The sequence below is a fragment of the Haloterrigena sp. H1 genome (assembly GCF_005938085.1).
Classification (GTDB): domain Archaea; phylum Halobacteriota; class Halobacteria; order Halobacteriales; family Natrialbaceae; genus Natrinema.
In genome coordinates this window covers 55,954-277,525 of the sequence record NZ_SMZK01000001.1, presented here as the reverse complement: position 1 = coordinate 277,525, position 221,572 = coordinate 55,954, and the positions used below count along the sequence as shown (strand labels likewise).

Sequence of the window (221,572 nt, the reverse complement as noted above, 5' to 3'; positions counted from 1 at the left end):
GCACCAGGGCGCGGTAACCACGGCGCTGGGAGAACGTCTTGGCGACCTGAATCTCGTCACCGTATTTGGTGTCGTACTCGGCGAGGATCTTGTTCGGTGCGAGGTCCTCGCTGGTCATCAGCACCCGCTCGGAGCCGTTGACGATGAAGTAGCCACCGGGGTCGGCGGGGTCCTCGCCAATCTCGATGAGTTCCTCGTCGGAGAAGCCGGCGATATTACACTTCTCGGAGCCGACCATGATCGGCATCCGGCCGATCTTCGTCTCCGTCGAGTCGACGACCCGCTGGTCGCCCTCCTCGCCTTTGACGATGGACATCTCCATGAACACCGGCGCGGAGTAGGTGATGTTACGAAGGCGGGCCTCCTGTGGATAGAGCAGTTCCTCGGAGCCGTCGGCCTCGCGAACGCGTGGCGTGACGACGCGGACGTCGCCCAGCTCAACGTGGACCGGCTCCTCGCCTTCCTTGTCGCCGATGTCCGTGTCGATCGTCGCCTTCTCGTCGACGACCTCCTGCATGCCCCGGTTGAGGAAGGCGTTAAAGGAGCGATAGTGGTGTTCGGCGATCCGTTCCTTCGAGAAATATTCGCGCGAGATCTCTCGACGTTCGTCGCGATCTAGTTCCATTGCCATTTATTCTACCACAAGTCGGTATACCACTGCTTGATCGGTTGTTCGTGAGTCTCGGACGATTTTGATCACGTCGCCGATTTCGGCCTCGTCCGGAAGGGCAGGGTCGTTGCGCTTGATTTTCGGTAAGTCTGTACGATCGATGTTGTATTCGGAGAGCACCTCCTCGAGCGTCTCCTCCTCGAGGACGGTGTGCTCCGGAACCAGTTCGTGTTGGCTTACGTCTACCATGTGTGGGTGTGCGTGTCGGCTATCGGGAGAGAAGCGGCTGTCACGAGATACTACAGGCAAGTAGCGGCGGGAGGCATTTAACCGTTACTAAGTCGACCCACAAGCAAAGCTACCCGGCCGGGCGAACCAGACCGGAACCGTCGGTCACGTTCGAACGTAGCCGGTTCTCGGTTATATTCCTTGTGGGTCATGTGTGCTGGTAACACAGTCACAGTGGGGAGGGGCTCGAGGCGGCGATCATGGCTCGTCTGGCCGTACCACACGGCGTTCGATTGAAAAGCCTTAATACTATCACCGGGAAAGAAAGCATTGCAAGCCCGGGTGGTGTAGTGGCCTATCATACAACCCTGTCACGGTTGTGACGCGGGTTCAAATCCCGCCTCGGGCGCTTCTTCCACTTCAAACTCCTGAGCAACCGGTTTTGTTCTCTCGCAACCAGCCAGACTCGATCACTATTCGAATTGGCAATCGTTCGAGGGCTGCATGAAGTGAGCTCGTTTTCGAGCATGATTCACGACCTATCGCATTTATGTCCATTCACAAACAATTTCTGGTAGGTATTGTAGCATATGTATTCTCAGTATAATTGAACGATGTTCGGCGATCGAACTCGAGGCTGGGCGTGAATTTGTGTTAACAGAGCAGAATAACGAGTCGGGAACACAACCCTTAATACTATCACCGGGAAAGAAAGCATTGCAAGCCCGGGTGGTGTAGTGGCCTATCATACAACCCTGTCACGGTTGTGACGCGGGTTCAAATCCCGCCTCGGGCGCTTCTTCCACTTCTAATTCCTGAGTAACTGGTTCTATTGCCTCGCAACCAACCAGGCTCGAATACTATTCGAATTGGCAGCTGATCGAGGTGCTTCATCTATTGTGTTTCGCAGTGGTTCAAAGCTCGCTAGAGGTGCGTTCTATTGAGAAGTCGTTGATACCGTGGCATCCCACCGATTATTTTTATTCAGACGGGTGGCCAACTACACTATGTGCAACTCGAAAGCGGTGGGAGATGAAACGGAAGCAAGAGCCATCTCTAAACTCATTAGCTGTGGCTACAGTGTCTCAATTCCGTTCGGTGACAACGACAAGTACGATCTCGTCGTCGACACGGGAGACCACCTCTATCGGATCCAGTGTAAGACCGGCTGGTCGAACAAAGCAGACACGGTTCGATTCAATACCCATTCGCAAACGACGAAGGATGGCGTTTACCATGAAGATACATATCAGGGTGCCATCGACGCCTTTCTTGTCTATTATCCCGAAAACGATCAGTTTTATTGGATCGACGCGGCTGACGCAACTGAACAGAAAATGGAACTCCGGTTCGAGTCCGAAATCGACCATCCATCAATCAACTGGGCAGCAGCGTACCGGTTTGATGGCACGATCCCGTAATCTCATACAGCCGCCCAGCGGCACTAGACAGTTTGAATATCTAATTTCTAAATGCTAATTGTTTAGTTGCCACTCAGGAATCCATCAGTACTCGAGAAGGAGGATCACTAGATCAATGACAAAGCCGATCACCGTCCTCGTCGTCGACAACGAACCCGGTTTTGCGGCGCTGGCCGGAGAGATGCTCGAGCGCGAGCGCGACGCGATCGTCGCACTCGAGGCAACGAATGCCACGGACGCGCTGTCGATACTCGAGGGCCGTGACGTCGACTGTATCGTCAGCGATTACGAGATGCCGTCGATGACCGGCCTGGCGTTGTTAGAGCGCGTCCGTGAGAGCGATCCCGAGCTCCCCTTTATTCTCTTTACGGGGCGGGGTTCCGAAGAAGTCGCCAGCGAGGCGATCGCGGCGGGAGTGACCCAGTATCTCCAGAAGGAATCCGGACGGGAACAGTACGCGCTGTTGGCAAATCAGATCACGAACGCCGTTTCCCAGTATCGGACGGAGACGGAGCTACGGGAGAGCGAGCGACGGTACGAGCGAACGCTGACGGCGCTACACGAGACGACCCGGGAGCTGATGCGCGCCGAAACCAAAGCCGAGATCTATCGAGTGGCGATCGAGACGGCCGGCGAGATTCTGGACGTTGCGGTCGCTGTGGCTTACACGTTCGAGCCGACGGCAGGGGTCCTCGAGCGCGTGGCGTCGACGCGCCACGCCCCCGAGCTGGGCGAGCCGAAGCAGACGTTCGAGCGGGGAGAGGGACTGGTCTGGGATGCGTTCTCCAAGGGGGAAAGCACCTACTACGAGGACGTGACATGCGAGGACGTCGGCGCCGGGGGAACGGTGAGCCGCTGTGAGCTGATCGTCCCGCTCGGGACCCACGGCGTGGTGGTCGCAGGCTGTGAAGACGTCGACGGGTTCGACGAGACGATGACCGAACTGCTGTACATTCTGGCGGCCAACACCGAAGCAGCGCTAGATCGGGCCGAGCGAGAGGAATTACTCCGTGAGCACGACCGGACGCTCACCCGTCAAAACGAGGAGCTGACGCGACTCAACCACACGAACGAGATCGTCCGCGAGATCAACCACGGCGTCGCACAGGCGTCGACACGCGCTGAGATCGAGGAAACGGTGTGTAACCGCCTCGCCGAGACGGACCGGTATCGGTTCGCCTGGATCGCCGCAAGCGACGACGACCCACCCATGCCGTCGGCCTGGGCCGGGATCGACGCGGCCTACGTGGACCGGATTCGCGACGACGGCGAGTGTGCGCCCGAGATCGCACTCGTCCGAGACGTCCTCGAGTCGGGCACCGTACAGACAGTGCGTAATGTCCTCGATGACGATCGGTGGGCGATACGGCGCAAGGAGGCGCTGACGTATGGCTTTCAAACGGTGCTGGGCGTCCCACTCGCTGCAGACGACCGGCGGTATGGCGTCCTGATGGTCCACGTCGCGGGTGCCGACGCGGTCGGTGAACGCGAGCGCGAGGTACTCGTCGAACTCGGCGAGACGACCGGGCACGCGATCCAGTCGGTCGAACGCACGCGCGCGATGGTAACCGACAGCCGTCTCGAGCTCGAACTCGCCATCGGGGGCTCGCGGCTGTTGCTCAATCGGCTCTCGATGCACGTCTCCGGAACGAACCCGATCACGCTCGAAGGTGTCGTCGATCGTGGGGAGGACACCATCGTCTTGTTCATCACTGCGCCGGCGACGGCGGCGCTCGCGTCGCTGGAAACTGCGTGGGCGTCGATCGAAACGCTCTCGGTCGTCTCCGAAGGCGACGACGAAACGTTGTTCGAGGTGACGATGCCTGCAACGCCGTTTCTCGACGTGGTGCGCAGGTACGACGTGGCGATCCGAACGGCGACGGCCGAAGACGGAACGTCGACGGTCGTCCTCGAGGTCCCCCAGCGGGTCGAGACGAGGTCGCTAGTCGAGGCGATCCGCGAGGAGTACCCCGAGACGGAACTGGTGGCCAAACGGGAGACGACGACTATGCAGTCGGCACGACGACTCGACACACATCTCGCGGAACGGCTCACTGACAAGCAGTTCGAGGCGTTGCAGGCGGCACATTACAGCGGCTTCTTCGAGTGGCCACGGGAGAGTACCGGTGAAGACCTTGCCGCGGCGCTCGACGTCTCGCCGCCGACGTACCACTATCACCTACGAGCGGCCGAGCGAAAGCTCGTCACGATGGCGTTCGACGGTAGTTCTAATTAATTAGTGTTGTTCTCGATGGTGACCCAACAATTAGAAAGTAATCTTAACAGCTACCGGTTCCTACCCGTAACTGGCGATCTGAGATCAACTGTCGCCATCCCCAATCCCCCCACCCCCTTTCGTCAAACACGATCCATGACGACTGGCTTGACCGTTCTATCTGCCACTCAGTCCCTCGTGGAGCGAGGCAAGTGAATCGGCCGTCACGCGCACAGATCGCGACAGCGACTGAATACGGATGGTGCCAGTATCGGCAATAGCACCTGGCCGGAAAACCGAACGGCAACAGCCGTGGTACGAGGCCTAACTGCTAATTAATTAGTGTTCCATAACAGAATATCATAACTATATAGTAGTTATATTTAACACCCACCGATTCGTATGCCTAACTGGCGATCAGAGACAGACTGTCGCTACCTCCCACTACACCGTTTTGACTCACTTTCGAGAGACGAGTATCGGTTCGAACCGGCCAGTGTACCGTTCCGGAGTGAGAAGCGAAACTGATACCGAGATCAGCGACCGGTTTCACGTCGTTCTGTCCGGCAGTGTCACCCTGTTATCGGGTTCGATGCCGCTGTGACTGTGTCCCGAACGTCTCGTCCCACTCGATCCAGTCCTGTTCCCAGCCGCGACGCGACTCGGCGCGTCGCTGCGCTCGTTCGTGATCCTCACGGACCATCCGATTTCGCTCGACGGCCTCCGACTGCTCGCCCTCGACGAGCAGTGGATCGAGAATAATGGGGTCGAGTTGCTCGAGGTCACCAGCGGCCGAGACGACCGCGAGCCGCTGGCGGTGGGTGCCACGCGGGAAGACTAGCCGTCCGCCCTCGGCGAGTTGCTCGCGGAGCGCGCGTGGCGGGTCGACGACGGCCGCCTCGAGCAGAATCCGGTCGAACGGTGCGTACTCGGGGAGGCCGTTCGCGCCGTCGCGGCAGTCGACGAGGACGCCGTCGTAGCCGGCTTTGGCGAGGTTCCGTCGCGCTTCGGCAACGAGCGGCCGGGAGATGTCGACGGCATGGACGTTGGTTTCACCGACGATTTCGGCCGCAACAGCGGCCGTATAGCCGACGCCAACGCCAACGATCAGCACCGTTTCGTCGTTCTCGAGCGCCAGCGCTTGCAGCAGGCGCGCGGCCGTGCTGGGGGAGAGGACACGGGTCCCGAGTGCCACGTGCTCGCGGTCCGCGTAGGCTGTCCGCTCGTCGTCGAGAAACGCGTGGCGGGGCACGTCGCGCATCGCGACGGCGACGGTCTCGTCCGCGAGGACGTTCTTGGGCGCGGCCTCGAGGCCGTCGACCATGTCCTCTCGCAGTACCGCGAGGTCCATATGCCAGCTATCGCATCGGCCGTAATCAATGGCGCGCTTGCGCGACCCTCCTAACCGCGCATCCCGACGAATCGAACGCCGCCGTGCTCGGCCCGCTCGAGCGAGCCGTCGGGTCGTTTCGTCGCCTCGACGAGCGTCTGCCGGCCGGTTCCGATCGGTGCGAGCACCTGACCGCCGGACCGGACCTGGTCGACGACGGGCTCGGGAAGCGCGGGCGTCGCGCAGGTGAAATACACGGCGTCGTAGGGTGCGTGTCGAGGCCATCCCGTGCGTCCATCGCCGACGCGAACCGAGACGCCACCGTAGCCCAGGTCCGTGAGCTGTTTGCGGGCCCGATCGGCCAGTGCCTCGCTGTACTCGACGCTGTAGACGCCCTCGTCGCCGACCAGTTCGGCCGTGACCGCGGCGTGATAGCCACAGCCGGTGCCGATCTCGAGAACGTCGTCGCCGGGCTCGAGAGCGAGCAGATCGGCCATGATCGCGACCATATGCGGCGCGCTGATCGTCTGGCCGTCGCCGATCGGAAGTGGGCGGTCGGCGTAGGCGCTGTCTCGCCGGACGGGCGGGACGAACTCGTGGCGCGGCACCGTCTCGAGGGCCGCGAGGACGCGGTCGTCGTCGACGCGCGGTGTGACGGTCTCGACCATTCGCCGGCGTGCGGCCTCGTGGCTAGTGGGCATGACTCACAGTCGAATACGTGACGAAGCGTCGTAGGAAGTCGGGTGGCGAGTACCGGGAGGCTAGACGCCGTGACGGTCCGCGTCGGGGACGGGCTACCAGGCCGACCAGGCGCTGCTTTGCTCGTCGTAGGCGTAGACGCGCTTGATGTCCTTCGCGAAGGCGGTATCGCCTGGCTCCTCGAAGCGGTCCCGCCGATAGCCCGACGCGTCGTCGCGGACGACGAATGCGTCGATCTCGAACTCGTCGTCGCCGAAGCTCTCGACCGCGCCGACTTCGAACTCGTAGTCGCCGGGAACGTGGACCGTGATGCTGTGACTGTCGTCTCGCGAGCCGTCCTGGGGGTGGACGGTGACGTTGACCGCCACGTTGTCGACCTCACGAGTCCAGACGGTCTCGATCTCGTCGACAGGGGCCTCGTCGACGCGCTTCTGACCGTCGAGTTCGACGCTCGTCACGCGAACGGTCGAGAGCACTTCCTCGGTCTCGAGGATGAACTCGTCGCCGACTTCGACGGTCTCGTCTTCGGGAGCAGTGACGTTCGCCGTGAACGACTCGCCGCCCTGAGAGACGACCACGTCGAGGGTGACCTCGCGTTCGGTGTCGGGCTGGATCTTGTGGACGTGACTACACTCGCTGCAACGAACGGTCAGGGTACCGCCACCTGCCGTGAGTACCTCGTGGACCGTCTCGAGGTCCGGCGAGCAGGAAGGACAGGGGGTCGGAACCCGATCCGGTGTATCGCTCATAGCCAATCCTAGATGCTACGCACCTAAAAGGCGATTGAACCCGTCGTCCCCGCCGTGTCACTAGTTGCCCTGAATTGCGTCGATGACCATCGCAGCGGCCACGACGGGCTCTTTCGGGACGGAACTGGCATCGTCGATGGTGACCTCGTAGCGGTCTCGCAGCGAGAACTGGCCACTGATCGAGCCGACATGGTCGCCGTGCTGATCAGTGATCTCGTACTTGTGTGGGATCCAGCCGCCGAAGGGAACGACGTTTCTGGCCAGCGTTACGACGGCACCGCGGGAGTTGATTTCGGCCAGTTTCGCCTCGGTGGTCGCGTCGCGGATCTTCCACCGATCCTGTAAAATCGAGTAATCGTTGTCCAAGATGACGAGATCCTCGCCAGTCTGGGCGTCCGAGAGGACGTAGTTCCCCGCGACGTCGATGATGCCACCGGCTTTGACGGTGAACACCTCATTGCCGTCGGCATCAACGAACGGGAACTCCTCTTTCATTTTGAGGAGTTTCTGTTTTCCCCTGAGGACGACGTTCCCGTCGGCATCGAGCGCTCTGTACTTGTTCCGAATCAACCCCTGTTCGACCGTGTATTGATCGTCGGTGAGTTCGATTCCGCGAATGTCGAACGCTCGAGTCTGACTCATCGGCACTCGTTTCTCACCACCGACACTTTAAACCACTAGATGCCAACACGTTGGAGATACATTCAACGTACGAGAACGGTGGTTAGGAAACGGACCGCCAGCGCGATCCGAGACGACCGCACGACCGTGACGACTCAGGAGTCGTTCGACATCGGCAGGTCGACGGGGTCGCCGTCGGCGAGGACGGTCGGCTCGCGAATGATACCGTCGAGGTGGATCGGCGCGTCCGTTTCGCCGCCGATGCCCGCGTCGTCGCCGATCGCGATATGGACCGTACCGCCGGCTTTCTCGTCTAACAGGACCGAACCGACCAGCTCCGTGACGGCGACGTTGGTCCCGATGCCGAGTTCCGCGAGATTGTACGCAGCGTCGCCGACGTCGTCGGCCGCGTTCGCGACCGTCTGGCGGATCTCGTCGTCCGAGATGTGGGTGACGAGGCCGTCCTCGACCTCGAAGGTGAGCCGGTGTCCCTCCTCGAGCAACCCGTGTGGTCGCATCGTCCCGTCGACGACGAACGTCCCGTCCGCCGTTTCGGGACTAATGAACACCTCGCCGGCGGGCAGGTTCGACATCTCGCCGGGCTCGTGGACGATGCCGGTGTCGGCGAGCCACTCGCGATCGCCGACGCCGAACGTGATGTCGGTGCCGGCGTCGGTCGTGACACGGATCTCGTCGGCCCCGGCGACCTGTTCGCGGACCGCCTCGCAGTGAGTCGCGATCGACTCGTAGTCGGCGTCCAGCCCGGTCGTGAAGACGTCTTCCGTGATGCCGGGGAGTGTCGCGACCCGCGCGCCGGCCTCGTTGGCCTCCGTTCGGGAGCGAGTGTGGCTCAGGCTCTTGGTCGTCGGCGCGAGCACGACGTCGGCACCGGCCATCGCCGCCGCCACCGGTTCGGGCGGTTCGCTACCGTGGGTTTCACCCGGCGGATAGCGGACGATCACGGCGTCGTCGGTGATCTCGCTGGCGACTTCGTAGAGTGCCTCCCCGATCGGGACCCGTTCGTCGTCGGTGATGATCGCACACGACTCATCCGCCTCGAGACCCAGACACTGGCGGACGGCCGTCTCCGCCGCGGCGCGAAGTGCTGTCATACGTGCGTGTGTGGCGAGCGGGCCGATATGTCTTGCCCTCGGTTGCACTCGCGCCGTCTCGAGCAGTGTGAACGGCTCCCGAGATCGGCCTCGAGAGCGATTGAGAACTCCGATTCGAGTAAGAATCGACCGCGAGTCCTCGAAACGATTATCCCGCTCGGTGGTCCACACCCGGGTATATGCTACAGGTCGCCATCAACGGCTACGGTACGATCGGCAAACGCGTCGCGGACGCCGTCCGCCAGCAACCGGACATGGAAGTACTGGGCGTCGCGAAGACGCGTCCGAACTTCGAGGCCGAGACAGCGATCGACAAGGGCTTCTCGCTCTACGCGGCCGTCGAGGAGCGCGAACACCTGTTCGACGAGGCCGGCCTCGAGATCGCAGGCTCGGTCGACGAACTCGTCGACGAGGCCGACGTCGTCGTCGACGCTACGCCGTCGGGGATCGGCGCTCAGAACAAGGAGCTGTACGAGGAGTACGACACCCCCGCACTCTATCAGGGTGGCGAGGACGCCGACCTCGTCGACGTGAGCTTCAACGCGCGCTCGAACTTCGCCGAGGCCGCCGATGCAGACCACGTCCGCGTCGTCTCCTGTAACACGACCGGGCTCTCGCGGGTCATCGCACCGCTGCGCGAAGCCTACGGTGTCGAGAAGGTCCGCGCGACACTCGTCCGTCGCGGCGGCGACCCCGGCCAGACCGACCGCGGCCCGATCAACGACATCCTGCCGAACCCGGTCACAATCCCCTCCCACCACGGCCCCGACGTCGAGACCATCTTCGACGATCTGGACATCGACACGCTCGGGATGAAGGTACCCGCGACGCTGATGCACATGCACAGCCTGAACGTCACGCTCGAGGAGGAGGTCGACGCCGCCGAGGTCCGCGAACTCTTCGAAGACGAATCGCGACTGTTCCTCATCCCCGAGCGGATGGACATCGACGGCAGCGGGAAACTCAAAGAGTACGCCCTCGACGCGGGCCGACCCCGTGGCGACCTCTGGGAGAACTGCATCTGGGAGGAATCGATCTCGACGGTCGGGAACGACCTGTATCTCTTCCAGGGAATCCACCAGGAGAGCGACGTCGTCCCCGAGAACGTCGACGCCATCCGTGCCGTCACCGGCAGCGCCGACGCCGAGGAAAGCATCGAGACGACTAACGAGGCGCTCGGCATCGGACTGTAGGCACTTTCGGTCTCAAATCGACGGACTGAGTTATAGTAACGACAGAAAGTTTTTGCCATCCGATACCCTAGGCACCCCCATGCGCCGAGACGACCGCGACGAACCCTTCGACGACCTGTTTCGCGAGATCGAGCGAATGATGAACGAAATGATGAACAGCGCGGACGCCAACATGAACGTCGACTCCTCGAGTACCGTCGACAACGGCTTCGGGATGGACACCCACGTCGACATCCACGAGACCGACGAGGAGATCCGCGTCGTCGCCGACCTTCCCGGCGTCGAAAAGGACAACATCGACCTCGAGTGTGACGGCAAGACGCTGACCATCTCCGCCGAGAGCGACCACCGACAGTACGACGAGCGCGTCTCCCTGCCGACCCGCGTCAACGAACACACCGCCGCCGCAACCTACAACAACGGCGTCCTCGAGGTCGTCTTCGATCGCGCGGAGAACTCCTCGGATATCAGCCTCGAGTAACCGAGCCGTCGCGGTCGCCGTCTTCGATTTCGATTTCAGTCACGACCAGCAGCACGACGGATCGCGTCCGCAAGCCGGTCGTAAAACCCCGCCTCGTACTTCGTCGCCGCGTCGATCGTCGGTCGCGCGTTCGTCTCGTTGACGACCAATCGATCGTCCGTCTCGAGCAGGTCAACGCCCAGAAACGGAATCTCGAGTTCGGCAGCGACTGATTCGGCGAGCTCGCGCAACGATTCTGGGAGTTCAACACCCGTCGCCTCCGCGCCACGGTGGACGTTGTGTTTCCACTGCCCCTCACGCACTGCCTCGTCGGGCAGTCGGCGTTCGACCGCGCCGGCGTACTCGCCCTCGAGGACCATCACGCGGTAGTCGGTCGCCGCGGGCAGATACTCCTGGACCAGAAACGACCGATCGCCGGTCGCCCGATAATCGTGGACCAGCGAGAGGTAGTCACAGATCCCCAGGAAAGAATCGAGATCGTGGGCCTTCGCGACGCCGACGCCCCGCGTCGTCGAGTTCGGCTTGACCACGACCGGCGGCTCGAAGCGCTCGAAGACCTCGATCAGTTCGGTCTCCGAGACATCGTTCGAGACGTAGACGGAGTCGGGAACCGGGAGCTCGGCTCGCTCGAGGCGTGCCAGCACCTCGGCTTTGTTTCGCGAGGTCAACACCGTCTCGTGGTCGTTGAGCCACGGGATCTCGAGCAAGGCGTCGGCGACCCCGCCTTCCATGAGCCGACCAGGGTAGACGAAGCCGACGTCGTAGTCGTCGGGTTTCCACGGTGGGTCGCCGATCGCGATCGTGCGCTCGCGTACGGGCACGTGATGAACCCGTATTCCACGCTCGGCCAGCGGCTCGCGCATCCGCCGGAACGTCTCTTTGTCGTTGGCCACCGCGAGATCGATCATAGGCGGTCATCGGGAGTAGGCGGATAAAAAGATGCTCGAGACGGGAGCCCAAAACCGAGCGGCGGTGGCCGGGAGTGCGTCTCGAGCACTGCGAGAGGCGCACGACCCGGGGAAGGGCAGGCAGCTCACCGAAACTCACCGCGAGCGAACGAAAGCGCGGCGCTACGCGCCGCGGAAAGACGAACGGCCGATGGCCGTGAGTCAGTGAGCGAGCGGGCCGACGACCGATGTGAACGAGCGACGCTCAGGAGCGAGAGAACGGAGGGAGGAGTGCTTTTGATCCAGCTTTTACCGAGTGACAGCGCGTCGTGCAGCAGCAACGCTGCTGTCGACGCGAAACGAACGTAGTGTAAAAGGTGGTTTTACGCGATCAGCTGCTCTTCGCCCTTCTCGACGACGACACGGCACGGCGGCGAGATCTTGTTGTAGGAACGGCGGAGCGCGTCCTTGGCGAAGTCGGCGTCGTCGACGTCACACCAGATGGTGAAGATGCGCTCGCCAGCGTCGATGCGAGCGGCGGTGCCGACGATCTTCCCGAATGCCTGGCGCATCCCGTCGGAGACACGGTCTGCACCTGCACCCGTCGCCTGCTTGTTCTCCCGGATGACGTGGTGGGGGAACTTGCGCAGGATCATCTTGTAGTTGCCCTCGCCGGCGTTTTTGAGCATGTGACGGTTCGCAGAGAGGCGCGAGGCCTCGAGCGATCCGTGGCGGATCTGGACCTCTTCTTCGGTGACGAGGCTGATCTGGACGGGGTAGTCCTCGGCGTCTGCCGAGGTGTCGCCCATGGTGTGCTGTGCGATTTTCGAGCCAGGGATGCCAGTGATGTATTCGCGGCGCGTATAGGCCGGCTTACTGATCTCCCGGTACATGGAGGCAGGCTTGTCTGACATGGTTGTGGTTACTTGTGAAAACGGAAGCCCACCGCGCGGATAAAGGCTTCGAAGCGCCGCGTTGGGTGTTCCGAGGACAGCCCCGCTTTAGGCCTGAACCGAGTCGGCTGTAACGTACTCGGCGTCGAACTGCTCAACAAGTCCCTGGCTGGCAAGCGAGTTGATGACGCTCAGGATCGCCAGCTTCGGGAGTCCCAGCGACTGATGGAGATCGGTCGCGGTCGCGCCCTCGGACGCCTCGAGGTAGAAGTAGACGAGTTTCGCCTGCGCGGAATCGAGTTCGGACGGGACGCCAGCCGGAGTGGTGTCGTGGGTTAGTTCCATCATCGTACTAACATAATCCACGAACTGCCGTATAAATCTATGGGGTAGAAAATATATGGTGGTTAGTAGATATTAGGATGATTATATCTATCAAAGGTGTGCGGTCACAGGGGACATGGTCAGTGCTACCACTACAGGGAAGGGCGGATCTGAGTGAGCGCTGCTTGCTCGAGCACTGGGCTGTAGGCGGGTGCCGTGTGGTGTCGGTTCGACGGCGTGTTTAAGGGTTCGCCGCCGCAAGAGAACGATATGAGAAGCTTCCGGATCGGGTCCCTGTTCGGAATCCCGATCAAGCTAGATCTGACGTTCCTGCTGGTACTCCCGTTGTTCGCGTATCTCATCGGGACACAGATCGGGCAGGTCGCGGAACTACTGAACGCCGGGCTCGCGGCAGAAATCGACACTGGGGTGATTAGCGCCGGCCTGATGCCGTGGGCCCTCGGACTGACCGCGGCGATCGGCCTGTTCATTGGGGTCGTCCTCCACGAACTCGGACACTCGTTGACCGCCCAGCGGTTCGGCTTTCCGATCGACTCGATCACGCTCTGGCTGTTCGGCGGCATCGCCGCATTCTCCGAGATGCCCGAAAACTGGCGACAGGAGCTCACGATCGCCGTCGCCGGCCCGATCGTCAGTATTCTGGTCGGCATCGGTTCTTACGCGCTGTTCTCCGTGACCCCAGCAAGCCTCAGCGGCGCACGGTTCGTCCTCGGCTATCTGGCGATTCTCAACGTCGCGCTCGCCTTCTTCAACATGATTCCGGCGTTCCCGATGGACGGCGGACGAGTGCTGCGAGCGCTGCTGGCTCGCAATCAACCATACGCGCGGGCGACCCAGCAAGCCGCCAGCATCGGCAAGCTGTTTGCCATCGCCATGGGCCTGTTCGGCCTCCTCTCGTTCAACATCATCCTCATCGGCGTCGCCTTCTTCGTGTTCATCGCCGCCTCGAGCGAGGCCCAGCAGGTGACGATGAAAGCCGCCTTTCAGGACATCACCGTCAGCGACATCATGACGCCGGTGAGTGATCTCCACACCATCGACCCCGACGCGACAATCGCAAAGCTGATCCAACGGATGTTTACCGAGCGCCACACGGGGTATCCGGTCGTCGAAAGCGACGGGTTCGAGGGTGAACGACTCGTCGGCCTCGTAACGTTGAGCGATGCACGCGCAATCGAGCCGGTCGAACGAGACGCGTACACCGTCGAGGACGTAATGACGACGGATCTGGAAACGATCACGCCCGATTCGGACGCGATGACGGCCATCGAGCGGATGCAAAAACACGATATCGGCCGCCTGCTCGTCGTCGAAGACGACGACCTCGTGGGATTGATCTCACGGACCGACGTGATGACTGCCCTTGATATCGTCCAGCAAAGCGGTGCCGCTGCCTTCTCCGGGCGGCCGGGAACTGCGGATTGATACGGTCGGCTGTCCCGATGTCCCGGTTGGACCGCAGGACTGGTCGCGGGTGCATCGGAACTGACGCACAGGAGTCCGTATGAGACTGGTCGCACGACCGGTTGCCTACTGACCGGGCTCGAGACGTGATCGGGCCTCCGGCCCTGTAGCCGATCGCGTGATAGTCGGCAACACACCGGTTACAACGGGGAATGCTGCGAACAAACGGTTTAACCGTAGCCGGGGCTGACCCTGTATCGATGCCACCGGCCATCGAGACCGTCGATCTCGTCAAGGAATATGGTGAGCTACGCGCCCTCCAAGAACTGTCGCTGACCGTCGAGGAAGGCGAGTTCTTCGGCCTGCTCGGCCCCAACGGAGCGGGGAAGACGACCTTCATCAACACGCTGGTCGGACTGGTTCGCAAGACCGGCGGCGAAGCACGCGTCTTCGGCTACGACGTCGAGGACGACTACCAGCAGGCCAGGGACGCGATCGGGGTGGCGCCCCAGGAGTTCAACGTCGATCGCTTCTTCCCGATCAAGGAAGTGCTGATGCACAAAGCCGGCTACCACGGCGTTCCCGAGGATGAGGCCGCCGACCGGGCCGACGAAGTGCTCAAACGCGTCGGGATCTACGACAAGCGCAACGAACGCTTCGACTGGCTCTCCGGCGGGATGAAACGCCGCCTGTTGCTCGCTCGAGCCCTCGTCACCGACCCCGACCTCTTGATCTTGGACGAGCCGACTGCCGGCGTCGACGTCCAGTTGCGCCACGACCTCTGGGAGTTGGTGACCGAACTCAACGAGGAGGGGACGACGATTCTCCTGACCACCCACTACATCGAGGAGGCCGAACGCCTCTGTGATCGTGTCGCGATCATGAACGAGGGTCGGAAAGTGACCGTCGCGACTCCGGACGAACTGAAAGGGCGTGGGACCGACACGATCGCTGTCGGACTCGAATCTGCGCCAGCCAGTGCACCCGAACTCGGCCCCTACGCACACGACACGACGATTGCCGGGGATCGACTCGAGGTCCGTGTCGACGACGGCGGCTCGATCGCCCCGCGCTTGCTCAACGACCTCGAAGCGCGAGGCTACGAGATCGCCGACCTCGAGATCACTCGGACCTCGCTCGAGGAGATTTTCGTCGACCTGACCGAGCGCGAGGACCGCTCCGTGACCCGGTCGACGGCCGAGAGCGCGAGCGGCGGTGACGAGACCGAAACGGACGAAACGGACACCCCGCCGAAGCGAGAACAGGAGGGGGTCGCCTGATGTTCTCGATCGGCTTTCGTGCGCTCTTCCGGCGCGAGGTGTTGCGGTTCGTCCGCCGGCCCAAGAACACGTTCATGCCGCCGGCGATCACGAACGTGCTCTACTTTGCCGTCTTCGGCGTGATCCTTGGCAACCGGATCAACGAGATTGCGGGCTTCGACTACATCGTCTTTATTGTGCCTGGGCTGATTGTACTGGGCGCAATCTCAAACGCCTTCGAGAACGCCTCGTTCTCGATCTTTCATGGCCGCTGGAACGAGTACATCCACGAGACGCTGACCTCGCCGCTGTCCTACGGCGAAATGGTCCTCGCCTACGTCGGCGCCAGCGCGGTGCGGGGGATCATCGTCGGCCTGATCATCGCCGCGGTCGGCCGCGCGTTCACGGCAATCTCGATCGAGCACCCGCTCTACCTGCTCGTCACGCTGGTCGTCATCACGGCGCTGTTTGCCGGCTTCGGGATCATCGGCGGGCTGGTCGCACGGGACTTCGACGATCTGACCGTCATGAACCAGTTCATCATCCGCCCGCTGGTCTTCTTCGGCGCGGTGTTCTATTCCCTCGAGACGCTGCCGGGGATCTGGCAGCAGGTCTCGTTGTTGAACCCGATGGTGTTGATGGTCGACAGCGTCCGCTATGGCTTCCTCGGCTACTCGGATCTGGTGCAGGTTGCACCGGCCAGCTACGAGGGGATCATGCCGCTTGTGTCGCTCGCTGTACTGACTGTGCTTACCGTGGTCGTCGTCGGAATCGACGTGTACCTGTTCAAGACCGGCTACGGGCTGACGGACTGATAGTCTCGGACACGGGCCCATGAGGGCCGGTCGCGTTACGAGTGCGACCGGTGTCTGCGGCGTGTCGGTCGATATCTGAAGACAGAATCGGAATGGAACGTAACCGTTTTGACTGGCATTGCGCCTGTGTCTCATATGGGCACGGAACAAGACGTCCTCGAGGAGTTGCTCGCCGGGAACCAGCGCCACGTTGCCGGCCTCGCCGACGACCACTTCGCCGACGTACAGGACGGCCAACAGCCTGACGTCGTCTCGATTTGCTGTTCGGACTCGCGCGTGCCACAGGTCGGGATGTGGGACGCCAACGAGCCCGGCACGGTCTTTACACCCAGTAACATCGGCAACCAGGTCTGGGACGAGGTCGACGGCGACCAGATCGTCAACGGCGGACTGCTGTACCCGATCGCACACGCCGACACCGAGGTCGCAGCCGTCGTCGGCCACACCGGCTGCGGTGCCGTCACCGCCGCCTACAACGTGGCAACCGGCGGTGACATGCCCGGCCCGCAGGGCGTCGACAAGTGGGTCGACCTGCTCGTGCCAGTCGTCGAAGAGGCTCTCGAGAGCGGCCAGGTCGACACCGGCGCGGACGACGAGACGGTCATCAACCAGCTCGTCGAGTACAACGTCGACACGCAAGTCCAGTTCTTACGCGAGGCCGCGGACGTCGCCGACGACGTCGCCGTCTACGGCTTCGTCTACGACTTCCAGGGAATCTACGGCGACGACGGCGGCCGGACGTATCTCGTCAACTACGACGGCGAGACGGACCCGGACGCGATCGCCGAACAGGTCCCCGACGACTACGCCGACGCGGTTCGTCGCCTGCTCGCGTAAGCAGGCATCACAGCGGACGACGACGCTACACGCCGGCGTCGCACCCGGTCGAGCGTCGGTACCGTTTTGCTGGTCGCGGTGAAACGACGCTACATGCGAGAGTATCTCGAGTCTGATCTCGGCTTCTACTACGGCGTCGGGGCCTTCATCATCGCGATTTTCGTCATCGGGCTGATAGCAGTTGCCATCATCGATCCCGACGGCGTCGACACCGTTGGACTCGTCGGGCTCACGGGCGGGTTCTTCGTCTTCATGCTGGTGTATTTCGTCTCGATTTCGATCCAGCGACTCGAGGACGGTGAGAACGTCTGACTCACTCGGCAGAATCGCCGAATAGACGCTCGAGAGGGGCTCTCCCACCCGTCTTCTCGGTTCGATTCGAGTCGGAGGGTTTATCAGTCCCCAGCCGTTCTCTTTAGAAGCAATGGCGAAAGGAACCGTTGATTTCTTCAACGACACTGGCGGCTACGGATTCATCGAGACTGAGGACGCGGACGACGACGTTTTCTTCCACATGGAAGACATCGGCGGCCCGGACCTAGAAGAAGGTCAGGAGCTCGAGTTCGACATCGAGCAGGCCCCTAAGGGCCCGCGCGCGACGAACGTCGAGCGCCTGTAAGGCGGAATTCGTACGGTATCGACTCTTGACTGCAGTATTTTACACCCTTGAGCGACAGCGCCGTCGTCGGTGACGACACACCACGACCGTGTCTAGCGGTTAGTGCAGCGACACGATAATAGGTACGTCCAGCGACAGGTCCTCTATGACGATCCTGACGACGATGGGCCCCACCGAATACGCCGTTCTGTTGTTCAATCTCGTCTTCTTGTGTGGCATCGTTGGCGGCCTGTGGTATCTCCTTGCAAGGCTGCGACGGCTGCTGTAGCGAGCGCGCAGCCAGCGGCCGACCCGGACGATTTTGTGGCTCCGGCACCGACTCGAGGTATGACCGAGCCAGTCCTGCGACGGAGCGACGAGATCGAGTACGAACCGGTCGACGCCGCTGATGGCCTCGAGAAAGGCGTCTTGCTCAACGACGGCCACGGCGCACCGAACTTCGCGATCCGGCGGTTCGTCCTCGAAGCCGGCGGCGAAGTGCCGAAACACACCAACGAGGTCGAACACGAACAGTACGTCCTCGCGGGCGCGTACACGGTCGGCATTGGTGAGGAAACCTACGAGGTCGAGGCCGGTGACTCGCTTTTCATTCCTGCCGGGACGGTCCACTGGTACCGCAACGACGGCGACGAGCCGGGCGCGTTCATCTGTGCGGTACCCCACGGCGACGACGAGATCGAGTTGCTCGAGTGAGACGGGCTACTGTACGTCAGTTTCGGTGCACCCGCAAGCCGTCCTGCGGTCCCACCGGGACATCGGGACAGCAGACCGTATGAGGGGACACGCAAACACGTGATCGCGTTTCGCGTCTCGGCGCCGATGGCGACGACTACTGCGCGCTCGTCCAGTCGAACTCTCGAGCCGACGATTGCGCTTCACCCGCGTCGTCGGCCACCGCTTCGGCCTCGAGAGTTTCGTCGTCGGCCGTCAGCGAGTCGTTCTGTCCGTCCGATTCGACGATGTAGTCGGCAGCGGTCGGCAGTTCGCGGTCGGTGTCACCCGATGTCGCCTCGAGCGGCGTCTCGACCGGCTCGGCCGAGACCTCGAACGACGACAGCGCGTCGGACAGTTCTCGTGCCTGCTCGGACAGCGACGTGGCAGTGTGTGAGACCTCGACGAGCGAGGAGGTCTGCTCTTCGGCGGCCGCGGCGACCGTCTCCGCTTCGGCGCTGGTCTCCTCGCTGATCGCCGTGACGTCGTCGGTCATGGTCACGATCCCCTGTGTCGCGCCGGCCTGCTGTTGGGTCGCCGCGGAGATCTCCTGGACGCCCTCGCTCGTCTCCGCGGCGAACGACGAGATCTCCTCGAGCGAGGCGACCGTCGTCTCGATCGCGTTGCGGTGGTCGGCGATCCGCGCGTCGGTCTCTTTGACGACGGTCGCAACCTGTTCGGTCTGTTCGCTGACTCGCCCGAGGCGCTGTTCGATGTCGGTCGCAGCCTCTTGGGTGTCCTCGGCGAGGGACTTGACCTGGTCTGCGACCGCGGTGAACTGGGCGTCGTCAGAGCTCGAGCGTGCGGCCTCGATGCTGGCGTTGAGCGCGAGCATGTTCGTTTCCTTGGTGACGTCGGCGATGAACTCGAGGAGGTCGTCGATCGCCGCGATCTCCTCCTCGAGTCGGGCGACTTCCGCGACGGCGTCGTTTGCCTCGGCTTCGATGGCGTTCATGCCGTCGATCGCCCGGCGGGCCGATTCGCGGGCGTCCGCACTTGTCGTCGCAGTCTGCTCGGCCAGTGTCGCGACCTGCGAGGAGGTCGCGGCGATCTGCTGGGTGGTCGTCGAAAGTTCGTCGACCTCGTCGCTGATCATCGCGAGGTGTTCGCTCTGGCGGTCCGCGCCGTCGGCGATCCCCTGTACTGAGGTCGTCACCTGTTCAGAGGCCGACCGGACCTCCACGACGCCGTCAGCCGTCGATTCGGCGGCATCGTCGACCGCGTCGGCGAAGGCCCGTGTCGCAGCCACCGTCGCCTCGAGGTCGTCCATCATGTCGTTGAACGCAGCTGCAACCGTCGACATCGCCTCGCTGCCGGCGTCGAGATCGAGTCGCCGCGTGAGGTCGCCGTCGGCACAGGCACGCATCGTCTTGCCGTACTCGTCGGCCGTCCGCTCGAGTTGCCGGGAGAAGCGCTCGGATTCCGTGCGTTCCCGTTCGGCCTCGGCTCGGGCGGCCTCGGCCTCCTCGAGCCGGTCGCGCAGTGACTGACGCATCTGATCGATCGAGCGGTGCAGGTCGCCGAGTTCGTCCGCCCGAGTCGACTCGACCGGCTCGTCTAAGTTTCCGTCCTCGATGGCAGCAGCCCGCGCCGAGAGATCGCGCAGCGAGCGGGCGGTGGTCCGGCCGACCGTCGCACCGAGGACGAGCATCCCCCCGAACGTCACGGCCAACATCGCGAGCAGCCAGTTCGAGATCGTCGACTGGAGCGCGTACGCTTCAGACGCCGGCACGCGGGTCGTCAACGTCCAGCCGTCGTGCTCGAGGGGCGCGTAGCCGACGACGGTCTCGCCGTCTTCTGACCCGGAATCGATCGACGTCGTTCCCGTTCCGTCCGCAATGGTGTCGGGATCGACCGCGTCGGGTTCCAGCAGTCGCGATCGGTTTTCGGCGATGACGACCGTTCCGGAGCGGTCGGCGACGATCACGTCGTCGGTTTCGTCGGACCCAATCATATACCTGGACAGCGACTCGAGGTCGACAAGGCCGACGACGACGTGGTCGGAGTCGCCGGGGACCTCGCTGACGGCGAGCATCGCCGGCCGGCCCGCCTCGGTTTCGAACGCCTCGGAGAAGACCACCTGCGAATCGTCTTCTATCGCAGGCGCGAGCCGGTCGTCGGCAGTGGCACTGACGCGGCCGTCGTCGGTGATGACCGCGTTCGTACCCGCGTTCGCGTGGACGGCACCCGTCTCGGCATCGACGTAGTAGGCCCCTTCGAACGCGGTACGATCGTTCATCCGGTGTAAGGAATCACTGATCGTCACTCGATCGTCGCTACGAAACGCCGACGAGCGGGGGAGTGATCCTAGATACCGTTCGGTCGACCGAAACCAGATGTCGATCCGGTTTGCGTCCGTTTCGGCACCGGTGACGAGCTGTGATTCGACGTTCGACTCGAGTTCGTCGCCAGTCTGTGCATAGATAGTGCCGCCGAACGCCCCCACGATAAGGAGAATAACGGCGAGTGCGGCGAGAAACCGAAGCGCATAGCGGCGGCGAACGACTGGGATGTGCTCCCACGGATTCAAGCCCATATGGTGATGGGACTCGACGCACCCGGTATGTAACTCGCTAAGAGTTATATGTAGGGCTATAGATCACTCGTGGGTCATATACATCGGCTACAGGCGAGGTCAGCGGAGTCGAGCCAGTCCGAACCGCTGAAATACCGCCACGCCCTACTCGCGACCGTGTCGAAGCAGGTCCAGCAGGTCGATACGATCTTCTGTCACGAAACCGGCGACGACTACCTGATCGTCGTCGAACGTGACGGCAAACGGCTGTTCAGAGCGAAACTCGGACTCTCGGAAACCTCCGCCGGCCCCCGCCCCGCGAAGTTCCGACTCAAAGACGGCTCGAGCGAAGAGCCCCGCCAGCCCGACGAGTTCGTCGAACTCGCCCGTCGAGCCAAACGCATCCGCATCTCCGAGCAAACCTCGCCCGAGGGACGGCGCGAACTCACCGAAATGCTCGCAGGCTATCAGCTCGAGGACAAGGCCAAGACCGTCCGGACCTGCCGTTACTGTGCCTCCGCGGGCCAGTACTCGCCGATCACCACCGACACCGCGGTCAAAGACGACAACGACTGGATCTGCCGGGACTGTGCCCGTCAGGAACTCGAGCGCCAGCTGTCCTTTTCGGGCAGTGGCGCGGTCACCGGCGCAGCCAAAGAGCGCCTCGAGGACCTCATGCTCGAGGTCCAGGACCTAGAACGGATCGTCAACCTGCTCAAGGGCCAACTCGATCCCGATCTGACGAAGTTCGATACGATTTCGGCGACGACCGACGAGGTCGACCCCGTCCGGATCGACTCGCTGAACCTGCACCCGGGGCTGCAGGGCTTGCTCGAGGATCGGTTCGAGACCCTGTTGCCGGTCCAGAGCCTTGCCGTCGACCATGGACTGTTCGACGGCGACGACCAGATGGTCGTCTCCGCGACGGCGACCGGGAAGACCCTCGTCGGGGAGATGGCCGGCATCAACCGCGTCTTGAACAATAAGGGCACGATGCTCTTTCTCGTGCCGCTGGTGGCCCTGGCCAATCAGAAGTACGAGGACTTTCAGGACGAGTACGGCCACCTCGTCGACGTCTCCATCCGCGTGGGTGCGAGCCGGATCGCCGACAACGGCAACCAGTTCGATCCCAACGCCGACGTCATCGTCGGCACCTACGAGGGGATCGACCACGCCCTGCGGACGGGCAAGGACATGGGCGACATCGGGACCGTCGTCATCGACGAGGTCCACACCCTCAAAGAAGAGGACCGGGGCCACCGGCTGGACGGCCTCATCTCGCGGCTCAAGTACACCTGTGAGCAACGCGCCAAGCGCCACGACGACTACGGCGGTGCACAGTGGATCTACCTCTCGGCGACCGTCGGCAACCCCGACCAGCTCGCGGGCGCACTCGAGTCGAAGCTCATCGAGTTCGAGGAGCGCCCAGTCCCCATCGAGCGCCACGTCACCTTCGCGGACGGTCAGGAGAAAGTCCGCGTCGAGAACAAGCTCGTCAAACGCGCGTTCGACACCGAATCCTCGAAGGGGTATCGCGGGCAGACGATCATCTTCACCAACTCGCGGCGACGCTGTCACGAGATTTCGCGGAAACTCGAGTATTCCGCTGCACCCTATCACGCCGGCTTAGATTACAAGCGCCGCAAGGAGGTCGAACGCAAGTTCGGCGAGCAGGAACTCTCCGCGGTCGTCACGACCGCTGCACTCGCAGCGGGGGTCGACTTCCCAGCCTCGCAGGTGATCTTCGACTCGCTGGCGATGGGCATCGAGTGGCTCTCCGTCCAGGAGTTCCACCAGATGCTCGGCCGCGCGGGGCGACCCGACTACCACGACAAGGGGACGGTGTACGTCCTCGTTGAGCCCGACTGTGCCTATCACAACTCGATGGAGATGTCCGAGGACGAAGTCGCCTTCAAACTCCTCAAGGGCGAAATGGAGTCGGTGATGACCCACTACGACGAGGCCGCCGCCGTCGAGGAGACGCTGGCGAACGTTACCGTCGGCGGCAAGGCCGCGAAAGCGCTTAACGACCGCATGCTCGGCGACGTGCCGACGAAACACGCCATCGGTAAACTGTTGCAGTACGAGTTCATCGACGGCTTCGAACCCACGCCGCTGGGTCGCGTCGTCACGGAACACTTCTTAGAGCCCGGGCAGGCATTTACCCTGCTGGACGGCATCCGGAAGGATGCCCACCCCTACGAACTCGTGGCGGACATCGAACTGCGCGACGCAGATCTCTGATCGCGTTCGCAGTGGATCGGTACCTGCCGACAACGCGGTGGAGACGGCCATCACTGTTTTGACGCCCATCCGGGCGGCCAGAACGATAAAGAGCGAGAGGCGGTAATCCATTGCCAGGACGGGTATTCGCCCAACAGTCACTATGAATCCGACCTCGCCAGCCGCGATCGAGTCGCCGGCAACCGTCCTGCTCGTCCACCCGCGTCAAACAGTACCCGACGCCTGCGAGGAACTGTGCGGCGACGACGAGACGGCACATCTGGCGGTCACCTTTGCCGACGCCGAGCCAACCTGCTCTACAGCGGCGATCAACGGCCAGTTCGGTCAGCTCACGGTCGGGAACGTCCTGACCGACGCGACCGACGAGTCGACGCCGGACTTTACGCAGTCGGTCGTCACCGACTCGATCCTCGATCCGACCGACCTCACTGCGATCGGCATCGCAGTGAGTCGCTTTTGCGAACACTGGGGCGACACTGACGAGAAGTTGACAGTCTGTTTCGACTCGCTCGATGCCCTTCTGCGACACACGCCACCAACGGACGTCTTCCAGTTTACACACGTCCTCGCGAACCGGCTCGCGAGCGTCGACGCTGACGCCCACTTTCATTTCGATCCGACACGCCACGAGGATCGTGTCGTCTCGACGTTCGGGGCGATCTTCGACGCCGTCGTCGCCACCGACGACGACGAGTCGCTCCCGGAAGCGACCGACGAAGACATCGCCACGACGCAGGCCGAGTGGGAAGATACGCCGCTGATCACTACCGATCCCGATGCGATCTCCGAGGCAACCGACGAGGATATTCAGCGCGTGCTTGACGACTGACACTACTGGGGACCAGTCACAACGACACCGGTCGCATGCGTGCGACCGTCACCGGTGGGGACGGCCACGACGTCGCGCCCGACTTCACGCCGTTCTGTCCGGCAGTATGGATTCCTGATCACGGAATAAAGGCGAACCCGAACAACGACAGCGCAAGCACGAGCACCGAACCTGGGATGCCACCGACTGCAACGACTACAACCGTCAGCGGCGACACCGCCACCGTGACGCCGAAGCCGACCTGGGCGAGGTATAACACCACGAGCCCACCCACCGCGTTGATAATGAACGGCCGGGCAACCGCAACGAGCTGTGCCGCCCCAAGAACGAGTAGCAAGACGAGGATCACAAGCAGCAACTCGAGTCCGGTCATAGAGGCGCTATCACGGCATCGGACAAAACCGTTCGTTCAGTCGTCGATGACTCTCTCAGGGTTTGATACGGACTCCTGTGCGTCATTTCCGGTGCAACCGCTACCCGCACTGCGGTTGCACCGGTACATCGGTACAGCAGACCGTATGAGACACCGCCTCGAGCGAGGGCGGTCACACAGCGGGAGCCAGCGGGAGAACGAAACGCTTTATGCAATGGGGGCGATATCGATATGTACGGGATCGTGGGTTAGCTTGGTATACTTCGGGCCTTGGGTGCCCGTGACCCCGGTTCAAATCCGGGCGATCCCATCCTCTTATACGAGGTTTCCCAAAAGCAGTAAGCGATGCGGCTGGTTTCGCTCGTCTGATTAGAGATGGTCGCAGTGAGCCTTACCGTCGAGCAGCGGATATGGGGCAAGCCGGCAAGAGTAGGAAACGGCCGTTCGTACCCTGGGCAGACGCCGACGCGCCGATCGAATGTACAGCTCGCGATCACACCGCTGAAGCAAGTAATGAGTGTGATTACGATGCTCGCTGGAAATGGGGTTCTAGAGAAAGTACGTCGGCGGTGAGACCGTCACAATCGCTGAGGGCGACCGCAAACTCTGTGGACGAGTGTTTATCCAACAGGAGGAGACATCGCCCGTGGTGGAAAGCAGTGAGTCATACTGCCGGACAGAACGACGTGACTGTCAGTCGCGCTGCTGCGGCCGTCACCGGTGGAGATGGCCGCGAATCCGCGACCGACTTCGTATTGACTGCTGTCCGGCAGTATCACAAGTGGGGCAATGGTGGTTTCTAGGCAGTAACCATCCACGTTGTACTTGACGAATAGCCCCACTTCTCGATCTCGAGTTTGGTGTCGGCTTGCTGTATAGCTGGGATGTTCGTGCCTACTTCTTTTGGCGTTAATCCCAGGTCATTCGCGATGCACCGTGATTTGAAATACGCTTGGTCAGTGGTGTGATTCCGGAGATAGGCAAGGATCCGGTATTGTTTTTCTGTGAGGTTTTTCTCTGTGCTGATCCCCGTATGGTTCGTTTGTATCCCCATTACAATCATACCATCCTGGATATTTGGGTTTGTTATTAATCGACTACTCACAGGCTATCTAATGAAAGTCGGTCATACCGACGTGTCAATAGCTTATTGAATGATTTACGTCCACTCTTTCAGTTAATCTGTCTCGTTCGTCTTCGGCTCGGCCGTGTTCGTCTCGTTCGTCTCCGGCTCGACTTTGTTCGTCTCGTTCGTCTCCGGCTCGCTGATCACATTGACGGTGGATACGTCATCCATGTCGTCCATGTCGGTAGAGACGTTTCCCGCGGCGACGTGGGTGTCGCTAAACAGTGCTCCGGTCCCCGGTCCGCCTGCAACCGCAGCGCAGACCAGTGCCGCACAGACACACAGGGTAGCGAGACGCAGCGCCGAGGACATTCACTCCACCCCCTCGACGGAACCGCCGTCGGGTGCCGGATCGGTCGGCGTGTCGTCGGCGGCCTCCGTCTCACCGTCTGGACTGGGTCGTGGTCGATCATCCTTGGAGACTCGCTCGGCGAGCAACAGGCCGCCCGTAGCGAGCGCGAATAGGAGACTCGCAAACGCGATCGAAAACGTCAGCACGGTTCGTAACTGGAAGGCCACGTAGGCCGCGTACGGCGTGACAAGCACCAACACGATGGTCGTGGTGGCTAGATCAGTTGGATGGATCGCAAGCAGCGGTGGTCCGTCAGTCTGGCCGGGTTCCGACCGGCCGTCGTCAGAGGACCGTTCAGCGAGCAACAAGCCACCTGCGGCGAGCGCCGTAAAGAGACTCACAAACACGACCGAAAACGTCAGCGCGGTTCGTAACCGGAAGGCCACGTAGGCCGCGTACGGCGTGACGAGCTCCAGCGCGATGGTCGTCATAGCCAGGTCAGCCGGGTGCAGTGCGAGCGTCGGTGGCCCGTCGGCTGGATCGCGTTCGTCCGATCCGGCTTTGGCTTCCTCCGGTGATGACTCATCCGTGCTGGCTCCCGCCCCGTTTCGATACCGCTTCGCGAACTGCCACGCAGTTGTGGGTAAACCGGTGGCTCGTCGTTCGAGCACTGCGATCCTAACGAATCGCTGCCTGTTTTCCGGTACAGAAGAACTCTCGTGATCGATGAGTGCGGCTGCTCGAGCACGACGTGGGTGGTATCCGGGGCCGCACTGGCCGTATTCACACTGTCGGCACGCCGGTTCTCTCACAGTATCGACCGGCAGTATTACCCGTCAGATCACGACGCGGTGCCCGACCCGGCGCGCTTCGCGGATTCGATGTCGATGAGCACGATCGAGATGCACAGTCCGTCGAGTTTCTCACCGACCACGAGAAAGCACACCGCAAGAAGGGGCGAGACGGCGAGCGAGTCGTCAGGCTCCCGAACACGGTTGCGAGACTGGCGACGGGCACATCCGTACCGGTCGACTCGAGGAGTTCGGCGACGATAGCCGCCGGCCGACAAGCGGTAGTACTGACCAGCGGGCAGCACCAAAACCGAAGGCCAAGAACTAAATCATGAGTTCGGGAGTGAGGTGTTCTGAGGGACGCAGTCAACAGGAACCACACGGAGGACGATCAGACTGACTACAGTGAGGATCGAGTGGTGTACCGATCATCTCGATTCGTTTGGATCACCTCGATTCTATGTAGTGGGGAACAACCAATGAAGCCTTCCGTGGAAGCAATAGTACAGCCCTGTCGAAAAACGGTGCCCGATGGCGGCAATAAGCTCGTTTTATCAGCAGTGCGTCCAGTTGTGGTACGCAAGCGACGACCCCATCGTCGAATGTGACCCGAACACACGTGCGTTCGACGATGGCTAGCTGACCGCTTGCAGTGGTCACCGCCTCGAGCCTTCAGTTTCGCCCCAGTTTACGACCATTTATACCCGATGGCAGCCCTAGGACGGTGCAATGGCGCAAGCGGGCAACTCAGAACTCGTCGACCTATTCGAGCAGTTCTTCCGTAACTACTACGACAACGAGATCAAGCAGCTTGCCCAACGCTATCCCAACGAGCAACGGTCGCTACACGTCGACTGGCAGGACCTCTATACGTTTGATCATAATCTCGCCGATGATTTCCTGAATAAACCCGAACAACTTCAGCAGTACGCCGAGGAGGCGCTACGATTGTACGACCTCCCGATCGACGTCAGTCTCGGGCAGGCCCACGTCCGAATTCGAAATCTCCCCGAGACGGAGTCCCCCGAGATCCGAGAGATCCGCGCACCGGACATGAACTCCCTTGTGCAGGTCCACGGGATCGTCCGCAAAGCCACCGACGTCCGTCCCAAAATCGAAGAGGCCGCCTTCGAGTGCCAGCTCTGTGGCACGCTGACCCGCGTCCCCCAGTCGAGCGGTGATTTCCAGGAACCCCACGAGTGCCAGGGCTGTGAACGACAGGGCCCGTTCCGCGTCAACTTCGACCAATCCGAGTTCGTCGACTCCCAGAAACTTCGCATCCAGGAAAGTCCCGAAGGCCTGCGCGGCGGTGAAACTCCCCAGTCGCTCGACGTCCACGTCGAAGACGACATCACCGGCGAGGTCACCCCCGGCGATCACGTCTCCGCGACCGGCGTCCTCCGCCTCGAGCAACAGGGCGACAATCAGGACAAGTCACCTGTCTTCGACTTCTACATGGAGGGGATGTCCGTCGACATCGACGAAGAGCAGTTCGAGGACATGGACATCACCGGCGAAGACAAGGAAGAAATCGTTCGGCTCTCCTCGAGCGAGGACATCTACGACAAGATGATCGCCTCTATTGCGCCCTCGATCTACGGCTACAATCAGGAGAAACTCGCGATGATCCTCCAGCTGTTCTCGGGCGTGACAAAGCAGTTGCCCGACGGCTCGCGGATTCGTGGGGACCTGCATATGCTGTTGATCGGTGATCCGGGGACCGGTAAATCGCAGATGCTAGGCTACATCCAGAACATCGCACCCCGCTCGGTCTACACCTCGGGCAAGGGGTCGTCCTCGGCTGGTCTCACAGCCGCCGCGGTCCGCGACGACTTCGGTGACGGCCAGCAGTGGACCCTCGAGGCCGGCGCGCTCGTCCTCGCCGATCAGGGAATCGCGGCGGTCGACGAGCTCGATAAGATGCGCTCGGAAGATCGGAGTGCTATGCACGAGGCCCTAGAGCAACAGAAGATCTCCGTCTCGAAGGCTGGTATCAACGCGACGCTCAAATCGCGCTGTTCGCTGCTCGGTGCGGCAAACCCCAAGTACGGGCGCTTCGATCAGTACGAGCCGATCGGCGAGCAGATCGACCTCGAGCCGGCGCTCATCTCGCGGTTCGACCTGATTTTCACGGTCACCGACCAGCCTGACGAGGAAAAGGACCGCAACCTCGCCGAGCACATCATCACCACGAACTACGCTGGCGAGTTGACCACCCAGCGCGAGGAGATGAGCTCGCTCGATGTCAGCGACGCCGAGATCGACGAGATGACAGAACAGGTCGATCCGGAGATCGACGCCGAACTCCTTCGGAAATACATCGCCTACGCCAAGCAGAACTGTCATCCGCGAATGACAGACGAGGCCCAAGCAACGATTCGGGACTTCTACGTCGACCTGCGCTCGAGAGGGACCGACGAGGACGCTGCCGTTCCCGTCACGGCCCGGAAACTCGAGGCACTGGTCCGACTCGCGGAGGCAAGCGCCCGTGTTCGGCTCTCGGACACGGTCGAGCAGCGTGATGCCGAACGGTCCGTCGAAATCGTCCGGTCGTGTCTCCAGGATATCGGTGTCGATCCCGAGACCGGCGAGTTCGACGCGGATATCGTCGAGGCCGGCACGTCGAAGTCCCAGCGCGATCGGATCAAGAACCTCAAGGGACTCATCAGCGACATTGAGGAGGAGTACGACGATGGCGCGCCAGTCGACATCGTCTTGGAACGGGCCGAAGAGGTCGGCATGGACCACTCCAAGGCCGAACACGAGATCGACAAGCTCAAACAGAAAGGCGAGGTCTACGAGCCGAGTACGGACACGCTCCGGACGACGTAACCGCGAGCGGCGCCCGCTATTAGCGTTTCAACAGGTCCAACATCAGAGTTCGTTGATGTTCGTAACAGTCGCCCGGATCGTCACTGCTGCGACATCGGCGATCTCGGCAGCCGCTGTCTGCGTGATCGATGGCCACTCGTCGCGCTCTCCCGCTGCCCTGTAGAGACAGGCCGCAGCGACGCCACCGGGATTCCGACCACCGATCTGGCCCGCCTCGAGCAAGGCCGCGACGTGTTCTCGCGCGCGACGCTCGACGGCCGTCCCGAGTTCGAGTTCCGAGGCAAAGCGCGGGAGATACTGGGTGGGATCGATCGGTCCCGTCTCGAGGCCGAGTTGACGGTTCATGGCATCGTAGGCGGCCGAGAGTTCGGCATCGTCGGCGCGTGCGACGGCAACGATCTCGTCGGTCGTTCTGGCGACCGAACGGATCCGACAGATCGCATACACTGCAGCGGCAGCAAACCCCTCGAGCGACCGGCCCTGAAAGAGCCCTTCGGACTGGGCGGACTCGAACAGTGCACAGGCTTGTTCTCTGACGGAGTCCGGTAACGAGAGCAAGGCAGTGAGCCGTCTGATTTCGGCGAACCCGTACACCTGATTTCGGTCGGCTTTCGATGCGATCCGTGCGCGATTGTGTTCGCGGCGAAGGCGAGCGATCTGCCGTCGTTTCCGGCCAGTCAGCCGAGTACTGGAGCCTGCGTGCGAGCCGTATCCGATCTCCGTCGAGAGTCCACGGTCGTGTCGCGACCGAGTTAGCGGCGCACCGGTTCGTCTCGGATCGGACTCGTCGTCCTCGAACGACCGCCACTCCGGGCCACGATCGATCTCGTCTTCTGCTGAGATGAGTCCACACTCCTCACAGATGATTTCTGCACCCTCCTTCCGTAATCTGCCGTCGCACTCGGGGCAGCCCGGATACGTATCAGTATCTGCCATTGGTTATCCCCACCCGTTCAGTAGTTTGTATCCGTATTTAAATTATTAGATATGTAAATAAAATAAAAATGTCGGCAACTGGTGAGAGTTACCGATCGAAGAGTCGTGTCAGCACGGATCGTGACCACGATCCAGATTTGCGGGATGACGGTTCCGTGGCGGCCGTCCAATCGGCCAACAGGCGTTCGTACTGGTCGATGATCGCCTGTCGGCGTCGTTCGCTCGCCTCGAGTGCCTGCTCGAGTGCGACGATTCGAGCGGAGAGCCGTATCCGTTCGATCCGAGCGGCAAGCAACGCGGGGTGGTGTGTCGACTCGGTGATGGACCGGTCATACCTTATGCTCGGTTCGACGGGGCCGTCGAAGCTGATCGGCCGGTGTCGCTCGGTAACGTGGGAGGCGGAGTCGTCTTGTTCGACGGACATGGCTCGACAGCGACGACCACACGGAGCGAGAAAAAGGTCAGTCAGTCGCGTGTCAGACGCGTCTGACGCGGGTCGTGCGTCCGATGGACGTTACTCCGAGAGGCGCTCGAGTACTCCTTCAGTGTCAGCCGGCACGGGTTCGGGCTCGCTGCCGGCGGCGGCCGCCGCGTCGGGGTCTTTGAGCAGGTGGCCAGTCGTCAGGCAGGCGACGCGCTCGTCGTCGTCGACGACGCCCTCGGCGCGGAGCTTCCGCAGGCCGGCGATCGAAGCGGCGGAGGCGGGTTCGACACCGATCCCCTCGCTTGCGATGTCGCGCTGTGCCTCGGTGATCTCCTCGTCGGACACCGAAACGGCGGTGCCGCCGGTTTCGCGGATTCCGGGGAGGGCCTTCGGCGCGTTGACCGGGTTGCCGATCCGGATCGCGGTCGCGCGCGTCTCCACGTCGTCCCAGCGCCGGACTTCGTCGGCCTCGTTTTCGATCGCCTCGACCATCGGTGCGGCCCCCTCAGCCTGCACACCCGTCAGCTTGGGTACGTCGTCCTCGTCGAGTTCGCCGGCCTGGACGAGTTCGCGGAAGGCCTTGTAGAGCGCCGAGGTGTTGCCCGCGTTGCCGACCGGCAGGACGATCCGGTCTGGAATGGCGTCGTAATCGGCGAGGAAGCCCTCGAGAATTTCGAGGCCGATCGTCTTCTGGCCCTCGAGGCGGAAGGGGTTCAGCGAGTTCAGCAGGTAGACCTCGCCCTTGGCTGCGAGTTCCTGGACGATGTCGAGGCAGGCGTCGAAGTTGCCGTCGACCTCGAGGATGCGTGCGCCGTGGAGACTCGCCTGGGCGATCTTGCCAGCGGCGACCTTGCCGGCGGGCAGGAGAACGAGCGTCTCCATGCCGCCGCGGGAGCCGTAGGCGGCCAGTGCAGCGCTCGTGTTTCCGGTCGAGGCACAGGCCAGTCGACCGACGCCGAGTTCCTTCGCGACGCGGACGCCGACGGTCATCCCGCGGTCTTTGAACGAGCCCGTGGGGTTCATCCCCTCGTGTTTGATTCGCAGCGCTTCGACACCGATCTCGTCCTCGAGACGGGGCACCTCGTACAGCGGCGTCGCACCTTCCTGAATCGAGACGCCTTCTGCGAACGGCAGCGCGTCGGCATACCGCCAGACGCCGTGGCCCTCGAAGTCGTCGAACGTCGGGAGCTCGGCGTAGCGAACCTCGAGCAGTCCGTCACACTCATCACAGGTGTAGCGAACGTCGTCGAAGGGAGCGAACGTCTCGCCACACTCGATGCACTCGAGCCAGACGCCCTCGTCGGCGTCGGCTGGTTGTTCCGGCTGCTCGGCCGAGAGACTGAGACTCATTATCGGGTGGGAGGGATGCAACAGGGAAAAAGTGAGTGGATTCGGCGATGACGTGGGTTACTCGATCGTCTCGTCGAACTCGTCGATCACGTCGTGGACCGTTGCCGTCCAGACGTCTAGCGCTTCGTGCAGCATCTCTTTGACTTCTGGCAGCGCGATCGCCGTATACTGGTAAATGTAGCCACCACCGTCCAGCAATCGTCGATCCCGGCGAACGAGGTCCCGCTCGTGCAGCGTCGACAGCGAGCGGTTGACCGTACTCCGGTCGCGCTCGAGCGTCGTGGCCAACTCTTCGATCGTACTGCCGGGCTGGGAATACAGTGTCAGGTAGGTGCGAGTCTCGTGATCCTCGATTCCGAACACGCAGCTCATGACTTTTTCGAACGGGGGGTTCGATTCCTCCATCAGTTCCCCGAGGCGGTGCTGGGGGGTGTCAGGCATACAGGCCCGTACGGCCGCAAGCGTCAAAATACTCGTCACGGCCGGCCGGAACGTATAGACGCGCCGTCGTCACGCGTCCTCAGCTGTTGCTCCATAGCCCATGTTCCGGATACAGGTCCGCATCTCGCGTTCGGTCTCGTGGCGGTGGAGCCGCGTCGGTGTATCACAGTAGTACACCGAGCCGTCGTATCGCAGCGTCACCTCGTACTCTCCCTGCGCCGCTGTCGTCGTAATCACGACCCGTCGCCCGTCCTCGATCGCGTCCATGATGGCATCCGCTTCGAGGTCGCCAGCCGAGATCCGGAGCGGGTTCGACATCGCGTGAGAGTGAGTGCGCTGGTCCAAAGAAACTTCGTGTCATTGCACCCCGCTGCTGTAATCACACTTGCTCGGCTGGCTCAAAGGCCGCCCGATAGGCAAAACCGAACGCCGGGAACCGGCTGTGCACGACCAGTCCCGAACCGGGATACCGCTACACTGACTCAGGGTGTGTGATGTCATATGGCATCAGAGACAGTAACCAAACGACCCGAACGAACTCAAACAGCACTCGAGCCCTGGCAGGCAGGGACCGTCGGCGGTATCATCGGCGCGATCGTGTTCGGCGCGATGATGGTGGTCCAGACGCCTGGCGTCCTCGAAATGGCGATCCCAGCGATGTACGGGCTCGAAGGCGGGCTCGCGGGGACGGTCGTCCACCTCTCCCACGGCGCGGTCATCGGGGTCGTCTTCGCGGCGCTGCTGGTCGCAACGGGGCGTGCCGACGCGAGTCCGACGACGGCGGGGCTCCTCGGACTCGGCTACGGCGTCGGGGTCTGGCTGGTCCTCGCCGTCTTCGTGATGCCGATCTGGCTCTCGGCAGTCGGGTTCGAACTGGCACCTGCCGTCCCGAACATCGCCGTCGAGAGTCTCGTCGGCCACGCTGCGTACGGACTCGTCCTCGGCGTCGTGTACGCAGTCCTCGAGTGAAAAAGCAGGATCGAACAGCTACTCGAGCAGCCAGCTCAACAGCGCTTTTTGGGCGTAAAGCCGGTTCTACAGCCCGCCTTTTTTCCGTTCGGGTCAGCAGAGCTGACCCCTCACGCAAAAAATCTGGACCAAAAAACCGATCACTCACTCCGTTCGTGATCGACTGACTACTCGAGCAGCCAACTCAACAGCGCCTTCTGGGCATGAAGTCGATTTTCGGCCTGATCGAAGACGATCGACTGCTCACCCTCGACGACGTCGTCGGTAATCTCCTCGCCGCGGTGGGCCGGGAGACAGTGCATCACCGACGCGTCGGGGGCGTGCTCGAGCAGGTCGGCGGAGACCTGGAAGCCGTCGAAGTCGTTCATCCGGACATCGCGTTCGTCCTCCTGGCCCATCGAGATCCAGACGTCCGTGTAGATGACGTCGGCGTCGGTGGCCGCCTCGATGGGATCGGTCGTGATCGTCGGATCGCCGCCGAGTTCGTGGGCGCGCTCGAGAACGGCATCATCGACTTCGTACCCCTCGGGCGTCGCGATCGTCAGATCGACGCCGGTCAGGGCACAGCCGAGGGCGAACGACTGGGCGACGTTGTTTCCATCGCCGATCCAGGCCGCCGAGACGTCCTCGAGGCCACCTTCGTGTTCGCGGATCGTCTGCAGATCCGCGAGCGTCTGGCAGGGATGAGCATCGTCGGTGAGTCCGTTGACGATCGGCACCGACGAGTATTCGGCGAGTACCTCGACGTTCTCGTGTTTGAAGACGCGAGCCATCACCGCGTCGACGTACCGCGAGAGCGCACGCGAGGTGTCTTTCAGCGGTTCGCCCCGCCCGAGCTGGATGTCGTCTTCCCCGAGGAAGATCGCGTGCCCACCGAGCTGGGTCATGCCCGTCTCGAAGGAGACGCGGGTTCGGGTACTCGCCTTCTGGAAGAGCATCCCTAAGGTCTGTCCAGACAGGTCGGCGTGGTCCTCGCCGGCTTCGACAGCGCGTTTGTACTCGTCGGCCCTATCGAGAACTGCGAACAGTTCCGCCTCGGAGAGGTCATCGACGTCGAGGAAATGTCTCGGCTGTGTATCGTCAGTATCTGTCGTCATAATATGATAGCTCGTCTGCGAATACTTATTGTTCAGTCCTCACTGAGCGTCCGCGCGACGCGCTCGAGGATTGCGACCGACTGATCGAACTCCGACAGCGGGAGCCGTTCGTCGGGTGCGTGATCGAGGTCGGAGTTGCCGGGCCCGTAGGTGACCATCGGACAGTCCCAGGCGCCAGCGTAGATGTTCATGTCGCTGGTGCCGGTCTTTCGCACCAGACGCGGGTCGTCGCCTTCCTTGCGGATGGCGACGCGGAACGCCCGGGCGACCTCCGTTCGCGGACTCATCATCACCGGCGGCACCTTGTCCTTCCAGGTCACGGTCCCGACCTCGAGTTCAGCTTCTGCGGCTTCGCGGACGGTCCCGACGTCGAGCGCCGGTGGCACGCGCAACTGGACGTCCATCGTCGTCTCGACGGAGAGGCCGTCCTCGCTGACGCCGCCTTCGATGTCGACCGGTTTGGTCGTCACCTGCTCGAAGATCGGTTCGTACTCGTCGCCTTCGAAGCGTTCCTCGACGGCCGACCACCAGCGAACGGCGTGTTGGATCGCGTTCGGGTCCGGCCGCGAGGTATGGCCGGATTCGCTTGTCGCGACGTACGTGCCGGCGATCAGGCCACGATAGCCGAGCGTGATCCCATCGGCTCCCGAGGGCTCGCCGTTGACGACGGCGTCCGGGGACTCGTCTCGGTCGTCGACGAGATAGCGCGACCCCTTCGAGTCGACTTCCTCGCCGACGACGCCGACGAAGGAAACGCCGGTGCGGACGGCCGCAGCTGCCATCGCGGCGAGCGGGCCGGTCGCGTCGACGCTGCCACGGCCCCAGAGGATCTCGTCGTCGCCGGTGTCTTCGACCTCGACGGGGATGTCCCCCGGCACGGTGTCGATGTGAGACGTCAACAACACGGCGTCGTCCGCTGGCGCGCGGACGTTCCCGACCGCGTCGATCCAGACCTCACGGTCGTGGGCCTCGAAGAAGTCAACGAGGCGTTTGGCCGCCTCGCGTTCCTCGCGGGTCGGCGAGGGGATCGAGACGAGATCGACCAGTAGGTCACGAGCCTCCTCGAACGAGACGTCCGTCGGGTCGCCCGTGCTCGCGTTCATGATTCGGTGTCGTCGGGTGCGATGACCGCGCCCAGCGCGTCCACGAGTTGGTCCGCCCCGTCGTTGTCGATCACCAGCGGCGGCAGCAGGCGCAGGACGGTTCGCCCTGCGGGCAGCGCCAGCACCTGGTGGTTCATCGCGAGGTCACGGGCGACGCGGTTCGCCCCCCGCTTCAACTCGATGCCGACGAGCAGTCCCTCACCGCGGACCTCACGCACCTCGTCACCGAGCGTGGCCTCGAGTTCCGTCGTGAGATAGTCGCCCATCGCGGCGGCGTGGGCGGGCCACTCCTCTTCGACCAGCGTCGAGATCGTCGCGTGGACCGCCGCGGTGACGACGGGGCCACCGCTGAAGGTCGAATTGTGCGAGGCCGCGCCGTCGGCGATCCAGTCCCGAACCGCGACGCCGCCGATCGGGAGGCCGTTGCCGAGGCCTTTCGCGGTCGTGAGGATATCGGGGGTGACGCCTGCGTTCTGGCAGGCCCACATCGACCCCGTCCGTCCCATGCCGGTCTGGACCTCGTCGAAGACGAGCGCCGCGCCGGCCTCGTCAGTGCATTCGCGGGCGGTCTCGAGATAGCCCGCAGGCGGAACGTTGATTCCGCCTTCGCCCTGGATCGGTTCCAAGATCACGGCCGCGGTCTCGTCGTCCACGGCGGCCGCGAGTTCCTCGTCGTCGCCGTAGGGGACGAACTCTACGTCGCCGGCGAGCGGCTCGAACGGCTTCTTGTACTTGTCCTTCCAGGTCGCCGCGAGCGACCCCATCGTCCGCCCGTGGAACGAGCGGGTCGCGGCGACGATCTTCGACTCGCCGGTCGCCGACCGGGCGAACTTCAGCGCGGCCTCGTTGGCCTCGGTCCCGGAGTTACAGAACCAGGCCTGATCGAGGCTATCCGGCGTCGACGCGACGAGCGCGGCGTAGGCATCCTCCCGCGACTGGACGGGATAGGACGAGTCGACGAACGTCAGGTCGGCGACCTGCTCGGTGACCGCGTCGACGACTTCGGGATGAGAGTGGCCGAGCGGCGTGCAAGCGTAGCTCGCCCCGGCGTCGATGTACTCCGTCCCATCGGACGTGTAGAGGTACGGCCCCTCCCCGCGCTCGATGCCGATCGGCTTGCTGCCGGAGACGAAATCGAGGTCACTCATTCTGCAGCCTCCGTTTCAGCGTCGTCTTCGTCCGCGAGCACGCCGGGCTCGAGAGTCGTCCCCTCGCCCGCAAGCGCGCTCGAGATTGGTTCATCTTCGTTCGCGTCCGCAACGACGACCGAGGACGCGCCGCCCTCGAGTGCTTCCTCGGCAGCCATGACCTTCTTCATCATGAAGCCCTCGGCGGCGTCTTTGACACCCTCGAATTCCTCGGGTGTGGCGGCCGACTCGATCTTGGTCGCCTCGTCGTCGGGGTCCTCGTAGACGCCCGAGACGTCGGTGAGCAAGACGAGGTCTGCCTCGAGTGCGCCGGCGATCGCCGCCGCAGCGCGGTCGGCATCGGCATTAACGGCGGTGTAGCCGCCTGACTTCTCCTTGCCCAAAATCGGGACCGAGACGACGGGCGTGTAGCCACCCGCAAGGGTCGTCTCGAGCAAGTCGGCGTTGACCGACTCGATTTTCCCCGAGTGGTCGCCGCGCTTGATCTTCTTCTTGCCGTCCTCTTTGACGCGGACGGCGGACTTGCGTTTGCCTTCCAGCAGTTTGCCATCGGTGCCCGAGAGACCGACCGCGTCGACGCCCTCGTTGTGCAGGCTCTCGACCAGATCGGTGTTGAGCTTGCCCGGCATCACCATCTTGAAGACGTCCATCGTGCGCTCGTCGGTAAAGCGCCCAACCACTCCTCCTGGAGTCTCGACGTAGGTGGGTTCCTCGCCGAGTTCTTCTAAGGTCTCGTCGACGGCGGTCGAGCCGCCGTGGGTGAGGACGACGTCTTCGCCGTCTTCGACGAGGCTCGCAACGTCGGCGAGTGCGCCTTCGGGATCGACGGCGCGTGCGCCGCCGATCTTGACGACCGTCGTCATCTACGGTGCCCCCACGGGGTGGAGCCCCGTAAACTCGAGTCCGGCCGTCTCCTCGAAGCCCAGCGCGATGTTGGCGGCGTGGACCGCCTGGCCCGCGGAGCCTTTCATCATGTTGTCGATGGCCGAGAAGACGACGATGCGTTTGTTCGACGGATCGAGTTCGAAGCCGACTTCGGCGAGATTGGTTCCCGCGACCGACTTGGGTTCGGGGTAACGGTAGACGCCGGAGCCGCCGGCGGCCATGCGGACGAACGGCTCGTCCTCGTAGCAGCCACGATACGCTTGCCAGAGGTCGCCCTTCGAGACGGGGCCCGACGGGAAGACGTGGCTCGTCGCGCTCGCGCCGCGGATCATATCCACGGCGTGGCAGGTAAAGGACACCGACGTGCCGAGGAACTGCTCGATCTCGGCCTCGTGGCGGTGGCCCGTCGGCGCGTAGGGGCGGACGACGCCCGAGCGCTCGGGGTGGCTCGAGGCCTCGCCGCCGCCGGCTCCCCCTTCGGAGGAACCGACTTTTACGTCGACGACGACCTGTTCGCCGCCTTCGAGAATGTCGTGCTCGAACAGCGGATAGAGCCCGAGGATCGTCGCGGTGGCGTTACAGCCGCCACCCGCGATGAGGTCCGCGCCCGCGAGGTTGTCGCGGTTGATCTCGGGAAGCGCGTACTCGGCCTTTTCCAAGTATTCGGGAGCCTCGTGGCCGTCGTACCACTCGTCGTACTGGTCTTCGGTCTCGAGGCGGAAGTCGGCCGAGAGGTCGACGACCGTATCCGCGATCTCGAAGAACTCGTCGATCTGGCCCATCGAGACGCCGTGTGGCGTCGCCGCGAAGAGCACGTCGACGGACTCGAGATCATCTGGTTCGGTAAAGCGAAGATCCGTGCCGCGAAGCGGCGGGTGGACGGAGCCAACGCTCTTGCCGGCTTTCGACCGGCTCGTGACCTCCGCGAGCTCGACGTTCGGATGGCCGGCAAGCAGGCGCAGGAGTTCGCCACCAGTAAAGCCGGAGCCACCGATGACGGTCGCGGTGACGGTGTCGGCTGCCATTAGGCGCTCACCTCGAGTTCCGGATCGGCCGCTTTGGCTTTCTGCTCGAGCCAGTCGACGACGGTGCCGGCGACGTCGGTCTCGACGGCCTCGTCGAGCGCTTTGAACTCGACGGTGTGGTTGACCTCGTGGACGGTGTAGGAATCACCGGTCTCCATGAGGTCGACGCCGAGTAAGCCGCCACCGACAGCGTCGCTGGCCTTTTCGACGAGGTCCAGCGCGTCGTCGTCGAGGTCGAAGACGTCCGTCTCCGCACCCTTGGCGGCGTTGGTGATCCAGTGGTCCGACGAGCGGACCATCGCAGCGATCGGCTCGCCGTCGACGGCGAGCACGCGAATGTCTCGGCCCGGTTTCTCGACGAACTCCTGGACGTAGAACACCTTGTGCTCGTAGTGGCCGAGCGTCGCCTTGTGCTCCAAGATGGCCTCGGCGGCCGACTTGGAGTCGATCTTGGCCATCAGGCGACCCCACGAGCCAACGACGGGTTTGAGGACGCACGGATAGCCAAAGTCCTCGATGGCCTCCATCGCGGTCTCTTTCGTAAATGCGACCTTCGTCGCGGGCGTGGGCACGCCTGCCTTTTCGAGCGCGAGGCTGTTTTTCACCTTATCGGCGCAGATATCCGCGGTCTCGTGGCTGTTGACCACGGGAATCCCGTACGCCTCGAAGAACTGCGTGGCGTACAGGCTCCGGCTCGTGGCGAGACAGCGGTCGACGACGATGTCGAGATCTGCGAACTCCGCTGGCGCCTCCGAAATATCGAAGGTCTGCTTGCGAACGTCGATCTTCGTGACCTCGTGATCGCGCTCGCGAAGCTCGTTCAACAGGAGCTTCTCGTCTTTGCGAATCCGTGAATAGAGTATGCCTACGTTCACGCGAGCCACCTCTGAATGGATGTAAGGAACTCGCTACGAGCCCCTCGAATCGTGTGCGCAGTGCGGGCCGGTATCGCGCCCGTCTGCAAGGTCACTCACCCCAGTCCTCTTCGAGCTCGGGGGCTCGCTCGAGGACTGGCGGCTCGGTGTCGACGACTTCCAGCTCGGCACCACAGGTCGTACAGTCAACGATCTCTCCGACTTCCAGATCGTCGTGCAGGGACAGTTCAGCCCCACACTCGACGCATTCGGTCATTGTACTCGCACGTGGGAGCCGCGATCCCTTAAAGCCTTCGAACCTAACAGCAAAATTATACTAACTGCACCTGCCTCTAACGGACCGTAGACGCCATCACACCGCAAGTTTACTTTGACATATCATGAAATCGGTAATTCATCCCCTCGCGGGGATCGTCGTCGGAACGGCCGACCGATGGCCACTGGAACCGTCGGCAGGCTCCTTTCGGCCGATCGAGTCACGACGTCAGACATAGCCGTTGACCTCCGACCGGAGCGCGTCGCGAGCCGTCTCGAGTGCGTCCGTCGTGTCCGCGAGTACGTCCTCGTCGGTCGCGAGTGCCTCACGAGCCGATTCGAGCTGGGCGTCAACCGCCTTAGGGGCGGGCCCGCCCTGCGAGTCGCGGCTGGCGACGCTTTCGGCCGGGTCGAGCGCGTCCTCGACGGCGTCGGGATCGACGTGGGCCTCGAGCGAGTCGCCGAGAACCTCTTGGGATGCAGCCTCGAGAGCATCGTAGTCCGCGCCATTCTCGGCGGCGATCGCGACCAGTTCGTGTGCGGTCCGGAACGGCAATCCGTTGGCAGCCAGTAGGTCCGCGACGCCGGTCGCCGTGGAGAAGCCCTCGCCGGCTTCCGCAGCCAGTGTCTCCTCGTTCCAGTCGGCAGTCGCAACCGCGCCCGCGGCGACCTCGCTTGCCTCCGTCACGGCGTCGACGGTCTCCCAGGCGTGGGTCGTCGCCCGCTGGAGGTCACGGTTGTACGCACGCGGGAGTCCTTTGAGCGTCGTCGTCAACCCCTGGACGCTACCGGCCGCGTCGCCCGCGACCGCGCGGACGAGTTCCAGCGTGTCGGGATTTTTCTTCTGGGGCATGATCGACGACGTCGACGAATAGTCGTCCGACAACTCGACGAAGCTGCGGTTCGCGAAGATGATTACGTCTTCCGCGAGTCCCGACAGCGTCGTCGCATGCGTCGACAGCGCCTGAACCGTCTCGAGTAGGAAGTCCCGGCTCGAGGAGGCGTCCATCGAGTTCTCGACGACGCTATCGAAGCCCAGCAGATCGGCCGTGCGCTCGCGGTCGATATCGAACGTCGTGCCCGCGAAGGCTGCGCCACCAAGTGGCGACTCGTTGATCCGCGCATAGGCCTCGAGCAACCGTTCGGTGTCGCGGCGAACGGCTCCCTCGTAGGCCAGCGCCCAGTGGGCCACCGTGGTCGGCTGGGCGGGCTGGAGGTGGGTGTAGCCGGGCATGGTCGTTTCTCGATGTGTGTCGGCCACGTCGACCAAGGACTCGCGCAGCGCGAGCGTCGTCTCGAGTGCCTCGAGAACGTCCTCGCGTAAGCGATAGCGGATGCAGGCCGCGACCTCGTCGTTGCGCGAGCGCGCGGTGTGCATCTTCCCGCCGTCAGCACCGACGCGCTCGATGACGGCCGTCTCGATGGCTTCGTGGACGTCTTCGCCGTCGGGCAGCGAGCCGTGGCCGTCGACCTCGATCGCGTCGAGCGCGGTCAGGATCTCGCCAGCGACGTCGTCGGCGATGATCCCTTGCTCGGCGAGCATGACCGTGTGTGCGCGGTCGACCGCGAGGTCGGCCTGGAAAATGCGTTCGTCCGCTGCGAGCGAGGAGAGGAAGCTCCGGGCGGGGCCGCCGCTAAAGCGGACCCGGCGGACAACGCCCTCGTCGTCCGCGTCGCCGCTGCCGTCGGTTACCACGGTAAGTCCGGACTCGCCGTCGTCGGGAGCACTCTCCTCGGTCATCGTTACTCGTCGTCCTCGTCGTCGGCGTTCGCGGCGATCGCCTCGTTGGCGAGGCGGCGCTGGAAGCCGTGGTACTTCGCGACGCCGGTGGCGTCTTCCTGCGTGATCTTGCCGACCGTCTCGGTGTCGAAGGAGGCGTGTTCAGCCGAGTAGGCCGCGAAGTCGCTCTCGCGTGCGACCGGACGGGCCTGACCGCCCTCGAAGCGGATCGTCACCGTGCCGGTGACACGCTTTTGGGTCTCGTCGATGAAGCCCTCGAGCGCGCTCACGAGCGGCGCGTCGATCAGGCCCTCGTAGGCCTTCTGGGACCACTGCTGGTCGATCTGGGTCTTGAACTGGCGTTCCTCTTGCGTGAGGACGAGCCCCTCGAGAGCCTCGTGAGCAGCGAGCAGCGTCGTCGCACCGGGGTGTTCGTAGTTTTCGCGGACCTTCAGTCCGAGAATGCGGTCTTCCATCATGTCGGTGCGGCCGACACCGTAGCTGCCAGCGAGTTCGTTGAGATACTCGATGAGTTCGACCGGCTCGTATTCCTCGCCGTCGACGGCGACGGGGATGCCGTTCTCGAAGCTGATCTCGATCTCTTCGGTCTCGCTGCCGGGCTCGTCGGTCCACGCGTAGATGTCACGCGGCGGGACGTAACTCGGGTCCTCCAAGTCGTCGCCCTCGACCGAGCGGCTCCAGATGTTGGTGTCGATCGACCAGTCGCCGCCGCTGCCACCCTCGACGGGAAGGTCTTTCTCGGCGGCGTACTCCTGTTCCCACTCGCGGGTGAGGCCGAGTTCGCGCACGGGGGCAATGACCTCGAGATCGGAGTTGCGCCAGACCGCCTCGAAGCGGAGCTGGTCGTTGCCCTTGCCCGTACAGCCGTGGGCGATACCGGTACAGCCCTGTTCCTCTGCGACGTCGAGGATCGCCTCTGCGATCACCGGGCGAGCCAGCGCCGTTCCCAGCGGGTAGCCCTGGTAGGTCGCGTTCGCGCGAACGCTGTCGAGACAGAGATCGGCGAATTCCTCTCGCGCGTCGACGACGTAGTGCTCTAAGCCGAGCGCTTCGGCGGTTTCCTCGGCCTCGTCGAACTCGGCGGCCGGCTGGCCGACGTCGACGGTGACGCCGATCACGTCGTCATATCCGTATTCTTCCTCGAGCAGCGGGACACAGACAGTCGTGTCCAGGCCGCCCGAAAACGCAAGTGCCACGCGGGTCATATCGTACTCGAGTGAAACCACAGGACGGACTTAAGCTCATTGGTTTCAATTTCGCAAAATAGCGAGAGAGCGGCTGCTAACCGGAAATACTGCAGTTTTGGGAACGTTGAAACGAACCGTGACAGGGAAGTAGTATAGAGCGGGCTCAAAGGCCCCGTCGGAATCGTCGCGGTCGTCGCCGAGCGACGGTCCCGTCGGTACCGGAGGCGGCGAGCGTGGTGCCGACGGTCTGGCTCATTGTCTGAGTACTGCAAACCCACGGTATTAAAACCTGCTACATCGCGCTCGCAGGCGGCAAACGACTACTCGTCGTCGGGCAGCGTCAGCACGTTCTCTCGGCCGATCCGGAAGACGTCGATCTCGTCGTTCTCGCGCAACTCGCCGACGACCTGACTCGTCTTGGCCTCAGTCCAGTCCAGCGCCGAGACGACGTCCTGTTGTTTGACCCGTCCGCCACGTTGCTCGAGCAGGCGTAACACCCGTTCTTCGTTGCTCAACAGTTCCGGTGGTGGCGTGTCGGTCGCATTCGAGTCGGCAACACTCGAGCCATCTGCTCGCCACGCGACATCGGTCCCGCCGTCAGTTCCACCACTATGGGGTCGATTGCGACTGCGTAGCCAGCCAGCGATGCCGACGGTCGCCAACAGGGCCAGCGCGAGGAAGACGATCACCCACGGCATCGACGGGCCACCGTCAGCCGGCGTCTGTTCCGTCGCCGAGTCACCGTTTTTGATCAGGACGATTCGTGGCTGATCGTCGGGGAAGGTTTTCTCGCCGTTCCACTTCACCAGGCTATCGGATCGTTCGTCCGGCGACGGTTCTACGTGTGGTTCGCCTTCGCTTTCGTAGATCGTGTACGCCTCCGGCCAGCGAAACTGCAACGTCGTCTCGTTGCTGAGCGTAAACCCGGACAGCGCAGCACCCGCCTCGATCCGGTTCAGTTCGACGTGGGCAAAGTCGGACCACTGAAACGTGACTTTGGCATGCCCGATCTCCTCCGGCTGAGAGTCTTTCTCCGTCGTGACCGACAGATTCGAGACGTTCATCTCCCGCTCCGTCGCGTTTTCACCCTTCGCAGCCGTCTCGTTCCACTGGCGTCGCTCCGTGGAGACGTACCAGTCGGTATTCGTCGAGATATTGGACTGTAATGACTCCCACCGCGCCATTGACCCGTTTTCGTCGGGATAAAACTGGTAGTCAGCAGTTACCTGCGCGGAGCCGTTCTCGGCGATAAAGACGTCAATGTGGATCCGGTCAGCGTCCTCGAGTTGCACGGATCCGTTCGTGTCTGCGCTACCATCGTCCGCTTGGACCTGTCGCAGCACTGTCTGCGTCCCAGCATCCGCTGTTACAGGCACCACCGGGGCGCACGCACCCAAACATGCAACCACCACGAGCAGGCAGACCAGGGCTCGCAGCCCCCTCACCTCCATTACGGACATATGCCGTGGCCATCTAAATAGGTCTTTCCGACACAGTAACAGTATATTTTTCATACAGTCGTCCGAATATGAACGTGTATGTCTGACAGTCGTGGCGAGATCGAGGTCGAAACGCTGTTGAAACTCGTCCTCGGACTGGTCGCCGTCGTGCTCGTCTTCGAGATCCTCGAGGCGGTAATCAGTGGGCTCGCCTGGCTGCTCGGTCCCTTCTTCGTGATCGTCCAGCTCGCGATCGCCGTCCTGATCGTGCTCTGGTTACTCGACCGCATCTGAGCTGGCCGTCGGCGGAGGCGGCGAGCCCCGAGACCACCAGACTGATAGCTCCCTCGTCCCAATATCGGCCGAAGTGTACAGCGTCAACGTCCCGGTCCCCGGTCGCGTCCGCCAGCTCGCGGATCGGCTCTACCCCGAGCTGGTCGGCTTCGAGACCGTCCGCGAGGACCACTCGTGTCTGCTCAAGCGACTCGGCGAGGCCGACCACGTCGCACAGCTCCAACACCGCGCCCACCGTGCGCTCGAGGGCGCACCCGCCGTCGAGGCCGAAATTACGGGCATCGACTACTTCGCGGACCCGCCCCTGGGATCGGCTCCCGTCGTCTACCTAGCCGTCGAGAGTCCCGGCCTCGAGTCGATCCACGCCGACCTCACCGAGGCCTTCGAGGTCGTCGAGGGACTCGAGGGTGCAGACTACGTCCCCCACGTGACGCTGGCCCGCGGCGGCGACGTCGAGACCGCGAAGCGGCTGGCCGACCGCGAGATCGAGCCCGTCCGCTGGACGGTCAGCGAACTCGAGTTCTGGGACGGAACGTACAAGTTACCGGTGAGTCGCGTCTCCTTGCCGTCGTAGGGCCTCTCACACGCGCTGTCGGCCGAAACGCGTGATACAGCGCGTCCGAGGTCGCCGCAAATATCGCTGCTACCGCCGTCATCGACCACGGCGGCCCGTCACCGGCCGCGACCGTTCTGAACGGGAGAGATTCCGGAATTCGACACAGAGAGGCGTCAAGAGTCGGGGTAGCGTCAGCCGGCTCGCTGCGGATTAAGTCCATCTGGCTACTGGTTCCGGTGTGGTCGCAACGCTACTCGTCGCAGCGGTCGTCGGACTCACCCTCGGAGCCTTCCTCCAGAAGGGGCGATTCTGCTTCGTCAACGCCTTCCGGGACTTCTTCGCGTACAAGGACTCCCGGGTCACGAAAGGCGTCCTCGCAGCGACGTTTCTGACGATGATCTTCTGGGGTATCGCGTACCAATTCGGCTATTATCAGGGGTTCTGGACGCCCAACTGGGGACTGACGGGACTCGTCGGCGGCTTCATTTTCGGGGTCGGAATGACCTACGCCGGCGGCTGTGCCAGCGGGACGCTCTACCGCGCCGGCGAGGGCTATCTGCAGTTCTGGCTCACGCTGCTGTTCATGGGCGTCGGCTACGCCGGCTTCACTGTCGCCTTCCCGACGCTCGAGCGCACGTACTTCGAGCCGCTGACGTTCGGTGAGGGCGTGAGCCTGTTTACCGTTACGTCCGTCCCGGCAGGTTTGGTTGGCCTCGCGGTCGCCGGCGCCGGCCTGCTCGTCTACGCCACGCTGGTCGGCCGCTCGTCGACGGGGACCGCCTTCGGCGAGCGCGCTGACGTGGCCCAGTTCACGCCGAGTACGCTGTCCGCACCGGTCGTGGGCCTCCGTGGGTTCGCACACGGCACGATAGCGTACGTCCGCGGGCTCGTCCGCGCGTGGCGACACCCGATCGCCGCGAGCAAGCAGCCGTGGGACCCCCGCACTGCGGCACTCGGAATCACCGCCACCGCCGTACTCTGGTTCACCCAGGTCTCGATCGTCGGTGTCACCGGCCCCGAAGCCCGCTGGACAGGCTATCTCCTCTCGCAAGTCGGCGTCGACGCCGGCTCGTACGAGTACTGGGGTTCGATCCTCTTTCAGGGCCAAGGCGTCGGCGTGACCGTCGACATGGTGATGATCGCGTTCGTCATCGTCGGCGCGTTCCTCGCCGCCGTCTGGAGCGGCGACTTCGCCCTGCGAGTGCCGAAGCGTCGCCGGCTCCCCAACGCCGTCGTCGGCGGCCTCATGATGGGGGCGGGCTCGCGGCTCGCCCCCGGCTGCAACATCGGAAACATCTACTCCGGCATCGCGGAACTGTCGGTCCACTCGTTTATCGCGTCGATCGGCATCGTCGCCGGCGTCTACGTGATGACCCACTGGATCTACCGCGAGGTCGGCTGTGCGATCTGAATCGCTCGCTCACTGCCACTCACAACACGATACACAATCACAATGCCATCCATCGACGACGTCACGAACACGCCAGACGAACTGACCGACGACGACGCCGAAGCGCTGCTCGAGGACGCCGATCTCGTCCAGGACATGACCGGCGAAGTCTGTCCCTACCCGCAGGTCGAGGCCAAGAAAGGCCTGCAGGACCTCGAGGCGGGTGAATTGCTTGTCCAAGAGACCGATCACGTCCCCTGTACCGAGAACGTGCCCCGCGCCGTCGGCGACGACGCCGAGGCACAGGTCTGGCGCAGCGGCGACGCGACCTACCGCATCTACCTCCGAAAGCAAGCATGATCGAGGAAGTCTCCACCGAGACGGTTCGCGAGCGCCTCGAGCGCGGCGACGAGTTCGACCTGATCGACATCCGTGAGGACGAGGATTACGCCGAGGGCCACCTCCCCGAGGCCGACCACGTCACTATCGAGGAACTCGAGGAGATCGTCGAGACCCGCAACTGGGCTGACGAGGTCGTCGTCTACTGTTACAGGGGCAACTCGTCGATCCAAGCCGCCCGGCTCATCGCGGAGTACGGCGACGCCGAGCGCGTCGTGAGTATGGCCGGCGGCTACCAGGACTGGGAGCCGCTCGAGGCAGTGGCTGCCGACTAATCTGGCTATTACGGTGCCGGCGGCTCGCCGTCGTACGCATCGTGGTCGCCGTAGAAGTTGCGCATCGCGAACTTGAGTTTCCCCGGTTCGATGTCGATCAGTTCCTCGCGTTCCTCGTGGGGGAAGATCCCGTTGACGCTGTATCTGCCGAGGTCCGGTTTTGCCCGCCTCGAGTAACGTCGGTCGAGGAGCGCGCGGACGCCGACCTCCTCGGGCGAGCGAAGGACTCGCCCCAGTGCCTGTCTCGTCTTGCGAACCGTCGGGATTTCGACGGCGTAGCGCCAGCCGGTGTCGGTGCCGTCGAAGGCGGCGTCGTAGGCCTCTTGAACGGCCTCGGCTCTGTCGTCCAGATGTGGATAGGGGACGCCGACGACCAGCACCGTGTTCGCGTCGTCGCCGTCGAAACTCACTCCTTCCGCGAGAGTGCCCCACAGCGAGGTACACAACACCGCGTCGTCGTCCGCGACGAACCCCTGACGGAGTTCCTCGGCGGACTGGCCCGGCTCGTCGACGTACACCGTCGAGTCGCTCCGGCCCGCGATTCGATCGGCGTAGCGACTCGCCTCGCTGTAGTTAGGGAAGAAAGCAAGCGTGTTTCCTGGAGTCATCCGGACGGCGTCGTGGATCGTCTCGGTTACTTCCTGCTGGACCACAGGATCGTCGCGGTCCGAGGAGAACAACGGCGGTGTCTCGACGGCGTACGTCCGGCGGTTTGCCTCGGGGAAGCCGAGTCCATAGGCCATCGTCACGGCGTCCTCGAGGCCCAGTACGTTCTCGGTGACCTCGAACGGCTGGATGGTCGCGCTCATCAGGACCGTCGCGTGGACCTCCTCGAACAGCCGGCCGGTCACCTGTCGCGGGAGGCAGGTGTAGAGTTCCGCGCGGCCGTAGACCTCGTCGGTGCCTGCGTCGCGCGTGACAGAGACGACCGGGTAGAGTCCCTCTTTCGAACCTTCGTTCATCCACGCGCTGACGAAGGCCGCGGCCTGTAAGGTCTGACACTCCGTCCGCGTGGCCGTCTCGCCCTCGCGATACGCTTCCTCGTACTCCTCGTCTAACTCCTGGCCGAGTTTCATCGCAGCCTCGAGGTCCTCGCTGATTCCTCGCCCGGAGTAGCGCTGGAGGAACTCGAGGGTGAGGTCGTCCTTGCGGTCGTCGTTGGCGATGGGGACGTCCTCCCAGTTCTCGCCGATCTGCTCGCGCTCGCCGAAGCCAAAAGAGTCCTCGTAGGTCTCGACGAGTGCGCGATGGAACGCCGAGAGGACGTTCGCGGCGTCGTCCGCGCGTGGATCATCGGTGTCGGCGAGTTCGTCCAGCGCCGAGTCGAACGTGCGCTCGGAGCAGGTCCGGGTGGCGTGCTCGCGGGCGGCGTCCTCGACGTTGTGGGCCTCGTCGAAGACGGCGATGACGTCCTCGGGATCACGGCCGAGCCAGCGGAAGAACTGTTCACGGATCGTCGAATCGAGCAGGTGATGGTAGTTGCAGACGACCAGATCGACGCCCTCGATGCCCTCCTTTAAGAGTTCGTACCCACAGAGTTCCTGCCGGTCGGCGTACTCGTAGATCTCGTCGGGCGTGCGGACGTCCTCGAAGAGCCACGCGAAGAAGTCGTCCGTGTCTTCAGTCAGGTTGTTTCGGTAGTAGTCACAGACGTTCTGCTCCTCGAGATCCTCGAGTCGCTCTTCGATGGTCTCGAGTTCGTCCATCACCGCCGCACGGGCGTCGGCAGCTGCGCCATCGCCGTCCTGGCTTTCGGCCAGCAGGTCGCGCTGGCGGCGCTCGAGTTGGGTGCGGTCGCGTTCGGCGTCGACGACGGCGCGGGTGTTGTCCCGCAGGGCCTGACACTCCTCGTAGCCGACGTCGATGTGACACATCGAGGACTTGCCCTTGAAGACGACCGCACGAATCCGTTCTTCGCGCGTGATCGCGCGGGCTTCGGCGACGAACTGACGCATCTGTTGGTGGACGTTCGTCGTGATGACGACCGTCTTGTCCTGCTCACGGGCGACCTCGAGGGCCGGCACCAGCGACGAGAGGGTCTTGCCGGTCCCACAGGCACCCTCGAAGAGGACGTTCTGTCCCCGCGTGAGGGCGTTGTGGATGCGGTCCATCGCCTCGCGCTGGTTCTCGTACGGCCGGTCGTACGGGAAAAAGCGCAGATACCCGGTCTCGGACACAGTCCGTGAGTGGTTCGTGCTGCGATAAAAACGTTCGTCTCGATTGGTCGTCAGTCTCCGATCAGCGGAGGGCACGGCCTTTCATCCGACCGGCCGGCAACCGCGTGGTACAGGGCCATGTCTCTCGAGACGCTGCCTCCGGTATGGCAATCCCTGGATACGATGCCAGTACCGTCGCGGAATACAGCCTCGAGCAGGTGGGTGCCCGCGTCGCCGTCGTGGCGACCGTGGTCCCGGAGACGTTCGGCCTCAGCCGAAGCGACAACGAGGTGCCGGCGGCTGCGCTGAGTGCGCCTGTCGACCTCGTCGCGTGCGACGAGCTTCGAGCGGTCGAGGCGATCCGGATCACACTCGACTACGATCCGACGGCGCTGCCGCCGGGGGCGAGCCCGACCGATGTCGCGGTCGCCGTCGAAACCGGGAACGAGTGGCAGCGACTCCACTCGACAGTGGATCTCGAGGAAACGACGGTCACGGCAGTGCTGAACGACCAGCCGCCGGGATCGTCGGTGGCCGCCGTCTACGACGATCGGAACGAGGAAACTGGCGACTAGGTAGTGCGGGCGTCGCTACGTTTCGGGTTCGATGTAGACGCGCTGGACCTGGTCGTCGTGGGCTTTCAGAGCGCGCTCGAGGTCGGTAATACGGTCGTCGATCGTTTCGGCGTCGAGGTCGGGTTCGAAGGCCACGTCGGCGGTGACGAGCAGTTCTTCGGCCCCAAAGTAGACGGTCCGAAAGTCGACGAGTTCGGTGACGCCGTCCCACTCCCTGACGATCGCCCGCAGTTCGTCCTCGGCGGCTTTCGGGAGGCTCTCGCCGAGGATGAGCCGCTTGTTCTCCCAAGCGAGCGCGACGGCAAAGCCCATGAGCATGATCCCGATAATGAGCGCCGCGCCGGCGTCGTACATCGGGTTTTCGGTGACTCGCGTGAGATAAATGCCGAAGAGAGCGATCCCCGCACCCGAGAGCGCGATGGTGTCCTCGGTGAGCGCGGTCAGCGTCGTCACGTCGCTGGTCTTGCGAAACGCTTCGCGGAAGGTCGTCCAGCCGTACTCGTCCATCTGGCGGCTGATCCCCTGATAGGCCTTCCAGAGCGCGTAGGACTCAAAAGCGATCGCCCCAAGTAACACGGCGTAGTTGACGTAGATCGGATCGAACGTCTGCCCCAGTAGCGTGACGTCCTCGCTGGCACGGTGGACACCGCCTTCTCGCAGCGCGCTGATCCCGTGGCGTGCGCTCTCCCAGCCGGCGATGCCAAAGAGCATGACGCTGACCAGCAGGCTATAGAAGAACTGGGCTTTGCCGTGGCCGAACGGATGGCTCCGGGTCGCCTCCTGTGCGCCGTACTTGATCCCGATCAGCAGGAAGATCTGATTGCCCGTATCCGAAACTGAGTGATACGTTTCCGAAAGCATCGCAGGACTGCCGGTCAACAGAAACCCGCCGAACTTCAGCGCCGCGATCGCGGCGTTCGCGAACAGCGCGGCGAGGACGACGGAAGTGCTACTGGCCATCGACGACGACTACGGACGGGGCACCCAAAAATATAAGCCATCCTAGAGCCGGTCACATCCCCCTCTGGTGACGGAAACAGCATCGTGTCACCCGGATCGCGAACAGCAGCGATCGCATCCGAAAGGAACCTGTCAGTGACGGACGAACGACGACCATGATCGCAATCTTCTCCGATACCCACAGCACTGCCGGCCACGAACTCGAGGGCGAGGCCCTGAGCGCCGCACGCGAGGCCGACGTCGTCGTCCACGCGGGCGATTTCACGAGCGAGGCCGCACTCGAGGCCTTCCAGGCGGAGTGTGACCGTTTCTTCGCGGTCCACGGAAACGCCGACAGCGCCGCAGTTCGAGAGCGCCTGCCGACGGCTCGCGTCGTCGAGGTGGGCGGCGTTCGCATCGCCGTCACGCACCGACAGGACGGTGGCGAGACCGGACTCGCGATGTTCGGCCGCTCTCGCGGTGCCGACCTCGTCGTCTTCGGACACAGCCACCGGCCGACGGTCGTCGAGACCGCCGATGTTAGTCTGCTCAATCCCGGCAGTCACGCCGATCCACGCGGGAACCGGCCTGGATTTGCTGTCCTCGAGGAAGGCGACGATGGCGCTCTCGAGGGGTCGATCCGACAGCCGGACGGGACACCGATCGAGTCGTTCGAGGTTCGACCGGCGTGACTCGGGGACAGAAACAGGGTCCGAACGCGGAGCGTGGCTGAACGCGCCGCGGGACCAGCGCGCAACGTCAGCGGGGAGTGGCTTACAGCGGCTGTCAGAGGGTGACCGGCCGTCAGCGAGCGGCCGGCTGTCAGATGGCAGGGCAGACGATCGAGTACGGTCGCAGGGGAGGGCGACAGGCCTCGAGTTCGCGGTCACCGCGGTACCGTGGCCGCCTGCGTCGAGGCCTATCTAAACGAAGGGGCTGCGCCACGTTATAGTCGGCGCAAGCTGAAATTCCGATTTTAGTTACCGGAACGGCGGCACGGATACAACCGGCCGAGGTCGAAACGGTTAACCACAGTGACAGTGTAGCGGCCGCGTATGCTTGATTCCATCATCGGTCTCCTCCCCGACGATCCCGTGATCATCGCGGTCGTCGCCATTTTGCTGTCGCTGGTCTTTTTCGCGTATCTTCTTTTGCGCCGGACCGTTCTCGAGTTCCGCGATGGGATGCGCGGCGAGCGCTGACGACGGCAGACGCCACACGTCGGCGACGCTCCGCATCACGAACCGTTTTTTCCCTCCCCTTCTAATACCGGGACATGGATCCACGTATTCGGGAGCACGCCGAGATTATCGCGAATCACTCGGTCGACTTAGAGGAGGGTGACAACGTCATCATCGACGCCCATCCGGTCGCCGAGGACCTGGTCGTCGCGCTCCACGAAGTGATCGGCGATCAGGGAGCAAACCCCGTGACCACGAGTCAGCGGACCGGCAAGCGCAGCCAGCGGGCCTTCCTGCGGGCGTCCGACGGCGAGTTCGAGACGCCCGAACACGAACGCGCGCTCGTCGAGCACAGCGACGTCTACATCGCGATCCGGGCAAGCGACAACGTCACCCAGACCAGCGACGTCGACCCCGAGATCAGCGCCGCCCACCAGCAGGCCCACCGCCCCATCCTCGAGGAACGGCTCTCAAAACGCTGGTGTCTCACGCAGTTCCCCGCGCCAGCCAACGCCCAGCTTGCAGAGATGAGCACCGAAGGCTACGAGAACTTCGTCTGGGACGCCGTCAACAAAGACTGGGAAGCCCAGCGCGAACATCAGGAACACATGGTCGAGATCATGGACCCCGCCGACGAGGTCCGCATCAAAAGCGGCGACACGACCGACGTGACCATGTCCGTCGCGGGCAATCCGACGCTGAACGACCACGGCGAACACAACCTCCCCGGCGGCGAGGTCTTTACCGCGCCCCAGCCCGACAGCGTCGAGGGTGAGGTCCTGTTCGACATGCCGCTGTACCACCAGGGTCGCGAGATTACGGACGTCTCCCTCGAGTTCGAAGGTGGCGAAGTCGTCGACCATTCGGCGGCGAAAAACGAGGACGTCCTCACGGAGGTCCTCAACACCGACGACGGTGCGCGCCGACTCGGCGAACTCGGCATCGGGATGAACCGCGACATCGACCAGTTTACCTACAACATGCTGTTCGACGAGAAAATGGGAGACACCGTCCACATGGCCGTCGGCCGGGCCTACGACGACACCGTCGGCGAGGACAACGAACAGAACGATTCGGCGGTCCACGTCGACATGATCGTCGACATGAGCGAAGATTCGTTCATCGAAGTCGACGGCGAGGTCGTCCAGCGCAACGGGACGTTCCGATTCGAAGACGGCTTCGAAGGGTAGCGCGGTTCTCGCTCACTTCGTTCGCTCCGAACCGCGAGACGCGACGCGCTCCGTTCTCGAGGCTGTTTCATCGAACCGTTTTCACGAAGGGAGCGAGCCGCGAAGCCGATCGGTCGCCATCGGGCGGGTTTATGGTTCTGAAACGCCGATCAGGGGTATGGCAATACTCGTCGCGTACGACGGTTCCGCGCCCGCACAGAAGGCAGTCGAACACGCGTTCACCACGTATCCCGACGAGGAAATCGTGTTGTTGCGCGTCATCGAAGCGGCGGACGGTTCCACGGGAGCCGGGATCATGGCTGCACAGGAGCTGTTCCGTGACCGCGAGGAGAAAGTCTCCGAGGAACTGCCAGAAGAGATCCAGGAAATCGTCAGTGACCCGGACACCGACTTTCGGACCGAAACCGCCGTTGGAAAGCCCGCACGCGAGGTCGTCCGCTTCGCAGAGGACAACGATATCGACCACATCATCATCGGGAGCCACGGCCGGTCCGGGCTCTCACGGGTCCTGCTCGGCAGCGTCGCGGAGAAGATCGTCCGTCGTGCACCCATCCCGGTGACCGTCTTCCGCTGAGCGGAGCCGAATCGTGAGCGCGGTCGCAATCAGTCGTCGGTGAGGGCCGCAACCATTTCTGAGACGGCCGCGAGTTCGTCTTCGTTGACGCCGTGGCCCATCCCTTCGTAGAGACGTTTCGTCACATCGGCGTTCATCGACTCGAAGACGGCGGCCGTCTCGTGGACCCGTTCTTCGGGAATGTGGGGGTCGACGTCGCTACAGCCGAAGAAGACCGGCGTCCCCTCGAGATCGCCGGGATATCCATCGTCCAGTTTCTCGCCAATGAGGCCTCCACTGAGCGCAGCCAGCCCGCCGTAGCGGCGTGGATTGCGCGCGAGGTATTCGCTGGCGAGGCAGGCTCCTTGCGAGAAGCCGACCAGCATAACCTGGTCGGTCGGGATTCCCGCGTCGTTCGCCGCGGCGATCGCGTCGCTGATCGCCTGCAATCCCGAGCTGCGACCGGGTTCGTTTCGCTCGACGGGTTCGAGAAACGAGTTCGGGTACCACGTCCGGCGGGCTGCTTGCGGCGCGAGGGCGGCGACACTCTCCTGATGGACCTCGTCGGCTAACTGGATCATCCCACGGGCGGTCGCCCCGCGGCCGTGGATGCACACGAGTGCCGCCTCGGCGTCTTCGAGGGCGGTCCCGCCAGTAACGAGTTGCTGGCCCTGATGGGGGCCGTCGACGCGCTCGCCGGCGCTCATTCGAGACCACCGACGCCGGCGCTGGCGTCGGGCAGGTCGTGTTCGACGACCTCGAGTCCGACGGCCTCGATCGCGCCGCGGAGGTGCTCGTCTTTGGCATAGTCGGCCCCGTCGTCCTCACGGAGTTCCTGAGCTTTGGCCAGCACTTCGCCGCGACGGTCGTCGGGGATCTCGTATTTGTCCGTCGAGAGCTCGATCACGAGACCGTTGTTGTCGCGGGTGTAGATCGAGTGGAAGATGCCCCGGTCGAAGACGTTGTAGCCGTGGTCGGCGTCCTCGAGGGCCTGCATCGTCTCCTCGTACTCGTCGGGGTCGATACTGAAACAGAGGTGATGCACCGCGCCGACGCCGGCGCGCTGACCGCGGGCGGACGGACGGTCGTCGCTGACGAAGAAGGTCAGAATGCGACCGTCACCTGTATCGAAGAATAGGTGGGTCTGTGAGGGATCGTCGAGGTTCGGCTGGCGCAACACCAGCGGCATCCCGAGCAGGTCTTGGTAGAACTCGATCGTGTCTTCCTCGTTGCTCCCCCAGATCGTGATGTGGTCGGTTCCCGACGTGTGGACGGGGCTGTCGGGCAGTTCGTGCGTGACTGGAGTGGGTTCGTCGTGAGACATAGTAGGGTTGTGTGAGTCGGTTCAGTCGGCTGGCGTCGCGGTTACTCCGCGACGTGCTCGCCGAAAACGCGCTCGGCATCGGCAGGGACGTCGAAGTCGTGGTAGTGTTCGCCCTTCACCGTCGAGAGGATGTTGAGCGCGGCGGCAGCACCGTCGCCCACGGAGATGGCGGCCTGCCACTCCTCGGGGCGGACCATCGCGCCGGTCGCGTACGCGCCGTCGACGCTCGTCTCCATGTCGACGCCGACATCGACGGTGTCGTCGTCGTCGAACGCACAGCCCAACTCGTCGGCGAGGTCGCGATTCGCACCGGTCGCGAGCACGACGAAGTCGGCCTCGTGCTCGTCGTCAGCGTCGACGGCTTCGCCGTCTGCTCGTTGCGTCTCCGACGCAACGCTGGTCTCGACGACGAAGCCGTCGTCGGCTTCGCTGACCGCGGTCACTGCCTCGTCTTGTCGGCGGTCGACGCCGAAGTCGTCGACTTGCTGGCGGGCCGTCGCCATGAACTCGCTGCCGCCGACCGAGCCGACCCCGAGGTAGTTGAACAGGTGGGCCTTGTGCATCCACGTCTCGTCGGTGTCGAACACCGTCGTCTCGAGGCCGTTTTTCACTGTAAAGAGGGCTGCACTCAGTCCGGCGGGGCCGCCGCCGACAACGATCACTGATACGTCGTCCGGAGTCGTCTCGTCGCTCATCTGTAGTTACACAATGTTACTGCAGACGTATCAATCTAGCAGCGACCCCGGAGCAACCACGTAACACCGATGTTAGTGGCTCAGATCGGGCCGACGACGAGTATCGTCGGCACGGCGACGACGGCGAGGCCTTGTCGAAGCGTCACCCCGCGAGCCGCGGCAATGGCGTGGGCCCACAGATAGCCCGACCAGAGCGTACAGCCCACGCCGACGACGGCCGTCACCGCAAAGAGCGGATCGAACCCGGGCGGTGACGCGTAGAGCCGTGCCGGAATCGTAACGCCGATCCGCCAGAGCTCGATCGGCGTCGCCGGGAACGCAGCTACCAGCGCCACGAGTGTCACGCCGCTCGCGAGGAGCTGGGGAACGAACCCCCAAGCGATGAGACTGGCCGTTCGGTCGAATCCGGATTCGCTCGCGATCGGCCACGAGAGCAGGTAAAACACTGCCGTAAACGCAATCCAGGCGATCAACGGCAACGCGAGCACCGCCACGAGGAGAATCGCCACAATTCCCGGGATGGATACCTCCCACCCGGACATGACGTACTGGATCGGCGGAAACGCATCGAAAACCACCTCGTCGGGGACCACCGGCGACTCGAGCAGCGAGAGTACCGGCGGGAGCACCCCAAGACACACCGCCTCAGTCGCGATGAGCACGCCGACCGACTGCGAGAGCGCGGGCGCTTCGGCGTCGAAAAACGCCGCAGGATCGACGAGGAGCTGCCGCAGGCGACCGTCCATACGCTCGTGTTGATGGCCCGACTATTGAGAGTTTGCGCTCGAGCGGACGGGACGCAGGCGCAGGGGTCGCGATTCGACGGGAGACTACTATACCAGCGTAGTTCTAGGCTCGCAAAAACTATCCTTCCTTACCGGATAGGATTTTTAGGGCGACAAAAATATTATTTTCTAAATCGAAAGGTTTCTTTGGCACGGTACGCTACGAAGGCATACGCATGGAAACCATCATACTAGTGTTCGTCGCGGGGCTGATCACCGCGATAGCCACGGGGATCGGTGCGCTGCCGTTCTTCTTTATCGATGACTTTAGCGACCGATGGAACGTCGGCCTCTGGGGGCTCGCATCGGGCATCATGGTCACGGTGTCGGTGTTCGGCCTCGTCGACGAGGGGCTAGCTTCCGCGTCAGGTGGCTTCCCCACGATGATGGTGGGTGGCCTGCTCGCCGGCGTTGTGCTGGTTGAAGTCGGCGACCGGGTGCTTGACCGCGTCGACATTGGCGACGACGTCGAGCACGATCACGACGAGCCGACCGTCAGCGACGACACAGAGGCGATACAGACCGACGGCGGCAGTCACGCACACGACGACCACGCACTGGAGGCAAAAGCGGTTGCCGAGGGGAACCCGAAAACCCTCCTGCTCATCCTCGGTATCCTCACGATTCACAGCTTCCCGGAAGGTGTCGCCGTCGGCGTCTCGTTCGCCGAACTCGGCATGGACGGCGGGCTGCCGATCCTCGGGTTCTCGATCCCGATCCTCGCCGTCTTCATGACGATCGCGATCTCGATTCACAACATCCCGGAAGGGACCGCCATTGCCATCCCGATGCGAGCGATGGGGCTCTCGAACTGGCGGATGGTCGGCGCAGCGATCTTCTCGAGCCTCCCACAGCCGATCGGTGCCGTCATCGCCTACGCGTTCGTCTCGTGGGCCCAGTCGTTTCTCCCGTTCGGCTTCGGCTTCGCCGCCGGTGCGATGGTCTACCTCGTCGCTACCGAGTTCATCCCCGAAGCTGTAGAAACCGGTTCGGACCTGCCGAATCACGGATACCGAGAACTTGTCACTGGCTTCGGCGTCGGGGCCCTCGCGATGCTGCCGCTGGTAACGCTGTAACTCAGTTACTGTCGACGAGATGAGAGAGTAGCAACTCATCTGCGCTGACTGCCTGCCGGAGATTACTGTCCAGACCGGCATATTGACCACATCACCGTAGACGTGGCTGCATGCAACACCGTGGGAAGATTGTTATCACACCTTCGAGTAAACTGCTGTTGCTCACGAGTTGGTCGCGACAGAAGCGGGCACGATGGGATTTGAACCCACGACCGTCGGATGTCTTCCCCCGCCGCAAACGCGACGTGGATAGAAGTCCGACGCTCTTTCCGGACTGAGCTACGTGCCCTCGAGTCAAAATCCACGACGGAACAGTATAAGCGGTTGGGATTCCGATTTCTGCGGGCCAGCACCGGGAACCGACACAGCTCGAGCGACGAACACAGCGTTTATGCACGTCTCGCCGGTAGGGGTTCCCGATGCACGTCATCGGAACGGTGGGACTGCCCGGTAGCGGCAAGGGCGAGGCCGCCACCGTCGCACGCGAGGACGGAATCCCGGTGGTGACGATGGGCGACGTCGTCCGCCAGGAGACGGCCGACCGCGGACTCGATCCCACGAAAGACCACGGCACGGTCGCACAGGAACTGCGCGAGGAAAACGGCCCGACGGCGATCGCCGAGCGGTCGCTCCCGATGATCGAGGATCGACTCGAAAATCATGACACGGTGCTGGTCGACGGGCTCCGCTCGGGCGTCGAGGTCGACGTCTTCGAGGAGGCCTTCGGCGACGCGTTCACGCTGGTCAGCATCGAGGCTCCCTTCGACGTACGGGCCGAGCGGATCGACGACCGCGGCCGGGACGCAAGCGCCGCCGAAGGTGGCGAAGACCTGGCTGCCCGCGACGAACGCGAGCGCGGCTTCGGAATGGACGACGCGATGGACCGGGCCGATGTCGTCGTCGAGAACACAGACTCGCTCGAGGCGTTCCACGACCGAATTCGGTCGATCATCCGCGGAACCGACGACGAAAAACGTGCGGAGGCCGAAGCCGACCCATGAGCGAACTCTACCGCGTCGACATCGAGATCACGGCACCGGTCTACGATACCGAGGTGACGAGTCGCGTGATCGACGCCGTCGCGAATATCTTTCCCAACGCGGACATCGAAGAGGAGTTCGGCGAGGTCCGCGCCGAGGCCCACGCGATGGATCATTTTTCGGAGCTATTACACCGTCAGGAGATCCTCGACACCGCCCGTGGCGAGTTCTTCGCGAATCGCGACGGCGATACCTTCACGTTCGCGTTGAAAAAGCAGGCTGCCTTCGAGGACCACGTTAATTTCTCCGTCGGGGAACCCGACGAACTCGGCGAGATCGCCGTCCGTGTCCGGGTCGACGAGCCGAGCCTCGAGGAGTATGTCGACCACATCGCGCCGCCGACCGAAGACGGGCAGCCAGTCGACGCCTGAGACGGTCTGCTGTCCCGATGTCCCGGTGAGACCGCAGGGCGGGTGACGGTCCCACCGGCACCACTGACAGGAGTCCGTACGAGACCGGCCTGCGCCGCCGCGTGCAGTGTCGTGAGCCGTCAACCTGCACGATACGACAGGAAGGGGCCACAATGACTGATAGGGTTCGATCACGTAGCATCGTCAGATGCACGACACGATACCTGTCGACGAAATCATGGTCGAGGATGTCGTCACCGCCCCGCCGGACGCGACCGCGACCGATGCGGCGACGCTGTTGCGCGACGAGGGCGTCAGTTCGGTACTCGTCGCTCGAGACGGCGAGCCCGTCGGTATCGTCACGGAAGGCGACTTCGCGACACAGTTGTGTGAACGACAGGATCTCGGCCACGTCGAACTGTCGGCGGTCATGTCGACGCCGCTGACGACGGTCGAGTCGACCGCATCCATCGTCGACGCCGTCGAGTTGTTACGGTCATCGGACATCGAACACCTGCCGGTCGTCGACGGTGGGGATGACAACAGCGAACTCGTGGGAATCATTACGACGACGGAACTCACCTACTACGTGCCACACCTGGCCCACGCGCCGAGTCGACTCGAGGCCGCGCCAACTCACCGACAGGTCAGGACGGACACCAAATACGAGCGCGACGACTGGGAGTTCGAGTACCGCAGTGCGGACGAATCGACCATTTCGGCCGGCGACATCGCTCGCTTCTCGAAGCCGATCACCGACGACGACGTCGAGGCGTTCGCGGACGTGACCGGCGACACCAATCGGCTCCACCTCGAGGACGCCTACGCCGCCGAGACGCGCTTTGGCAAACGGATCGTCCACGGCGTTCTCGCGAACGGCCTGATCAGCGCGGCACTCGCCCGGCTCCCAGGGTTAACGATCTACCTCTCACAGGAGAGTAGCTTCCGCGCACCGCTTTCGATCGGTGACCGTGCCACCGCCGTCTGCGAGATCGTCGAGGATCTCGGACGATCGAAATACCGAGTCGAGACCGTCGTGCTCGACGGCGACGACACGACGGTGCTCGAGGGGAGTGCCGTCGTGTTGATCGACGACCTCCCGGCGATGGCGACCCATGAAGGCGACGCGGCGGCGACCGGATCGCCCGACTAGTCGGTACAGTTCCCGACCGCATCGAGTTCGGCTTCGCTCTCTGACTGGGCGATTCTGGCATCTGGATCGTTGTTCGCGGCGGCGGCTGCCGCATCGGCAAACGCTGCGGCCGCGTCGGTGAGATGGCGATTCTGGCAGGTTGCCGTGTCGAAATAGCCGATGAGCCCGTCCGGGGCGTCGGTCCGGCCGGTTTCGAGTCGGTCCAGCGACGTCGAAAACGTCGACTCGGCGGTCTCGAACTCGGTCTGTGCGGCCTCGTACTCCCCGTTGTCCACGTGCGACTGCCCGCTCTCGAGTGCGCCGTAGCCCTCGTCTTCGTCGAGTGTCGCGTCGTAGGACCCGGCGAGCGTCTCCAGCGCCGTCACCACATCGCCGAGCGTGGCCGCGCCGCTTTCAAGGTCGGCGAGATCGATCCCTGCCAATTCGTCGAGTCGGTCGCCGTCGATAGCCGCGATCGTCGCGGTCGCCTCGGCGTGACGGTCACGTGCACCGGCGATCTTCTCGTAGCGGGCATCGACGGTTTCGTTTGCCCCCTCGAGGTCGCCCTCGTCCTCGAGTGCCGCGTTGACGGCGTCGATGTCGTCGTCGAGCGTGTCGTCGGTGACGGTAACGGTCACCGAAATGAGGCCATCGAGGACGCTCGCATACGAACGCAGCGTTGTGATGTCGGCCGCCCGATCGTCGCCCAGTTCGCTCTCGGCCGTCTCGAGGTGCCCGCGCGGAGGGGCCGGATCGAACTCGACGGTTTCGGGGTCCTCGAGGCCCTCGAGTTGCTCCAGTGACTGTGCGGCCTTGTTCAGACTGCCTGCAGCGCGGTCGAGCGCACGCTGGCCCGTGCGATCGCTGACGTCGACGTCGCTTCCGTCCGACGAATCGGAAAAGCCATCGAGACAGCCTGCAAGTGACGCTATCAGTCCTGTGCTCACACCGGCCGCGCCGGTGCGGGCGAGATACTGCCGACGGTTCATTGCTACAGGACAGTTCGTCTAGAGTGGTATTAACGTAGTGCAACAGAACTGGTACGTTTCGCTATCGTTTCGAGACGGCTGTCGGTAGTGGCGGAAGAGAACGTGGACCGATCAGAACGGGCCCATGCCACCCATGCCACCACCGCCACCGCCGCCTTGCTGTTGCATCTGTTGCATCATGCGCTGCATCTCCTTGTCGGAGCCCATGCCCTGGAACTGCTTGATGGTCTTCTCCATCATCTTGTACTGCTCGAGGAGTTCCCGGACCTGCTCTTCGCTAGTGCCCGAGCCCCGAGCGATGCGTTCGATCTGGCTCGCACCGATGGCTTTGGGATACTCCTTTTCGGCCTCGGTCATCGAGTCCATGATGACGCTGAACGTACGCATCCGCTGTTGCGTGACGTCCATCGCGTCGTCGGGCAACTGGTCTTTGATCCCGCCGCCGAAGCCGGGGATCATGTCCATCACCTGGTCGAGCGGCCCCATGTTGTTCATCGCCTCCATCTGCTTTTGCATGTCGTTCAGGGTGAACTGCCCCTGCAACATGTCCTCGGGGTCCCAGTCGTCTTCCTCGATCTCGGTCTGCTCCATCGCGCGCTCGACGCGTTCGGCGAGTTGGCCGAGATCTCCCATCCCGAGCAGCCGCGAGATGAAGCCGTCGGGCTCGAAGCGCTCGATGTCCTGAACCTCTTCACCGGTCCCGAGGAAGGCGATCGAGGAGTCGGTCTGGTCGACTGCCGTTAGCGCGCCACCACCCTTCGCCGTCCCGTCGAGTTTCGTGATGACGACGCCGTCGATCCCGATCGACTCGTCGAACTGCTGGGCCTGCTCCTTCGCACCCTGCCCGATCGCGGCGTCCAAGACGAGCAGGGAAGTGTCGGGTTCGACGACACCCTCGATGTCCTCGATCTCGTCGATCAGGTCGTCCTCGAGCGCGTGGCGACCCGCCGTGTCCACGATGTGGACGTCGGCCTCGCTGGTCTCTTCTAAGCCCTTGCGAGCGATCTCGACGGGGTCGTCGTTGTCCGGGTTGCCGTAGAAGTCGACCTCGGCGCGGCCGGCCATCTCCTCGGCCTGCTGGTAGGCACCGGGCCGGAAGGTGTCCGTCTGGATAACGGCAGGACGGAGCCCCTTCGTCGAGAACCACCAAGCCATCTTCGCGGCGGAGGTCGTCTTCCCCGACCCCTGCAGCCCTGCCAGCAGGATCGTCTGTTCCTCGAGGGGCAACTCGGTCGACTCGCCGATGAGGTCGACCAGCTCCTCGTAGACGATGCGGAGGACGAAGTCCCGCGCGGGGGTGCCGGCGGGGGGTTCTTCCTCGAGGGCGCGTTCTTTGATGTTGTCCGACAGCTCCATCACGAGCGAGACGTCGACGTCGGCGGAGAGTAGCGATCGCTGAATCTCCTTGACGATCTCCTCGATGTCTTCTTCGCTGAGTCGCGACTTCCCGCGGAGCTTGTCCAAGGTGCCCCGCAGAGAACTCCCGAGATCGTCGAGTACCATTTGCTCGGTCTACGGGGCGATGGCGTTAAAGGCTTTTTCTACAGCCGATCCGAACTGCTGGATCGGTCACGAAGACAGGTCGGACGGCGTCGGTGAGTATTTCACCCGACCGCGACAACGCCCGCATATGAGTTCTGACGCAGACGTAGACCCCTCCGAGTACGAGGCGCTCGCGGACGCGGACGTGACCATGCGCCAAAACGAACACGGGCTCCACATCGCCGACGACGAGGTGACCGGCGTCTCGAGTCAGGGACAGACCCCCGAGAAAGCCATCGAAAACCTCGCGGCAGCGGTCGAGTCGTACAAGGAAGCGACCGCCGACGATCCGGGCGACGACTGGTTGTAAGCGATCAACGCGGTCGTCGAGCTATAGTAGCCACTGAAAGTCAATGCACACCCGATCGCACGAGGGATGTGCGATCGGTGTGTAAATCGTTTCAGTTGTTACTATAGCGTGTGCATAGCAGGTGCCCGTTTTACGCGGCCGTCCGTGGACGGAGCCGGTATGGAGACATACGACATCGTCGTCCTCGGCGGCGGCTCGGGCAGCAAGGTCGCCACTGCTGGTGCCACGCAGGGTCTCGAGACGGCCGTCGTCGAACCCGGCCCGCTCGGCGGCGCGTGTATCACGCGTGGCTGTGTGCCCTCGAAGGCGCTCATCCACCGCGCGGACGTGCTCGAGGAGGTACGGAGTGCCGAGTCGGTCGGCGTCGACGCGCAGGTAACGGATGTCGACTACGACGAGATCACGGCCGCGATCCACGACACGGTCTACGAGCAGGCAGCGAAGAAGGCCGCAAACTTGCAAGCAAACGACAACGTTACCCTCTACCGCGGTGTGGGTCGGTTCGTCGACGATCGCACGATCGAGATCGAGCCGACCGACGAGACGACGGACGCGGAGCGAATCCGGGGAGAAACCGTCGTCATCGCCGTCGGCGGTCGACCGGTAGAACCCCCGATCGACGGCCTCGAAGACGTCGACTACCGCACGAGCGACGACGTACTCTTCCTCGACGACCGACCCGACAAGCTGGTGATCGTCGGCGGCGGCTATATCGGGGCCGAACTGGGCTACTTTTTCGGTGCGCTCGAGACCGACGTGTCGATCGTCGGCCGGAGCGATCGCCTCGTTCCCCGCGAAGACGACGACGTCAGCGCCGTCGTGACCGACTCGCTCGCAACCCACTGTGACGTGTACACGGGCTACGAAGCGGCCGTGGTCGCCGAGACTGACGGCGGTGTCACCGTGACTGCCGACCCAGTGGACGACGAGGCCGGCGCTGACGCCATCGAACTCGCGGGCGACGAGCTCCTGCTCGCGGCCGGTCGTCGACCGAACACCGACACACTCGATCTTGGGGCGACGGGCGTCGAGACCGACGAGACGGGCGCCGTCGAGACCGACGAGTTCCTGAAGACGACCGCGAACGGCATCTGGGCGCTGGGCGACGCGGTCGGCGAGCCGCCGTTCAAGCACGCCGCCGACTACGAAACCCGCGTCGTCACCGAAAACGTTCTCGAGGAGAGCCAGCGAGCCGTCGACTACGAAGCGATGCCCCACGCGGTCTTCACTGATCCGCAGGTCGCCAGCGTGGGCCGGACGGAAGGCGACCTCGCGGAGGAGGGGCGTGCGTACGAGGCTGTCACCGTCCCCTACGGGGCCGCACCGCTGGGGATGATTCTCGAGGCTGACGATGGGTTCGTCAAAGCACTCGCCGGACCGGACGGCGAGATTCTGGGCTGTCACATCGTCGGCCCACAGGCATCGACGCTGCTCCACGAGGTGGTCGTCGCGATGGACGGCGGCGGCACCGTCGACGACGTCGCGGACCCGGTCCACGTCCACCCCGCGCTGAACGAAGTCGTGTACGCGGCGTTCGACGAACTGTCCGACACCACCTACTCGACGGCACCTGACTGGCGGGACGTGAGCAGTTAGTCGTCGACGGGGCCGCTCTCGATCTCGCCGTCGTGTTCGAGCCACTCCGTCAGGCTCCCCTCGTAGAAGTGGATGTCCTCGTACCCTAACGCCGTCAGGACCACATAGGTGTGGCTGATCCGCCGCGCGGTGTTACAGTAGAGGACGATCTCGCGGTCTGGCGTGATCCCGCGGTCGGCGAGCAAGTCCTCGAGGTCGGCCTCGGGTTTCAGCCGCCGTGTTTCCTCGTCGACGACCTCGCGCCAGTCGAATCGTACAGCACCCGGCAGGCGCCCCTCCTCGAACTCGTCTTGCTCGCGCGTGTCGACGAAGAGAGCGTCGCGCTCGAGGGCGTTCGCGACGGCGTCGTAGCCGACCAGCGGGCTTTCGGCGGGCTCGAGGGGGTCGGGCTCGTAGTCAGTCGGTTCGACATCAGGCGTCTCACTCGTGGTTTCGTACTCGCGGTTCCAAGCACTGAAGTCGCCGTCGAGCAGGCGCACGTCGTCGTGGCCGTATTCGATGGCGGTGAGCACGAAGCGGGCGGCGAAGACGCCGTGAGTGTCGTCGTAGGCGACGAGCGTGTCGTCGGTGTCGATCCCCGCGTCGCCGAGCAGGTCGGCGAAAGCCTCGGCACCCGGGAGGGTACCCCGATCCACGTCGCTGTCGTCGCGGTAGCTGTCGAACGGGATGTTCACTGCGCCGGGCAGGTGACCGATCCCGTCGTACTCCCAGGCGTCTCTGACGTCGACGACGTGCACGGTCGGATCGTCCAGGTGCGCTGCGAGCCAGTCGGGGGACACGATAACGGAGTCGTCCATTAGCCGCCCATACGTGACGCAGATCCGTGTACGCACCGGTATGACGGCGATTCGGTGGTACCGAGACAGAGGCAACACTTGCTTGTTTTCGGCGGACAGCTAGATCAGCATCGCTCGCGGCTGCTCGAGCGCGCCCCGAATCCGCCGAATACAGCCACGGCCTAACCGGCCCCGACGATCATCACGGCAAGTATTTCCGGCACGGTCGACCGGTGTCCGAATTGACCGGTTAGGCAGTTCCTTTGTGTATCCCTGTTGAAGCGCTGTGTATGGCAAACGACTACGCCAACGACGTACTCGTCACGGCTGACTGGGTCGAGGAGCGCCTCGACGACTTCCAGGACGACGACTCCGACCACCGACTCGTCGAAGTCGACGTCGACACGGAAGCCTACGACGAAGAACACGCCCCCGGTGCGATCGGATTCAACTGGGAGACACAGCTCCAAGACCAGACGCAACGGGACATCCTGGAGAAGGAAGACTTCGAGGCCCTGCTGGGCAGCCACGGTATCAGCGAGGACGACACGGTCGTCCTCTACGGCGACAACGCAAACTGGTTCGCCGCCTACGCCTACTGGCAGTTCAAATACTACGGCCACGACGACGTCTATCTGCTCGACGGCGGCCGCGAATACTGGCTCGAGCACGACTATCCGACCACCGAGGAGGTGCCCGAGTTCTCCGAAACCGAATACGACGCCGCCGGGCCGCGCGAGACCATTCGCGCCTACCGCGACGACGTCGAGAAGGCGATCGAACGCGGCGTCCCCCTCGTCGACGTCCGCTCGCCCGAGGAGTACTCCGGCGAAGTGCTGGCCCCACCGGGACTCCAGGAGACCGCCCAGCGTGGCGGCCACATCCCCGGCGCGAAGAACATCTCGTGGGCCGCCGTCACCGACGACGACGGCACCTTCAAAACGCGCGAGGACCTCGAGGAACTCTACGCCGAGGAAGACATCACCGGCAGCCAAACGACCGTCGCCTACTGCCGCATCGGCGAACGCTCGTCGGTCGCGTGGTTCGCGCTGCACGAACTGCTCGGATACGACGCCGTCAACTACGACGGCTCCTGGACCGAGTGGGGCAACCTCGTCAGCGCGCCGATCGAGAAAGGCGAATAACCGCCGACAGCAACCGGCGACCGCTGTCCCGCGACACTGACCGACCCAAGCGACGCGGCCGCTCCTGTTTCTTGCCTGTCCACCGACCGGCAGTGCCCGACACGGCCGCGCCGCGACTTGTGCTACCCGCCGATTGTGACAGCAACAGCCCTACGGGCGGCCGTCGTAGTCGTTGATAGGAATGCGGTCACGATAGACATAACTCGCGGCCGGTCGAAGACGGTTCCATGACTGACCCGGACACGTTCGTCGAGACCGTCACCGAGGACAACCAGACTGCGCTCTCGCGACTCGGCTCCTCGAAGTCGCTGTACGCCGACACCGGCGGCGACATCGACACCGAGCCGGTCCTCGAGGCGACCGCCGACGCCGAGTACGCCGCCTGGCAGACGTTCAGCGCATGGGCCGACAATGAGAGCAACGACGAAGCACAGACGGCCTTCGAGACCACGGCCGACGAGGAACAGGACCACTACGAGACCGTCGATGGTAAACTCGCCGACGACGACTACGAACCCAGCGAGGTCCCCACCCTCCACGAGTACCTGCGCGACCGCGACGAGACCGTCGACCGCGTCGGCGCGTTCGTCGGCCGCATCCTTGCGAGCCAGCGGTCGAAAAACCAGGTCGTCGGCTACTTCGTCGGCGACGCCGACCCACAGACCGCCAGCCTGTTCCGCGAGTTCGGCAACGACTTAGACGAGCAACTCGAGCGCGCGAAGTCGCTGCTCGAGACGGTCTGTGAAACCGACAGCGACTGGGACCGCGCCGAGGACGCGGCAGCGGGCGCGATCGAGGCCGCCTACGACGAGTACGTCGAGTCGCTCGAGGCAATGGGCGCGAACCCGAAGCCGGTCTGCTGACTGTTACTGACGGGAGTCCGTCCCCATGCCGTTCGCAAAAAGTCCATGGTCAGTTCTGCGACCGGCTCGCGGGTCGGGCGACGCGATCTAGACGCCCTCGACCGTCTCCCGGAACGCGCTGATCGACTCGAGCGCGTCCTCGATATTCGATTCGACGTCGTCACCCTCGTCGTCCGCGATGTCGTTCAGGATGTGTTCGTGGCGCGCGAGCTGGCCGTGGTCCGGGCCGCGGTCGGCATCGGCGTAGTCGTCGAACTTCGTCGCCTGGTCCTGAAGCCGATCTCGCGCCTCGTCGTCTGACGCGGCGTCGGCCGCCTGTCGGATCGATTCGACCGCGTTTTCGAGTTCGTCTCGAGCCATACGAAGTGGTTCGTCCGGGGGTGTCAAAACGGTTTCAACACCTGTCGGCTCGAGGGAACGCTGCCCGAATGAGAGACCTGATCCTCGAGTTCAGAGCAGCTGCTCGAGCTGGCCCTCGAGGTCGAGATCAGCGACAGTCTCGGCCGTTAGGTCGGCGACAGCATCACGGAAGTTCGTCCGGTAGCTGCCCGGCCCCGTGTGACCCATCTTGGCCGCTCGTTCGCCGGCGAGACCAAAGGCGAGCGTGCCGTGGACGGCAGCGGTATGGGCGTCCTCGAGCGCGCCACAGAAGGTCGCGACGGTCACGCCGAGCATGCAGCCGGTGCCGACGACTTCGCCGAGCATCTCGTGGCCAGCGGTGAGTCGGACGGCACCGTCAGCGTCTGCGACGACGTCGTCGATACCCGAGGCAACGACGAGCGAATCGGTCGATTCGGCGAGCGAGCGGGCCGTCCGCTCGATGTCCTCGTAGTCACCGACGGACTCGACGCCCTTGACCTCGGCTTCGACGCCCGTGAGGGCGGCAATCTCACCGTAGTTGCCCTTGATCGCGGTGAAATCGATCTCCGAAAGGAGGCTTTCGGCGACCGCCTCGCGCGAGAGTGTCGACCCGACGCCGACCGGGTCGAGAACGACCGGGATGCCGCGCTCGTTGGCGTTCCGGCCGGCTTCGTGCATCGCTTCGACGCGGTCCTCGGGGATCTGGCCCGTATTGATCAAGAGGGCACTCGCGAGGCCAGCCATTTCGCCGGCGTCACCGGGCGAGTCGGCCATCACCGGCAGTCCACCCCAGTGGAGGGTCACGTTCGCGACGTCGTTGATCGTCACCGTGTTGGTCAGCGACTGGACGAGCGGCTCGGTCTCGCGAACCGTCCGGATCGAATCCGTGAGGGCAGCGGCGTCGATATCGGTTACACTCATCGTCCGTGTTCTCCGGTAGCAACCGACTTTGTCGTTTCGATGACACCGGAAAGCGCCTCGGTCGCGGCGCGGGGCTGTGAGGCTGCTGTAATCTCGCTGATGACGGCAACGCCGGACGCACCCGCCTCGACGACTTCCTCCGCGTTGTCGGCCGTAATTCCGCCGATACCGACGATCGGAATCTCTACCGCGTCGACGATGGTGGCGATCCGCTCCGGACCGACGCCGTCCTTTCCGTCGTCGACGTCCTTCGAGGAGGTACCGTAGACCGCCCCGACGCCGAGGTAGTCCGCCCCAGCCGCTTCCGCGTCGCGAGCGGCAGCGACTGTCGACGTCGAACAGCCGACGATCGCGTCCGGACCGAGCAGCTCGCGAGCGACGCCGACCGGCAAGTCGGATTGGCCGACGTGGACGCCGTCGGCGTCGATCGCCTGTGCGATATCGATTCGGTCGTTGACGATCAGGTCGACGCCCGCCTCGGCCGTGAGCTCGCGCAGTTCGTGGCCGAGTTCGTATCGCGAGCGGGAGCTCGTCTCCTTTTCGCGCAACTGGACGGCGTCGATCCCGCCGTCGATGGCCGCACGAACGATCTCCGGGGTCGTCCGATCACCCGACAACGACGCCTGCGTGACGAGGTATGTCCGCCAGTTTGAAGAATTCACGAAAGATATTAGTCGGTGGTCGTACTAAGCGGCTTCGGTCGATTCGCTGATCAGACTCCCGTTCGATCGGCTCGCCAGCGAAACGAACGGTCCACGTTCTTGTCACTGGCAAACATACTGCTGGCCATGGCATTCGATCCAGACCGCGTCACGACGGTCACGTTCGACTCCTACAGCACGCTCGTCGACGTCGACGCGACCGCGGCCGCACTCACGGAACACACCGACATCGACGATCCGACACCGATTTCGCAGACGTGGCGGGAGCGCTCGATGCAATACACGCTCGTCGCGAACCACCTCGAGGAGTACGAGACGTTCTACGAGATCAACCGGGACGCGCTCGCCTACGCACTCGCGGCCCACGGACTCGACGTCCCCGCCGACGACCGCGAGGCGATCCTCGAAGTGTACCACGAACTCGAGGTCTTCGACGACGTGCGAGCGAGCATCGAGCGGTTGCACGAGGCCGGCTACGACACGTACGTCCTCTCGAACGGCAACCCGGAGATGCTCGACTCGATGGTCGACCACGCCGGGATCGAGGATCTCATCGTCGACACGATCAGCGCCGACGAACTCGAGACGTTCAAGCCCGAGCCGGAGCTCTACCGCCACGCCGCCGGCCGGACGGGAACGCCGATCGACGAACTCGTCCACGTCTCGGCGCTGTGGTTCGACGTACAGGGGGCGATCCACGCCGGGATGCAAGGTGTCTGGCTCGACCGAAAATCGACCCCGTGGGAACCCTTCGGCGCGGAGCCGGACCTGATCACCGAGGGACTCGCGGAGCTGGCGGACCGGCTGGGGTGTTGAACAGCGCGCCCGTCAATCGCGTCCAGCGTGCGATCGGCACTGTGAATCGGGCTGAGATACCGCTGGTCGATCGAGACTGCTCGAGAACGGACCGCCCTCCCGTCATAGCTCTTCGTTGTCGCTAGAAGCGTTTAAACGAATGTGACGGGGCCGAAACTACCGGGCCATGAAGCGATCGGAAGTCCCATGTCGACCGCGAGAAGTAGGTGACTCCGTAATGGAGGGTGCGATCGTCACACGGCCGATGAGCCGCTCGAATCGAATGCTACGGTGCCGCCGCGCGGAGCTGATCGATGGCTGATCTGGTCGCCATCTTCGGGTCCGCAGTCGGGCCGATCGTCGCCATCGCGGCCGTCGGCTACGTGCTGGCGACGGTCAAGGAAATCGATCCGGAGCCGCTGAACACGGCCGTCGTCTACGTACTGGCACCCGCGCTGGTGTTTCATAGCCTCGCCGTCACCGAACTCGCGGCGGCGACGCTGCTACGGGTGACGATCGGCATCGGCGCGTTTACCGCGGTGATGTGGGGGATCGCCGAACTCGTCGGCCGCGGCGTCGGCGAGCGAGAGCCGGCGCTGAGCGCCTTGGTGTTGGTCGCGATCTTCTGTAACTCGGGGAACCTCGGCATTCCCGTCTCCGACTTCGCGTTCGGCGAGGTCGGCCGCCAGACGGCCGTCCTCTTTCTCTCGGTCCAGTCCGTGCTGATGTACACCCTCGGCGTCTATGTCGCCTCCCGGAGCAGCGGGTCGGCCGGGCTCGAGGGGATTCGTCGAGTGTTCTACATTCCGCTGGTCTACGCCGTCATCGCAGCACTGCTCGCGCGGGCGCTCGATCTCGTGCCACCCGCCGAGACCGCGGCGATGGAGACGCTCCAGCTCGTCGGCGACGCCTCGATCCCGCTGATGTTACTCATTCTCGGCATCCAGCTGGCGCGCACCGACACCGCCGCTGCGGTCTCGCGGGCCTGGCCTGCAACGGCGCTCAAGATGGGCATTGCGCCCGTCGTCGGTCTCGGAATCGCGCTCGCGCTGGGCTTCCAGGACCCGACCGTCGCGCGCGTGTTCGTCCTCGAGACCGCGATGCCGGCCGCAGTGACGCCGCTGATTCTCGTCATCGAGTTTGCCGGCAGCGCCCGTTCCAAAGGGGTCCTCGTCTCCGAGTACGTCTCGACGTGCGTATTTCTCACGACCCTGCTTTCGATCCCGACGCTGACGATCCTCATTGCGATCTTACAATCCGGCGTCGTTATCTGACCGAGCCAACGGTTTCAACCGAAACAGGCGACGAGTTCGCCGTGCGTTCGCGGATCGGGTTCGAACGACAGTTCATCGGCGACGCCGTGGTATCGTGCCCGGAGAACGATGTGCTCGTCAACGTAGTAGACGGTGTGAACGTCCCACTGGTCGCGCGGGCCGGTGGCTGATTGCTGGGTCCCCAGGCGAAGATCGTAGCGGATCGCCGCCATGATCGCGGGGTTCGACGACGACTCGAGCGTCCTCGTTCGATAGTCAGTCCGTCGGAGTTCGACCGTTCGCGCTGTCGCGCCATACCGGGCGAGAAATTCGTTCTGGCGATACACACGTTCGAACTCGGTAACGTACGCGACCGTCTCGTCTCTCAGCGACGAGTCGTTCGATCGGCCGTGAGCCACAGCAGGACCGAACGCCGGCGGCTGTGCCGGATACGGTTTGGGCGAGAGTGCATCGTCGTCGGCCGGTGCAGTCGGCTCGGGACGGGTGACCGAGTTGCACTCATACCAGTCGGGGGACACGGTTCCGGACTCGGGTAACGATGTGTCCGTGGCGTTCGATCCGCGCTCGAAGCCGCCCGTTGTAACCGCCACCGCAGCCGTCACTGACGCCAGAAAGGTACGCCGAGAGGGAGGGCGGCTCATACGTAGACGTTTCTGACAGATAATAAGTGTCTTCTGAAATGGTCGTCAATTGAAACGATCGGCGATCGCCGGGCGGAGACCTACTCCTCGGCCAGCAGCCGGTCGACCATCTCTTCGGGGTCGAACCGCTCTAGGTCGTCGTAGCCCTGCCCGACGCCGAGGAACAGGATCGGCTTCCCGGTGACGTGGGCGATCGAAATCGCTGCCCCGCCGTTGGAGTCGGCGTCGGCTTTCGTCAGGATCGCCCCGTCGATCTCGGCGGCGTCGTTGAACTCGCGGGCGCGGTTGACCGCGTCCTGTCCGGCGACGGCCTCGTCGACGAATAGCGTCATGTCCGGTCCGACGACGCGGCCGATCTTCTCGAGTTGGTCCATTAGCCCCTCGTCGGTGTGGAGCCGACCCGCCGTATCACCGAGGACGACGTCGATGTCGTTGGCCTCGGCGTACTCGACGGCGTCGTACAGCACCGCAGCAGGATCGCCGCCCTGTTCGTGGCTGATACACTTCGTATCCAGCGCGTCGGCATGTTCCTGAATCTGCTCGTTAGCCCCGGCGCGGTAGGTGTCGCCGTTGGCCATCACCGTCGAATAGCCGCGTTCCTCGAAGTAGCGGCTCAGCTTGGCGATCGTCGTCGTCTTGCCGACGCCGTTGACGCCGGTGAAGACGATGGTGACGGGCTTGTCCTCGATGGCGATTCGCTCGTCGAAATCGAACTGGCCGACGCTGATCACGTCGTAGATCGCATCGTGCAAGGCTTCCTCGACGACCTCGCCGGTCGAGGTCGTAAACGTCCGCGTCTCGCCGATCAGTTCGTCGCGGATGTTGTCGAGGATCTCCTCGGCGACGCCCATCTCCACGTCGCTCGAGAGCAACGCCAGCTCGAGTTCGTGTAAGGGCCCCTCGAGGTCCTCCTCTTCGATGACGAACTTCCCTTTGACGAGGGATTTGGCCTTCGCGCCGAAGCCGGTTCCACCGCCAGTATCGTCGTCGGCGTCGTCTTCGGTGTCCTCGGCGGCGTCGTCTTCGGTGTCCTCGGCGGCGTCGTCTTCGGTGTCCTCGTCGACGATCGGCTCGTCCGCGTCGGCCGTCGGCGCTCGATCGTCGTCGGGCTCGGTCGGCTCGGCGGGCGACGGTGTATCGCGTTGGTCCTCGCCGGCTGTCTCCGCGTCCGACTCCGCGTCCAACTCCACGTCGTCGTCGGCGTCGTCGGCGTCGACCCCGTCATCTGTGTCATCACTGGAGCCGCCAAACAGGGATCGCGCCTTGGCACCGATGCCGAGTCCACCACCGCTGTCGTCCTCGTCGACATTGTCTTCATCGGCAGCCGATTTCTCGTCGGCTACCGCCGTCTCCGCGGGCTCGTCGCCAGCCGTCTCCGAGGCCGAATCGGCGTCGTCGGCCTCGAGACGATCGAGGTCGGAACCGGTCGCCGGCTCCTGCTCGGCAGACCCAGCCGCGTTCTCAGGAGCGGACTCGGTCGTCTCCGGTTCCGACTCCGATTCCGTCACCGTCTCAGCCGTGGCTGCCGCCGGTTCGGCCGGCTCGTCGACCCCCGATTTGGGGGTAGTATCGGTGGCTTCCGCAGCGTCGGGCTCCGCCGCCGACTCGACCTGCTCGAGTTCTTCCTCCTCGAGCTCTGCTTCGTCGACGTCCTCGACGTTCTCTTCGGCGGCTTCCTCAGCGCTGTCGCGGAAGCTTCCGAGCTTCTCTTTCAGGTTATCGAACATAGGTATCGAGTGGGGACCGCCGCGTTACTCGTCGGGGCCCTGGCCCTGTCCCATCTGCTGCATCTGCTGTTGCATCGCCTGCTGCTGGAGCTGCTGGGCCTGCTGTTCGAGTTCGCTGCTCTCGGTCTCGAGTTCGGCGATCTCCTCGTTGAGTTCGTCGATCTGCTCGTCGAGGCGCTCTTTCTTGTTCTCGAGGGCGTCGACGGCGTCGTCTTCCTCGAACTCCGCGGCGTAATCAGCACCGAGCTCGACGATCACTTCGTCGATGTTCTCGATGGTCGTGCGGAGATACGCGCCGCCGCCGAGGGGCATCTGGACTGTCGAGCCGGTCTCGAGCGTCTGGATGGCGTCGATGGCCTCGTCGACGTTGGTTTTCTCCTGCTGGACGGCCTCGACGTTCGTCTGGAGGCCCTCGATCTGTTCTTCGAGCTCCTGAAGCTGCTGGGAGAGCTGCTGGAGTTGCTGCTGGCTCATTGTTCGGATACCTCGTCGAGTTCGATCTCGGTTCGCTTGAGTCCGTGCTGGCTCCCGAGCTGGGAGAGCGTGTGTTCGCGGGCGACGTTCTCGTTTTCGGCCTCGATGCTCGTCTCGAACGGCGCGTAGCCGTCGCGGCTCTTGAACTGACCACTGACCGTAAATTGACTCATGGCTACCCCTCCGGCAGGCAGTCGGAAGAATCTTCCCTTCCGGTTCGGCCGTTCGGAGCCGACACGAAGAGATGCCGAACCGACGGCGACCGCGGAGTGCCCACCGATGGAGGGTCAACGATTTTACCGCGTCGGGCCGAATCCGCGGGCATGAGTGAACTCGAGCCCAGCGAGTTGGTGCCCAGCGAGCGAATGCAAACGCAGGTCCTCGAGGGCGAAGTCACCCAGATCCACCGCGGGAACCAGTACGCCGACGAAGGCGATACGTTCACGATCGACGGCACGACCTTCGAGGTGACCACGGTTCGCGAGCGCACGCTCGGCGATCTGACCGACGAGGACGCACGGGCCGAAGGGATGGACGACCTCGCGGCCTACGAGCGCTTACTCGAGCGTGCCCACGAGAACTTCGAGTGGGACGACGACAGCGAGGTCGTGTTACATCGATTCGAACGTCAATAAGAGAGCGACACCGGTCGAGACAGGACTCGAGTCCAGAACCGGTCGGTTGATACGGACCCCTGTCAGTGGGCGCCGGCCCGCCCGCGAGCGCCCTGGGGGCCCACTGGTCACTCGGGACAGCAGGCTGTATCAGTCGAGATACCCGAGTGCGTCCTCGATTCGACCCAGTTCGGGCCCGGTCGTGTCCTCGCCGACGACGTAGCCGGCGTCGTTGGCGAGCAGCCCGGAGCCGACCAGCGGCGCGCCGTAGTTGACCGTCCCGACGTCGGCTCGCACGTCGAGGGCGTCCTCGAGCGCGTCGAGTTCTTCGTCGGTCGCCTTCGGATGGCAGAGCACGCCGGTGTTGTTCGCGACGGCGGCGGTGCCGACGGTTTGGACGCCTGCGAGGTCGCCGCGTTCGACCGGCACCGCAAGCGTATCCGCGACGATCTGAACCGCCTCGCGGGGCAGGTCCGGATGGACGTAGGCCCCGTAGTCATTCGCGAGGACGACGTTCCCGGCGGCGTTGATACTGCCCGGCAGTTCGGCGACAGGGACGTCGACTGCCTCCTCGATCGTCTCACGTTCGTATTCGAGGACGCGAGAGCTGACGAGCAGACCGTTTTCGTTCCCAGTCGCTAGTGCGCCGACCGTCGAGGAGCCGCCGACGGTCGTCGGAATCGCGGGCACCTCGAGTTCGTCGGTCAGATCGGCGACGACGTCGTCATCGACGTCGTGGCGAACGAGTATGCACGAGTCGGTCGCACGAGCGAAGACGCCGACGTAGGACGACCCGGCGAAAGCGAGGCGTTGCAAGTTTAGTCAGCGACCTCGGCTTCGACGACGGCTTCACCCTCTTCGTCGAAGCGCGCTGCGCGGACGCGCAGCTTTCGCGGCGGGTTGGATCGGCCGTTCGCCCAGACTGCCTCGTTGATCGAGGGGTCCAGTCGGATGGCGTCTTCGTCAACCGCGAAGTGTTTCGCGAGGTGTTCGCGGACCAGTCGCATCGCGTAGTCGGCGGCCTCGTGGTTGGCTCCCTTCTTGACATCACGCAGCGGAACGGTTACGACGCGTTCCTCGAAATCACTTGCACTCATCGTTATTCGTCAGTGTCGTTTCGCCGCCAGTTGCGTCGTTTCGGGTTGCGCTGAACGTCCATGTCGGTCTTCATCATGACCCAGGCCGGCACGCGGCTGTTCTGGTTCTCGAGTTTGGCAAGCCGCTTCTTCTTGCCCTTCGATTTCTTACCCATAGTGGCCGGACGTAGCCCGCGGTGGCTTAAAATCTTGTCCATCTTGCAGGGACGCCGACGGACCCACAGAATCCGACGCTGGTCGCCTACTCGAGCGGGAACGATTCGACCGTCGAGTAGACCGGCCCGTCCTCGGTGAGGGTGCTTTCGGTCAGGCGAATCTCGTCGACGCGGGTTTCGCCGATCGTCGGATCGCGCTCCGCGACGAGCTCCTGGACCAGTTCCTTGCCGCCGGCGTGTTCCATCCGCGCGAGCGTGACGTGAGGCGTGAAATCGTGTGATTCGGGGTCGAAGCCCAGATCCGTCGTCCGCGCTTCGATCGATTCGTGGAGTCGGGTGAGTTCGTCGCCGCCGTCTTCGACGCCCAACCAGAGGACGCTGATGTACTCGAGGGTCGGGAAGACACCCAAGCCACCGTAGCGAACGGTAAAGGGATCGATATCGGCATCGTCGACGGCTGCCTCGAGTTCGCGCTCGAGATCGGGGAGGCTATCCTCGTCGGTATCACCGAGGAACTTCATCGTGAGATGTGCCTGCTCGGGGTCGGTAAACGAGAGCCCGCTGGCCTCGGCGAACTCGGCTTGCAGATCGGCGACCGACTCGGCGAAGTCGTCGGGGAGGTCGACGCTGACGAACAGTCGCATACTCGAGCTATCGTGGGCAGCCCACTCAAGCGTGACGGGCAGTGAGACGGGTTGCTGTCACGAGGTTCCCGGCCGACCGCAGGGCGGTCGCGGGCGGGCCGGCACCCACTGACAGCAGACCGTATGAGCCGTTCGTGGTTAGGGACGCAGGTTATGTGGGTAGCTCCCGCACGTGATCACAATGACAGACGTTGCCGTGATCGGCGGCGGGATCGGCGGCCTGACCGCAGCCCACGAACTCGTCGAGCGTGGGTTCGACGTAACCGTCCTCGAGGCGAACGACCGCTTCGGCGGGAAGGCCCGGTCGATGCCGATCAGCGACGACCCCGACGCGCTGCAGGGCGAGCACGGCTTCCGGTTCTTCCCGGCGTTCTACCGCCACGTCATCGATACGATGGAACGGATTCCCGACGGCGACGGCACCGTCGCGGATAACCTCATCGAGACCGAGGCGACACTGATCGCGACCACGACGGGGCCGGGTCGGATCGCCGATACGCGCACGCCCGACTCGGTGCGGGGGTGGCTCGAGGCGTTTCGTCCAGCGTTCGCCGAGGACTTGCCTCGCGAGGACGTTCGCTTCTTGCTCGAGCGACTGCTGTACCTGCTGACCGCCTGTGAGGATCGACGGGAGGGCGAACTCGACGACATCTCCTGGTGGGAGTTCATCGACGCCGAGAACCGGTCGCAGGCGTTTCGCGATCAAGTCGCCAACACCACCCAGGCGCTGGTCGCCCTCCGACCACAGGTCGGAAGCGCCCGGACGATCGGCACGATCTACCTCCAATTGCTGTTGGGCCAGCTCGACCCGACCCGGCCGACCGAGCGCGTCCTGAACGCACCGACGAACGAGGCCTGGATCGATCCCTGGGTGCGCCACCTCGAATCGCTCGGCGTTGACTGCCGATCGAACGCCCCCGTCGAGCGACTCGCATCAGACAGGACCCACGTCACCGGCGTCGTCTTGGCTGACGGCGAAACCATCAGCGCCGACGAGTACGTTCTGGCCGTGCCGGTCGAGGCCGCCCCTGCGTTCGTCACACCGGCACTAGAACGACTTGCGCCAGAACTGGGTCGCATCGAACGGCTGGACACGGCCTGGATGAACGGCATCCAGTTTTACCTCTCCGAGCCCGTGGACCTGCCACGTGGCCATCAGGTCTACGCCGACGCGCCGTGGGCGCTGACCTCGATCGCCCAGCGCGAGTTCTGGACCGGCTACGACCTCGAGGCACACGGCCCCAACGACGTCGCGGGCGTCCTCTCGGTGATCGCCTCCGACTGGAACACGCCGGGAATCCTCTACGAGAAGCCGGCAAGTGCGTGTACGCGCGAGGAGATCGCAGACGAGATCTGGGCACAACTGAAAGCCCATCTGAACGCGTCCGGAGAGCGACTGACCGACGAGTTGTTCGTCGACTGGTTTCTCGACCCGTCGATCGTCGAGAGCGGCGGTGCATCGGAAGCGGACCGAGCAGACGATACAGCCGTCGAGAGCGGGGGCGTCGAGAACCACTCACCGCTGCTGATCAACACCGTTGGCTCGTTGCGGAACCGGCCGCCGGCCGACGTCGGGGTCAGGAACCTCTCGCTCGCGAGCGACTACGTGCGGACGAACTCGGATCTGGCCTCGATGGAGTCGGCAAACGAGGCCGGCCGCCGGGCAGCCAACGCGATCTGCGACCGACACGGGGCACGCGGCCGGGCGCGGATCTGGGAACTCGAGGAGCCCGCAGTGTTCGAGCCGTTCAAGCGACAGGACCGGGTCCGGTACCGCCTCGGGCTACCCCATCCGGCGGCAGTGACACAATCGCTTCGAGGCGCCACCAGGCGCCTCGTGGGACGACTCTGAGAGGCGTGTTCCGCCGGGCGTTCGACGCTATCTGAACGCCGCCGGTACCCGGGTCGCAGCCCTTAACAGTCGTCGCTGCCACATGCAACTAATGACTGACCGAGACGACGAGCGCGACCACCGCTTCTCCGAGGGAGAGGGATTCGGCGATCCCTACGAGGAGTTCGACCTGGACCCGCCGGAGCTGGGCGTCGACCCGGCAAAGGTCGATCCCGTCGACTCCCGCGTCGTCACCGACACGTTAGACGAGCATAACATCGATCGGGACGCCGTTGACGCCGCCGAGTTGCTCGACGTCGGCCTGAACTACATGCAGATCAACCGCTACGAACAGGCCACCGACGCCTTCGAGCGAACCGCCCGCTTCGCCGAGGACGACAAACTCGCACAGGAGGCCTGGGTGAACAAAGGCGTCGCCCACGGCGAACTCGAGGAATGGGACGAGGCGATCGGAGCCCACCGCGAGGCCCTGCGGATCGACGACTCGAGCGAACACGCCGCGACCGCCGAAACGAATCTCGCGTACGCGCTTTGGGAGTTCGGCGAGACCTCCGAAGCCTTAGAACACGCCGAACGCGCCGTCGAGATCGACGAGCGCTTCGCCGCTGGCTGGTTCAATCGCGCCTTCTTCCTTTCAGAGCGCGGGCTGGCCGAAGAGGCGCTCAACTGCATCGACAACGCGATCCGGCTCGGCCTGCGCAACGCCAAGGTGATCGAAGAAAAGGCCGAGATCCTCGAGGAACTCGGCGAATTCGACCAGGCCGAGGAACTCGCCGAGGAGGCAAACCAGATGCGCGAGCGGGCCGAACAGGAGATGATGGACGACCGCGAGGAGCTATACGGCCAGGGACCGGGCAGCGCTGGCGGTGGTGCCGGTCGCGGAGCCGGTGCTGGCGCTGGACGCGGCGGTCGCGGCGCAGGCCGTCAGCCTCCACAACGGGGAGACATCGATCTCGACGACCTCGGGCTGGGCGGGCTCGAAACAGGAGCCGACGCCGGCGACCGCGAGGACGACGACCGCGAGTGGGAACTCGAGTAACGAATGATCGTCAACGAACGCCAGACACAGGAGGGCCTGCTGGTCGCCGTCTGCGACGAGGACGTCCTCGGCGAAACGTTCGAGGAGGGTGAGCTCTCGTTGACCGTCACCGAGGAGTTCTACGGCGGCGACGCGGTCGAGGAAAGTACGGTCATCGAAAGCCTCGCGCAGGCAGACGTCGCCAACATCGTCGGCACCCGCGCCGTCGAACTCGCCGTCGAGGAGGGCTTTATCGACGAGGCAAACGTCCTCGAGGTCGACACGACACTGCACGCCCAGTTATTGCGGATGCAGTAATCGTCAGCGCCGCTCCATTCCTGCGGACGTATATCGTCGCTCGAGGGCGAGATCCGAATCGATGTTCAACCGGATACCCTCATACAGCACCGTGCCGACGTCCACGCCCGTCTGCTGACGTGCGTATGCAGGGCTGTTTGGCCTTCGAGGCACTCGTCATGGGTGAATGCCTGCCGCATTGAAGCCCGTTCAGTTCGGACGGTGGAAGACGTGGCCCCTTCTTACCTGTGCAAGCGCTGTGTATCGGGGTCGTGATACCTTGGATATATCTCCAAGAGTTTGTAGGCAGCCGTTGCGTCGAGTCGCCTATTCCCAAGCACCCGGAATTCCTCGGGCGGCTCGACACCCATCCGGACGAAACAATCCCGAATCTGGCATTTAAGATGATGGTCAAGGTACTCGCGGAACTCTGCGAGTGGACCGGGATCGATCGGTGGTAACTCGATCAGCGTGTCCGGTTCGCGCTCGAACGGATCTGTGTCTGGGTCGGCGGTGTGTTGCGCACCGCCATTGTCGAGATACGACGCATAGAGCGTGGACACGGCGTCAATATATGCACCGTCGGCGAGGTCGATCTCTTGTTCGTCAGCCCGGTCAACGAGATCGGTGGCGAATGACATCCAGTCAGCGACTGCACCAGCGGACAGTGCATTCAGCGGTTGCTCTTTCACTGATGTCGCCGACAGATCCAGTCCGTAAGCGGTTGCCATGTCCTCGGCAACGTCAGTCAGCTCCGTCTCGAGTGGATCGACGCCGAGATACACGTTCTGTCGGTAGAGGACACTATCAGAGCTTGATGCAAGCGGTGGGACGGGTATCGGTCGTTCAGTGTCGTAGTCGTAATAACTGCGCAGCTGGTTGTAGAGGTCACCAAACAATTCATTGAACCGGTCGTCACCGAGGCCCTGAATAGCGAGTCTGGTGGCGTTGATTCGCTCGGGATGATCCGTCGGTGGCATCGTATCGTACCCCCGCTCGACATAGACGTAATATCGGGCGAACTTCCGGGCTTGTTCGTTGTACTCGTTTTCTTCTGGAGTTCGGTCAGCCGCCTTGGTAGCGTACGCATCGCACTGATGGAATTTTATTTCTCCGTCGAACTCCATCTCAATCCTGTGTTTTTCTTCATTATTGTCTTTCACATGAAGGCCAACGCGGACATCGTCTTCGCCAGTGATCGTAGCTTCCATGCTAGCTGAGCCCCCGCGAGTCGCCGCCATAGTCAGATCCGTTAAGAGCTTTGTTAACCTTTTCTTCGATAAGCTGTTCAAGGAACACTCTCGCTTGGCGTCCTTTCCCGATGACGAAATCCGTTCCTTCGTCGTAGGCCTGGCCGGTAAGCGTCTTGGTAACGTCGCCAGCCATTCCTTTGGTCATTTCCTGCCCGACTGCGGCACCGCCGATAGTACCGAGGCCAGGCGAGACCATGGTCCCAGCAACGCCCCCAAGCAGGCCACCTACCGCGCCGACAGCGCCCTGTGAGAGTGCCTTGCCGACGCTGTTCATTACTGAATCGTCGCCAGTGACCTGCTCCTCGATCGAGGTTACACGTTCCTCGAGTCGTGACACCGTTTGTGCGAGTGTCATCTCGTCATTTCGCGACGCAGCCTCCTCACGGGCCGTCTGAAGTTGCTCAGCCCCGGGCATGCGCTGGATGTGCATCTCCGTCCTCATTCGATTGATCGTCACCGGCCCATCGGCCATCGACTGCTGTGCTGCGTCCTCGGCTTCCCGCTCGAGTCGCGGATCGGGATCGATCTCGAGGCCACTATCGTCCTGCGGCATCATGCTGATCGCGGCCCCGGTCTGCTGGCGAACGTGTGCGAGTTCGTGAGCGAGAAGATGCTGTCCGTCTGGCGACTCAGGGTCGTACTCGTCGTGGTTGAACGCGATGTGATTGCCGACGGTGAACGCCCGCGCGTTGATGTCTTCGCAAGCGGTCGCGGCGGTTGCACTGGTGTGAATTCGGACGTCACCGAAGGAATCGCCCATCCGGTTTTCCATCGCGCGCTGGATGCCGCCGTCCAGCGGCTGGCCCGGCGTGCTCAGTACGTCCCGAACCGACGTGGGCACACCCGCGTCCCCGGCTCGGTCGGTGTCGTACTGTGCCTCGCGGCTGCGCTGGACCGACGCCGCGTTCTGGCGCTCGATATCTTTCGGTACCGCCGCCGGTCGCTCGGCCTGACGTTCCCGGAACGCGTCCATATTCACCGGCTTTCCCATGAGTTCGACCGGCATCCCCTCGTCGACCCAGCGCTGGACCTCCGCGGGACCGCAGGCCTGCTCCAACCGCTGGATCTGGACTTCTTGCCCGGGCGCGTACAACTCGAGACCATACTGACTCTCGATATCCGCTCGAGTCGGCGTCGGCGACGTGCCAGTCGATCTCGCGTTCGACTGCGATTTCGCGTCCGACATCGGCGATCGGGACAGATAACTCGCGGAGTCGTCGGTCTGTTCCGCCCTCGACTCCGAGTTCGCTCGTGTACCCGTGTATCCCATTCCGTTTCCATTATGGTTTTTATTTTGTATTTCTATATAATTAACTACTACAGGATGGTAAAATATCAGTTGCTCGCGTTCAGAACAGTCGAGTGCCCGAGACTATCGAACCCAGACACCGACGAATCCGCCATGTCTCGATGCAGAGAGAACCACGAAGGAGTGTTCAGCAACGCCACGAGCAGGGGATAGACGCAACGACCAGTGGCGAAAGCCGGCAAGTCGGAACCAACGGCAGGGGATGGCTGTCAGAGATCCGTTCGCTGGAACCGGTAGTAGCCGATCACGACAGGGACGACCAGCCAGCACAGCATGACGACGACGCCGAACCAATCCTGCAAGTACAATGGCGCGTCGCCCGGATAGCGCTCGGCCGGCGTCATTCCGGCGGCTTCCATCTCCTGGAGGCCGTACTGGAATCGGAAGGGGTAGACCGAGTTCTCGAGGATAGAACTCGCCAAATTGGAATACGCGAAGAGTGGGTTGAATTGCTCGAGCACCAGATACCACGTCTCGGCCTCGACGGGGACGGACTCGTCGTAGATGAGATAGTAGGGCCCGGCGGTCAGCAGCTCCCAGAGGGCGACGAAGACCATGTAGAGCCCGACGACGAGGGCCATCGATTTGCCCCGCGTGGAGACGCTCGCGGAGACGCCGACGGCCAGCCCGACGAAGGTCATGCCAAAGAGCAGCGAGACGGCGGCGAAGCCGAGCCAGTCGACGATCGGGACCGAGCCGAAGAGGGCGGTCCCGAGGACCAGCGAGAGGAGGAAGGCCAGTCCGACGGCCAGTCCGACGACGCCCATGCGACCGAGGAGTTTGCCGACGACGACGTCGGTCCGGTTGGGGGGCAAGCCGAGCAGGAGCTTGATGCTCCCCGAGCGACGCTCGCCGACGACGGCCATGTAGCCGGCGATCAGCGCTGCGACCGGCAGGATCACCTGCAGTGGGACCCCGAGGAAGCTCAGCACCTCGGCCGCGGTGGTGTCGTCGACCGTCTGCCAGATCGCGACGTAGCCGACGGCGACGATCCCGACGAGCAGTCCGATCAACGACCAGAGGAGTTTCGATCGGCCGGCGTCGGCGAACTCCTTGCGGGCGACGGTCGGGATATGCGAGGTCATCGTGCCACCTCCGGTTTCGTCCCGGTCGCATCGGCTGCTCCAGCCTGTGTCGTCGGTCCATCCCCGTCGCCGTTAGTCAGCGCGGTAAACAGCGACTCGAGCGAGACCTCCTCGATCCGCAGATCGCGAACCGTCGCCCCATCGGCGGCGAGTGCAGTCACCAGCCGCGCCTTCGCGGCCGGGTCGGCGATCGTACACTCGAGGGTGTGGCCGGACGCAGTGGCCTCGGTGACTCCCTGTACTCCGTCGGCGACCGCGCGCACGTCGGCGGCGGGACCGGCGAGCGTGAGCGTCATCGTCGCGCCGCCGCCGAGGCGCTCGCGGAGGCCATCGATCGTGTCGACGGCGACGAGTTCGCCGTCAGTCAGGACGCCGACGCGGTCACAGACCGCCTCGACGTGCTCTAAAATGTGACTCGAGAAGAAGACGGTCGTTCCCCGTTCGGCTTCCGAGCGGACGAGGTCCTGCATCTCGCGGATACCGTTGGGATCGAGGCCGCTCGAGGGCTCGTCCATGATCAACAGGTCTGGGTCGCCGACTAGCGCAATGGCAGTCGCGAGGCGCTGGCGCATTCCTTTCGAGTAGTCGCCGGCCGGCCGCGCGGCGTCGTCGGCCGAGAGCCCGACACGCTCGAGAATCTCGGCTGGATCGTCGGCGGCATCTTTCGTCTCGACCGCGAACTCGACGTGCCGGCGGCCCGAGAGCCGCGGGTAGATGTCAAACCCTTCAGGGAGAACGCCGACACGAGGACTGATCGCGTCGGCTTCGGCCTGGGCATCGTATCCCAAGACCGTGGCCGAGCCGGCCGTCGGCCGCGTAAAGTCCAGTAGCATGTCGATCGTCGTCGACTTCCCGGCGCCGTTCGGGCCCAGAAAGCCGAAGACTTCGCCCTCGTCGACAGTGAGGTCGAGGTCGTCGACGGCGGTGAGCTCGCCATACTCCTTCGTCAAACCGGAGGTCTCTATCGCGGGCATTCCGATCGGTGCTACACTGGACGGGCACATAGGCCGGCAGTCACAGTTTCCGACCGTGAAACTGTGGACGTTTTTATATCTTCCTGGCATACGACCAACAGGATGACTGACGATGAGGACCAGGAGGTGCTCGCGTTGCTCGACGACGAGTACGCTCGCCGGATCCTCATCGCAGCCAGCGAGGAACCGATGTCCGTCGATCGACTCACCGATCGCTGTGACGCCTCCCCGCCGACGATCTACCGCCGGATCGATCGGCTCGAAGCCGAGGGGTTCCTCGAGACCTACCAGGAGCTCGATCCCGATGGACACCACTACAAGACCTATAGCACGCGACTCGAGCGCGTGGCGATCGAGATCGCCGAGGGCTCGATGGAGGTCGACGTGTACCGCCGCGAGGAGGAGCCCGCAGACCGATTCACCCGGCTTTTCGAGGACCTGTGATCACGATGTCAAGGCCTCTCCTCCAAACTGTCACGGGCGGCGACGCCTCGATCGCGATCGCCGTCTTCGTCGGACAGGCCATCGCGTTCGTGATCGCCTGTTGGATCGCGAAACGCGCCTACGACGGCTATCGGGAGGCGCGCCGCCCGCCGTTGCTCTGGCTCGCACTCGGAATCGCGCTCCTGGCTGCCGTGCCGACGGCCGTCCGGTTCCTGCTGCCGACGCTGGTCGGTGCGTCCTCGCTGACGACGACCGTCCTCGCAACCGCGAGCGAGATCGCGGGACTCACTGCGATCCTCTACACCGTCTACGGCCGCCCGTGACGCGACCGGATCGATCACCGCTGGGCCGATTCCCAGCGCTCGCGCTCGAGCAGGCGCAATCGGGGTGGGATCGATGACCGTCGCAGCCACCGGCTCACTCACCGATGGAGTCGTCGTCGCACTCCTCGAGACGACGGTGCTCGGCCTCGACGAGTCGACGACGATCTTCTTCGTCGGGATGGCGAGTGCCGTCCTCGGGACCGTCGTCTCGTGGACGGCCTATCGGGGCTACGCCCGCAACGATAGCCGACCCATGCTGTTCCTGTCGATCGGCGTCGCCTTCCTCACGGTGGTCCCGTTCGTGCTCTCGCATACGATCGCTCGAGTGACCGACGCGACCGACGCGACCGTGTTACTCGTCGTCACCGCCTGTCATCTGCTCGGTCTCGTCGCGATCGTTCGCTCGTTCAGGAGGTCAGACTAACAGCCATGTCCATGCCATCACACCGTTCGGTCGGAACCGCTTTTGACCGCGCTCGAGCCGCGATCCAGCGGTTCGTCGGCGTTGCAACGCGGAGACAGACGTACAGGAACATCGCATACCTCCTCCTTTCGTTTCCGCTGGGGATCGGATACTTTACCGTTCTCGTGACCGGCTTTGCGATCCCGTTCGGACTCCTGTTTGCCGTCGTCGATATCAGCCGGACGGAGCCGGGCGCGCTCCTGATCGCCGGGATTCCGATCGCGCTCGTCATGGTCTGTCTCGGGATTCCCGTCGCGTTCTGTACCCTGTTCGCCTCGATCGAGTTGAGCGCGCTCGAGCGGCGACTTGCCGATCGGCTGCTGGGAACCGACGTTCCGACGGCCGACTCGGCCGACAGCGTCCGCAAGCGAGCAAAACGGGTCGTCGTCGACCGCGGGACGTGGAAAGGCGTCGCCTACCTGTTCAGCAAGTTCGTGATCGGAACGGCCTCGTTCATCGTCCTCGTCCTCGGTGTGACGTTCACGTACACGCTGGTCGCCGCACCGCTTCACTACCGGAATCGGACGGTCGGCATCCACATCGGCGACCCGATCGAGTTCGTCCCCGAACTCACCTACCAACACGACGGCTGGATCATCGACGTTGCCCCGGTCACGCTCTCGATCGCCGACGGAGAGCTGATCTCGCTGTACGTCGACTCGTTGCCGACGGCGCTTGCCGTCTCGACACTCGGCGTGCTCGTCGGACTCGTCGTCTTGCACCTGTTCAACGCCGCCGCGTGGCTCCTCGCGCAGTATACGGACCTCTTGCTCCGAAACACGCAGCCGTCGATCTTCAGCGAGCCGCCGGAGCTGTAGGACGTCAGCGTGCTGCTATCCGAATGATCGCGGCGGTAGCCGGCAGTCACGCGATGGCGGACCGGCGACCCAAATTTCTTTGGAGATACTGGTTTCCCCAAGAGACACCAAGACGATATTGCGGCAAGGGCGCCCGCCAGCGTCCCCCCCACTTCCCTTGCCGTCCGCTTCCCGACCCCCCCATCCCACTCCCCCTTCCCCCTCGTTCCGTATCGGTACTCGATCGGCTCGGTCAGCACCACTGTGACCACAAGCGACGGGCCGGTCCGACGCGATCCGGACACGGCAGCTCTCGTCGGACCGAAGGAGTGTTTTGTGTGCGGTCCCTCCTAGTCACCAATGAGTCAGCAGAACCTCGAGTCACTCGACGTCGAGGCGATTCGCGAGGCGTTCCCCATTCTCGAGCGGGAGTTCGACGGCGAGCAGGTCGTCTACCTCGACAACGCGGCGACGACCCAGACGCCCGATCCGGTCGTCGACGCGATGAGCAACTACTACCGCGAGTACAACGCCAACGTCCACCGCGGCATCCACCATCTGAGCCAGGAGGCCTCGATCGCCTACGAGGAGGCCCACGATCGCGTCGCCGACTTCATCGGCGCGGACGGCCGCGAGGAGATCGTCTTCACGAAGAACACGACCGAAGCCGAGAACCTCATCGCGTACGCGTGGGGGCTGAACGAACTCGGCCCCGACGACGAGATCGTCCTCACCGAGATGGAACACCACGCCTCGCTGGTCACCTGGCAACAGATCGGCAAGCGAACCGGCGCTGACGTCGAGTACATCCGGGTGACGGAGGACGGCCGTCTCGATATGGACCACGCCCGCGAGGTCATCACCGACGACACCGCGATGCTCTCGGCGGTCCACGTCTCGAACACGCTCGGGACCGTCAATCCCGTCTCCGAACTGGCCGACATCGCCCACGAGCACGACGCGCTGGCGTTCATTGACGGCGCACAGGCCGTCCCAAACCGCCCCGTCGACGTCGACGCCATCGACGCCGACTTCTACGCCTTCTCCGGGCACAAGATGGCCGGCCCGACCGGGATCGGCGCGCTCTACGGCAAGCAGGAACTGCTTGAGGAGATGGAGCCCTACCTCTATGGCGGCGGCATGATCCGCAAGGTCACCTTCGAGGACTCGAGTTGGGACGACCTCCCCTGGAAGTTCGAGCCCGGGACGCCACAGATCGCCGAGGCCGTCGGCCTCGTCGCCGCGATCGACTGGCTCGAGGAGCTCGGCATGGAACGGATCCAGGCCCACGAAGAAGAGCTCACCCGGTACGCCTACGAGCAACTCGCAGCCGAACCCGACGTAGAGATCTACGGCCCCGGGCCAGGCCCCGAGCGCGCTGGGCTCGTCGGCTTCAACGTCGACAGCGTCCACGCCCACGATCTGGCCTCGATCATGAACGACCACGCGGTCGCGATCCGCGCCGGCGACCACTGTACCCAGCCGCTGCACGACAAACTGGGCGTCGCCGCGTCGGCTCGCGCCTCCTTCTACGTCTACAACACGAAAGACGAGGTCGACAAGCTGGTTGCGGCTATCGACGACGCACGTCAGCTCTTTAGCTGACGCGCAAGGGACGTCTTGCCGAGCATGCGAGGCAAGGCTCGAAGCGGCGAAGCCGCTTCGTAGACGCACGTCAGTTGTTCGCGTGAGCGAACACCGACTATGAAGAACAACAGGACCGAATCGTCGGCGGTGATCGCTCCACGGCGTTCGCCAGACGAGAGTGTTCAGCAGGCGTGACCGGGCCGTTTTACCGACGCACACGCTATCTGGTGGAAATGGCCACGGACGGTATGCAGCCGAGTGACCCGATCCATATTCTGTTAGTCGAGCCGAATCCAGGCGACAGCCGTCTCTTCGAGGAGAAGTTCAGAGACGCAAAACTGCTCAACACCATTCACACCGTCTCCGACGGGGAGTCCGCGCTCGAGTACGTCCACCAGCGCGGCGAGTACGCGACCGAACCGTGCCCGGATATCATCTTGCTCGAGCCACAGCTCCCCGGCAAACGCGGAATGGATGTCCTCTCGGAGTTGAAAAACGAGTCGCCGCTCGAGGAGATCCCGGTCGTCGTGCTCACGAGTTCGGATGCAGGCGAGGAGATCATCCGGTCTCACGGACTCGAGGCGGACACCTACATGCAGAAACCGATCGGGCCCGAGAAGTTCGTCGAGTTCGTCCGATCCATCGAGGAGTTCTGGTTCGCGATCGTTCAAAAGCGATCACAGTGATCCCGTACCCTCGCCGCCGCCCGCGTGGCGGTCGGAGACCTCCGTGAGCAGTTCGGCAGCAAGGCCGCCGAATCGGTCCGATACGGACTCCTGTCAGTGGGTGCCGGTGGGATCGCCACTGCTCTGCGGGTGCACCGGGACATCGGGACAGCAGCCCGTATGAATCCATCACAGACCGACGTGACTGCCGATTTCGGCCCCGGAACGCTTTTACAACTCACTGGCCTACTCGTTTTCAACGATGGGACTGGGCTCTGATATGTACCGACAGCAGATCCTCGACCACTACAAGAACCCCCGCAACTACGGGGAACTCGAGGATCCCACGTTCACCCACATCGGCGAGAACCCGATGTGTGGCGACGAGATTCGCATGGACATCAAACTCGACGACGACGAGGAGACCATCGAGCGAGTTGCATTCCAGGGCGACGGCTGTGCGATCAGCCAGGCCTCCGCCAGCATGCTCTCGAGCGAACTCGCCGGGAAAACGATCGACGAACTACAGGAGATGGATCGCGACGACGTGATCGACATGCTCGGCGTAGACATCTCGCCGATGCGAGTCAAGTGTGCAGTCTTAGCCGAGAAGGTCGCCCAAGACGGTGCGGAGATCTATCAGGGCGACCTCGACGTCGACAAAACCACGACCGAAGACGATTAAGACCACGCGTTTTGCGTTCCGCTGTCCGTTCATCCGTGTTCCACCTCGGTAGCAGCGGCAGCGGCCTCGAGCGGGTTCCCGAGAGACACAGCCCATCTCGGGACGGTGGCAGCCGTCGCTCGGGGATCGGATCGTGAGAGAGAAGGCCGCCGCTGGTTCTATTCAGGGGAGAGACTGACGTTGGTCCGCTTACTCCGGCTTCAGCCCCTCGTCCTGGACGCGCATGACGGCCTCGCCGTCGGCGAGGTTCGGCGCGTCGACCAGTCGGACGATCCGCTTGTCGCCTTTGGACTTGCGCAGATAGATCCGGAACGTCGACTTGTGGCCCAGAATGTTGCCACCGATTGGCTGGGTCGGGTCGCCGAAGAACGAGTCGGGGTTGGAGGCGACCTGATTGGTGACGATGACGGCGCAGTTGTAGAGGTTGCCGACCTTATCGAGGTCGTGGAGGTGCTTGTTGAGCTTCTGCTGGCGGTCGGCGAGTTCGCCACGACCGACGTACTCCGCACGGAAGTGGGCGGTCAGCGAGTCGACACAGAGCAGACGGACGGGATACTCAGACTCCTCGTGTTCGCCCGCGAGTTCCTTTGCCTTCTCGGCCAGCAGCATCTGGTGGTTGGAGTTGAACGCCTTCGCGACGTGGATCTTCTCGAGGACGTCCTCGACGAGTGCGTCGACCGCGTCCTCGTCGTCGGCCGAGCCCTCGATCTCGCGGTCCTCGAGCGTCGCGTTGATGGCCTCGTCGGACAGGCCCCGTACCATGTCGTCGATCCGCTCGGGGCGGAACGTGTCCTCGGAGTCTACGAAGATCGCACAGCCGTGGAGGCCCCCGACCTCCTTTGGAAGCTGGACGTTGACGGCCATCTGGTGGGTCACCTGGGACTTGCCGGCACCGAACTCGCCGTAGACCTCGGTGATCGACTGGGTTTCGATCCCGCCGCCCAGCAGGTCGTCGACCTCGTCGATGTGCCAGCTGAGTTTGCCGATCTCGTTGCGGCGCTCGAGGACCGTCGAGCCGGTCTCGAAGCCACCGATGTCGGCGGCGTCGCGGGCAGCGCGGACGATGTCGGATGCGGTGGACTCGCCGACGTCGGCCGTATTCGAGAGTTCAGAAGGAGAGGCGACGGCGAGGCTCTGGAAGGAATCGAAGCCTGCGTCGTGGAGTTTGTCTGCGGTCGCCGGTCCGACGCCTGGGAGCGTCTCGAGATCTGCTTCGGGCATACTCCTCCGTTGTGCCGGACCCCCCATAAACCCTCGTTAACAGGAGGGTGAAAGTGAAAGTGCAGGAAGGCGTCGGGGTGATCCGAAACTGATGCACTAGCGTTATCAGGGAAGACGCATCTCGGTAGCAGGAATCGAAGCGGGCGTCTCAGCGCACTGGCTCGTCGGCGTCCCACTCGAGACAGGTGAGCCGCTCGTCGTCACTGCCGACGAAGAGGTGGCCAGGGGCGACCGCGGGCGTCCCGCTGACGGCATCAGCAAGGGTGACGTGCCAGATCGGTTCGGCATCGTCGACGGCGATCCCGTATAGCGACCCGGTCGCGTCGCCGACACAGCAGACGTCGCCGACGACGACGGGCGACGAACGAACCGGGCCGTCGAGTTCGACGCCTTTGCGTGAGAACAGCCAGCCACGCAGTTTGCGCCGGCCGACGGTCGTGTCGGTGACGTGGCAGTAGCCGTCGGTCGCGCCGACGAACGTCGTCTCGGCGGCCGCGAGCACCGTCGGCGACGTGGTGAACCCGCCCCGTATCTCGTAGGTGAACCACGACTGGCCAGTGGCGGCGTCCAGTGCGAGCATCGTCCCCGCGTCGTCGGCGACGTAGACCCGATCCGCGGCGACGGTTGGCCCGGTCGCGACCGCGCCACCAGTTGGCGCAGTCCAGACCGCCTCGCCCGTCTCGGCCTCGAGTGCGACCACCGTCCCGTCCGCGGTGCCGGCGAACACCCGCTCGTCGATCCACCGCTGGTCCGGCTCCGACAGCCGGTCGTCCTCGAGCGAAGCCGTCTCGTCCGGCTCCGAGAGCGGTGTTTGCGTCGATCCGCGTCGATCCACGTCCCGCCCGTCGGCGACAGCTGGGGTGCCAGCGACTGCTGACTCGGTCTCGTGCGTCCACAGTTCCGTTCCCGTCTCGGCTTCGAGCGCGGTCAACCCGTCGGCATGGCCGGCACACAGTCGACCGTTCGAGAGCACGAGGTCGGACTCGAGGGCGCCCGATAACTCGGCCTCCCACACCGCTTCGCCGGTGGCGGGATCGAGCGCGGAGATCGTTCCATCGCCGGTCCCCACATAGAGCCGGTCGCGAGTGATGACCGGCGTCGCGTCGGTCGCCGTTGTCGTCTCGACGACCCACCGCCGGCGGCCCGTCGCGATCTCGAGCGCGTAGCAGTTCCCACGAGCCGTGCCGACGTAGACGGTGTCGCGATCGCAGACCGGCGAGCCCGGTGGGCCAGCGAGGTCGGCCGTCCACGCTTCGGTCACGCGGGCAGGGCCCTCGAGGTCGCGCCGGAGTCCGGAGTGCTGCGGATCACCCTTGTACTGGTTCCACTCAGTCACTGCATGTGGCTACCGACCCTACCGATATAATGGATGGGAAGCACGCACTGCTTACATTCTCGGCACGAGCCACACGGCCAAGATTTAACCACGGTTGCAGTGGTAGACAGTCGACAGCGCTTCGATGTGTTTCCTGACGACCGGCGAGCGATCCACGCGAGCACCGTCGGACGGGAGCGGTCCCGGCGGTAGCCGCTGGCTGTCACCGACAGCACCCCGTCAGTCGATTTCTGACGGGTCGACACGTACTGCGTCGGTGAGCGAGCCATGAGATTCCTCGAGGTGTTGCCGATGGTGTTCGTGATGATCGCGGGCCCGCAGATCCTCAGTACCATCTTCCTCGCGACGAGCGACCGCTGGCGGCAAAACTCGGCCGCGTTCGTCGGTGGTGCAGCCATCTCGATCTCACTCATCGTCACGATTGCGTATGAGTTAAGCGCGGGTGTGACCGAACAGGGTGAATCGAATACAACGCTCAGCGCGATCGTCCTCGTCGCGCTCGTGCTCGCGGCGGTTCACACCTACCTCACGAGAGAGACGTCGGAACCGCCGCGATGGATGGGGAAACTCGAGACCGCAACACCTCGATTTTCGTTCAGACTCGGCTTTCTCCTCATGGGGTTTTTCCCGACCGACATCCTCACATCGGTCGCCGTCGGCTCCTATCTGGCGGCCCGCGGTGCGTCGTTGCTCGAGGCTATCCCGTTTATCCTGTGTACGCTTCTGGTGCTTGCACTCCCATCGCTGACGCTTGTCGCCTTCAGTGAGCGCGCCGAGACCTTCCTTCCGGAGGCGCGCAACTGGATGGACGCGAACTCGTGGGTCATCAACGAACTCGTGATCCTCTTTTTTATCGTGATGACGCTCAACAATCTTCTGGGCTGAGTGTCCACGCAGTTGTACGTGGGCAGCCATGCATCGCTGCTGGGTGATTCGTATCGCCGCCTGCCCGGAAACGACCTTCGTCTCCGTACCGACAGAAAACCTGTCTAAGGGGCTGTACTCTCCGGAAGCGCTGAAAAGAGCTTTATCAGCTCTGGAAGCCTGCTACACGATTGACCATGGAATTAAATTGGAAAGCTATCGTAATCGGATTCATCGCCACCATCGCCCTCGGCATTATTGGCGGACTCATAGTCGCGGGGACGGAAACCGTGGCTCTGACGACGTCGTGGGGGCTGATCGGCATCGGCGGCGGGCTCGTCGCCGGATACATCGCCGGCGGGACAGTGAGCACTGGCGCGATCCACGGCGGGATCGCAACCGTCCTCGGGTCGCTTCTCACGCTGGCGATCGTGACGTTCACCACGCTGCTCTTTGCGGGGGTCGTCCCGACGTTCGGCGTGCTCGTCGGCGGCTTGCTCCTGCTCGCGTTCTACGCCGTTCCTGGGGCCCTCGGCGGCGCGGTCGGCTCGTGGGCACACGGACGCCGGGCCGCCCGAAGAATCGCCGGTGCACGGGCGTAAGCGAAGCTGCCGTCCCCGAGCAAAAGTGGAGACGTGCTGCCGGACGTTCCTCGAGCCGCTGGCTCACTACATGGAGAAACGGCGCGACAGGAAAGGTAAGCAGGAGCAACTGGTGTATGGCGCAGTTGTGATGATGTGGCTTCCTGCCGCGTACTTCACCGTAGCCGCCCCGCTGCAATACCGGTGTTCCCAACACGATTTGGGAGTCCGTCAGCTGGAACGCGAAAACCGGGCGACGGGGCGGCACCGGTCACCGACCTCACTCCCAGGGATGGGTCCCCCCCTCGCTGGGCCAGAGCGGATACCAGTACTCCTTCTCGCGTTCGATCTCGAGTTCACCGTCTAACGCCGACTCGAGGGTAAACTCCGTACTCGAATCGCGTTCCCGACCGGCTCGCGGGACGAACGGATAGAAGCGGCCACGTCGGAAGGAGTAGATCCAGTAGGCAGGCCCGTCCCGGTTTCTGTACGCGAACACGGCGGCGAGCAGCCGCGAGCCGTAGCCGTGCTCGATGAACGTGTCCGCGGCGAAGTGCATACTCGTGATCAGATCCTCCGGATCGTCGTCCGCGAGGACGACCCAGTGGTAGCCGTGATCGTCCGATGTGACCGAAAAGTCGGTGCCGGTCTCCTCCTGACCGGCCTCGAGGATCGCCTCGACCTCGTCGACGGCGTCCCGGAAATCGCTCGAGTCGACGCCCGAAAAGCACAGCGCCCCGACGTCCAGTGACTCGTAGCCCAGATCGGCCTCCATCGTGAGGTAGGCGGTACTCATCCCGAAGAGGTCGTCGGGGTCGGCGTCACGTCCGGCGTCGGTCTCGGCGCGCGACCCGAGGATGGCGCGGAGTCCGTCCAGCAGTCCCATAGGTTCTGTGAGCGGTGCGATCCCTTAGAAGGACTGCATTTCGCGCTCGAGGTCGCGGAGCTGTTCGACGCGTCGTTCGGTCGACGGATGCGTGCTGAAGAGCCGGCCGATGACGCCGGACTTGATCGGGATGATGAAGAAGGCGTTCATCTCGGCTTCCTCGCGCATGTCGTCTTTGGGGACCTTGTCCATCTGGCCCGAGATCTTCAGCAGTGCGGAGGCCAGCGCCGACGGATTGCCTGTGATCGCGGCTGCGCCGCGGTCGGCGGCGAACTCGCGGTACCGCGAGAGCGCTCGAATGAGCAGGTAACTGATGATCCAGACGACCAGCGAGACGAGGATCGCGACGACGATGCCACCACCGCCACCCTCGCGGCCGCGCCCGTGCCCGCCGCCGAAGAAGGCCCCCCAGCGCACCATCATAAAGGCGATCGTCGAGAGGAAGGAGGCGATCGTCATCACCATCATGTCGCGGTTCTTGACGTGGGCGAGTTCGTGGGCCAACACGCCGTCGAGTTCCTCGGGCTCGAGCGTGTTCATGAGCCCGGTCGTCACGCAGACGGCGGCGTTTTTCTGGTTGCGGCCGGTCGCGAAGGCGTTTGGCACCTTGGAGTCGACGACCGCCACTTTGGGTTTCGGGAGGTCGGCCTGCTGAGAGAGTCGTTCGATCGAGCCGTGCAGTTGTGGATACTCGTCGCGCGAGACGGTCTTCGCACCCATACTCCGCAGCGTCAGCGTGTCACTGAAGTAGTACTGGACGAGCGAGAACCCGCCGAACAGCAGCGCAAAGACGAGCAGTCCGCCGCCGACGTAGGCGGTGATCACGCCTGCGAAGACGATGTACAGCGCAAACAGCAGGAACATCGTCACGAACATCCGAAAGCGCAGTCCCCAGTCCGCCTGCCAGTTCATATCCTCAGGTACGGGACGCGACGGAATAAGTATCACCACCGCCGCGAGATGTCACCGTTCCCGCATCGGCGACCGAACCCCTTCGTTTCGGATGGAGACCGTGTGACTGAGTCACGTCTGACGCACTCGAATCGAGCGGCCGTCCGACGAGCGTCTGCCGCGTTTACCGACCCGATGCCACGTCTCGAGCATGCGAGCTCCGCGAGCGAACGCAGCGCAACCGGGCAGAACGCGTCCCTTAACTCCCCGAGATTCCAAACACGGCCAATGAGTGAGTCGCGTGCGTTCTGTCCCCGGTGTGGGGATTCGGTGCCCGAACGGTCGGCAAGCGACGCGAACGACCCGTTGCGGCCCGGTGCAGAAGTCGAACTCTGTGATTCGTGTTACTTCGAGGACTTCGACTTCGTCGACGCGCCGGACCGAATCGACGTTCGCGTCTGTGCCCAGTGTGGGGCGGTCTACCGCGGGAATCGCTGGGTCGACGTCGGTGCCGAAGACTACACCGACATCGCCATCGAGGAGGTCAGTCAGGCGCTTGCCGTCCACGTCGACGTCGAGGACGTCGCCTGGCAGATCGATCCCGAACAGGTCGACCAGAACACGATCCGGATGCACTGTTACTTCACGGGCGTCGTTCGCGGGACGCCGGTCGACGAGCAGGTGACGGTCCCGGTCAAGATCGCCCGCCAGACCTGTACGCGGTGTGGGCGGATCGCCGGCGACTACTACGCCAGCATCGTCCAGATCCGCGCGGAGGACCGCACCCCGACGAGCGACGAAATGGATCGGGCGAAAGAGATCGCGAATCAGACCGTCGCGGACATGGAGGCCACAGGCGATCGCAACGCCTTCGTCACCGAGGTTGGCGAGACCGACGACGGACTGAACATCAAGGTCTCGACCAACAAGATCGGCAAGAAGATCTCGAACAAGATGATCGAGGAGTTCGGCGGCACCGTCAACGACGCCGAAACCCTCGTCACGGAAGACGAAGACGGCAACGAGGTCTATCGCGTCACCTTCGCCGTTCGCCTGCCACCCTATACCCCCGGCGACATCATCGACCTCGCCGACGACGACGGCGGCCCCGTCCTCGTCCGTAGCGCCCATGGGAACCTCAAGGGAATTCGCGTCACGACCGGCGAACGCTACGAAGCGAGCTACGAAGAAGGCAACTCGCCGGAAGCACGCAAACTCGGCGAACTCGAGGACGCGACCGAAGCCACGGTCGTCACCATCGAAGACGACAACGCCGTGCAGGTTCTCGACCCCGAAACGTTTCAGGCGACGACCGTCGCCCGACCGGACTACTTCGATCCCGAGGCCGAGACCGTGCCCGTACTGAAGAGCCGCGCCGGACTGCACATCCTGCCCGACGAGCGCGATGACTGAGAACGCGGACGACGGGGCCGCACGCGAGACGGATCCCAACCTCGAGCCGGCAGCCGACACCGTCCTCGAGCGAGCGAACGCTGACGCGCCGCTGGCAGCGATCGTCGACAAACCGCGGACGGAGGCGGCCATCGAGTCGCTGCGCGCCGAGGGCGTCTACGACGAGTCGCGACGCGTCTGCGAGGACGGCCCCGACAGGAACGCCCTCCCAATTACGGCACCGCCGGCAAAAACGCAGGTCCGCGAGGTCGTCCGGCAACTCGAGCCCGAGCCCCGAAGCCCGGATCTCGCGGACCTGCTGGCCGAGCGGGGCTGGAGCGACGAGGACCTCGAGTCGACGCCGGGTTCGTGGGCGGTGATCGGCTCGGTGATCCTCGTGACCCTCCCCGAGGACTGTCCCGACGAGACGGCGGTTGGCGAAGCCCTGCTCGAGCTCCACGGCGAGGCCGACAGCGTACTGGCCGACGAGGGGATCGCAAACGACGGCACAGCGGGCACCTATCGCGAGCCCCGCACGCGGCTGCTCGCCGGAAGCAGCGACACGGAGACGATTCATACCGAACACGGAACGCGGTACGGCCTCGATCCCACGAAAGTCATGTTCTCGCCGGGTAATCAGGCCGAGCGCGCTCGGATGGGCGAGCTCGTCGGCGACGACGAACACGTCTTCGATATGTTCGCCGGGATCGGCTACTTCACGCTGCCGATAGCGCGGGCCGGCGCGCAAGTCACTGCGACCGAACTCAACCCGACGGCGTTTCGCTATCTGCTCGAGAACGCCATGCTCAACGACGTCAGCGATCGAGTCGACGCCTACATGACCGACTGTCGGGACCTCGCCGGCGACCTCGAGGCCGATCGCGTCGTCATGGGCTACTACGGCAGTTCCGATGGCACTACCGACGGAGACGGCGACGGAACGCGAACCGACGAAGCACGCGACTTTCTTTCTGACGCTCTCACAGCGCTTTCTCCCGGCGGCGTCGTCCACTACCACGAAGCGACGCCCGAATCGCGGCTGTGGGACCGCCCGCTCACACGGCTCGAGACGGCTGCCGATGCAGCCGGGCGCGACCTCGAGATCGTCGGGAAACGGCGTGTGAAAAGCCACAGCGCGGGCGTCGCACACATCGTCGTCGACGCGCGCTTCGAGTGAGACGCCGACTGCCCGGCTGCCGGCGCGACTCCGTCACGCACCGTGTCGTGGGTTTGATACTCGCGGAGGAACTGCCGTTGTACATGGACAAAAATCAGGTTATCGCCCTCGCCTTCGCGCTCCTCATGGTGTCCTCGATGGTCGCCTGGGGTGCAACAGCTATTTTCTAGCTCGACGCCCACCGATCGCATCGAACGAGGCAGGTCGCGCAATCACTCGTCGGTATCCCACACGTCCGCCAGTGGACTCGAGCGAGACGAGCGTCGCGACCGGCCCGACTGTGACGACGAACGGCTGGATCGCCCCCCGGCGGTAGACTCTGAGGTGCTCGCACCCCGGCGTGACGATCCAGTGGCGGAACGATCGCCGAGTGCGGTTTGGGGCTCGAAGGTCGGCAGGTCCGGTTGTTGCATCCGATCGACCTGCGCTTCGAACCAGTCGGGCATATCAGTCCGCGCACGGTCGAACAGATCTACCAGGCTCGAGTCCGCGAGATACGTCGCGCCGTAGTCGTCGGGCGCACGGACGACTCGGCCACAGGCCTGAATCACTGTGCGAAGCGTCGTCCGGTAGTACCACGCCCACTGGCCCTCCTCGAGCCGGTGGGCCACCCGCGAGTCGCCGGTGTTGAGGAAGGGGGCCTTACAGAGCACCTGCCAGCGACAGAGGTCGCCTTTGAGATCGAGGGCTTCCTCCATCTTCACCGAGAGGAAGACATCGGGCTCGTCGCTGGCTTTCCAGGCCTCGAGGGCGGCGTCGCGACCGTCGCGATCGTGAGTCCGAATCCGCTCGCCGACGCCAAAGTCGGCAAGCAGGTCGGCCAGGCGCTCCTGAATGTCGTAGGAGTGGGCGTGGATCAACCCCTTCTCGTCGGGGTGGTGGGCCATTAGTCGGACGATCGTCCGCGCGATCTTCGGCGTCGTCTCGTCGCGGTGCTCGTAGGTCATCTTCCCCTGTGTCACGTCGTACAGCGGCCGGTTCTCGACGGGGAAGGTGTGCTCGACGTCGACCAGCGCGACTCGCTCGGGCTCGAGACCCACCTGCCGACAGAAGGCCGCCTTGTTGAGGATCGTCGCCGACAGAAGCGCGAACTTGTTGCCCCGATCCCAGACGGTGTGCTGGAGGTACTTTTCGGGGTTCATCGGCTTGATCGTCAGCGGGCCGCCTGCGGGGTCGTCTGCGTCGTCGGCGCTATCGTCGCGACCGTGTGGCTTGGACTGGTCGACCAGCCACGTCGTCGGACTCTGCGGGTCGCGGTAGTCGGAGACGAACCACTCGAGCTCGCCGATGAGCTCCTGTAAGCGATCGCGCTCGCGCACGTCGGCGGCCGAGAGCGTCTCCTGTGCGAGCAGCTCGTCTTTTCGGCGTTCGCAGGTTCCGGCCAAATTGTCGGCGTAGCGGACGGCACGTTCGACGGAGTCGACCTCGGGAACACGTAGCTCGTCCCAGAACGGGACGGTTCGCGGGCCGAGTTGGATCGTCGCGTACATCTCGGCCCACTCGGCGAGACCGTGGGCCTCGTCGACGACGACGACGTCGCGTTTCCGGAACACATCGCTACCGGCGGTCTGCATGAAGTAGGCCAGCGTCATCGCCGCGATCTCACGGTTCGACGCGATCGCTCGGTCCGAAAAGTACGGACAGCGATGTTTGACCGAGCAGTCGTAGCCTCGCTCGCGCACACATGGAGCCTGATTGACCGGCGTGTCACGTTCGTCCGGCAAGATGCAGGTGTAGTTCGACTTCCCGCGGATGACGTTGAGGTCGGCCAGGAGGTCGTCGGCCGCCACGTCGTCTAACTGGGAGACCTGTGGCGTCGTGTAGTAGGCTCCCGTGGCATCGCTGGGGTCGCCCTCGCCGGCCCGCCGGGCACAGCCGGCGACGGCCCGAGCCAGCAGGGACTTGCCACTGCCCGTCGGTGCGCGAACGAGCACGACGTCGTTGCCGGCCGCAAAGGCGTCACGAATGTCGCGCAGGGCCTGCTGCTGTGCCCCGCGGTAACTCGGCGCGGGAAACTCCTCGAAGAGCCGCTCGGGATTCACCGTTCGTCTCACGGCGCGGCCACGTCGTAAAAGCTGCGGACCGTCGCGTCCGTTGTGAATCAGCCGTGCCAGGGGGCCGCCCATCGTCGGTGAAACCGGGGACTATTCATCGGTATCAGTCGCCTACGGACCAGAAGTGGCCGCCATCGAGGGTGGTAGTCGGCCGATTACAAATACGGAACCCGGCGTCGCACTGATGTGTGGAAGGGTCGCTCAGCGGAAGAGCACCGCGGTGCCACCTGGTTCCGCGGCGGCACTTTGCCCCGTGGCGTTCAAATCCCACCCCTTCCGCTCGCGGTTGCGGTTCCCCGTGGTTGTGGCTGCGTGCTGCGGTCGCGAGACGACACGCTCCGACGCAGTGTGGCGGTGCAGTACCGACCGACTCCCGACTCCTGTCATGTTTTTACTGCGGGCCGAGTTGCGACGTCTCGTCGTCGACCTGTTCGAGTCGCTCGACATCATCGGCCGTCGGATAGTCGGGCAGTACCTCGAGGCACGGATAACACAGCAGGTGTGAGGTCCCGTCCTCGAGGTCGAGCGTGATCGCGGTCCCGACGGTGCCGGCGTCGGTGCCGAATGACCAGAGGTTGGCGATCCCGCCCGAAATCGTGACCGTGCGGCCACAGCCGTCACAGGAGGCTTTCGACATAGCTGCGTGTGGGTGTCGCACGGTGAAAGCCGTTCGCCTGTCGCGATAGTCTTCGCGTGGCGAGAGCCCGCACAGCGGTTATCCGACATTGCGATGTAGCGCCACATATGGAGGTGAACTGCGAGGGCTGTGCGGGCTGTTGTCTGGACTGGCGCGGACTGCTCGCGGACGAAGCGGACGCTCGAGACGCTGTCGACGGAGACGGACACCGACGGCGCGATCCGTTCGAAGGTGAAGACTCGGTCGAACCGTCTCGGGAGCCACTCGACGACGACCCCACGTTCGTCCCGCTGACCCGCGACGAGGTGCGGGCGTTTCTCGAGGCCGGAATGGCAGACGCACTGACCCCGCGGTTCTGGCACGCCCGCGACGAACGCGAGGAACCACGTTCCTCGGACTCCTCGAGCGGAGAGGCTCCGCGAGAGGGCGTCGAGATCGACGGTCACACCATCGCAGCCATCGCAGGTCGACCGGTCTTTTTCATCGGGCTCCGGAAACCGCCGAAGCCGGTGGCCCCGTTCGATCGCGACGAGCCGGCGTGGCTGCCGACCTGTGTCTTTCTCGATCCGACGACGCTGCAGTGTCGGATCCACGAGGACGACCTGTTTCCCGCCGAGTGCGGCGCGTATCCGGAACACACCCTCGCGCTCGGACAGGAGACCGAATGCGAGCGCGTCGAGTCGGCCGTCGGTGGCGATCGGCTACTCGCGGCCGACCACGACGATCCCGACGGCCTCCTGTTGGGCTCGCAGGCGATCGGGGCGAAGCTGTTCTGTCATCCGCGGCCGGCGGCTCTCGAGGGGATCGTCGAGCGGGCCGCAGCCGACGACCTCACTAGACGGGATCGCGCCGAGCCGATCGCGGTCGCCGCGGCCTCGAGTCCCGGGACGCTCGCCATCTCCGAGTATCACTACGAGCAGGCGACCGCGCAGCTACTCGAGGGCGAAGACACCGACGTGGAGGCGACTACGACGGAGTCCTGGGTCGGCCCGGCGAGCCGCGACTGGTATGAGCGCTGCCGGGAGGCCGGCGAAGCGGTTCCGTCGCCAGCGGTCGCCGACGCTATCGAGGGCGAGCGGGGCGCACCCGAGACGCCGGGCTGGGACGCCCGCGAGTGAGATTAAGCCCTTCCAGTCCAAATGGCAGGTATGCGAGTACTCGTAACGGGAGCAACCGGGTTCGTCGGGCAGCGGCTCGTGGCCGCGCTCCTCGCGGAGACGGCCCACGACGTGACAGTCCTCGTGAGGGACGCTGCGAGCTACGAACCACCTGACGGCGTCACCGTCGTGGAAGGGGACGTCCTCGAGCCGGGGAGCTTCGAGGCAGCGCTGGCGGACGCAGACGTCGCCTACTATCTGATCCACGCGATGGGTGCCAGCGGGGACTTCGCCGAGCGGGATCGACGCGCCGCGCGGAACTTCGAACGGGCCGCAAGCGACGCCGGCGTCGAGCGGGTGATCTATCTGAGCGGGCTCGGCAGCGAGGGCGACGCGCTCTCGAGTCACCTCGCCTCTCGCCGGGAGGTCGAGACGCTCCTGCGAGCGGGCAGCGCCGACGTAACCGTCCTCAGAGCGGCGATTATTATCGGTGACGGCAGTGCGAGTTTCCGGCTGGTCCGCCAGCTCGCGACGCGGCTCCCGGTGATGGTAACACCACAGTGGGTCGACACCGACTCACAGCCGATCGCGATCGACGACGTGATCGCGTATTGTCTGGCCGTCCTCGAGCGTCCGGAGACGGCCGGCGAAACGTACGAGATCGGGGGGCCGGACGTGCTCACCTACCGCGAGATGCTGCTCGCAACCGCGGAGATCGCGACCGGTCGCCGCCCTATGATCATCTCCGTACCGGTCCTGAGTCCGCGACTCTCGGCGCACTGGGTCGGGCTCGTCACCGACGTTCCCAGAGAGGTCGCCTACCCGTTGATCGAGGGCGTTCGTAATCGCGTCGTCGTCACGGACGACCGGCTCGAACGGCTGGTCGACCTCGAGTTGACGCCGTTCGATGTTGCGGTTCGACGAGCCGTCGGCCTCGAGTCGGGCGACGCCGAACGGAGTGTCCAGGCCGAGACGGCAGCACCGACAGAGCGGGGCGGGAAATGACCGGTTCGGTCGAGTACGGCGAGACGTGGGTCTACGAGAGTCTCCTCGGGACGATTCCCGGGCTGAACGTCTCGGGTCGAACGGCGATCGGCATTCAGTTTCTCGGCTTCGAGGCCGCGATCGTCGTCGTTGCAGCTCTGTATGACCTCTGGGCGGCGGTCGTCCCCGGCACGGTCGCCGTCATTGTCGCGACGGTCGGCAGTTGGCTCATGCTGCGATTCAGCCGATCCGTTCGCAAGTTGCCGACGCCAACGGCGTACCGGCGGTTGCTGTTCGGCTCGAGCATCGACGTCGTCCTCGGCGTAGTGGCGTTCATCGCACTCGTCACCTATCTGTTCGTCGTCGATCCACGGAGCAGCGAAGCCGGGACGTCACTGCTCGTCGATCTCTTCGGGACCGAGCCGCCGGCGCTTGCGATCGGTCTCGCGTTGCTCGTCCTCTGGGACGTGGTCTATCGGATCGGGACCTGCTGGTGGGCGAGCGTCGTCGGGCTGTGGCGGGCGATCACCTACGCGTTCGAGCCGGGTTCGACACACGCGTACCAGCGCATCGACGCGATCAACGTCGGCTTCGCAGCAGTGCAGTTGCTGTTAGTGCCGCTCGTCGCGGATCACGAGGTGTTACTCGTCGCGGTCGTCGGTCACGTCGTCGCCGTTGCGGTCGTTGCGACGCTTTCGATCGTCGTTCAGGGACGAAAAAAAGAGAGGGAAGTGGCGTCTCCCGGCCACCGTTAGTTCGACTTGATCTGCTCGAAGGTATCGAGCAGGTCCTCGGCGGAGTCGCCGGCGTCGTACTCGACTTCACCGCGATAGATCGTTCGCTCGTCGTCGAAGTCGGTATCGACCGTCGACGCCTGCTTTTCGCGGCGCTCGTGCTCGTCTTCGTCATAGGCACCCATTGACATGGTAAGTATCAACATGGTACGGCCGTCGCGACTATTAATGTAACGGTCGTTCACACCCGGTGGCAGTGACGCTTCTCCCCCGTGTGAACGCGGGGACCTACGCCGATCGAGTGGAGCTGAGTTCCGCGAGTGTGCGTCCCATACCGAGTATCCCCGTAGGTGGGGCACAGTGGGACACAGCGAACGATATATGCATCCGCCCACCGTAGGAACGAGCGTGGCACGGCCGCTTCGCTTTCGTTACTCGCCCCAGTCGTGGAACGACGGGCGTATCCACCGAGAGATCCTTCAACCGCTTCAGTCGAACATCGGCGCAGAATCCGTCACGCCCTGGTTCAAAATCGGCGGTAACTGGCAGGGACATCGCTTCGAGATGCAAAACGGCGACGTCGCTCTCTTTGCACACGCCAACGGTGATGCCTACTGGATGGGCAACACCGAAACGCCGTCCGCGCTGTGGAAGACCGATAAGTTCGGCTGGCGGGACGTCCCCCACCACGTCGCACGATGGGCCAAGCGGGAACTGACCGCGACGCTCCACGAGCGGTCCCCTTGGCTCGCGGACTACCCCCACATCTCGTGGTTTTTCCTGCCCGTTTTCATGTCCAAAGACGGCCGAGACTCGACCCGCGCGTTCTTCCGGGACCACGCCGCGGGCTTTCCCGACGCCGACCACCGTGAGACGACCCAGTTTTTCGAGGACTTCCTGTCGACCGGCGTCCTAGACGAGTATCGACACGTCATGTCGGGGAAACTCGGCACCAGCGACCACGTCGACCGCGTCCGGATGAGCGCCGCAATGGCCGAGTTCATCGCCGCGAAACACCTCACTGATGCCGGCTACGACGTCGTCCCCGAAATCGAGGTCACGACCGGCCACTCGCTCGATTTCCGCGCCAAAGCCGATGACACCAACGTCCTCGTCGAAGTCACCCGGCCACAGCCGCCGGGTACTCGCGCCGCCACCGGCCCCGTCGCCGCCGTCCGCGAGACGGCCGAGACCAAAACCAACGGCCAGCTGGCCGACCACGGCGGCGGCGCAACCCTGTTCGTCGACTGCTCGAGCTTCCGGGACGACGAGTGGGCCGCCGTCCGCGGCGAACAGCCCGACGTGCGCCACCGTCCCGCCGTCGTCTACCGCACCCGGCCGAACGGTCACGTCGAAGGCTACCGGAAAGGAGCGGTTCCGCTCGAGTTAGCCGACGCGATGGCGGTTCTCGACTGACCTGCGATCACCAACGCCGGAACTCCGGTTGGTCGTTTCGTCGTGCCGCTTGTCGGAGCGTACGTCCGAGGGGTTCAACGAGGTCGACGAGCGGGGCACAGACCGTAGCTCGCACTCCTCTGGCTGTAGCTGTGACGGTGCTGCGACGCGATCGGCTGAATACCGACTCGAGAAGGAACGCGGTCTTAGAACGAGACTGCGTCGGGCGAATACGGACTGCCGACCGGTGTCGGGTCGCGGTCGCTGTAGCCGACGCGGCCGACAGCCTTGTCGCTGACAGCGGAGTAGACGGCGAGACGTGCGTCTTCCGGGTGCTCGAAGGTTTCGGACTCGAGGCGGGCGAGTACGTCGCCGACCGTTTCGGACCCGTTGGGGAGTTCGAGGGTCCGGTCCCCGTACTCGTCGATCAGTTCCTCAGTCGTTGCGGGGTAGTCGTGGTCGTCGATGACGTCGCCGGTGCCATTGAGCAGCATTACGCCCTATCATCCGTGAACGATAATTATAAACATTGTCCATGCATGTTTTCTAGCCTCATTATATACCTAATACGCCTAGTAGATGTGAAACAGACATGTCGACCGATCGAGAAGCAGGCGCAGGTCCGGAGAAATGCCTTTAGGAACGGCCCTGTTCGGGTACGGTATGCCATACGCGGACTTACACGTCCACACCACCCGCTCGGACGGCAGTTTGCCACTCGAGGCGGTCCCCGAGGTCGCACGTCGCGATGACGTCGACGTCGTCGCGGTGACGGACCACGATCGGGTCCAGCCGTTCGACGGGCCGGTCGTCGAACGCGACGGCGTGACGCTCATCCACGGGATCGAGCTGCGGGTCGGCACCGACGCTTCTCAGCGGATCGATCTACTGGGGTATGGACTCGAGCCGAGTGCGGCCCTCCAGACGATCCTCGAGTCGATTCAAGAAAATCGCATGGAGCGCGGGCGGGCGATCGTCGACTGCGTGGAATCGCGGCTGGGCGTCGATCTTGGCGTAACGATCGATAGCGGATTCGGACGGCCCCACATCGCGCGGGCGATCGACGCCCACCCACACATAGAGTACGACTATCAGGGTGCGTTTGACCATCTCATCGGCTCCAACTGTCCGTGTTACGTCCCCCGTGAGGTCCCGTCGTTCGAGCGGGGACTGGCGGCGCTGTCCGAGTCGTGTCGGCTCGTCTCGCTCGCTCATCCGCTGCGCTACCGCGATCCCGAGCAGGCGCTCGCGCTTTCGGCCGAGCTCGACGCCGTCGAACTCCAGTACCCCTACGGCCGCGAGGTCGACCGCGAGCCCGTCGAGCGCGCGGTCGAGCGTCACGATCTGCTCACCACCGGCGGCAGCGACGCACACGACGAGCGCCTCGGTATCGATGGGCTCTCTCGGCAGACCTACGAGCGCCTCGAGCTGACAGCGGAGTGATACAGCGAGTGATCGCTAGCGGAGGGTTCAATGCCTCGTGGTCCGTACGGGCGGGTATGAACTGCCACTACTGTGACCGCGAGGCCGCCTTCGCAGCCGAGTCCGACGGGCTCAAAGTCGGTCTCTGCGAGGAACACTTCCGTGAGCGGTTACAGGAGCTCGCGGAAGCTGACGGGCTCGAGAGCCTCAAAGAGAAAGTCGACGTCGACCGCGCCGAGTAAGCGACGGTCCAGTATTACGCCGTTCGACCCGCATCGACGTCAATCGCGTCGACCGGACAGACGTCGACACAGAGCATACAATCGATACACTGTGCCTCGTTTGCGGGGTCTGCCTTTTCTTCGCTTTCGGGGTGGCCCGGCGTGTCGACCCACTCGAAGACGTCGACCGGACAGTCCTCGACGCAGGCTCCGTCGGCCAGACAGATGTCGAAATCGACCGCGACGTGCGTGCCGTGAATCCCGAGTTCTTCGGGTTCATCGACGGGGCCCCAGACCGAATGACCGTTGTGTTCGTCGACCTGTTCCCGATTCTCGGTGAACTGTGGATCGATAGCCATGACTAACATGGTAGATGTCAGACGCGCACTTAAAAGTGCGTGCTCGTCTCATTGAGAGTCGGTTGCCCTCGAGTGGGGCAGCAGCCTCGGACGAGTACGAACGCACCGCTTTTGCACGTTCCGTCAGTAGACCCGGTATGGACCTCACACACCGTCCCCGCCGGCTCCGGCAGGACCGGGTTCGCGACCTCGTCAGCGAGACCAGCCTCGAGCCGACCGATCTGATCGCGCCGGTGTTCGTCGACGCGACGACCGACGAGCGCGTCCCCATCGAGTCGATGCCCGGCCACGAGCGGGTGCCGGTCGACGATGCCGTCGCCCGCGTCGAGGAAGTGCTCGAGACCGGCGTCGAGGCCGTGATGCTCTTCGGAATTCCGGAGTCAAAAGACCCCGAAGGAACCCGCGCCTGGGCCGACGACGGCGTCATCCAGGAGGCGCTACGTCAAATTACGAGCGAGACTGACGCCTACGTCATCACTGACGTCTGTCTCTGTGAATACACCGACCACGGCCACTGCGGGCCGCTCGAGGAGGAACTGCGCGGCGATGCGCTCGCGGACGGCCCCGCCTGTGAGCCGACACTGACCGTCGACAACGACGCGACGCTCGGGGCGCTTGAGAAGATCGCTGTCTCTCACGCTCGCGCGGGCGCTGACATGGTCGCGCCGAGTGGGATGATGGACGGCATGGTCGGTGCGATCCGATCGGCGCTCGACGGGGCAGGGTTCGAGGGCGTCCCGATCATGAGCTACGCGGCAAAGTACGAGAGCGCGTTTTACGGTCCGTTCCGGGACGCCGCCGACGGCGCGCCGTCGTTTGGCAACCGGCGACACTACCAGATGGACCCCGCGAACGCCCGCGAGGCCCTGCGAGAGGTCCGACTGGACGCCGAACAGGGTGCAGACGTCATGATGGTCAAACCCGCTCTGCCGTATCTCGACATTGTCAGCGCCATCCGACGGGAGTTCGACCACCCCGTCGCAGCTTACAACGTCTCCGGCGAGTACGCCATGCTGCATGCCGCCGCCGAGAAGGGATGGCTCGATCTCGAGGCCGTCGCACTTGAGTCGCTCCTGTCGATCAAACGGGCCGGTGCGGATCTGATTCTGACCTACTTCGCGGAAGACGTCGCACGACAACTGTAGCGGCGGTCGCCGCCGTCGCGCGTCAGCGAGGTGCCCGTTAGTTGCGACTCGAGACGGCTCTATAGACGAATGTCAAGAAACGGTCGGCCCGCCAACGGGCGGTGGCAATATCTACCGCGCGCGACGCCGGGACGCCGAGACACCCCAGGGCAACGGTAACCGACCGGGCTGTTCCCCCGCTGACGCGGTGTATCGACAATCGGTGGGGGTTGACAAACGCGTAGAATATAGCCGTTGCGAGAAGCAGCCCCCCACAACTGCGACCCTTATACACATTATATCCAATTTAGCTTTGTCCGTATAACCCTATTACAGGTCGAGTTTTGGACAAACAACAACGCTAATCCTTAAATGGTGCAAGAGCTACGAGTCAAAACGTGATTTGGAACACGAATGCGGTGCTGATTGCAGAAGGAAAGCACGATCGCCCGATCGATAGTACGTTCGGTGTGTGGAACGCCGAGGTGAGCGCCTGATGGACGCGACGCTCCTGCAAGCCGAGACCGAGATGCTGATGGAGTCGATCAACTACACGTGGGTTCTGGTCGCCACGTTCCTGATCTTCTTCATGCACGCCGGCTTCGCCATGCTCGAGGCGGGGCAGGTGCGCTCGAAGAACGTCGCGAACCAGTTGACGAAGAACCTGCTGACATGGAGTGTCGGCGTGACGGTGTTTTTCCTCATCGGCGTCGGCGTCGAGGGCGTCGTGGCTGGAAGCGGCTTCACGCCCGCGTTCCAGAGCGATCCGACCGGCTGGATGGACTGGCTGTACGGCGCGGTCTTCGCGATGACCGCTGCGACCATCGTGTCGGGTGCCGTCGCCGGACGGGCGAAGCTCCGTGCGTACGTCACCTACACGTTCCTGCTGGCGGCGGTCATCTACCCTGTCGTCACCGGACTCACGTGGGCCGGTGGCTACATCGAGACCATCACTGGAACGCCGTTCGCTGATTTCGCAGGCGGGATGATCGTCCACGGGATGGGCGGCATCGCCGGTCTCACCGCGGCGTGGGTGCTCGGCCCGCGCATGGATCGGTACAACAGCGACGGCACCGCGAACGTCATTCCCGGTCACTCGCTGACCTTCGCCGTCCTCGGGACGTTGATCCTCGCCTTCGGCTGGTACGGCTTCAACGTCGGCACGTCGGCGATCATCGACATGGAAAACGGCGTCTTCCTCGGCGACCAGCTCGGTCGCGTCGCGATGACGACGACGATCGCGATGGCCTGCGGTGCGATGGGTGCTGGCCTCGTCGCCTGGCTCAAGACCGGCAAAGTCGACACGCTGTACGTCGCCAACGGCCTGCTGGCCGGCCTGGTCGGTATCACGGCGATCCCCAACACCACCGCGTGGTGGGGCGCGTTCGTTGTCGGCGGCCTCGCTGGCGCACAGTTGCCGCTGGTCTTCGAATTCGTCGAACAGTACCTGAAGATCGACGACGTGTGTGCGGTCTTCCCCGTCCACGGCTCGGCGGGCATCCTCGGAACGCTGCTGTTCCCGTTCGTGGCCGCCCCAGGCGTCGTCGACAGCGTCGCGAACGCGTTCGTCGCACAGCTCACCGGCGTCGTCCTCATCAGCGCCTGGACGATCGCGACGACAGCTGCCATCTGGTACGCGTTCAAGGCAGCCGGCCAGGCCCGCGTCTCGGCTGCACACGAACGCGACGGGCTCGACGTCTCCGAACACGGCGTCGACACCTACCCCGAGTTCGGCCAGCCCGACGTCGCGACCGACGGCGGCAGCGCCGACGAGCTCATTCGTACCGATGGGGGCGAGCCGACCGACGGACAGATCAAGATGGTCACGGCGATCGTCCGCCCCGACCGCCTCGGCCAGATCAAGACCGCCCTCGCCGACGTCGGCGCACCGTCGCTGACCGTCACCAACGTCTCCGGACGAGGCTCCCAGCCCGCCAAGAAAGGACAGTGGCGCGGCGAGGAGTACACGGTCGACCTTCACCAGAAGGTCAAAATCGAGTGTGTCGTCGCCGACATCCCAGCCGGCGACGTCGTCGACGCCATCCGCGGAGCCGCCGAGACCGGCGAACCCGGCGACGGCAAGATCTTCATCATGCCCGTCGAGGACGCGATGCAAGTCCGGACCGGCAAGACCGGCCCGGACGCCGTCTAACTCGAGGTCGCCGCGAACACAGTCCGTTTCCGGGTCGACTTCGGCCATCGAGCAGTACCACTCGGCTCGACGGATAGTCGGAGCGCAATCGAGTACTGCGTCAGAACTTACTGTAAGTCCTGCAGTTGTCGTTCGAGTCGGCGCAACTGCCGCTGCATATAGAGCAGATAGGCGAACAACACCACGAATACGGACCCGTAGCCGGCGAGGAGAAGCGTGTCCATCTTACCGCACCTCTTCTTTCTGAAGGATGATTTTATCTTCGATTTCGTGGAGTCGGATACGGATCGCCATCACGTAGATGTAGAGCAACGCCAACGCGAGAAACGAGATCCCGAGGATCAGCGGATCGATGTTCGCACTCACGCTCGAGTTCGCGATCGTCGGCTCGTGAAACGTCGGCGACCAGAGTCGGCCGGCGGTGTACGTAATCGGGACCGTGACGAACGCGACGACGCCGTACACCGCGGCGAAGCGCTCGTCGCTTCCCCGCTCAGTCGAGGCATAGACGGCGAGATACCCCGCATAGATCAGCCAGACGATCAGAAACGTGACGAGCCGAATGTCGCTCCACTCCCACCAGGAGTTCCACACGACTCGTCCCCACATACTCCCCGTCGCAAGCGTCAGTGTCGCGAACAGAAAGCCGATTTCCCCGCCGCTGTGAGCGAGGCGATTCCAGAAGCGTCCTTCGTACCGGAGATACAGCAGACTCCCGATAAACGTCGTCGACAACGCAAACGCGGTGAGAAACGCCAGTGGAATGTGCCAGTACGCGATGAGATTGATTCCGTGTTCGATACCGTACATGGTCCGGGAGGCGACGCCGAAGACCAGCGCAAGCGAGACCAGACCGAACGCAAACGCACCCCACCTCACGACCCGACTCCACATAACCCAGTGAAACAGGCGGATGAGTGACGCGAGTTGTCGAGAGAACGTACGCATACCGCAGTACTTGAAAGCGCCTGACTTAGTTTTTTTCCAGTCGTTATCCGACGAGCACTGCCAGAATGGCTTTGTCGAGTTCGAACAGCAGGCCAATACCCGTCACGACGAGTGCGTACCCGCTCACTCGGCGGATCAACGCGGGCCGCTCGAGCGACCGGACGCGATTCGTGAGCAGCGTACTCGCCCGTTTCCCGCCGTAAGCGACGGCCAGCAGCGGGCCCGAGAATCCGACACCGTAGGTGAACAGAAGCGTCGCACTCCGAGTCACGTCACCGGACGTCCCGACGTACGCGAGGACGCTGCCGAGGACGGGGCCGACACAGGGGAGCCAGATGATGCCGAGAAACAGCCCCAAGACGACACCGCTGACGAGCGGGTGCTGTGTGTTCTCGACGGCCCTCGTCACTCGAGACGCCGGACCGGTAATCCGTGAGGCAGCAGTCGTGTAGGCGTCATGGAGGTCGTCGTCGGCCATGATCGCGCCGAACGCGATGATCAGGACCACGAAGGGCACTCTGAGCGTCTCCGGCGTCACGGCGTTGAGTAATGACGTACCGATACCGAGTGCAGTAAACGAAATGATACTCCCCGCGACGATCGCGATCGGTCGCAGTCGATGGCCGGCACTGCCCGCGAGAAGGGGCGGAATCATGGGAAGACAACAGGGTGTCAGCGCGGTCAGCGTCCCCGCAACGAAGACAGCGACGAGTCCGGCCACATCGAACATGGCACCACATTGTAACACGACTCAAAAGAACGTGCTGGATCCGAGACCGGCGGATCCGCGGCGGCTATCAGCGACGGTCTAGTCGCCGACCGATTCGTTTCGAAGCGGCTGGTCGTAGTACTCGACGTCGTCGGGAATGTCGCTCTCGTTGAGCGATTCGGTCCCGGTCGGGATACCGGCCAGCTCGAGTTTCTTGCGCATCGGGTTCATGTCGTAGCCGAGCTCTTCCTGCGTCCGTGGGTAGTAGATACCCTCTTTCGGCGGACCAGTCGTCGGGAAGTCTTGCTCTTTCCCGACGAACTCGGGACGGTCGTGACCGTTCATGTAGCCAGCGATATCCTGAGACTCATCCCAACCGCTCACCGTATGCGGCGTGCCGTACGGCATCGCCTCGCGGATGAACGAGGCCGAGGTGTACATCCGGCTCATGCCGGCACCGTCGTTGAACGCGTCCGGCCCCCAGAGTGCGGGTGCAGTACCCTCGATACCCTGTCCATCATCGCCGTGACAGGAGGCGCAGTTCTCGAGGTAGAGTTCGGCACCGCGCACGGGGTTGACCTCTTCGATCGGTTTCTTCTCGTCACTGTCGGGCTTGTTCAGGTGTGACCAGTAGGGCTGTCCCTTCACCGGCACGCCTTCGCTCAGCCACTGCATGTACGCCTCCATGGCCTGCATCTCTCGGCTGTCGTAGGCTGGCGTCCCCTCGGGGGAAGCCTGGGAGTTCATACTCCGGTCGAAACAGCCCATCAGGCGCTGGCGCGAGTCACGCATGCGGTCGCGTCGGGACGTCCACTCCGGCAGGTCCGCGTGGGTTCCCACGAGCGGAATCATCTGGATATCTTGCCCGACCATCCCCTGTGTCATCCCGTAGCGCGGGTCAGTGCCGCCGTGGCAGCTGGCACAGGAGAGTTCGTTGCCGACGTGTTCGGGCATCGCCTGGGAGGTGTTTCGCATGAGTTCACGCCCGTAGAGAACCATCTCGCGCTCCTGTTCGTTCGAGGGGAGCGTCGAGTTGTTCATCTCCTTGGGGGAGAACTGCACCTCGTCACCGGCGGTCGCGTTCCGGTATTCGAAGTTGTTTTTCGAGTCACCTTCGCGGAGGTCTTCGTCGAACACCTTTCGATCGGGCCACTGTTTGGGAAGATCGGTCGTCTCGTTGGCTTCCCCACCGGGCGCCGACGGCGCGGCACAGCCAGCGAGGGCGATTAATACGACAACCCCCAGTAACGGGAGGAGATTGCGGTTCATCGCCCGACGTCACCTCCGATTGAGATCCACGACTGACTTCGTCTCTGCATACTGCCAAGTACAGTAACTAATGATTAAACATTTATGGTCGGCAGAAATTCACGGTAATGGTAGAGTCGAGAGCAACCACCGCTGCCTCGAAACACAGGAGATTACAATCAGATGTCAATTTCGCCGAGGAAGGTATTTACTATCACGATTTTCATCGCAGCGATCGGAATCGGCTACTATTCGATGAACGCAGCACCAGTATTGAGCGACGACTCCTATACGTATCACGGGGACACGGAGTGGCGAACCGACATCGACGACGCACAGCGGATCGCCGCCGAAGAGAACAAGCCGCTCCTCATCTACTTCTGGACGACCTGGTGTACGTACTGCGAGGACTACAACGCGAACGCGTACACCGATCCAGCCGTCCTCGAGCAACTCGACGAGTTCGTCCTGCTTGCGGTTAATCTCGAGGACAACAGCCAACAGGCAGGACAGCTCCAACAGCAGTACGACGCGAACTATCCGCCACAGCACGTCGCTGTCACGCCAGAGGGCGAGGTACTGGTCGAAATCAACGGCTACGCCGAGACGGACGCGTTTCAGGGCTATCTGAATGAGGCACTCGAGGAGTGGGAAACCCAATGATGGGCGGAACGCTCTTGATCGGCGCTGCATTGCTGTCCGGTCTTACGGCGACAGTCCTTCTCATCACGAACTATCTCCGGCGTGAGGAGCGGTATCTCGACGCCGCCACGCCGCTGATCGGTGTGACTGCCGGACTGCTCAGTCTGGCGCTTGCCTATCTGACCTACCAGTTCGTCACCACCGATTACGCGAACGCGTACGTCTGGAACAATACTGCCAACTATATTTCGCTCTTCTATCGGATCACTGGTGTGTACGCGGGGAATCAGGGCTCGATTCTCCTCTGGGCAGCACTGACGGCCGTCGTCGCGTTCTGGGCCGTCGCCGTTCGCGGCCTCGAGCGCCGCGAGACGAGACTCGTCCAGGGGATCACGATGGGGGTCGTGACCTACTTCGCGGCGATGCTGGTCGTGGACAGCCCCTTCAAGCCGATTTCGTCGGAGTTCCCGGAGATGGACCCGGGATTCGTCCCGATCGATGGAACGGGACTCAATCCCCTGCTCATCGATCCGTATATGGCGATCCATCCGCCGATCATGTTCATCGCATACGCGCTGTTGACGATGCCGTTTGCCATCGCCGTTGCGCATTTCATCTCGACGATTCGCGGTGAGGGTGGTCTCTTCGACGAGTGGATCGGTAGCGTCACGCGCTGGCTACGCATCGCGTGGTTGTTTTTGACCGCGGCGATCACACTCGGCTCCCTGTGGTCGTATCGGGTGCTGGGCTGGGGCGGGATCTGGGCGTGGGACCCCGTCGAGGTCGCCGTATTGATCCCGTGGCTGTTCCTCACGGCGACGCTGCACGCGGTGATGAACTATCGCTCCCGGTCGACCTACGCGACGCTTGCCCCTGCGATGACCGGAGCGACGCTCGCACTCATCGTCTACGCCACGGCAATCGTCCGCAGCGGCGTGTTCCGGAGCGTCCATTCGTTCGCCGATGGCGGCATCGGTGCTGCACTCTTGGTGTTGTTGACGCTTACCTCGATTCTCGGCGTTGGACTCCCGCTCGGGTACTGGCTCCTCCGTGAGCCGGAAACGGCATCTGAGACAGCGGCGGACACATCGCAGTCCCAGCAATGGATCTCGCGCGTGAACCTGAAACACCTCGCGGTCCTGAGTATCGGCCTGCTCGGCTTCGTCTCCGTCTGGGGACTGACGTTTCCCGTGCTCAACGCCTCCGTGACCGGCGTCGAAGTCGAAGTCGGCGGGCAGTACTACAACCTCTGGAGCTACCCGATCGTCCTCGGCGTGTTACTCGTCCTCGGGTTCTACATGGACTACGACGTCGAGGGCCGTCGGCGCGCGCTGATCTCGCTGGGGATCTTCTCGCTGCTGACCGTCCTCGCGGCACTGGTCGCACCCAGCGAGGCGTGGACGCTGTCGAACGTCGATGGCAGCGACGCGCTGTTGTACCGACTCGTCGGGAACGCGAGCGCGCTGTCGATTCTCCCACCGGCAGCGTACGTCTGCCTGACGGTCATCAAGCGAACGCTCGAGTTCATCCCCGGCAACCCGAACCGGAACTTCCAGCTCAAGCAGGTGGGGATCACGATGATCCACGTTGCCTTCGCGCTGCTCGTGGTGACGGTGACGTTCTCCTATCTCTTTACGGCCCAGTCGTCGCTGGTCGTCGCCGATGCCGACCGCGAAGCGACGATCGAGGGATCGGCCGTCCACGAGGTTCCCGAATCCAACTATGCAGTTCAAGTATCCGACTACCGCTCGTATCAGCGACCCGAAGAGCCAAACGTCGAAAACATGGCGCTCTCGAGCGAGCAGATCGCCTCCCGCGGACAGGAGATCCACGAGACGAGACAACCGGTCTACGGCACGGCGACGCAAATCAACGCCGGGCCGAACGCGACCGTCATCCAGCTCGATAACTCGGCCGTCTGGATCGGCGTGATGAACGCGAGTCAGACCGAACTCGGGATCGCAGAAGGCGATCAGGTCGTCGGGGTCGGCACCGTCATGTGGGACTTCCTGCCGGAACTGCCACAATCCGACGGCGTCGTCGTTACCGAAGCGGCGAACGTCGGCCCAGTCTCGAACCCACCGTCCGCACTCGACCAGACGCGCGTCGAAGGAACCGCCGTCGGGCTCACCGTGTATGAGAACGGCGAACGGATCGCTCGCGGCAACGCCGGCCAAGAACGCTACCTCCAGCAAGGCGGAATGGAAGTCCGCGATGTCCTCGTCGACCGCGGCCTGACTCACGATACGTACGTCATCGCAGCGGTCGACGACGGGACCGTATCGCTGACGGTCAAGCAGATCCCACTGATGACCGTGATGCGGCTCAGCGTCGCCGCGTTACTGGTGGGCATGCTCTTCGTGATCGTGTTCGACCCCGCACACGGACTCGCCCGACTCTGGCCCCGCGTCACGCGCCAGCAGAACGTCACCGAAACCACATCAGACTAACCCATGAGAAAGATAGTCCTCGGCTTCGTCGTCCTCGTATCGCTTTTAATCGTCCCCGCGACTGCCACTGCCGAATCGGTTTCCGGAACCGTCGTCGTCGACGGCGGCTCCGCCGACGGTGAGACGGTCACGATCGCACCGCTGGGCCCTGGAAACGACCTTGTCGAAAACGCGACCGAAACGACGGTCGAAAACGGCTCGTTCAGCTACGAGCCCGTCGAGGGTGCCATCACCTACTTCATCGAACTCGAGCACGAGGGCACGACACACTACGCGCTCGTCGACGACGGTGAACAACCCGACTTCGTCCTGAACGACACGATCGAAGGTGAGCTCGTCGACGAGAACGGCACGCCGATTTCGAACGCCACCGTCTCCGTCACGAGCAAACTCGGACCCGAAGTGACACAACTGAATACGACCGATGGCTCGTTCACGATCGGCCCGGTCCAGCCCGACCGCGTTTACACCCTCGAGATCAAGGCAAACGGTGCCACCTACGAACGAGCAGTCTCGACCGATGACGACGCGGCGAACACGACCTTCGAGTTGCCGACGCCCACGACGGATCGAGACGCACTGACTCTCGGTGGCGGCCAACCGGTGAACCACCTCCTGAACGTTGGGCCGACGCAAAACGGCACCGGGCTGTTCGTCGTCGAAACAGTCTCCGTCGAAAACACCGCTGACCGGCCGTTCGCCGGTGACGTCTCCTTTGCAGTGCCATCGGACGCGGAAGTCGTCACGGCAATGGTCGGCGACGAACGCACGTCAGTCAGTCAAACGAACGGCACGGCGACGGTCGAGACGACGATCACTCCACAGGAACCGGCTACCATCAACGTGTACTATCGCCTCGAGGATCAGGCGTTCGAAAAACCGGTCGGCTACGATGTCGAGCAGTTCGCGATCCAGTTCGCCGAATACGATCTGAGCCAGGTCGAGGTCTCCGACAACCTCGTCGAAGCCGACGCGCCGATGCCGATGGTGACGAGTACGGGGCCGCTCGAGGCAGACGACCAAATCTCGGTGAGCATCACCGAATCCAATCAATCGGTTGCCAGTGACCAGACAAACGGCGGTCCGGGAGCCGGCGAGTTCCCGCTCGGGCTTGTGAGTCTCGGCTTCGTCGCCATCATCGCCATCGGACTGGCCGCGTATCGGTACCTGTAGGCCAGTCTCCCACCGATGAGGGATCGGCAGCCGATTCACAGCGGTTGATTTCGTTCGAATTTCGCTGAACCAGCCAGTATGTAGATGTGCGAACGTACTGTTGATCAATCTGCCAGTGCTGACAGATATTCTCACCGCCGTGTAAGAAACAGCGACCCTCCTCTGGCAAGTCGGAGCGGTGGTAGGTAGCCCTCGGTTGATGACGCGTGTTATTGGCAACAATCGAAGGGGACAGGTGTTTCCTTGGTGGGGTCCCCACACGATGTAATGACGAACCGAATCGAAACTGAGCGGTTACAGGCGTACAAGCGGCGGTTCGACGAACTAGACATGCGGATTGCCTCGGCGATGAAGCAGTGGAGTATTCCGATACTTCGCGTCTCCCTTGCGGTCGTGTTCATATGGTTTGGTGCGTTGAAAGTGTTCGAGATCAGTCCGGCGGCAGACCTTGTTGCGGCGACTGTATACGTTGTCTCTCCAGAGGTGTTTGTTCCTGTGCTTGGCGTTTGGGAAGTGCTCATCGGCATCTGTCTGTTGTATCGACCGCTGATCCGCGTCGGCATTTTCTTGTTGTTCCTGCAGCTTCCAGGCACCTTTCTCCCGCTCGTTCTCCTCCCAGAGGTTGTCTACACGACCGCTCCGTACGCCCTAACTGTCGAGGGACAGTACATCATCAAGAACCTCGTCATCATCGGCGCTGCACTCGCAATCGGCAGTACCGTTAGGAGCGAAGCGGAACAATAGCACGTTCCTACCCTGCTTCTATATCTTGTCCGGGCCTTCCACTGGTATGGTAACAGGCCACATGACAGAGCATTCCAACCCCTGTACTTATCATTCGCTGGGTTACGACTTCATCAATCAGCTATCGGAAATATCATCACGACTAACTGATCTGGTGAAACGGATCGAAACGACCTACCGTTCGACGACGTACTCGAACAGCGCGATTCCGATCAGGAACAACACGCCGTCGTAGGCCAGCAGGAGTCGGAACCAGCGCCACAGCGGCAGCCCCTCCGAGATCGCACGCGTGAGTTCGACGCCGGCGAGCAACACCGGAATCACGAGCGGCACGAGCAACAGCGGCAACAGGAGATCGCTGAGCCGGGCTCGAGCGGTCATCGTCGCGATGAGCACGCCGGTCGCGGCGAAGCCAAACGCCGCGAGGGCGACGACGAGCAACAACAGCGGGACCGTGCCCGGCAGGACAGTGAAGTCGAGGAAGACGACGATACACCCGAGTGTGATGACGGCGACGGCCCCGGTGAACGCGGTGTTGCTCACGACCTTGCCGACGTAGATCGCCGAGCGGTCGACGGGAACGAGCAACAGACTGTCGAGACCGGCGTCGGCTTCTTCGACGGCGACGCTCTGGCTCACGCTGAACGTCCCGGCGAAGACGAACGCGACCCAGAGCGCGCCGCTCGCGACGACGTCGATGTTCGCGAACGTGCGTGCGAAACTGAACGCGAAGATGATGACGACCAGCAGCGCGAAGACGGCCGCGGTGTTGAGCACCTGCTTCGAGCGCAACTCGATACGGAGGTCCTTGCGTGCGACTTCGAAGACGGTCCGCCAGTAGCTGACGACGGTATTGTCGGTCATTGCAGATTAGAGCGACCGACCGCCTCGAGATATTCGGTCTCGAACGATTGTCGATCGAGGTCGGTTAGCGAGACGGTTCGTTCCAGCGTGCCGTCGACGAGCACGAGCGCGCGGTCACAGTCGTCGACGGCCCGCTCGAGGTCGTGGGTCGCGATGACGACGGTTCGATCGTCGAACCGCGTCAGGATCTGCTGGAGGTCCATCGCCGACCGCTGGTCGAGGCCGGCGTACGGTTCGTCGAGCAACAGGACCGTCGGATCGTGCAGTACTGCCCGTGCGATCGAGAGTCGCTTGGTCATGCCATGGGAGAAGTCCTCGACGCGGGTCGAGGCGTGCGTTCGGAGGTTCACGTCCTCGAGGACCCGTTCGACACGCTCCGCGTCGACGCTTCGCAATCGGGCGTGCAATCGCAGGTTCTCGCGGGCGGTAAGCGTGCCGTAGACCATCGGCCGATGGCTGACGACGCCGAGTTTCGCACGAACCGCCGTCGCGTCCGGCGCCACCTCGTCGCCGTCGATCCGGATACGGCCATCGTCGGGGGAGGCAAGCGTCGACAGCAGTTGCATTAGGGATGTTTTCCCCGCGCCGTTGGGACCGAACAACCCGACGTGCTCACCGGAATCGACGGTGAACGTAACGTCGCAGAGCGCGGTCGTCGAGCCGAGCCGTCTCGTCACGCCATCGACGCTGATCGTCCCCATGTCGTTATGCCCGTTCGGCCGGTGGCATTTCAGTACTGTTGGTACTGTTCCCGTCGCCGCTGCCTTCGTGGGCCCGGACGGAGAGTTCGGACGCGTCGAGCGAACCGTCGTCGACGGTGCCTTTCGCGACGACGATCCGGCCCTCGGCCATCGTCTCGGGCATCGCCCCGTCGTAGACGACGTCGACGGACGTGTTGTTGTCCGTGACGGCGAACCGGATCTCGTTGCCGTCTTGTTCGAGGTTGGCGACTTTACCCTCGAGGTTGACCCACTCGCCGTCGTAGTCGCCGTCCTCGAGCGTGGTCGGCGTGACGAACTCCGCGGACGCGTTCATGACTGTCGTTCCGAGAACACCGAAGAGTAACACGACGCCGACGCCGGCGAAAAGTAACTTACTCCTTCGTTTCACGAGCGAATATGTCCGATTGGACTATTTCAATCTTGGTGTGTACTATTGATTTTCGTTACATTCGGGGAAGACAATCAGTTCTCCGACAGTCTGATTCGATCCACGGCTCGGCCAAACACGAGGCGAACGACGTGTCACGAACCGACCTCGGTACTCCTTTCCCGTCCGAATCCGAAGGGGCGCGCATGACCGAGGACAACTCTCGAGCGCTGTACGACCGGGCACTGTCGGTGCTGCCCGGTGGCGTCAACTCCGCCGTTCGCGCGGCGATCGAACCGTATCCGTTCTTCGTCCAGAAAGGCGACGGCGGTCACATCATCGACGCCGACGGCAACCGCTACATCGACTGGGTAATGGGACTCGGGCCGCTGCTGTTGGGCCACGACCTGCCCGAGCCCGTTCAGGCGGGCATCCAGCAGAAAGCCAGCGAGGGACCGATGTACGGGACCCCGACGGAAGTCGAGGTCGACCTCGCCGAGTTCGTCGCCCGCCACGTCCCGAGCGTCGAGAAGCTCCGTTTCGTCAACTCGGGAACCGAAGCGACGACCTCCGCCGTGCGTCTCGCGCGGGGTTACACCGGTCGGAACAAGATCGTCGTCATGCAGGGCGGCTACCACGGCGCACAGGAGTCGACGCTGGTCGAAGGCGACGCCGACGACCCGAAACCCTCCTCCGCCGGCGTCCCACAGTCGTTTGCCGACCACACGCTTCCAGTACCGTTCAACGACGAGGAGGCCGTCCGCGACGTGTTCGAAAAGCACGGCGACGACATCGCGGCGGTGATGACCGAGCCCATTCTGGGCAACTACGGCATCGTCTACCCCGAAGACTGCTATCACGAGTTCCTTCGCGAGATCACCGCAGAACACGGCTCGCTGCTGATCTTCGACGAAGTCATCACCGGCTTCCGCGTCGGTGGCCTCGGCTGTGCCCAGAGCGAGTTCGGGATTACGCCCGACCTCACGACGTTCGGGAAGATCATCGGCGGCGGCTTCCCCGTCGGCGCGATCGGCGGCCGCGCCGAGATCATCGAGCACTTCGCACCGACCGGCGACGTCTTCCAGGCCGGCACCTTCTCCGGCCACCCCGTCACGATGGCCGCCGGCCTCGAGACGCTGCAGTTCGCCGCCGAAAACGACGTTTACGACCACGTCAACGGACTCGGCGATCGACTCCGCAGCGGGCTGACCGACATCCTCGCCGATCAGGCCCCCAGCTACACCGTCACCGGCACCGACAGTATGTTCAAAGTGATCTTTACACGTGACGGACCTGGCCCCGACTCGCTCGAGGAACAATGCAGCGCGGGCTGCCGACAGAACCCGACCTGTCCGCGATACGATTACTGTCCGAAAAACGCCGGCGACGTCAAAAACGCCGAGACCGAGCGCTGGCGGCGCATCTTCTGGGGCCAGATGAAAGACCAGAACGTCTTCCTCTCACAGAACCAGTTCGAGTGTCAGTTCGTCAGCTACGGGCACACGGCAGAAGACGTCGAACGGACGCTCGAGGCCTACAAGAAAGCCCTCTAAGCGGTCCGCGAGATCAGTCAGCCGCCGTTACGATGTTGTCCTGATAGCTCGCAACTGCCTCGAGAACTGCCTGTCGGTCGTCTTCGTCGACATCGAACGCGGCGAGTGCGTCCCCAAGGTGGGTCGCGATCGCCTCGAACTCCGAGGGAGTGATACCGAGATGGTCGTGGGCCGTTTCCATATCGTCGCCCGAGTACTCGATCGGCCCGCCAGCGACCGAACTGATGAACTGGGTCTGGTGGGCGCGCTGTTGCTGCATATCGACATCTTCGAAGTAGTATGCGACTTGTTCGTCCGCGACGACGCGGTCGTAGAACTCGTCGACGACGGCTGCAATCGCGTCTTCACCACCGAGTCGTTCGTAGAGCGTATCGCTCATCGGACGTATCCAATCACCAGACCATAATAAAAGACTGGACGAATATATTCGCAAAGCCCGCTATACGGAGGGATACCAGTCCATGTGAACGGGATCGACCTCGTCTGCGATCAATGTCCGACGCAGGCGGCCTGCTGTCTCGAGTTCCCCGGGGGCCGCAGGGGAGTCGATCGCGGTCCCACTAGAACGGACTGACAGGCGTCCGTATCAGGTCGTTCGTCGGGATGGTCATCACTGGGTACTGTCCGACGTGTGAGACTCCGCACGGATCGATGGCAGCCCTCGTCGGACAAGCGTGCGCTTTTCATACCCGAGGCACCCACTGATGCCTATGAGAACGCGCGGGACGCTACGACTGGCGACGCGGGGATCCACGCTCGCCCGGCGACAGGCCTCGCTGGTAAAAGAGGCCTTAGAAGACCGCCGGTACGAGGTGGAACTCGTCACCGTCGAGACGACGGGGGACCAGATCGAAGACGAGTTGATCCACCAACTCGGGAAGACCGGTGCGTTCGTCCGCGAGCTGGACGAGCGCGTCCTCGAGGGCGACCTCGACGGAGCGATCCACTCGATGAAGGACATGCCGACTGAACAGCCCGACGAACTGGTGACCGCTGCGGTGCCCGAGCGCGGGCGACCCGGCGACGTGCTCGTCACGCCCGACGGCACGACCCTCGAGGAACTGCCCGACGGCGCGACCGTCGGCACCTCGAGTCTCCGCCGGCGCGCACAACTCCTCTCGGAGCGACCGGACCTCGAGGTCGAACCCCTGCGGGGGAACGTCGACACGCGCCTCGAGAAGTTGCTCGCACCCGCGCTGCAGGAAGAACACCAGCAGCGCTCGGAGGCGGACAAAGAGCGCAAGGGTAACACCGGCAACGAGGACTTCGAGGCCGAATACGACCGCACCGTCGACGAGTGGTTCGACGACCTCTCGGAACTCGAGCGCCAGGCGCTGGGACGGGAGGTCGAGACCGAGTACGACGCGATCGTCCTCGCCCACGCCGGCCTCGAGCGCAGCGGACTCGAGCACTACGTCGACTATCAGGAACTGCCGCGATCGACGTTCGTCCCGGCACCGGGACAGGGAGCGCTCGCAGTGACCGCCCGGGACGGCGAGACCGCCCGCGATATCCAGACGCTCATCGACCATCCGCGGAGTCGCGTCGAGACGACCGCCGAGCGGACGATCCTGGCCGAACTCGGCGGTGGCTGTATCGCGCCGGTCGGCATCTACGCGGTCGTCCAGGGCGAGTACGTCCACGCGACCGTCAGCGTCTTCGACAGCGACGGCGAGGAGTCGGTGACCGGCAGCCGGGATCTGCCGATCGAGAACCACGCCGAGGCCGCCCGCGAGTTCGCACGCGATCTCGCGGATCGCGGTGCCGCGGACCTGATCGACGCGGCCCGCGAGGATGGCGGCGACGTCTCCGAAGAAGATACGCCCGCGGGGAAATAGCGAGGACATACCGAATGTCAGACTCCGCCATCGACGCCGAACCCGGCACCGTCTACCTCGTCGGCAGCGGCCCCGGCGACCCCGAGTTACTGACCGTGAAGGCGAAACGGCTGCTCGAGGCCGCCGATGTCGTCCTCCACGACAAGCTTCCCGGCCCGGAGATCATTGACCAGCTCCCCGAAGCGCGCCGCGAGGACGTCGGCAAGCGCGCCGGCGGCGAACGCACGCCCCAGTCGGAGATCAACGAGCGACTGGTCGAACTCGCCCGCGAGGGCAAGTCCGTCGTCCGGCTCAAGGGTGGCGATTCCTTCGTCTTCGGCCGCGGCGGTGAGGAAGCCGAGTACCTCGCAGCCCACGAGATTCCTTTCGAGATCGTCCCCGCGGTCACCTCGGCGATCGCCGCGCCCGCCGTCGCCGGCATCCCCGTCACGCATCGGGATCACGCCTCGTCGGTTTCGTTCGTTACAGGCCACGAAGACCCCACGAAAGACGAGTCGGCCGTCGACTGGGAAGCCCTGGCCGCTACCGGCGGTACCATCGTCGTCCTGATGGGCGTCGGTCGTCTGCCAGATTACACCAACGCACTGCGCGAGGCCGGAATGAACCCGGAAACGTCGGTCGCGCTCATCGAACGCGGGACCTGGCCCGGCCAGCAGGTCGCGACTGGCACGCTCGAGACCATCGTCGACGTGCGCGACGAGGAAGGGATCTCGCCGCCCGCGGTGACGGTGATCGGCGATGTTGCAGGCACGCGCGAGTCGACCGTCGACTTCCTGCAGACCGACTACGGCGCGGCCGAAAGCGAGGGTGAGCAATGAGCGAGACACCCACCGTGGCCGTCTTCCGGCCCGACGACGAACGGATCGAGCGGGCCGTCGCGTTCCTCGAGGACCACGGCGCAGAGCCGATCCCCGACCCGATGTTGGCCGTCGAGGCCACCGACGCGACGCCACGAACCGACGCCGACTACGTCGTCTTTACGAGCAAAACCGGCGCGGAACTCGTCGCCGAAGCGGGCTGGGAACCACACGGCGAGACCGTCTGTGCGATCGGCCCGGCGACGGCCGACGCGCTGCGCGCGGAAGGGTACGTAGTCGACCACGTTCCAGACGAATACACCTCCAGCGGCCTCGTCGCATCGCTCAGTGACGAGGTCGACGGCGCACGCATCGAGGTCGCCCGCAGCGATCACGGGAGCCCGGTGTTGCTCGAGGGACTCGAGGACGCGGGCGCGTACGTCCACGAGACGATCCTCTACCGGCTCGTCCGCCCCGCAGACAGCGGCGAGTCGGCCGAACTGGCCGCCGAGGGCGGGCTCGACGCCGCCTGCTTTACCTCGTCGCTGACCGTCGCGCACTTCCTCGAGGCCGCCGCCGAGCGGGGACTTCGTGAGGCGGCCATCGCGGGGCTCGAGGACGCCGTCGTCGGCGTCATCGGTGAGCCAACGGCGGAAACAGCGGCGGAGAAAGAGATTAGTGTCGACGTCGTGCCCGAGGAAGCGACGTTCGAGGCGCTGGCCCACGAGACGATGGCGGAGATTCCGGATCAGACCGAGTAGCCGATTGGGTCGGTTGTCTAGTATTTTCCTACAGAGGTAGTTATATTTACATCTTAGGGAGAGATAACAATCCATGGTAGATCGGCGGTCAATGCTCGGCGCCCTCACCGCCGGGATGATCGGCACTGCCGGCTGTCTCGACGCCGACAGTGACGGCGACGAGATCGACCGACTGGAGCCAGAGCGAGAGCTGTGGTCGTTCGAAGCCGACGGACGAATACCCACGACCCCCGCCGTCGCGAACGGCCGGGTTCACGTTGGCAGCTTCGATCGAAACATCTACGCGCTCGACACCGACCGCGGCACGGAACAGTGGCGATTCGAGACCGGGGACAAAGTCTGGTCCGCACCGGCGATCGCGGGCGACACCTTGTTGATCGGCGGCGTCGACCACCACGTGTACGCGATCGGACTCGAGGGCGGCGAGCGGTGGACGGTCGAGACGGGCGGCGAGATCTACGCGCCGCCGATGACCGCGGCCGACCGCGTCTACATCGGGAGCAACGACGGCCGACTGTACGCCCTCTCGAGCGCTACCGGCGAAATCGAGTGGACGAGCCATCTCGGCGGAAAAGTAAAATCGAAACTGGCGACGCTCGGAAATCGGGGATACGTCGGAAGTACTGGTGGCGATCTGTGTGCGGTCGATCTCAGCAATGGAACGGTACAGTGGCGGTTCGGAACCGACGAGCGGATCCTGAGTCGGGCAGCAGTTCACGACGACCGCGTCGTGTTCGGCTCGACCGACGGGCGATGTTACGCGGTCGACCGGCGAACCGGCGACGAACAGTGGCGATACGAGACGGACAGTGGCATCGCATCCTCGCCGACGGTTCGCAACGGGACGGTCTATTTCGGCAACGGGCGGATGCGAGTACACGCCCTCGACGTCGAAACCGGCGAGCAGCAGTGGCGAACAACGCTCCGCGGCCGGGTAAACGGCTCTCCGAACCTGGTCGACGGCGTGCTCTACGTCGGCGACGCCGGCATCGTCCACGCGCTCGATCCCGAGACGGGCGAGGCCCACTGGCGGTTCGAAACGGGCAACCCCGTCAACGCCGCACCGACCGGCGTCGCCTACGTCGCGTACGTTGCGAGCAACGATGGCCACGTCTATGCCCTCGACGTGACGTAAGACAACGACCGATCGAACGAACTATTTGCGGACGGGAACGAAACGGAGAGCCGATGAGCAGACATCGCCGGCGGGTTCTGACAGCGATGGGTGCGACACTGATCGGTGGCTGTAGCGCGCCCTCAACCGATCGGGTTCAGTTCACAGCACACACACGCCACGAGACGACGATCGGCTTCGTCGGCGATGCGATGCTCGGGCGCAACGTCGACGACCGCTACGGCCGACCCGGCATCGAACCGGCGGCCGTCTGGGGTGATCTCCGGCCCCGACTGCAGTCGCTGGACGGCGTCTGCTGTAACCTCGAGTGTTGTCTCTCGACGAGGGGCGAACGATACCCCGACCGAACCTACTACTTCCGTGCCGATCCCGACTGGGCCGTGCCGGCGCTCGAGGCCGGAAACGTGCAGTTTGCGTCGGTGGCGAATAATCACATGCTGGATTACGGACCAACGGCGCTTCGCGATACGGTCGACGCGCTCGCGGACAGTAACATCGGGTTCGCGGGTGCGGGCGAGAACCCGACGGCAGCCGCCGCGCCCGCGACGGTGTCGATCGGTGGGCTCGAGGTCGCCGTCGTCTCCTTTGCGGACCATTACGCCGCGTACGGCGCGACCGACGACCGGCCGGGGACGGCCTACGTCGACTCGGATCCGGACGAGCCGGCGACCCGTCGGATCGTCGGCGATGCACTCGCTCGCGCGAAGGCAGCAGAGCCGGACTTGCTCGTCGCGTCCGTCCACTGGGGGCCGAACTGGGTCGAGTACCCCGACGACGACCTCGTCGCGTTCGCCCACTGGCTCGTCGATCAGGGCGTCGATCTCGTCCACGGCCACAGCGCCCACGTCTTCCAGGGCGTCGAACGCTACGGCGACGGCCTCATCCTCCACGATACCGGTGACATCGTCGACGATTACGTGGTCAAAGACGATCTACGAAACGATCGCAGCCTCCTTTTCGAAGCCGGACTCGAGGACGGCAGCATCGAGGAACTCCGGCTCGTCCCGATCGAGATCGGCAACATGTCGGTCGTTTCGGCCGATGACGCCGCGGCGACGTGGCTTCGGGACACGATGCGCGAACGATCGACACCATTCGGGACGACCTACGAACGGGACGGCGACGATCTGGTGCTGTCACTGTCGTGAGCCACGTCCGTAGCGGATACGCATGATCCGCGGGTTTATGAACGAAGCCGCCCCACGTTTCCCCGATGGCAGGGCCGGTTCCCGAACTCGAGGATCGCGCGCGCGAATGTGCCGAGCGGCTATGCGAGGCCGATCGCGTGTTGCTCGCCTCGCATATCGACGCCGACGGACTCACGAGCGCTGCGATCGCCGCACAGGCGCTCGAGCGGGCGGGAATTCCCTTCGAGACGGTCTTCGAGAAGCAACTCGACGCGGAGGCGATCGCCGCCATCGCGGCGACCGACTACGACACCGTCCTCTTTACCGACTTCGGGAGCGGCCAGCTCGACGTGATCGGCGAGTACGAGGACACCGGCGATTTCACGCCGATCATCGCGGACCACCACCAGCCCGCCGACCGGGACACCGAGTACCACCTCAACCCGCTGTTATTCGGCATCAACGGGGCCTCAGAACTGTCGGGTGCCGGCGCGAGTTACGTCCTCGCGCGGGCGCTCGCGGACGTATCCGACAGTTCACCAGCCGCCGCAACTGATGGCGGAACCGTCGCCGGCCCAGCAGGAACGACGGCTCGCGCCGATAACCGCGACCTCGCCGCCCTCGCCGTCGTCGGTGCGGTCGGCGACATGCAGGCCGCCGGCGGCGAACTCCACGGCGCGAACGCAAACATCGTCACCGACGGCGTCGAGGCCGGCGTCCTCGAGACGGGCAAGGACCTCGCCCTCTATGGCAAACAGACCCGGCCGCTCCCCAAGCTCCTCGAGTACGCTACCGACGTCCACATTCCGGGGATCTCGAACGACACCAACGGCGCGTTGCGCTTTCTCGACGGGCTCGATCTCGAGTTGAAACGTGACGGCGAGTGGCGCCGGTGGGCCGATCTCTCAGGTGAGGAGAAACAGACCGTCGCCAGCGCGCTCGTCCGGAAGGCCGTCTCGAGCGGCGTCCCCGCGGCGAAGATCGACGAACTCGTTGGGACGGCCTACGTCCTGAGCGAGGAACCCGTCGGCACCGAACTCCGGGACGCAAGCGAGTTCTCGACGCTGCTCAACGCGACCGCCCGCTACGAGCGCGCCGACGTAGGGCTGGGGGTCTGTCTGGGGAACCGCGACGGCGCACTCGAGCGCGCACGCCAACTCCTGCGTGAACACCGACGGAACCTCTCGAACGGGATCGATCTCGTTACCCGCGAGGGGACGACCGAGGAAGCCCACATCCAGTGGTTCGACGCGGGCGACGAGATCCGCGAGACCATCGTCGGGATCGTCGCCGGCATGGCGATGGGCAACCAGGGAATCAGTCGCTCGAAGCCAATTATCGCCTTTGCAGCAAAGAACGACGACGAACTGAAAGTCTCTGCGCGCGGCACCCACTCGCTCGTCCGGCAAGGACTCGATCTCTCGGTCGTGATGGGCGAGGCCTCGAGAGCGGTCGGCGGCGACGGCGGCGGTCACGACGTCGCTGCGGGGGCGACGATCCCCAGTGGGCAAAAGCGGGCGTTCGTCGACCACGCTGACGAACTCGCCGGCGAGCAACTGCGTTAGCGGTCCATCGAGGCCGGTACCGTCGGTAGCAACGGTGCACGCGAGGTGAACGTGTACGCCGTCTTGCGCACGGCCCCTTTCCCATACTGGACGGCGCTTTTGTGAATCGGCGTTCGCTTGCCGTGGATCTGTGTTCGGCCCTCGAGAATCGCCGCGATGAGATCGTCGCCGTCAATATCGGCTTTCGTCGGGGCTGCCGTATCGGGCGTGACGAGGACTTCGGTGTAGGATTTACCCACGTTAGGGAGATAATGGGCGTCGCTGGCTCCGATCTGAGGATAATCCCGGCGGGATGCAAAGAGGCGGGCCCGCCGATTCCGGTACCCGGTAAAGACCATCGAGTTGTAGGTCTCGATCGCGTCGGCGTCGGCAATATAGCGTTTCCGAACGCCGTGGCGGCTCCGCTGGAACGGATGGGGGACGATCGCCACCCCGCCGCGCTCGCGAACGGTCTGGACGGTGTCCATGAACGCCTGGCCGGGCTCCGGTCGGTCCCCGACGCCGATCGCCAGCAGGTGACCGTGTTTGGTCGAGACCTCGACGCCGGGAATCCCGATCAGGCCGTACTCCGGCGCGAGAGAAGCAGCACGCAACGACTCGTCGATCTCGTCGTGGTCGGTGATAACCACCCCGTCGAGACCGATGTCGGCGGCGTGCTCGAGGATGAGTTCGACCGGCTCGTGGCCGTCGTAGGAGTCCTCGGAGTGGACGTGAAAGTCGATCGCAAACGGGATTTGCGTGGTCATAGGGGCTAACTGTCAATATTCGGCGGACGTCGATACCACCAATAACTTGTTATCCAGTATAAACACTGTGCTGCTGCCACCGTCCGGTCGGCAGGCGCATTCAATATATCATTATCTAGTTTAACCTTGCCAGCAGGCTCGTAGCGAGCCGACAGCGAACACGGCTCGAAACAGCCGGCAGCAACCACAATAGTCTCGAACGATCCGTCACAACACGATACTGCAGTCGCTCTCGGAGGCCAACGTGGCACCCATCCATTATTAGGCCTGCCTAAAGTCCGGGAGACTTATGATGGTTTAGGCGAGCCTAAAGTCATACGAACCTACTGGAGGAAATCATGGTCGGAACGACGCTCCGAGAGATTCGCCGGTCTATCGAACGGCTGGCCAGCGACGACGGGGAGTACGACGTGGTCTGCGCTCGCTTCGGCGAACAGCCGGTCCCGGTCGCCGGCCAGCGGTTCGCGAGCCGCACGGAGGCAGCGGATGCCGCACGCGCGACCGAACAGTACCGCGCTGCCCTCAGACGGTACGATCCACAGCTCCCGTTTTACGATCCGATCGTCCGGCAGACACGAGCGGACACTGAGGGTCACGTCGATGACGGGTCCAGGAACACAACGGCAGACCGGGAAAGACGGAGACGGCAGTCGGCCGAGCGGATGCACGCTGTGGCGACTGACAGCCCGCTGATCGGGTTCTGCCACGACGTCTCCGGCGCCGTCTTCGAGGCGCTCTCGAGTCGCGACCACGAGCGCGTCGAGCGTGCGATCATGGACACGTATCTGGCTGCTGCCGAGGCGACGACCGACCGGAATGCACTCTGTCTGGTGTTGCTCGAGACGATCGCAACCGAACTCGAGCGCCACCTCGCGGCGGCCGAGCGAACCCGATTGCTGTGGGCGGCAGCAGCGAACCTCTCGCCGGTCGATCCGGCCGACGATCCGGTCGCGACGAGCCTCGCGTATCTGGATTCGCTCTCACTGATCGGCACATACGGCGTCACACGTGAGTCGGTCGAGACGACCGACGAAGACAGTTGGACGGTCACCCTGCGGAGATACGCGATCGACGGCCGCGAGCGGCGATTTCCGACGTTGCCGATCGGGATCGACATCCTTCGTCGGACGGCACAGCCGACGGCATCGCTGGGCGTGCGCGAGGTCACCGCACTCGGTGATGGCGACTGGCAGTTCGTGGTTACTTCCGGCGAGCGGGCGAGCGGCGGCCTCGTCTGCACCCGCACCCATGCGGAGGACCGATGACAGGGGCGACAGCGGCCCACCGAGCGCTCGAGTGTATCGCCGAGGAGTGGGAGACGATCGCGGATCGCGATGCGGCGCTCGAGACGTTCACACAGCGCGTTCGAGCGATTCCGGCAGCACAACCGACCGCGCTCCAGGCCCGACAGGCGGCGACGCCCACGGCGACGCAGGCCATTCAGGTGCGTGGAGCGGCCCCGTCGGCGTCTGACGATCACTGTGCTTCCGTCAGAACGGCGTTCGACGAAACAATCAGACGCCACAGCGGCAGCGGTTGCGAGGACGAATCGCGGTTCGAGGCGATGGCGACCGCATTGACCGACGACATCGCTGCCGCGCTGGCGACCGACACTGGCTGGACGCCGCCACTCAAAGCCGCGGTTCTCGAGGCAGTATCGACCAGCCGTCGGGAACTCACCGTTCGACGCGAGATCTTACGGGAAGAACGGTCGACGTTCGAGACGGCGATCGCGGAGGTCGACGAGATCGTTGGCTGGCTGCAGGCGACAGCCGACGAGTCGTTCCTGCAGTGTGGCTTCGACGACTTGCAGGCCAAACACGAGCGACTCGAGGCGTATCGGGACCGCCTCGAGACGCGTCTCAACCGGCGGCAAGCACAGTTTACCGGATCGTTGGCTCGAGACGGCCCGAGCGGAACACGGTACCGATCGGTCGTCGCGTCGATCTACGCGAGCGGCTCGACTCGCTATCCGCTTCTGTCGACTGCGACACGACTGTACGGCATCTGTGGCAGCTGTCAACGGACGGTGCGAGCACATCTGACGCGGCGCGTCTAGTAGCGTCCGGAGCTGGAGAGCTACGTCGAATGGCTTGCGATCAGAATTAGCCCATCGCCGGCGAGGCGGCGACTACGGCGCCTGAAACGCCCCGTTCGGAACGAGTTCGGAGAGATTGACGCTGTCGAGTATCGCTTCGACCGCGACTGGACCGTCGGCTGCTTCGGCGGCCTCGTGGATTCTATGCATACACTCGAGCAAGCCGTCAAGGGCGGCCCGACGCGTCGAGACGTGGGCGATCAACCGAGTGATCGCCGAATCAGTAAGGAAGATCCGGTACCGAAGCGCCCAGCACCGGCAGAGCCCGAGCCCCGGATGGGACTGCTCGGCAGACGTACTGTCCGCGACCAGTTCTATCGGCGGGTTGTTGTGCCGGTAGACGAACCGGTCGTCACCGAACTCCGCCGGCCCCCATCCCGGTGGGAGTGCCTCTGGGGGAATAGGGTCCTGTGTAGTAACCATGTTTCCGGTGTCGCCAAGGGTCGGAGTGTCCGTTCCGCTTGCATACGCGGGCTCCTGTATAGGCACCCCGTACAGTTTCAGCGGACTGGTACCGGAACCTGGCGGCAGTCTCCCGGCCCCGCTCGCGCCGTGTTATCCGGCGGATACAGCCCAATAAAGCGCGAATCGGTATCGAACGAACCGATCGTCCGACTTTTGTCGCCGCTCATCCTCAGTTCGGATATGGCCGACTTCGACCCCGAGCAGTTCGAAGACAAGTACGCGAACTACTTCCCCGAGCTCCAGCAGGCGTACAAAAACGCGTTCAACCGGATGAACGACAAGTACGACTCCGAACTCGTCCATGCGATCGACCAGCAGGTGTTGAACGAGAGCGAGCCCTTCTACGAGGGCAACGGCGAGTTCCGTGTCGAACTTCCCGATGATCCCTACGGCCGCCTCTCGGGCGTGCTTGTCGACGAGGAGCGCTTCGAGCAGGTGCTCGAGGTTCACGTCGAAGAGATCGAAACCGAACTCCAGCACGTGTTCGGATTCGCCTAACACAGGCCTAATGCAGTCGGTGACGCCAGCAGCCAAATAGGGAGGACGGAAGGTTTAGGGGGGCTGATACCCAAGTGGGGTTCATGAGCACCGAGACCCAGAACGACGGGGACGACCTCGAGGAGCGCGTAACGAACTTCCTGCGACGGAACTTCCCGCAGATCCAGATGCACGGCGGTAGCGCAGCGATTCAGGACCTCGACCGTGAGAACGGCGTCGTCAGCATCGCCCTCGGCGGTGCCTGTAGCGGCTGTGGCATTTCGCCGATGACGATCCAGGCGATCAAGAGCCGCATGGTCAAAGAGATCCCCGAAATCGAGAAGGTCAACGCCACCACCGGCATGGACGGCGGCGACGACATGGGCGGCGGCATGAGTCCCTCCTTCCCCGGCGAGACCGTCGACGACGACGGTGAAGCCGACGAGGGGCCGGAAGCACCGTTCTAATCCCCGTCATAGCGAGTTCGATCCGTCGGGTTCGGTATTTTGCGCCGATAACGATCGCGTCGAGATAGTACCAACTGAAACGAGTCACGCACCGATCGCAGGGTTGTCGCGCGATCGAGTGTGTGGTGACGTGCAGTGACGACTATCGCTCACCGAAGGTCACGACCCTGTTCCCACGTCCGGATCAGCGCCGTGAGCGTCCGGTTCGTCGGCGCCTCGAGCCCGTTCTCGGCCGCTCGCGCGACGATGTAGCCGTTGATGGCGTCGATTTCGGTGCGCCGTTCCGCGATGATATCCTGGGCCATCGAGGACGTGTTCGCAGCCGTCGCCTCGGCGACGGTTTCCATCGCGGCCAGCGCCTCGCGGTTCGACAGCGACACGTCACAGGCACGTGCGATCCGTGCCGTCTCCCGCGTCGCTGCCCGTGCAAGGTCGGCCGCTGGCTCCTCGAGGATCATCCCGTTTTCGGTGGCGGTCAGGGCCGTCACGGGGTTAATTCCGGCGTTGACGGCGAGTTTCTCCCACAGCCGGCGGGGCATGTCGTCGACGACGGTCGTCTCGAGGCCGACCGCGGCGAAGGCCTCGCCGACCCGATCCGCACGTGCCGAGGAGCCACCGTTTCGTGGCCCGAGTACGATCTCGCCACGACCCGTGCATTCGACGACGCCTGGCTCCTGTACGATCGCGCCGTAAGTCGCCGTGCCGGCGAGGACCGGGGCCTCGAGCCGTGTCGCAAGCGTCGTTTCGTTCCCCATCCCGTTTTGCAACGAGAGCACGGCCTCGATCGACCCTGTCGCGAGTGAATCGGCGGCCGCGGCGGTGTCGAAGGATTTGACCGTGACAACGGCGAGGTCGGCCTCGAGCCCCGTCCCATCGGTCGTCGCTGTTGGGAACACACGGGATGGACCGTCACCGACGTCACCCTCGAGGCACAGTCCCGACTCACGGACGGCACGAGCGTGAGTCTCGCGAGCGACGAGCGTGACATCGTGGTCGCGTGCAAGTAGCCCGCCGACGAGACTCCCGAGGCTGCCAGCCCCGAAGACGACGATCTCCATGGCTCGAGGTGACGCGAGCGGGGCAAAAACGGTTGTCGTCCGGCCGCGATCCGACGGCCTGCTGTCACTGCCGGCGCACCGAACGGCAAGATCACGGGTGCGCCAGGACCCAGTGACAGCAGGCCGTCTCAGTCTTCGGTCCAGTAGTACAGCTCCTCCCGCCTGGCACCGCAGGACGGACACGCGTCGGGCAGATCGCTCTCGAGGCGTCCGAGCTCGCCACACTCCCAGCAGCGCCACATGAGCTCCGCTTCGCCGAACTCGTGGCCCGATCGGACGTGTTCGACGCTCAGTCCCTCGATCCCGTCACGGAGCGTGACGTAGATCCCGTCCTCGTCGACACCGCGAATCCGGCCGATTTCCGTGCCGTCCTGAGTATAGACTGCCGTTCCGAACGCGAGTCGTGTGTCTTCGATAGCCATGTGCGTCACCACTATCGATCTACACCTGCCGCCACGATAAATCCCTGTACGCTATACAGAATTGCTGCACCGCGGCCGAGTCCGGCCGAACCGACGCTTCCTCGAGACCGCTCAGTCTTCGGTCCAGTACATCAGTTCTTCGCGCCCGGTCCCGCAGTTCGGGCACTCGTCGGGAAGTCCGCCGTCGATGTCGCCCATCTCGCCACATTCCATGCAGCGCCACATCAGCTCTGCCTCGCCGAACTCGTGGCCCGACCGAGCGTGTTCGACGCTCATCGCCTCGGCACCCTCGCGAGTCGTGACGAAAAAGCCGCTCTTCTCGAAGCCGCGGATGCGACCGAGTTCGTTGCCGTCCGCATCGTAGACTGACTGCCCGAAATTGAGTTTCCGTACCGCCTCGACAGCCTCTTCCTCGCCTTCCGATGCCGGTGTCTCACCAGTGTTGACCATGGGCTGACCACAGCGGCGACAGCGATAAAATCACAGCGCGCATTGTTCGGGTGGCCGCTCGCGGACGAGACAGCGAGGTCTCGGAACGCAAGGAGTACGATAGTGCATGATAATACTGCACATGGTAATGGGAAACAATATATACGCTGGATAGAGACACGACCTATGCCAGGGAGACACAGGCAGAGTATGTCTAACAGTGTCGTTCCGATCGGAACACGTCCACTCGAGTCACACTGGCTACGGGAGCGGCCGAGTGGTGGTCCAGAATCGGAGACGAGTGGGGCCACCCGATCGGCGGCGCTGGGCCTGCGATCGGTGCTGAGGGCAGCGGCCCCCGATCGCACTGGGATTGCGCAGACGGCAGAACGCCCGTGCACTGGCGTGACTCGATCATGAGTGGGACCGGTGTTGCGACGATCGGCGACTGTCGGATCGCCTACCGGCGGGCAGGAACCAGCGGCCCACCGGTTGTCCTCTGTCACGGCGCGGGGATCGACGACGCGACCGTCTCGTGGCGACACGCGATCGACGCCCTCGCGGAGGACTACCGTGTCTACGGGATCGACTGGCCGGAGTACGGGAACAGCACGGGGCCAGTTACACACACCGTCGAGACCTACGTCGACATCCTCGAGGGGTTCCTCGAGACGCTGCCCGACGAACGAGTCTCGCTCGCCGGCATCTCGATGGGCGGCGGCGTCGCACTCGGATATACACTCGCCAATCCGGACCGCGTCGAGCAACTGGCACTCGTCAACAGCTACGGACTCGGCCGTCGATTGCCCAACGCCCTCCCGTGGAAGCTCCTGTCACAGGTTCCCGGCATGACCGAGTTCGGAAAAGCCGCCGCAAGTACCTCCCCGGCGAACGTTCGCTTGGTCCTCGACAGTCTCGTCGCGGACGCCGCCGCGGTGCCCGACCCCTTCGTCACCGACGTCAGGCGGAAACTGCGGGAACCGGGCTCGATACAGGCATTTCGGAAGTTTCAGGCCAACGAACTCTCATTCAGCGGCCGCGTCGCGACGGACTTCGTCGACGACCTCGAGTCGCTGTCGGTGCCGACGTTGCTCGTCCACGGCAAACAGGACCCGCTCGTCCCCGTCGAGTGGTCGATCCGGGCAGCGAACCGACTCCCAAATGCCGACCTGGAACTGATCGACGACTGTGGCCACTGGGCGCCTCGAGAGCGACCCGACCGGTTCAACGAGCGGCTTCGCGAGTGGCTGCCGGACCCAGAGTACGCGCCACAACCGCAGTATACGAAGGCGAAAATGCCCGGCGTGAGGCGCGTCAACAGCGATTGACCTGACCGCCGCGCAGTGCGCGGCTGGCGGGGGAAGATGAGTGTTTTTGAGCAGCTATTATCGACGGGAACAAGCGGAAACAGGTAGGTTACATGAAGTCCTCGATCCCGGACTGTTTGTTCTTGTCGTTCTCGAAGATGCTCTCGAGCGACCGCTCCAAGACCTCTAACCGCTGTTTCGTGTAGTCACGACAGTCGTACTCCTCGGCGACCTGAATCGCGGTCTGCATGTACTTGTTGACCGAGCCTTTGTGGACGGTGAGGTTGACGCGGCCACCACACTCGCGACAGTCGCCGGTCAGGGGCATCCGGCGGAACTTCTCGCCGCAGTCGAGACACCGGGTCTCCTGACGTGAGAAGGCCCGGAGGTTCCCGATCAAGTCCGGCAGAAAGTGGTACTCGATGACCCGCTCGGCGACGTCGGTTTCGTCGACCGCAACGAGTTTCCGCGAGAGCTCGAGCTGGGCGTCCATCTTGTCCATCATCGAGCCCAGCGTCTTGTACGCCGAGAGGTCGGGCCCCATCGCGATGTCGGTGGTGTCGTGGGTGTGTTCGAAACCGGTGTACTCGGTATCGGTCCCCAGCGTATCCTCGGCGATCTCGACGTCGACGTCCTCGGGGTCGGCCTGCTCGCGGGTCGCGAGGTAGAACTCACGAGGGTACTGGGAGACGACGTCCATGTTGTGGGCCTCGTCGTCGATCTCGGAGGGGTCGATCCGCGAGGACATGACCAGCGGGGCGTCCATCTTCCCCCCGCGCTGGTCGGGCAGAAAAGACTTACTGAAGTTGAGCAATCCGTCGAGAAGCAGCATCACGCAATCTTCGTCACCGTCGCAGTTCCTTCGTTTTGCGGCGTGAAAGTACGGGTGCGCGTATCCGACCGCCGCACTCGTAAACCCGATCACACGTCCGACAGTTGCCGCCGACGTATGCGGTGCCATCCCGAAGACGAGTTCGCCCACGAGATCCTGGCGGTCCTCGAACTCGTAAAACGGCTCGAGGCCGTAGTACTGTGCCAAGAGGTCGTCGATGAAGTCGGCCGTCTGGAGCATGTGCTCGGCTGCACCGTTGGAGAGGACGATGTCCTGTACTTTGAGTTCGACCAGCTGGTCCTCGTGAGTGAGCGGTTCGCCGTGGATGTCCTCCTCGTAGCCAAGGGCCTGTAGCTGGCCGACATCGACATCGAGTTCGCTCGCCCGAACCGACGTGACCGGGAGGTCGGTCATGTCGTAGCGGACAGTGCCATCTTTGAACGCCGACACGTCGTGTTTCGCACGGAGGATCCCTTTCTCGATGGGTTCGGGAACCTTGTTCTGCGAGGAGAGTCCCTTGACGCCTTTCAGGATCTCGAAGGCGTTCTCGCGTTCGCCGACGGACTCGAGGGCGCTCCGGAACTCATCGTGAACGTCGATTTCGCGGGTTTCGACGCAGGTTCCCTCGCGCTCGCAGCGATCGCACTCGACGCGACCGGCGTCGTCGGGCTCGAGACGCTGGTCGCAGTCGGGACAGCGGTAGTCCGGCGTCGTCCGCTCGTTGCAGTCGGGACAGCGGTTCTTGAACGTCTCGGTGCCACAGGTCTCACAGCGCTGCCGACCGATCTGCAGTTCGACGACGCCGGGGGTATCGGACATCGTCTCGGCGTGGGTGGCGGCGTCGGCGACGTTGCGCTGCGTGCCGCCGGCCTCGCCGATGGGAAAGAGCGTATGAACGGCAGGGCTCAGATCCCTGCTCTCCGACTTCTCGGGACGGCCCATCCGGTTGCCGATCCGGGTCGGCGCACGCTCACGGACCTGGAACGGCGCGATCTCGTTGACCGCCTCGATGGCGTTGTCGCCGTCGGCCTCGTGCCCCCACGTCCGCGCGCGTTCGGAGAGGTCGTCGGCCGACCAGGTGCGCTCGAGTTCGATACTCGGGTCTTCCTCTTGGCCATCAGGTTCGAGAGCCGCACCGTCGGCGACGGTCTGACGAGGTTCACAGCCGACCGTCCGGACGAACGGCCGCCAGTCGTCGACCTCAATGTAGCCTTCACTCTCGCGCTGGCGGTGTTCGATGACGATCGTCTCGAGCGCGTCGCGGACGGGCTCAGTATAGTCGAGGACGAGCGTGTCGTCTTCGACTTGTCCTGCGGCAACCGCCTCGGCGAGCGTACAGAAGGCATCGACCGACAGGTCGTGCCAGAGATAGGTGTACTCGGGATGGAGGGGCGCGTCGTACGCCGTGGCCCACTCGAGGGCCTCCTCGGGGTCGGGGAACTCGAGGTCGATCCGGGGGTCGTCCTCGAAGGCCTGGACGTCCGCGCCGGCAGCCTCGAGATCCTGGACCCACCACTCGTAGGTGTAGGCGGCGGGCGCGAGCGGGTGGTTGTTCTCGACGAACTCGCCGTAGTTGACGAGATACTCGCCGAGATCGAGGATCTTCTCGACGCCGTTTCTGATCTCGAGGGCGTCCGCAGGGTCGTCGATCCGCCGGACGTCGCCGTTGGCCAGTTTGACGGTCGGCCCCTCGATGGAGTCGACGGGGACGACGCCGGCGGCCTTGCCGGGGCGTTCGGTCTTGATCTGGGTCCCCGTTGCGAGGAAGTCGTCGACGAGATGCATCGCCGCAGGGTGGACGCCAGCGGTCGCAAAGCCGTGGTTGCGCGCGCGGCCGTAGCGCAGCCGGAAGCCCCCCTCGGCGCAGGGATGAGAGAAGACCGGCCGGCCGGCGATCAGGTCCCGGAGGAACTTCGTCGACTCCTCGACGCGCGGCGGTCCCTCGGGACCGTCAGCGGCGTCTTGGTCGTCGTCCTCGGCGTCGCCACCAGCGGCTTCGTCTTCCCCGTCACCGTCTCCCTCGTCATCCGCGTCCGCGTCGCTCTCCTCGTCCGCCGCATCGTCGTAGTAGGTGCCGTCGATGAGATCCTGGAGCCACGGCCAGTCGACCTCATCCAGGTTCCGGGTGTAGCGCTGGATCTTCGGTGCTTTGAGCGCGATCCCCTCGGCGAGCACCAGACACATCCCACCGCGGGCGCTGTTGGTGTCGACCCGCTCGAGATCGCGAAAGCCCGAGACCTCCTCGTCGCCGGTGGCCTCCCCGTCGAGCATGATCGGCATGTGCTCGGCGATGAACTTCGTCTCCTTGTCCTTGGGCGTGTACTGGAGGCCGGTCTCCTTGTCGTACAGCGAGATCTCCTCGGCGTAGCGCTCGATCTCCTCGTCACGAGCCTTGTACCCCTCGATTCCCACGAGCGCGCGGGTGTAGTCGGCGACGAGTACCGACAGCGCCTGTGCAGTCCCGCCCGCCGAGCGGATCGGACCGGCGTAGTAGACGTTGACGAACTCGGTGCCGTCGTCGTTCTGGATGATTTCGACCTTGTCGATCCCCTCGATCGGTGCGGCGACGACCCCCTCGGTCAGCAGGGCAACTGCCGTGCGGACCGCCCCCTCGACCTTGCCGGCTTTCGACTCGTAGTCACCGACGCGGCCCTCGGCGAAGTCCTCCGCGAGCTCGAGGGCTGCTTCCTCCCTGCTCATCTGACCTTCGAGTTCGCGGACCCGTTCGGCGACGCCGTCGATACCCAGAATGTTCTCGACGCGATCGGCCATGTCGCGTGCGGTCGGGATCTCGACTTCGGGTTCCGGATCGCCGCCCCGTTGCTTGGCCCGCTCGGCCACGTCGAACGCGTCGTCTAACTGGGACTCGAGCCGTTCGAAGTAGCGTTCGTCTTCCGCCCGCATGTCAGAGCCAGAGGTCGAGGTCGGTCGTCTCGTCGTGGTCGCGCTCGAGTGGCTCCTCGAAGACGCGCAGGTGGACCTCGCCGGCCCAGACCGTCGCTTCGTTCAGATGGCCGGCGACCGCGTTGCCATCGGGCCCCGAGAGGACGACGTGGGTATGGGCAAACCGGTCGCCATCTAAGAGCGAGACGTTGCCGACACAGCTCGCGACCTCGAGGGGCTCGTCGAATTCGATCGGTTCGTACGCACACTCGTCCTGATCATAGAACCACAGTTCAGCGTCCTGGACCGCGCCGAGTGCGGTAAACCAGGCGGCATCGGCGTCGACCGCGTCGGCGAGGGACTCGATCTCGGCCCGCCAGTCGGCACCCGTCTCGAGGCGGGCGACGTACTCGTCGGTCGTCTCGACGGCGCGATAGTTCATACAGCTACTGTGTTGGCCGGCAGAAAAAGCCCACCGGTCGCAACGCATGGAACTCGTGTGGACTGATATATGGACAGGACGCGCTCACAGCGAGTGGCGGGGTAAGATCAACAGTGTCAGGCGTCTCCGCGATCCCTCGAGCGGATCCGATCGGTCGCCCCGAGCGAGAGCCGCAGGAAGATCGGGACCGTAACGACGGCGATAGTGATCTCGAGGCCACCGACGACGAGAAAGGCGACGTCGTAGCCGTAGCGGCCGGCGACAGTGCCACCGAGGAGGAAGCCGCCGAGGAAGCCGAGGCTGCCGGCGAGATTGAACCCGGCCATGGCGAGGCCGCGCTCGCTCTCGTCGGCCAGATCGGAGACCAGCGCCATCGTCGCGGGGGCGACTAACGCGCCGAGGACGCCGACGGCGATCATCGCGATCGCGGCGGTCGGGACCGACGGCGCAGCGCCGACGGCGATGATGCCGACGCCGTAACACAGCGAGCCGACGACGATCGGAATCGTCCGCCCGATCCGATCCGAGAGCGCACCCATGGGATACTGCAGGAGAGCGAAGGGTGCGAAAAAGCACGCCAACATGAGCCCGGTCAGTCCGGCGTCGAGGCCGAACTGCTGTTGGAAGTACAGCGTCCCCACGAGCGCGAAGAAGCCGGCCGTGAGCCGGTCGACGAACCCGAAGGCGAATGGGACGGAAAGCGTCGGCTGCCGGCGAATCCCGTCGACGAGCGCGCGAGCGGTCCGGCGCGTGTCGGGCGTCCGGTCATCGACGCTCGAGACGGCGAGGCTCACGCAGACGAGCAAGCCGGCGGCGACGACCAGCGGCGCGCGCGGATCGAGCTCGGTCAGTTGGCCGCCGATCGGCGCGCCAAGTGCAGCCCCGGAACCGATGGCGATCCCGGCCGCGCCCATGTTCCGGCCGTGACCGCCTTCCAGATCCATCAGCATGGTCATCGTCAGCGAGAACGCCCCGACGGTCATCGCCCCCTGGAAGACGCGAAGGGCGAGCACGCCCGCGAAGGGGATCGAGCCCAGCGTGGGGACGGCGGCGAGGGCAGCGTAGCCGACCGCGCCGGCGATTGCACCGGCGACGATAAACGGCGTCCGCCGACCAGTCGTATCGCTTACGATCCCCCAGACGCCGACGAACGCGACGTAGGCGGCGAACTCGGCGATCAGAAACCACATGCTCGCGTCGAGCGCGCTCGCGGCAAAAGCCGAGGTCGTCTCGTCGGCCCCGAGCGTCGCGACGAGCGTCGACACGCCCGGATAGAGCAATAGCTGCGAGAACAACACCGCGAAGACGAGGACAGCGAGGACGACCCGATCGCGGTCACTCGAGTGCACGGGCAGCCGTTGGTGCTACGATCCTATGAAGCGTCCGTTCTGGATCAGACTGTCGTCGCGTCGACCGTCGGCCGCCGCAGTGTGACCGACGTTACGGCCGAATGTAGGCGTAACCCTCGCTCTGCAGGCGTGTGAGTTCCCCACCGCCGGAGGGGACGGTTTCGACGCCATCGACGAGATCCGACTCTGCGAGATCCTTCAGGTCGAGGGTGTTACTGCAGGCTTTGACGGCGATCCCTGTCTCGAGCAGCGATTCGACCATGTCGCTGCCGTCTCCGCCGGCCGTCAGCGGCTCGATCCCGTCGGCCTGTGCGACGATCGCGATGTCGTCGGTTTCGACCGAGTCGTCTTCCGAGAGGTTCTCGGCGATAGTGAGCGCTGTCTGTTGCTGCTGTGGATCGTCAGCGATGAGGTGGAAAACGGTCTGCACACGTCGACGACCGGTCCGTCTCGCAATAGGGGTTGAGCCTGCAGACGAAACGGCTCACGGAACGACGGCAGTCGGCAGATGTGTGCTGTTCTCTAGCCTGCTGTTTTTGCCGTTACTGCGACGCATATGTGGATGGAGCAGTATGCATACTAAACATGAGCGACGACGCGAGCGACGGGCACGAGGCCGACTCCGACGCCGAGCGTGGCGGGCGCGGGCTCGGCACGCGCAGCGTCCACGCCGGCCAATCTCCCGACCCGGCGACCGGCGCGAGAGCACCACCGATCTATCAGACCACCTCCTACGTCTTCGAGGACGCCGACACCGCCGCCGACCGCTACGCCCTCGAGGACGACGGCTACATCTACTCTCGGATCGCCAATCCGACGGTCACCGTTCTCGAGGATCGCCTCGCTGCACTCGAGGGCGGCGCGGGCGCGGTCGCGACGGGCAGCGGCATGGCCGCACTCGATTCTGCCGTGCTGATCCTCGCCGAGGCGGGCGACAACGTAGTTTGTTCGACCGACACGTACGGCGGGACGTCAACCTACTTCTCGAAGACGGCCACACGGCGGAACATCGAGCCGAAATTCGTTCCCACCCTCGAGTACGACGCCTACGAGGAGGCCATCGACGAGGACACCGCCTTCGTCCACGTCGAGACGATCGGCAATCCCTCGCTCGTGACGCCGGACTTCGAGCGCGTCGCCGAGATCGCCCACGACAACGGCGTGCCACTGGTCGTCGACAACACCTTCGCGACGCCAGCGCTGTGTCGACCCTTAGAGTACGGAGCAGACGTCGTCTGGGAATCGACGACGAAGTGGCTCCACGGCTCGGGAACGACCGTCGGCGGTGTCCTCGTCGACGGTGGCTCGTTCCCATGGGGCGAGCACGGTTACGACGAAATCGCCGGCCAGAACCACGCCTACCACGACACCGACTTCTCGCGAGACTTCTCGGAGGCACCCTTCGCTGCCACTGCCCGATTCCGCTCGCTGCGCAGCCTCGGCAACCAGCAGTCACCGTTCGACGCCTGGCAGACCTTACAGGGACTGGAATCGATGCCGCTGCGCGTCGACAAACACTGCGAGAACGCCGCCATCGTCGCGGAGTATCTCGACGACCACGAGGACGTCGCCTGGGTCACCCACCCCGGTCTCGAGTCCCATCCGACCCACGACAACGCCTCGCGGTATCTCGAGGACTTCGGCGGGATGGTTGCCTTTGGGCTCGAAGAGGGGTTCGAGGCGGGCAAGACCTTCTGCGAGGAGGTCGAGTTAGCCTCCTTCCTCGCGAATATCGGCGACGCGAAGACGCTGGTGATCCATCCCGCGAGCACGACGCACGGCCAGCTCTCGCCCGAGGAGCGAGCAGAGGCCGGCGTCACCGAAGACCTGATCCGGCTGTCGGTCGGCATCGAGGACCCCGAAGATATTCTCGCCGACCTCGAGCAGGCGATCGAAGCTGCGACACGAGCCTGTCGATCGGACGGTGAGACGCGATGACGACGAAGGACACGATCGATCTCGGCGAGTTCCAGTTCGAGTGCGGGGAGTCGATCCCCAGTCTCGAGGTCGCCTACGAGACCTACGGCGACTTTACCGGCGACAACGCGGTGTTGATCTGTCACGCGCTGACCGGCAGCGCCCACGTCGCCCGCCGGCCGGACGCCGGCGACGAGACCGCAGGTCAGGCCCGCGCCTGGTGGGGCGACGTCGTCGGGCCCGGGAAAGCCATCGACACCAGCGAGTACTACGTGATCTGTGCGAACACGCCCGGGTCGTGTTACGGAACGACCGGCCCCGCAAGCGAAAATCCGGAGACGGGCGAGCCCTACGGCACCGACTTCCCGCCAGTCACGATCGGTGACTGGACCCGCGCCCAGCGACAACTGCTGGACGAACTCGGGATCGGCCGGCTCCACGCCGTCGTCGGCGGTAGCGTCGGCGGCATGAACGTTCTCGACTGGCTGCGGCGGTATCCCGACGATGTCGAACGGGCCGGCGCGGTCGCCACCGCCGCCAAACTCGACCCACAGTGTCTCGCGCTCGATACCGTCGCCCGGCGGGCGATCACTAGCGATCCCAACTGGAACGGCGGTCACTACTACGGCGGCCCCGAGCCCGAAGAGGGACTGGCGCGCGCCCGCCAAATCGGGCACATCATGTACCTCTCGAAGGCCTCGATGGGTCGAAAGTTCGGCCGCCGATCGGCAGGTCGGGAGACGGTTCGTGAGGAGCCGCCGGACCCCGCGGCCGCCTTCTTCCCCTACCGGGAGGTCGAGTCCTATCTGGACTATCAGGCCGACAAATTCACCGATCGGTTCGACGCCAACAGCTACCTCTACATGACGCGCGCGATGGACGACTTCGATCTCTCGGCGGGCTACGAGTCCGATGCCGACGCGCTGGCGGCCTTCGAGGGCGAACTTCTCGTGCTGTCGTTTACCGGCGACTGGCACTTCACCGTCGAACAGGCCGAGTCACTCTCCGAGTCGGCACGCGAGGCCGACGTCGACGTCGCCCACCACGTGATCGAGTCTGACCACGGCCACGATGCCTTCCTCGTCGAACCCGAGACCGTCGGCCCGCCGCTATCGGATCTGCTCGAGGACGGCCTCGGCGGCAGCTCGATCACTGACACGGCACCGGAACAACCCGACGAGACCGGAGAGTTCGCACCGGTTCACACGAGTCTGTTTTCGAGGTAATCGGATCTCGAGGTCCCGCGGCGCTGGCGCCAGAATCTATGCTGTTGTCCGACGGTTAGTCAAGCAACGCCGAGTCATACGGTCTGCTGTCACTGTTTACCGGTGGGACCGCAGGAGGTCGCGGTCCCATCGGCAATGACTTACAGCAGACCGTATCAGCCACGATCGAAGAAAGAGAGTCAGCGGCCGTTGCCCTGCCCATAGGCGTGCGAGGAACTGTGATCGAATGGGACGTACTGTTCAGTGGTCGACCGACCGGAGCGGCGACGGTCAATCCAGTACTGCAGATCAGCGACGAACAACGCGAGGTTTTCGCGAGCGAGCAACTTCATCGAGACACCCTGTGGTGAACGGAACAGTGCGATCAACGACCACATCGTCCCGGCCGCAAGCGCACCAACGGCCGAAAAGCTCATTCCCAGCGTAAAAAACGTCGTCGCGTACACGAACCCGATGCCCATCGACGGAAGGCTCGTTCCGAGCGGAACACGCGCGCTCGAGTCACGCAGCGTCGGCGCGAGAAAGACGATCGAGAGACTGCTCCCAAGCATGAATACGAGGTCTTGCCACATCATCATAACTGCTTACTCAGTTGTGAGTTAAAAATCTCTCGGTCGAGAAATGGGCAGTTAGCACTGATAGTCAGCGATCACTGACGAAGCGACAGAAACGGTGAGTAGAACGGGAAGCGACGACGGAAACCACATCGATCCATCGTCACGGGACCACAACAGGCTATTACGTGGCCTAAATTCGGATTAGTCTCGAGCGATCACGGCTCCGCGAGGACGGTCTCCTCGACCAGCGTCTCGCGGGCCTCGTCCATCGACGTGACGACGACGTCACAGTGGGGTTCGACCGCCGGTTTGGGTTCGAAGCCGATCGCGAGGCCGGCAACCTTGAGCATCGGCAGGTCGTTCGCGCCGTCGCCGACCGCCACGGTCTCGTCGAGGTCGACACCGACATCGTCGGCGAGGTCCTCGAGCGCGTCGTCTTTGGTGCCCTCGATCAGCGGTCCCTCGACGTCGCCGGTGAGTTCGTCGCCGTTCATCGGCAGGCGGTTCGAGACGATGTGGTCGACGGAGACGTCTTCGCGCTCGAGGGCGGCGGCAACGCCGCGTTCGAATCCGCCGGTGAGGATCGCGGTCGTGACACCGGCGTCGTTGAGTTCCTCGATGAGGTCGGCCGCACCCTCGCGGAGGACGACCTCGTCGAAGGCGGCCTCGGCCTCGGCCTTGGAGAGGCCCTCGAGCAGGGACGCACGCGAGCGCAGACTCTCCGCGTAGCCGATCTCGTCGTTCATCGCGCGCTCGGTGATCTCTTCCATATCGTCGGCGACACCACAGCGGTCACCGAGCAGAACGGTCATTTCGGAGTCGGAAAGCGTTCCGTCGAAGTCGAAAGCGACGACTGTCATTGCTCGCCGCTTGTGGGTCCCCGGATAAACCAGTTCAGGTTTCGGCTCGCGATCGTGACCGACTACTCCTCGCCGTCGACTGGCGTCTTGACGATCGTCACCGGCCGTGTGGCCAACCGCGCGACGCGGTCGGTGACGCTGCCCAGCAGCTGGCGGTACTCGCCGGACCGTTCTTTCGAGCCCATCACGAGCAGGTCGACATCCGCCTCGTCGGCGTAGTCGAGGATCTGTTCGTGGGGCGCGCCGTGTCTGACGACCGTCGTCGTCTCGATCCCCGCTTCGTCGGCCGCCTCGGCAGCCGACTCGAGGGCGTCGTCGCCGACCTGCTCGAGAGCGGACTCTAACCCTTCGAATTCGTGGACGTACTCGTCGCCGCTGTAGGAACTATAGACATCACTGTCGACGACGTACAACAGGTGAAGGTCGGCCCCAGTATGTTCGGCGACGGCGATGGCGTGGTCGATGGCGAGTTCGGTGCCTTCCTCGGCGTCGGTCGGAAGCAAGATATGTTCGTACATAGGTACCACTACACGAGCCACACCGAAAACCTTGAGCAGATAGTTCACGGCACGAAAAGCCCGAACAGAATCGACGGCTTCGATCGGGTATGCGGCGCATTCCGGTCCGCAGGCCGATATCGTAACGTTCTCGCCGCGCTACCGGGAACGCGTCCGACGTGTCCGTACAAGACGACCGTCAGCAGCCAGCGGTGATCGACCGATGACCGCGGCGACGCTCGAGGTCGTCGCGATCGCCTTAGTCCCGGCGGTCCTCTGGGGGTTCTCGCCGATCTTCGATAAACGGGGGATGGCCGCGGGCGGCGGTGCCGTGCAGGCGTCGCTGGTCGTCGTGCTCGTTGACTCGACGTGTTACTGGCTCGCCATCGCGGCTCTCGAAGGCCGGTCGGCCGTGACGGGGGTGACCGGCGAGACGCTGGCCGTCTTCGCGTTCGCGGGCGTGGTCGGCACCGCAGTCGGGCGGGTCACGATCTTCGTCGGCGTCGACAGAGTGGGCGCGAGTCTCAACAGCGCGATCCTCAGCGCGCGGCCGCTGTTCGCGACGCTGATCGCGCTGGTCGCGCTGGGCGAACCGCTCGGGCCCGTCACCGGCGTCGGGATCGTCGTCCTCGTCGCCGGGCTCGCGCTACTCGCGACCGCTCGTGGCGGCGACCTCGCGGGGTGGACCACCCGCGACCTGTGGTGGCCGATCGCCGCCGCGGCCACCTTTGCGGTCGCGAACGTCAGCCGCCGGTACGGCATGCTCGAGACGCCGGTGTCGGCTCTCGAGGCGGTCGCGATAAACGAGACGGCCGGGCTGGTCGCCCTGCTGGCGTACATCCTCGCCTGGGGCGGCCGTGACGCGCTCGCGAAACCGCGGGCGTCGTATCGCTACTTCGTGGGCAGCGGCCTGCTGACGACCGTCGCGATGCTCGCGTTGATGACCGCGCTCGGTCTCGAGGGTGGGCGGATCGCCGTCGTCGACCCGCTGGTCGCGACCGCGCCGCTGTTTACCCTGCTGTTTGCCGCCGTCTTCCTCCGAGACGTCGAGCGAGTAACGAAAGGCGTCGTCGGTGGCGCAGCGTTGATCGTGATCGGCGCTGCGCTGATTACGATCTAAAACAGCGGTATGTTTTGCCGGCCACGCGCACAACGGAAGGGTTTACGTGCTCCGCACGGTTTTCTCGCACATGAAGGTTCTCGTCACGGATCCGATCGCGGATGCGGGTCTGGACGTACTCAGAGACGCCGGCCACGAGGTCGAAACAGGCTACGAACTCGAGGGAGACGACCTCCTCGAGGCAGTCTCGGACGCACACGGGCTCATCGTTCGCTCCGGGACCGAAGTCACGGACGAGGTCCTCGCGGCCGCTGAAGAACTGGTTATCGTCGGCCGAGCGGGTATCGGCGTCGACAACATCGACATCGACGCCGCCACGGACGAAGGTGTCATCGTCGCCAACGCCCCCGAGGGCAACGTTCGCGCAGCCGCCGAGCACACCGTCGCGATGACGTTCGCGGCCGCTCGCTCGATCCCGCAGGCACACATCCGCCTGAAAAACGGCGAGTGGGCCAAAAGCGACTACCTCGGGACCGAACTCAACGGCAAGACCCTGGGTGTCGTCGGCCTCGGCCGCGTCGGCCAGGAGGTCGCCAAGAAACTCGACTCGCTCGGCATGGACATCGTCGCCTTCGACCCCTACATCTCCGAGGAGCGCGCCGAGCGCCTCGGTGCCGAACTCGTCGACTTCGAGCCGTGTCTCGAGCGCGCCGACTTCCTGACGATCCACACGCCGCTGACCCCCGAGACGGAGGGCATGATCGGCGAAGAGGAACTCGACCTCCTCGAGGGCGACTACATCGTCAACGTCGGCCGCGGCGGCATCATTCAGGAGGACGCGCTCGCCGCCAAAGTCGAAGACGGCACGGTCGCCGGCGCGGCGCTGGACGTCTTCGCCGAGGAGCCCCTGTCTGCGGACTCGCCGCTGCTCGAGCACGACGACATCATCGTCACGCCCCACCTCGGCGCGTCGACGGAGGCCGCCCAGGAGAACGTCGCGACCTCCACCGCCGAGCAGATCAACGCCGCGATCGCCGGCGAACCGGTCGCCAACGCCCTGAACGCCCCCTCGATCGACGAGAGTGCGTTCCCCCGCGTCGAACCCTACATCGACCTCGCTGAAACCGCCGGCAAGGTCGCCGCCCAACTGCTCGAGGGCCGTATCGAGGACGTCGAAGTCGTCTACGAGGGCGAAATCGCCGACGAAGACGTCGAGTTTGTCACCGCGAGCGCGCTCAAGGGCGTCTTCGAACCGCTCGAGTGGCAGGTCAACGCAGTCAACGCGCCCCAGATCGCCGAAGATCGCGGCGTCGACGTCACCGAGTCCAAGACCCGACAGGCCGAGGACTTCCAGAGCCTGATCTCCGTGACCGTCAGCAACGACGACGATCAGGTCTCGGTTGACGGCACCCTCTTTGCGGGTGACGACCCACGTATCGTCCGCATCGACGGCTACCGCGTCGACGCAATCCCCCACGGCCGGATGGTCATCACGCGTAACACCGACGAACCCGGCGTCATCGGCCTCATCGGCTCCGTCATGGGCAAACACGACGTCAACATCGCCGGCATGTTCAACGCCCGCGAGACCATCGGCGGCGAGGCACTGACCGTCTACAACGTCGACAGCGAAGTTCCCGCGGACGCGAAAGCGGAACTCGAGGACGACGAGCGTGTCATCGGCGTCAGCGACATCACGCTGAACGGCCAGAACTAACCGCGAGAGCGAGACGACGACCGCGACGCACGCGCTATTTTTCGCCGCTCGCGCTCCCGGCGGCAAAAGACCTATCGCTTGGACGAACAACGTCTCGAGTATGGACGACGACGTTGCGGTCGATTTCGGCGAGGACGGCCTCGTCCCCGCCGTGGCACAGGACGCCGACACCGGTGAGGTACTCATGCTCGCATACGTCTCGCCGGAGGCCTTAGCGCGAACCCGCGAGACTGGCCGCGCTCACTACTACTCGCGAAGCCGCGAGGAGCTGTGGGAAAAAGGAGCGACGAGCGGCCACGTGCAAGACGTTCAGGAGATTCGCGTCGACTGCGACGCCGACACCCTCCTCTATCTGGTCGACCAGGAAGGCGGCGCGTGTCACACCGGCCACCGGTCGTGTTTCTACCGGACGGTCGAAGGCGAGAACGTCGGCGAACGAGTGTTTGATCCGGACGCCGTCTACGAATAACCGATGAGCGAGCGCGTCCCGCCCTCTGACGCCCGCTCCGACGCCGCCGGCAGTCGCGACGACGGTCCGACATCACTCGAGGCGCTCGAGGCCGCCCGCGACCGCCTCGAGACGATCGACGCGCGGATCGCAGATCACGACGAGGACACCGTCGAGCAAGTCGCCACCGCCTATCGGACCGCGACCGACCTGCTCGAGGATTACGTCGACCGCGCGACCGGGACCGGCAAGGAGAATTTTCAGGCATATATTGAACTCGAGGGGAAATTCGACGGCCTCGTCTCCGGACTCGACGAGGACCTCCCCGAGTACGAGTCCTTCGAGGACGCCCTCGAGGCGATCGACAAACGCCGGCTCAGCGAGGCCGACTTTGAGCGAGCGCGCGACGCCCTCGAGCCGGCGGCCACGTACGCGGACATGCTCGACGAACGCGAGGCCGCCCGCGAAGCGCTGGCGGAGGCCCGCAAAGCCGCGAACAAACGGCTGCGGACGATCGGCGACGAGATCGACGCACGCGAGCGGCTGCTCGAGCTCGCGGACGCCGACCTCGACGCCCCGGTCGAGCGACTACGCGAGCCGATCGAACGCTACAACGAAGCGATCCGCGAGGCATTTCGAGCGTATCGCCTCGAGACGAGCGCTCGCGAGGTGTTCGACCTGCTCGAGCGAAGCCAGTGGTATCCGTTCGTGACCTACGAGCGACCGCCCGAGGACCTGGCAGCGTACGTCCGCGAGAACGCGGCCGGCGAGTACACCATCCCCGAGTTGCTCGAGTACGCCGACTACTCCCGCTCGAAACTGTCCCATTACGTCGACAGTGCCGACGAACTCAAACGCAACGTTGCGACCCAGCAGACGTACCTCGAGGGGATCGACGCCGAGCCGCTGACGATCGACTGGCCGCCCGAGCCTGCGGGTGCCCTGCGAGCCCGGACGCGGGAGTATCAGCCGTTCGTCGCGCGGGTCGCCGACGAGGACGTCGTCGCAGCGTTACGTGAGGTGCGGCTGCTCGCGGCCGATCCCGACTACGACCGCTTACAGACCGCAGCCCGGGCTGTCGACCGGCTCACGCCCGCCGAACGCGAGCGGCTGGCCGATGGCCGCGTCGCCGAGGAACTGGAGAGGTTGCGGACCGAACGGGAGCGACTCGAGGACGCACTCGCTGTCGACGATCCGGTCTGACGGTTGCCGGCGGTCGCGGTTAGCGGGGGAGATGACCGTCGTGGGAGCCGCTCCCGCTCATAAACGGCATGGTATATATGCCGCTGGACCGTTCGCACGACTATGCGAACGACGCGGCGGTCAACGCTCATTGCGCTCGGTGGAACGATCACGCTGTCTACCACGGCCGGCTGTCTCGGCGGCTTTGGTGGTTCTGACGTCGACTTCCCGCGTCCTGCACTGGGACCGACCGATGCCGCCGTCACCGTCGACGTCTTCGAGGACTACGCCTGCCCCCACTGCGCGACGTTCATCGAATCCGTCTTTCCGCAGATCAGGTCGACCTACGTCGAGCCGGGTGACGTCCGCTATCGCTATTTCGACTATCCGATCCCCGTCGACCAACAGTGGTCGTGGCGCGCCGCGTCGGCCGCCCGCGCAGTGCAAGACGAAACCGACGTCGAGACGTTCTTTTCGTTCGCCAAGGGCATCTACGAGCAGCAGTCCAGACTCGGCGAGGACGGCTATCAACTCCTCCGCGAACTCGCCGCCGACCACGACGTCGACGGCGAGGCAATCGTGACGGCGGCCGAAGAGGAGTCGTACCGAGACGTCGTCAAGGCAGACCAACAGACAGGCGACGACCGCGGCGTCCCTGGAACGCCGGCCGTCTTCGTCGACGGCGACCTCGTCGAGGGCTACGACTGGGATATCGTCAGCGCCGCGATCGACGCGCAACTCGAGTGAGCAGTCGGCCGCCGAACAGGTAGTTTATACGGCGGAAAACCAGTCAGATATCATGGACGATTCAGGGCCGGGACGACGGGACGTCCTCATCGCAACGTCGGGAGTTCTCACGCTTGCAGGCTGTACGAACAGCGCGGCCGTTGAATCTGGGTACGGAACGGCGTACGGAGACGCATACGGAAGTGAGTGAACATGGTCGATCACACACCGCGTCTCGGACTGGGGACGTACGAGCAGGGCGAACAGTGGAACCACACCGACGCAGTCGAGGCGATCGACGCACGCGCGATCGTCCACGGGCCGATCAGCGAGCGACCGGCAACCGGCGAGTACGACGACGAACTGTACCACGCGACCGATCAGGGAATCACCTGGCGCTGGGACACCGGGAGCGACGACTGGGTATACTTCAGCGGTCGCGGAAGTGACGAGCAGCCAGTTCCGGGAACGAGCCACTTCGAGGCAGTCCAGTCCACTCACGCTCGCACCGAAAAGACCCCCGTGTGGAACGTCGAGGCCCACGGCATCGAAGGCGACGGGACGACCGAAGTCGGCCAGGCGGTCCACGACCTCCTCGAGACCGTCGCCGCGGCCGGTGGCGGGATCGTGTACTTCCCGCCCGGGAGGTATCCCCTCGAGCGGACGCCGCTGGTGGGCGACGACACGATCGTGCTGGGTGCAGGCCGTTCGACCGTCCTGACGGGGCCACGCCCTGCCGGTGAGGAAGGGCGGGCGCTGCTCTCGAACAGGGGCTACGACGAGCCGGGATACGACGGTGCATCGAACTGGGGCGTCTGCAACGTCCGGATCGATTCGCCGGAATCGACGGGAATCATGCCCGCCCACGCGGCAAACGTCCGGCTGGAGCGGATCTACGGCGACCGCATCCACTACCACCACATCGACGTCGTCTCGTCGAAAAACGTCGTCATCGACGGCTACTGGGCAACCCGCGGCGGCGAGGGTGGGTCAGATGCGCCGGTGCAGTTCGACAGTCAACAGCCGGATACGAGCTGGAACAGCGTCTGGGACGGCAGCACCGACGCGCTCGTCGCGGACGACGGGACGCCGACCAGAGACTGTACCCTCACGAACTTCGAGATCGACCCGGCGAACGACCCCGACTACGGCGTCCACCTTCACCGCGGGACGAACGAGGGGATCACCATCACGGACGGCCAGATCACCGGCTGTGGGTATACGGCGATCAGAGCCGATTCGGACGAGCAGATCGTGGATCTGACGATCGACCGCGTCTCGTGTCTCGAGAACGCACGCGGGATTACCCTGGGCCACGTCGCGGACGGCCGCCGGGAGTTGACGATCAGCAACGTCACGATCAGAACCGAGGACAGCGACATCGCTGGCGGCTCGGGGCTGTACGCCGCCGGTTTCGACGGCGCTGCGATCTCCAACGTCACCGTCGACGGGCCGTTTACGAACGCGATCATCTTCGACGACATGGCCGACCTGAAGCTCAGCGGCGTGACCGCGACTGGCGCGGATCATCAGTCGTTCCGATTCAGGGAGAACGTCGACGCAACGCTCACGACCGCTCGCGCGGCCGACTGTGGCACTGCAGGGGTCTACGTGGGCCCCGACAGTCGCGTCGCTTACGGCGGTGTCACGTTCGACGATGTCGGAGACCGAGTCGTCGTCGACGGCGAACTTCGGGAATGGGCCTCGTCCTGATCGGGGAGTCAAACTCGAGGGGGCGAGCGACAGAACCCAGCCTAGGCGTCGGCTTTCGCAGCGGTCAGCGCCTCGTACATATCGTCGACGAGGGCCTCGGCGCGGTCGCCGTCGCGGGCTTCGGCGTAGACCCGGACGAGCGGTTCGGTGCCGGAAGGACGGGCGAGCACCCACGCGTCGCCGTAATCGAGCCGGTAGCCGTCGCGGGTGTTGAGGTCGGCGTCGGCGGCGTTGGCCTGGTTGGCCGCCGCATCGAGCATCGCGTCGCGTTCGGCCGTCGACTCGTATTCGACGTTGCGTCGCACGTTAACGTAGCCGTCGTAGGGCGCGACGAGTTCGCTGACCGACTGCTCGGCAACTAACTCGAGGAAGCGCGCGGCCGTGTACGCCCCGTCCCGTGAGAGCCGATAGTCGGGGAAGAAGATCCCGCCATTGCCCTCGCCCGCGATCGGCACGTGTCTGCCGTTTGCCTCGAGTTCCTGAATGCGGGTGATGATGTTCGTCGAGCCGATCGGGGTAAGCTCGAGTTCGGCGCCGACGTCGTCGACCACGTCGACGAGTCGCTGGGAGACGTTGACCGCCGAGACGGCCGTGTCGCCGGCCTCGAGTTCGGCGGCCGCGAGTGCGGCAAGGGTCGCGTCGCCCTCGACGTACTCGCCGGCTTCGTCGAAAAAGATCGCGCGGTCGGCGTCGCCGTCGTGGGCGATGCCGACGTCGGCGTCGGTCGCACGGACGAGGCGACCCAGATCGGTGAGGTTGTCGGGGACGGGTTCGGGATCACGGCCGGGGAAGTGGCCGTCGGGCTGGCCGTTGACGGTGACGACGCGACAGCCCAGTTTTCGGAAGAACTCGGGGCTGGTCAGCGAGCCCGCGCCGTGGCCCGGATCGAGTGCAACGGTGAGGTCAGCGTCGGCGATCGTCTCTCTGTCGGTGGCTGCGAGGAGTTCGTCGACGTACGCCCGGCCGACGCCGTCGATCTCGCGGACCCGTCCCGTCTCGTCCCACGGGGCAACGCTGAAGGATTCAGCGAGCAGCGTCTCTTCGATTTCCTCGAGTGCGGCGACCGAGAGTTCGACGCCGTCGGGCCCGACGAGTTTGACGCCGTTGTACTTGGGCGGGTTGTGCGAGGCCGTGATAACCACGACCGGCACCCCTTCGCGTTCGGCGTAGGCCTGTGCCCCCGGCGTGGGGACGATCCCGAGACGATCGACGTCAGCACCCGTACTCGCGAGCCCGCTTGCGGCCGCATCAGCCAGCATGCGCCCCGTATAGCGGGTGTCGCGGGCGATCGCGACCCGGTCCCCACCGTGGCCGTCACCCCAGGTCGTCCCCGCCGCTTTCGCGACGCGCAGGACGAACGCGGGCGTCAGCTCTTCGTTGGCGACGCCCCGCGTCCCACTCGATCCGAAGACTTGCATTACGCGTTAATCCGTGCGGACTCCCCAAAGGGATTCCGCAACGCGGCCTCTCGACCAAGGGCGGAACGTTTTCGGGCCATCCCTGTCACGTTCCTGTATGCAATCGATCGAGGAAAAACGCGTCTACGGCGATCGGCAAGGGGCGATCACGGCCTACGTCGCAAGCGCGATGGGTGTCGTTCGCGTCCGGGTCGCTGGCGACACCGTCGGCGAGTTTGGCCTCTGTGAACGCTGTGGCGCTCGAGATATCGCTGCCAGCTCCGACGCCATCGCCGTCGCGACGGCCGAGGATGTCCGCGTCCTCGCACTCGAGGAAGAATCCACGTCCGGCCGCGAGGGTGACGCGCCGGTCGTAGCCGACGACGAGTCGTTCGTCGAGACTGGCTTCGGCCCGGCAGTCGCCGTCGGCTTCGACGGCGACGACGTGCTTGCAGCCGGGCCGGACGGTCGCGTCGCGCGTCGCACAGCCGGGGCCGACGAGTGGACCACCCTCGCGGCCGACCTCGAGACGACGGTGCGCGCGATCGACGGCGACCTCGTCGCCACCGACGACGGCGTCTATCGGGTCGGCGACGACGGCCTCGCACACGCCGGCCTGTCGGACGCACGTGACGTCTCGGCCGACGGCATGCCCTTAGCCGCCACCGCGGATGGTCTCTACAAGCTCGGCAACGGCTGGATGCGCGTCCTCGAGGGTGCGTTCGAGACCGTCGCCGCCGATCCCCGCTCGGATCGGGGCGAGCTCGTCCGCGCCCACGCAATCGCCGCTGATGGCGTCTACGAGTTCGTCGCCGACAAGTGGCACGCGATCGACGGCTCGAGCGAGCACATCGTCGGGGTCGGCTACGGCGAGACGACCTACGCCGTCACGGACGAGGGGACCTTCCTCGCGTGGAGCGATGGCGAGTGGCGAACGCGAGCGCTGGGCGTTAGAGACGTTGCAGGCCTCGCCGTGCCGCCACGCGCGGGCCGCCAGTAATCCGACCGGACGCCACGGTTGGCCTGCGACGAGGAAGCCAGTCGTGTGACAGTACGGACGAGGCGGAGCCTACAAGAGTTAACTATACTGACTGTCACCGTTCGAGCAATGACCGATCTTTCACGCCAACGACTGCTGGCTGTGACCGGGACCGCCTGTACCGGCGCGGTCGCTGGGTGTATGGGAAGCGACGGAACCGAGGGCAACGGTGACGGCAGGTCCGACAGTGAAGCCGATGGGAACGACGGGAGCACGACGACCGACCCCGACGGGACACGTCTCGGCGACATCACCGTCGACAACCTCGACGATGCTGCCCACACGATCGACGTCATCGTCGAGTTCGACGGGACGATCGACGTGTGGGCGACGAAGAACCTCGCGGCCGGTGGCGGAGCGACCCTCGAGCGAGACTGGCCGTCCGGACGACAGCAGTTCCGCGTGATCGTGCGGAGAGATCAGGGCGAACCGGTCGAAGTGACCCCGGCCGACTGGAACGAGCCGTCGTGTCTGAACCTCTTCGTCCGGGTCGATCGGAATGGGGAACTGACGGTCCTGAGCAACACGAGCAGCGGCCCGTGCAGTGCCGACGACGCGAGTGGCGGCGGCACTGACGCGTAGCCGACAGCCACGGACGCGACGGATTCGGCACGCTCGAGCGCCGAGCGCGGATGAGAACGAAAGCTGGTTTAGCCCCCGGAGTGTGCCACCGACTATGATCGTCAGTGGATCCACGTCCCAGGCACTCGCCGCAGCGCTCGCTCGCGAACTCAAGGAACCGCTCGCCGCCGTCGAGTACGACCGGTTCCCCGACGGCGAACTGCTCGCCGCCGCCCCCGGCGTCGCCGACGCCGAACCCGATCGGGCAGTAATCGTCGCCTCGACCATCTCGAGCGACGCCCACCTTGAGGTCCTCCAGTTGCAGGATGCCGTCCGCGAGGCCGGCGTCGACGAGGTCGTCACCGTCCTGCCGTACATGGGCTATGGCCGGCAGGACAAGGCGTTCGAGCCGGGTCATCCCATCTCCGCGCGCGCGATGGCTCGTGCGATTTCGACCGGCGCAGACCGGGTGCTGACGGTCGATCCCCACGAGGAAGCGGTCTGTGAGTTCTTCGAGCCGACGGCGACGGCCGTCGACGCCGCGGGCCGACTGGCTGAGCCCTTACCCGACGACCTCGTGGATCCGGTCTTCCTCTCGCCTGACGCGGGCGCGATCGACCTCGCCGAGACGGTCTGCGACGCCTACGGCACGGGCGAGACCGACTATTTCGAGAAAGTACGTCACTCCGGCACCGAGGTCGAGATCACGCCGAGCGACGTCGACGTGGCCGACCGCGACGTCGTCGTCGTCGACGACATCATCGCGACGGGCTCGACGATGAGCGAAGCCGTCGGCGTCCTCCGTGAGCGATCCGTCGGCCGCGTTTACATCACCTGCGTCCATCCGCTACTGGCTCGCAACGCCGTCACGAAGCTCTCGCGGGCCGGCGTCGAAGCGATCTATGGCACCGATACCATCGAACGCGGCGTCAGTACCGTCTCGGTCGCACCGGCGCTCGCATCGTACCTGTAAGCAAACGGTTAAGTACTCGCCTACACGTGGCCTAGTCGTTAGCGTTTCGCACGATGCGGTGACAGTGCGAACTGCGGCAGCCAACTACGAAACGGTATCAGATGCACGGAATCGTCCACAAAACCCTCAAAGAGTACGTCGTCGACCGGACCGACGACGACACATGGAACACGATCGTCAACCGCGCCGGCCTCGAGCCGACGCTGTACCTTCCCGTCAGCTACTACGACGACGCCGAAATCGACGCCGTCCTCGAGACGCTGTCGTCGATGGCCACCCAGGACAGGCCCACGATCGAACGCAACGTCGGTCGAACGCTCGCTCCCGAACTGCTGTCGACGTTCAGCGCCCACGTCCGACGCGACTGGGACCTGTCTGAACTGTTCGCCGAACTCGAGACTGTCTACGGCGACATCGAAGACGCCACGGAGGAGGCATCACTGCCCGCTCTCTCCAGTGATCTCGAGTCGGATCACGCAGTCGTCACGTACGAGACCCATCGCGACACCCGTTACTGCAGCATGGCTCACGGGGTCCTCGAGGGCATCGTCGCTGCGTTCGACGGCAACGGGACCGTCACGGAAACGGCCTGCGTCGACGATGGAGCCGACGCGTGCCGGTTCCGCGTCGACTTCGAATAACGCCGGGCCGGAGCTCGCGTTCGCGGACACGGCCCGGCGCGCGTGCACTCGTTTTCATCCGTGGTCGTCTGCTGTTACGGTGTCCCGGTGCACCCGCAAGGCGGTCGCGGGCCCACCGGCACTAACTGACAGTCGTCCGTATCAGCGACGACGACCCAAAACCATGCCAGCGAGCAGCATCGCCACGGCGGCGAGCGCCGCCGGAACTCCGAAACCGGGTACCGGCTCGAGCGCCGCGGTCGGCCCGCTGTCGACGCGAGCGGTGACGATCCGGTCACCGACGGCGACCTCGTATCGGCCCGCGTCGTCGAACCGGAGTGTCGCCTCGACCGTCGTCGAGTCACCTGCCCGAAGCGCCACGGGCCGCTCGGCGACGACCCCCTCGGCGGTTCGGAACGCGAGGACGGCCGCTGCCGGGCGCTCACCGGTGGACTCGACCGTTGCGGTCACCGCCACCGGCTCGCCGGGCACGATGGTCTCCGACTCGAGACGGAGATCAGTGACGGTCACGCTCGCGGCCGAGCGGACGACGGCAGTCAGCCGCTCGGAGCCGACGCGAACCGTGTACTCGCCGGGTTCGGTAGGCGTCCACGAGAGGCGATGGCGTGCCTCCGTGCCGGCTGCGAGGTGCCCTCGGCGGGAGTCGACCGGTCGGCCATCGACTTGCAGCGTCGCATCGTACGACCCGTCCTGACTGCCGACGTTGTCGACCGTGACTGGAACCGACACCGATTCGCCGACTGGGACCGCGATCACGCCAGCGGTCCCAGTCGACGCCGAGGCGTTCCAGCGTGGCCACTCCTGACCCGCCACCTCGAGCGGCCCCGTATCGAACCCGTACTCGAAGACCGCGACCGGCTGTGCGAAGGCCGCCGCGTGTTGGCTCCGGCTCCACATCTCCGGGGTCGCCTCGGTTTGCGTGTACCGCTCGGCGGCGGCCCGAACGTCCGCTCCGCCGTAGTCTTCGAGTGTCCGCAAGAAATCGGCCTCGGTGATCCGGCCCTCTTGGGCGTTCAGGGATCGGAAGACGTCCTCGAGCGTACGATCACCGTCGGTTGCGAGCCGCAGCCGGCGGTCGAGCTCGCCGTAGACGAGCGCTCCCTTCACGTAGTGGGTCCGGTCGTCGGCCCACGTCGAGCGATCGACTAGCACCCCACCGGCGTACGGCGATCGCTCGCCGCGCTCGAGGAGGTCACTGAAATCCTCGAAATCAGTGCGATCGCTCTCTAACGTGAGCAGCCCCGCGTAGTAGTCGGCCTGGGCTTCGACGAGCCACGCCGTCTTCGGTGTGGTGTCCGTCGCCGCACTCGAGAAGCGCTGCCGGACGTGGACGTACTCGTGGAACCAGACCGGATTCGGCTCGTCGAGTGCGGCGTCGGCGACGACCCACGTGTCCGAGCGGCCGTACTGAATCCCTCGTGGGCCCCAGTCGGCTTCGGTCGGCGCTGCGATCACGACCACCTCGTCGCGTTGCATCCCGACCTCGAGTCGGCTGCGTGCGTCCGCCAGCGCCGTCAGGATCGCGTCCGGCGACTCCTCGAGCCGTGCAGCCTCGGGGACGACCAACCGGAACGTCCCGCCGTCGATGGCTCGCTCGTACGTCGTCACCTCACCGAAGACGGCGATGTCGCCGCCGGTCGCACCCGGCCCGTCGACGGTCACCGTCTCCTCGATGCCGACCGGGTCGGTCCGTCGCAGGGAGATGTTGAGCGAGGGAACTGCCGATCCCCCAGTCGCCCGTATCGACGAACGTGTACCCCGTCTCCGACGTGCGTGTCTCGTAGCTCTCGCCTCGCCGATCGGCCGGCATCGTGTACCGGATCGTCGGCTCGTCGGTCGCGCCGGTCCAGTCGTAGGTCCGCTCACCCGTCTGCTCGAATCCGGTCGTCGACGCGACGGTCGCGCCCTCCTCGAGTTCGATCTCGAACTCGGTGACAGCGTTGGGGACGTGAAACGTCGTCTCCGTCTCGAACACGTCGGGGTCGTCGGGGCGGTGTCTGAGAACTGTCGTGCGGTCGAACACGTCCTCAGCGCTCGTCCGGGTTCCGACCGCACCGAGGGGCTCACTGGGGTTCGCGACCACGTCGCCGTCAAGGTCGGCGGTTTCAGTGGGTGCAACCGCCTGTGCCGGCTCGACGACGCCGACGCCGGCCGGCAGGCTACAGACGAGCACGACGACGAACGCGAGGACAGCGATTCGACGGGTCACTATCCACCTCTGGTTAGTCAGTGCACAAGACCTTTGTGACGACGGTATCTTCCACTGAGAAATTATATTTGAGCGAGACAGAATCGGCTATGTTAGGTTCGAACGGTCGACCGTGTCGCTGTCCTCGTGAGCGGACGACGAGAACACGTCGTGCTGGGCGATATAAATGGCCATACCTATGACGGACCATCATCCGGTTTCAAATTGTGTGGTTTCTGGAAGGAGTTTTTATGTTGAATGGTAACGTTCACCTTGGACATGGTCAAGAAACGAAATCTCGACGGGACGGTCGCGATCGTCACCGGTGCTGCAGGGGAAATCGGAGGCGGCATCGCACGCGAATTGGCCGCTGCGGGCTGTGACATCGTCATCGCCGATATCGGCGTCACGGAGTCCACAGCCAATGACGACTCAAAGCCCGACAATATCGATCACGCCGAAGACCTCGCTGACGAGATCGAGGCATCGACGGATTCCGAGGCGGTGATCGTCGAGTGTGATGTCACGAACGCAGACCAGACAGCGGAGATGATCGACGCGACACTCGACGAGTTCGGGCAGCTCGACATCCTCGTAAACAACGCCGGGATCATCACCTACTCGCCGGTCGAAGAACTGGATGAAAGCGAGTGGGACGCCGTCATGGACGTCAACGCGAAGGGGGTCTTTCTCTGTTCGCGCGCTGCCATCCCGCAACTCAAAGATGGCGGCACCATCATCAATACCGCCTCTATCGCCGGCGAGATGAGCGCCGCAGGAATCAGTCACTACGCGGCATCGAAACACGCCGTGATGGCGCTCACGAAAACGCTCGCACTCGAACTCGCCGAAGACGACGTCACGGTCAACGCGATCTGTCCGGGGATCGTCGACACCCCGATGTGGCGTGACGTCCTCACCCCCGCAAGCGAAGAGCCGTACGAGGAGACGATTCAGCGGTCGATTCCCCTCAACCGTGACCAGAAGCCGGAAGACATGGGCCGCCTCGCCGTCTTTTTCGCTGAGAATCGCAACGTTACGGGCGAAGCGGTCAAAGTCGATGGCGGCATCACACAGGACGTTCTCTAACGCCAGCACAAACAACGAACCAATCAGGTTCCAAGACCACCTTCGCGGTAGCTGCTGTCTGCTTGTCTGATAATTCCGAAGCTATCAACGCCTCGAGAGCACTGCTCTTGCTGGCCTTGCCTCACTTCGTCCGCAAGAGTCAAAACTGCCTGCGACGCTCGAGGGTAGCTACTCGGAGGCTTCCGCAGCTGCTAACGGCTCAAGCGCGATCTCGGCATCCACCTTTTTCCGCTCGGGTCGCTCACGAGTTCGCGACCGCTCGCGCAAAAATCTGTCTGGCGAGAGCAAGCTCTCGCTGACCTTGCCTCACTCCGTTCGGCAAGAGAGCAAAAAGCTGCCTCGCTTCGCTCGACAGTTCTACTCCGATGCTTCCGCAGCAGCCAACGGCTCGAGTGCGATTTCCATCGTCACGCCGTCGACGTCCCACTCCTTGCGGTGGCCGTCCTCGACGGCGCGGCGTTCGTCGGCGCGGACCTCCTCGTTGATCAGGTCCGTGCGCTCGGCGACGAGGTCGGCAACGCGGTCGTCGTCGATCGCGAGGTCGAGTGCGATCCGCTCTTCGACGTCGAGATCGAGGTCCTTGCGCATCTCCTGGACGCGGCGGATGACCTCGCGAGCGTAGCCCTCGCTCTCGATGTCGTCGGTCAGCGAGGCGTCGACGTAGGCGACGCCGCGGTCGTCGCCGTCAGTGCCGAAGGCGGTGCCGGCGATGTCGTCGGGCGTCTGGGTGACGAACGAGACCATCTCGTCGGTGATCTCCTCGTCGTCCTCGAGGACGTCCGCGACGGCGTCCTCGATCGCCTCGAGGCTCGGTTCGTCGATACGGGCCTCGTTGAGCGCGTTCATGACCTGGCCGGCGCGGCCACCGAAGGCGGGGCCGAGTTCGCTCATGTCGGCCTCGGCGCTGTACTGGAGTTCGCCCCAGCGCTCGTCGGGCGAGACGAGTTCGATCTCGCGGGCGTTGAGCCGCTCCTCGAGCAGGCCGGGGTGGCGCTCGACGGCCTCGACGACGCGCTCGTCGTCGGCGGCGACGACCACACGCGGGACCGGCCAGCGCAGCTTGCGGCCGGCCTGCTGGCGGGCGTTCGCGCCGGCTTCCTCGATGGCGCGGAGGAGGGAGACGTCCTCCTCGAGTTGCTGGTCCTCCCAGTACTCGTCGACTGCGGGCCAGTCTTCCATGTGGACGGTGTCGAACCCGTCCTCACCGGTGAGCGTGCCGTAGATCTCCTCGCTGATGAAGGGGGCGTACGGCGCGAGCAGGGCAACGCTCTCTCGGAGCACCCGATAGATCGTCGCGTAGGCGGCCTGCTTCGAGGCGCTGTCCTCTTCTTCCCACATACGCTCGCGGACGGCCTGAACGTAGAACCGGGAAACGTCCTCGACGACGAACGCGAGGAGTTCGTCGACGGCCTTGTCCTGACGGTAGTCCTCGAAGTGGGCGGTCATCTCGGCTTTCGTGGACTGGAGGCGGGCGAGCACCCACTCGTCGAGGGGCTCGAGGGCCGAATCGACATCCTCGAGTGTGGTTTCGGTGGGATCGAAGTCGTCCAGTCGCATGTACGGCAGTGGGAACCGGAAGACGTTCCACAACGTCCGAAGGTGGTTCTCCATCGTCTGCATTCCGTCCCAGTCGAAGCGCATGTCCTCGCCCTGCGGGTTGTTCGAGAGGAGGAACAGCCGCATGACGTCTCGGCCGTGGCGGTCGATCGCCTCGTGGGGATCGATCAGGATGTCCTTGGACTTGCTCATCGCGCGGCCGTCGGGCATGAGCGCGTGGCCGTGCATCAGCACCTCCGTGTACGGGCTCTCGCCGAGTGCGGCGGTGCCCATCCCGAGCTGGGACCAGAACCAGCCGCGGGTCTGGTCGTGGGCCTCGAGAATCAGGTCAGCGGGCCAGAGTTCGTCGAATCGGCTGTCGTCCGAGGGGTAGTCGAGGGTGCCCCACGACGCGACCGAGGAGTCGAGCCAGACGTCGAAGACGTCGGGCACGCGCGTGTAGGTGGTGCCGTCTTCGGTGATCGTCAGGTCGTCGACCGTGTCCTTGTGGAGGTCGACTTCGTCAGGATCGACGTCCTGATCGACGCGCTCGGCGAGTTCCTCGCGGGTCCCGACGACGATCATGTCCTCGTCGTCGTCCCGATCTTCAGGGGTCCAGACCGGCAGCGGAATGCCCCAGTAGCGCTGGCGGGAAACGTTCCAGTCAGGGGCTTCCTCGACGAAGTCACGGAAGCGGCTGTCGCGAGCCCACTCGGGGTGCCACTCGCTGTCTTCGATGTTCTCGAGCAGGTCGTCTTTGATGTCCGTGATCGTGATGAACCACTGGTCGGTGACGATCTGGAGAATGCCCGTGTCACAGCGCCAGCAGTGGCCGTAACTGTGGTGGACGGTTCCGGATGCCAGCAGTGCGCCGTTGTCCTCGAGGTCGGCGGTGATCTCGTCGTCGGCGTCCTTGACGAACTGGCCTTCGTACTTGCCAGCTTCCTCGGTGTAGACGCCGTCGCCGCCGACCGGACAGAAGATCGGGAAGCCGAGTTCGCGGCCGCGCTCGAAGTCGACCTCACCGTGGCCGGGCGCGGAGTGGACGAGGCCGGTGCCGTCGCCGCCCGTGTCGACGTAGTCGGCGGCGTAGACCTCGAAGACGCCCTCGGCGTCGACGTGGTCGGGGACCTCCGCTGCGAGCGGGTGCTCGTAGGACCAGCCGAGCAGGTCTGCGCCGGTCAGTTCCTCGACGATCTCGTAGTCGTCGTAGCGGCCCTCCTTCAGGACTTCCTCGTGTTTCGCGTCGGCGAGATAAAGGAGTTCCTCCTCGCCGTCTTTCTCGGCACGGACGCCGACGTAGTCGCCCTCCTCGTCGACCGCGACGAAGGTGTTCGCCGGAATCGTCCACGGCGTCGTCGTCCAGATGACGAGTTTTCCGTCGCGGTCCTCGAGGTCGAACTTGACGTAGATCGAGGGGTCCTCGACGTCCTCGTACTCGACTTCGTTGTTCGCGATCGCGGTCTCACAGCGTGGACACTGCGAGATCGACCGGTGGCCCTTCTCGACGAGCCCGCGGTCGGCGGCGTTCGAAAAGCCCCACCAGGCCGCTTCCATATACTCCGGCTCGAGGGTCTTGTAGGGGTTGTCCCAGTCCATCCAGACGCCGAAGTCCTGGAAGTCCGACTGCAGGCCCTCGAGTTGCTCGTTGGCGTAGTCCTTACATTCCTGGATGAAGTTCTCCTCGCCGAACTCCTCGATGTCTTTCTTGTTCTCGAAGCCCAGGCGCTCCTCGACGCGGGTCTCGATGGGAAGCCCGTGCATGTCGTAGCCCGGGCGGTCGGTGACGTCGTAGCCCTGCATCCGCAGGTATCGCAGGTAGACGTCTTTCAGCGACTTGTTCCAGGTGGTTCCCATGTGCGCCGAACCCGACGTGTACGGCGGGCCGTCGACGAAGAAAAAGGACTCACCGTCCGATCGGTGCTCGACCGTCTGCTCGTAGGCGTCGACGTCGTCCCAGTACTCGAAGACCCGTTGCTCGAGTTCGTCTGGGTCGTACTGGTCGTCGACCTCGCCGAACCTGCTCATATCCGACCTAATCGCCTCCGACAGTAAAGAGGAATCGATATTGCGGGTTACTCCGAACCCCGCTGATCAGTACACAAACCCGAGTCGCGATCGCTCAGACGTATGCTGCGAGGACTTTCTTATAGCCGAGCCCGTACACGCCCGCGTAGAGCATGACGCCGCCGAGGGCGGCCAGCCACAGCGCGATCATCGCCTCGCCGGCACCGAGGTGCTGGAGGCTGGCCTGTTCGACGAGTGCACCGCCGACCGTCAACACGCCGGCGACGACGGTGTAGACGATCAGCGAGAGTGATTCCGCGAGCAGTTCCGGACCGATCGATGTCATTACCACGCCGGTAGCCACCCAGTCAAGGTAAACCTGTCCCCTCGCGTGCAACGTTATGACACGGGGTCGCTATCGTGCCGAATCGACTCGCATTACTGGCTCGGCGACGGACACTCGAGCGTGCCCGCGTCCGACTCTGACACCGACGGCGACGGCGACTCGGCAGCCGGCGAACCCGCCTATCCGACCGGTCGCAACGTCCTCGCGGCCGACTGCGCGCGCTGTCCCGCCCTCGCCGACTCGCGCGAGTGTATTTCGTGGGGGACCGGCGATCGCGACGCCGACATCGTCGTCGTCGGCGAGGCACCCGGCTACGGGAACCCAGACGCGGAGCGCTGGCAAGGCGGCAACTGGACCGGCAAGGCCTACACCTCACGGCATTCTGGGCGGCGCATTCGCCGGATGCTCGAGGGGGTCGGCGACGACGCGGACGCCTACTACACGAACGCGGTGAAATGCTTCCCCGCGGACCCCGACGATCCCACCACGAATCGCGAGCCAACCGACGAGGAACGGGCGACCTGTCGGACGCACCTGTTGGCCGAACTCGAGGCCATCGAGCCGACGGTGGTGCTCGCGACCGGCAAACACGCGACGGCGAGCGTGCTCGCAGCCGAGGGCCGGGACCTCGAGGGCTTTCTCGACAGCGTGCTCGAGCCGGTGTGGTGTGAGCGACTCGATGTCTGGCTCGTTCCGATTCTGCACCCCTCCTATCAAGACGTCTGGATCGGTCGGCTCGACTACGAGCCAGCGGAATATCTCGAGGCGATCGGGAAGACGATCGAGGACTGCCGTAGAACGGCGGGGGAAAGCCGTTAACGCGTGCAGGACGTGACGCTCGCGGTGCTCGAGTCGCGCTTCCGGCCGACAATTCGTGACTACCCCTGCGTCGTGACCGTCGGCTGGAGCGCTGGCGGGGCGATGTCCCAGCGATCCGCGGTCACGCCGTCGACACCGAGTTCGTGGAGGGTACGGACGTCGTTGACCGTCCGCGCCGCCTTCCAGGCAATAACGTTCAGGTCGTGCTCGCGCGCGTTAGGGACGATGTCCGTCTCGACGCAGAGGTCATAATGCGGGAAGACGTGCGTACAGTCGTACTCGAGGGCCCGCGAGAGGTTGGTCGCGGGCTCCTCGCCGAAGAGCAATCCGTTGGGGACATCGAGGCAGGCCGCGTCGATCTCCGCGATCGCTTCCGGCAGGAACGACGAGACGCGGACGTCCGCGCCAGCCGCCATCGCCAACTGCAACGTATCCGCCGCGATGCCGTGCTCTTTCAGTTCGAGCTGGACGGTAACGTCGTCCGGTACGGCTTGCAACACCGCCTCGAGGCGCGGAATCGACTCGTCCGACTCGAGGACGGTGAGTTCTTGCAGCTCGGACCACGGCGTCTCTGCAACTCGTCGATCGACGTCGGCGACACGACCTAAGCTCTCGTCGTGCACGACGACCAGTTCACCCGATCCACAGCGCCGCACGTCCACCTCGACAGCGGGGAGTCGGCGAGCGGCTTCACGGATCGCGAGGAGTGTGTTCTCCGGAACCTGCGCTGCACAGCCACGATGGCCGATAATCTCCATCTATCGAAATCGCAGGAGTCAGAACGCATCAATATTTTGTTTCCCTCGCGTGAACGTGGCCAATTGTGCAGAATGTATCGCCTTCCGTACTATCTCGGTAATCGACAGTCAGTGACGACGCAACGTCGTTGCATCCGTCACGTCCGCTCGTCGATCACGCACACTGAATCCGCTCTGACGCGAGCCACGCTCGAGCACGCTCTATATCGGCCGGCCGGTTGACCTCGACGTGACGGGTGGCCGGGATCAACAGCGGCTGTGTCGGCGTGCGTGGGTAGAGATAGGGATACCAATCGTCCAATCGATCGCGGAGGATTTCGATTGCCGCCGTCCGGTGCTTGCGGCTCACGATGCCGAAGCCGGCGTGTCGATGGCCCTCGATGAGGCCGTAGGCCGTCACGCGTCCCGAGTCGTCCCAGCGGATCGCGGTTTCCTCGCTCTGGAGCCCCGGAATGCAGCCGACGAGGTTGAGCCGGCCCCTGAGCGCGTCGAACTGCTCGGTCAGCCGCCCGATCTCGCGTTCGTCGACGAGGATATCACCGTTGAGTACGAGCAGGTCGTCGTCGATGCGCCTGAGTGCACAGAGCAGCGAGGCGGCGTTTTCGTACCGGTCCCAGTCCGCGAGGACGATCGGATCGCGGAGATCGTACCGATCCAGGACGGTGTCGTGGCGATAGCCTAGCACGATGCTCGTGCCGTCGACGTGTGGCTCGAGCAGCCCGCGCTGGCGGTCGTACAGCGTCCGTCCGTCGAACTCGAGGAAGGCTTTCGGGACGTCGTCGGTGTGGTGTCCCATCCGTTTCCCCTCGCCTGCGGCCAAGATTATGCCGCGCATCGCATCACCTCCTCGGCGGCGCGTTCGCCCGCGCGGCCGTCCATCGGGATGCCGAGGTCTGCGAGCCACGCGGCGCGTCGCCGAGCGACGGCCGCGGGTTCGCCGTTACAATAGCGGTCATCGACGAGCTCGAGGTCGATCGCCTCAGTCGTGGTACCGATCCGCGGCACCTCGCGGTCCGGCGCGTCGATATCGGTCAACTGGATCAGCGGCCGGCCCGTGTGGAGCCACTCGGCGATCGATCCGGAGTAATCCGAAATGAGCACGTCCGACCGGCGCATGCTCTCGGCGGGCGTCGTGGTCGTGTCGAAGACGACGTTCGGGAGCGCTGCGATCCGATCGCGACACGCTCGCGTGACGGGCAGTCCCGGGCCCTCGCGTCTGTCAGTCGGATGGGGGCGAAAGAGTAGTTCGTACTCACTGTCGGCGAAACACTCGACGACCGAGCGGGCCGTGTTCGCGTACGCGCCCCGCCCGACCATGTAGTTGGTCGGCGCGTACAGCACCCGCCGTTCGCGGGGTGGCGGCGAATCGACCAGCACGTCGGCTTCCGGGATACCGACGACGGCGACGAGTACGTCGGGCGGCACGGCGTCCCGGTAGGCCGTCGCCCATCGCTCGCCCGGCGCGAGTGCAACGCTGACGTGCTCCAAGATCGTCGTCGCCGTCACGGAAACTTCGCCGCGACCGATCGACGCACCGTGGCGCACGTGCACGAGCGGGTACTCCTCGTAGAATGTGAAACGGTCGATGCCGAACCGGTGGTTGTAGACGACCACGTCGGGATCAATCGCCCGTACGTTCTCGTCGACCGCACCGGGATCGTCAACATCAATTTCCTCGATGCGGTCGCTACAGCCGCGGGCATCCGCTCGAACCGGGATGTACGCCGACTCGCTGTCGACGTGGCGGTCGATCGCCTCGAACGTCTTTCGCATGAACGGTCGCTCGATGGCGTACAGTATCGTTCCCATCGTGTGAGCCTCTTCTCTCCGCTCTGCGTCCTCGAGCCCCTTCGTCCGCCGTCCTCGAGACGGTACGCTGACGGTGTGGCGGGATTCCACCGGCCGATGTCGGAAGCGGGCGAGTGCCGCTTTCGTTGTCGACTAATTGCTGAAATCGGTCGATCGGACTCGGCGCTACCCGTCCGTTCGGCCCCGACCCATCGCTGCGTTCCCGGCCATGGCAAATGGCGTGCGCGCGGCGGGTGGTCGTCGGAACGGATTTTCGTGCCGGAGTCGATTAAACGATACCCGCTATTAACCCGGCAATCATTATAATAGTTTCAGTGGTTCGATGGATGGATAGCTTGAATGTAAATCAGAAACGTACATTTCGAGTGTAATTTCGCACTCGAAAGGTGGGGAAGACAGTCGCCTCGTCGGCTCGTCGCCACCGGTTGTCCGTAACGCGCGGGCGATAACCTTCTTACAGTGGGCCAACACACACTCGCGTATGAGTACGATCTTCACGCAGATCGTTGAAGGAGAGATCCCTGCACGAATCGTCTACGAAGACGAAACCACGGTTGCCTTTCTGGACGCCAACCCGCTGTCACCTGGCCACACGCTGGTAATTCCGAAAGACGAGTACGAACGGCTGGACGACGTGCCCGACGACGTCGCCGCGGATCTCTATGCGACGACCCACCGCATGGTTCCGGCTGTCGAGGACGCCGTCGACGCCGACGCGACGACCGTCGCGTTCAACAACGGCGAAGCGGCCGGCCAGGAAGTGCCTCACGTCCACTGTCACATCGTCCCCCGCTTCGAGGACGACGACGCCGGCCCCATCCACGCCATGTTCGGCCAGCGACCCGAGCTGGACGACGACGAGCTCGACGACATCGCCGGCGATATCGAATCTCGAGCCTGAATCGACCACGGATCACGGTTTCAGCATCGGTTTGGCACACTGCCGTGTTATTTTTACTCCCCGCGTGTGAGTCTCGCGTATGACGCTCGCCGATATCGTCGCCCAGGTTCGCGAGTACCCTGTCGCCATGGCCCTCGAGCTGGGCAGCGTCCTCGTCTCCTGTCTGCTCTTTGCGGGGACGTTCCTCCTCCTTGCGAGCGGTGTGCCGACCGGCAGGGGCGATCCGTGGCTGGCGCTGATCGGCGTCGGGACGGCGTTCGTGCTCGTTTGGACAGTGTTTGTCCCACTGTACGAGCGAACCCTATAGCAGCGTCCCCAGCAACAGATCGCCGTAGACGAGCGCGATCACCAGTCCGGCGAACACCGGGACGAGAAACGGCGTTCCCGGCGAGACCCAGACCGTCTCCTCGCGGGCGAGCACCTCGAGTCCATCACGGAGCGTCTCGGGGGTCGTCCCGTAGGCCGAGCCCTCGATGTCGTCGAGAAACGCCTCGGCACCCCACGGGTCGTCGTGCTCAGTGTCAGTCGCCGAGCCGTCCTCGGCTTCGGGGGCTGCGCTATCGCCGTCCGACGCGAGCGTACCGCCGTCGCCGCGCGTCGGTTCGTCGGCGGTGACGGCCCCGTCGGTCGGCGGGTTCGGCTCGGCAGGGAGGGTTGCCGGATCGCGATAGCGCTCGGAGTGCTCACGCAACGCCGCGAGCGAGAGCCCCCGCCAGCGGAGGTACATCCGCAAGGCATCGAGATCGAGCCCGCTCCGGGTGAGCCCCGCCGGCGTCTCGAGCAGGCTGCCGTGCGTGTCGGGAATCCGTTCCCAAGAGATCGGCCAGCCGACGAACATCACCGGCGCGATCCGGCCCGCAACGGCGTTGCGAACGGCGAGGAAGAGCGGCAGCGTGATCCCGACGAGGACGGCGTTGGTCAGGATCGTAAACGAAAACGTCCCGAGTGGGGGCGTCTCGAGGGGCAGCGTCCACGACCCCAGCGCGTACTCGGGGAAGGTCGGGAAGAACACGGCCAACACGAGCAGGGCTTTCGCGTCGGCCCCGCCGAAGCCGCCGACCCACCAGAACAGGTAGGCGATCGGGACGACCAGCCCCAGGCTAAGCGCCGTCGGCACGAGAAAGTCGTAGGTCCAGCCGGTCCCGCCAGCAGTCCAGGCTAGCCAGCCGTCCCAGACCAGCAGGACGGTCCCCAAAAGCGAGAGGGGAATCCAGACGCTACTCGAGACGCGTCTGGTCTCGAGATCGCGGTAGGCGACCCAGGCGAAAACCGGGACGGCGAGGAGCCGGCAGAGATCCGGTCCCGTCGCGACGGCGCCAGCGAGCGTCACGTCCTGCTTTCTCGAGCGCGACGGCGTTATTGTTTCGGCTCACTCGACGGGACCCCCTCACTCGAGGAGCCGTTAAACGTCGTCGCCGGCGCGAGCGGTGCCAGCGTCGGGACTGGCGGCGCGGTGGGTCGTCTCTCGACCGTTTTTCCAGAGCAGGTCGAACAGCTGTGACTGCGTCCAGTAGAGGGTATCGCTCGTCGTCGAGATGCCGACGTAGCCGTCGGCGTTGTTGGCGGCGAAGGCGACCAAAACGTGTGCGTCGTCGTAGAGGTAGATCCGTCCCTCGACGTTCGGGACGCGTCGAACGTCCATGATCTCCGCGGCACGGTCGGCGACGGCGGGCGAGATCACGCCGTCGTCCGAGACGACCGCCTGAATCCGCGTCCCAGCGGCGGCCTTCTGTGCCAGTTCATCGACGTGGTTGTTGAGCATGCGTTCGAAACTGGCCGGCGTGGTGATCATCCTGATCTCCGATGTCGCCGCGGCCGTGAGCTCGGCGAGTTTCTCGAGGATGCGGTGGCGATCCGCGTACGTCCAGCAGATTTCCGACTGTTCGGTCGATGCCGCGTCGTCGTCGACGGCCTCCACTAACTGTTCGCCGAGTTGGTGCATGTGGGCCAGTTCGTCGTCGTACTGGCGCTGTTTGAACTCACAGAAGCGCTCGATCGCGGCGTCGGGGTCGACTGGCCCGAACTTCTTGGGCCGGCCCGGCTGGATGTCGACGAAGCCCTTCTCTGAGAGGTCGTCGAGAGCGTCGTACACTCGCGGTTGCGGAACGCCAGCCCCGTCAGAGACCTCCTGTGCGGTCGATACACCCCGTCGCAAGAGACAGGCATACGCACCCGCCTCGTATTCGGACAGCCCGAGTTCTTTGAGATACATCGACGGCTCGGTTCCCATACGAACCTGACAGTGGCACCTATTTGAAGTACTTTCCCTATAGTACAAATATAACGGTTATACCGACAGTATTCGTGAATATACCATACACACGTCTGTATTATCGCGGTAGAATGCTATTATCATGTATTCCGCGACCGGTCGCTTACTACCGACCAGTTGTGACCAGCGTATAACACACAATCGTCTATATATGCTCCCATCGAGACCCAATCGTTTCGATTACCATAGATAGTCAAAACATGTGTGCACAAAAATCCGAATTACACGCAATGGCTTTAGATATCGAGCGTCGGCGTGGATCCGTCGTCGTATCGAGTCGGAATCGGGCGTCGTCCGATCGCGCGAGCACGCGTATCGACGGCCAGTCGACAGGTCAGCACCGGCCGCCGGCCAGCGCTAGCGGGGTGGGTCGATGCTAGCCCTCCCGCTCCAGGCCGATCCGGCGACGATCGCCGAAGGGGTCAACCTCCTGTGGGTCCTCGTCGCGGCCTTCCTCGTGTTTTTCATGCACGCTGGCTTCGGCATGCTCGAGTCCGGCCAGGTCCGGTCGAAAAACGTCGCGAACCAGCTGACGAAGAACGTGCTCACGTGGGGGGTCGGCGTCATGGCCTACTTCTTCGTGGGGGCTGGCGTGTCGGCGCTCGTCGCCGCGGTGACGACCGGCGGGAGCACGGCAGGTGCGTTCAGCTACCTCAACGGCGGGTCGACGGTCTGGGCGAACTGGCTGTTCGGGGCGGCGTTCTCGATGGTCGCCGCGTCGATCGTCTCCGGAGCCGTCGCCGAGCGGGCACAGCTAGGCGGCTACCTCGTGTTCACGGTGGTCGTCGGGGCGCTCATCTACCCCGTCGCGACGGGGCTGACCTGGGGTGGCGGGTTCCTGGCGGAACTGGGCTTTCAGGACTTCGCCGGCGCAGCCGTCGTCCACATGACCGGCGGCGTCTGTGGGCTGACCGCCGCGTACGTCATCGGTCCGCGGATCGACAAGTATGACGACGACGGCTCCGCGAACGTCATCCCCGGTCACTCGCTGCCCTACGCGATCCTCGGAACGCTCATCCTCGCGTTCGGCTGGTTCGGCTTCAACGTCGGGACCGCAGTCGAGGTCTTCCAGGTCACCGACAGCGGGGAGCTGGCGCTTGGCGACTACGCCTACGCGGGTCGGGTGGCGCTCAACACGGCCCTGGTAATGGCTGCCGGTAGCATCGGCGCTGCAGCCGTCGGATACGTCCGCCGGGGCAAGGTCGACACCCTCATGACCGCTAACGGCCTCCTCGCCGGCCTCGTCAGTGTCTGTTCGATCGCGGCGGTCTCGAGCTGGGGTGGGACGCTCGTGGTCGGCCTCATCGCCGGGATACAGGTCCCGCTGGTGTTCGAGGGCCTTGAGCGCGCCGGTATCGACGACGTGTGCGCGGTCTTCCCGGTCCACGGGTCGGCCGGCCTCCTCAGTGCCCTCGCGGTCCCCTTCGTCGACACGACATCGACGTTTGCCGTCTCCCAGCTCGTCGCGCAGATTGCCGGTGTCGTCGTCCTCGGCGCCTGGGCGGCCGGGATCACGCTGCTCGTCTACGGGACGTTGAAGGCCGTCGGCTGGGCGCGCGTGAGCCGCGATGAAGAGATCGAGGGACTTGACGCGGCAGAACACGGCATCGAAACGTACCCTGAGTTCGGGAAGAACATCGTCAACGACGTCACTACGCCCGGAGGTCCGCCGGAGGGCACGCCAGCGGCCGACGGCGGCGAGGTGACTGACGATGACTGACATCGAGCTGGTCATCGCGTACGTCCGTCCCGACAGACTCGGCGAGATCAAGACAGCCCTCGCCGAGGTCGGCGCACCCTCGCTGACGGTCACGAACGTCTCCGGTCGCGGCTCCCAACCGGTCAAAACGGGGCAGTGGCGCGGCGAGGAGTATACGGTCGACCTCCGCCAGAAGATTAAACTCGAGTGTGTCGTCGCTGACGTGCCCGCGGCCGACGTCGTCGAGGCCATCGCCGACGCCGCCCACACCGGCGACCCGGGCGACGGCAAGATCTTCGTCCTGCCGGTCGAGCAGGCCACTCAGATTCGAACCGGTGCCATCGGGACGGACGCGGTCTGAGCCGGTCACGGACGCGACGAGCGCCCGCCCAACTAGCTGCTCTACGGCGTGTGACAGCGGCGACGGGCGCTCGAGACCGCGCCTGGTCCCGTTCATACGGACTCCTGTCAGTCATGTCCGGACACCCGCGACGTCCTGCGGGCCCACCGGGACATCGTGACAGTAGCCCGTATCAGGCGGGGCCGTGGCCGGACGCGATTCTATCTCTCCTATCGATTCTCCCGTAGTCATCGTCCGGTGAGCCGTCGGTCTCCCCTCGTCGGCGTCGTCCCGTCAGTTACTACGGTCGGGTTGTAAACAACCGCCAAGGCGAAACCGACCACAGAGTAAATCGTCGGCCCGTTCGCTCGACGAACGTCCGGTGAACGAGCCAAATTAAACCATGAGTACACAACGAGAACACACGACTGTCGATCATCCGCTCGATCCGCTGGCCGCCGACGAGATCGAGGCAGCCGTCGAGATCTTCGAGGCCGAAACCGAGCTCGGCGACGAAGTACAGTACCACAACGTCACGCTCGAGGAGCCGCCGAAGGCAGATATCCGGACGTTCGAGCCCGGCGATGCGTTCGATCGGGACGTGTTGATCGTCGCGCGGGAGGCAGGGGAGACCTACGAGGCGACCGTCTCGCTCGCTGAGGAAAGCGTTCTCGAGTACGAGCACCTGCCCGACGTCGAGCCCGCGGTGATGCCCGAAGAGATCGAGGAAGCCCGCGAGGTCGTCAAGACCGATCCCGACTGGCAAGCCGCAGCGGCGAAACGCGGCGTCGAGAACTTCGAGCTGGTCATGGTCGACCCCTGGTCGGCCAGCGGGTTCGAACCCGAGGACCACAAGGAGAAACGCCTCTGTCGGGCGATCTCGTGGATTCGCACGAGCGAACACGACAACGGTCGCGCGCGGCCGATCGAGGGGCTGTTCGCGTTCGTCGATCTCGACGAGATGGAAGTCGTCGAGATCGAGGATAACGGCGTACCCGATCCGGACAACCCGCTGCCGCCCGAGGACGCCGACTACCGAGCCGACAGGGTCGAAACCAGAGACGACTTCGAGCACCTCGACGTCGTCCAGCCCGACGGCCCGAGCTGGGAGGTCGACGGCAACACGGTCGAATGGCTCGACTGGGAGCTGCAAGTCGGCTGGACCGCCCGTGAAGGACTCGTCTTCCACGACGTGAAATTCGACGACGGCGACGAGTCGCGACGGATCCTCCACCGCGCATCCGCCTGTGAGATGGCCGTCCCGTACGGTGATCCGGATCCAAACCATTCCTGGAAGAACGCCTTCGACATCGGCGAGTACCACGTCGGGCGAATGGCCAACCGACTCACCGAGGGCTGTGACTGTCTCGGCGTCATGAAGTACTTCGACGTCGAGATGAACACCATCGAGGGCGAGGCCGAAACCCTGGAAAGTGCGATCTGTATGCACGAAGAGGACGACGGCATCCTCTGGAAACACACCGAAGAGCGTAAACCACACACCGAGGTGCGGCGTCGCCGCCGTCTCGTCATCTCCTTTATCGCGACGGTGTACAACTACGACTACGGGTTCTACTGGTACTTCTACCCCGACGGCAGCATCGAAGCCGAGGTGCGACTGACGGGTGTCGACTCGAATGGCGTCATCCCGGCCGACGAGACCGCCGAAGATACCTACGGCCAGTACGCGATCGTCGCACCACAACTGAAGGCCCCGATTCACCAGCACTTCTTCAACTTCCGGCTGGACTTCGACATCGACGAGAGTCCGATGCGGGCCTACGAGGTCCACAACGAGCCGACGGGCAGCGAACGAAACCGGAAGAACGCGTTCCGGGCGAAAGAAACGCTGCTGGAACGGGAAAACGAGGCCCGACAGGACATCGATCCACTCCGTGGGCGCTACTGGCGGATCGCCAGCAGCGAGACCGAAAACTCCTACGGACGCAGCTGTGGCTACAAACTCGAGCCACACACCAACGTCTCGGCGCCGATGAAGCCGACCTCGAGTTACATGGAGCGCTCGGGGTTCATCCAGAACAACTTCTGGGTGACGCCGTACGACGACGACGAGCGCTTCGCTGCGGGCGACTACCCGAACCTGAACGACGACACGACCGGGCTGCCCGAGTGGACGGAACAGGACCGGTCGCTCGTCGACGAGGACCTCGTCGTCTGGTACACCCAGGGGGTCAACCACGTCCCCAGTGCGGAAGACTGGCCCATCCTCCCGGTCGAGATCGCGAGTTTCCATCTCAAACCCGAAGGGTTCCTCGACAGCAACCCGTCGATCTCGCTGCCGCCCGAGCCGTGTCACACCGACTACGACATCACGGCCCCGAGCGACGACTGTGCGGACTGTGACGACTGATACGGTCTGCTGTCACTGTGTCCCGGTGGGCCCGCAGGACGGTGGCGGCCAGCCGGCCGGCACCCACTGACAGTCGTCCGTCTTGGTAGCGAGACGACCCCGCCCCCGGCCCAGCTGGTCCTTTTCCGTTGCGTGGTCGGCCCTCCTCCCAACAACTGTGGAGTGGTAACGAGACACCTTGATCGCTCGAGCCCTGGGTATCGATATCATGGGTTCGATTCGACGGAGGGCTCGAGTGCGGCAACCGAAACATCGTTCGGGAACGCTCGCCCGGTCGCCGGCGCGGGCGGGGGGTCACGGATGATCGACCTCGCCGCGATCGTGCGAACCGACTTCCTGTTGCTGTTCGGCATCGGCCTACTCGGCGGTGTTCACTGTGTCGGCATGTGCGGCCCGCTGATAATGCTGTACGACGGGGCAGGCTCGGTGCGAACCGACGGGGGCGCTTCGCGTCGGCCGTCCAGGCGAGCGATGTATCGCCACGGCCTGTTCAATCTCGGCCGAACCGTCAGCTACGCGACGCTCGGTGGTCTCTTCGGGGCGCTCGGCGGCGTCCTGTACGTGACGACCGACTCGGTTCTCGCCGTCACGAACGTAGTCAGAGGATCGGTCGGCGTCGCGCTCGGCGTTCTCGTGATCGGTCTGGGGCTGGGACACGTCGTCGGCAAGTCCGACGTCGGGCTGCACAGCCTCCCGCTCCCAGGTCTCGGGATCGATCAGTTGCTGCGCGCGGCCTCGAGCCGCATCGACGACTGGGCGTCCGGGCGGCACATCTTCGGGCTGGGGCTGGCCCACGGCCTGCTCCCCTGTCCGATGTTGTACTCCGCGTTCGTCTACTCGTTTGCCATCGGCTCCCCCGCGACCGGCGCTGCCGCGCTCACGGCGCTCGGCCTCGGGACGTTCCCGGCCGTCTTCCTCTACGGAACGGCGATCAACTCGCTCGACCCACTCCACACCGAGCGGTTGCACCGCGCCCTCGGCATCGTCTTCGTCGCGCTCGGATACGTCCTGGTCGCCCACGGGCTGATGGCCCTCGGGGTTCACGTGCCACACCCGATGCTCCCCCACGCCGAACTCCTGGCAGCTCGGTGATGGCGACCGCCGCCGGGCGATAGAGTGTTTCTCGAAGACTCACAGCGAGCGTGCCTCGAGTGATCGGCGACTCGAGACGAGGCCGAAACACTGCGTCTATCCGTTCACACCTCCAACGCGACTGCAATGAGAGAGGACGCGCCGTTTGCGACCCTGTACGTCGGCGTGTTGCTCGCAGTTCCGGGTGTCCTGGCCTGGGTGAGCGGACAGGCGCTGATCTTTCCGAGCCTCGGACCCTCCGCGTTCCTGTTGGCGACGGTTCGCAGCGGCGAAACGGTCACGCCGCGACGGGTGATCGGCGGCCACCTCGTCGGCGTCGTCGCCGGCCTACTCACCTATCATACGATCGCACCTGGGCTCGAGGTGACCGTGGCTGCACCGATGCTCGCCACCGCCCAGCTCCGACTCGTCGCCAGCGGCGTCGTCGCCGTCGCACTGACCACAGGCGGAATGTTCGCGACCGAGACGGGCCACCCGCCGGCCTGCGCGACGACGCTGATCGTCGCACTCGGCTTGCTCCCGTCGCTCGTCGACGCGACACTCATCGTCGTCGCCGTGGTCAGCCTCGTCGGCGCACACGAGTTTGTCACGCACGAACGGGCGTTCGGTGACTACATGTCAGTCGAGCACTGAGCCTGTCGGGCGACATCGAGCCACAGTTGCCCGTTCGACCCGGTCGCTACTCGAGCGGTTGTGACGGTCGGCGCGAAAAACAGCCCCACAGTGGGGCGACGGTCACCTGTCGACACGCGGTGTGCCGTTTAAATGACGCGGTTCTGCAGGTAGTCGAGGTGCTTTGCGTTATAGACGATTTTGACCTCGTCGGTCTCGGCCGAACCGATGCAGGTCAGACGGACGTTCTTGTCCTCGACCTCCTCGTCGGAGAGGATCTGCTGCATGTCCATCTGGATCTCGCCTTCTTTGACGATGGCGGCACAGTTCGCACAGGCACCGGCACGGCACGAGAAGGGCCAGTCGTAGCCCTGCATCTCGGCCGCCTCGAGGATGTATTCGCCCTCGGCGACGTCGAGCGAGCCGTAGTCCTCCTCGTCGAGGCCAGCGTCAGCGGCCTGCTCGAAGAGGTCGTCGTCGTCCATGTCCCAGCCCTGGTCGTCCAGTACTTCGTAGTTGAGGTATTCTACCGTGGGCATCACTCCCCGGTTCGAGCGCCGTACTGGTATAGCTTGCTGTTCAGACCTCAATCGTCTTTGAGTCAGGATCGACCAATTCGAATCCAAGATAGACAGGATTTGGTGAACGATAGTGGGAGCCACGGGGTGAGAAGTGAAAATTTGTCTCACGAACGGCCAGTTGATCGAAATAATTGCCGGGTTCGGACGCATAGTGCCGATCACGTCCCGACCAGCCCCGATCAGAACCCGAAGATCGGCAGAAATCGGAACGTCAGATAGGCACCGACCGTCGAGATGGCCGGCACGACGTTTTGCATGAGGATGACGCGGGCCGTCGTCGAGGGATCGAACAGGTCCGATGCCTGCGGGATGTCCTCGGGTTCCTCCTCGCCGATTTCGGGGGAGCGTTCGCCGGCTTCTTCGGCGGTCAGCGCGCCGACCGAGACGCGCGTCTCTTCGCCGCGGGCGGCCTCCGATAGCGTCGTCGTTCGGGTGGCTCGGCCCCAGCCCAGCCCGACGATGCTCATGGTCGCGATGACGACGAAACTCGCGGGGATGCCGATCGACGAGAGGCCGACGACGATTCCGGAGCTGATGACCGCGACGACGATCGCCGCCGTCAGCGGGAGGTTCGTGATGTCGTTACCAAGCGTATCGAGCGTGCGCCGAGCGATCGTAAAGCAGCCGACGGCGACCGCCGCGGAGCCGATCAGGATCAGCGTCGTCATGTCGACGTCGCCGGTGCCGTAGATCGGCGCGATCGCGTTGGCGATGTTGCTCGTCCCCGAGGAAAAGCCCATCAGACAGCCGATGGCGACGACGGTCAACGCGCCGACGATCTCGCGTCGATCGGCGTCGACACCGAACTGGAGTCGCGGGACGAGTCCAGACCGATCGATCGAGACCATCGGGCGGCCCCCTTTCTTCTCCTCGATGGCGACCCAGGCGTTGATCCGGGGGTAGAAGTATCGCCCGACCACGCCGGCCACCCAGAACCCGAGGATCGGCGCGACGATCCACCAGACGACGATCTCACCGAGCACGTCCCAGTTGAGTTCGCCAGTCGCCATCCCCAGCGCGGCGATCGCTCCGACCGCAGTCATCGACGTCGAGGCGGGGACGCCCGCGTAGTTGCCGATGAATAGCGCGCCGCCGATAAAGAAGAGCACGGCGACGTTCGACCGCAGGGTAAAGATGGCGGTGTCGGTGACGAGTTCCTCGCCGAGCGTGGTGACGACCTTCGGGCCGATGGTGTAGGCACCGAGGAAGAAGAAAATCGACATCAGTCCGGCGGCCATCACCTTCGTGATCACGTTCGCGCCGACGGCCGGGCCGAACGCCGGGCCGGTCGTCGAGCCGCCGATGTTGTAGCCGACGAAGATCGCGGTGAGGATCCCTACGATAAGCAGTACTTCCGTCACGGCAGACAACTCGTACGTCCGATGGTAAAAACGCGCCTATTTGCGATTCCCGTTGTCGAACCGAAGACGTGCGGGGCGATCCGAGACGCGCACAGTTCTGCGGCTCACGAACAACGACGAGTCTCAGCTTACCGGACGACCACCACCGGAACCGGGGAACTCCGGAATACCTTCTCGGCGACGTTGCCGACAAAGATGCGATCCGCAACGGACCCAGTGTGGGTACCGATGACGACCGTCTCGTAGTCGTCGGCCCGGTTAATAATCGCACGAGCGGGATGGCCAAATTCGATCGCGGTCTCGAGTTCTGCGTCGCCATCGGCGTCCGCGACGATGTCGCGTGCGCGATCGAACACTTCCTTCGCGTGTTCCTCCGCCGCTTCCTCGAGATCGTCAGCGAGCGCAAGCCCCGTCGCGTGTCCCCACATCTGGGACGGTTCGCCGACGACGTGTAAGACGGTTATCTCGGCGTCCGGAAAGACCTCGAGAGCGTACTTGAGGGCGTGTTCGCTCATTTCCGAGTCTTCCATCGGAACCAGGATACGTGAGACCATACGGCCCCTTCCACACCGGAACGAGTGAATGTTCCCCCGCCCACGGCGGGTCGGGGATTCGCCTTGCTATCCGGTATACACACGCAGGGAAGGCACAGGCCCGGACAAACCGGGACTCGAACGGGTGCAGTACACAGCCTATGGCTCGGCCGAGCGCGAAAGCGCGATATGAGAGTGACACCTGACTCCTCAGTGGACAGTATTGTCGGACAGAGAGGACGCCTCGAGTCAGAGTCCGAACACGGGAACGAACCGAAACGTCACGTACGTCCCGATCGTCGCGATAAGCGGAACGACGTTTTGCATGAGGACCACGCGGGCCGTCGTCGCCGGATCGAAAAGGTCGGCTGCGCTGGGAATCCGCTCGGATTCCTCTTCGCCGATCGGCGGCAGTTCCTCACCCTCTTGGTCGGCGGTCAACGCACCGACCGAAACGGGAGGCGACTCCTCGCCGCGGACCGCATCAGAGACCGTAACCGGCCGCGTCGCCCGTCCCCAGCCGAGCCCGATGATACACATCGTCGCGATGATGACGAAACTCGCGGGAATGCCGATCGCGGAGAGAAAGATGACGAGCGAGGCGCTGACCGTCGCGGTGACGATCGCCGCCGGCAGCGGGAGCTCCGTGAGGTCGTTGCCCATCGTCTCGAGGGTACGCCGCGCGATAGTGAACGTTCCGATCCCGACCGCGAGACAGCCGATGATGATGGCGGGGTTCATCGCGAGTTCACCGCTTCCGACGAGCGGGGCGATCGCGTTTGCGATGTTCGAGGTCCCGGAACTGTACGCCATTAGGCAGCCGATGACGATTACCATCACCACACCACCCAATTCGCGCCGATTCGTCGTGTCGCTTGGAACCGGAATCGGAACGGGACGGGATCGGTCGATCTCGAACAGCGGTCCCTGGCTTCGCTCCATCGCGATCACTCGATTGATGGACGAGTAGAAGTAGCGGCCGATTATTAGCGAGACCCAGAATCCGATGAACGGCGATACGATCCACCAGACCGCGATCTCGCCCATAACTGCCCAGTTGAGTTCGTCGGCGGCGAGTCCAAGTCCTGCAATCGAGCCAACGGCAGTCATCGACGTCGACGCGGGGACGCCGAAAAAGTTGCCGACGAATAGTGCGATGCCGATAAAGAAGAGCACGGCAACGCTCGCCTCGAGCGTGAAGACGGCGGTATCGGTGACGAGTTCGGTACCGAGGGTATCGACGACACGGCGGCCGATGGTCCACGCGCCGATGAAGAAAAATACCGTCATCAGCGCACCAGCACTGACCTTCGAGATGGCGTCGGCACCGACGGCCGGACCGAACGCCGGTCCCGTCGTCGCACCGCCGATGTTGTAGCCGACGAACACCGCGACCAGGATTCCGACGAGTAGCAGTACTGAAATCATGCGTGGATACCGGATGCACACCCATTTTCACGCGATGTAATTCGCGTCGCACTTCGCCGAGGTGCACCTCGCCGCATCGGGACGGGCGAGCATCGCTGACCCGGCGGTCGTCGATTCGCCAGACACTGGTGGGTAAATCTGGCGGAGTATGTCGGTCGAATCATCCATCCCGTCTCCGTTCGGTACCGAGCCCACGCGTGGTGCCGACCGAGAGTCGGAATTTCCCGTTCGGCCGAAGGCGAGCAAGGGATACCGCCGTCATTCAGTGGACCCATCTTCCGTATCATCCGTGACCGTCTCCTCGAGTAGTTGTTCGATCTCCTCCTCGCGTGGCCGGCGATCGATCCGCTGATCGACGGTCTCGATCTGTTCCTGCACCGCGTCGACCTGTTCACCGACGGTTTGCTCGACGGTCCGTTCGACTCGTTCGCCGACGGTTTGTTCGACCTGTTCGACTTGCTCATCGACAGTCTGCTCGACAGTTTGCTCGACCTGTTCGACTTGTTCGTCGACAGTCTGTTCGACGGTCTCTTCGACCGTCCTCGTCATCCACTCCGGATCGAAGCGTGCCATCTTCCAGACGATGTGTAACGCGTACGAAATCAACACGCCCAGTCCGAACGCCAACCCAACGAGCGTCCCGACTGAGACGATCAGGATGATCGAGACGAAGATCAAGACACCGTAGGCAAGATCGATGATCGCATCGATGCGACGCGAGTTCATCGCTCGGGACACCCCTTCAACGCGATATCGGATCCGCTTCGGAACCGGTTGATGCCCCCACTCATGACGTAGTATTATCTCAACGTAAGGTGTGAAATCAGTTTGGGGGTACTACCGTTACTGTTGTCGAGAGATGAACTGTGTCGCTCGAAACGGGTCGAGTCGACGGAGCGAACGCGACCGACCCACGGTAATGCTGATGGCTCCGTCTCGCTGTCGGTTCGAGAACCGTTGAACGGAGTTCCCGGATACGAGACGGCTGTCGGACTGACACCGCCGGACTCGAAATTTCTTGCCAAAGAATTTCAATTGGGACCACCCTATGTCTCGATATCATGTGTTCTGACGGGAACGCCGTTCAACAGTTGGAACGACGAAACGGTCTCTCCACCGAATCGGTTCGAATCGACGTCCGTCGACGTGCGAACCGTACCACTCCGAGCCGGTCAGGTGACGGTCGACGATGCTGAATCCTGCTCGCGTCGACGCGGCCATTGATCTCGCGTACGGCGCGTTGATCGTGCTCTCGATCGGCCTGATAGCGACGCTCGACACGATGGTCGGGCTCGCGTTCGGCGTCGGCGTGTTCTCCTCGTACGTCCTTCACGTCGTTTGGAAGATGGCCCGGTTCGATCCGGACTGGATGACGAAAGCGGTCGAGCAGACCGTCGGTGAAACGGTCGAGAAACAGGTCGAAGACCTCCAGACGCAGGTCGAGGAGACCGTCGGTGAAACGGTCGAGGAACAGGTCGAAGACGTCCAGACGCAGGTCGAGGAGACCGTCGAGCAGACCGTCGGTGAAACAGTCGAGAAACAGGTCGAAGACGTTCAGACGCAGGTCGAGGCTGTCAACGAGCGGATCAACCGTCGCCCTCGAGAGGACGAACTCGAGGAGATCATCGAGGAGTCGGTCGAGGACGAGTCGGAGGCCTAGGGGCGCGAACGGACTCGAGACGTCACTGGACACCTGTCAATCGATTCCGGCGGGTCCACACCTCGACATGGCTGGGCCGAGACACAGCGACAGCAGACCGTCTCATACGGTTTGCTGTAACGATGTACCGGTGCAACCGCGACCGCCCTGCGGTTGCACCGGTAATGATTTACAGTAGACCGTATCAGCGGACGAGGGTCACCGGTACCGGTGACCGCTTCGAGACCGTCTCAGCGACGTTTCCGACCAAGAATTGGCGCGTCGCACGGGTCCAGTCTTTGCCGTGGCTGCCGATGACGACCGTATCGTACTCCTCGGCGCGGTCGATGATGTTTCGAGCCGGATGACCGATGCCGACGACCGTTTCGATCTCGCGGTCGCGGTCGGCTGCGATCTCGCGTGCGCGTTCGAAGACCTCCTCGGCGCGCTCGGCTGCGGCCTCGTCGAGGTCGTCCTCGAGCGAGAGGCCCACCGCGTCGCCCATCATCATCGACGGGACGCCGACGACGTGAAGAACGGTGACTGCGGCGTCGGGATTGTTGTCGAGCGCGTACTCGAGAGCGTGGGCGGCGTGTTCGGAGTCGTCCATCGGAACCAGAATCTTCGAGAGCATGCACGGAGTTACGGTCTCGAGCGACGTAAGTTTCCGTCAGGCGACACCCGGGAGAATCGAGAAGAACCCGTACGCGAGGATCGTCGACATCGACGGGCCGATGATCCACATCGAGACATACTTGATGATCGCGCGGGGGTTGAAGAGGTCTTCGCCGCGAAGCACGGCTTCTGTCTCGGGTTCGCCGATTTCGGGTGCCGTCTCGCCTGCTTTCTCTTCGGCAACGATAGCGCCCAACTCGATCTCGGGGTTCTCGACGTCGCGGGTGACCGCCTCTCGGACCGTGATCGGACGGGTCGCCCGACCCCAGCCGATGCCGACGATCGTCATCACCGTCGCCATCACGAGGCTGATCGGGATGCCAGCCCACGAGAGCAGCGTCGTGATCGTGGACGCGGTCACCATGACGAACAGCGCCGCGAGCAGCGGGATATCGCTGAGTTCGCCGCCGACGGAGTCCATCGTTCGCCGCGCGATCGTGAAGCCGCCGAGACCGATCGCGAGCGTGGCGAGGATGATCGCGGTGTCGGCATCCAGTCCGCTGGCGGTCCCGACCAGCGGTGCGGCGGCGTTCGGGACGTTGCTCGCGCCGGCGCTGAACGCCATGTAACAGCCGATCACGAGGACGGCAACCGTCGTGACGAGTTCCTGCCTCGTCGTGTTCGGACCCAGCGTCGGCGTCGGAACCGCTCCGCGGCGATCGAGGCGCAGCAATGGCCCCTCGGACTTCTCGACGTCCACTCGTCGATTGACCCACGAATAGATGTAGCGGCCGATCAGCACCCCGATCCAGAGGCCGATAATCGGCGTCACGATCCACCAGGTGATGATCCCCGCGACCGTCTCGTAATTGAGCGTTCCGGTCGCCAGTCCGAGGCCGGCGATCGCGCCGACGGTCGTCATCGACGTCGGGACGGGGACGCCGAAGACGTTGGCGATGAGCATCCCCAAGCCGATAAAAAAGAGCACGCCGACGCCGGCGGTCAGCGTGAGGTCCGTCGTGATGATCCCCTCGCTGAGCGTATCCATCACGTTCCGACCGACGGTCCAGCCCCCGAAGAAGACGAAGAACGTCATGACCGCCGCCGCCGTCGTCTTCGTGACGATCCCGGCACCGACGGACGGACCCCACGTGATCCCCGTCGACGAGCCGCCGATGTTGAAGCCAACGAAAATCGACGCGACGACGCCGACCAGCAGCACGGTTTCGACCATCGGCCGACAGTACGCCGCTGCTCGTCAAATAAGTACGGGAACCATCTGATATATTACTCGAATGATACGGGTATCCCGCAGTCTCGAGCGCTGCTGGTCCGAACTGCCATCGGTTGGAACCGATCTGATTCCTGACTAGACGAGAGGCGGTACTACTTCTATGACACGTCTGGTCAGCGATCATCGTCGCGCCAGACGTTCGAAACGACGCCGTTCGAAACGAAACGCGAACAGTACTCACGGTCTCGGCTCGAGTCAAGACGAGCCGACCGCAAGGCGCGCTCACACGCCCCAGAAGGCGGCGATCCCGAGCACGGTGACGATCGACAGCAGTAACTGCAGCGGCGCGCCGACCCGCGCGTAGTCGCTGAAACGATACCCGCCGGGGCCGTAGACGAAGAGGTTCGTCTGGTAGCCGATTGGGCCGAGGAATGCGGTGCTCGCGGCGAAGGTCACCGCCAGCACGAACGCGAACGGGTTCGCGCCGATGCCCGTCGCCGCAGCCGCTGCGACCGGAAGCAGGAGGACGACGCTGGCGTTGTTGCTGATGACCTCCGTGAGCAACCCGGTCAGGATGTAGAACAGCCACAGTACGACGAGCGTCGGCAGGAATCCCGCCGACTGGACGACCAGCCAGGCGAGATACGCCGCGCCGCCGGTCTCCTCGAGCGCGATCCCGAGCGGGATCACGCCGGCCAGCAGGAAGATGATGTCCCACTCGACGGCGTCGTAGAGCTCGTTCGGTTCGAGGACGCCGGTGACGACCATCGCGACGACGCCGGCGAGCGCGGCGATCAGGATTGGATAGATATCGAGCGCGGCGACGGCGACGACGCCGACCATGATGGCGATGGCGATCGGTGCCTTGTCAGCGCGGTACTCGGGTCTGGGCGGTTCGCGCGCGACAATCATGTCGTCGCGACGGGCGAGCCGGTCGAGCGTATCCGGCGGGGCCTGGACGAGCAACGTGTCACCGACATCGAGGCGCGTGCCGACGATGCGGTCAGCGACGAGGTCGCCATGGTGGCGAAGCCCGAGGACGGCCGCATTGAACTCCTCGCGGAAGGCCTCGGGGTCGAGGCGCTCACCGACGAGCCGCGAGTCGAGCGAGACGACCAGTTCCGTGATGATGCCCGCCTCGGTCGGCGCCGTGAGGTCGTCGACGGCGGCCTCGCGACCGACCGGTTCGACCCCTTCGACGGCCTCGAGCGTCGCGATGGCATCGCGGTCGGTCCGAACGACGAGGACGTCGCCTTCTGCCAGCCGCGTCGCCTGCCGGGGCGCGACCGATCGGGCCTCGTCGTGGATGACCTGAACGATGTCGACGCCGGACCCAAGGAGGGCAGTCGCCTCGCGGACCGTCTGGCCGACCAGCGGAGAGCCCGGCACGACGGCGACGTCGGCGACATAGTCTTCGACGTCGTACTCCTCGAGGTAGTCCGCCCGCGGCGGAACGCGTTCGGGTAGCAGGTAGTGGCCGACGAAGATCAGATACAGCGACCCGACGAGGAGGACGATTACGCCGAGTTTCGTGAACTCGAACATCGAGAACCGGTGGAGTTCGGGATACTGGGACCCCAGCCGGGCGCTGACGTCGCTCGCGAGAATGTTCGTCGAGGTGCCGATCAGCGTGAGCATCCCGCCCATCTGTGAGGCGTACGACAACGGGATGAGCAGCTTCGACGGCGACGTGTTCCCGCGGTTCGCGACGTCGGTAACGACCGGCACCAGCAGTGCGACCACTGGCGTATTATTCAAAAAGCCCGACACCGGGCCGGTCGCAGCGACGGTCGCAAACAGTTGCCTGCGAAGGCTGTCGCCCGCGAACGCGGCCATCCGCCGCCCAAGTTCCTGGACAAGGCCGGTCCGGCTGATGCCGCCGCTCAAGATGAGCATCGCCAGCACGGTGATCGTCGCCTCGTTCGCAAAGCCCGAGATCCCGGTCGCGGGGTCGACGCCCGTCCAGGGCTCGAGGACGACCAAGAGCACGATCAACAGGATCGCAGTGACGTCGATCGGCAGGCGCTCGGTGAGAAAGAGCACGAGCGCGAGTCCGACAATGCCAAAGACGACGAGGGTGTCCGTCGTCAGGTCGGGTTGAGTTACAGTCGTCTGTGCGATGAAATCGCACGCCGACACCGGCATAGGGCGACCGACACCGACCACACTTGTAACGATTCTGTCGAGATCGGGAACAGTGTCGCGGCGATGGCGGTCGGCGAAACCGTCGCCTTTACTCGCACCGGCCTCGCGCACTCGAGTATGCACACCGACGACGACGCGCGCGAAGAGTTCGAGGTGATCCCGGCAGTCGACATTCAGGACGGCGAGGTCGTCCAGCTCGTCCAGGGCGAACGCGGGACCGAGAAAACCTACGGCGACCCCGTCGAGGCCGCCCAGCGGTGGATCGACGCCGGTGCCGAGACGCTACATCTCGTGGATCTCGACGGCGCGTTCGAAGGCGAGCGCGCAAACGTCGACGCCATCGACGCGGTGATCGACGCCGTCGACGTGCCGACCCAACTGGGTGGCGGGATCCGCACCGCCGACGACGCCGTCGACCTCCTCGAGCGCGGCGTCGATCGGGTCATCCTCGGCACCGCAGCGGTCGAGAACCCAGAAATCGTCGCCGAGATCAGCGAGGAATATCCCGACAGCGTCGTCGTCAGTCTCGACGCAAAAGACGGCGAGGTCGTCGTCGAAGGCTGGACCGAAGGGGCCGGGATTTCGCCGGTCGAGGCCGCCGAACGCTACGCGGACCTCGGAGCCGCCGCGATCCTCTTTACGAACGTCGACGTCGAGGGGCAACTCGAGGGCGTCGCGACCGAGCCCGTCCGCGAACTGGTCGACGCGACGGACATCCCGGTGATCGCCAGCGGTGGTGTCGCGACGCTCGAGGACGTCCGAGCGCTCGCGGAGACCGGTGCCGCCGCAGTGGTCGTCGGCAGCGCGCTGTACGAGGGCGAGTTCACGCTCGACGAAGCGCAGGCTGCGGTTGAAGGAGACAGCTAAACGAAGTGGATCAGTGACTGCCGACCGCCCCAGCGTTCAGCGCTCCCAGAACTCGGGAGTCAACAGGACGAGCACGGGGACGATTTCGATGCGGCCGATCCACATCATGACGATCATTACGGTCCGGGTCAGCGGCGAGAACGCGAGGTAGTTGTCGAACGGACCGGCGACGCCGAACGCGGGGCCGATGTTGAGGAAGATCGAGGCGGCCGCCCCGAGCGCGTCGAACTCGTTGACCGGGGAGCCGACACGGGCGGCGTCGACGACGATGACGACCGTCAGCAGGAAGAAGATGACCAGCGCGAGGGTGACGTACGTAAAGACGTCACGGACAGTCTCCTCGTCGACCACCGTCTCGTCGAGTCGAAGCGGCCGAACGGCGTCCGGGTGAACGGCCAGAAACAGGTTTCGGCGGAACGCCTTGAGGACCACCAGCCAGCGCAGCGACTTGATCGAACACGTCGTCGAGCCGGCCATCCCGCCGGTAAACATACAGAGAAACAACATGTGCTTTGCGCCGGGCGACCAGAGGTCGAAGTTCGCCGAGGCATACCCCGTGGTCGTCACCATCGACACCACGTTGAACAGGCCATGGCGGAGCGTCGGCTCGAGCCCCATCGCGATGTCGGGATCGAGCGCGAGGGTGGCGACGACGATCGCCGTGATCGACGCGAGGACACCGACATAAAACCGGAACTCGGCGGACTCGAGCGGCCGACGGAGCTCACCCTGCGTTACGGCGTACAGGACCACGAAGTTGGTCGCGCCGACGATCATGACGGGGACGAGCGTCCACTGGACGATCGGCGAGAACGCCCCGATGCTGTCGGGCTGTGGCGAGAAGCCGGCAGTCGAGACGCTGGTCAGGGCGTGTGCGACGGCGTTGTAGAGGTCCATCTCGGGTGCGAGGCCGGCAAGGTGGAACGCAAAGAGCACGACCGTCGTAAGGACCGTCAATCCGACGTACAGCCCCCAGATGAGACGGGCCGTCCGGTCGAGGTGGGGATGGAGCTTGTGGACGCTTCGAGTCTGGGTTTCGGTCTCCATCAGCTGGGCACCACCGACGAGCAGATGCGAGAACAGGCCGATGGCGACGATCAAAATGCCGAGGCCGCCGAGCCACTGCAGGATTGCCCGCCAGAGCAAGAGCGCCCGCGAATGGACCGCGAACTCGGCGATCACGGTCGCGCCCGTCGTCGTCACACCGCTCGTGCTCTCGAAAACAGCGTTGACCGGCCGTGCGAACACGCCCGTCTCCGCGACGAGAAACGGGATCGCCCCGACCAGCGCGACGCCGAGCCAGGTCAGCGCGACCATCAAAAACGCCTCCCGTTGGCCGATCTCGCGCTCGTCGGTCAGTGCCTCGAGGCCGGCACCGAGGACGACGGTGACGACGATCGTGACGAGAAACGGGAGCGGGTCGTCCCCGTCGACGACGGCAAGTGCGAGCGGGGTGATCGTCGGGACCGCGAGCCACTTCAGGACCGTCCCGGCGAGGCTACAACTCGAGCGCCAGTCGACGCGAAGCGCCATCTACCGACGTATCAACGGCCGGCAGGATAACGATTCGGAGTAAAGAGACGACGCATACGGACGACTGTCACTGATACGGTCTGCTGTAACGAGTGACCGGTGGGCACTGACCGATAGACGACTGGCTCACTCCTGTTTGTACCCGTGGCCGACGTAGAGAGCGAAGACGTTGGCGGCGAGCAAGAGGAGAAACACTAGCGTCACGTCGGGATCGCCAAGGCCCTGTGTGAGCAGCGGAAGATGGACGAACGGGAGCGCGATCGCGACCCAAAACGAAAGAAACTGTGTTGGCCCTTTGAGCGAGCGCAACAGCCAGCTGTATCGATCGCGCTTGGCTTCCGGCTCGGGGCTCGAGGGGGAGATTGAGTCGTTTGAAACGGGGGAGTTTGACATCGAGACGGAGCACCTCTTCTCAAATACGACATTCACACCATAGATCATATAACGGGTCGAAGGTTGACTTGGTTTCGGTCCGTTTTACACGCAGTTATGGACGTTCTAACGTTTTCATATATTCTCAAAATCGTTTAGACCTTTTATAACCCAATCTAGTGCCGTTTCGGAGATCGTCATCAAATAGGGCGCTAACAAGCCGAACCGGTGTCTGTGGGGAGCGAGCGCAACCGCCTTGTACCGGGGACGGTATGCGTTCGACATGAGCGAGCGAACGGCAACCCGCACGCGCGAGACAGCCGAGACGTCGATCGAGTGTACGCTGACGATCGACGGGACGGGGACGGCCGCGATCGACACCGGCATCGGCTTCTTCGATCACATGCTGACGTCGTTCGCCAAACACGGCCTGTTCGACCTCGAGATCGACTGTGACGGCGACCTCGAGATAGACGACCACCATACGGTCGAGGACGTCGCGATCGTCCTCGGCGAAGCGTTCGACGAGGCGCTCGGCGATCGGTCGGGGATCGTTCGGTACGCCGACCGAAAAGTACCCCTCGACGAGGCCGTCGCGGGCGCCGTCGTGGACGTGAGCGGCCGGCCGCGGTTTTACTTCGACGGGGCGTTCTCCCAGGAACAAATCGGGGGATTCACCAGCGACATGGCGCGTCACTTCGGCGAGTCGCTGGCGATGAACGCCGGGCTGACGCTCCACCTCGAGGTCGACGGCGAAAACGCTCACCACGAGGTCGAGGCGCTGTTCAAAGCGCTGACCCGGAGCCTCGACGATGCGACCCGGATCGACGAGCGTCGGCAGGGAACGCCGAGCACGAAAGGCACGCTGTAGGCAGTTTTTGGTTGGCTACGGGCGACGCAGCTCCCCCCCGTTTTCGACGAACTCGCCGTCTTCGATCGCGTACTCGACGATCGCTTCGGCCTCGTGACTCTCGAGGTCGTAGGCTCCTGCGGCCAATTCCTCGACGGCACGTCGCTGCATGGGGAACTCACGGTTTCGGAGGAGTCGAATGACCTTGCTGTAGGCCCGCGGCGGGCTCGCCGACGAGGGTGGCGCGCCGGCGCCGTCGGCCGCGTCCACAGGTTCAGCGCCGGAGTCATCCGGTTGCTCGTTGCGTTCGAGCGTAATGCCATCCGCAAGGCTCGTGGCGTCGGAATCGGCTTCATCGGAGTTCGGGTCGGCTTCAGCGGCGTCTGCGTCGGAATCGCTCGGATCCGAATCCGGTTCGTCGCCAGCGGATTCGCGGTCGGAGGTGTCGGGTGCGGCGCGCTCGTCAGCGGCAGCGTCCGTGACGGTCGCGTTCGACGACGCGGTTCGGGATCGGGTCGCCGCCGGGCCGTCGGCGGTGGCGACGACCGAGCCGTTTTCGGGGTGGCCACCGCCGATCGAGTCGTCGACTCCGAGGCGAGCGAGCAGCGGTTCGAGCAGCGTCTCGAGTCGATCCCGGCAGTCGGGACAACAGACGATGCGTCGCTGTTCGGCCTCCGTCGGCTCGAGTTCAGGTGGGACGATCTCGAACGTGCCGACGGCGTCGGCATCACAGAAATCACAGGTCCGGAGTTCGCGCATAGTGATAGATCAGATGGCCGAACGCAAAAAGCATCCGTCAGACAACAGTCTCGACAGCGATCGCAACCCGTTGGCAGCGACACCGAGCACGACCGATCGCCGGACATTATAGCCACGCACTCGTAGAGACGGCAACGAATGTTCGACGAGATCATGGAGAAGTTCGAGGGGTCACCGAGTCAGCAAGCCGTGATCCGCCTGCTGCTCGAGCGAGGGTTCTCCGTCAACGACGACGGGCGGGTCGTCTCGGGCGGTATCGAAATCCCGAACACGGGAATCGCCCGAGAGATCGGCGTCGACCGACGGGTCGTCGACTCGACGACCGACGTCATCCTCGAGGATCCCGAACTCCGGCGTATCTTCCAGAACATCTCACAGGTGCCGAGTCTGATGGATCTGGCGCCGGTACTCGATCTGACGGTGCTGACGATTACGCCCGACGACGCCGAACAAGAAGGGATCGTCGCCGAAGTCACGGGGACGCTCGCCGACAACGGCATCTCGATCCGCCAGACGATCAGCGAAGACCCCGAGTTCACCGACGAACCGCGACTCTACCTGATTACCGACGAGGAACTACCGGGCGAGGTCATTACCGAGATCCGCGACCTCGCGTTCGTCCGGAAGATCGAGCTTCAGTAGTCGGGGGACTCACCGTCGACGACGTCCGCGAAGTCGGTGAGCACCGACTCGAGCGCGCTCGTGAGTTCCTCGAATCGATCGATCGACATGGCGTCGACCGTCACCCAGACGCCGTGGGGACCTCGAATGACGCGTGAGAGATAGCCGTTCTCGAACATCCGAATCGTCGCCTGATACTCGCCGAGTTGCGTGTTTCGGTAGGCCGACTGGGAGTGAAAGCCCAGCCGTTCGTGGTCGGCAAACCCGACGAGGTCGGCCGTTTGCTCCAGATCCGACCGGAGATAGAGTTGTTCGACGATGTCCTCGGTAAAGTACGTGATACTGCGGAGTTCGTCGCCCACCGTCGTCCGACAGACGCTTCGGAGCTCGTCCGCGAGTTGGGGATCGATCGCCTCGCTTTCCATGTGACCACACACCGCATAGAGAAATAATAACGTACTGGTCGGGGCGAAACATACCTGACAGCCCATCTGTAGCCGCCAGACGAGGGGACCGACGGGCTCTTTTCACCGGCTGGAATAGTGGCGCCATGGCCAGCCTCGAGCGCCGACAGTGGGAATATGACCCGAGAGGTGAGCGGCAGTGAGCGACGCATACCGGACGGTCGCCGACGCTGCCACTGCCGAGTTCGTCGTCCAGGGCTCGGAGTTCATCGGCCACGTTCGACCGGTCGACTCCGTCGACGCCGCCGAGGCGTTCATCGACGCCGTCAACGACGAATACGCCGACGCGACCCACAACGTTCCCGCCTATCGCATCCGAACCGGTGACGACGGCGAGGGCTACTTCCTCCGGGAGTACTCGAGCGACGAGGGCGAACCCTCGGGCTCGGCCGGCAAACCGGCGCTGAACGTGCTCACCCAACAGGAACTCGAGAACTGTGCGGTCGTCGTGACCCGTTACTACGGCGGGACGAACCTCGGCGTCGGCGGGCTCGTCCGGGCCTACTCTCGGGCGGTGAAAGAGGCCGTCGAGGCAGCCGGCGTCGTCGAGGAGTGGCCACACGAGCAACTGGGGATCACCGTCGACTACGACGACTCGGGGACGGTCCGTTCGATTCTGGAAAGCGAGGGCTACGAGTTCGACGCCGACTACGAGGCCCAGGTCTCTTTCGACGTACGCGTCCCGCGCACAGAAGCCGAGGCGCTCCGGGATCGGCTTCGCAGCGCCACCAGCGGCCGGGTCGACCTCGAGTAGCTGGATCAAACGGAACCCGATCCCAGCGTGTCGAGATCGCACAGCCGAAGCGTGTCGCTCCCGCAGCGGGGGCGTATCAGTTCGACCGGAAACGAAGAGTTGCAGGGGATAGCTATACTGAACTTCCGCGCGTCCAGCCAGACATGGACAGAAACGTCTGTGGGATCGACCGACTCGGCCGTGTGTTTCTCTCGGCGATACTCCTCGTGGCCGGCTATCGAAACCGACAGCGAACGCTCGGCACGCTCGCGTTCGTCGCCGGCAGCGACCTCCTCGCCACTGCGGTCATCCAGCGCTGCCCGCTGAACGCGCTACTCGGAATCGACACCTGCGATACGGCACAGTAGCGTCGGAGCGGATCGCTCGAGTCCAGACCGCTCTCGACTCACCCCATCAGCGGCTGCTCCCCTCGTCGGGCTGGTACGGGACAGCGTCGTCGACCGGCGGGGCACCGATCGCGATCACCGAGGCCGGTTCGTCGGCGCCGGCTGGGTTGTACACCCGGTGGGGGATTCGGGCTCGGCCGCGAACATCGATCCCTCGGGGACGGTAACCTCCCCTTCGGGCGTCTCGGCGTACAGCGTCCTCGAGAGGACGACGACCGCCTCCGCTCGAGTCTTGTGGTAGTGGGAGGCAAGCGGGAGCCGTTCGCCCGGTGTTGCATCGAAGCGATTGATCGCGACCGCGTCCATCCCGGCCGCGTCGCTCAGCCGGCGGAGATCGCAGGGGCGGGTATCGGCGTGCCCGCAGTCGTCCGGATCGACGACGCTGTAGCTCATGGAAGTTCGATTCGGGCGATTCGCAAAAGTCCGTTGTCCGGTTCAGTGAGAGAGAGCGCGCACGCGGCTCACGTCGTCCGGAACGCGCGGTCGCCGGCGTCGCCGAGGCCGGGGACGATGAAGCCGTCGTCGTCGAGCCGGTCGTCGATCGACACCGTCAGGAGGTCAGCCTCGTCGTGTTCTTCGCCGACACGGAGCAGGCCTTCAGGGGCAGACACGGCCGAGAGAACGATCAGGTTCTCGGGTTCTGGTGAGTTCTCGATGACGTGCTCGAGGACGGTACACATCGTACTCCCCGTCGCGAGCATGGGGTCGGCGATGATGACCGTATCTTCCTCGGTGATTTCGGGCAGTTTGACGTAGTCGACCGTAATGGGGAACGAGCCGTCCTCGTCGCGGCCGGCCTCCTCGTCGCGGCTGGCGCTGATGACGCCCTGTCGCGCCCGCGGGAAGGCCTTCAGCAGGCCCTCGACGAACGGCGTCGCGGCGCGCAAGACGTTGATGATCACCACGTCGTCCAGGCCCTTGACACGCTCGCCCATCGTCGGCTCGAGCGGCGTTTCGATCTCGACGTACTCGGTCTCCATCCGGCCGTCGATGATCTCGTAGCCACAGATCCGGCCGAGTTTGACCAGTCCCTTTCGGAAGCTGACCTGCTCGGTCTCGACGTCGCGCAGGCGCGAGAGCGTATCCTTCGCCAATGCGTGCGTGATGAGATAGGCGGTATCGCGGTCTTCGATCGGCATATCCCAACAGCCACTCGCCGGGTAGTTCACAGTATCGATCAGCGCCGATCCCCAGCCCGCACTGAGACCAATGGACAGCAGGTACAGCAGACGTGCGTAGCGTCCGACTCGGTGCCGTGTGACAGGCAGCGAGACGCGGGTGTTGCCCTGACGAGTGCCGGCAGAGAAGTTTATACTCGTTCGCACGTTATCAGTCGGCCAGTCGAATGGAAGAGAGCATCTCGGGATTCAAAGTTCGCGGTGACTGGGGCGACATCGTCGAACACGGCGAGCGCATCACGCGCGCGCTTCGAGAGGTCGATGTCCACGACTCCGATCAGGCCGCCAACACGGACTACACCGCCGCCTTCGAGGAGTGGGACGAGTGGCGTCCGAAGGCCCACGAAACGCTCGAGTCGGACGTCAGCGAGAAGACGGCCGATCAGGCAAGCGTCGAAGAAGGTAAAGGCGAAAAGGCCGGCAAAGAACCAGATGAAGACATCAAGACCGCCGGCGAGAAACTCTCGGAGTCGTACGAACGCCTCGAGGACGACGATGCCGAGGCGGCGGTCGGCAACTGGAAGGAGTCGATCGACTACGTCGCGCGAGCGGCCGACTCCGCAGGGCGCAAGGCCCTACGCCGGGTCGAGGACACGGTCTACCAGAACGTGATGACACAGCTCGCACCGTACTACTTCGACAACGAACTCGTCAGCGCCAACATTCAACAGTCCACGCGCAACGGCAGCAACGGTGAGCAGTTCGTCTTCGAGATCAACGTCAACGACGACGATCTCAAAGATGTCGTGTCCGACCGCCTCACCGAGTACGAAGACGAGATCGACCGCTGGCACGTCGAAGTCGAGAAGGATACCGACGCCGCCGAGGCAATCGAAGGCGCGGAGCCACCGCCCGAACCCGACGACAACTCCAAGTCAACGACGAACTGAGACGGACCGGGGATCTCGTCAGCCGCGAGACGGCGACAGCGCTGCTGCCAGCCGAAGGTCGGCACACACTTGTAGGAACACCCAATAGGAAGCGAGTAGATGGTCGATATCGCCACACTCGGAGCCTTCGCCGTCGCTGCAGTCGCGAGTCTCTTTATGGCCTGGGCGATCGGTGCCGGCTCGAGTGGCTCGACGCCGTTTGCCCCGGCAGTCGGCGCAAACGCGATTTCTGTGATGCGAGCGGGCTTTCTGGTCGGCTTGCTTGGCTTTTCCGGCGCGGTGTTGCAGGGAGCGAACGTCTCCGAGGCAGTCGGGACCGAACTGATCGGCGGGGTGACGCTGTCGTCGACCGCTGCCACGCTCGCCTTGCTCATCGCGGCCGTGCTGGTGGCGACCGGAATCTTCACCGGGTATCCGATCGCGACGGCGTTTACCGTCACCGGCGCGGTCATCGGGACCGGTCTCGCCATGGGCGGCGATCCCGCGTGGGCGAAGTACACCGAGATCGCCAGTCTCTGGGTGCTCACGCCGTTCGTCGGCGGCTCTATTGCGTACACGGTCGCTCGAGCGCTCCGGGCCGACGCGATCTCGGAGGAGCATCTCGTCATCGTTCTGGCTGCCATTGTCGGCGCGATCGTCGCCAACATCGAATTTGCGATCCTCGGCTCTGATACCGGCGGCGCGTCGGTCGCACAGGTTGCGGGCACGGCGCTTCCTGGCCCCGCAGTCGCCGGCACCGCCGTGGCTACGCTGGTCATCGCAACCATCTGGGCGGGTGCAATCGCGTTCGACCTCGGGAAGGGGACCGAACGTGGCGAACGACATTTCCTGCTCGTCCTCGGGGGCCTCGTCGCCTTCTCGGCCGGCGGCAGTCAGGTCGGGCTCGCGATCGGCCCGCTGATCCCGCTCTCGAACACCCTCGAGTTGCCGTTGCTTGCGATGCTCGTCGGCGGCGGGTTCGGTCTCCTGTTGGGATCGTGGACCGGCGCGCCGCGGATGATCAAGGCGATCTCACAGGACTACTCCTCGCTGGGACCGCGCCGATCGATCGCAGCGCTGATCCCCTCGTTTATTATCGCGCAAGCCGCCGTGTTCTTCGGCATTCCGGTCTCGTTCAACGAGATCATCGTCAGCGCGATCATCGGGAGCGGCTACGCGGCAGCCGGCGCTGGCGGTGGCGTCAGCGCTCGTAAAATGGGCCTTACCGTCCTTGCGTGGATCGGGTCGCTGGCCGGTTCGATCACAGTGGGCTACGTGGGATACACCGCCGTCGACGCGCTCGTGCTTTGATACGGACTCCCGTCAGTCAGTGCCAACGCACCCGCGATCCGTCCTACGGGTGCGCCGGTACATCGTTACAGTAAAGCGTATGAGACGGTCGCGCGACATCGAACGGTCTTTACACGACGGGTCGTGAGGTCGAGTATGGACGAGGACGCCGTCGACGGCACCGAACTCCCCGACGATGCGGTCCAGTGGCGACGTGACGCGAGCACCTCGCGTACCGTTCGGCTGCTCTGGACCTTCGGCGTCGGGACGTTCTTCGCCGCGATCACGATCGTCGTCAGCTGGCGGCTGTACCGGATGGCCAGCGGGATCGGCGCTGGTATGGTCATTATTGCCCTCCTCGCGGCGCTGGCCGCAACGGTTCTCGCACTCGCCGCCACGGACGACACCGAGCGGTATCTCGAGCGACTCCCGGTCGACGTCCCGTCGGGGACACGTCTGGATCGAGCGATGGACGCTGCCGTCGGCACGGTCGTGATGGGTGCCGTTATGAGCTCGCTGCTGGGTGTCGGTCGGTACGTCTCACAGAACGAATTGCTGGCCGTCGGTGCCAGCCCCTTCACCGCGCTGGTCACACTGTTACTCCCGCTTGCGCTCGTCGCGCTCGTGCTGGCCTCGTTTCTGCAGTCGGTCGGCACGTTCGACCGCGGCGCGCAGACGATCTACCTCTACGAGCCGAAACAGGCGATCGATCTCGCTGTGATCGAGGATGTCTCAGTCCGCCCGATCGGCGATACCGCCGTGCTGTCGCTCAGCTACGCCCAGCCAGACGGACAGTACGTTCAAGGGCCGCGTCGACTCGTCGTCCCGCCCGCAGTCGCACGCGATATCGCAACGATCGTCAACGCGGAGCGCTAACGCTCGTCTACCGCTCGCTCTCGTTTTCCTCGATCTCGAGCGTGGCAGCCTCGCTGTCGCTCTCCGCTTCGTCGTCGGCGCGTACTGCGAGTTTCTTGAGTCGCGCTTTCATGATCCGCGTGTTCTCGACGGTCTCGACCGTAATGCGGACGCCGTCGTAGGTGATCTCCTCACCTTCCTCGACGAGTCGCCCCGCGCGGTTGAAAATGAAGCCGGCGATGGTCTCGAACTCCTGGCCCTCGGGGAGATCAATCTCGAGGGTTTCGTTGACGTCCTCGATGTTGACTTCGCCGCGGACGAGGACGGTGTCCTCGTCGATCGTCTCGATCGGCTGTTCCTCGCCGCCCTCAAGAATTTCGCCGACGATCTCCTCGATCATGTCCTCCATGGTCACCAGCCCTTCGGTGGTGCCAAACTCGTCGATGACGAGCGCCATATGCATCCGGTTCTCGCGCATCTCCGAGAGCAACTCGTCGACGTTTTTCGACTCGGGAACGTGCAGCGTCGGCTGGATGAGATCGGCGAGCTCGAGTTCGTCGGTGCCGGACTCGCCGTAGTTGAGATCGCGGACGAGATCGCGGATATGAACGACCCCCTGCACGTTGTCGAGGCTGCCCTCGTAGACCGGCACACGGGCGTGACCGCTCTGAATACAGGTCTCGATCGCCTCGTCGATGTCGGCGTCTTTCGGGACGGCCGTCATGTCCAGTCGCGGCGTCATGACCTCCTTGACGATCGTGTTGTTAAAGCGAAATATCCGCTGGAGCATCTCGTGTTCTTCTTCCTCCAAGACGCCCTCGCGCTCGCCCGATTCGATCATCTCCTGGATCTCGTCGCGGGTGACGTACGGCGTCTCGATCGCCCCCGTCGAGCCGGTCAGTCGGTTGATCTGTCTGGTGAGGTAGTCGAAGAGGACGACGAGCGGGAACATCAGCTTCTCGGCGACTTTCAGCGGTCGGGCGACGCGAATCGACCAGGATTCGGTGTTTTCGACCGCGTACGACTTGGGTGCGCTCTCACCAAAGAGGAGCACGACGGCGGTGATCCCGAGCGTGGCGACGGTGACAGCTGTCAGACCACCGAGATACAGCCCGAGGATCGCCGTCGCGATCGACGACATCGCGATGTTGACGATGTTGTTCCCGACGAGAATCGTCACGAGCAGCCGGTGTGGGTCCTCCTTGAGCGCCTTGACACGCTCTGCGCCAGGAATCCCGTCTTCGGCCATTCCCTCGACGCGGTGTTTCGGGATCGAAAACAGCGCGATTTCGGATGACGAGAAGAACGCGGAGAGACCAACGAGTCCGACAAGGGCGAGCGCTCCGAGGATCGTCACCACCGACTGATCGATCTCGAGTCCCACCACCGGGAGCTCGTACACAGCCAACACGGTCTCGAAGGGCGGAGACAACGCCATTGATATACAGCCTTATCCCTGAATCGGTTAACAGTTTCCTATTTGACGACCGATGACGGCCATCGCCGCCGCCGACGACACGTTTACCCGGTCGTTTGCGCTACATTCGCCCATGAGTGAGACCGCCGAGCCACCGATCACGTTTTACCGGCTGCAGGGCTGTCCGTTCTGCGAGCGGGTCGCCCGGCTATTAGGCGAGTACGAACTCGCCTACCGCTCGCGGTTCGTCGAACCGATGCACTCGGACCGGGACGTCGTCAAACGCGTCGCCGGCGTCCGGACCGTCCCCGTCATCGTCGACGATGCCACCGGCGTCACGATGGCCGAGAGTGAAAACATCGTCGACTACCTCGAGACGACCTACGGCGACGGTGGCACCGACCGTCCCGGCGCAGCCGCGGCGAGCGCGGGAGGTGAAGACTGATGCTCGGCTTCGACGTCGTCGATCTCGGTCCAGCGGATCATCCTGACCCCGGCGAGACAGCACCCGCCTTCACCCGCCCGCTGGTCACCGACGAGTTTTGGGAGGACCAGCCGCTCTCGGCGCTGCTCGACGAGCGTGACGGCCCGACAATCATCGTGTTCACGCCGATGGCCGGCTCGTTCCTCGCGAAGTACGTCTGGGACGAACTCGCGGCCCGTGACTGGGATGAGCGTGCGGGACAGATCGTCGGCCTTACAGCGTCGACGCCTTATGAGATCAAGCGGTTCGTCCACGACAACGACTATCCCTTCAAGATCTTCGCCGATCCCAGCAACGCGGTCGCCGAATCCTACGGCATCGCTCACGACCTCGACGGGATGACCGGCATCAGCGAACCCCGCGTTGCGTTCTTCGCGCTCGACGCGGATCGGACCGTCGAGAGCGCGTGGGTCGCCACCGACTGGCCCGAGTTCCCCGACTACGACGACCTCGAGACCGACCTCGGCCTCGAGTAACACGGCCCCGAGCGACAGCTTTTTGCTCGAGATCGGCCGAGTTCGAATCGAATGAGCGAATTCGACCGTGCAGCCGAGGCGATCGACGCCGGGGAACTCGTCGTCTACCCTACCGAGACCGTCTACGGCCTCGGTGCGGCGGCGCTCGAGCCCGACGCCGTCGAGCGGGTCTTCGAGGTGAAAGGGCGCGATCGATCGAAGCCGCTGTCGTTTGCAGTGCCGTCAGTGCCGTCGGCGCTGCAGTACGTCCGCACGACCGAACGGGAACGGCGGTTCATGGCGACGTTTCTCCCTGGGCCTGTGACGGTCCTCTGTCGGCGACGCGAGGCCGTCCCGGACGAACTCACGGCGGGTCGCGACCGCGTCGGCGTCCGCGTCCCGGATCATCCCCTCGCGCTCAGGCTCTGTGAGAAAGCTGGCACGCCGATCACGGCGACGAGCGCGAACGTGAGCGGCCAGCCAAGCGTCCGGGAATTCGCTGACCTCGATCCCGAGATTCGCGAGGCCGCCGCAGTGATCCTCGACGGCGGTGAAACGGACGGGACCGAGAGTACCGTTGTCGACGTCTCCTCGGCGACGCTCCACCGTCGGGGCGCGCAAGCCGACGAGATCGAGGGCTGGCTCGAGACGCACTGACCGCTATCCAATCCCGAGCAGCGAACGCAAGGTCCGCGTCTTGACCCCACACTCGGTGGCGAACTCACAGGTGTTGCATTTCGAACGGGTCTTCGTCCGCGGCGGCGGGCCGTCCAGCTCGCGAACTGTCCTGAGCGCGCTTCGATACTGGGCTTTCCGTCTGGTCGTCACGTCGATCGACCGGATCACGCCGTATGCCGGATACTCGAGCCAGACTCGCTCGACCGATTCCTGCTCCTCCCAGGCGAGCGCCTTCGCAGCCGCAACCGCATGAACCGACTGCGATCGCCAGACACCGGTTTCGGGCGGCGCGCCCGACGAGACAAGCGTCGGCTCGAGCGGATCGGCGAGCACCTTGTGAACGATCCCACGACAGTGCCGGCCAGTCGCGAACACGTCCCGCTCGTCGGGATTCCGAATCCGTTCCCAGTCGCCTGTGTCCTCGAGTCGCCGTTTCGTCGCCGCCAACCGCTCGCGGTAGCGACTGGGTGAAACGGCGATGGGCTCGGACTCGAGGGTATCCAGTGGGGTCTCGAGTAGCGTTTCGTAGCGAGGCTCGAGCGCGCGGATCGTCTCGACTTCCGGCGGTGGCTCGCGCTCCTCGTCCGGCAGGGTCCGCTGATAGTAACACTTCCGCGCACAGTAGGCGGCGGTTCGAAGATTACTGAACGAGACGTGGGTGCGAGTCACAGGCCGTCTGGCCGCGGTTTCCTATAAAAAGGGTCGCCGTCGGGGAAGGGGCAGAGTTGCACCCGCGAGCGAACCCGACGGGTGAGCGAGCGGGCCGACGACCGATGTGGAGCGAACGCAGTGAGCGGAACGGAGGGAGGAGTGCTTTTGATCAACCTTTTACCGAGCGACCGACCAACGGGAGGGAGCGTGGTTCGAGACGCCGAAGGCGTCTCGTCATCAAGCGAAACCGAAGGTTTCGCGGACATCGCGAATCTTCGATTCGCTCAGTCACGAGAGAGCTTCGCTCTCTCGAACGACAGCGTAAAAGGGTGGTTCTAGAAGTCCACGTCCGTCTCCATCCCCTCGGTCGCGTCCTCGAGCCCGTCTTCACGAACGTCGGTCGTCATGCGTTCGGTAATGTCGGCGTCGGCGAGGATACTGTCGAACTCGTCGCGGTAGCGGTCGTTGGCGGTTCGGGACTGGGTCTGTGTCTCGGCGACGCGGCGAGCGCGACGGATCTGGGCTTCGCTGACGTCGTACTCGTCGGCCAGCGTCGCGTCGTCTTCCTCGCGGTCGCGGATCGCCGCGAGATCGATCTCGTCGGCGTCATCCTCGCCGATGAGGTGCAAGGACAGCCGCGCGTCGAAAATCACGTTTTCGTCGACCCCGAGTTCGGCAGCGAGGTCGGTGTCGCTTCGGTCGTCGTAGAAGCCTCTGGCAACAGTAATCAACTCGTCGTCGGACAGCGGCGTTTCGAACGCGTAGCGCTCGCGCATCTGCTGGACGACGCTCCGGAGGCGGTTCTCGTCCGAGCGCTCATCTCTCTCGAGCGAGCCGCGGGTATCTTCCTGCGATTCGGTGACGGTTTCCTCGCCGTCAGTTACATCGGTGAAGATATCACGGAGTTCCTCGGTTTTCTCGTTCATGGGTGGACACTCCCGACGGGAGCCTATTTAAGCCTGTTGCCAGATAGCGTTGAACTGGGGCCGTTCGAAGATGAACCGGAATTATAAACTAAAAATGATGGTGGTATTTTCGCAAGACTGCAGCGGGATTTGCAGCGATTTTGTGTGACAAGAATTAAGTCTCAGCCCACCACCTCATTGTGCATGAATACGTTAGCACAGGCAGACGTCGCAAGGGAGACGTACTGGGGAATCACCAGCGTCGAGTACGCGGTGTTTTACTTCCTTGCGTTCGTGACGGTTGCCGTCTTTACTTACGGTGTCTACCGCCGGTTCGCTCGGTACACACAGGGTGACGGCGATTCGCTCCCTCGCCTCGACGAGCTCCAACGGCGCGTCGTGAGCGCAGCCAAGATCGTCCTCTCGAACGAGAAACAGTTCAACAGGGACCTCTACGGCGGGTTGATGCACTCGTTTATTCTCTGGGGGTTCCTGACGCTGTTTATCGCAACCTCCATCCTGATGGTCGAAGAGTACGCCGCGAAGAAGCTGCTCCATATCTCCTTCTGGAACGGTGACTTCTATCTGGCCTACCAGTTCATGGTCGATGCGATGGGGCTGCTGTTCGTCGTCGGCATCGGCATGGCCCTCTACCGGCGCTACTGGGTCCGCAACCACCGCCTCTGGGATCGTCACACCTCCGCCGAGGACGATCTGTTCATCTGGACGCTGTTCGCTCTCGGCATCGGTGGCTTCCTGCTCGAGGGACTGCGCGTCTACAGCGCCGGGATTCCCGACCACGAGGTCGTCAGCTTCGTCGCCTACGGGATGGCGCTTGGCTTCGACGCGGTCGGGCTGGCGACGCTCGGCCCCGCCCAGGCCGGGTTCAACAGAGCCGGACTCAACGTCGAGAACCTCCACTGGCTCGCGTGGTGGACCCACTCGCTGGTTGCGTTTTTCTTCATCGCGTGGATCCCCTACGCCAAGCCGTTCCACATGCTTTCGTCCTTTGCGAACGTCGTCACCCGCGACGAAAAAGCCGGGAAACGGCTGCCCAACGTCCCCTCGGATCTGGACGCGACCAACGCCGAGTCCATCGACGACTTCACCTGGAAAGAGTTGCTGGACCAAGACGCCTGTACCAAGTGTGGCCGGTGTTCGTCGGTCTGTCCCGCCAAGGCCTCCGATCGCCCGCTGGATCCGCGTAACGTCATCCTCGATCTAAAATCCTATCGCGAGGAGCTCGACGCCGGTGGCGAGGAACAGCCGATCGTCGCCGACGGCGGCACCTCGGTGATCAACGCTGAGACGATGGAGTCCTGTATGGCCTGTATGGCCTGTATGGACGCCTGTCCCGTCGAGATTGAGCACCTCAAGAGCTTCACCCGGCTCAACCGTCAGCTCACCGATCAGGGTGACATCGACTCGAGCATGCAGGACGTCTTCCAGAACGTCATGCAAAACGGCAACACCTTCGGTGACTCTCCACGGAATCGCGGTGACTGGACCGACGACCTCGAGTTCGACGTGTCCGACGCCCGCGAGGAGGAAGTCGACTACCTCTGGTACGTCGGTGACTTCCCGAGCTACGACGAGCGCAACAAGCAGGTCGCGCGGTCGCTGGCGACCATTCTCAAAGAGGCCGACGTCAGCTTCGGGATCCTCTTCGACGACGAGAAGTTCGACGGCAACGACATCCGTCGCGTCGGCGAGGAGTTCCTCTACATCGAACTCGCCGGCCACCACGTCGAGACCTGGGAAGACTGCGAGTTCGATACGATCGTCTGTACGGACCCCCACTCCTACAACACGTTCAAAAACGAGTACCCCGAGGTCGACTTCGAGGAGTTCGCCGACGACCCGATGATGCCCTTCGAGTACGACGAGCAATGGAACGCAGACGGCGAAATTGACGTTCTTCACTGGACTCAGGCCGTCGAAGAACTCGTCTCCGAGGGTCACCTCGAGCTGTCGGGAACGGAACTCGACTACACGGTCACCTACCACGACCCGTGTCATCTCGGCCGATACAACGACGAGTACGAGGCCCCCCGCGAACTCATTAAAGCGACGGGCTGTGAACTCGACGAGATGCCCCGCAACCGCGCCAACTCCTTCTGCTGTGGCGGCGGTGGCGGTGGCCTCTGGATGGACTTCGAAGAAGAGCCCAAACCGAGTGAGGAACGGATTCGTGAGGCGCTCGAGGACACCGACGCCGGCAGCGGCGTCGAGAAGTTCGTCGTCGCCTGTCCGATGTGCATGACGATGTACGAGGACGGCCGCAAAACCGGCGGCTATGAGGACGACATCGAAATCGTCGACGTCGCTGAACTCATCGTCGAAGCCATCGGCAAGACCGAGGAAGCAAAGGTCGAGGTCGCAGCCGAGTAACGACGATCCGTTTTTCCCCGACGGCTCTTTCGACCACGGTTTCGTGACGTGGCTCGAGCGTGATCGATTCGTGAGACACCGAACGATTCAGTCGGAGCCGCTGGCTCGAGTCGCCGCGTCGTGACTCTCGGCCCCGGATGCAACGTTTTCGGTCTGTACTTCGCGGACGAACTCGAGGAAGTTGTCGAAGACGAGTTTCGCCTCGCACGATTGCTGATAGTTCTCTTCGGTGATCTCGGCGAGGATCGACTCGAGGCGCTCCTCGGAGAGGTCCTTGCGGTGGACGAGTTCCCGGGCGGTCTTGCTGTCGTACTCGGGGTGAAACTGGACGCCGAAGACGCGGTCCTTGCGGAAGCCGTGGTTCGAGTACTCGTTTTTGGCGAGGGGGTCGGCCCCAGAAGGGAGGTCGACGACCGCGTCGGAGTGGCTTGTAAAGGCGGTAAACGTCTCGTCGATACCGTCGAACAGCCGCGAGTCGCCGGTGTGTTCGATCTCGCTGTAGCCGACCTCGTAGACGCCCATGTCGTCGACGGTGCCCCCGAGGACCTCGGCCAGTAGCTGGTGGCCCCAACAGACGCCGAGGAAGGGGATCCCGCGGTCGATCGCCTCGGCGACCCACTCCTTGACGGGACGCATCCAGTCGTCGTCCCAGTAGACCGACGACCGGGAGCCAGTGACAACGGCACCGTCGTAGTCGAAGTCGTCGGGGACCGTCCCGTCGGTGGCGTCGAACTCCGCCAGCGAGGCGTCGAGTTCGCGCCGGAAGTTCCGCGTCGTGTTCTTGTCCTGATGGGCCGCGTTCAGGACGGCGATTCGAAGGTGACTCATTGCAGCCTAGTGGTAACTCAATGAAAATAGGCCTTGTGTACAGTGCCGACATTGCCATGAGCACCGACATCCCGATCGTGGTTCGTCTCGGCGGCAAGTCGAGCGAACGGAGCCCAGCCGCGATCGGCTCGCCGGACTGATACGGTCCTGTCAGTGGGTTCCGGCGCACCAGCGACCGTCCTGCGGGTGCACCAGTACATCGGTACAACAAACCGTATCACCGCAACTGATAGGATCCGTCCCCGTCGCGGTGGAACCGGTCGCCAGTGTGGAACCAGCCATCTACGAACCGACCGTGATCGGCAGCCGCGTCAGTTTCGGCACTGTCCATGTAGCCGTCGGCGAGCATCGGCCCCGACAGCTGTAACTGCCCATCGGCAGCACCCTCGAGAACTGTCCCCGCCTCGTCGACCAGACGGGCGCGACAACTTGGCACCGGGCGACCGACGGGAGCACTGTCGGCATCGAAACCTGACGGGTCGGTGTCGAACCCGCCGCTCATGGCGGTCGGACACTCGAGGCGGCCGTACACCGGTGCAACTGGAACGTCGCGGTCCCGGTAGGCCGCGACCGCCTCGTCGTCGATCGGCCCCTCGCAGACGACGCGCTTGAGCGAGTCGACCGCGTCGTCGAATCCGGATTCGGCCGCGATATCACGAATCGCCCGTTCGCGGCCGCACAGGAGCGTCGCGTCCGCCGCGGCCATCGCGGTCGTAGCGTCGCCGGGATCGAACGCGCGGTCGAGCAAGAGCGTGCCGCCGACGTAGAGCACCGACAGCGCGACGCGGACGAGGCCGTCGGCGGTCGACAGCGGCGTCGTGAGCGGCACGACGTCGTTGGCGGCAAGGCCCCACGCAACGACGCCCGTGATGCAGTTTTGCTCGATGGCGGTGATTGAATAGCCGGCGACCGGGCGGCCGGTCTCACCGTGGAGCACCAGCGCCGGCGTCGCGTCCGTCGGTCGCTCGCCGCGGTCGACCGGTTCGCCCTCGGTCTCGGCCAGTTCCTCAAGCGTCACGACCCGATCGAACGGAATCGATCGCACCAGGTCGCGCTGGGCCGCCTCGGCGACGACGAGCTCGGGCTCTATGACGTCGAAGGGACGCTCGACGGTAGCCGGCGTCAGCAGGTGCGAGATCGGTGCGAACGTCGCGCCGAGCCGTCGACAGGCGAAACACAGCGCGAGCGCAGGGACCCGGTTTCGCGTGACGAGACAGACCGTATCGCCGGCCTCGACCTCGCGTGCGGCGAGTCGCTCGGCCGTCCGCTCCGCGATCGTCGACAGTTCCTCGTAGGAGACGCGGTCCTCGTGGATCGTCTCCGTGGGGGCGTGCAGCCGCCGCTCGGAGATGTCGACGACCGCCGTCCGATCCGGGAAGTGGTCAGCCCGCCGCGCCAGCGAGAGCGTCACGGTAGTCGCTCCCACCCTCGAGTATGTAGTAGATAGGGGGTCAGTCGCAAGCACGGACGCGTGAGCTAGCCGGCTTACTCGTCGTCGTCCGTCTGGCCCTCGAGAAACCCGAGCAACAGATCGTTGACCGTCCGCGAGCGCTCGATGAAGCAGAGATGGCCCGCCCCCTCGAAGTCGTGGAACTCGCCGCGGGGAAGCCCCTGGGCTAGCTCCTGTCCGGCTGTAGGCGACACCAGTTCATCAGCCCCACCGTGGAACACCCGCGTCGGCTGGGTCACCTCGACCAGCCAATCACTCGCATCGAAGTCCGCGAGCGCTGCGACCTGAGCCTCCCAGCTGTTTCGGTCGGCATCGCCATCGGCCCGCCAGTCGACGATGCCGTCGCACACGCCGGGCTGGGCCGCCAGAAAGTCCTCGGAGAGGCCCGCAAAAAGCGACTCGCGAAGCGCGTCGGGATCATCCGGCGGCGCGAACAAGGGCTCGAGATCGAAGTCCGATCCCTGCGCAGCAGTGCCGAACAGCGTCAGCGTCGCGACGCGATTCGAGGTCCGGGCCGCCTCGAGTGCGATTGCGCCGCCGAGGCCACAGCCGACAAGGTGGGCGTTGCGGATCTCGCAGTCGGCGAGCACTGCCTCGAGGTCATTGACGAGCGTCTCGAGGCTATAGGGGCCGGGTGGCGCGTCCGATCGGCCGGTTCCCCGAAGGTCCCAGACGACGGCCTCGTAGGGACCAGCGACGGCGGCGTGTTGCCACCCCCACAGCCAGCCGCCGAGGCCCGCCTCGGGGACGAAGACGACGGGCGCACCCTCGCCTGCGCGGTCGTAGTACAGCGAGACCGATCCGTTCGATGCAGTCGGCATGGGTGACTCGAGGGGACGAGCGCTGAAAGAAGGGGTCGGTTTCGATGCGAGTCGTCGGGGATAATCGTGTCGACGGGCTCAGGCGTTCAGGATCTGACGCAGGACCTCTGGGGCGTCCTCGAGCGCCCCGTCGAGATCGTCGACGTTGGGGCCGCCGCCCTGTGCGAAGTCCGCCGGGCCACCGCCGCCGCCGCCGACCTTCGAAGCGAGTTCGCCGACGACTTCGCCGGCGTTGACGCCAACGTCGTCGGGCACAGCGACGACGAACTGGGCACCGCTTGCTCCGCTTCCGAGGACGGCGATCTTGCCGTCTTCGGCGAGGGCGTTGGCGGTCGCGCGCAGTTCGTCCATGTCGGCGTCGATCCGGTCGATGACGGCCGTCGCGTCGCCGACATCGACTTCCTCGCCGCTGCCACCGCCGCCAGCGCGGGCTTCGGCGAGCTGTTCTTTCAGGTCCTCGATCTGCTTGCCGCGGTCCTTCCACTCCTCGAAGAAGCGTTCGGCGGTGTCGGGGACCGCCTCGGGTGAGACGTCGAGAATTTCGGCAGCCTCGTAAAGGGCGTCCTCTTTCTCCTGGGTCGCCTCGATGGCGGCCTCGCCGGCGGCGAAGGTGATCCGTTCGACGCCGTCCTGGACGCGTTCGGTCGAGAGGATCTTGATCGCGCCGATATCGCCGGTGCGGGCGACGTGGGTGCCACCGCAGGCCTGGGTGTCCTCGTCGACGTGGATCAGCCGGATCTGCTCGCCCGGCGGGATGCCGCCCTGATAGAGGTCGAAGCCGTGTTCGGCCTCTGCGTCGTGGCGGTCGGGCCACTCCTGGGTGACCGTCGTGTTGTCCATGACGATCTCGTTGGCGCGGTTCTCGATCCGCTTGATATCGTCGCGGCTGATGCGGTCGTAGTGGCGAACGTCGATCCGAGAGCTTTCGACGCCCTTCTGGGCACCGGCCTGCCGGATGTGCTCGCCGAGGACCTGCCGAGTGGCGTGAATGACGATGTGGGTCGCCGTGTGATGGCGCATCAACTGCCGGCGCCGGCCGCCGTCGATCTGGCCGTTGACCAGTTCTCCCTTGCCGGGGTTCTCGTCGGTTCGGTGGAGGATGACGCCGTCTTCGATCTGAACGTCCTCGACCTCGACGGTCGTGTCGTCGGTCGAGAGCGTGCCCGCGTCCGCAGGCTGGCCACCGCCTTCGGGGTAGAACATCGTCTGGTCGAGAACAACGTCGTAGCCCTCTTCGCGCTCGAAGACATCGAGGACGACCGCCTCGAACTGCGTGCGCTGCTGGTCGTCGTAGTAGAGTTTCTCCGTCTCGGGGAGATCCTCAAAGCGTTCGTCTTCGCCCTCGTCGGTCTCGGCGACCGCTTCGGGGGTGTCGTGGCGCTTTGCGACGAGACTGTAGAAGTCGTCGGGCACGTCGACCTCGGCACCCGCGTCCGCGGCGATCTCCTCGACCATATCCGGCTGGAGGCCATGCGAGTCGTAGAGTTCGATCAGTTCCTCGGTCGGGATCGGCTCGCCCTTGTCGGCGTACTCCTCGGCCATCGTCTCGACCCGGCGACCACCGCGCTCGAGCGTCTCGCGGTATTTTTCGACCTCGGTCCGGACGATATCACGGATCGTGTCGCGGTTCTCGTACTCGAGACGTTCGGCCTGCATGTCGACGAGTTCGTCAAGCGGCGCGTCGACGCCGGCGGTGTTACAGAGCCGTTTGGTGCGCCGGAGGACCATCCGCGCGAGATAGCCGGTCCCGACGTTCGAGGGGACGATGCCGTCCCCGAGCATGTACGCCAGCGTCCGGCAGTGGTCCGCGATGGCGTAGATGTCCTCGAGGGGCTCCATCAGGTCCTCGAGTTCGGCGGGGTCGACGTCGAGTTCGGCCGCGATCTCGCCGCGGGCAGTTTCCATGTCCTCGGCCTCGTCGATGTCCATGTGGCCCGCGAGCTTCGCTGCGCGATAGATCAGCTCTTCCTCCTCGTCGGTGTGCTCGAGACCGGCGTTCTCCTTGAGGAAGGCGATCATGTCGGGGTAGACCGCCTCGTAGACCGTCGGCGTCCCCTGGGAGACCCAGGTCCACCGCTCGAGCCCGTAGCCGGTGTCGACGATGTAGGTGTCCATCGGGCTGTAGCGGTTGCCGTCTTTCATCTCGTACTCGCCGTCGGAGTCCTGTTCGAGGGACATGAAGACGAGCGTCGCGAGTTCGACGCCCCGATAGATGACCTCGATAGCGGGCCCGGCGTTGCCGCCGCCGACCCACGGATCCTCGATGTAGATGACTTCCTCGAGATCGACGCCCAGCGAGTCGAAAAAGCCGTCACAGAGTTCGACGGTGCGGTCCTTCCAGTAGACCTCGCCGTGGTAGGCGTACTCGTCTTCGTCGACGTCCTCGCGCGTGTTGAACGCGTGGTGGGCCATCATCTCGAAGGCCATCGTGTGTCGACCGGTCTTGCCGACGTTGTCGATGTCCTGCATTCGGATGCAGGGCTGGGAGACCGTCAGCGGGTTCGCCGGCGGCGGCGTCTCGCCGCTCGTGACCAGCGGCTGGAAGTCGTAGATCGACGCCTGGGTCAGCAAGACGTCGTCACGCCAGCGGTTCGCCGCGACCGGGTAGGGTTCGATACGTTCGTGCTCGTGATCCTCGAAGTAGGAGAGAAAGGTCTCGCGCATCTCCTCGAGGCTGTACTCGTCGGCGAACCCCGAGTTGTCGATGAAGCCGTACTCCTCGCAGGGCGGCTCCCCACAGGTCTCCCTGTCGTGGTCGCGCGTCCAGAAGTGAGCGCCACATTTCGGGCACTCCTTGCGCTCGAATCCTTCCTCCTCGAAGTACTCGAGGCGGTACTCCTCCTCTAGTTCGCTCATTACGCGTCTATTGCCCGTGCAGCGCGTAAAACAGTTCCGCAACCGCGGCCGCGAACCAATCGGCAGCTATCCAATGACAGTTACCGCTGTCCTACCGTCGCCGTCGGATCGGCCAGTAAATTTTTAAGGGGTAATAGAAACGACGTATGGCGTAGACGGCCAGCCACACGATTCGGACGCCGATCGCACGCGGGGCGCGGTCGGGTATTCACGGCTGATAGCATCTCGGCTGTTCGAACGAATGACACAACTGCAAGCGACCACGCGACAGCGAACGATCCTCTATCTCGCCGGCCACGAGGCGACGGCCAGCGACGGCGCCGAACGACTCGAGAACGCCGAGAGCGACGGCCACGAGCGGTCGGTTCGATCGACGACGACACACGAGATCGAACAGATACGCAACTGGGCACCCACGGTCGACTGCGTCGTCTTCGCCGAGACGCCGACGACAGCAGCGGGCTCGAGTCTGCTCGATGTGGTCGAGGCCTGTGGCTCGACACCGCTCGTCCTCTTTACCGACAGTTCGTTCACACCGGCGGCCGCACGCTCGACCGGCGGCATCGACGGCTACGTCCGCAGCGATACCGACGACGCCGTCGTCCACCTCGCAGACGAGATCGAGTGGATCTGTCGTGATAGGTCGCGGACGGACGCCGACGCCGAAACATCCAACCACACGGAGCGCGACCGGCTCCGGACACTCGTTGCGGCCATCCCGGACCCGGCCGTGTGGTACGAGTTCGAGGACGGCGACCCCATCGTTCGAGCGGCCACCGACGCCATCGCCGCGGTCTTCGACATCGAGCCGGTCGACATCGTCGGCGAGCCAGTCGACGAGTGGCTCGTCCCATCCGGCCTCGAGCATCGCCGAACGACGCTGCGCGAGGCGCTGCGGGCGGGCGAACGCCACCAGTTCGAACGTCGCCACGACACGGACGACGGCATCCGCGACTTTCTGGTCACGCTGGAACCGCTCGAACCGGCCGCGAGCGACGCCGGTGCGAACGTAGACGCCAATCCAGGCGGACTGCTCGTCTATCACGACGTGACCGAGCGCCATCGCTGTAGACGAGCGCGGGCCGCCGCCGACGCGCGGCTCGAGGCGATCACCGATCTACTCGAGGACGACATCTGGCTGTCGCTGAACGTCGCTCGCGGCCACCTCGGGCTCGCCGCCGACACCGGTGAGAGCGACCACGTCGCGACCGTTGCGGACGCACAGGAGCGCGTCGAAGCAGCACTCGAGCGACTGGCTGCGATCGCCGAGGGAGACGAGACACTCGTCAATACCGAGCCCGTCGGCGTCCACGACATCGCACGACAAGCCTGGATTAGCGTCGACACCGGCGACACGCGACTCGTCACGCGGGACGCGACCGATCGCATCCTCGAGGCAAACAAGGCACGGCTGCGGGAGTTGTTCGAGCACCTGTTTCGGCTCGTCGTCGACGACGAGACAGTACCGGCCGTCGTCGTCGGCGTGACCGACGACGGCTTCTGTCTCACACAGTACGATCCGGAGGCGGACACCGAAGCCGTCGATGCGCTCGAGACGGAGCCAGACGCGACGGAACGGGTCGCCAGCCACTCGGCTGTGCTTGACGGTGCCGACGACGTCGGGGCTGTCGAGCGCATCGCCGATATGCACGGCTGGAGCGTCGATATCGTCGAGGACAACGGTCAAGTCGCCGTCGTGTGTCGCGGTGTTGCCGACGGCGAACGGGCGCTACCCGGAATTTATACTGTCGGACAGCAGTCAAGACGACGTCGGTCGCGAATTCGTGGCCGTCTCCACCGGTGACGGCCGCAGCAGCGCGACCGATCGTCACGTCGTTCTGTCCGGCAGTATTAGGCGTCGTCCTCGAGCGCCAGCGACGCCAACATGGCCTCGAGTTGCAGCCGTTCGTTTGCGCCTTCAGTAATTCGATAGTCGACCTCGCCCAGGCGCTCGAGCAGGCGGACAGTCGCTTGCTCGGGGATGTCGAACGCCCACGCGGAGCGGTGCAGTTGGTCGATGACGTCGCCGCCGGCGAGTCCGCGGTCGGTCAGCAGGTCCTCTAAGGCGGCGCGGGCGGCGGTGAAGTCGCCGTCGATGGCGTACTCGACCATCGCTTCGACCTCCTCGGGACGAGCGGTGGCGGTGATCGCGAAGACGGTCTCCTCGTCGACGGTCTCGCCCATGACGGCCGCGGCCTGCAGGGCGTTGATCGCCTTGCGCATGTCGCCGTCGGCCGCGTACACCAGCGCGTCGACGCCGTCGTCGGTCACCGCGATGTCTTCGGTGGCGGCGATCTCCCGAATCTGGGCCTCGATTGCGTTCTCGGAGAGTTCGGTAAACCGGAAGACCGCACATCGCGACTGGATCGGATCGATGATCTGACTCGAGTAATTACACGAGAGAATAAACCGAGTGTTGCTCGAGAACTGCTCCATCGTCCGACGCAGCGCCGACTGGGCGTCGGAGGTGAGCGCGTCGGCCTCGTCGAGAAAGATGATGCGGTGGTCGTAGCCGCCGAAACTCGAGCGCGCGAAGTCCTTGATGCGGTCGCGGACGACGTCGATCCCGCGCTGGTCGGAGGCGTTGAGTTCGAGGAAGTTCTCGCGCCAGTCGTCGTCGTAGACCTCGCGGGCGATGGCCTGTGCGGCCGTGGTCTTGCCGGTGCCGGCAGGCCCCGCGAACATGAGATGGGGGAGGTCGTCCTGCTCGACGTAGCGTTTGAGCCGCGGGACGATGTTCTCGTGGCCTTTGATCTCGTCGAGTCGCTCCGGCCGGTACTTCTCGATCCAGACTTCCGTCTTCCCGGGGGTGGGCCCCGCCGCCTCGGCGTCGGCCTCGGCCTCGCTCATACCGGTCGAAGGTGCGGCCGCAAGATAAATCGCCCGAAGGTCGCGCTGGCAGTCGACTGCCCGCTCGAGCGCGCCATCACCAGCAGACACCGTCGACAGCGAACCGACACAGGTCTTGATACCATGCTAACACGTTTTTGGTCCTGCTCGTGGAACGAAGCCACATGAGAGGAAGGGGAAACCGAAGGCCACAGTTCGTCGTCGCGTTGCTGATCGCCGTCGTCGTCATCGGCACCGTCCCGGCGGTCGTCGCCGGCCAGTCCGCCCCCCAGGCCGGCGGGACGGTCGTCGTCGAGGAAGGAGAGACGGTCGACGACCTGCAGGCCGTCGGCGGAACCGTCATCGTCCGCGGAACCGTCACCGGCGACGTCAGTGCCGCCGGTGGTGACGTCCGAATCGAGGAGACCGGCCAGGTCGACGGGAACCTCGAAGGCGGCGCGGGGAGCGTGACGATCGCCGGCACCGTCGACGGCGACGTCGAGGTCGGCGCGGGGAGCGTGACGGTGGCCGAAAACGGCACCGTCAACGGCACGTTCACGGCCGGCGCCGGGACCGTCGTCATCGATGGGACCATCGGGAGTGACGCCGAGATCGGCGCCGAGACGATTCGACTGGGCGAGACGGCCACGATCGCGGGCGATCTCCGCTACGACGGCGACCTCGAGGGCAACACCGACGCGGTCGCGGGCGACATCGAAGAGGATCCCGCGCTCGGCGTCGACGTCGCGCCGACGGTCCAGCCGTTTGCGTCGTGGCTGTTCGCTGTCTACTCCTTCGTGGTGAATCTCCTGCTCGGTGCGATACTACTCGCACTCTTCCCGCGGTTTTCCGACCGTGTTGCCGATCGTGTCGCGAGGGGGCCAATTCGAACCGGACTGGTCGGACTGGGGGTGTTCGTCGGCATACCGCTCCTGCTCATCGCGCTCGCGATCACCATCGTCGGCATCCCGCTGTCGCTCATCGGGATACTGGTCTTCGCCTTGCTGCTGTGGATCGGGGCTATCTACGGATTCTTCGCGGTCGCTGCGTGGATCCTCTCGCTGGTCGGCCTGGGCAACCGCTGGCTCGCACTTATCGTCGGCCTCTTGATCGGCGCTGCACTCACCCTGGTGCCGATCGTCGGTGACGTAATCAATTTGTTCGTCCTCCTGCTCGGTCTCGGCGCGATCGCTCGCGCGCTGTACGGCCGCCGAGGAGCCGACACCGGCCCAACCGAGGCGCCGGCGGACTGACGTGAGTGGAGCGACACGACTGGAGCGACGTGCTCAAGACCGTCGCGTCGTAACGCGGCGTATGCACGTCACCGTCGACGTCAAAGGTGAAGACACCTACGAACTCGAGCTCGAGACGGTGGCCGCCGACGCGTCCAATGGGTCCGACGCGGCCACTACGGAGGTGACGCCGACGTACGCCGACCTCCTGCGTGCGATCGAATTGAGTCCCCACGAGGTAAGCGTCCTCGTCGACGGCCGTCCGGTCCCCGAGGACCAACCTGTCGAGAACGATCACGTGACAGTGTTGCGCCTGATCAAAGGAGGATAATCCGTGTTCGTCCGCACAGCCACGCCCGACGATACCCTCGAGGTGCGACGCATCCTCGACGCCGCGATGCTCGAGCCTGGCGACGTCGAGGAACGGATCGACGCCAGGAACGTCTTCGTCGGCGGCGATCGACGCGGTGGGTCGGCGCGTGACGGCGACACTGCTCGGATTCTCGGCACGGTCGTCCTCGAGCCCTTAGAACGCGAGTCGGGAGCCCACGTCGGCGCGGTCGGCGTCCGGCGTCGCCATCGAGGGCGCGGAATCGGTTCGGCACTGATCGAGACGGCCCTCGAGCGCGAAGGCCGACTCACGGCCCGCTTCGACGATGGCGTCCGTCCGTTCTACGAGCGACTTGGATTTTCGATCGAGCCGATCGACGAGCAGCGCCATCACGGCGTGCTCACGACGGATCGTGCCTGACCGGGAGTCACGCCGACTCCTCGTCTTCTGCTAGCGGAGTTTTATCCGGCGGAACGTGGTAGCCACCCTCGCATGGCGCTCCAAGGGATGCTCAGCGGCGATCCGTCGAAGCGTTCGAAGGTCTATCTGGCGATCGGTGCGCTCTCGCTGGTGAAAGCGATCGCAGTCCGCCGCGACCGGGATCGATTCCGGCGCGAGTTGCTCGACGCCGGCCTGTTTCTCGGCGCTGGCCTGGCGCTGCGCCGGTTCAGCAAGATGAAAGCCCAGAAGCGACAGGAACTCGAGTCACAGGTTCCCGACTGGATGGCCGACGCGATGCGATCGGAGGCCGCACGATCGGGACTGCGATCGATCGCGAAGCAACAACTCGGTCGGTCGGAACCAGAACCGGAACCGACGCTGCGGGATCGCGCCCGCGGCGTTCTCGCGAGCCTGTAGCGCGGTTGCGTTCGGGTTCGATTTAGGCTGGAGACGGCTCGAGGCATGCCGTAAAGTGACGAAGTTCCGGCATCGAGGGATTAGAGACGATCTCGAATCCGGCCACGTCGCGGCGATCCTCAAGGACGGCTGCGGCGGTCTCGACGACATGGTCGAAGTGCTCGCGGTGATAGGTGCGACGCGGCACCGCGAGCCGGACGAGTTCGGGCCGGTCGGTCTCGGGAAAGGCGAAGCTCCCGAGTTCGACCCCCCGGACCCCGCCTTCGCGGTAGAGTTCACAGACCAGCGCCTGCCCCGGAAACTCGTCGTCGGGTATGTGCGGGAACGCGGCCCCGGCGTCAAGATAGACCGCGTGGCCGCTCGTCGGCGTGTAAACCGGGATGCCGACCTCGGCGAGTCGCGACCCGAGGTCGCGGACGCTCGCGATTCGGTCCTCGAGGTACGACTCCTCGACGGCCTCGCGCAGGCCGACGGCCAGCGCGGCGACGTCGCGGCCGGCCATCCCACCGTAGGTGGGGAACCCCTCGTAGAGGATCGCGCGCTGTTTGCACTGCTCGAACAGCGACTCGTCGTCGGTCGCGACGAAGCCACCGACGTTCGCCAGCCCGTCTTTCTTGCCGCTCATGACGACCGCGTCGGCGTAGCCGAGTTGCTCGCGAGCCACCTCGGCGACCGTCGCCGATGCGAACTCAGCTTCGCGCTGCGTGACGAAGTAGGCGTTCTCCGCGAACCGGCAGGCGTCAATCACGAACGTCGCGTCGATCTCGTCGGCGAACTCACGGACGCGACGAGTGTTCGCGACGCTGACCGGCTGGCCCGCTGCGGAGTTGTTCGTGACCGTCTGGATCACGAGCGGCACCCGCTCAGCGCCGACCTCGTCGACGATCGAGCGAGCCCGCTCGAGCGAGAGGTTCCCCTTGAACGGCGCGTCCGCGTCAGGGTCGTGTGCGTCCGGGACCGGGCAGTCGACCGGGTCGGCGTTCTGGTTTGCGACGTGAGCGCGAGTCGTATCGAAGTGCGTGTTGTTGAGCGCGACGTCACCTGCCGAGAGCATGGAGCCATAGAGGACGTTCTCGGCGCCGCGTCCCTGGTGGGCCGGCACGATGTGGTCGAACCCCATCACGTCCGCAACGGCCGACTCGAGCCGGTCGAAGCTGCGCGACCCCGCGTAGGCCTCGTCGCCTCTGATCAGCGCGGCCCACTGGGCATCGCTCATCGCGCCCGTCCCGCTGTCGGTGAGCAAATCGACGAACACCGACTCAGCGTCGAGGTTGAAGACGTTGTAGCCGGCCGCCTCGAGGGCTCGTTCTCGCTGGTCTCGCGAGGGGAGAGAAATCCGCTCGACCATCTTCGATTTGTACGCGACCATATCGATCCCCTCGACGGCCGACCAGTTCAAATCGAGTGAGAAAAACCGGGTGCCGTCGGACCGATTCGACGACCGGGGTGCAACTCCGTCCGCCAGTGGACGGGTTCGTCGGTCGCACGGCTCGAGCGAGCAATCCGATCGAATCACCGTCTCGTATCGACGGTCCCAGCTCCAACCCAGCAGAAATCGGATGTCGCGGTTCCGGTTCCGGCGTCGGACCCGACCCCGAACGCATCGGACGAAATTCTCGTCTCGGTCGGCCCCGGGCCGACGAGTTCGAGGTTGGACCCGTCGTCGGACCCGTCGTTGCGAGCGCGGTCGTCACTCCGGTCGGTCGCGTCCCCCGTCACCTCGTGTGCGGCCGCCTGCAGGTCCGCGAAGACGTCCGCTGCCGTCACGTCGTCGGCGTCAACCGCCTCGTCGGTACTCGGGTCGTGCTCGCCACCGCTCGCGAGAAGCGCGTCGGGATCGTCCGCGTCGTGGGCTGCAAGGATCGCGTCCGGGTCGGGGTCGATCTCCGTGAAGACCTCCGTGACTGTCGGATCGGTACTCATGGCTGGAGTGTTCCCACCATCCACCTTCGTTACGAACGCGCTACCGCTGTATTACGGAGTGAATACGTTCGTCGATATGACTCTCACGGCGAGAAATCAGTCAGCTATCGGGAACTGAACGCGGGCCGAACGGCCCGGTCAGAACAGGTCCTGAGTGAGCTCGAGGGTCTCCTCGCGGTCGTCCCAGTCGACAAAGAGCGCGACGCTGGTCGCGCTGGTAATGATGTCGTTGAGCTGGATCCGAGCCTCGGCGAGGGGGTTGACGATCTCGCTGATGATCCCCGGCTGGTTGGGGAGTTCGCCGCCGGTGACGCGGACGACGGCGACCGGCGAGTCGACGGTGACACTCGAGAGTTCGTCACGCGCGATGACCTCGCGGTGGAGGATGTTCTCGGCGCGTTCGGCCTCCTCTTCGTCGATGTAGAACGTGACGGTGTCCATCCCGCTGGCGACGGCGTCGATATTGATCTCGCTTTCAGCGAGCGAGTTCGAGAGGTGGTTGAAGATTCCGGGCTGGTTGCGGATCGCGCGGCCGGCGACGGTCAGGCAGGCCAGCGGTCGTTCGCGCAGGTCGACGAGGTTCTTGAACTCGCCTTCGATGCTCGTCCCACCGGAGAGCAGATCGCCGTGCTGGTAATGGACGACGCGGACGTCGAGGCCGCCGTCTTTGTACGACAGCGCGGAGGGTGCGACGACTTCGGCCCCGCGGAACGAGAGGTTCCGGAGTTCGTCGACGGAAATCTCGCCGACGTTGCGGGCCCCTTCGACGACGTTCGGGTCACCGGTCATGACGCCTTCGACGTCGGTGACGATGACGACCTCGTCGGCGTCCATGTACTTGCCCATCATGACGGCCGTGGTGTCGGAGCCACCGCGGCCGAGCGTCGTAATCGAGCCGTCGGGGCCCTCTGCGAGGAACCCGGTGATGACCGGCACCGTCCCGTCCATCTCAGCTGCGACTTCCTGGGCGCGCCGTTGGGTTTCCTCGACGTCGACTTCACCGTACTCGTCGGTGACGATCGGCCACTCCTCGCTGCCAGGCTCTAAGAAGGTCGCGTCGATCCCGCGAGCCGACAGCGCGGCCTTGAGCATTCGGACCGACGTCCGCTCGCCCATACTGACGATCTGGGCGCGGTCGGCATCGTCGGTCTCGAAGGTGATCTCGTCGAGCAGTTCGTCGGTCGTCGACCCCATCGCGCTGGCGACGACGGCGATCTCGTGGCCGTCTTCGACGGCGGCGGCGACCGAGTCCGCGGCACGGTTGATCCGATCCCCGCTGCCGAGACTCGTTCCGCCGAACTTGGCTACGACGCGCATGCTGACACCTCACAGACGGCCCGCAGTGCGATGCTGTGACTCATACTCGAGTCGTTACCAGAGCGGGCAGATAACTGTGTCCCATCGTTCCTATTTTTACCATCCGTCCAATTGTCGACGGTCGCGTCTCGAAACCACCGATTGTCTCCCCGCTTACGGCCCGTCCGCTGTCGGGGTGACAACGAGCGCCCACAGCGCGCGGTTGGGACGGTGGGGGTAACATTCACTGTTGTGCGCAGCATTACCATACGTCGATGAACGTACGTGACGCACTCGAGGCCGATGCCGACGCGCTCGCGTCGATCGCCGACTCTCCGACGGACGTAATGCGAAATCTCGTCCACGATCGCACAGTGCGCGTCGCCGAGGACGGGAGCCACGATCCCAACGCGGATCTCGGGAACACACAGTACGACGGCTCGGATCCGGAGGATCTACTCGGATTCATTAGCTTCGACGCGCGCGAAGACACCGTTCACGTCACCCAACTCGACGGGACGAACGACGCCTGCAAACGGCTGCTGGCCGAGCCGGTTCGCTTTGCCGAACGCGAGTCGATGGCCGTCGAAGTGCTTGCAGCACAGGATGCCACCGCGATCGAGCGCGCCGCCGACGAACTCGGCTTCGAACGACGCGGCCGTGGCCCCCGATTCAACGGCGCACCGACGGTACGGTTTCGACTCGAGCCCGCGAGCTACAGCACCAACTGACCCGATTCAGCCGCCGTCCGCAGTCTCCGTCGTCTCTCCGAGGTCTGGCTCGGACTCGAGACCGAGATAGTCGATCGTCGTCCGATAGAAGACGTCTCGCATCGTTTCCCGTGGCAGATCGCGAGCGAGTAGCCCCGCCCGTTCGTTGCGATAGGGGTACGGAATGTTCGGGAAGTCCGACCCGTACATGATCGACTCCGAGAGCTCGACGAACGTCTCGTCGGCGATCGAGGACGGATCGAACCCCATCGTCTCCGGGGCCGACGTCGACATCGCGAACGTCGTATCGAGATACACGGACTCGTGGTCACGTGCGAGGTCGAGAAACGCCTCGACCTCGTAGGTCCCCATGTGTGCACAGCAGACGCGAAGCGCCGGATAGGACTCAACCAGTTCGGCGAAGGCGTCGAAACCGACGTACGGGCTGTCCTCGAACATCGGTGCCGTCCCCCCGTGATAGGTGATCGGGCGATCGTACTCCGCGACGACCTCGAGGGCGGGCTCGAGGCGTGAATCTGCGGGTCGACACTCTTGGACTGGGCAATGAATTTTCAGGCCGCGAGCGCCCGCCTCGAACGCGTCTCGGACGACGGCAGCGACGTCTTCGTCGTCGGGATGGACCGTCGCGAACGGGATCAGCATGTCCGACGAGTCGGCCTGCTCGCAGAGCCATGTATTGAGTTCGTGCGCGAGGTCAGGCTCGTGGGCGTAGGGAAGTGCGACGGAGGCGGAGACACCGGCAGACTGGAGGACGTCTTCGATCGCCGGCCGGGTCACGGGATGTGAAAACTCCCAGTCGGTCTCATCGCTGAGCGAGCGTCGGATCGCGGCGGCGAGCCGTTCGGGAAACAGATGCGTGTGGGCGTCGATCGCGGGACGAAACGCCGTCTCGCGGGTCTCGGCGGCGACTCGGTGGTCGGAAGGAGACATATGGATCGGGTGACAGTCGCTGACGGGATCGTGACGAATAGGTGTACCGCCGGCGGCGATTCGTGTCGTCTTAGCTGAACTTCTGGACGGTCACGTCTAACGTGTCGAGGTCGACGATCGG

Annotated in this window: 234 protein-coding genes, 5 tRNA genes and 2 pseudogenes (2 of these 241 running past the window's edge); 121 read left to right on the top strand and 120 right to left on the bottom strand. The window is 64.1% G+C overall.

Features of this window, described 5'->3' with window-relative positions; translation table 11 throughout:
- Window positions 1–631, bottom strand: the beginning of a protein-coding gene (locus E2L06_RS01435) for a DNA-directed RNA polymerase subunit B'' (protein WP_138777916.1). 950 nt of this gene lie to the left of the window's left edge; only the first 631 of its 1,581 coding nucleotides appear in the window; its start codon is at window positions 629–631; its stop codon lies beyond the left edge, outside the window.
- Window positions 632–859: a DNA-directed RNA polymerase subunit H gene (locus E2L06_RS01430; RefSeq protein ID WP_138777914.1), complete on the bottom strand. Its 228-nt coding sequence runs from the start codon at window positions 857–859 to the stop codon at window positions 632–634.
- A 315-nt stretch (window positions 860–1,174) separates the two neighbouring features.
- Here E2L06_RS01430 and E2L06_RS01425 point away from each other — a divergent pair.
- From E2L06_RS01425 to E2L06_RS01410, 4 genes are all read left to right on the top strand, one after another.
- A tRNA-Asp gene (locus tag E2L06_RS01425) sits at window positions 1,175–1,247 on the top strand.
- A 314-nt stretch (window positions 1,248–1,561) separates the two neighbouring features.
- Window positions 1,562–1,634: transfer RNA gene (locus E2L06_RS01420), tRNA-Asp, on the top strand.
- A gap of 211 nt (window positions 1,635–1,845) precedes the next feature.
- Window positions 1,846–2,259 (top strand): group I intron-associated PD-(D/E)XK endonuclease, encoded by a 414-nt coding sequence (locus E2L06_RS01415; protein ID WP_138777912.1) that lies wholly within the window; start codon window positions 1,846–1,848, stop codon window positions 2,257–2,259.
- A gap of 115 nt (window positions 2,260–2,374) precedes the next feature.
- Window positions 2,375–4,495 (top strand): bacterio-opsin activator domain-containing protein, encoded by a 2,121-nt coding sequence (locus E2L06_RS01410; protein ID WP_138777910.1) that lies wholly within the window; start codon window positions 2,375–2,377, stop codon window positions 4,493–4,495.
- Window positions 4,496–5,054: 559 nt separating this feature from the next.
- On the opposite strand, the gene E2L06_RS01405 is transcribed toward E2L06_RS01410, so the two are convergent.
- The 5 genes from E2L06_RS01405 to E2L06_RS01385 form a co-directional block, all read right to left on the bottom strand.
- Window positions 5,055–5,825, bottom strand: a complete 771-nt coding sequence (locus E2L06_RS01405; protein WP_138777908.1) for a protein-L-isoaspartate O-methyltransferase — start codon at window positions 5,823–5,825, stop codon at window positions 5,055–5,057.
- Between the two features lie 50 nt (window positions 5,826–5,875).
- Window positions 5,876–6,505, bottom strand: a complete 630-nt coding sequence (locus tag E2L06_RS01400) for a protein-L-isoaspartate(D-aspartate) O-methyltransferase (RefSeq protein ID WP_138777905.1) — start codon at window positions 6,503–6,505, stop codon at window positions 5,876–5,878.
- A 93-nt stretch (window positions 6,506–6,598) separates the two neighbouring features.
- On the bottom strand, window positions 6,599–7,252 hold the full coding sequence (locus tag E2L06_RS01395) for an HVO_0476 family zinc finger protein (RefSeq protein ID WP_138777903.1): 654 nt from the start codon (window positions 7,250–7,252) through the stop codon (window positions 6,599–6,601).
- 60 nt (window positions 7,253–7,312) lie between these two features.
- Window positions 7,313–7,894, bottom strand: a complete 582-nt coding sequence (locus tag E2L06_RS01390) for an LURP-one-related/scramblase family protein (RefSeq protein ID WP_138777901.1) — start codon at window positions 7,892–7,894, stop codon at window positions 7,313–7,315.
- 134 nt (window positions 7,895–8,028) lie between these two features.
- Complete coding sequence (locus E2L06_RS01385; protein ID WP_138777899.1) at window positions 8,029–8,985, bottom strand: aminopeptidase; 957 nt, start codon at window positions 8,983–8,985, stop codon at window positions 8,029–8,031.
- A 179-nt stretch (window positions 8,986–9,164) separates the two neighbouring features.
- On the opposite strand from E2L06_RS01385, the gene E2L06_RS01380 reads away from it, so the two are divergent.
- Both E2L06_RS01380 and E2L06_RS01375 read left to right on the top strand, forming a co-directional pair.
- Entirely contained in the window at window positions 9,165–10,178 is a 1,014-nt protein-coding gene (locus E2L06_RS01380; protein WP_138777897.1) for a type II glyceraldehyde-3-phosphate dehydrogenase, read from the top strand.
- A 79-nt stretch (window positions 10,179–10,257) separates the two neighbouring features.
- Window positions 10,258–10,659, top strand: coding sequence for an Hsp20/alpha crystallin family protein (locus tag E2L06_RS01375; protein WP_138777895.1), 402 nt, complete (start codon window positions 10,258–10,260; stop codon window positions 10,657–10,659).
- Window positions 10,660–10,694: 35 nt separating this feature from the next.
- Here E2L06_RS01375 and E2L06_RS01370 read toward each other — a convergent pair whose 3' ends face one another.
- Window positions 10,695–11,567, bottom strand: a complete 873-nt coding sequence (locus E2L06_RS01370) for a RimK family alpha-L-glutamate ligase (protein ID WP_138777894.1) — start codon at window positions 11,565–11,567, stop codon at window positions 10,695–10,697.
- 31 nt (window positions 11,568–11,598) lie between these two features.
- Here E2L06_RS01370 and E2L06_RS21655 point away from each other — a divergent pair, with 31 nt between their 5' ends.
- Complete coding sequence (locus E2L06_RS21655) at window positions 11,599–11,775, top strand: hypothetical protein (RefSeq protein WP_171052286.1); 177 nt, start codon at window positions 11,599–11,601, stop codon at window positions 11,773–11,775.
- 154 nt (window positions 11,776–11,929) lie between these two features.
- Here E2L06_RS21655 and E2L06_RS01365 read toward each other — a convergent pair whose 3' ends face one another.
- A complete protein-coding gene (locus tag E2L06_RS01365; RefSeq protein ID WP_138777892.1) occupies window positions 11,930–12,460 on the bottom strand; it encodes a 50S ribosomal protein L16 in 531 nt (176 codons plus the stop codon).
- 87 nt (window positions 12,461–12,547) lie between these two features.
- Entirely contained in the window at window positions 12,548–12,787 is a 240-nt protein-coding gene (locus E2L06_RS01360; protein WP_394348728.1) for a helix-turn-helix domain-containing protein, read from the bottom strand.
- Between the two features lie 246 nt (window positions 12,788–13,033).
- Here E2L06_RS01360 and E2L06_RS01355 point away from each other — a divergent pair, with 246 nt between their 5' ends.
- The 8 genes from E2L06_RS01355 (at window position 13,034) to E2L06_RS01325 (ending at window position 18,411) form a co-directional block, all read left to right on the top strand.
- Complete coding sequence (locus tag E2L06_RS01355; RefSeq protein WP_138777889.1) at window positions 13,034–14,209, top strand: CBS domain-containing protein; 1,176 nt, start codon at window positions 13,034–13,036, stop codon at window positions 14,207–14,209.
- 239 nt (window positions 14,210–14,448) lie between these two features.
- Window positions 14,449–15,468: an ABC transporter ATP-binding protein gene (locus E2L06_RS01350; protein ID WP_138777887.1), complete on the top strand. Its 1,020-nt coding sequence runs from the start codon at window positions 14,449–14,451 to the stop codon at window positions 15,466–15,468.
- Window positions 15,468–16,262 (top strand): ABC transporter permease, encoded by a 795-nt coding sequence (locus tag E2L06_RS01345; RefSeq protein WP_138777885.1) that lies wholly within the window; start codon window positions 15,468–15,470, stop codon window positions 16,260–16,262. Before E2L06_RS01350 ends, E2L06_RS01345 begins: the two co-directional genes overlap by 1 nt.
- Window positions 16,263–16,397: 135 nt before the next feature.
- Window positions 16,398–17,099 (top strand): carbonic anhydrase, encoded by a 702-nt coding sequence (locus tag E2L06_RS01340; RefSeq protein ID WP_138777883.1) that lies wholly within the window; start codon window positions 16,398–16,400, stop codon window positions 17,097–17,099.
- 93 nt (window positions 17,100–17,192) lie between these two features.
- Window positions 17,193–17,411, top strand: a complete 219-nt coding sequence (locus E2L06_RS01335; RefSeq protein WP_138777882.1) for a hypothetical protein — start codon at window positions 17,193–17,195, stop codon at window positions 17,409–17,411.
- A gap of 112 nt (window positions 17,412–17,523) precedes the next feature.
- Window positions 17,524–17,718 (top strand): cold-shock protein, encoded by a 195-nt coding sequence (locus E2L06_RS01330; protein WP_005554588.1) that lies wholly within the window; start codon window positions 17,524–17,526, stop codon window positions 17,716–17,718.
- Window positions 17,719–17,863: 145 nt separating this feature from the next.
- Entirely contained in the window at window positions 17,864–17,986 is a 123-nt protein-coding gene (locus E2L06_RS22710; protein WP_283241341.1) for a hypothetical protein, read from the top strand.
- Between the two features lie 59 nt (window positions 17,987–18,045).
- On the top strand, window positions 18,046–18,411 hold the full coding sequence (locus E2L06_RS01325) for a cupin domain-containing protein (protein ID WP_138777880.1): 366 nt from the start codon (window positions 18,046–18,048) through the stop codon (window positions 18,409–18,411).
- Window positions 18,412–18,547: 136 nt separating this feature from the next.
- Here the strand turns inward: E2L06_RS01325 and E2L06_RS01320 are convergent, their stop codons facing one another.
- Window positions 18,548–20,965 carry a methyl-accepting chemotaxis protein gene (locus E2L06_RS01320; RefSeq protein ID WP_138777878.1) on the bottom strand — a complete coding sequence of 806 codons (2,418 nt, stop codon included), beginning with the start codon at window positions 20,963–20,965 and terminating at the stop codon, window positions 18,548–18,550.
- Between the two features lie 156 nt (window positions 20,966–21,121).
- Between E2L06_RS01320 and E2L06_RS01315 the strand changes: the two genes are divergently transcribed.
- Window positions 21,122–23,188, top strand: a complete 2,067-nt coding sequence (locus tag E2L06_RS01315) for a DEAD/DEAH box helicase (protein WP_138777875.1) — start codon at window positions 21,122–21,124, stop codon at window positions 23,186–23,188.
- Window positions 23,189–23,330: 142 nt separating this feature from the next.
- On the top strand, window positions 23,331–24,017 hold the full coding sequence (locus tag E2L06_RS01310) for a hypothetical protein (protein ID WP_138777873.1): 687 nt from the start codon (window positions 23,331–23,333) through the stop codon (window positions 24,015–24,017).
- A 118-nt stretch (window positions 24,018–24,135) separates the two neighbouring features.
- On the opposite strand, the gene E2L06_RS01305 is transcribed toward E2L06_RS01310, so the two are convergent.
- Window positions 24,136–24,390: a pro-sigmaK processing inhibitor BofA family protein gene (locus tag E2L06_RS01305; RefSeq protein ID WP_138777871.1), complete on the bottom strand. Its 255-nt coding sequence runs from the start codon at window positions 24,388–24,390 to the stop codon at window positions 24,136–24,138.
- Between the two features lie 237 nt (window positions 24,391–24,627).
- Between E2L06_RS01305 and E2L06_RS01300 the strand changes: the two genes are divergently transcribed.
- Window positions 24,628–24,700 (top strand) — tRNA-Pro (locus E2L06_RS01300).
- A gap of 489 nt (window positions 24,701–25,189) precedes the next feature.
- Here E2L06_RS01300 and E2L06_RS22310 read toward each other — a convergent pair.
- The 3 genes from E2L06_RS22310 to E2L06_RS01285 form a co-directional block, all read right to left on the bottom strand.
- On the bottom strand, window positions 25,190–25,444 hold the full coding sequence (locus E2L06_RS22310) for a hypothetical protein (RefSeq protein ID WP_138777869.1): 255 nt from the start codon (window positions 25,442–25,444) through the stop codon (window positions 25,190–25,192).
- A gap of 123 nt (window positions 25,445–25,567) precedes the next feature.
- Window positions 25,568–25,828, bottom strand: a complete 261-nt coding sequence (locus tag E2L06_RS01290; RefSeq protein ID WP_138777867.1) for a hypothetical protein — start codon at window positions 25,826–25,828, stop codon at window positions 25,568–25,570.
- Window positions 25,829–26,479: a hypothetical protein gene (locus tag E2L06_RS01285; protein ID WP_138777865.1), complete on the bottom strand. Its 651-nt coding sequence runs from the start codon at window positions 26,477–26,479 to the stop codon at window positions 25,829–25,831.
- 849 nt (window positions 26,480–27,328) lie between these two features.
- On the opposite strand from E2L06_RS01285, the gene E2L06_RS01280 reads away from it, so the two are divergent.
- Window positions 27,329–29,431 (top strand): minichromosome maintenance protein MCM, encoded by a 2,103-nt coding sequence (locus E2L06_RS01280; protein WP_138777863.1) that lies wholly within the window; start codon window positions 27,329–27,331, stop codon window positions 29,429–29,431.
- A 42-nt stretch (window positions 29,432–29,473) separates the two neighbouring features.
- Here E2L06_RS01280 and E2L06_RS01275 read toward each other — a convergent pair whose 3' ends face one another.
- From E2L06_RS01275 to E2L06_RS01255, 5 genes are all read right to left on the bottom strand, one after another.
- The gene (locus tag E2L06_RS01275; RefSeq protein ID WP_138777861.1) at window positions 29,474–30,367 is read right to left on the bottom strand and encodes a transcription initiation factor IIB family protein; all 894 of its coding nucleotides are present in this window, start codon (window positions 30,365–30,367) and stop codon (window positions 29,474–29,476) included.
- 88 nt (window positions 30,368–30,455) lie between these two features.
- A complete protein-coding gene (locus E2L06_RS01270) occupies window positions 30,456–30,791 on the bottom strand; it encodes a hypothetical protein (RefSeq protein WP_249361351.1) in 336 nt (111 codons plus the stop codon).
- 90 nt (window positions 30,792–30,881) lie between these two features.
- Entirely contained in the window at window positions 30,882–32,141 is a 1,260-nt protein-coding gene (gene thrC / locus E2L06_RS01265) for a threonine synthase (RefSeq protein ID WP_138777859.1), read from the bottom strand.
- A 57-nt stretch (window positions 32,142–32,198) separates the two neighbouring features.
- On the bottom strand, window positions 32,199–32,582 hold the full coding sequence (locus E2L06_RS01260) for a helix-turn-helix domain-containing protein (protein ID WP_138777857.1): 384 nt from the start codon (window positions 32,580–32,582) through the stop codon (window positions 32,199–32,201).
- Between the two features lie 69 nt (window positions 32,583–32,651).
- Window positions 32,652–32,900, bottom strand: coding sequence for a hypothetical protein (locus E2L06_RS01255; RefSeq protein WP_092933274.1), 249 nt, complete (start codon window positions 32,898–32,900; stop codon window positions 32,652–32,654).
- 183 nt (window positions 32,901–33,083) lie between these two features.
- Between E2L06_RS01255 and E2L06_RS01250 the strand changes: the two genes are divergently transcribed.
- The gene (locus tag E2L06_RS01250) at window positions 33,084–33,551 is read left to right on the top strand and encodes a histidine kinase (protein ID WP_092933276.1); all 468 of its coding nucleotides are present in this window, start codon (window positions 33,084–33,086) and stop codon (window positions 33,549–33,551) included.
- A gap of 167 nt (window positions 33,552–33,718) precedes the next feature.
- Here the strand turns inward: E2L06_RS01250 and argF are convergent, their stop codons facing one another.
- From argF to E2L06_RS01200, 10 genes are all read right to left on the bottom strand, one after another.
- On the bottom strand, window positions 33,719–34,648 hold the full coding sequence (argF, locus tag E2L06_RS01245) for an ornithine carbamoyltransferase (RefSeq protein WP_138777855.1): 930 nt from the start codon (window positions 34,646–34,648) through the stop codon (window positions 33,719–33,721).
- A gap of 32 nt (window positions 34,649–34,680) precedes the next feature.
- Window positions 34,681–35,751 carry a [LysW]-lysine hydrolase gene (locus E2L06_RS01240; RefSeq protein WP_138777853.1) on the bottom strand — a complete coding sequence of 357 codons (1,071 nt, stop codon included), beginning with the start codon at window positions 35,749–35,751 and terminating at the stop codon, window positions 34,681–34,683.
- Window positions 35,748–36,899, bottom strand: a complete 1,152-nt coding sequence (locus E2L06_RS01235) for an aspartate aminotransferase family protein (RefSeq protein WP_138777851.1) — start codon at window positions 36,897–36,899, stop codon at window positions 35,748–35,750. The genes E2L06_RS01240 and E2L06_RS01235 overlap by 4 nt, the downstream gene beginning before the upstream one ends.
- A complete protein-coding gene (locus E2L06_RS01230) occupies window positions 36,896–37,762 on the bottom strand; it encodes an acetylglutamate/acetylaminoadipate kinase (RefSeq protein ID WP_138777849.1) in 867 nt (288 codons plus the stop codon). Before E2L06_RS01230 ends, E2L06_RS01235 begins: the two co-directional genes overlap by 4 nt.
- Window positions 37,763–38,809 carry an N-acetyl-gamma-glutamyl-phosphate reductase gene (gene argC / locus E2L06_RS01225; RefSeq protein WP_138777847.1) on the bottom strand — a complete coding sequence of 349 codons (1,047 nt, stop codon included), beginning with the start codon at window positions 38,807–38,809 and terminating at the stop codon, window positions 37,763–37,765.
- The gene (lysX, locus tag E2L06_RS01220) at window positions 38,809–39,684 is read right to left on the bottom strand and encodes a lysine biosynthesis protein LysX (RefSeq protein WP_138777845.1); all 876 of its coding nucleotides are present in this window, start codon (window positions 39,682–39,684) and stop codon (window positions 38,809–38,811) included. Before lysX ends, argC begins: the two co-directional genes overlap by 1 nt.
- A 91-nt stretch (window positions 39,685–39,775) precedes the next feature.
- Window positions 39,776–39,940, bottom strand: a complete 165-nt coding sequence (gene lysW / locus E2L06_RS01215) for a lysine biosynthesis protein LysW (protein WP_008013846.1) — start codon at window positions 39,938–39,940, stop codon at window positions 39,776–39,778.
- A 228-nt stretch (window positions 39,941–40,168) separates the two neighbouring features.
- Window positions 40,169–41,680, bottom strand: a complete 1,512-nt coding sequence (gene argH, locus E2L06_RS01210; protein ID WP_138777843.1) for an argininosuccinate lyase — start codon at window positions 41,678–41,680, stop codon at window positions 40,169–40,171.
- A gap of 2 nt (window positions 41,681–41,682) precedes the next feature.
- A complete protein-coding gene (locus E2L06_RS01205) occupies window positions 41,683–42,885 on the bottom strand; it encodes an argininosuccinate synthase (RefSeq protein ID WP_138777841.1) in 1,203 nt (400 codons plus the stop codon).
- A 302-nt stretch (window positions 42,886–43,187) separates the two neighbouring features.
- A complete protein-coding gene (locus tag E2L06_RS01200) occupies window positions 43,188–44,318 on the bottom strand; it encodes a hypothetical protein (RefSeq protein ID WP_138777839.1) in 1,131 nt (376 codons plus the stop codon).
- An 87-nt stretch (window positions 44,319–44,405) separates the two neighbouring features.
- On the opposite strand from E2L06_RS01200, the gene E2L06_RS01195 reads away from it, so the two are divergent.
- The 5 genes from E2L06_RS01195 to E2L06_RS01175 all read left to right on the top strand — a co-directional run bounded on the left by E2L06_RS01195 (window position 44,406) and on the right by E2L06_RS01175 (window position 47,220).
- Window positions 44,406–44,600, top strand: a complete 195-nt coding sequence (locus E2L06_RS01195; protein WP_138777837.1) for a hypothetical protein — start codon at window positions 44,406–44,408, stop codon at window positions 44,598–44,600.
- 73 nt (window positions 44,601–44,673) lie between these two features.
- Complete coding sequence (locus E2L06_RS01190) at window positions 44,674–45,174, top strand: 2'-5' RNA ligase family protein (RefSeq protein WP_138777835.1); 501 nt, start codon at window positions 44,674–44,676, stop codon at window positions 45,172–45,174.
- A 220-nt stretch (window positions 45,175–45,394) separates the two neighbouring features.
- Window positions 45,395–46,567, top strand: coding sequence for a YeeE/YedE family protein (locus E2L06_RS01185; protein WP_138777833.1), 1,173 nt, complete (start codon window positions 45,395–45,397; stop codon window positions 46,565–46,567).
- Between the two features lie 42 nt (window positions 46,568–46,609).
- Complete coding sequence (locus tag E2L06_RS01180; protein ID WP_138777831.1) at window positions 46,610–46,906, top strand: sulfurtransferase TusA family protein; 297 nt, start codon at window positions 46,610–46,612, stop codon at window positions 46,904–46,906.
- The gene (locus tag E2L06_RS01175; RefSeq protein ID WP_138777829.1) at window positions 46,903–47,220 is read left to right on the top strand and encodes a rhodanese-like domain-containing protein; all 318 of its coding nucleotides are present in this window, start codon (window positions 46,903–46,905) and stop codon (window positions 47,218–47,220) included. Before E2L06_RS01180 ends, E2L06_RS01175 begins: the two co-directional genes overlap by 4 nt.
- An 8-nt stretch (window positions 47,221–47,228) precedes the next feature.
- Here the strand turns inward: E2L06_RS01175 and E2L06_RS01170 are convergent, their stop codons facing one another.
- Window positions 47,229–49,397, bottom strand: coding sequence for an ATP-dependent DNA helicase (locus E2L06_RS01170; protein ID WP_249361350.1), 2,169 nt, complete (start codon window positions 49,395–49,397; stop codon window positions 47,229–47,231).
- 143 nt (window positions 49,398–49,540) lie between these two features.
- Here E2L06_RS01170 and E2L06_RS01165 point away from each other — a divergent pair, with 143 nt between their 5' ends.
- The gene (locus tag E2L06_RS01165) at window positions 49,541–49,951 is read left to right on the top strand and encodes a hypothetical protein (protein ID WP_138777827.1); all 411 of its coding nucleotides are present in this window, start codon (window positions 49,541–49,543) and stop codon (window positions 49,949–49,951) included.
- A 15-nt stretch (window positions 49,952–49,966) separates the two neighbouring features.
- Here E2L06_RS01165 and E2L06_RS01160 read toward each other — a convergent pair whose 3' ends face one another.
- The gene (locus E2L06_RS01160; protein WP_138777825.1) at window positions 49,967–50,911 is read right to left on the bottom strand and encodes a cation diffusion facilitator family transporter; all 945 of its coding nucleotides are present in this window, start codon (window positions 50,909–50,911) and stop codon (window positions 49,967–49,969) included.
- Window positions 50,912–51,066: 155 nt separating this feature from the next.
- Here E2L06_RS01160 and E2L06_RS01155 point away from each other — a divergent pair, with 155 nt between their 5' ends.
- The 4 genes from E2L06_RS01155 to E2L06_RS01145 all read left to right on the top strand — a co-directional run bounded on the left by E2L06_RS01155 (window position 51,067) and on the right by E2L06_RS01145 (window position 53,835).
- Entirely contained in the window at window positions 51,067–51,582 is a 516-nt protein-coding gene (locus tag E2L06_RS01155) for a metallophosphoesterase (RefSeq protein ID WP_138777823.1), read from the top strand.
- Between the two features lie 363 nt (window positions 51,583–51,945).
- Window positions 51,946–52,092 carry a hypothetical protein gene (locus E2L06_RS21650; RefSeq protein ID WP_171052285.1) on the top strand — a complete coding sequence of 49 codons (147 nt, stop codon included), beginning with the start codon at window positions 51,946–51,948 and terminating at the stop codon, window positions 52,090–52,092.
- A 74-nt stretch (window positions 52,093–52,166) separates the two neighbouring features.
- Window positions 52,167–53,261 (top strand): aminopeptidase, encoded by a 1,095-nt coding sequence (locus E2L06_RS01150; protein ID WP_138777821.1) that lies wholly within the window; start codon window positions 52,167–52,169, stop codon window positions 53,259–53,261.
- Window positions 53,262–53,418: 157 nt separating this feature from the next.
- Entirely contained in the window at window positions 53,419–53,835 is a 417-nt protein-coding gene (locus E2L06_RS01145) for a universal stress protein (protein WP_138777819.1), read from the top strand.
- A gap of 29 nt (window positions 53,836–53,864) precedes the next feature.
- On the opposite strand, the gene E2L06_RS01140 is transcribed toward E2L06_RS01145, so the two are convergent.
- From E2L06_RS01140 to E2L06_RS01125, 4 genes are all read right to left on the bottom strand, one after another.
- On the bottom strand, window positions 53,865–54,521 hold the full coding sequence (locus E2L06_RS01140; RefSeq protein ID WP_138777817.1) for an alpha/beta hydrolase: 657 nt from the start codon (window positions 54,519–54,521) through the stop codon (window positions 53,865–53,867).
- Window positions 54,518–55,138, bottom strand: coding sequence for a VOC family protein (locus E2L06_RS01135; protein WP_138777815.1), 621 nt, complete (start codon window positions 55,136–55,138; stop codon window positions 54,518–54,520). The genes E2L06_RS01140 and E2L06_RS01135 overlap by 4 nt, the downstream gene beginning before the upstream one ends.
- A 41-nt stretch (window positions 55,139–55,179) precedes the next feature.
- Window positions 55,180–55,833 carry an FAD-dependent oxidoreductase gene (locus tag E2L06_RS01130; protein ID WP_138777813.1) on the bottom strand — a complete coding sequence of 218 codons (654 nt, stop codon included), beginning with the start codon at window positions 55,831–55,833 and terminating at the stop codon, window positions 55,180–55,182.
- Between the two features lie 80 nt (window positions 55,834–55,913).
- Entirely contained in the window at window positions 55,914–56,579 is a 666-nt protein-coding gene (locus E2L06_RS01125) for a YIP1 family protein (protein WP_138777811.1), read from the bottom strand.
- A gap of 215 nt (window positions 56,580–56,794) precedes the next feature.
- On the opposite strand from E2L06_RS01125, the gene E2L06_RS01120 reads away from it, so the two are divergent.
- The gene (locus tag E2L06_RS01120) at window positions 56,795–57,694 is read left to right on the top strand and encodes a ZIP family metal transporter (protein WP_138777809.1); all 900 of its coding nucleotides are present in this window, start codon (window positions 56,795–56,797) and stop codon (window positions 57,692–57,694) included.
- A gap of 185 nt (window positions 57,695–57,879) precedes the next feature.
- Here the strand turns inward: E2L06_RS01120 and E2L06_RS01115 are convergent.
- Window positions 57,880–57,983: transfer RNA gene (locus tag E2L06_RS01115), tRNA-Arg, on the bottom strand.
- Window positions 57,984–58,113: 130 nt separating this feature from the next.
- On the opposite strand from E2L06_RS01115, the gene E2L06_RS01110 reads away from it, so the two are divergent.
- The 3 genes from E2L06_RS01110 to E2L06_RS01100 all read left to right on the top strand — a co-directional run bounded on the left by E2L06_RS01110 (window position 58,114) and on the right by E2L06_RS01100 (window position 60,237).
- Complete coding sequence (locus E2L06_RS01110; RefSeq protein WP_138777807.1) at window positions 58,114–58,695, top strand: AAA family ATPase; 582 nt, start codon at window positions 58,114–58,116, stop codon at window positions 58,693–58,695.
- On the top strand, window positions 58,692–59,105 hold the full coding sequence (locus E2L06_RS01105; protein WP_138777805.1) for an RNA-binding domain-containing protein: 414 nt from the start codon (window positions 58,692–58,694) through the stop codon (window positions 59,103–59,105). The genes E2L06_RS01110 and E2L06_RS01105 overlap by 4 nt, the downstream gene beginning before the upstream one ends.
- Before the next feature lie 187 nt (window positions 59,106–59,292).
- Window positions 59,293–60,237, top strand: a complete 945-nt coding sequence (locus E2L06_RS01100; protein WP_138777803.1) for a CBS domain-containing protein — start codon at window positions 59,293–59,295, stop codon at window positions 60,235–60,237.
- Here the strand turns inward: E2L06_RS01100 and E2L06_RS01095 are convergent.
- Window positions 60,234–61,205, bottom strand: coding sequence for a hypothetical protein (locus E2L06_RS01095; protein ID WP_138777801.1), 972 nt, complete (start codon window positions 61,203–61,205; stop codon window positions 60,234–60,236). The genes E2L06_RS01100 and E2L06_RS01095 overlap by 4 nt on opposite strands.
- A gap of 111 nt (window positions 61,206–61,316) precedes the next feature.
- Window positions 61,317–62,708, bottom strand: a complete 1,392-nt coding sequence (locus tag E2L06_RS01090) for a signal recognition particle protein Srp54 (RefSeq protein ID WP_138777799.1) — start codon at window positions 62,706–62,708, stop codon at window positions 61,317–61,319.
- 127 nt (window positions 62,709–62,835) lie between these two features.
- Between E2L06_RS01090 and E2L06_RS01085 the strand changes: the two genes are divergently transcribed.
- Window positions 62,836–63,057: a hypothetical protein gene (locus E2L06_RS01085; protein WP_138777797.1), complete on the top strand. Its 222-nt coding sequence runs from the start codon at window positions 62,836–62,838 to the stop codon at window positions 63,055–63,057.
- Between the two features lie 159 nt (window positions 63,058–63,216).
- On the top strand, window positions 63,217–64,653 hold the full coding sequence (locus E2L06_RS01080) for a dihydrolipoyl dehydrogenase (protein ID WP_138777795.1): 1,437 nt from the start codon (window positions 63,217–63,219) through the stop codon (window positions 64,651–64,653).
- Here E2L06_RS01080 and E2L06_RS01075 read toward each other — a convergent pair.
- A complete protein-coding gene (locus E2L06_RS01075; protein WP_138777793.1) occupies window positions 64,650–65,450 on the bottom strand; it encodes a sulfurtransferase in 801 nt (266 codons plus the stop codon). The genes E2L06_RS01080 and E2L06_RS01075 overlap by 4 nt on opposite strands.
- A gap of 269 nt (window positions 65,451–65,719) precedes the next feature.
- Here E2L06_RS01075 and E2L06_RS01070 point away from each other — a divergent pair, with 269 nt between their 5' ends.
- Together E2L06_RS01070 and E2L06_RS01065 are read left to right on the top strand one after the other, a co-directional pair.
- Window positions 65,720–66,574, top strand: coding sequence for a sulfurtransferase (locus E2L06_RS01070; RefSeq protein ID WP_138777791.1), 855 nt, complete (start codon window positions 65,720–65,722; stop codon window positions 66,572–66,574).
- A gap of 227 nt (window positions 66,575–66,801) precedes the next feature.
- Complete coding sequence (locus tag E2L06_RS01065; RefSeq protein WP_138777789.1) at window positions 66,802–67,437, top strand: rubrerythrin family protein; 636 nt, start codon at window positions 66,802–66,804, stop codon at window positions 67,435–67,437.
- An 87-nt stretch (window positions 67,438–67,524) separates the two neighbouring features.
- Here the strand turns inward: E2L06_RS01065 and E2L06_RS01060 are convergent, their stop codons facing one another.
- The 3 genes from E2L06_RS01060 to thiE all read right to left on the bottom strand — a co-directional run bounded on the left by E2L06_RS01060 (window position 67,525) and on the right by thiE (window position 69,380).
- Window positions 67,525–67,797 carry a hypothetical protein gene (locus E2L06_RS01060; protein WP_138777787.1) on the bottom strand — a complete coding sequence of 91 codons (273 nt, stop codon included), beginning with the start codon at window positions 67,795–67,797 and terminating at the stop codon, window positions 67,525–67,527.
- Between the two features lie 90 nt (window positions 67,798–67,887).
- Window positions 67,888–68,718, bottom strand: coding sequence for a hydroxyethylthiazole kinase (thiM, locus tag E2L06_RS01055; RefSeq protein WP_138777785.1), 831 nt, complete (start codon window positions 68,716–68,718; stop codon window positions 67,888–67,890).
- Window positions 68,715–69,380, bottom strand: coding sequence for a thiamine phosphate synthase (gene thiE, locus E2L06_RS01050; RefSeq protein ID WP_138777783.1), 666 nt, complete (start codon window positions 69,378–69,380; stop codon window positions 68,715–68,717). Before thiE ends, thiM begins: the two co-directional genes overlap by 4 nt.
- Before the next feature lie 126 nt (window positions 69,381–69,506).
- On the opposite strand from thiE, the gene E2L06_RS01045 reads away from it, so the two are divergent.
- Window positions 69,507–70,196 (top strand): haloacid dehalogenase type II, encoded by a 690-nt coding sequence (locus E2L06_RS01045; protein WP_138777781.1) that lies wholly within the window; start codon window positions 69,507–69,509, stop codon window positions 70,194–70,196.
- Window positions 70,197–70,489: 293 nt separating this feature from the next.
- Complete coding sequence (locus E2L06_RS01040; RefSeq protein WP_138777779.1) at window positions 70,490–71,449, top strand: AEC family transporter; 960 nt, start codon at window positions 70,490–70,492, stop codon at window positions 71,447–71,449.
- Window positions 71,450–71,463: 14 nt separating this feature from the next.
- On the opposite strand, the gene E2L06_RS01035 is transcribed toward E2L06_RS01040, so the two are convergent.
- From E2L06_RS01035 to rpl18a, 4 genes are all read right to left on the bottom strand, one after another.
- Window positions 71,464–72,090, bottom strand: a complete 627-nt coding sequence (locus tag E2L06_RS01035; protein ID WP_138777777.1) for a hypothetical protein — start codon at window positions 72,088–72,090, stop codon at window positions 71,464–71,466.
- 80 nt (window positions 72,091–72,170) lie between these two features.
- Window positions 72,171–73,817: a signal recognition particle-docking protein FtsY gene (gene ftsY, locus E2L06_RS01030; RefSeq protein ID WP_138777775.1), complete on the bottom strand. Its 1,647-nt coding sequence runs from the start codon at window positions 73,815–73,817 to the stop codon at window positions 72,171–72,173.
- A 24-nt stretch (window positions 73,818–73,841) separates the two neighbouring features.
- Window positions 73,842–74,291, bottom strand: coding sequence for a prefoldin subunit alpha (pfdA, locus tag E2L06_RS01025; protein WP_138777773.1), 450 nt, complete (start codon window positions 74,289–74,291; stop codon window positions 73,842–73,844).
- Window positions 74,288–74,464, bottom strand: coding sequence for a 50S ribosomal protein L18Ae (gene rpl18a, locus E2L06_RS01020; protein WP_138777771.1), 177 nt, complete (start codon window positions 74,462–74,464; stop codon window positions 74,288–74,290). Before rpl18a ends, pfdA begins: the two co-directional genes overlap by 4 nt.
- A 150-nt stretch (window positions 74,465–74,614) precedes the next feature.
- On the opposite strand from rpl18a, the gene E2L06_RS01015 reads away from it, so the two are divergent.
- Window positions 74,615–74,926, top strand: coding sequence for an ASCH domain-containing protein (locus tag E2L06_RS01015; protein ID WP_138777769.1), 312 nt, complete (start codon window positions 74,615–74,617; stop codon window positions 74,924–74,926).
- A 129-nt stretch (window positions 74,927–75,055) separates the two neighbouring features.
- Here the strand turns inward: E2L06_RS01015 and E2L06_RS01010 are convergent, their stop codons facing one another.
- The 4 genes from E2L06_RS01010 to thpR all read right to left on the bottom strand — a co-directional run bounded on the left by E2L06_RS01010 (window position 75,056) and on the right by thpR (window position 76,801).
- Window positions 75,056–75,721, bottom strand: coding sequence for a translation initiation factor IF-6 (locus tag E2L06_RS01010; protein ID WP_138777767.1), 666 nt, complete (start codon window positions 75,719–75,721; stop codon window positions 75,056–75,058).
- 2 nt (window positions 75,722–75,723) lie between these two features.
- Window positions 75,724–76,002 carry a 50S ribosomal protein L31e gene (locus E2L06_RS01005; RefSeq protein WP_138777765.1) on the bottom strand — a complete coding sequence of 93 codons (279 nt, stop codon included), beginning with the start codon at window positions 76,000–76,002 and terminating at the stop codon, window positions 75,724–75,726.
- Window positions 76,003–76,004: 2 nt separating this feature from the next.
- The gene (locus tag E2L06_RS01000; protein ID WP_006184874.1) at window positions 76,005–76,157 is read right to left on the bottom strand and encodes a 50S ribosomal protein L39e; all 153 of its coding nucleotides are present in this window, start codon (window positions 76,155–76,157) and stop codon (window positions 76,005–76,007) included.
- An 86-nt stretch (window positions 76,158–76,243) separates the two neighbouring features.
- The gene (thpR, locus tag E2L06_RS00995; RefSeq protein WP_138777763.1) at window positions 76,244–76,801 is read right to left on the bottom strand and encodes an RNA 2',3'-cyclic phosphodiesterase; all 558 of its coding nucleotides are present in this window, start codon (window positions 76,799–76,801) and stop codon (window positions 76,244–76,246) included.
- Window positions 76,802–76,982: 181 nt separating this feature from the next.
- Between thpR and E2L06_RS00990 the strand changes: the two genes are divergently transcribed.
- From E2L06_RS00990 to E2L06_RS00980, 3 genes are all read left to right on the top strand, one after another.
- Complete coding sequence (locus E2L06_RS00990) at window positions 76,983–78,653, top strand: FAD-dependent oxidoreductase (protein ID WP_138777760.1); 1,671 nt, start codon at window positions 76,983–76,985, stop codon at window positions 78,651–78,653.
- Window positions 78,654–78,744: 91 nt separating this feature from the next.
- Complete coding sequence (locus E2L06_RS00985; RefSeq protein WP_138777758.1) at window positions 78,745–79,692, top strand: tetratricopeptide repeat protein; 948 nt, start codon at window positions 78,745–78,747, stop codon at window positions 79,690–79,692.
- A 3-nt stretch (window positions 79,693–79,695) separates the two neighbouring features.
- Window positions 79,696–79,989 (top strand): DUF424 domain-containing protein, encoded by a 294-nt coding sequence (locus E2L06_RS00980; RefSeq protein ID WP_138777756.1) that lies wholly within the window; start codon window positions 79,696–79,698, stop codon window positions 79,987–79,989.
- 221 nt (window positions 79,990–80,210) lie between these two features.
- Here the strand turns inward: E2L06_RS00980 and E2L06_RS00975 are convergent, their stop codons facing one another.
- The 4 genes from E2L06_RS00975 to E2L06_RS00960 form a co-directional block, all read right to left on the bottom strand.
- The gene (locus E2L06_RS00975) at window positions 80,211–81,179 is read right to left on the bottom strand and encodes a hypothetical protein (RefSeq protein ID WP_171052391.1); all 969 of its coding nucleotides are present in this window, start codon (window positions 81,177–81,179) and stop codon (window positions 80,211–80,213) included.
- A 1-nt stretch (window position 81,180) separates the two neighbouring features.
- On the bottom strand, window positions 81,181–82,407 hold the full coding sequence (locus E2L06_RS00970; protein WP_249361349.1) for a DUF4157 domain-containing protein: 1,227 nt from the start codon (window positions 82,405–82,407) through the stop codon (window positions 81,181–81,183).
- A 332-nt stretch (window positions 82,408–82,739) separates the two neighbouring features.
- Window positions 82,740–83,615, bottom strand: coding sequence for an ABC transporter permease subunit (locus tag E2L06_RS00965; protein WP_138777754.1), 876 nt, complete (start codon window positions 83,613–83,615; stop codon window positions 82,740–82,742).
- On the bottom strand, window positions 83,612–84,589 hold the full coding sequence (locus tag E2L06_RS00960) for an ABC transporter ATP-binding protein (protein ID WP_138777752.1): 978 nt from the start codon (window positions 84,587–84,589) through the stop codon (window positions 83,612–83,614). The genes E2L06_RS00965 and E2L06_RS00960 overlap by 4 nt, the downstream gene beginning before the upstream one ends.
- A gap of 102 nt (window positions 84,590–84,691) precedes the next feature.
- Here E2L06_RS00960 and E2L06_RS00955 point away from each other — a divergent pair, with 102 nt between their 5' ends.
- From E2L06_RS00955 to sufU, 7 genes are all read left to right on the top strand, one after another.
- Window positions 84,692–85,033, top strand: a complete 342-nt coding sequence (locus E2L06_RS00955) for a winged helix-turn-helix domain-containing protein (protein WP_138777750.1) — start codon at window positions 84,692–84,694, stop codon at window positions 85,031–85,033.
- Window positions 85,034–85,038: 5 nt separating this feature from the next.
- Window positions 85,039–85,356, top strand: coding sequence for a hypothetical protein (locus tag E2L06_RS00950; protein ID WP_138777748.1), 318 nt, complete (start codon window positions 85,039–85,041; stop codon window positions 85,354–85,356).
- 73 nt (window positions 85,357–85,429) lie between these two features.
- The gene (locus E2L06_RS00945; protein ID WP_138777746.1) at window positions 85,430–85,780 is read left to right on the top strand and encodes a hypothetical protein; all 351 of its coding nucleotides are present in this window, start codon (window positions 85,430–85,432) and stop codon (window positions 85,778–85,780) included.
- Window positions 85,781–85,785: 5 nt separating this feature from the next.
- Window positions 85,786–86,637 carry a sensor domain-containing protein gene (locus E2L06_RS00940; protein ID WP_138777744.1) on the top strand — a complete coding sequence of 284 codons (852 nt, stop codon included), beginning with the start codon at window positions 85,786–85,788 and terminating at the stop codon, window positions 86,635–86,637.
- Between the two features lie 339 nt (window positions 86,638–86,976).
- Window positions 86,977–88,221, top strand: coding sequence for an aminotransferase class V-fold PLP-dependent enzyme (locus E2L06_RS00935; RefSeq protein WP_138777742.1), 1,245 nt, complete (start codon window positions 86,977–86,979; stop codon window positions 88,219–88,221).
- 215 nt (window positions 88,222–88,436) lie between these two features.
- Complete coding sequence (locus E2L06_RS00930; RefSeq protein ID WP_138777740.1) at window positions 88,437–88,889, top strand: response regulator; 453 nt, start codon at window positions 88,437–88,439, stop codon at window positions 88,887–88,889.
- Window positions 88,890–89,130: 241 nt separating this feature from the next.
- Window positions 89,131–89,553, top strand: a complete 423-nt coding sequence (gene sufU, locus E2L06_RS00925; RefSeq protein WP_138777738.1) for a Fe-S cluster assembly sulfur transfer protein SufU — start codon at window positions 89,131–89,133, stop codon at window positions 89,551–89,553.
- Window positions 89,554–89,742: 189 nt separating this feature from the next.
- Here sufU and radA read toward each other — a convergent pair whose 3' ends face one another.
- Together radA and E2L06_RS00915 are read right to left on the bottom strand one after the other, a co-directional pair.
- A complete protein-coding gene (radA, locus tag E2L06_RS00920) occupies window positions 89,743–90,774 on the bottom strand; it encodes a DNA repair and recombination protein RadA (RefSeq protein ID WP_138777736.1) in 1,032 nt (343 codons plus the stop codon).
- A gap of 148 nt (window positions 90,775–90,922) precedes the next feature.
- Window positions 90,923–92,110 carry a PQQ-binding-like beta-propeller repeat protein gene (locus E2L06_RS00915; RefSeq protein WP_138777734.1) on the bottom strand — a complete coding sequence of 396 codons (1,188 nt, stop codon included), beginning with the start codon at window positions 92,108–92,110 and terminating at the stop codon, window positions 90,923–90,925.
- Window positions 92,111–92,377: 267 nt separating this feature from the next.
- On the opposite strand from E2L06_RS00915, the gene E2L06_RS00910 reads away from it, so the two are divergent.
- Window positions 92,378–92,995 (top strand): GAP family protein, encoded by a 618-nt coding sequence (locus tag E2L06_RS00910; protein ID WP_138777732.1) that lies wholly within the window; start codon window positions 92,378–92,380, stop codon window positions 92,993–92,995.
- Window positions 92,996–93,171: 176 nt separating this feature from the next.
- Window positions 93,172–93,576: a DUF5518 domain-containing protein gene (locus tag E2L06_RS00905; protein ID WP_138777730.1), complete on the top strand. Its 405-nt coding sequence runs from the start codon at window positions 93,172–93,174 to the stop codon at window positions 93,574–93,576.
- Between the two features lie 259 nt (window positions 93,577–93,835).
- On the opposite strand, the gene E2L06_RS00900 is transcribed toward E2L06_RS00905, so the two are convergent.
- Window positions 93,836–94,441 carry a hypothetical protein gene (locus E2L06_RS00900; protein WP_138777728.1) on the bottom strand — a complete coding sequence of 202 codons (606 nt, stop codon included), beginning with the start codon at window positions 94,439–94,441 and terminating at the stop codon, window positions 93,836–93,838.
- A gap of 24 nt (window positions 94,442–94,465) precedes the next feature.
- The gene (htpX, locus tag E2L06_RS00895; protein WP_138777726.1) at window positions 94,466–95,353 is read right to left on the bottom strand and encodes a zinc metalloprotease HtpX; all 888 of its coding nucleotides are present in this window, start codon (window positions 95,351–95,353) and stop codon (window positions 94,466–94,468) included.
- A 267-nt stretch (window positions 95,354–95,620) separates the two neighbouring features.
- On the opposite strand from htpX, the gene E2L06_RS00890 reads away from it, so the two are divergent.
- The gene (locus tag E2L06_RS00890; RefSeq protein WP_138777724.1) at window positions 95,621–96,745 is read left to right on the top strand and encodes a 60S ribosomal export protein NMD3; all 1,125 of its coding nucleotides are present in this window, start codon (window positions 95,621–95,623) and stop codon (window positions 96,743–96,745) included.
- The gene (locus E2L06_RS00885; RefSeq protein WP_138777722.1) at window positions 96,738–97,901 is read left to right on the top strand and encodes a class I SAM-dependent methyltransferase family protein; all 1,164 of its coding nucleotides are present in this window, start codon (window positions 96,738–96,740) and stop codon (window positions 97,899–97,901) included. The genes E2L06_RS00890 and E2L06_RS00885 overlap by 8 nt, the downstream gene beginning before the upstream one ends.
- 212 nt (window positions 97,902–98,113) lie before the next feature.
- Here E2L06_RS00885 and E2L06_RS00880 read toward each other — a convergent pair whose 3' ends face one another.
- Window positions 98,114–99,943: a helicase C-terminal domain-containing protein gene (locus E2L06_RS00880; protein ID WP_138782470.1), complete on the bottom strand. Its 1,830-nt coding sequence runs from the start codon at window positions 99,941–99,943 to the stop codon at window positions 98,114–98,116.
- A gap of 202 nt (window positions 99,944–100,145) precedes the next feature.
- Between E2L06_RS00880 and E2L06_RS00875 the strand changes: the two genes are divergently transcribed.
- A tRNA-Gly gene (locus tag E2L06_RS00875) sits at window positions 100,146–100,234 on the top strand.
- A 112-nt stretch (window positions 100,235–100,346) separates the two neighbouring features.
- On the opposite strand, the gene E2L06_RS00870 is transcribed toward E2L06_RS00875, so the two are convergent.
- Window positions 100,347–100,592, bottom strand: coding sequence for a hypothetical protein (locus E2L06_RS00870; protein WP_138777720.1), 246 nt, complete (start codon window positions 100,590–100,592; stop codon window positions 100,347–100,349).
- Window positions 100,593–100,699: 107 nt separating this feature from the next.
- Between E2L06_RS00870 and E2L06_RS00865 the strand changes: the two genes are divergently transcribed.
- Genes E2L06_RS00865 through E2L06_RS00855 form a run of 3 tightly spaced genes read left to right on the top strand, consistent with a single transcriptional unit; the run spans window position 100,700 to window position 103,428 of the window.
- On the top strand, window positions 100,700–101,710 hold the full coding sequence (locus E2L06_RS00865; RefSeq protein WP_138777718.1) for a YkgJ family cysteine cluster protein: 1,011 nt from the start codon (window positions 100,700–100,702) through the stop codon (window positions 101,708–101,710).
- A 30-nt stretch (window positions 101,711–101,740) separates the two neighbouring features.
- Window positions 101,741–102,694 (top strand): NAD(P)H-binding protein, encoded by a 954-nt coding sequence (locus E2L06_RS00860; protein WP_138777716.1) that lies wholly within the window; start codon window positions 101,741–101,743, stop codon window positions 102,692–102,694.
- Window positions 102,691–103,428, top strand: coding sequence for a hypothetical protein (locus E2L06_RS00855; RefSeq protein ID WP_138777714.1), 738 nt, complete (start codon window positions 102,691–102,693; stop codon window positions 103,426–103,428). The genes E2L06_RS00860 and E2L06_RS00855 overlap by 4 nt, the downstream gene beginning before the upstream one ends.
- Here E2L06_RS00855 and E2L06_RS00850 read toward each other — a convergent pair.
- Window positions 103,425–103,598 (bottom strand): DUF5786 family protein, encoded by a 174-nt coding sequence (locus E2L06_RS00850; protein WP_249361448.1) that lies wholly within the window; start codon window positions 103,596–103,598, stop codon window positions 103,425–103,427. The genes E2L06_RS00855 and E2L06_RS00850 overlap by 4 nt on opposite strands.
- Before the next feature lie 217 nt (window positions 103,599–103,815).
- Here E2L06_RS00850 and E2L06_RS00845 point away from each other — a divergent pair, with 217 nt between their 5' ends.
- The gene (locus E2L06_RS00845) at window positions 103,816–104,823 is read left to right on the top strand and encodes a DUF5784 family protein (protein WP_138777712.1); all 1,008 of its coding nucleotides are present in this window, start codon (window positions 103,816–103,818) and stop codon (window positions 104,821–104,823) included.
- Window positions 104,824–105,008: 185 nt separating this feature from the next.
- On the opposite strand, the gene E2L06_RS00840 is transcribed toward E2L06_RS00845, so the two are convergent.
- Window positions 105,009–105,296 (bottom strand): DUF2795 domain-containing protein, encoded by a 288-nt coding sequence (locus E2L06_RS00840; RefSeq protein ID WP_138777711.1) that lies wholly within the window; start codon window positions 105,294–105,296, stop codon window positions 105,009–105,011.
- 169 nt (window positions 105,297–105,465) lie between these two features.
- On the opposite strand from E2L06_RS00840, the gene E2L06_RS00835 reads away from it, so the two are divergent.
- Together E2L06_RS00835 and E2L06_RS21645 are read left to right on the top strand one after the other, a co-directional pair.
- Window positions 105,466–106,245 (top strand): PHP domain-containing protein, encoded by a 780-nt coding sequence (locus E2L06_RS00835; RefSeq protein WP_138777710.1) that lies wholly within the window; start codon window positions 105,466–105,468, stop codon window positions 106,243–106,245.
- A gap of 56 nt (window positions 106,246–106,301) precedes the next feature.
- Window positions 106,302–106,466: a DUF6757 family protein gene (locus E2L06_RS21645; protein WP_006183007.1), complete on the top strand. Its 165-nt coding sequence runs from the start codon at window positions 106,302–106,304 to the stop codon at window positions 106,464–106,466.
- A 14-nt stretch (window positions 106,467–106,480) separates the two neighbouring features.
- Here E2L06_RS21645 and E2L06_RS00830 read toward each other — a convergent pair whose 3' ends face one another.
- Complete coding sequence (locus E2L06_RS00830; RefSeq protein WP_008013714.1) at window positions 106,481–106,804, bottom strand: ferredoxin family protein; 324 nt, start codon at window positions 106,802–106,804, stop codon at window positions 106,481–106,483.
- A 137-nt stretch (window positions 106,805–106,941) separates the two neighbouring features.
- On the opposite strand from E2L06_RS00830, the gene hemB reads away from it, so the two are divergent.
- Window positions 106,942–107,949, top strand: a complete 1,008-nt coding sequence (hemB, locus tag E2L06_RS00825; RefSeq protein WP_138777709.1) for a porphobilinogen synthase — start codon at window positions 106,942–106,944, stop codon at window positions 107,947–107,949.
- A gap of 475 nt (window positions 107,950–108,424) precedes the next feature.
- Entirely contained in the window at window positions 108,425–110,080 is a 1,656-nt protein-coding gene (locus E2L06_RS00820; RefSeq protein WP_138777708.1) for an ammonium transporter, read from the top strand.
- A gap of 107 nt (window positions 110,081–110,187) precedes the next feature.
- On the opposite strand, the gene E2L06_RS00815 is transcribed toward E2L06_RS00820, so the two are convergent.
- From E2L06_RS00815 to E2L06_RS00800, 4 genes are all read right to left on the bottom strand, one after another.
- Window positions 110,188–110,304, bottom strand: a complete 117-nt coding sequence (locus E2L06_RS00815) for a CcmD family protein (protein ID WP_138777706.1) — start codon at window positions 110,302–110,304, stop codon at window positions 110,188–110,190.
- Between the two features lies 1 nt (window position 110,305).
- A complete protein-coding gene (locus tag E2L06_RS00810; protein ID WP_212750759.1) occupies window positions 110,306–111,028 on the bottom strand; it encodes a cytochrome c biogenesis protein in 723 nt (240 codons plus the stop codon).
- Window positions 111,029–111,071: 43 nt separating this feature from the next.
- Window positions 111,072–111,758 carry a cytochrome c biogenesis CcdA family protein gene (locus E2L06_RS00805; RefSeq protein WP_138777704.1) on the bottom strand — a complete coding sequence of 229 codons (687 nt, stop codon included), beginning with the start codon at window positions 111,756–111,758 and terminating at the stop codon, window positions 111,072–111,074.
- Between the two features lie 78 nt (window positions 111,759–111,836).
- Complete coding sequence (locus tag E2L06_RS00800; protein WP_138777702.1) at window positions 111,837–113,006, bottom strand: c-type cytochrome; 1,170 nt, start codon at window positions 113,004–113,006, stop codon at window positions 111,837–111,839.
- A gap of 234 nt (window positions 113,007–113,240) precedes the next feature.
- Here E2L06_RS00800 and E2L06_RS00795 point away from each other — a divergent pair, with 234 nt between their 5' ends.
- From E2L06_RS00795 to E2L06_RS00780, 4 genes are all read left to right on the top strand, one after another.
- The gene (locus E2L06_RS00795) at window positions 113,241–113,648 is read left to right on the top strand and encodes a thioredoxin family protein (RefSeq protein ID WP_138782468.1); all 408 of its coding nucleotides are present in this window, start codon (window positions 113,241–113,243) and stop codon (window positions 113,646–113,648) included.
- Entirely contained in the window at window positions 113,645–116,077 is a 2,433-nt protein-coding gene (ccsA, locus tag E2L06_RS00790; RefSeq protein WP_138777700.1) for a cytochrome c biogenesis protein CcsA, read from the top strand. Before E2L06_RS00795 ends, ccsA begins: the two co-directional genes overlap by 4 nt.
- A 3-nt stretch (window positions 116,078–116,080) precedes the next feature.
- On the top strand, window positions 116,081–117,250 hold the full coding sequence (locus tag E2L06_RS00785) for a carboxypeptidase-like regulatory domain-containing protein (RefSeq protein ID WP_138777698.1): 1,170 nt from the start codon (window positions 116,081–116,083) through the stop codon (window positions 117,248–117,250).
- 267 nt (window positions 117,251–117,517) lie between these two features.
- The gene (locus E2L06_RS00780) at window positions 117,518–117,994 is read left to right on the top strand and encodes a DoxX family protein (protein ID WP_138777696.1); all 477 of its coding nucleotides are present in this window, start codon (window positions 117,518–117,520) and stop codon (window positions 117,992–117,994) included.
- Window positions 117,995–118,168: 174 nt separating this feature from the next.
- On the opposite strand, the gene E2L06_RS00775 is transcribed toward E2L06_RS00780, so the two are convergent.
- Genes E2L06_RS00775 through E2L06_RS00765 form a run of 3 tightly spaced genes read right to left on the bottom strand, consistent with a single transcriptional unit; the run spans window position 118,169 to window position 119,968 of the window.
- A complete protein-coding gene (locus tag E2L06_RS00775) occupies window positions 118,169–118,858 on the bottom strand; it encodes a heme exporter protein CcmB (RefSeq protein WP_138777694.1) in 690 nt (229 codons plus the stop codon).
- The gene (locus tag E2L06_RS00770) at window positions 118,855–119,559 is read right to left on the bottom strand and encodes an ABC transporter ATP-binding protein (RefSeq protein WP_138777692.1); all 705 of its coding nucleotides are present in this window, start codon (window positions 119,557–119,559) and stop codon (window positions 118,855–118,857) included. The genes E2L06_RS00775 and E2L06_RS00770 overlap by 4 nt, the downstream gene beginning before the upstream one ends.
- A gap of 4 nt (window positions 119,560–119,563) precedes the next feature.
- Entirely contained in the window at window positions 119,564–119,968 is a 405-nt protein-coding gene (locus tag E2L06_RS00765) for a cytochrome c maturation protein CcmE (RefSeq protein WP_138777690.1), read from the bottom strand.
- A 185-nt stretch (window positions 119,969–120,153) separates the two neighbouring features.
- Between E2L06_RS00765 and E2L06_RS00760 the strand changes: the two genes are divergently transcribed.
- On the top strand, window positions 120,154–121,500 hold the full coding sequence (locus E2L06_RS00760) for a glutamate-1-semialdehyde 2,1-aminomutase (RefSeq protein ID WP_138777688.1): 1,347 nt from the start codon (window positions 120,154–120,156) through the stop codon (window positions 121,498–121,500).
- Window positions 121,501–121,513: 13 nt separating this feature from the next.
- On the opposite strand, the gene E2L06_RS00755 is transcribed toward E2L06_RS00760, so the two are convergent.
- On the bottom strand, window positions 121,514–121,879 hold the full coding sequence (locus E2L06_RS00755; RefSeq protein WP_138777686.1) for a group 1 truncated hemoglobin: 366 nt from the start codon (window positions 121,877–121,879) through the stop codon (window positions 121,514–121,516).
- Between the two features lie 331 nt (window positions 121,880–122,210).
- Here E2L06_RS00755 and hemC point away from each other — a divergent pair, with 331 nt between their 5' ends.
- The 6 genes from hemC (at window position 122,211) to E2L06_RS00725 (ending at window position 128,723) form a co-directional block, all read left to right on the top strand.
- Complete coding sequence (gene hemC / locus E2L06_RS00750) at window positions 122,211–123,338, top strand: hydroxymethylbilane synthase (protein ID WP_138777684.1); 1,128 nt, start codon at window positions 122,211–122,213, stop codon at window positions 123,336–123,338.
- 14 nt (window positions 123,339–123,352) lie between these two features.
- Entirely contained in the window at window positions 123,353–124,156 is an 804-nt protein-coding gene (gene cobA / locus E2L06_RS00745) for a uroporphyrinogen-III C-methyltransferase (protein WP_138777682.1), read from the top strand.
- Window positions 124,153–124,896: a uroporphyrinogen-III synthase gene (locus E2L06_RS00740; RefSeq protein ID WP_138777680.1), complete on the top strand. Its 744-nt coding sequence runs from the start codon at window positions 124,153–124,155 to the stop codon at window positions 124,894–124,896. Before cobA ends, E2L06_RS00740 begins: the two co-directional genes overlap by 4 nt.
- Before the next feature lie 91 nt (window positions 124,897–124,987).
- On the top strand, window positions 124,988–126,031 hold the full coding sequence (locus E2L06_RS00735; protein ID WP_171052283.1) for a PQQ-binding-like beta-propeller repeat protein: 1,044 nt from the start codon (window positions 124,988–124,990) through the stop codon (window positions 126,029–126,031).
- A gap of 53 nt (window positions 126,032–126,084) precedes the next feature.
- Window positions 126,085–127,179, top strand: coding sequence for a CapA family protein (locus E2L06_RS00730; protein WP_138777676.1), 1,095 nt, complete (start codon window positions 126,085–126,087; stop codon window positions 127,177–127,179).
- A 65-nt stretch (window positions 127,180–127,244) separates the two neighbouring features.
- Window positions 127,245–128,723: a DHH family phosphoesterase gene (locus tag E2L06_RS00725; protein WP_138777674.1), complete on the top strand. Its 1,479-nt coding sequence runs from the start codon at window positions 127,245–127,247 to the stop codon at window positions 128,721–128,723.
- On the opposite strand, the gene E2L06_RS00720 is transcribed toward E2L06_RS00725, so the two are convergent.
- Window positions 128,720–129,469 (bottom strand): PHP domain-containing protein, encoded by a 750-nt coding sequence (locus E2L06_RS00720; RefSeq protein ID WP_138777672.1) that lies wholly within the window; start codon window positions 129,467–129,469, stop codon window positions 128,720–128,722. The genes E2L06_RS00725 and E2L06_RS00720 overlap by 4 nt on opposite strands.
- Window positions 129,470–129,807: 338 nt before the next feature.
- On the opposite strand from E2L06_RS00720, the gene E2L06_RS00715 reads away from it, so the two are divergent.
- Both E2L06_RS00715 and E2L06_RS00710 read left to right on the top strand, forming a co-directional pair.
- Window positions 129,808–130,734: a hypothetical protein gene (locus E2L06_RS00715; RefSeq protein WP_138777670.1), complete on the top strand. Its 927-nt coding sequence runs from the start codon at window positions 129,808–129,810 to the stop codon at window positions 130,732–130,734.
- Complete coding sequence (locus tag E2L06_RS00710) at window positions 130,731–131,528, top strand: hypothetical protein (protein WP_138777668.1); 798 nt, start codon at window positions 130,731–130,733, stop codon at window positions 131,526–131,528. The genes E2L06_RS00715 and E2L06_RS00710 overlap by 4 nt, the downstream gene beginning before the upstream one ends.
- 72 nt (window positions 131,529–131,600) lie before the next feature.
- Here the strand turns inward: E2L06_RS00710 and E2L06_RS00705 are convergent, their stop codons facing one another.
- Window positions 131,601–131,990: a hypothetical protein gene (locus E2L06_RS00705; RefSeq protein WP_138777665.1), complete on the bottom strand. Its 390-nt coding sequence runs from the start codon at window positions 131,988–131,990 to the stop codon at window positions 131,601–131,603.
- Between the two features lie 222 nt (window positions 131,991–132,212).
- Between E2L06_RS00705 and E2L06_RS00700 the strand changes: the two genes are divergently transcribed.
- On the top strand, window positions 132,213–132,530 hold the full coding sequence (locus E2L06_RS00700; protein WP_138777663.1) for a DUF5783 family protein: 318 nt from the start codon (window positions 132,213–132,215) through the stop codon (window positions 132,528–132,530).
- An 83-nt stretch (window positions 132,531–132,613) separates the two neighbouring features.
- Window positions 132,614–132,976 carry a NifU family protein gene (locus tag E2L06_RS00695; RefSeq protein WP_138777661.1) on the top strand — a complete coding sequence of 121 codons (363 nt, stop codon included), beginning with the start codon at window positions 132,614–132,616 and terminating at the stop codon, window positions 132,974–132,976.
- Window positions 132,977–133,125: 149 nt separating this feature from the next.
- Here the strand turns inward: E2L06_RS00695 and E2L06_RS00690 are convergent, their stop codons facing one another.
- The 3 genes from E2L06_RS00690 to E2L06_RS00680 all read right to left on the bottom strand — a co-directional run bounded on the left by E2L06_RS00690 (window position 133,126) and on the right by E2L06_RS00680 (window position 134,906).
- On the bottom strand, window positions 133,126–134,034 hold the full coding sequence (locus E2L06_RS00690) for a ketopantoate reductase family protein (protein WP_138777659.1): 909 nt from the start codon (window positions 134,032–134,034) through the stop codon (window positions 133,126–133,128).
- 128 nt (window positions 134,035–134,162) lie between these two features.
- Entirely contained in the window at window positions 134,163–134,456 is a 294-nt protein-coding gene (locus E2L06_RS00685) for a hypothetical protein (RefSeq protein WP_138777657.1), read from the bottom strand.
- Window positions 134,457–134,567: 111 nt separating this feature from the next.
- The gene (locus tag E2L06_RS00680; protein WP_138777655.1) at window positions 134,568–134,906 is read right to left on the bottom strand and encodes a hypothetical protein; all 339 of its coding nucleotides are present in this window, start codon (window positions 134,904–134,906) and stop codon (window positions 134,568–134,570) included.
- A 395-nt stretch (window positions 134,907–135,301) separates the two neighbouring features.
- Here E2L06_RS00680 and E2L06_RS00675 point away from each other — a divergent pair, with 395 nt between their 5' ends.
- Window positions 135,302–136,213 carry an alpha/beta fold hydrolase gene (locus tag E2L06_RS00675; protein ID WP_138777653.1) on the top strand — a complete coding sequence of 304 codons (912 nt, stop codon included), beginning with the start codon at window positions 135,302–135,304 and terminating at the stop codon, window positions 136,211–136,213.
- 88 nt (window positions 136,214–136,301) lie between these two features.
- Here E2L06_RS00675 and E2L06_RS00670 read toward each other — a convergent pair whose 3' ends face one another.
- The 4 genes from E2L06_RS00670 to E2L06_RS00655 all read right to left on the bottom strand — a co-directional run bounded on the left by E2L06_RS00670 (window position 136,302) and on the right by E2L06_RS00655 (window position 142,128).
- Window positions 136,302–139,928 (bottom strand): DNA polymerase II large subunit, encoded by a 3,627-nt coding sequence (locus E2L06_RS00670; protein ID WP_138777651.1) that lies wholly within the window; start codon window positions 139,926–139,928, stop codon window positions 136,302–136,304.
- 1 nt (window position 139,929) lies between these two features.
- Window positions 139,930–140,349, bottom strand: a complete 420-nt coding sequence (locus tag E2L06_RS00665; RefSeq protein WP_138777649.1) for a PPC domain-containing DNA-binding protein — start codon at window positions 140,347–140,349, stop codon at window positions 139,930–139,932.
- Window positions 140,350–140,465: 116 nt separating this feature from the next.
- Entirely contained in the window at window positions 140,466–141,698 is a 1,233-nt protein-coding gene (locus E2L06_RS00660; RefSeq protein WP_138777647.1) for an MFS transporter, read from the bottom strand.
- Between the two features lie 91 nt (window positions 141,699–141,789).
- The gene (locus E2L06_RS00655; RefSeq protein WP_138777645.1) at window positions 141,790–142,128 is read right to left on the bottom strand and encodes a DsrE family protein; all 339 of its coding nucleotides are present in this window, start codon (window positions 142,126–142,128) and stop codon (window positions 141,790–141,792) included.
- 155 nt (window positions 142,129–142,283) lie between these two features.
- Here E2L06_RS00655 and E2L06_RS00650 point away from each other — a divergent pair, with 155 nt between their 5' ends.
- Both E2L06_RS00650 and metX read left to right on the top strand, forming a co-directional pair.
- Window positions 142,284–143,636, top strand: a complete 1,353-nt coding sequence (locus E2L06_RS00650) for an O-acetylhomoserine aminocarboxypropyltransferase/cysteine synthase family protein (protein WP_138777643.1) — start codon at window positions 142,284–142,286, stop codon at window positions 143,634–143,636.
- Window positions 143,633–144,841, top strand: coding sequence for a homoserine O-acetyltransferase (metX, locus tag E2L06_RS00645; protein ID WP_138777641.1), 1,209 nt, complete (start codon window positions 143,633–143,635; stop codon window positions 144,839–144,841). The genes E2L06_RS00650 and metX overlap by 4 nt, the downstream gene beginning before the upstream one ends.
- 179 nt (window positions 144,842–145,020) lie before the next feature.
- Here metX and E2L06_RS00640 read toward each other — a convergent pair whose 3' ends face one another.
- The 3 genes from E2L06_RS00640 to E2L06_RS00630 form a co-directional block, all read right to left on the bottom strand.
- Window positions 145,021–145,416 (bottom strand): hypothetical protein, encoded by a 396-nt coding sequence (locus E2L06_RS00640; RefSeq protein ID WP_138777639.1) that lies wholly within the window; start codon window positions 145,414–145,416, stop codon window positions 145,021–145,023.
- A 197-nt stretch (window positions 145,417–145,613) separates the two neighbouring features.
- Entirely contained in the window at window positions 145,614–146,258 is a 645-nt protein-coding gene (gene serB, locus E2L06_RS00635) for a phosphoserine phosphatase SerB (RefSeq protein WP_138777637.1), read from the bottom strand.
- 62 nt (window positions 146,259–146,320) lie between these two features.
- Complete coding sequence (locus tag E2L06_RS00630) at window positions 146,321–146,776, bottom strand: universal stress protein (protein WP_138777635.1); 456 nt, start codon at window positions 146,774–146,776, stop codon at window positions 146,321–146,323.
- Window positions 146,777–146,978: 202 nt separating this feature from the next.
- Here E2L06_RS00630 and E2L06_RS00625 point away from each other — a divergent pair, with 202 nt between their 5' ends.
- The 7 genes from E2L06_RS00625 (at window position 146,979) to E2L06_RS00600 (ending at window position 153,601) form a co-directional block, all read left to right on the top strand.
- Window positions 146,979–147,875: a DMT family transporter gene (locus E2L06_RS00625; RefSeq protein ID WP_138777633.1), complete on the top strand. Its 897-nt coding sequence runs from the start codon at window positions 146,979–146,981 to the stop codon at window positions 147,873–147,875.
- 70 nt (window positions 147,876–147,945) lie between these two features.
- Window positions 147,946–149,532 (top strand): phosphoglycerate dehydrogenase, encoded by a 1,587-nt coding sequence (gene serA, locus E2L06_RS00620; protein WP_138777631.1) that lies wholly within the window; start codon window positions 147,946–147,948, stop codon window positions 149,530–149,532.
- 100 nt (window positions 149,533–149,632) lie between these two features.
- Complete coding sequence (gene hisI / locus E2L06_RS00615; protein WP_138777629.1) at window positions 149,633–150,001, top strand: phosphoribosyl-AMP cyclohydrolase; 369 nt, start codon at window positions 149,633–149,635, stop codon at window positions 149,999–150,001.
- A 3-nt stretch (window positions 150,002–150,004) separates the two neighbouring features.
- Entirely contained in the window at window positions 150,005–151,183 is a 1,179-nt protein-coding gene (locus tag E2L06_RS00610) for a hypothetical protein (protein WP_138777627.1), read from the top strand.
- A gap of 102 nt (window positions 151,184–151,285) precedes the next feature.
- A complete protein-coding gene (locus E2L06_RS00605; RefSeq protein WP_138777625.1) occupies window positions 151,286–151,909 on the top strand; it encodes a thioredoxin domain-containing protein in 624 nt (207 codons plus the stop codon).
- Between the two features lie 52 nt (window positions 151,910–151,961).
- On the top strand, window positions 151,962–152,099 hold the full coding sequence (locus tag E2L06_RS21640; protein ID WP_171052282.1) for a hypothetical protein: 138 nt from the start codon (window positions 151,962–151,964) through the stop codon (window positions 152,097–152,099).
- A 2-nt stretch (window positions 152,100–152,101) separates the two neighbouring features.
- The gene (locus E2L06_RS00600; protein ID WP_138777623.1) at window positions 152,102–153,601 is read left to right on the top strand and encodes a glycosyl hydrolase family 28-related protein; all 1,500 of its coding nucleotides are present in this window, start codon (window positions 152,102–152,104) and stop codon (window positions 153,599–153,601) included.
- A gap of 41 nt (window positions 153,602–153,642) precedes the next feature.
- Here the strand turns inward: E2L06_RS00600 and glmM are convergent, their stop codons facing one another.
- Window positions 153,643–155,019: a phosphoglucosamine mutase gene (glmM, locus tag E2L06_RS00595; protein WP_138777622.1), complete on the bottom strand. Its 1,377-nt coding sequence runs from the start codon at window positions 155,017–155,019 to the stop codon at window positions 153,643–153,645.
- A 97-nt stretch (window positions 155,020–155,116) separates the two neighbouring features.
- Between glmM and E2L06_RS00590 the strand changes: the two genes are divergently transcribed.
- From E2L06_RS00590 to E2L06_RS00575, 4 genes are all read left to right on the top strand, one after another.
- Window positions 155,117–155,998, top strand: coding sequence for a hypothetical protein (locus E2L06_RS00590; RefSeq protein ID WP_138777620.1), 882 nt, complete (start codon window positions 155,117–155,119; stop codon window positions 155,996–155,998).
- A gap of 108 nt (window positions 155,999–156,106) precedes the next feature.
- Window positions 156,107–156,619: a hypothetical protein gene (locus E2L06_RS00585; protein WP_138777618.1), complete on the top strand. Its 513-nt coding sequence runs from the start codon at window positions 156,107–156,109 to the stop codon at window positions 156,617–156,619.
- A gap of 94 nt (window positions 156,620–156,713) precedes the next feature.
- Window positions 156,714–157,571 carry a ribose-phosphate diphosphokinase gene (locus tag E2L06_RS00580; protein ID WP_138777616.1) on the top strand — a complete coding sequence of 286 codons (858 nt, stop codon included), beginning with the start codon at window positions 156,714–156,716 and terminating at the stop codon, window positions 157,569–157,571.
- 101 nt (window positions 157,572–157,672) lie between these two features.
- Window positions 157,673–158,212 carry a heme NO-binding domain-containing protein gene (locus E2L06_RS00575; RefSeq protein ID WP_138777614.1) on the top strand — a complete coding sequence of 180 codons (540 nt, stop codon included), beginning with the start codon at window positions 157,673–157,675 and terminating at the stop codon, window positions 158,210–158,212.
- A gap of 141 nt (window positions 158,213–158,353) precedes the next feature.
- Here E2L06_RS00575 and E2L06_RS00570 read toward each other — a convergent pair.
- Window positions 158,354–160,421: pseudogene (locus E2L06_RS00570) on the bottom strand (CARDB domain-containing protein).
- 258 nt (window positions 160,422–160,679) lie between these two features.
- Between E2L06_RS00570 and E2L06_RS00565 the strand changes: the two are divergent.
- Window positions 160,680–161,489: an SDR family NAD(P)-dependent oxidoreductase gene (locus tag E2L06_RS00565; RefSeq protein ID WP_138777612.1), complete on the top strand. Its 810-nt coding sequence runs from the start codon at window positions 160,680–160,682 to the stop codon at window positions 161,487–161,489.
- Between the two features lie 357 nt (window positions 161,490–161,846).
- Here the strand turns inward: E2L06_RS00565 and ileS are convergent, their stop codons facing one another.
- Window positions 161,847–165,053, bottom strand: coding sequence for an isoleucine--tRNA ligase (gene ileS, locus E2L06_RS00560; protein WP_138777610.1), 3,207 nt, complete (start codon window positions 165,051–165,053; stop codon window positions 161,847–161,849).
- 94 nt (window positions 165,054–165,147) lie between these two features.
- Window positions 165,148–165,378 carry a hypothetical protein gene (locus tag E2L06_RS00555; RefSeq protein WP_138777608.1) on the bottom strand — a complete coding sequence of 77 codons (231 nt, stop codon included), beginning with the start codon at window positions 165,376–165,378 and terminating at the stop codon, window positions 165,148–165,150.
- A 120-nt stretch (window positions 165,379–165,498) separates the two neighbouring features.
- Here E2L06_RS00555 and E2L06_RS00550 point away from each other — a divergent pair, with 120 nt between their 5' ends.
- Window positions 165,499–166,197 (top strand): uracil-DNA glycosylase family protein, encoded by a 699-nt coding sequence (locus E2L06_RS00550; RefSeq protein WP_138777606.1) that lies wholly within the window; start codon window positions 165,499–165,501, stop codon window positions 166,195–166,197.
- A gap of 59 nt (window positions 166,198–166,256) precedes the next feature.
- On the opposite strand, the gene E2L06_RS00545 is transcribed toward E2L06_RS00550, so the two are convergent.
- The 3 genes from E2L06_RS00545 to E2L06_RS00535 form a co-directional block, all read right to left on the bottom strand.
- On the bottom strand, window positions 166,257–166,955 hold the full coding sequence (locus tag E2L06_RS00545) for a glycerophosphodiester phosphodiesterase (protein WP_138777604.1): 699 nt from the start codon (window positions 166,953–166,955) through the stop codon (window positions 166,257–166,259).
- A gap of 154 nt (window positions 166,956–167,109) precedes the next feature.
- Window positions 167,110–167,790: an NTP transferase domain-containing protein gene (locus E2L06_RS00540; protein WP_138777602.1), complete on the bottom strand. Its 681-nt coding sequence runs from the start codon at window positions 167,788–167,790 to the stop codon at window positions 167,110–167,112.
- Window positions 167,778–168,854: a hypothetical protein gene (locus E2L06_RS00535; protein ID WP_249361348.1), complete on the bottom strand. Its 1,077-nt coding sequence runs from the start codon at window positions 168,852–168,854 to the stop codon at window positions 167,778–167,780. The genes E2L06_RS00540 and E2L06_RS00535 overlap by 13 nt, the downstream gene beginning before the upstream one ends.
- 391 nt (window positions 168,855–169,245) lie before the next feature.
- On the opposite strand from E2L06_RS00535, the gene E2L06_RS00530 reads away from it, so the two are divergent.
- Both E2L06_RS00530 and E2L06_RS00525 read left to right on the top strand, forming a co-directional pair.
- Window positions 169,246–169,665, top strand: coding sequence for an HIT family protein (locus E2L06_RS00530; RefSeq protein ID WP_138777600.1), 420 nt, complete (start codon window positions 169,246–169,248; stop codon window positions 169,663–169,665).
- A 79-nt stretch (window positions 169,666–169,744) separates the two neighbouring features.
- Complete coding sequence (locus E2L06_RS00525) at window positions 169,745–169,972, top strand: hypothetical protein (RefSeq protein ID WP_138777598.1); 228 nt, start codon at window positions 169,745–169,747, stop codon at window positions 169,970–169,972.
- Here E2L06_RS00525 and E2L06_RS00520 read toward each other — a convergent pair.
- Together E2L06_RS00520 and E2L06_RS00515 are read right to left on the bottom strand one after the other, a co-directional pair.
- Window positions 169,967–170,995: an A24 family peptidase gene (locus E2L06_RS00520; RefSeq protein ID WP_138777596.1), complete on the bottom strand. Its 1,029-nt coding sequence runs from the start codon at window positions 170,993–170,995 to the stop codon at window positions 169,967–169,969. The genes E2L06_RS00525 and E2L06_RS00520 overlap by 6 nt on opposite strands.
- 72 nt (window positions 170,996–171,067) lie before the next feature.
- Complete coding sequence (locus tag E2L06_RS00515; RefSeq protein WP_138777593.1) at window positions 171,068–171,895, bottom strand: TrmB family transcriptional regulator; 828 nt, start codon at window positions 171,893–171,895, stop codon at window positions 171,068–171,070.
- A gap of 415 nt (window positions 171,896–172,310) precedes the next feature.
- Between E2L06_RS00515 and E2L06_RS00510 the strand changes: the two genes are divergently transcribed.
- The 5 genes from E2L06_RS00510 to E2L06_RS00495 all read left to right on the top strand — a co-directional run bounded on the left by E2L06_RS00510 (window position 172,311) and on the right by E2L06_RS00495 (window position 178,072).
- The gene (locus E2L06_RS00510; protein WP_394348727.1) at window positions 172,311–173,657 is read left to right on the top strand and encodes an ammonium transporter; all 1,347 of its coding nucleotides are present in this window, start codon (window positions 172,311–172,313) and stop codon (window positions 173,655–173,657) included.
- The gene (locus tag E2L06_RS22940; RefSeq protein WP_394348726.1) at window positions 173,650–173,997 is read left to right on the top strand and encodes a P-II family nitrogen regulator; all 348 of its coding nucleotides are present in this window, start codon (window positions 173,650–173,652) and stop codon (window positions 173,995–173,997) included. The genes E2L06_RS00510 and E2L06_RS22940 overlap by 8 nt, the downstream gene beginning before the upstream one ends.
- 382 nt (window positions 173,998–174,379) lie before the next feature.
- Window positions 174,380–176,347 (top strand): primary-amine oxidase, encoded by a 1,968-nt coding sequence (locus E2L06_RS00505; RefSeq protein ID WP_138777591.1) that lies wholly within the window; start codon window positions 174,380–174,382, stop codon window positions 176,345–176,347.
- A gap of 300 nt (window positions 176,348–176,647) precedes the next feature.
- The gene (locus E2L06_RS00500; protein WP_138777589.1) at window positions 176,648–177,439 is read left to right on the top strand and encodes a sulfite exporter TauE/SafE family protein; all 792 of its coding nucleotides are present in this window, start codon (window positions 176,648–176,650) and stop codon (window positions 177,437–177,439) included.
- Window positions 177,440–177,565: 126 nt separating this feature from the next.
- Window positions 177,566–178,072, top strand: a complete 507-nt coding sequence (locus tag E2L06_RS00495) for an HPP family protein (RefSeq protein ID WP_138777587.1) — start codon at window positions 177,566–177,568, stop codon at window positions 178,070–178,072.
- A gap of 128 nt (window positions 178,073–178,200) precedes the next feature.
- On the opposite strand, the gene fer is transcribed toward E2L06_RS00495, so the two are convergent.
- The 5 genes from fer to E2L06_RS00470 all read right to left on the bottom strand — a co-directional run bounded on the left by fer (window position 178,201) and on the right by E2L06_RS00470 (window position 182,680).
- Window positions 178,201–178,590: a ferredoxin Fer gene (gene fer / locus E2L06_RS00490; protein WP_130499356.1), complete on the bottom strand. Its 390-nt coding sequence runs from the start codon at window positions 178,588–178,590 to the stop codon at window positions 178,201–178,203.
- Between the two features lie 221 nt (window positions 178,591–178,811).
- Window positions 178,812–179,993, bottom strand: a complete 1,182-nt coding sequence (locus E2L06_RS00485; protein WP_138777585.1) for an inorganic phosphate transporter — start codon at window positions 179,991–179,993, stop codon at window positions 178,812–178,814.
- Between the two features lie 128 nt (window positions 179,994–180,121).
- Entirely contained in the window at window positions 180,122–180,547 is a 426-nt protein-coding gene (locus tag E2L06_RS00480; RefSeq protein ID WP_138777583.1) for a universal stress protein, read from the bottom strand.
- Between the two features lie 228 nt (window positions 180,548–180,775).
- Entirely contained in the window at window positions 180,776–181,954 is a 1,179-nt protein-coding gene (locus E2L06_RS00475; RefSeq protein WP_138777581.1) for an inorganic phosphate transporter, read from the bottom strand.
- Window positions 181,955–182,212: 258 nt separating this feature from the next.
- Entirely contained in the window at window positions 182,213–182,680 is a 468-nt protein-coding gene (locus tag E2L06_RS00470) for a hypothetical protein (protein WP_138777580.1), read from the bottom strand.
- 463 nt (window positions 182,681–183,143) lie between these two features.
- Here E2L06_RS00470 and E2L06_RS00465 point away from each other — a divergent pair, with 463 nt between their 5' ends.
- The gene (locus tag E2L06_RS00465) at window positions 183,144–183,614 is read left to right on the top strand and encodes a hypothetical protein (protein WP_138777577.1); all 471 of its coding nucleotides are present in this window, start codon (window positions 183,144–183,146) and stop codon (window positions 183,612–183,614) included.
- 184 nt (window positions 183,615–183,798) lie between these two features.
- On the opposite strand, the gene E2L06_RS00460 is transcribed toward E2L06_RS00465, so the two are convergent.
- The 3 genes from E2L06_RS00460 to E2L06_RS00450 all read right to left on the bottom strand — a co-directional run bounded on the left by E2L06_RS00460 (window position 183,799) and on the right by E2L06_RS00450 (window position 187,587).
- A complete protein-coding gene (locus E2L06_RS00460) occupies window positions 183,799–184,227 on the bottom strand; it encodes a universal stress protein (RefSeq protein WP_138777575.1) in 429 nt (142 codons plus the stop codon).
- Between the two features lie 36 nt (window positions 184,228–184,263).
- Window positions 184,264–185,442 (bottom strand): inorganic phosphate transporter, encoded by a 1,179-nt coding sequence (locus E2L06_RS00455; protein WP_138777573.1) that lies wholly within the window; start codon window positions 185,440–185,442, stop codon window positions 184,264–184,266.
- A 282-nt stretch (window positions 185,443–185,724) separates the two neighbouring features.
- A complete protein-coding gene (locus tag E2L06_RS00450) occupies window positions 185,725–187,587 on the bottom strand; it encodes an SLC13 family permease (protein ID WP_138777571.1) in 1,863 nt (620 codons plus the stop codon).
- Window positions 187,588–187,704: 117 nt separating this feature from the next.
- On the opposite strand from E2L06_RS00450, the gene hisA reads away from it, so the two are divergent.
- Window positions 187,705–188,454: a 1-(5-phosphoribosyl)-5-[(5-phosphoribosylamino)methylideneamino]imidazole-4-carboxamide isomerase gene (hisA, locus tag E2L06_RS00445; protein WP_138782466.1), complete on the top strand. Its 750-nt coding sequence runs from the start codon at window positions 187,705–187,707 to the stop codon at window positions 188,452–188,454.
- 36 nt (window positions 188,455–188,490) lie between these two features.
- Here hisA and E2L06_RS00440 read toward each other — a convergent pair whose 3' ends face one another.
- Window positions 188,491–189,987, bottom strand: coding sequence for a TrkH family potassium uptake protein (locus E2L06_RS00440; RefSeq protein WP_138777569.1), 1,497 nt, complete (start codon window positions 189,985–189,987; stop codon window positions 188,491–188,493).
- A 126-nt stretch (window positions 189,988–190,113) separates the two neighbouring features.
- Window positions 190,114–190,380 (bottom strand): hypothetical protein, encoded by a 267-nt coding sequence (locus E2L06_RS00435; RefSeq protein WP_138777567.1) that lies wholly within the window; start codon window positions 190,378–190,380, stop codon window positions 190,114–190,116.
- 262 nt (window positions 190,381–190,642) lie between these two features.
- Here E2L06_RS00435 and hisB point away from each other — a divergent pair, with 262 nt between their 5' ends.
- Window positions 190,643–191,230, top strand: a complete 588-nt coding sequence (gene hisB, locus E2L06_RS00430) for an imidazoleglycerol-phosphate dehydratase HisB (protein WP_138777565.1) — start codon at window positions 190,643–190,645, stop codon at window positions 191,228–191,230.
- A gap of 15 nt (window positions 191,231–191,245) precedes the next feature.
- On the opposite strand, the gene E2L06_RS00425 is transcribed toward hisB, so the two are convergent.
- Complete coding sequence (locus tag E2L06_RS00425) at window positions 191,246–191,968, bottom strand: hypothetical protein (protein WP_138777563.1); 723 nt, start codon at window positions 191,966–191,968, stop codon at window positions 191,246–191,248.
- A 138-nt stretch (window positions 191,969–192,106) separates the two neighbouring features.
- On the opposite strand from E2L06_RS00425, the gene E2L06_RS00420 reads away from it, so the two are divergent.
- Entirely contained in the window at window positions 192,107–192,610 is a 504-nt protein-coding gene (locus tag E2L06_RS00420; RefSeq protein WP_138777561.1) for an amino acid-binding protein, read from the top strand.
- On the opposite strand, the gene E2L06_RS00415 is transcribed toward E2L06_RS00420, so the two are convergent.
- Window positions 192,604–193,014 (bottom strand): hypothetical protein, encoded by a 411-nt coding sequence (locus tag E2L06_RS00415; protein ID WP_138777559.1) that lies wholly within the window; start codon window positions 193,012–193,014, stop codon window positions 192,604–192,606. The two genes, E2L06_RS00420 and E2L06_RS00415, sit on opposite strands and share 7 nt — an antisense overlap.
- A 178-nt stretch (window positions 193,015–193,192) precedes the next feature.
- Between E2L06_RS00415 and E2L06_RS00410 the strand changes: the two genes are divergently transcribed.
- Entirely contained in the window at window positions 193,193–193,807 is a 615-nt protein-coding gene (locus E2L06_RS00410) for a YigZ family protein (RefSeq protein WP_138777557.1), read from the top strand.
- 143 nt (window positions 193,808–193,950) lie between these two features.
- Complete coding sequence (locus tag E2L06_RS00405) at window positions 193,951–194,154, top strand: DUF2892 domain-containing protein (protein WP_138777555.1); 204 nt, start codon at window positions 193,951–193,953, stop codon at window positions 194,152–194,154.
- A gap of 46 nt (window positions 194,155–194,200) precedes the next feature.
- Here E2L06_RS00405 and E2L06_RS00400 read toward each other — a convergent pair.
- Window positions 194,201–194,586 (bottom strand): annotated as a pseudogene (locus E2L06_RS00400) (cupin domain-containing protein).
- A 68-nt stretch (window positions 194,587–194,654) separates the two neighbouring features.
- A complete protein-coding gene (upp, locus tag E2L06_RS00395; protein ID WP_138777553.1) occupies window positions 194,655–195,332 on the bottom strand; it encodes a uracil phosphoribosyltransferase in 678 nt (225 codons plus the stop codon).
- Window positions 195,333–195,538: 206 nt separating this feature from the next.
- On the opposite strand from upp, the gene E2L06_RS00390 reads away from it, so the two are divergent.
- The 3 genes from E2L06_RS00390 (at window position 195,539) to E2L06_RS00380 (ending at window position 198,406) form a co-directional block, all read left to right on the top strand.
- A complete protein-coding gene (locus tag E2L06_RS00390) occupies window positions 195,539–196,261 on the top strand; it encodes a DUF5828 family protein (RefSeq protein ID WP_138777551.1) in 723 nt (240 codons plus the stop codon).
- Between the two features lie 99 nt (window positions 196,262–196,360).
- On the top strand, window positions 196,361–197,551 hold the full coding sequence (locus tag E2L06_RS00385) for an inorganic phosphate transporter (RefSeq protein WP_138777549.1): 1,191 nt from the start codon (window positions 196,361–196,363) through the stop codon (window positions 197,549–197,551).
- Between the two features lie 135 nt (window positions 197,552–197,686).
- On the top strand, window positions 197,687–198,406 hold the full coding sequence (locus E2L06_RS00380; protein ID WP_138777547.1) for a hypothetical protein: 720 nt from the start codon (window positions 197,687–197,689) through the stop codon (window positions 198,404–198,406).
- Window positions 198,407–198,413: 7 nt separating this feature from the next.
- Here E2L06_RS00380 and E2L06_RS00375 read toward each other — a convergent pair whose 3' ends face one another.
- On the bottom strand, window positions 198,414–199,823 hold the full coding sequence (locus E2L06_RS00375; RefSeq protein ID WP_138777545.1) for a hemolysin family protein: 1,410 nt from the start codon (window positions 199,821–199,823) through the stop codon (window positions 198,414–198,416).
- 112 nt (window positions 199,824–199,935) lie between these two features.
- Here E2L06_RS00375 and E2L06_RS00370 point away from each other — a divergent pair, with 112 nt between their 5' ends.
- The 3 genes from E2L06_RS00370 to E2L06_RS00360 are packed head-to-tail and all read left to right on the top strand — an operon-like array spanning window position 199,936 to window position 201,398.
- Window positions 199,936–200,247, top strand: coding sequence for a glutathione S-transferase N-terminal domain-containing protein (locus E2L06_RS00370; protein ID WP_138777543.1), 312 nt, complete (start codon window positions 199,936–199,938; stop codon window positions 200,245–200,247).
- Window positions 200,247–200,762, top strand: a complete 516-nt coding sequence (locus E2L06_RS00365; RefSeq protein ID WP_138777541.1) for a redoxin domain-containing protein — start codon at window positions 200,247–200,249, stop codon at window positions 200,760–200,762. Before E2L06_RS00370 ends, E2L06_RS00365 begins: the two co-directional genes overlap by 1 nt.
- A gap of 51 nt (window positions 200,763–200,813) precedes the next feature.
- A complete protein-coding gene (locus tag E2L06_RS00360) occupies window positions 200,814–201,398 on the top strand; it encodes an L-threonylcarbamoyladenylate synthase (protein ID WP_138777539.1) in 585 nt (194 codons plus the stop codon).
- A gap of 3 nt (window positions 201,399–201,401) precedes the next feature.
- Here the strand turns inward: E2L06_RS00360 and E2L06_RS00355 are convergent, their stop codons facing one another.
- Both E2L06_RS00355 and E2L06_RS00350 read right to left on the bottom strand, forming a co-directional pair.
- Window positions 201,402–202,088 (bottom strand): hypothetical protein, encoded by a 687-nt coding sequence (locus tag E2L06_RS00355; protein WP_138777537.1) that lies wholly within the window; start codon window positions 202,086–202,088, stop codon window positions 201,402–201,404.
- Window positions 202,089–202,405: 317 nt separating this feature from the next.
- On the bottom strand, window positions 202,406–202,996 hold the full coding sequence (locus tag E2L06_RS00350) for a conditioned medium-induced protein 4 (RefSeq protein ID WP_138777535.1): 591 nt from the start codon (window positions 202,994–202,996) through the stop codon (window positions 202,406–202,408).
- Window positions 202,997–203,179: 183 nt separating this feature from the next.
- Between E2L06_RS00350 and E2L06_RS00345 the strand changes: the two genes are divergently transcribed.
- A complete protein-coding gene (locus E2L06_RS00345; protein ID WP_138777533.1) occupies window positions 203,180–205,366 on the top strand; it encodes a 4Fe-4S dicluster domain-containing protein in 2,187 nt (728 codons plus the stop codon).
- 87 nt (window positions 205,367–205,453) lie between these two features.
- On the opposite strand, the gene E2L06_RS00340 is transcribed toward E2L06_RS00345, so the two are convergent.
- The 4 genes from E2L06_RS00340 to alaS all read right to left on the bottom strand — a co-directional run bounded on the left by E2L06_RS00340 (window position 205,454) and on the right by alaS (window position 211,321).
- Window positions 205,454–206,194, bottom strand: coding sequence for a type 1 glutamine amidotransferase (locus E2L06_RS00340; protein WP_138777531.1), 741 nt, complete (start codon window positions 206,192–206,194; stop codon window positions 205,454–205,456).
- 217 nt (window positions 206,195–206,411) lie between these two features.
- A complete protein-coding gene (locus E2L06_RS00335; RefSeq protein ID WP_138777529.1) occupies window positions 206,412–207,620 on the bottom strand; it encodes a class I adenylate-forming enzyme family protein in 1,209 nt (402 codons plus the stop codon).
- 59 nt (window positions 207,621–207,679) lie between these two features.
- A complete protein-coding gene (locus E2L06_RS00330) occupies window positions 207,680–208,465 on the bottom strand; it encodes an alpha/beta fold hydrolase (protein WP_138777527.1) in 786 nt (261 codons plus the stop codon).
- Between the two features lie 78 nt (window positions 208,466–208,543).
- Window positions 208,544–211,321: an alanine--tRNA ligase gene (alaS, locus tag E2L06_RS00325; protein WP_138777525.1), complete on the bottom strand. Its 2,778-nt coding sequence runs from the start codon at window positions 211,319–211,321 to the stop codon at window positions 208,544–208,546.
- A gap of 241 nt (window positions 211,322–211,562) precedes the next feature.
- On the opposite strand from alaS, the gene E2L06_RS00320 reads away from it, so the two are divergent.
- Window positions 211,563–213,125: a PAS domain-containing protein gene (locus E2L06_RS00320; protein WP_138777523.1), complete on the top strand. Its 1,563-nt coding sequence runs from the start codon at window positions 211,563–211,565 to the stop codon at window positions 213,123–213,125.
- A gap of 47 nt (window positions 213,126–213,172) precedes the next feature.
- Here E2L06_RS00320 and E2L06_RS00315 read toward each other — a convergent pair whose 3' ends face one another.
- Window positions 213,173–214,171: a replication factor C small subunit gene (locus E2L06_RS00315; RefSeq protein ID WP_138782465.1), complete on the bottom strand. Its 999-nt coding sequence runs from the start codon at window positions 214,169–214,171 to the stop codon at window positions 213,173–213,175.
- 164 nt (window positions 214,172–214,335) lie between these two features.
- Here E2L06_RS00315 and E2L06_RS00310 point away from each other — a divergent pair, with 164 nt between their 5' ends.
- From E2L06_RS00310 to E2L06_RS00295, 4 genes are all read left to right on the top strand, one after another.
- Window positions 214,336–215,403, top strand: a complete 1,068-nt coding sequence (locus tag E2L06_RS00310) for a polymer-forming cytoskeletal protein (RefSeq protein ID WP_138777521.1) — start codon at window positions 214,336–214,338, stop codon at window positions 215,401–215,403.
- A gap of 61 nt (window positions 215,404–215,464) precedes the next feature.
- Window positions 215,465–215,713: a ubiquitin-like small modifier protein 2 gene (locus tag E2L06_RS00305; RefSeq protein ID WP_138777519.1), complete on the top strand. Its 249-nt coding sequence runs from the start codon at window positions 215,465–215,467 to the stop codon at window positions 215,711–215,713.
- 3 nt (window positions 215,714–215,716) lie between these two features.
- Window positions 215,717–216,133, top strand: coding sequence for a GNAT family N-acetyltransferase (locus E2L06_RS00300; RefSeq protein WP_138777517.1), 417 nt, complete (start codon window positions 215,717–215,719; stop codon window positions 216,131–216,133).
- 72 nt (window positions 216,134–216,205) lie between these two features.
- Window positions 216,206–216,571, top strand: a complete 366-nt coding sequence (locus E2L06_RS00295) for a hypothetical protein (protein ID WP_138777515.1) — start codon at window positions 216,206–216,208, stop codon at window positions 216,569–216,571.
- Window positions 216,572–216,593: 22 nt separating this feature from the next.
- On the opposite strand, the gene E2L06_RS00290 is transcribed toward E2L06_RS00295, so the two are convergent.
- The 3 genes from E2L06_RS00290 to E2L06_RS00280 form a co-directional block, all read right to left on the bottom strand.
- Window positions 216,594–217,940: a tryptophanase gene (locus E2L06_RS00290; RefSeq protein ID WP_138777513.1), complete on the bottom strand. Its 1,347-nt coding sequence runs from the start codon at window positions 217,938–217,940 to the stop codon at window positions 216,594–216,596.
- Between the two features lie 143 nt (window positions 217,941–218,083).
- Window positions 218,084–218,494 (bottom strand): hypothetical protein, encoded by a 411-nt coding sequence (locus tag E2L06_RS00285; RefSeq protein ID WP_212750758.1) that lies wholly within the window; start codon window positions 218,492–218,494, stop codon window positions 218,084–218,086.
- A 138-nt stretch (window positions 218,495–218,632) separates the two neighbouring features.
- Window positions 218,633–219,811 carry an aspartate kinase gene (locus E2L06_RS00280; RefSeq protein ID WP_138777511.1) on the bottom strand — a complete coding sequence of 393 codons (1,179 nt, stop codon included), beginning with the start codon at window positions 219,809–219,811 and terminating at the stop codon, window positions 218,633–218,635.
- Between the two features lie 254 nt (window positions 219,812–220,065).
- On the opposite strand from E2L06_RS00280, the gene E2L06_RS00275 reads away from it, so the two are divergent.
- Window positions 220,066–220,521: a hypothetical protein gene (locus E2L06_RS00275; RefSeq protein ID WP_138777509.1), complete on the top strand. Its 456-nt coding sequence runs from the start codon at window positions 220,066–220,068 to the stop codon at window positions 220,519–220,521.
- Between the two features lie 6 nt (window positions 220,522–220,527).
- On the opposite strand, the gene E2L06_RS00270 is transcribed toward E2L06_RS00275, so the two are convergent.
- Both E2L06_RS00270 and E2L06_RS00265 read right to left on the bottom strand, forming a co-directional pair.
- Window positions 220,528–221,451: an amidohydrolase family protein gene (locus E2L06_RS00270; RefSeq protein WP_138777507.1), complete on the bottom strand. Its 924-nt coding sequence runs from the start codon at window positions 221,449–221,451 to the stop codon at window positions 220,528–220,530.
- Between the two features lie 70 nt (window positions 221,452–221,521).
- On the bottom strand, window positions 221,522–221,572 hold the end of the coding sequence (locus tag E2L06_RS00265) for a DNA-directed DNA polymerase II small subunit (protein WP_138777505.1). 1,515 nt of this gene lie beyond the right edge of the window; the window shows 51 of its 1,566 coding nt (coding positions 1,516–1,566); its start codon lies beyond the right edge, outside the window; its stop codon occupies window positions 221,522–221,524.

Bases quoted from the DNA above. Each gene is read 5' to 3' on its own strand.
- E2L06_RS01100 (WP_138777803.1), top strand. From the start codon at position 59,293: ATGCACGACACGATACCTGTCGACGAAATCATGGTCGAGGATGTCGTC.
- E2L06_RS01320 (WP_138777878.1), bottom strand. From the start codon at position 20,965: ATGGGCTTGAATCCGTGGGAGCACATCCCAGTCGTTCGCCGCCGCTAT.
- E2L06_RS01365 (WP_138777892.1), bottom strand. From the start codon at position 12,460: ATGTCAGACAAGCCTGCCTCCATGTACCGGGAGATCAGTAAGCCGGCC.
- E2L06_RS00640 (WP_138777639.1), bottom strand. From the start codon at position 145,416: ATGATGTGGCAAGACCTCGTATTCATGCTTGGGAGCAGTCTCTCGATC.
- argF (WP_138777855.1), bottom strand. From the start codon at position 34,648: ATGACGACAGATACTGACGATACACAGCCGAGACATTTCCTCGACGTC.
- E2L06_RS00415 (WP_138777559.1), bottom strand. From the start codon at position 193,014: ATGGAAAGCGAGGCGATCGATCCCCAACTCGCGGACGAGCTCCGAAGC.
- E2L06_RS00500 (WP_138777589.1), top strand. From the start codon at position 176,648: ATGATCGACCTCGCCGCGATCGTGCGAACCGACTTCCTGTTGCTGTTC.
- E2L06_RS01085 (WP_138777797.1), top strand. From the start codon at position 62,836: ATGAGTTCTGACGCAGACGTAGACCCCTCCGAGTACGAGGCGCTCGCG.
- E2L06_RS00465 (WP_138777577.1), top strand. From the start codon at position 183,144: ATGCTGAATCCTGCTCGCGTCGACGCGGCCATTGATCTCGCGTACGGC.
- E2L06_RS01160 (WP_138777825.1), bottom strand. From the start codon at position 50,911: ATGGCCAGTAGCACTTCCGTCGTCCTCGCCGCGCTGTTCGCGAACGCC.
- E2L06_RS01375 (WP_138777895.1), top strand. From the start codon at position 10,258: ATGCGCCGAGACGACCGCGACGAACCCTTCGACGACCTGTTTCGCGAG.
- E2L06_RS00610 (WP_138777627.1), top strand. From the start codon at position 150,005: ATGAGCGAGCGCGTCCCGCCCTCTGACGCCCGCTCCGACGCCGCCGGC.
- E2L06_RS00470 (WP_138777580.1), bottom strand. From the start codon at position 182,680: ATGAACTCGCGTCGCATCGATGCGATCATCGATCTTGCCTACGGTGTC.
- E2L06_RS00870 (WP_138777720.1), bottom strand. From the start codon at position 100,592: ATGTCGAAAGCCTCCTGTGACGGCTGTGGCCGCACGGTCACGATTTCG.
- upp (WP_138777553.1), bottom strand. From the start codon at position 195,332: ATGCCGATCGAAGACCGCGATACCGCCTATCTCATCACGCACGCATTG.
- E2L06_RS01250 (WP_092933276.1), top strand. From the start codon at position 33,084: ATGGCATCAGAGACAGTAACCAAACGACCCGAACGAACTCAAACAGCA.
- E2L06_RS00840 (WP_138777711.1), bottom strand. From the start codon at position 105,296: ATGCTGCTCAATGGCACCGGCGACGTCATCGACGACCACGACTACCCC.
- E2L06_RS01260 (WP_138777857.1), bottom strand. From the start codon at position 32,582: ATGCCTGACACCCCCCAGCACCGCCTCGGGGAACTGATGGAGGAATCG.
- glmM (WP_138777622.1), bottom strand. From the start codon at position 155,019: ATGCAAGTCTTCGGATCGAGTGGGACGCGGGGCGTCGCCAACGAAGAG.
- E2L06_RS00305 (WP_138777519.1), top strand. From the start codon at position 215,465: ATGCACGTCACCGTCGACGTCAAAGGTGAAGACACCTACGAACTCGAG.
- E2L06_RS00830 (WP_008013714.1), bottom strand. From the start codon at position 106,804: ATGGCTATCGATCCACAGTTCACCGAGAATCGGGAACAGGTCGACGAA.
- E2L06_RS00350 (WP_138777535.1), bottom strand. From the start codon at position 202,996: ATGAACGAGAAAACCGAGGAACTCCGTGATATCTTCACCGATGTAACT.
- E2L06_RS00270 (WP_138777507.1), bottom strand. From the start codon at position 221,451: ATGTCTCCTTCCGACCACCGAGTCGCCGCCGAGACCCGCGAGACGGCG.
- E2L06_RS01110 (WP_138777807.1), top strand. From the start codon at position 58,114: ATGCACGTCATCGGAACGGTGGGACTGCCCGGTAGCGGCAAGGGCGAG.
- E2L06_RS00850 (WP_249361448.1), bottom strand. From the start codon at position 103,598: ATGTCAATGGGTGCCTATGACGAAGACGAGCACGAGCGCCGCGAAAAG.
- htpX (WP_138777726.1), bottom strand. From the start codon at position 95,353: ATGAACTGGCAGGCGGACTGGGGACTGCGCTTTCGGATGTTCGTGACG.
- E2L06_RS01340 (WP_138777883.1), top strand. From the start codon at position 16,398: ATGGGCACGGAACAAGACGTCCTCGAGGAGTTGCTCGCCGGGAACCAG.
- E2L06_RS01205 (WP_138777841.1), bottom strand. From the start codon at position 42,885: ATGACCCGCGTGGCACTTGCGTTTTCGGGCGGCCTGGACACGACTGTC.
- E2L06_RS00885 (WP_138777722.1), top strand. From the start codon at position 96,738: ATGACTGAGAACGCGGACGACGGGGCCGCACGCGAGACGGATCCCAAC.
- E2L06_RS01335 (WP_138777882.1), top strand. From the start codon at position 17,193: ATGCGAGAGTATCTCGAGTCTGATCTCGGCTTCTACTACGGCGTCGGG.
- E2L06_RS00280 (WP_138777511.1), bottom strand. From the start codon at position 219,811: ATGCGCGTCGTAGCCAAGTTCGGCGGAACGAGTCTCGGCAGCGGGGAT.
- E2L06_RS01330 (WP_005554588.1), top strand. From the start codon at position 17,524: ATGGCGAAAGGAACCGTTGATTTCTTCAACGACACTGGCGGCTACGGA.
- E2L06_RS01395 (WP_138777903.1), bottom strand. From the start codon at position 7,252: ATGAGCGATACACCGGATCGGGTTCCGACCCCCTGTCCTTCCTGCTCG.
- E2L06_RS00380 (WP_138777547.1), top strand. From the start codon at position 197,687: ATGGACGAGGACGCCGTCGACGGCACCGAACTCCCCGACGATGCGGTC.
- ccsA (WP_138777700.1), top strand. From the start codon at position 113,645: ATGATGGGCGGAACGCTCTTGATCGGCGCTGCATTGCTGTCCGGTCTT.
- E2L06_RS01080 (WP_138777795.1), top strand. From the start codon at position 63,217: ATGGAGACATACGACATCGTCGTCCTCGGCGGCGGCTCGGGCAGCAAG.
- E2L06_RS01070 (WP_138777791.1), top strand. From the start codon at position 65,720: ATGGCAAACGACTACGCCAACGACGTACTCGTCACGGCTGACTGGGTC.
- E2L06_RS00365 (WP_138777541.1), top strand. From the start codon at position 200,247: ATGCTCGGCTTCGACGTCGTCGATCTCGGTCCAGCGGATCATCCTGAC.
- E2L06_RS01305 (WP_138777871.1), bottom strand. From the start codon at position 24,390: ATGACCGGACTCGAGTTGCTGCTTGTGATCCTCGTCTTGCTACTCGTT.
- E2L06_RS00865 (WP_138777718.1), top strand. From the start codon at position 100,700: ATGGAGGTGAACTGCGAGGGCTGTGCGGGCTGTTGTCTGGACTGGCGC.
- E2L06_RS01385 (WP_138777899.1), bottom strand. From the start codon at position 8,985: ATGACAGCACTTCGCGCCGCGGCGGAGACGGCCGTCCGCCAGTGTCTG.
- E2L06_RS01355 (WP_138777889.1), top strand. From the start codon at position 13,034: ATGAGAAGCTTCCGGATCGGGTCCCTGTTCGGAATCCCGATCAAGCTA.
- E2L06_RS01400 (WP_138777905.1), bottom strand. From the start codon at position 6,505: ATGCCCACTAGCCACGAGGCCGCACGCCGGCGAATGGTCGAGACCGTC.
- E2L06_RS00450 (WP_138777571.1), bottom strand. From the start codon at position 187,587: ATGCCGGTGTCGGCGTGCGATTTCATCGCACAGACGACTGTAACTCAA.
- E2L06_RS00985 (WP_138777758.1), top strand. From the start codon at position 78,745: ATGACTGACCGAGACGACGAGCGCGACCACCGCTTCTCCGAGGGAGAG.
- E2L06_RS01165 (WP_138777827.1), top strand. From the start codon at position 49,541: ATGGCAATCCCTGGATACGATGCCAGTACCGTCGCGGAATACAGCCTC.
- E2L06_RS01195 (WP_138777837.1), top strand. From the start codon at position 44,406: ATGTCTGACAGTCGTGGCGAGATCGAGGTCGAAACGCTGTTGAAACTC.
- E2L06_RS00715 (WP_138777670.1), top strand. From the start codon at position 129,808: ATGGTCGGAACGACGCTCCGAGAGATTCGCCGGTCTATCGAACGGCTG.
- E2L06_RS01140 (WP_138777817.1), bottom strand. From the start codon at position 54,521: ATGAGCGCCGGCGAGCGCGTCGACGGCCCCCATCAGGGCCAGCAACTC.
- E2L06_RS00505 (WP_138777591.1), top strand. From the start codon at position 174,380: ATGAGTACACAACGAGAACACACGACTGTCGATCATCCGCTCGATCCG.
- pfdA (WP_138777773.1), bottom strand. From the start codon at position 74,291: ATGAGCCAGCAGCAACTCCAGCAGCTCTCCCAGCAGCTTCAGGAGCTC.
- E2L06_RS01200 (WP_138777839.1), bottom strand. From the start codon at position 44,318: ATGGAGGTGAGGGGGCTGCGAGCCCTGGTCTGCCTGCTCGTGGTGGTT.
- E2L06_RS00770 (WP_138777692.1), bottom strand. From the start codon at position 119,559: ATGGGGACGATCAGCGTCGATGGCGTGACGAGACGGCTCGGCTCGACG.
- E2L06_RS01345 (WP_138777885.1), top strand. From the start codon at position 15,468: ATGTTCTCGATCGGCTTTCGTGCGCTCTTCCGGCGCGAGGTGTTGCGG.
- E2L06_RS00780 (WP_138777696.1), top strand. From the start codon at position 117,518: ATGACGAACCGAATCGAAACTGAGCGGTTACAGGCGTACAAGCGGCGG.
- E2L06_RS01325 (WP_138777880.1), top strand. From the start codon at position 18,046: ATGACCGAGCCAGTCCTGCGACGGAGCGACGAGATCGAGTACGAACCG.
- E2L06_RS00805 (WP_138777704.1), bottom strand. From the start codon at position 111,758: ATGTTCGATGTGGCCGGACTCGTCGCTGTCTTCGTTGCGGGGACGCTG.
- fer (WP_130499356.1), bottom strand. From the start codon at position 178,590: ATGCCCACGGTAGAATACCTCAACTACGAAGTACTGGACGACCAGGGC.
- E2L06_RS01310 (WP_138777873.1), top strand. From the start codon at position 23,331: ATGAATCCGACCTCGCCAGCCGCGATCGAGTCGCCGGCAACCGTCCTG.
- argH (WP_138777843.1), bottom strand. From the start codon at position 41,680: ATGACCGAGGAGAGTGCTCCCGACGACGGCGAGTCCGGACTTACCGTG.
- E2L06_RS00315 (WP_138782465.1), bottom strand. From the start codon at position 214,171: ATGAGCGAGGCCGAGGCCGACGCCGAGGCGGCGGGGCCCACCCCCGGG.
- E2L06_RS01180 (WP_138777831.1), top strand. From the start codon at position 46,610: ATGCCATCCATCGACGACGTCACGAACACGCCAGACGAACTGACCGAC.
- E2L06_RS01350 (WP_138777887.1), top strand. From the start codon at position 14,449: ATGCCACCGGCCATCGAGACCGTCGATCTCGTCAAGGAATATGGTGAG.
- sufU (WP_138777738.1), top strand. From the start codon at position 89,131: ATGGGACTGGGCTCTGATATGTACCGACAGCAGATCCTCGACCACTAC.
- E2L06_RS01155 (WP_138777823.1), top strand. From the start codon at position 51,067: ATGATCGCAATCTTCTCCGATACCCACAGCACTGCCGGCCACGAACTC.
- E2L06_RS01405 (WP_138777908.1), bottom strand. From the start codon at position 5,825: ATGGACCTCGCGGTACTGCGAGAGGACATGGTCGACGGCCTCGAGGCC.
- E2L06_RS00580 (WP_138777616.1), top strand. From the start codon at position 156,714: ATGATCGTCAGTGGATCCACGTCCCAGGCACTCGCCGCAGCGCTCGCT.
- E2L06_RS00810 (WP_212750759.1), bottom strand. From the start codon at position 111,028: ATGCGTACGTTCTCTCGACAACTCGCGTCACTCATCCGCCTGTTTCAC.
- E2L06_RS00680 (WP_138777655.1), bottom strand. From the start codon at position 134,906: ATGGTCAACACTGGTGAGACACCGGCATCGGAAGGCGAGGAAGAGGCT.
- E2L06_RS00730 (WP_138777676.1), top strand. From the start codon at position 126,085: ATGAGCAGACATCGCCGGCGGGTTCTGACAGCGATGGGTGCGACACTG.
- E2L06_RS00975 (WP_171052391.1), bottom strand. From the start codon at position 81,179: ATGGAAGCTACGATCACTGGCGAAGACGATGTCCGCGTTGGCCTTCAT.
- E2L06_RS01360 (WP_394348728.1), bottom strand. From the start codon at position 12,787: ATGATGGAACTAACCCACGACACCACTCCGGCTGGCGTCCCGTCCGAA.
- E2L06_RS01410 (WP_138777910.1), top strand. From the start codon at position 2,375: ATGACAAAGCCGATCACCGTCCTCGTCGTCGACAACGAACCCGGTTTT.
- hemB (WP_138777709.1), top strand. From the start codon at position 106,942: ATGGACCTCACACACCGTCCCCGCCGGCTCCGGCAGGACCGGGTTCGC.
- E2L06_RS01015 (WP_138777769.1), top strand. From the start codon at position 74,615: ATGAGTGAACTCGAGCCCAGCGAGTTGGTGCCCAGCGAGCGAATGCAA.
- serA (WP_138777631.1), top strand. From the start codon at position 147,946: ATGAAGGTTCTCGTCACGGATCCGATCGCGGATGCGGGTCTGGACGTA.
- rpl18a (WP_138777771.1), bottom strand. From the start codon at position 74,464: ATGAGTCAATTTACGGTCAGTGGTCAGTTCAAGAGCCGCGACGGCTAC.
- E2L06_RS00940 (WP_138777744.1), top strand. From the start codon at position 85,786: ATGTCCATGCCATCACACCGTTCGGTCGGAACCGCTTTTGACCGCGCT.
- E2L06_RS00390 (WP_138777551.1), top strand. From the start codon at position 195,539: ATGGAAGAGAGCATCTCGGGATTCAAAGTTCGCGGTGACTGGGGCGAC.
- E2L06_RS00690 (WP_138777659.1), bottom strand. From the start codon at position 134,034: ATGGAGATCGTCGTCTTCGGGGCTGGCAGCCTCGGGAGTCTCGTCGGC.
- E2L06_RS01240 (WP_138777853.1), bottom strand. From the start codon at position 35,751: ATGAACGCGAGCACGGGCGACCCGACGGACGTCTCGTTCGAGGAGGCT.
- E2L06_RS00700 (WP_138777663.1), top strand. From the start codon at position 132,213: ATGGCCGACTTCGACCCCGAGCAGTTCGAAGACAAGTACGCGAACTAC.
- E2L06_RS01075 (WP_138777793.1), bottom strand. From the start codon at position 65,450: ATGGACGACTCCGTTATCGTGTCCCCCGACTGGCTCGCAGCGCACCTG.
- E2L06_RS00290 (WP_138777513.1), bottom strand. From the start codon at position 217,940: ATGGTCGCGTACAAATCGAAGATGGTCGAGCGGATTTCTCTCCCCTCG.
- E2L06_RS00695 (WP_138777661.1), top strand. From the start codon at position 132,614: ATGAGCACCGAGACCCAGAACGACGGGGACGACCTCGAGGAGCGCGTA.
- E2L06_RS01040 (WP_138777779.1), top strand. From the start codon at position 70,490: ATGGCTGATCTGGTCGCCATCTTCGGGTCCGCAGTCGGGCCGATCGTC.
- E2L06_RS00540 (WP_138777602.1), bottom strand. From the start codon at position 167,790: ATGCGCGGCATAATCTTGGCCGCAGGCGAGGGGAAACGGATGGGACAC.
- E2L06_RS00510 (WP_394348727.1), top strand. From the start codon at position 172,311: ATGCTAGCCCTCCCGCTCCAGGCCGATCCGGCGACGATCGCCGAAGGG.
- E2L06_RS00370 (WP_138777543.1), top strand. From the start codon at position 199,936: ATGAGTGAGACCGCCGAGCCACCGATCACGTTTTACCGGCTGCAGGGC.
- E2L06_RS00665 (WP_138777649.1), bottom strand. From the start codon at position 140,349: ATGAACTATCGCGCCGTCGAGACGACCGACGAGTACGTCGCCCGCCTC.
- E2L06_RS01005 (WP_138777765.1), bottom strand. From the start codon at position 76,002: ATGAGTGCAAGTGATTTCGAGGAACGCGTCGTAACCGTTCCGCTGCGT.
- E2L06_RS00905 (WP_138777730.1), top strand. From the start codon at position 93,172: ATGGAATTAAATTGGAAAGCTATCGTAATCGGATTCATCGCCACCATC.
- E2L06_RS00685 (WP_138777657.1), bottom strand. From the start codon at position 134,456: ATGGCTATCGAAGACACACGACTCGCGTTCGGAACGGCAGTCTATACT.
- E2L06_RS00735 (WP_171052283.1), top strand. From the start codon at position 124,988: ATGCTCGGCGCCCTCACCGCCGGGATGATCGGCACTGCCGGCTGTCTC.
- hemC (WP_138777684.1), top strand. From the start codon at position 122,211: ATGAGAACGCGCGGGACGCTACGACTGGCGACGCGGGGATCCACGCTC.
- E2L06_RS00565 (WP_138777612.1), top strand. From the start codon at position 160,680: ATGGTCAAGAAACGAAATCTCGACGGGACGGTCGCGATCGTCACCGGT.
- hisI (WP_138777629.1), top strand. From the start codon at position 149,633: ATGGACGACGACGTTGCGGTCGATTTCGGCGAGGACGGCCTCGTCCCC.
- cobA (WP_138777682.1), top strand. From the start codon at position 123,353: ATGTCAGACTCCGCCATCGACGCCGAACCCGGCACCGTCTACCTCGTC.
- E2L06_RS00275 (WP_138777509.1), top strand. From the start codon at position 220,066: ATGAACGTACGTGACGCACTCGAGGCCGATGCCGACGCGCTCGCGTCG.
- E2L06_RS00815 (WP_138777706.1), bottom strand. From the start codon at position 110,304: ATGGACACGCTTCTCCTCGCCGGCTACGGGTCCGTATTCGTGGTGTTG.
- E2L06_RS01145 (WP_138777819.1), top strand. From the start codon at position 53,419: ATGGCAATACTCGTCGCGTACGACGGTTCCGCGCCCGCACAGAAGGCA.
- E2L06_RS00455 (WP_138777573.1), bottom strand. From the start codon at position 185,442: ATGGTCGAAACCGTGCTGCTGGTCGGCGTCGTCGCGTCGATTTTCGTT.
- E2L06_RS00585 (WP_138777618.1), top strand. From the start codon at position 156,107: ATGACCGATCTTTCACGCCAACGACTGCTGGCTGTGACCGGGACCGCC.
- E2L06_RS01430 (WP_138777914.1), bottom strand. From the start codon at position 859: ATGGTAGACGTAAGCCAACACGAACTGGTTCCGGAGCACACCGTCCTC.
- E2L06_RS01235 (WP_138777851.1), bottom strand. From the start codon at position 36,899: ATGAGTGACCTCGATTTCGTCTCCGGCAGCAAGCCGATCGGCATCGAG.
- E2L06_RS00860 (WP_138777716.1), top strand. From the start codon at position 101,741: ATGCGAGTACTCGTAACGGGAGCAACCGGGTTCGTCGGGCAGCGGCTC.
- E2L06_RS01230 (WP_138777849.1), bottom strand. From the start codon at position 37,762: ATGACGACGGTCGTCAAGATCGGCGGCGCACGCGCCGTCGATCCCGAA.
- E2L06_RS01290 (WP_138777867.1), bottom strand. From the start codon at position 25,828: ATGTCCTCGGCGCTGCGTCTCGCTACCCTGTGTGTCTGTGCGGCACTG.
- E2L06_RS00375 (WP_138777545.1), bottom strand. From the start codon at position 199,823: ATGGCGTTGTCTCCGCCCTTCGAGACCGTGTTGGCTGTGTACGAGCTC.
- E2L06_RS00440 (WP_138777569.1), bottom strand. From the start codon at position 189,987: ATGGCGCTTCGCGTCGACTGGCGCTCGAGTTGTAGCCTCGCCGGGACG.
- E2L06_RS00555 (WP_138777608.1), bottom strand. From the start codon at position 165,378: ATGACATCGATCGGTCCGGAACTGCTCGCGGAATCACTCTCGCTGATC.
- E2L06_RS00545 (WP_138777604.1), bottom strand. From the start codon at position 166,955: ATGGAGATTATCGGCCATCGTGGCTGTGCAGCGCAGGTTCCGGAGAAC.
- E2L06_RS21640 (WP_171052282.1), top strand. From the start codon at position 151,962: ATGGACGATTCAGGGCCGGGACGACGGGACGTCCTCATCGCAACGTCG.
- E2L06_RS01255 (WP_092933274.1), bottom strand. From the start codon at position 32,900: ATGTCGAACCCGCTCCGGATCTCGGCTGGCGACCTCGAAGCGGATGCC.
- E2L06_RS01095 (WP_138777801.1), bottom strand. From the start codon at position 61,205: ATGAACCGTCGGCAGTATCTCGCCCGCACCGGCGCGGCCGGTGTGAGC.
- E2L06_RS22310 (WP_138777869.1), bottom strand. From the start codon at position 25,444: ATGGGGATACAAACGAACCATACGGGGATCAGCACAGAGAAAAACCTC.
- hisB (WP_138777565.1), top strand. From the start codon at position 190,643: ATGAGCGAGCGAACGGCAACCCGCACGCGCGAGACAGCCGAGACGTCG.
- E2L06_RS00320 (WP_138777523.1), top strand. From the start codon at position 211,563: ATGACACAACTGCAAGCGACCACGCGACAGCGAACGATCCTCTATCTC.
- E2L06_RS01105 (WP_138777805.1), top strand. From the start codon at position 58,692: ATGAGCGAACTCTACCGCGTCGACATCGAGATCACGGCACCGGTCTAC.
- alaS (WP_138777525.1), bottom strand. From the start codon at position 211,321: ATGAGCGAACTAGAGGAGGAGTACCGCCTCGAGTACTTCGAGGAGGAA.
- E2L06_RS00900 (WP_138777728.1), bottom strand. From the start codon at position 94,441: ATGGGACTGCTGGACGGACTCCGCGCCATCCTCGGGTCGCGCGCCGAG.
- E2L06_RS00740 (WP_138777680.1), top strand. From the start codon at position 124,153: ATGAGCGAGACACCCACCGTGGCCGTCTTCCGGCCCGACGACGAACGG.
- E2L06_RS00955 (WP_138777750.1), top strand. From the start codon at position 84,692: ATGACTGACGATGAGGACCAGGAGGTGCTCGCGTTGCTCGACGACGAG.
- E2L06_RS21655 (WP_171052286.1), top strand. From the start codon at position 11,599: ATGCTCGAGACGGGAGCCCAAAACCGAGCGGCGGTGGCCGGGAGTGCG.
- E2L06_RS00460 (WP_138777575.1), bottom strand. From the start codon at position 184,227: ATGCTCTCGAAGATTCTGGTTCCGATGGACGACTCCGAACACGCCGCC.
- E2L06_RS00990 (WP_138777760.1), top strand. From the start codon at position 76,983: ATGACAGACGTTGCCGTGATCGGCGGCGGGATCGGCGGCCTGACCGCA.
- E2L06_RS01135 (WP_138777815.1), bottom strand. From the start codon at position 55,138: ATGTCTCACGACGAACCCACTCCAGTCACGCACGAACTGCCCGACAGC.
- E2L06_RS00820 (WP_138777708.1), top strand. From the start codon at position 108,425: ATGGACGCGACGCTCCTGCAAGCCGAGACCGAGATGCTGATGGAGTCG.
- E2L06_RS00720 (WP_138777672.1), bottom strand. From the start codon at position 129,469: ATGACCACGCAAATCCCGTTTGCGATCGACTTTCACGTCCACTCCGAG.
- E2L06_RS00330 (WP_138777527.1), bottom strand. From the start codon at position 208,465: ATGCCGACTGCATCGAACGGATCGGTCTCGCTGTACTACGACCGCGCA.
- E2L06_RS01060 (WP_138777787.1), bottom strand. From the start codon at position 67,797: ATGGCTCGAGACGAACTCGAAAACGCGGTCGAATCGATCCGACAGGCG.
- E2L06_RS00575 (WP_138777614.1), top strand. From the start codon at position 157,673: ATGCACGGAATCGTCCACAAAACCCTCAAAGAGTACGTCGTCGACCGG.
- ileS (WP_138777610.1), bottom strand. From the start codon at position 165,053: ATGAGCAGGTTCGGCGAGGTCGACGACCAGTACGACCCAGACGAACTC.
- E2L06_RS01150 (WP_138777821.1), top strand. From the start codon at position 52,167: ATGGATCCACGTATTCGGGAGCACGCCGAGATTATCGCGAATCACTCG.
- radA (WP_138777736.1), bottom strand. From the start codon at position 90,774: ATGCCCGAAGCAGATCTCGAGACGCTCCCAGGCGTCGGACCGGCGACC.
- E2L06_RS01380 (WP_138777897.1), top strand. From the start codon at position 9,165: ATGCTACAGGTCGCCATCAACGGCTACGGTACGATCGGCAAACGCGTC.
- E2L06_RS00420 (WP_138777561.1), top strand. From the start codon at position 192,107: ATGTTCGACGAGATCATGGAGAAGTTCGAGGGGTCACCGAGTCAGCAA.
- E2L06_RS00725 (WP_138777674.1), top strand. From the start codon at position 127,245: ATGGCAGGGCCGGTTCCCGAACTCGAGGATCGCGCGCGCGAATGTGCC.
- E2L06_RS00625 (WP_138777633.1), top strand. From the start codon at position 146,979: ATGACCGCGGCGACGCTCGAGGTCGTCGCGATCGCCTTAGTCCCGGCG.
- E2L06_RS00650 (WP_138777643.1), top strand. From the start codon at position 142,284: ATGAGCGACGACGCGAGCGACGGGCACGAGGCCGACTCCGACGCCGAG.
- thpR (WP_138777763.1), bottom strand. From the start codon at position 76,801: ATGCGACTGTTCGTCAGCGTCGACCTCCCCGACGACTTCGCCGAGTCG.
- E2L06_RS00525 (WP_138777598.1), top strand. From the start codon at position 169,745: ATGACGCTCGCCGATATCGTCGCCCAGGTTCGCGAGTACCCTGTCGCC.
- thiM (WP_138777785.1), bottom strand. From the start codon at position 68,718: ATGAGTGTAACCGATATCGACGCCGCTGCCCTCACGGATTCGATCCGG.
- E2L06_RS00600 (WP_138777623.1), top strand. From the start codon at position 152,102: ATGGTCGATCACACACCGCGTCTCGGACTGGGGACGTACGAGCAGGGC.
- E2L06_RS01125 (WP_138777811.1), bottom strand. From the start codon at position 56,579: ATGGACGGTCGCCTGCGGCAGCTCCTCGTCGATCCTGCGGCGTTTTTC.
- E2L06_RS01175 (WP_138777829.1), top strand. From the start codon at position 46,903: ATGATCGAGGAAGTCTCCACCGAGACGGTTCGCGAGCGCCTCGAGCGC.
- E2L06_RS00945 (WP_138777746.1), top strand. From the start codon at position 85,430: ATGACCGTCGCAGCCACCGGCTCACTCACCGATGGAGTCGTCGTCGCA.
- E2L06_RS00835 (WP_138777710.1), top strand. From the start codon at position 105,466: ATGCCATACGCGGACTTACACGTCCACACCACCCGCTCGGACGGCAGT.
- E2L06_RS00970 (WP_249361349.1), bottom strand. From the start codon at position 82,407: ATGTCGGACGCGAAATCGCAGTCGAACGCGAGATCGACTGGCACGTCG.
- E2L06_RS01120 (WP_138777809.1), top strand. From the start codon at position 56,795: ATGGAAACCATCATACTAGTGTTCGTCGCGGGGCTGATCACCGCGATA.
- E2L06_RS00760 (WP_138777688.1), top strand. From the start codon at position 120,154: ATGACCGAGGACAACTCTCGAGCGCTGTACGACCGGGCACTGTCGGTG.
- E2L06_RS00425 (WP_138777563.1), bottom strand. From the start codon at position 191,968: ATGCGCGAACTCCGGACCTGTGATTTCTGTGATGCCGACGCCGTCGGC.
- E2L06_RS00965 (WP_138777754.1), bottom strand. From the start codon at position 83,615: ATGACCTCGCATATCCCGACCGTCGCCCGCAAGGAGTTCGCCGACGCC.
- E2L06_RS00960 (WP_138777752.1), bottom strand. From the start codon at position 84,589: ATGCCCGCGATAGAGACCTCCGGTTTGACGAAGGAGTATGGCGAGCTC.
- E2L06_RS00385 (WP_138777549.1), top strand. From the start codon at position 196,361: ATGGTCGATATCGCCACACTCGGAGCCTTCGCCGTCGCTGCAGTCGCG.
- E2L06_RS00795 (WP_138782468.1), top strand. From the start codon at position 113,241: ATGAACGCAGCACCAGTATTGAGCGACGACTCCTATACGTATCACGGG.
- lysW (WP_008013846.1), bottom strand. From the start codon at position 39,940: ATGACCGAATGCGTCGAGTGTGGGGCTGAACTGTCCCTGCACGACGAT.
- E2L06_RS01090 (WP_138777799.1), bottom strand. From the start codon at position 62,708: ATGGTACTCGACGATCTCGGGAGTTCTCTGCGGGGCACCTTGGACAAG.
- E2L06_RS00345 (WP_138777533.1), top strand. From the start codon at position 203,180: ATGAATACGTTAGCACAGGCAGACGTCGCAAGGGAGACGTACTGGGGA.
- E2L06_RS00495 (WP_138777587.1), top strand. From the start codon at position 177,566: ATGAGAGAGGACGCGCCGTTTGCGACCCTGTACGTCGGCGTGTTGCTC.
- E2L06_RS01045 (WP_138777781.1), top strand. From the start codon at position 69,507: ATGGCATTCGATCCAGACCGCGTCACGACGGTCACGTTCGACTCCTAC.
- E2L06_RS01415 (WP_138777912.1), top strand. From the start codon at position 1,846: ATGTGCAACTCGAAAGCGGTGGGAGATGAAACGGAAGCAAGAGCCATC.
- E2L06_RS00340 (WP_138777531.1), bottom strand. From the start codon at position 206,194: ATGAGTCACCTTCGAATCGCCGTCCTGAACGCGGCCCATCAGGACAAG.
- E2L06_RS00285 (WP_212750758.1), bottom strand. From the start codon at position 218,494: ATGAGTACCGATCCGACAGTCACGGAGGTCTTCACGGAGATCGACCCC.
- E2L06_RS01000 (WP_006184874.1), bottom strand. From the start codon at position 76,157: ATGGGTAAGAAATCGAAGGGCAAGAAGAAGCGGCTTGCCAAACTCGAG.
- serB (WP_138777637.1), bottom strand. From the start codon at position 146,258: ATGACAGTCGTCGCTTTCGACTTCGACGGAACGCTTTCCGACTCCGAA.
- E2L06_RS00775 (WP_138777694.1), bottom strand. From the start codon at position 118,858: ATGACCGACAATACCGTCGTCAGCTACTGGCGGACCGTCTTCGAAGTC.
- E2L06_RS01065 (WP_138777789.1), top strand. From the start codon at position 66,802: ATGACTGACCCGGACACGTTCGTCGAGACCGTCACCGAGGACAACCAG.
- E2L06_RS22940 (WP_394348726.1), top strand. From the start codon at position 173,650: ATGACTGACATCGAGCTGGTCATCGCGTACGTCCGTCCCGACAGACTC.
- E2L06_RS21650 (WP_171052285.1), top strand. From the start codon at position 51,946: ATGCTTGATTCCATCATCGGTCTCCTCCCCGACGATCCCGTGATCATC.
- E2L06_RS00405 (WP_138777555.1), top strand. From the start codon at position 193,951: ATGGACAGAAACGTCTGTGGGATCGACCGACTCGGCCGTGTGTTTCTC.
- E2L06_RS00435 (WP_138777567.1), bottom strand. From the start codon at position 190,380: ATGTCAAACTCCCCCGTTTCAAACGACTCAATCTCCCCCTCGAGCCCC.
- E2L06_RS00910 (WP_138777732.1), top strand. From the start codon at position 92,378: ATGAGATTCCTCGAGGTGTTGCCGATGGTGTTCGTGATGATCGCGGGC.
- E2L06_RS00930 (WP_138777740.1), top strand. From the start codon at position 88,437: ATGGCCACGGACGGTATGCAGCCGAGTGACCCGATCCATATTCTGTTA.
- E2L06_RS00980 (WP_138777756.1), top strand. From the start codon at position 79,696: ATGATCGTCAACGAACGCCAGACACAGGAGGGCCTGCTGGTCGCCGTC.
- E2L06_RS01270 (WP_249361351.1), bottom strand. From the start codon at position 30,791: ATGTCCGTCGAACAAGACGACTCCGCCTCCCACGTTACCGAGCGACAC.
- E2L06_RS00515 (WP_138777593.1), bottom strand. From the start codon at position 171,895: ATGGGAACCGAGCCGTCGATGTATCTCAAAGAACTCGGGCTGTCCGAA.
- E2L06_RS01275 (WP_138777861.1), bottom strand. From the start codon at position 30,367: ATGGCAGATACTGATACGTATCCGGGCTGCCCCGAGTGCGACGGCAGA.
- E2L06_RS00360 (WP_138777539.1), top strand. From the start codon at position 200,814: ATGAGCGAATTCGACCGTGCAGCCGAGGCGATCGACGCCGGGGAACTC.
- E2L06_RS00295 (WP_138777515.1), top strand. From the start codon at position 216,206: ATGGCGCTCCAAGGGATGCTCAGCGGCGATCCGTCGAAGCGTTCGAAG.
- E2L06_RS00590 (WP_138777620.1), top strand. From the start codon at position 155,117: ATGCAATCGATCGAGGAAAAACGCGTCTACGGCGATCGGCAAGGGGCG.
- E2L06_RS00710 (WP_138777668.1), top strand. From the start codon at position 130,731: ATGACAGGGGCGACAGCGGCCCACCGAGCGCTCGAGTGTATCGCCGAG.
- E2L06_RS00935 (WP_138777742.1), top strand. From the start codon at position 86,977: ATGAGTCAGCAGAACCTCGAGTCACTCGACGTCGAGGCGATTCGCGAG.
- E2L06_RS00785 (WP_138777698.1), top strand. From the start codon at position 116,081: ATGAGAAAGATAGTCCTCGGCTTCGTCGTCCTCGTATCGCTTTTAATC.
- E2L06_RS22710 (WP_283241341.1), top strand. From the start codon at position 17,864: ATGACGATCCTGACGACGATGGGCCCCACCGAATACGCCGTTCTGTTG.
- ftsY (WP_138777775.1), bottom strand. From the start codon at position 73,817: ATGTTCGATAACCTGAAAGAGAAGCTCGGAAGCTTCCGCGACAGCGCT.
- argC (WP_138777847.1), bottom strand. From the start codon at position 38,809: ATGGCAGCCGACACCGTCACCGCGACCGTCATCGGTGGCTCCGGCTTT.
- E2L06_RS00670 (WP_138777651.1), bottom strand. From the start codon at position 139,928: ATGCGGGCGGAAGACGAACGCTACTTCGAACGGCTCGAGTCCCAGTTA.
- metX (WP_138777641.1), top strand. From the start codon at position 143,633: ATGACGACGAAGGACACGATCGATCTCGGCGAGTTCCAGTTCGAGTGC.
- E2L06_RS00530 (WP_138777600.1), top strand. From the start codon at position 169,246: ATGAGTACGATCTTCACGCAGATCGTTGAAGGAGAGATCCCTGCACGA.
- hisA (WP_138782466.1), top strand. From the start codon at position 187,705: ATGCACACCGACGACGACGCGCGCGAAGAGTTCGAGGTGATCCCGGCA.
- E2L06_RS00890 (WP_138777724.1), top strand. From the start codon at position 95,621: ATGAGTGAGTCGCGTGCGTTCTGTCCCCGGTGTGGGGATTCGGTGCCC.
- E2L06_RS01280 (WP_138777863.1), top strand. From the start codon at position 27,329: ATGGCGCAAGCGGGCAACTCAGAACTCGTCGACCTATTCGAGCAGTTC.
- E2L06_RS01370 (WP_138777894.1), bottom strand. From the start codon at position 11,567: ATGATCGATCTCGCGGTGGCCAACGACAAAGAGACGTTCCGGCGGATG.
- E2L06_RS01035 (WP_138777777.1), bottom strand. From the start codon at position 72,090: ATGAGCCGCCCTCCCTCTCGGCGTACCTTTCTGGCGTCAGTGACGGCT.
- E2L06_RS01390 (WP_138777901.1), bottom strand. From the start codon at position 7,894: ATGAGTCAGACTCGAGCGTTCGACATTCGCGGAATCGAACTCACCGAC.
- thrC (WP_138777859.1), bottom strand. From the start codon at position 32,141: ATGAGTCTCAGTCTCTCGGCCGAGCAGCCGGAACAACCAGCCGACGCC.
- E2L06_RS00605 (WP_138777625.1), top strand. From the start codon at position 151,286: ATGCGAACGACGCGGCGGTCAACGCTCATTGCGCTCGGTGGAACGATC.
- E2L06_RS00705 (WP_138777665.1), bottom strand. From the start codon at position 131,990: ATGGTTACTACACAGGACCCTATTCCCCCAGAGGCACTCCCACCGGGA.
- E2L06_RS00630 (WP_138777635.1), bottom strand. From the start codon at position 146,776: ATGTACGAACATATCTTGCTTCCGACCGACGCCGAGGAAGGCACCGAA.
- E2L06_RS00675 (WP_138777653.1), top strand. From the start codon at position 135,302: ATGAGTGGGACCGGTGTTGCGACGATCGGCGACTGTCGGATCGCCTAC.
- E2L06_RS00950 (WP_138777748.1), top strand. From the start codon at position 85,039: ATGTCAAGGCCTCTCCTCCAAACTGTCACGGGCGGCGACGCCTCGATC.
- E2L06_RS01130 (WP_138777813.1), bottom strand. From the start codon at position 55,833: ATGAGCGACGAGACGACTCCGGACGACGTATCAGTGATCGTTGTCGGC.
- E2L06_RS00755 (WP_138777686.1), bottom strand. From the start codon at position 121,879: ATGAGCGATACGCTCTACGAACGACTCGGTGGTGAAGACGCGATTGCA.
- E2L06_RS00800 (WP_138777702.1), bottom strand. From the start codon at position 113,006: ATGAACCGCAATCTCCTCCCGTTACTGGGGGTTGTCGTATTAATCGCC.
- E2L06_RS00480 (WP_138777583.1), bottom strand. From the start codon at position 180,547: ATGGTCTCACGTATCCTGGTTCCGATGGAAGACTCGGAAATGAGCGAA.
- E2L06_RS00310 (WP_138777521.1), top strand. From the start codon at position 214,336: ATGAGAGGAAGGGGAAACCGAAGGCCACAGTTCGTCGTCGCGTTGCTG.
- E2L06_RS00855 (WP_138777714.1), top strand. From the start codon at position 102,691: ATGACCGGTTCGGTCGAGTACGGCGAGACGTGGGTCTACGAGAGTCTC.
- E2L06_RS21645 (WP_006183007.1), top strand. From the start codon at position 106,302: ATGAACTGCCACTACTGTGACCGCGAGGCCGCCTTCGCAGCCGAGTCC.
- E2L06_RS00475 (WP_138777581.1), bottom strand. From the start codon at position 181,954: ATGATTTCAGTACTGCTACTCGTCGGAATCCTGGTCGCGGTGTTCGTC.